At 40.4% G+C, this 230,686-nt stretch carries 197 protein-coding genes (2 of these 197 running past the window's edge); 111 read left to right on the plus strand and 86 right to left on the minus strand.

Features of this window, described 5'->3' with window-relative positions; all coding sequences use genetic code 11:
- The 6 genes from BLR53_RS04595 to BLR53_RS04620 form a co-directional block, all read right to left on the minus strand.
- Positions 1-1,028 carry the 5' portion of an ATP-binding response regulator gene (locus BLR53_RS04595; protein WP_051760173.1) on the minus strand. 760 nt of this gene lie to the left of the window's left edge, so 1,028 of the gene's 1,788 nt are visible here — the first part of the coding sequence; the start codon lies at positions 1,026-1,028; the stop codon falls past the left edge of the window.
- A 58-nt stretch (positions 1,029-1,086) separates the two neighbouring features.
- A complete protein-coding gene (locus tag BLR53_RS04600; protein ID WP_037443590.1) occupies positions 1,087-1,713 on the minus strand; it encodes a gluconate 2-dehydrogenase subunit 3 family protein in 627 nt (208 codons plus the stop codon).
- Positions 1,714-1,751: 38 nt separating this feature from the next.
- On the minus strand, positions 1,752-3,491 hold the full coding sequence (locus BLR53_RS04605) for a GMC family oxidoreductase (RefSeq protein ID WP_037443588.1): 1,740 nt from the start codon (positions 3,489-3,491) through the stop codon (positions 1,752-1,754).
- A 396-nt stretch (positions 3,492-3,887) separates the two neighbouring features.
- Positions 3,888-4,088, minus strand: coding sequence for a hypothetical protein (locus tag BLR53_RS04610; protein WP_037443820.1), 201 nt, complete (start codon positions 4,086-4,088; stop codon positions 3,888-3,890).
- Positions 4,089-4,167: 79 nt separating this feature from the next.
- Positions 4,168-4,542 carry a DUF779 domain-containing protein gene (locus tag BLR53_RS04615; RefSeq protein ID WP_037443586.1) on the minus strand — a complete coding sequence of 125 codons (375 nt, stop codon included), beginning with the start codon at positions 4,540-4,542 and terminating at the stop codon, positions 4,168-4,170.
- A gap of 75 nt (positions 4,543-4,617) precedes the next feature.
- The gene (locus BLR53_RS04620; protein ID WP_074587646.1) at positions 4,618-6,123 is read right to left on the minus strand and encodes an aldehyde dehydrogenase family protein; all 1,506 of its coding nucleotides are present in this window, start codon (positions 6,121-6,123) and stop codon (positions 4,618-4,620) included.
- A gap of 100 nt (positions 6,124-6,223) precedes the next feature.
- Between BLR53_RS04620 and BLR53_RS04625 the strand changes: the two genes are divergently transcribed.
- The 3 genes from BLR53_RS04625 (at position 6,224) to BLR53_RS04635 (ending at position 10,157) form a co-directional block, all read left to right on the plus strand.
- Positions 6,224-7,156, plus strand: a complete 933-nt coding sequence (locus tag BLR53_RS04625; protein ID WP_037443582.1) for an AraC family transcriptional regulator — start codon at positions 6,224-6,226, stop codon at positions 7,154-7,156.
- 63 nt (positions 7,157-7,219) lie between these two features.
- Positions 7,220-9,676 carry a glycoside hydrolase family 95 protein gene (locus tag BLR53_RS04630; RefSeq protein ID WP_074587649.1) on the plus strand — a complete coding sequence of 819 codons (2,457 nt, stop codon included), beginning with the start codon at positions 7,220-7,222 and terminating at the stop codon, positions 9,674-9,676.
- Between the two features lie 46 nt (positions 9,677-9,722).
- Positions 9,723-10,157: a PepSY-like domain-containing protein gene (locus BLR53_RS04635; protein WP_074587651.1), complete on the plus strand. Its 435-nt coding sequence runs from the start codon at positions 9,723-9,725 to the stop codon at positions 10,155-10,157.
- A 51-nt stretch (positions 10,158-10,208) separates the two neighbouring features.
- Here BLR53_RS04635 and BLR53_RS04640 read toward each other — a convergent pair whose 3' ends face one another.
- From BLR53_RS04640 to BLR53_RS04690, 11 genes are all read right to left on the minus strand, one after another.
- Positions 10,209-10,919 (minus strand): HAD family hydrolase, encoded by a 711-nt coding sequence (locus BLR53_RS04640; protein ID WP_074587653.1) that lies wholly within the window; start codon positions 10,917-10,919, stop codon positions 10,209-10,211.
- An 18-nt stretch (positions 10,920-10,937) separates the two neighbouring features.
- A complete protein-coding gene (locus BLR53_RS04645) occupies positions 10,938-11,948 on the minus strand; it encodes a lysylphosphatidylglycerol synthase transmembrane domain-containing protein (RefSeq protein WP_037445269.1) in 1,011 nt (336 codons plus the stop codon).
- The gene (locus BLR53_RS04650) at positions 11,948-12,883 is read right to left on the minus strand and encodes a CDP-alcohol phosphatidyltransferase family protein (protein WP_037445272.1); all 936 of its coding nucleotides are present in this window, start codon (positions 12,881-12,883) and stop codon (positions 11,948-11,950) included. The genes BLR53_RS04645 and BLR53_RS04650 overlap by 1 nt, the downstream gene beginning before the upstream one ends.
- Positions 12,883-13,758 (minus strand): hypothetical protein, encoded by an 876-nt coding sequence (locus BLR53_RS04655; protein WP_234797528.1) that lies wholly within the window; start codon positions 13,756-13,758, stop codon positions 12,883-12,885. The genes BLR53_RS04650 and BLR53_RS04655 overlap by 1 nt, the downstream gene beginning before the upstream one ends.
- A gap of 3 nt (positions 13,759-13,761) precedes the next feature.
- A complete protein-coding gene (locus BLR53_RS04660) occupies positions 13,762-14,472 on the minus strand; it encodes an NTP transferase domain-containing protein (protein ID WP_037445275.1) in 711 nt (236 codons plus the stop codon).
- A 215-nt stretch (positions 14,473-14,687) separates the two neighbouring features.
- Complete coding sequence (locus tag BLR53_RS04665) at positions 14,688-15,674, minus strand: glycosyltransferase family protein (RefSeq protein ID WP_074587655.1); 987 nt, start codon at positions 15,672-15,674, stop codon at positions 14,688-14,690.
- Positions 15,675-15,736: 62 nt separating this feature from the next.
- Positions 15,737-16,792 (minus strand): phosphotransferase enzyme family protein, encoded by a 1,056-nt coding sequence (locus BLR53_RS04670; RefSeq protein ID WP_074587658.1) that lies wholly within the window; start codon positions 16,790-16,792, stop codon positions 15,737-15,739.
- A gap of 86 nt (positions 16,793-16,878) precedes the next feature.
- The gene (locus BLR53_RS04675) at positions 16,879-17,907 is read right to left on the minus strand and encodes a LacI family DNA-binding transcriptional regulator (protein WP_037445284.1); all 1,029 of its coding nucleotides are present in this window, start codon (positions 17,905-17,907) and stop codon (positions 16,879-16,881) included.
- A gap of 97 nt (positions 17,908-18,004) precedes the next feature.
- On the minus strand, positions 18,005-19,249 hold the full coding sequence (locus tag BLR53_RS04680) for a DUF3472 domain-containing protein (protein ID WP_074587660.1): 1,245 nt from the start codon (positions 19,247-19,249) through the stop codon (positions 18,005-18,007).
- A 51-nt stretch (positions 19,250-19,300) separates the two neighbouring features.
- Complete coding sequence (locus BLR53_RS04685) at positions 19,301-20,788, minus strand: RagB/SusD family nutrient uptake outer membrane protein (protein WP_037445289.1); 1,488 nt, start codon at positions 20,786-20,788, stop codon at positions 19,301-19,303.
- Between the two features lie 24 nt (positions 20,789-20,812).
- On the minus strand, positions 20,813-23,941 hold the full coding sequence (locus tag BLR53_RS04690) for a SusC/RagA family TonB-linked outer membrane protein (protein WP_083332005.1): 3,129 nt from the start codon (positions 23,939-23,941) through the stop codon (positions 20,813-20,815).
- Between the two features lie 404 nt (positions 23,942-24,345).
- On the opposite strand from BLR53_RS04690, the gene BLR53_RS04695 reads away from it, so the two are divergent.
- The 3 genes from BLR53_RS04695 to BLR53_RS04705 all read left to right on the plus strand — a co-directional run bounded on the left by BLR53_RS04695 (position 24,346) and on the right by BLR53_RS04705 (position 28,006).
- A complete protein-coding gene (locus tag BLR53_RS04695) occupies positions 24,346-24,966 on the plus strand; it encodes a hypothetical protein (protein ID WP_139218416.1) in 621 nt (206 codons plus the stop codon).
- A 23-nt stretch (positions 24,967-24,989) separates the two neighbouring features.
- Positions 24,990-26,342 carry a Gfo/Idh/MocA family protein gene (locus BLR53_RS04700; RefSeq protein ID WP_074587663.1) on the plus strand — a complete coding sequence of 451 codons (1,353 nt, stop codon included), beginning with the start codon at positions 24,990-24,992 and terminating at the stop codon, positions 26,340-26,342.
- Positions 26,343-26,719: 377 nt separating this feature from the next.
- Complete coding sequence (locus BLR53_RS04705) at positions 26,720-28,006, plus strand: chloride channel protein (protein ID WP_074587668.1); 1,287 nt, start codon at positions 26,720-26,722, stop codon at positions 28,004-28,006.
- 161 nt (positions 28,007-28,167) lie between these two features.
- Here the strand turns inward: BLR53_RS04705 and BLR53_RS04710 are convergent, their stop codons facing one another.
- The 6 genes from BLR53_RS04710 to BLR53_RS04735 are packed head-to-tail and all read right to left on the minus strand — an operon-like array spanning position 28,168 to position 34,062.
- Entirely contained in the window at positions 28,168-28,542 is a 375-nt protein-coding gene (locus tag BLR53_RS04710; protein WP_037445293.1) for a hypothetical protein, read from the minus strand.
- A 32-nt stretch (positions 28,543-28,574) separates the two neighbouring features.
- Positions 28,575-28,988 carry a response regulator gene (locus BLR53_RS04715; RefSeq protein WP_037445294.1) on the minus strand — a complete coding sequence of 138 codons (414 nt, stop codon included), beginning with the start codon at positions 28,986-28,988 and terminating at the stop codon, positions 28,575-28,577.
- Positions 28,978-30,057 carry a hybrid sensor histidine kinase/response regulator gene (locus BLR53_RS04720; protein WP_037445295.1) on the minus strand — a complete coding sequence of 360 codons (1,080 nt, stop codon included), beginning with the start codon at positions 30,055-30,057 and terminating at the stop codon, positions 28,978-28,980. Before BLR53_RS04720 ends, BLR53_RS04715 begins: the two co-directional genes overlap by 11 nt.
- 1 nt (position 30,058) lies before the next feature.
- A complete protein-coding gene (locus BLR53_RS04725) occupies positions 30,059-32,215 on the minus strand; it encodes a sensor histidine kinase (protein WP_074587671.1) in 2,157 nt (718 codons plus the stop codon).
- Positions 32,202-32,909, minus strand: coding sequence for a hypothetical protein (locus BLR53_RS04730; RefSeq protein WP_037445299.1), 708 nt, complete (start codon positions 32,907-32,909; stop codon positions 32,202-32,204). The genes BLR53_RS04725 and BLR53_RS04730 overlap by 14 nt, the downstream gene beginning before the upstream one ends.
- A gap of 13 nt (positions 32,910-32,922) precedes the next feature.
- Complete coding sequence (locus BLR53_RS04735) at positions 32,923-34,062, minus strand: ThiF family adenylyltransferase (RefSeq protein WP_074587676.1); 1,140 nt, start codon at positions 34,060-34,062, stop codon at positions 32,923-32,925.
- Between the two features lie 124 nt (positions 34,063-34,186).
- Here BLR53_RS04735 and BLR53_RS04740 point away from each other — a divergent pair, with 124 nt between their 5' ends.
- Positions 34,187-34,654 carry a response regulator gene (locus BLR53_RS04740; RefSeq protein WP_037445305.1) on the plus strand — a complete coding sequence of 156 codons (468 nt, stop codon included), beginning with the start codon at positions 34,187-34,189 and terminating at the stop codon, positions 34,652-34,654.
- A 40-nt stretch (positions 34,655-34,694) separates the two neighbouring features.
- Here the strand turns inward: BLR53_RS04740 and rpoN are convergent, their stop codons facing one another.
- A complete protein-coding gene (rpoN, locus tag BLR53_RS04745) occupies positions 34,695-36,167 on the minus strand; it encodes an RNA polymerase factor sigma-54 (RefSeq protein WP_074587680.1) in 1,473 nt (490 codons plus the stop codon).
- A 173-nt stretch (positions 36,168-36,340) separates the two neighbouring features.
- On the opposite strand from rpoN, the gene mscL reads away from it, so the two are divergent.
- Positions 36,341-36,787, plus strand: coding sequence for a large conductance mechanosensitive channel protein MscL (gene mscL, locus BLR53_RS04750; protein WP_037445336.1), 447 nt, complete (start codon positions 36,341-36,343; stop codon positions 36,785-36,787).
- A gap of 34 nt (positions 36,788-36,821) precedes the next feature.
- On the opposite strand, the gene BLR53_RS04755 is transcribed toward mscL, so the two are convergent.
- Complete coding sequence (locus BLR53_RS04755; RefSeq protein WP_074588477.1) at positions 36,822-37,715, minus strand: ChaN family lipoprotein; 894 nt, start codon at positions 37,713-37,715, stop codon at positions 36,822-36,824.
- A gap of 188 nt (positions 37,716-37,903) precedes the next feature.
- Here BLR53_RS04755 and BLR53_RS04760 point away from each other — a divergent pair, with 188 nt between their 5' ends.
- From BLR53_RS04760 to tsaB, 7 genes are all read left to right on the plus strand, one after another.
- Complete coding sequence (locus BLR53_RS04760; RefSeq protein ID WP_074587684.1) at positions 37,904-38,704, plus strand: LiaF transmembrane domain-containing protein; 801 nt, start codon at positions 37,904-37,906, stop codon at positions 38,702-38,704.
- Between the two features lie 8 nt (positions 38,705-38,712).
- The gene (locus tag BLR53_RS04765; RefSeq protein WP_037445312.1) at positions 38,713-39,774 is read left to right on the plus strand and encodes a sensor histidine kinase; all 1,062 of its coding nucleotides are present in this window, start codon (positions 38,713-38,715) and stop codon (positions 39,772-39,774) included.
- Complete coding sequence (locus BLR53_RS04770) at positions 39,752-40,486, plus strand: LytR/AlgR family response regulator transcription factor (RefSeq protein ID WP_037445314.1); 735 nt, start codon at positions 39,752-39,754, stop codon at positions 40,484-40,486. Before BLR53_RS04765 ends, BLR53_RS04770 begins: the two co-directional genes overlap by 23 nt.
- A 154-nt stretch (positions 40,487-40,640) precedes the next feature.
- On the plus strand, positions 40,641-40,799 hold the full coding sequence (gene rpmH / locus BLR53_RS04775; protein ID WP_008241331.1) for a 50S ribosomal protein L34: 159 nt from the start codon (positions 40,641-40,643) through the stop codon (positions 40,797-40,799).
- Positions 40,800-40,857: 58 nt separating this feature from the next.
- Complete coding sequence (locus tag BLR53_RS04780; RefSeq protein ID WP_037445340.1) at positions 40,858-41,250, plus strand: ribonuclease P protein component; 393 nt, start codon at positions 40,858-40,860, stop codon at positions 41,248-41,250.
- Complete coding sequence (gene yidD, locus BLR53_RS04785) at positions 41,237-41,467, plus strand: membrane protein insertion efficiency factor YidD (protein WP_074587687.1); 231 nt, start codon at positions 41,237-41,239, stop codon at positions 41,465-41,467. The genes BLR53_RS04780 and yidD overlap by 14 nt, the downstream gene beginning before the upstream one ends.
- 21 nt (positions 41,468-41,488) lie before the next feature.
- A complete protein-coding gene (gene tsaB, locus BLR53_RS04790; protein WP_074587691.1) occupies positions 41,489-42,172 on the plus strand; it encodes a tRNA (adenosine(37)-N6)-threonylcarbamoyltransferase complex dimerization subunit type 1 TsaB in 684 nt (227 codons plus the stop codon).
- Positions 42,173-42,218: 46 nt separating this feature from the next.
- Here tsaB and BLR53_RS04795 read toward each other — a convergent pair whose 3' ends face one another.
- Positions 42,219-43,784, minus strand: coding sequence for a hypothetical protein (locus BLR53_RS04795; protein ID WP_143007826.1), 1,566 nt, complete (start codon positions 43,782-43,784; stop codon positions 42,219-42,221).
- Positions 43,785-43,916: 132 nt separating this feature from the next.
- Here BLR53_RS04795 and BLR53_RS04800 point away from each other — a divergent pair, with 132 nt between their 5' ends.
- From BLR53_RS04800 to BLR53_RS04810, 3 genes are all read left to right on the plus strand, one after another.
- Positions 43,917-44,303: a DUF423 domain-containing protein gene (locus BLR53_RS04800; protein ID WP_037445320.1), complete on the plus strand. Its 387-nt coding sequence runs from the start codon at positions 43,917-43,919 to the stop codon at positions 44,301-44,303.
- Positions 44,304-46,784 carry a replication restart helicase PriA gene (gene priA, locus BLR53_RS04805; protein WP_088776016.1) on the plus strand — a complete coding sequence of 827 codons (2,481 nt, stop codon included), beginning with the start codon at positions 44,304-44,306 and terminating at the stop codon, positions 46,782-46,784.
- 116 nt (positions 46,785-46,900) lie between these two features.
- Positions 46,901-47,557: a protein-L-isoaspartate(D-aspartate) O-methyltransferase gene (locus BLR53_RS04810; protein WP_037445321.1), complete on the plus strand. Its 657-nt coding sequence runs from the start codon at positions 46,901-46,903 to the stop codon at positions 47,555-47,557.
- Here the strand turns inward: BLR53_RS04810 and smpB are convergent, their stop codons facing one another.
- The 3 genes from smpB to BLR53_RS04825 all read right to left on the minus strand — a co-directional run bounded on the left by smpB (position 47,558) and on the right by BLR53_RS04825 (position 50,607).
- Positions 47,558-48,007, minus strand: a complete 450-nt coding sequence (smpB, locus tag BLR53_RS04815) for an SsrA-binding protein SmpB (protein ID WP_037445324.1) — start codon at positions 48,005-48,007, stop codon at positions 47,558-47,560.
- Positions 48,008-48,074: 67 nt separating this feature from the next.
- Positions 48,075-49,937: an Nramp family divalent metal transporter gene (locus tag BLR53_RS04820; protein WP_037445326.1), complete on the minus strand. Its 1,863-nt coding sequence runs from the start codon at positions 49,935-49,937 to the stop codon at positions 48,075-48,077.
- A gap of 7 nt (positions 49,938-49,944) precedes the next feature.
- Positions 49,945-50,607: a metal-dependent transcriptional regulator gene (locus BLR53_RS04825; RefSeq protein ID WP_074587698.1), complete on the minus strand. Its 663-nt coding sequence runs from the start codon at positions 50,605-50,607 to the stop codon at positions 49,945-49,947.
- Positions 50,608-50,748: 141 nt separating this feature from the next.
- Here BLR53_RS04825 and BLR53_RS04830 point away from each other — a divergent pair, with 141 nt between their 5' ends.
- A complete protein-coding gene (locus BLR53_RS04830; protein ID WP_037445328.1) occupies positions 50,749-51,219 on the plus strand; it encodes an Lrp/AsnC family transcriptional regulator in 471 nt (156 codons plus the stop codon).
- 41 nt (positions 51,220-51,260) lie between these two features.
- Here the strand turns inward: BLR53_RS04830 and ung are convergent, their stop codons facing one another.
- A complete protein-coding gene (ung, locus tag BLR53_RS04835) occupies positions 51,261-51,938 on the minus strand; it encodes a uracil-DNA glycosylase (RefSeq protein ID WP_074588479.1) in 678 nt (225 codons plus the stop codon).
- Positions 51,939-51,945: 7 nt separating this feature from the next.
- Entirely contained in the window at positions 51,946-52,356 is a 411-nt protein-coding gene (locus tag BLR53_RS04840; protein ID WP_074587700.1) for a TlpA family protein disulfide reductase, read from the minus strand.
- A 150-nt stretch (positions 52,357-52,506) separates the two neighbouring features.
- On the opposite strand from BLR53_RS04840, the gene BLR53_RS04845 reads away from it, so the two are divergent.
- Entirely contained in the window at positions 52,507-53,046 is a 540-nt protein-coding gene (locus BLR53_RS04845; RefSeq protein ID WP_037445330.1) for a membrane protein, read from the plus strand.
- 49 nt (positions 53,047-53,095) lie between these two features.
- Here BLR53_RS04845 and BLR53_RS04850 read toward each other — a convergent pair whose 3' ends face one another.
- From BLR53_RS04850 to BLR53_RS04875, 6 genes are all read right to left on the minus strand, one after another.
- A complete protein-coding gene (locus tag BLR53_RS04850) occupies positions 53,096-53,308 on the minus strand; it encodes a hypothetical protein (RefSeq protein ID WP_037445207.1) in 213 nt (70 codons plus the stop codon).
- A gap of 97 nt (positions 53,309-53,405) precedes the next feature.
- Entirely contained in the window at positions 53,406-55,133 is a 1,728-nt protein-coding gene (lysS, locus tag BLR53_RS04855; RefSeq protein ID WP_074587702.1) for a lysine--tRNA ligase, read from the minus strand.
- A 102-nt stretch (positions 55,134-55,235) separates the two neighbouring features.
- Positions 55,236-57,149, minus strand: a complete 1,914-nt coding sequence (locus tag BLR53_RS04860; RefSeq protein WP_074587704.1) for an AMP-dependent synthetase/ligase — start codon at positions 57,147-57,149, stop codon at positions 55,236-55,238.
- Between the two features lie 138 nt (positions 57,150-57,287).
- A complete protein-coding gene (locus tag BLR53_RS04865) occupies positions 57,288-57,614 on the minus strand; it encodes a HesB/IscA family protein (protein ID WP_037445201.1) in 327 nt (108 codons plus the stop codon).
- A gap of 77 nt (positions 57,615-57,691) precedes the next feature.
- Positions 57,692-58,105 carry a Fe-S cluster assembly scaffold IscU gene (gene iscU, locus BLR53_RS04870; RefSeq protein ID WP_037445199.1) on the minus strand — a complete coding sequence of 138 codons (414 nt, stop codon included), beginning with the start codon at positions 58,103-58,105 and terminating at the stop codon, positions 57,692-57,694.
- 69 nt (positions 58,106-58,174) lie between these two features.
- Positions 58,175-59,386 (minus strand): IscS subfamily cysteine desulfurase, encoded by a 1,212-nt coding sequence (locus tag BLR53_RS04875; protein WP_037445197.1) that lies wholly within the window; start codon positions 59,384-59,386, stop codon positions 58,175-58,177.
- Between the two features lie 215 nt (positions 59,387-59,601).
- Here BLR53_RS04875 and BLR53_RS04880 point away from each other — a divergent pair, with 215 nt between their 5' ends.
- The 7 genes from BLR53_RS04880 to BLR53_RS04910 all read left to right on the plus strand — a co-directional run bounded on the left by BLR53_RS04880 (position 59,602) and on the right by BLR53_RS04910 (position 65,138).
- Positions 59,602-59,889 (plus strand): hypothetical protein, encoded by a 288-nt coding sequence (locus BLR53_RS04880; protein WP_037445195.1) that lies wholly within the window; start codon positions 59,602-59,604, stop codon positions 59,887-59,889.
- Positions 59,890-59,972: 83 nt separating this feature from the next.
- On the plus strand, positions 59,973-60,221 hold the full coding sequence (locus BLR53_RS04885; protein WP_037445193.1) for a type B 50S ribosomal protein L31: 249 nt from the start codon (positions 59,973-59,975) through the stop codon (positions 60,219-60,221).
- Positions 60,222-60,505: 284 nt separating this feature from the next.
- Entirely contained in the window at positions 60,506-61,681 is a 1,176-nt protein-coding gene (locus tag BLR53_RS04890) for a GlmU family protein (RefSeq protein ID WP_074587707.1), read from the plus strand.
- Between the two features lie 121 nt (positions 61,682-61,802).
- Positions 61,803-62,564 carry a triose-phosphate isomerase gene (tpiA, locus tag BLR53_RS04895; protein WP_037445190.1) on the plus strand — a complete coding sequence of 254 codons (762 nt, stop codon included), beginning with the start codon at positions 61,803-61,805 and terminating at the stop codon, positions 62,562-62,564.
- Entirely contained in the window at positions 62,564-63,403 is an 840-nt protein-coding gene (gene prmA, locus BLR53_RS04900) for a 50S ribosomal protein L11 methyltransferase (protein ID WP_074587710.1), read from the plus strand. Before tpiA ends, prmA begins: the two co-directional genes overlap by 1 nt.
- 24 nt (positions 63,404-63,427) lie before the next feature.
- Positions 63,428-64,780, plus strand: a complete 1,353-nt coding sequence (locus BLR53_RS04905; protein WP_074587712.1) for a UDP-N-acetylmuramate--L-alanine ligase — start codon at positions 63,428-63,430, stop codon at positions 64,778-64,780.
- A gap of 28 nt (positions 64,781-64,808) precedes the next feature.
- Entirely contained in the window at positions 64,809-65,138 is a 330-nt protein-coding gene (locus BLR53_RS04910) for a helix-turn-helix domain-containing protein (RefSeq protein WP_037445186.1), read from the plus strand.
- A gap of 6 nt (positions 65,139-65,144) precedes the next feature.
- Here BLR53_RS04910 and BLR53_RS04915 read toward each other — a convergent pair whose 3' ends face one another.
- The 4 genes from BLR53_RS04915 to BLR53_RS04930 form a co-directional block, all read right to left on the minus strand.
- The gene (locus tag BLR53_RS04915; RefSeq protein ID WP_074587714.1) at positions 65,145-66,263 is read right to left on the minus strand and encodes an N-acetyltransferase; all 1,119 of its coding nucleotides are present in this window, start codon (positions 66,261-66,263) and stop codon (positions 65,145-65,147) included.
- 68 nt (positions 66,264-66,331) lie between these two features.
- Positions 66,332-66,529 (minus strand): hypothetical protein, encoded by a 198-nt coding sequence (locus tag BLR53_RS04920; RefSeq protein WP_037442489.1) that lies wholly within the window; start codon positions 66,527-66,529, stop codon positions 66,332-66,334.
- Between the two features lie 421 nt (positions 66,530-66,950).
- Positions 66,951-69,968 (minus strand): ligand-binding sensor domain-containing protein, encoded by a 3,018-nt coding sequence (locus BLR53_RS04925; protein WP_083332006.1) that lies wholly within the window; start codon positions 69,966-69,968, stop codon positions 66,951-66,953.
- Positions 69,880-70,668, minus strand: a complete 789-nt coding sequence (locus BLR53_RS04930) for a LytR/AlgR family response regulator transcription factor (protein ID WP_234797527.1) — start codon at positions 70,666-70,668, stop codon at positions 69,880-69,882. Before BLR53_RS04930 ends, BLR53_RS04925 begins: the two co-directional genes overlap by 89 nt.
- A gap of 137 nt (positions 70,669-70,805) precedes the next feature.
- On the opposite strand from BLR53_RS04930, the gene BLR53_RS04935 reads away from it, so the two are divergent.
- Both BLR53_RS04935 and BLR53_RS04940 read left to right on the plus strand, forming a co-directional pair.
- Positions 70,806-71,516 (plus strand): ferritin-like domain-containing protein, encoded by a 711-nt coding sequence (locus BLR53_RS04935; RefSeq protein WP_074587716.1) that lies wholly within the window; start codon positions 70,806-70,808, stop codon positions 71,514-71,516.
- 10 nt (positions 71,517-71,526) lie between these two features.
- Positions 71,527-72,363: a ferritin-like domain-containing protein gene (locus tag BLR53_RS04940; protein WP_037442485.1), complete on the plus strand. Its 837-nt coding sequence runs from the start codon at positions 71,527-71,529 to the stop codon at positions 72,361-72,363.
- A 62-nt stretch (positions 72,364-72,425) separates the two neighbouring features.
- Here BLR53_RS04940 and mqnC read toward each other — a convergent pair whose 3' ends face one another.
- The gene (gene mqnC, locus BLR53_RS04945; RefSeq protein ID WP_037442484.1) at positions 72,426-73,550 is read right to left on the minus strand and encodes a cyclic dehypoxanthinyl futalosine synthase; all 1,125 of its coding nucleotides are present in this window, start codon (positions 73,548-73,550) and stop codon (positions 72,426-72,428) included.
- Positions 73,551-73,650: 100 nt separating this feature from the next.
- On the opposite strand from mqnC, the gene BLR53_RS04950 reads away from it, so the two are divergent.
- Both BLR53_RS04950 and BLR53_RS04955 read left to right on the plus strand, forming a co-directional pair.
- Positions 73,651-74,895, plus strand: coding sequence for a M16 family metallopeptidase (locus BLR53_RS04950; RefSeq protein ID WP_037442483.1), 1,245 nt, complete (start codon positions 73,651-73,653; stop codon positions 74,893-74,895).
- Positions 74,888-76,162 carry a M16 family metallopeptidase gene (locus BLR53_RS04955; RefSeq protein WP_037442482.1) on the plus strand — a complete coding sequence of 425 codons (1,275 nt, stop codon included), beginning with the start codon at positions 74,888-74,890 and terminating at the stop codon, positions 76,160-76,162. The genes BLR53_RS04950 and BLR53_RS04955 overlap by 8 nt, the downstream gene beginning before the upstream one ends.
- Before the next feature lie 20 nt (positions 76,163-76,182).
- On the opposite strand, the gene BLR53_RS04960 is transcribed toward BLR53_RS04955, so the two are convergent.
- Complete coding sequence (locus BLR53_RS04960; protein WP_074587718.1) at positions 76,183-78,081, minus strand: DUF3857 domain-containing protein; 1,899 nt, start codon at positions 78,079-78,081, stop codon at positions 76,183-76,185.
- Positions 78,078-80,090 (minus strand): DUF3858 domain-containing protein, encoded by a 2,013-nt coding sequence (locus tag BLR53_RS04965; protein WP_074587721.1) that lies wholly within the window; start codon positions 80,088-80,090, stop codon positions 78,078-78,080. Before BLR53_RS04965 ends, BLR53_RS04960 begins: the two co-directional genes overlap by 4 nt.
- Positions 80,091-80,319: 229 nt before the next feature.
- On the opposite strand from BLR53_RS04965, the gene guaB reads away from it, so the two are divergent.
- The 7 genes from guaB (at position 80,320) to BLR53_RS05000 (ending at position 88,907) form a co-directional block, all read left to right on the plus strand.
- Entirely contained in the window at positions 80,320-81,789 is a 1,470-nt protein-coding gene (guaB, locus tag BLR53_RS04970; RefSeq protein ID WP_037442481.1) for an IMP dehydrogenase, read from the plus strand.
- A 115-nt stretch (positions 81,790-81,904) separates the two neighbouring features.
- Positions 81,905-82,489, plus strand: coding sequence for an LOG family protein (locus BLR53_RS04975; protein WP_037442480.1), 585 nt, complete (start codon positions 81,905-81,907; stop codon positions 82,487-82,489).
- 347 nt (positions 82,490-82,836) lie between these two features.
- The gene (locus BLR53_RS04980) at positions 82,837-84,465 is read left to right on the plus strand and encodes an acyl-CoA carboxylase subunit beta (protein WP_037438869.1); all 1,629 of its coding nucleotides are present in this window, start codon (positions 82,837-82,839) and stop codon (positions 84,463-84,465) included.
- Between the two features lie 33 nt (positions 84,466-84,498).
- Positions 84,499-85,128, plus strand: coding sequence for a toxin-antitoxin system YwqK family antitoxin (locus BLR53_RS04985; protein ID WP_037438866.1), 630 nt, complete (start codon positions 84,499-84,501; stop codon positions 85,126-85,128).
- 96 nt (positions 85,129-85,224) lie between these two features.
- Entirely contained in the window at positions 85,225-86,178 is a 954-nt protein-coding gene (gene trxB / locus BLR53_RS04990) for a thioredoxin-disulfide reductase (RefSeq protein WP_074587724.1), read from the plus strand.
- A 177-nt stretch (positions 86,179-86,355) separates the two neighbouring features.
- Positions 86,356-88,248 (plus strand): beta-N-acetylhexosaminidase, encoded by a 1,893-nt coding sequence (locus BLR53_RS04995; protein ID WP_074587727.1) that lies wholly within the window; start codon positions 86,356-86,358, stop codon positions 88,246-88,248.
- 29 nt (positions 88,249-88,277) lie between these two features.
- Entirely contained in the window at positions 88,278-88,907 is a 630-nt protein-coding gene (locus BLR53_RS05000; RefSeq protein ID WP_074587729.1) for a hypothetical protein, read from the plus strand.
- Positions 88,908-88,958: 51 nt separating this feature from the next.
- Here BLR53_RS05000 and BLR53_RS05005 read toward each other — a convergent pair whose 3' ends face one another.
- Both BLR53_RS05005 and BLR53_RS05010 read right to left on the minus strand, forming a co-directional pair.
- The gene (locus BLR53_RS05005; RefSeq protein ID WP_037438858.1) at positions 88,959-89,549 is read right to left on the minus strand and encodes a hypothetical protein; all 591 of its coding nucleotides are present in this window, start codon (positions 89,547-89,549) and stop codon (positions 88,959-88,961) included.
- Positions 89,536-90,033, minus strand: coding sequence for an RNA polymerase sigma factor (locus BLR53_RS05010; protein ID WP_037438856.1), 498 nt, complete (start codon positions 90,031-90,033; stop codon positions 89,536-89,538). The genes BLR53_RS05005 and BLR53_RS05010 overlap by 14 nt, the downstream gene beginning before the upstream one ends.
- Before the next feature lie 129 nt (positions 90,034-90,162).
- Here BLR53_RS05010 and BLR53_RS05015 point away from each other — a divergent pair, with 129 nt between their 5' ends.
- The 4 genes from BLR53_RS05015 (at position 90,163) to rpmA (ending at position 92,979) form a co-directional block, all read left to right on the plus strand.
- Complete coding sequence (locus BLR53_RS05015; protein WP_037438855.1) at positions 90,163-91,548, plus strand: dicarboxylate/amino acid:cation symporter; 1,386 nt, start codon at positions 90,163-90,165, stop codon at positions 91,546-91,548.
- A gap of 39 nt (positions 91,549-91,587) precedes the next feature.
- The gene (locus BLR53_RS05020; protein WP_083332007.1) at positions 91,588-92,124 is read left to right on the plus strand and encodes a hypothetical protein; all 537 of its coding nucleotides are present in this window, start codon (positions 91,588-91,590) and stop codon (positions 92,122-92,124) included.
- 115 nt (positions 92,125-92,239) lie between these two features.
- A complete protein-coding gene (gene rplU / locus BLR53_RS05025) occupies positions 92,240-92,551 on the plus strand; it encodes a 50S ribosomal protein L21 (RefSeq protein WP_037438851.1) in 312 nt (103 codons plus the stop codon).
- 59 nt (positions 92,552-92,610) lie between these two features.
- Positions 92,611-92,979, plus strand: a complete 369-nt coding sequence (gene rpmA, locus BLR53_RS05030; protein WP_074587732.1) for a 50S ribosomal protein L27 — start codon at positions 92,611-92,613, stop codon at positions 92,977-92,979.
- A 62-nt stretch (positions 92,980-93,041) separates the two neighbouring features.
- Here rpmA and BLR53_RS05035 read toward each other — a convergent pair whose 3' ends face one another.
- Positions 93,042-93,395 carry a helix-turn-helix domain-containing protein gene (locus BLR53_RS05035; protein WP_037438849.1) on the minus strand — a complete coding sequence of 118 codons (354 nt, stop codon included), beginning with the start codon at positions 93,393-93,395 and terminating at the stop codon, positions 93,042-93,044.
- Positions 93,396-93,756: 361 nt separating this feature from the next.
- Between BLR53_RS05035 and BLR53_RS05040 the strand changes: the two genes are divergently transcribed.
- On the plus strand, positions 93,757-94,551 hold the full coding sequence (locus tag BLR53_RS05040; protein ID WP_157282787.1) for an ATP-binding response regulator: 795 nt from the start codon (positions 93,757-93,759) through the stop codon (positions 94,549-94,551).
- Between the two features lie 2 nt (positions 94,552-94,553).
- Here BLR53_RS05040 and BLR53_RS05045 read toward each other — a convergent pair whose 3' ends face one another.
- From BLR53_RS05045 to rnr, 3 genes are read right to left on the minus strand one after another with little or no spacing between them, the layout of a single operon-like run.
- Entirely contained in the window at positions 94,554-95,525 is a 972-nt protein-coding gene (locus BLR53_RS05045; protein WP_074587735.1) for a polyprenyl synthetase family protein, read from the minus strand.
- 31 nt (positions 95,526-95,556) lie between these two features.
- Positions 95,557-96,714 (minus strand): carboxypeptidase-like regulatory domain-containing protein, encoded by a 1,158-nt coding sequence (locus BLR53_RS05050; protein WP_074587737.1) that lies wholly within the window; start codon positions 96,712-96,714, stop codon positions 95,557-95,559.
- A 4-nt stretch (positions 96,715-96,718) separates the two neighbouring features.
- Entirely contained in the window at positions 96,719-98,851 is a 2,133-nt protein-coding gene (gene rnr, locus BLR53_RS05055; RefSeq protein ID WP_037438841.1) for a ribonuclease R, read from the minus strand.
- A gap of 153 nt (positions 98,852-99,004) precedes the next feature.
- Between rnr and BLR53_RS05060 the strand changes: the two genes are divergently transcribed.
- The 3 genes from BLR53_RS05060 (at position 99,005) to BLR53_RS05070 (ending at position 102,333) form a co-directional block, all read left to right on the plus strand.
- On the plus strand, positions 99,005-99,880 hold the full coding sequence (locus tag BLR53_RS05060) for a mechanosensitive ion channel family protein (protein WP_074588486.1): 876 nt from the start codon (positions 99,005-99,007) through the stop codon (positions 99,878-99,880).
- Between the two features lie 99 nt (positions 99,881-99,979).
- Complete coding sequence (locus BLR53_RS05065; protein WP_037438839.1) at positions 99,980-101,293, plus strand: hypothetical protein; 1,314 nt, start codon at positions 99,980-99,982, stop codon at positions 101,291-101,293.
- 62 nt (positions 101,294-101,355) lie between these two features.
- Positions 101,356-102,333 (plus strand): glycoside hydrolase family 43 protein, encoded by a 978-nt coding sequence (locus BLR53_RS05070; protein WP_037438837.1) that lies wholly within the window; start codon positions 101,356-101,358, stop codon positions 102,331-102,333.
- A 36-nt stretch (positions 102,334-102,369) separates the two neighbouring features.
- Here the strand turns inward: BLR53_RS05070 and BLR53_RS05075 are convergent, their stop codons facing one another.
- A complete protein-coding gene (locus BLR53_RS05075) occupies positions 102,370-102,819 on the minus strand; it encodes a GNAT family N-acetyltransferase (protein WP_037438835.1) in 450 nt (149 codons plus the stop codon).
- Between the two features lie 70 nt (positions 102,820-102,889).
- Positions 102,890-103,381: a YajQ family cyclic di-GMP-binding protein gene (locus BLR53_RS05080; RefSeq protein WP_037438833.1), complete on the minus strand. Its 492-nt coding sequence runs from the start codon at positions 103,379-103,381 to the stop codon at positions 102,890-102,892.
- Between the two features lie 72 nt (positions 103,382-103,453).
- Between BLR53_RS05080 and BLR53_RS05085 the strand changes: the two genes are divergently transcribed.
- From BLR53_RS05085 to BLR53_RS05095, 3 genes are all read left to right on the plus strand, one after another.
- A complete protein-coding gene (locus tag BLR53_RS05085; protein ID WP_143007827.1) occupies positions 103,454-104,152 on the plus strand; it encodes a hypothetical protein in 699 nt (232 codons plus the stop codon).
- Positions 104,153-104,387: 235 nt separating this feature from the next.
- Positions 104,388-106,445: a polyphosphate kinase 1 gene (gene ppk1 / locus BLR53_RS05090; protein ID WP_037438829.1), complete on the plus strand. Its 2,058-nt coding sequence runs from the start codon at positions 104,388-104,390 to the stop codon at positions 106,443-106,445.
- Between the two features lie 5 nt (positions 106,446-106,450).
- Positions 106,451-107,332 carry a Ppx/GppA phosphatase family protein gene (locus BLR53_RS05095; RefSeq protein ID WP_074587741.1) on the plus strand — a complete coding sequence of 294 codons (882 nt, stop codon included), beginning with the start codon at positions 106,451-106,453 and terminating at the stop codon, positions 107,330-107,332.
- Positions 107,333-107,419: 87 nt separating this feature from the next.
- Here the strand turns inward: BLR53_RS05095 and BLR53_RS05100 are convergent, their stop codons facing one another.
- The 8 genes from BLR53_RS05100 to BLR53_RS05135 form a co-directional block, all read right to left on the minus strand.
- Positions 107,420-107,866: a 3-hydroxyacyl-ACP dehydratase FabZ family protein gene (locus BLR53_RS05100; protein WP_074587742.1), complete on the minus strand. Its 447-nt coding sequence runs from the start codon at positions 107,864-107,866 to the stop codon at positions 107,420-107,422.
- A 65-nt stretch (positions 107,867-107,931) separates the two neighbouring features.
- Complete coding sequence (gene pgl, locus BLR53_RS05105) at positions 107,932-108,657, minus strand: 6-phosphogluconolactonase (RefSeq protein WP_074587744.1); 726 nt, start codon at positions 108,655-108,657, stop codon at positions 107,932-107,934.
- Positions 108,657-110,171, minus strand: a complete 1,515-nt coding sequence (zwf, locus tag BLR53_RS05110; RefSeq protein ID WP_074587747.1) for a glucose-6-phosphate dehydrogenase — start codon at positions 110,169-110,171, stop codon at positions 108,657-108,659. The genes pgl and zwf overlap by 1 nt, the downstream gene beginning before the upstream one ends.
- A 19-nt stretch (positions 110,172-110,190) precedes the next feature.
- Positions 110,191-111,606 (minus strand): NADP-dependent phosphogluconate dehydrogenase, encoded by a 1,416-nt coding sequence (gene gndA / locus BLR53_RS05115; RefSeq protein WP_074587752.1) that lies wholly within the window; start codon positions 111,604-111,606, stop codon positions 110,191-110,193.
- Positions 111,596-112,372 carry an ROK family protein gene (locus BLR53_RS05120; protein WP_037438819.1) on the minus strand — a complete coding sequence of 259 codons (777 nt, stop codon included), beginning with the start codon at positions 112,370-112,372 and terminating at the stop codon, positions 111,596-111,598. The genes gndA and BLR53_RS05120 overlap by 11 nt, the downstream gene beginning before the upstream one ends.
- A gap of 191 nt (positions 112,373-112,563) precedes the next feature.
- Positions 112,564-113,211, minus strand: coding sequence for a YiiX/YebB-like N1pC/P60 family cysteine hydrolase (locus BLR53_RS05125; RefSeq protein WP_083332008.1), 648 nt, complete (start codon positions 113,209-113,211; stop codon positions 112,564-112,566).
- Positions 113,212-113,223: 12 nt separating this feature from the next.
- Positions 113,224-113,949 carry a hypothetical protein gene (locus tag BLR53_RS05130; protein ID WP_074587757.1) on the minus strand — a complete coding sequence of 242 codons (726 nt, stop codon included), beginning with the start codon at positions 113,947-113,949 and terminating at the stop codon, positions 113,224-113,226.
- 78 nt (positions 113,950-114,027) lie between these two features.
- Positions 114,028-116,394, minus strand: coding sequence for a M1 family metallopeptidase (locus tag BLR53_RS05135; RefSeq protein ID WP_074587762.1), 2,367 nt, complete (start codon positions 116,392-116,394; stop codon positions 114,028-114,030).
- Positions 116,395-116,499: 105 nt separating this feature from the next.
- Between BLR53_RS05135 and BLR53_RS05140 the strand changes: the two genes are divergently transcribed.
- The 8 genes from BLR53_RS05140 to BLR53_RS05175 all read left to right on the plus strand — a co-directional run bounded on the left by BLR53_RS05140 (position 116,500) and on the right by BLR53_RS05175 (position 129,225).
- Positions 116,500-116,994: a DUF6702 family protein gene (locus BLR53_RS05140; RefSeq protein WP_051759661.1), complete on the plus strand. Its 495-nt coding sequence runs from the start codon at positions 116,500-116,502 to the stop codon at positions 116,992-116,994.
- 227 nt (positions 116,995-117,221) lie between these two features.
- On the plus strand, positions 117,222-117,815 hold the full coding sequence (locus tag BLR53_RS05145; protein ID WP_037438815.1) for a TetR/AcrR family transcriptional regulator: 594 nt from the start codon (positions 117,222-117,224) through the stop codon (positions 117,813-117,815).
- A gap of 201 nt (positions 117,816-118,016) precedes the next feature.
- Complete coding sequence (locus BLR53_RS05150; protein ID WP_037438814.1) at positions 118,017-119,147, plus strand: efflux RND transporter periplasmic adaptor subunit; 1,131 nt, start codon at positions 118,017-118,019, stop codon at positions 119,145-119,147.
- A gap of 11 nt (positions 119,148-119,158) precedes the next feature.
- Positions 119,159-122,323 carry an efflux RND transporter permease subunit gene (locus BLR53_RS05155; RefSeq protein ID WP_037438812.1) on the plus strand — a complete coding sequence of 1,055 codons (3,165 nt, stop codon included), beginning with the start codon at positions 119,159-119,161 and terminating at the stop codon, positions 122,321-122,323.
- Between the two features lies 1 nt (position 122,324).
- Entirely contained in the window at positions 122,325-123,740 is a 1,416-nt protein-coding gene (locus BLR53_RS05160; protein ID WP_074587767.1) for an efflux transporter outer membrane subunit, read from the plus strand.
- 98 nt (positions 123,741-123,838) lie between these two features.
- The gene (locus BLR53_RS05165; protein WP_074587771.1) at positions 123,839-124,252 is read left to right on the plus strand and encodes a hypothetical protein; all 414 of its coding nucleotides are present in this window, start codon (positions 123,839-123,841) and stop codon (positions 124,250-124,252) included.
- A 59-nt stretch (positions 124,253-124,311) separates the two neighbouring features.
- Positions 124,312-125,535 (plus strand): exonuclease SbcCD subunit D C-terminal domain-containing protein, encoded by a 1,224-nt coding sequence (locus tag BLR53_RS05170; RefSeq protein WP_074587775.1) that lies wholly within the window; start codon positions 124,312-124,314, stop codon positions 125,533-125,535.
- A 27-nt stretch (positions 125,536-125,562) separates the two neighbouring features.
- Positions 125,563-129,225 (plus strand): SbcC/MukB-like Walker B domain-containing protein, encoded by a 3,663-nt coding sequence (locus tag BLR53_RS05175; protein WP_074587779.1) that lies wholly within the window; start codon positions 125,563-125,565, stop codon positions 129,223-129,225.
- A gap of 2 nt (positions 129,226-129,227) precedes the next feature.
- On the opposite strand, the gene BLR53_RS05180 is transcribed toward BLR53_RS05175, so the two are convergent.
- On the minus strand, positions 129,228-130,028 hold the full coding sequence (locus BLR53_RS05180; RefSeq protein ID WP_081857471.1) for a murein L,D-transpeptidase catalytic domain family protein: 801 nt from the start codon (positions 130,026-130,028) through the stop codon (positions 129,228-129,230).
- A gap of 919 nt (positions 130,029-130,947) precedes the next feature.
- On the opposite strand from BLR53_RS05180, the gene BLR53_RS05190 reads away from it, so the two are divergent.
- The 9 genes from BLR53_RS05190 (at position 130,948) to BLR53_RS05230 (ending at position 142,383) form a co-directional block, all read left to right on the plus strand.
- Positions 130,948-133,041: a HEPN domain-containing protein gene (locus BLR53_RS05190; protein WP_074587783.1), complete on the plus strand. Its 2,094-nt coding sequence runs from the start codon at positions 130,948-130,950 to the stop codon at positions 133,039-133,041.
- Positions 133,038-133,832 carry a uroporphyrinogen-III C-methyltransferase gene (gene cobA, locus BLR53_RS05195; RefSeq protein ID WP_037438801.1) on the plus strand — a complete coding sequence of 265 codons (795 nt, stop codon included), beginning with the start codon at positions 133,038-133,040 and terminating at the stop codon, positions 133,830-133,832. The genes BLR53_RS05190 and cobA overlap by 4 nt, the downstream gene beginning before the upstream one ends.
- A gap of 3 nt (positions 133,833-133,835) precedes the next feature.
- Positions 133,836-135,302 (plus strand): TSUP family transporter, encoded by a 1,467-nt coding sequence (locus BLR53_RS05200; RefSeq protein WP_074587785.1) that lies wholly within the window; start codon positions 133,836-133,838, stop codon positions 135,300-135,302.
- A gap of 1 nt (position 135,303) precedes the next feature.
- Positions 135,304-136,008: a phosphoadenylyl-sulfate reductase gene (locus BLR53_RS05205; protein ID WP_074587787.1), complete on the plus strand. Its 705-nt coding sequence runs from the start codon at positions 135,304-135,306 to the stop codon at positions 136,006-136,008.
- A gap of 13 nt (positions 136,009-136,021) precedes the next feature.
- Positions 136,022-136,927 carry a sulfate adenylyltransferase subunit CysD gene (gene cysD / locus BLR53_RS05210; RefSeq protein WP_037438796.1) on the plus strand — a complete coding sequence of 302 codons (906 nt, stop codon included), beginning with the start codon at positions 136,022-136,024 and terminating at the stop codon, positions 136,925-136,927.
- Complete coding sequence (locus BLR53_RS05215) at positions 136,927-138,174, plus strand: sulfate adenylyltransferase subunit 1 (protein ID WP_074587789.1); 1,248 nt, start codon at positions 136,927-136,929, stop codon at positions 138,172-138,174. The genes cysD and BLR53_RS05215 overlap by 1 nt, the downstream gene beginning before the upstream one ends.
- A gap of 118 nt (positions 138,175-138,292) precedes the next feature.
- Positions 138,293-138,817 (plus strand): hypothetical protein, encoded by a 525-nt coding sequence (locus BLR53_RS05220; RefSeq protein WP_074587791.1) that lies wholly within the window; start codon positions 138,293-138,295, stop codon positions 138,815-138,817.
- Positions 138,818-138,887: 70 nt separating this feature from the next.
- Positions 138,888-140,627, plus strand: a complete 1,740-nt coding sequence (locus tag BLR53_RS05225) for an ABC transporter ATP-binding protein (RefSeq protein WP_074587794.1) — start codon at positions 138,888-138,890, stop codon at positions 140,625-140,627.
- On the plus strand, positions 140,578-142,383 hold the full coding sequence (locus BLR53_RS05230) for an ABC transporter ATP-binding protein (protein WP_234797566.1): 1,806 nt from the start codon (positions 140,578-140,580) through the stop codon (positions 142,381-142,383). The genes BLR53_RS05225 and BLR53_RS05230 overlap by 50 nt, the downstream gene beginning before the upstream one ends.
- 8 nt (positions 142,384-142,391) lie before the next feature.
- Here BLR53_RS05230 and BLR53_RS05235 read toward each other — a convergent pair whose 3' ends face one another.
- From BLR53_RS05235 to BLR53_RS05255, 5 genes are all read right to left on the minus strand, one after another.
- Positions 142,392-142,856 (minus strand): hypothetical protein, encoded by a 465-nt coding sequence (locus tag BLR53_RS05235; RefSeq protein ID WP_074588490.1) that lies wholly within the window; start codon positions 142,854-142,856, stop codon positions 142,392-142,394.
- Positions 142,857-142,970: 114 nt separating this feature from the next.
- Positions 142,971-143,393 (minus strand): Dabb family protein, encoded by a 423-nt coding sequence (locus BLR53_RS05240; RefSeq protein WP_074587796.1) that lies wholly within the window; start codon positions 143,391-143,393, stop codon positions 142,971-142,973.
- A 19-nt stretch (positions 143,394-143,412) separates the two neighbouring features.
- Positions 143,413-143,805, minus strand: coding sequence for a hypothetical protein (locus tag BLR53_RS05245; protein ID WP_074587798.1), 393 nt, complete (start codon positions 143,803-143,805; stop codon positions 143,413-143,415).
- A gap of 103 nt (positions 143,806-143,908) precedes the next feature.
- The gene (locus tag BLR53_RS05250; protein ID WP_037437995.1) at positions 143,909-144,436 is read right to left on the minus strand and encodes a helix-turn-helix domain-containing protein; all 528 of its coding nucleotides are present in this window, start codon (positions 144,434-144,436) and stop codon (positions 143,909-143,911) included.
- 84 nt (positions 144,437-144,520) lie between these two features.
- Positions 144,521-145,003, minus strand: coding sequence for an Lrp/AsnC family transcriptional regulator (locus tag BLR53_RS05255; protein WP_074587800.1), 483 nt, complete (start codon positions 145,001-145,003; stop codon positions 144,521-144,523).
- Positions 145,004-145,157: 154 nt separating this feature from the next.
- On the opposite strand from BLR53_RS05255, the gene BLR53_RS05260 reads away from it, so the two are divergent.
- Positions 145,158-146,297, plus strand: coding sequence for a histidine decarboxylase (locus tag BLR53_RS05260; RefSeq protein WP_037437993.1), 1,140 nt, complete (start codon positions 145,158-145,160; stop codon positions 146,295-146,297).
- Here the strand turns inward: BLR53_RS05260 and BLR53_RS05265 are convergent.
- Positions 146,284-146,649 carry a response regulator transcription factor gene (locus BLR53_RS05265; protein ID WP_037438015.1) on the minus strand — a complete coding sequence of 122 codons (366 nt, stop codon included), beginning with the start codon at positions 146,647-146,649 and terminating at the stop codon, positions 146,284-146,286. The two genes, BLR53_RS05260 and BLR53_RS05265, sit on opposite strands and share 14 nt — an antisense overlap.
- 539 nt (positions 146,650-147,188) lie before the next feature.
- On the opposite strand from BLR53_RS05265, the gene BLR53_RS05270 reads away from it, so the two are divergent.
- Positions 147,189-148,463: an ATP-binding protein gene (locus tag BLR53_RS05270; RefSeq protein WP_074587803.1), complete on the plus strand. Its 1,275-nt coding sequence runs from the start codon at positions 147,189-147,191 to the stop codon at positions 148,461-148,463.
- On the opposite strand, the gene BLR53_RS05275 is transcribed toward BLR53_RS05270, so the two are convergent.
- Positions 148,447-149,109 (minus strand): peptidylprolyl isomerase, encoded by a 663-nt coding sequence (locus BLR53_RS05275; protein WP_074587805.1) that lies wholly within the window; start codon positions 149,107-149,109, stop codon positions 148,447-148,449. The two genes, BLR53_RS05270 and BLR53_RS05275, sit on opposite strands and share 17 nt — an antisense overlap.
- 12 nt (positions 149,110-149,121) lie before the next feature.
- Positions 149,122-150,768 carry a L,D-transpeptidase family protein gene (locus BLR53_RS05280; protein WP_074587807.1) on the minus strand — a complete coding sequence of 549 codons (1,647 nt, stop codon included), beginning with the start codon at positions 150,766-150,768 and terminating at the stop codon, positions 149,122-149,124.
- Between the two features lie 109 nt (positions 150,769-150,877).
- Here BLR53_RS05280 and BLR53_RS05285 point away from each other — a divergent pair, with 109 nt between their 5' ends.
- The 3 genes from BLR53_RS05285 to fabV all read left to right on the plus strand — a co-directional run bounded on the left by BLR53_RS05285 (position 150,878) and on the right by fabV (position 154,275).
- Positions 150,878-151,498 (plus strand): phosphatase PAP2-related protein, encoded by a 621-nt coding sequence (locus BLR53_RS05285; RefSeq protein ID WP_037438014.1) that lies wholly within the window; start codon positions 150,878-150,880, stop codon positions 151,496-151,498.
- Positions 151,499-151,580: 82 nt separating this feature from the next.
- Positions 151,581-153,041 carry an aminoacyl-histidine dipeptidase gene (locus BLR53_RS05290; protein WP_074587809.1) on the plus strand — a complete coding sequence of 487 codons (1,461 nt, stop codon included), beginning with the start codon at positions 151,581-151,583 and terminating at the stop codon, positions 153,039-153,041.
- Between the two features lie 40 nt (positions 153,042-153,081).
- The gene (fabV, locus tag BLR53_RS05295; protein ID WP_074587811.1) at positions 153,082-154,275 is read left to right on the plus strand and encodes an enoyl-ACP reductase FabV; all 1,194 of its coding nucleotides are present in this window, start codon (positions 153,082-153,084) and stop codon (positions 154,273-154,275) included.
- 95 nt (positions 154,276-154,370) lie between these two features.
- Here fabV and BLR53_RS05300 read toward each other — a convergent pair whose 3' ends face one another.
- Positions 154,371-154,826, minus strand: coding sequence for a ferritin-like domain-containing protein (locus BLR53_RS05300; RefSeq protein ID WP_037437983.1), 456 nt, complete (start codon positions 154,824-154,826; stop codon positions 154,371-154,373).
- A gap of 703 nt (positions 154,827-155,529) precedes the next feature.
- On the opposite strand from BLR53_RS05300, the gene dnaA reads away from it, so the two are divergent.
- Both dnaA and BLR53_RS05310 read left to right on the plus strand, forming a co-directional pair.
- Positions 155,530-156,960 (plus strand): chromosomal replication initiator protein DnaA, encoded by a 1,431-nt coding sequence (gene dnaA / locus BLR53_RS05305; RefSeq protein ID WP_037437982.1) that lies wholly within the window; start codon positions 155,530-155,532, stop codon positions 156,958-156,960.
- A gap of 299 nt (positions 156,961-157,259) precedes the next feature.
- Entirely contained in the window at positions 157,260-158,378 is a 1,119-nt protein-coding gene (locus BLR53_RS05310; protein WP_176763522.1) for an acyltransferase family protein, read from the plus strand.
- Positions 158,379-158,427: 49 nt separating this feature from the next.
- Here the strand turns inward: BLR53_RS05310 and BLR53_RS05315 are convergent, their stop codons facing one another.
- Together BLR53_RS05315 and BLR53_RS05320 are read right to left on the minus strand one after the other, a co-directional pair.
- Positions 158,428-159,993, minus strand: a complete 1,566-nt coding sequence (locus BLR53_RS05315; RefSeq protein WP_244889451.1) for a protein adenylyltransferase SelO — start codon at positions 159,991-159,993, stop codon at positions 158,428-158,430.
- A gap of 82 nt (positions 159,994-160,075) precedes the next feature.
- Positions 160,076-161,992 (minus strand): alpha-L-fucosidase, encoded by a 1,917-nt coding sequence (locus tag BLR53_RS05320; RefSeq protein WP_074587813.1) that lies wholly within the window; start codon positions 161,990-161,992, stop codon positions 160,076-160,078.
- A 151-nt stretch (positions 161,993-162,143) separates the two neighbouring features.
- Here BLR53_RS05320 and BLR53_RS05325 point away from each other — a divergent pair, with 151 nt between their 5' ends.
- Positions 162,144-162,389, plus strand: coding sequence for a DcrB/PsbP domain-containing protein (locus tag BLR53_RS05325; protein WP_037437980.1), 246 nt, complete (start codon positions 162,144-162,146; stop codon positions 162,387-162,389).
- A gap of 6 nt (positions 162,390-162,395) precedes the next feature.
- Here the strand turns inward: BLR53_RS05325 and BLR53_RS05330 are convergent, their stop codons facing one another.
- Complete coding sequence (locus BLR53_RS05330; protein ID WP_074588498.1) at positions 162,396-163,256, minus strand: alpha/beta hydrolase; 861 nt, start codon at positions 163,254-163,256, stop codon at positions 162,396-162,398.
- A gap of 134 nt (positions 163,257-163,390) precedes the next feature.
- Between BLR53_RS05330 and BLR53_RS05335 the strand changes: the two genes are divergently transcribed.
- The 4 genes from BLR53_RS05335 to cysM are packed head-to-tail and all read left to right on the plus strand — an operon-like array spanning position 163,391 to position 167,870.
- Positions 163,391-165,286 (plus strand): AAA domain-containing protein, encoded by a 1,896-nt coding sequence (locus BLR53_RS05335; protein WP_074587816.1) that lies wholly within the window; start codon positions 163,391-163,393, stop codon positions 165,284-165,286.
- Positions 165,287-165,318: 32 nt separating this feature from the next.
- Entirely contained in the window at positions 165,319-166,152 is an 834-nt protein-coding gene (locus BLR53_RS05340; protein ID WP_074587818.1) for a mechanosensitive ion channel family protein, read from the plus strand.
- A 22-nt stretch (positions 166,153-166,174) separates the two neighbouring features.
- Positions 166,175-166,978 (plus strand): serine O-acetyltransferase EpsC, encoded by an 804-nt coding sequence (gene epsC / locus BLR53_RS05345; RefSeq protein ID WP_074587820.1) that lies wholly within the window; start codon positions 166,175-166,177, stop codon positions 166,976-166,978.
- A 10-nt stretch (positions 166,979-166,988) separates the two neighbouring features.
- Positions 166,989-167,870 carry a cysteine synthase CysM gene (gene cysM / locus BLR53_RS05350; RefSeq protein ID WP_074587822.1) on the plus strand — a complete coding sequence of 294 codons (882 nt, stop codon included), beginning with the start codon at positions 166,989-166,991 and terminating at the stop codon, positions 167,868-167,870.
- 76 nt (positions 167,871-167,946) lie between these two features.
- Here the strand turns inward: cysM and BLR53_RS05355 are convergent, their stop codons facing one another.
- Entirely contained in the window at positions 167,947-170,208 is a 2,262-nt protein-coding gene (locus BLR53_RS05355; protein ID WP_037438007.1) for an NADP-dependent malic enzyme, read from the minus strand.
- A 176-nt stretch (positions 170,209-170,384) separates the two neighbouring features.
- Between BLR53_RS05355 and BLR53_RS05360 the strand changes: the two genes are divergently transcribed.
- From BLR53_RS05360 to BLR53_RS05370, 3 genes are all read left to right on the plus strand, one after another.
- On the plus strand, positions 170,385-170,852 hold the full coding sequence (locus tag BLR53_RS05360) for a DUF4268 domain-containing protein (RefSeq protein ID WP_074587825.1): 468 nt from the start codon (positions 170,385-170,387) through the stop codon (positions 170,850-170,852).
- Between the two features lie 62 nt (positions 170,853-170,914).
- Positions 170,915-171,826 (plus strand): PfkB family carbohydrate kinase, encoded by a 912-nt coding sequence (locus BLR53_RS05365; RefSeq protein WP_074587827.1) that lies wholly within the window; start codon positions 170,915-170,917, stop codon positions 171,824-171,826.
- A gap of 421 nt (positions 171,827-172,247) precedes the next feature.
- Positions 172,248-173,576 (plus strand): Fic family protein, encoded by a 1,329-nt coding sequence (locus BLR53_RS05370; protein WP_083332013.1) that lies wholly within the window; start codon positions 172,248-172,250, stop codon positions 173,574-173,576.
- A gap of 54 nt (positions 173,577-173,630) precedes the next feature.
- Here BLR53_RS05370 and BLR53_RS05375 read toward each other — a convergent pair whose 3' ends face one another.
- The 4 genes from BLR53_RS05375 to BLR53_RS05385 all read right to left on the minus strand — a co-directional run bounded on the left by BLR53_RS05375 (position 173,631) and on the right by BLR53_RS05385 (position 175,889).
- A complete protein-coding gene (locus BLR53_RS05375; RefSeq protein WP_074587832.1) occupies positions 173,631-174,227 on the minus strand; it encodes a hypothetical protein in 597 nt (198 codons plus the stop codon).
- Between the two features lie 125 nt (positions 174,228-174,352).
- A complete protein-coding gene (locus tag BLR53_RS20295) occupies positions 174,353-174,577 on the minus strand; it encodes a penicillin-binding transpeptidase domain-containing protein (protein ID WP_143007828.1) in 225 nt (74 codons plus the stop codon).
- The gene (locus BLR53_RS05380; RefSeq protein WP_074587834.1) at positions 174,522-175,175 is read right to left on the minus strand and encodes a penicillin-binding transpeptidase domain-containing protein; all 654 of its coding nucleotides are present in this window, start codon (positions 175,173-175,175) and stop codon (positions 174,522-174,524) included. Before BLR53_RS05380 ends, BLR53_RS20295 begins: the two co-directional genes overlap by 56 nt.
- Positions 175,176-175,184: 9 nt before the next feature.
- On the minus strand, positions 175,185-175,889 hold the full coding sequence (locus BLR53_RS05385) for a DUF2490 domain-containing protein (protein ID WP_074587837.1): 705 nt from the start codon (positions 175,887-175,889) through the stop codon (positions 175,185-175,187).
- Positions 175,890-176,170: 281 nt separating this feature from the next.
- Between BLR53_RS05385 and BLR53_RS05390 the strand changes: the two genes are divergently transcribed.
- Positions 176,171-177,484, plus strand: coding sequence for an alpha/beta fold hydrolase (locus BLR53_RS05390; protein WP_074587839.1), 1,314 nt, complete (start codon positions 176,171-176,173; stop codon positions 177,482-177,484).
- A 74-nt stretch (positions 177,485-177,558) separates the two neighbouring features.
- Here the strand turns inward: BLR53_RS05390 and BLR53_RS05395 are convergent, their stop codons facing one another.
- Positions 177,559-177,786: a hypothetical protein gene (locus tag BLR53_RS05395; protein WP_037437965.1), complete on the minus strand. Its 228-nt coding sequence runs from the start codon at positions 177,784-177,786 to the stop codon at positions 177,559-177,561.
- Positions 177,787-177,792: 6 nt separating this feature from the next.
- Entirely contained in the window at positions 177,793-178,038 is a 246-nt protein-coding gene (locus BLR53_RS05400; RefSeq protein ID WP_074587842.1) for a hypothetical protein, read from the minus strand.
- Positions 178,039-178,212: 174 nt separating this feature from the next.
- Here BLR53_RS05400 and BLR53_RS05405 point away from each other — a divergent pair, with 174 nt between their 5' ends.
- From BLR53_RS05405 to BLR53_RS05440, 8 genes are all read left to right on the plus strand, one after another.
- Complete coding sequence (locus BLR53_RS05405) at positions 178,213-182,295, plus strand: hybrid sensor histidine kinase/response regulator transcription factor (protein ID WP_244889452.1); 4,083 nt, start codon at positions 178,213-178,215, stop codon at positions 182,293-182,295.
- 134 nt (positions 182,296-182,429) lie between these two features.
- Positions 182,430-185,294: a glycoside hydrolase family 31 protein gene (locus BLR53_RS05410; protein ID WP_143007829.1), complete on the plus strand. Its 2,865-nt coding sequence runs from the start codon at positions 182,430-182,432 to the stop codon at positions 185,292-185,294.
- A gap of 7 nt (positions 185,295-185,301) precedes the next feature.
- Complete coding sequence (locus BLR53_RS05415) at positions 185,302-188,424, plus strand: SusC/RagA family TonB-linked outer membrane protein (RefSeq protein ID WP_074588502.1); 3,123 nt, start codon at positions 185,302-185,304, stop codon at positions 188,422-188,424.
- A 24-nt stretch (positions 188,425-188,448) separates the two neighbouring features.
- Positions 188,449-190,047, plus strand: coding sequence for a RagB/SusD family nutrient uptake outer membrane protein (locus BLR53_RS05420; RefSeq protein WP_074587848.1), 1,599 nt, complete (start codon positions 188,449-188,451; stop codon positions 190,045-190,047).
- 16 nt (positions 190,048-190,063) lie between these two features.
- A complete protein-coding gene (locus BLR53_RS05425) occupies positions 190,064-191,470 on the plus strand; it encodes a hypothetical protein (RefSeq protein WP_037438004.1) in 1,407 nt (468 codons plus the stop codon).
- A 66-nt stretch (positions 191,471-191,536) separates the two neighbouring features.
- Positions 191,537-193,960, plus strand: a complete 2,424-nt coding sequence (gene galB / locus BLR53_RS05430; RefSeq protein WP_244889453.1) for a beta-galactosidase GalB — start codon at positions 191,537-191,539, stop codon at positions 193,958-193,960.
- A gap of 114 nt (positions 193,961-194,074) precedes the next feature.
- Positions 194,075-194,596 carry a DUF892 family protein gene (locus tag BLR53_RS05435; RefSeq protein ID WP_074587856.1) on the plus strand — a complete coding sequence of 174 codons (522 nt, stop codon included), beginning with the start codon at positions 194,075-194,077 and terminating at the stop codon, positions 194,594-194,596.
- A gap of 223 nt (positions 194,597-194,819) precedes the next feature.
- Entirely contained in the window at positions 194,820-196,859 is a 2,040-nt protein-coding gene (locus tag BLR53_RS05440; protein ID WP_074587858.1) for a M13 family metallopeptidase, read from the plus strand.
- Positions 196,860-196,933: 74 nt separating this feature from the next.
- On the opposite strand, the gene BLR53_RS05445 is transcribed toward BLR53_RS05440, so the two are convergent.
- Entirely contained in the window at positions 196,934-197,515 is a 582-nt protein-coding gene (locus BLR53_RS05445; protein ID WP_037437958.1) for a YceI family protein, read from the minus strand.
- 273 nt (positions 197,516-197,788) lie between these two features.
- On the opposite strand from BLR53_RS05445, the gene BLR53_RS05450 reads away from it, so the two are divergent.
- The 13 genes from BLR53_RS05450 (at position 197,789) to rplT (ending at position 210,511) form a co-directional block, all read left to right on the plus strand.
- Entirely contained in the window at positions 197,789-199,882 is a 2,094-nt protein-coding gene (locus tag BLR53_RS05450) for a TonB-dependent receptor plug domain-containing protein (RefSeq protein ID WP_074587860.1), read from the plus strand.
- A 28-nt stretch (positions 199,883-199,910) separates the two neighbouring features.
- Positions 199,911-200,990, plus strand: a complete 1,080-nt coding sequence (locus BLR53_RS05455; RefSeq protein WP_074587862.1) for an HmuY family protein — start codon at positions 199,911-199,913, stop codon at positions 200,988-200,990.
- A 128-nt stretch (positions 200,991-201,118) separates the two neighbouring features.
- Positions 201,119-201,982, plus strand: a complete 864-nt coding sequence (locus BLR53_RS05460; RefSeq protein WP_074588504.1) for a heme/hemin ABC transporter substrate-binding protein — start codon at positions 201,119-201,121, stop codon at positions 201,980-201,982.
- A complete protein-coding gene (locus BLR53_RS05465) occupies positions 201,975-203,024 on the plus strand; it encodes a FecCD family ABC transporter permease (protein ID WP_037439543.1) in 1,050 nt (349 codons plus the stop codon). The genes BLR53_RS05460 and BLR53_RS05465 overlap by 8 nt, the downstream gene beginning before the upstream one ends.
- Entirely contained in the window at positions 203,021-203,803 is a 783-nt protein-coding gene (locus BLR53_RS05470; protein ID WP_074587864.1) for a heme ABC transporter ATP-binding protein, read from the plus strand. The genes BLR53_RS05465 and BLR53_RS05470 overlap by 4 nt, the downstream gene beginning before the upstream one ends.
- Before the next feature lie 10 nt (positions 203,804-203,813).
- A complete protein-coding gene (locus BLR53_RS05475) occupies positions 203,814-204,842 on the plus strand; it encodes a hemin-degrading factor (RefSeq protein ID WP_074587866.1) in 1,029 nt (342 codons plus the stop codon).
- 152 nt (positions 204,843-204,994) lie between these two features.
- Positions 204,995-205,687, plus strand: coding sequence for a ribose-5-phosphate isomerase RpiA (gene rpiA, locus BLR53_RS05480; protein ID WP_244889454.1), 693 nt, complete (start codon positions 204,995-204,997; stop codon positions 205,685-205,687).
- A complete protein-coding gene (locus BLR53_RS05485; protein ID WP_074588506.1) occupies positions 205,674-206,234 on the plus strand; it encodes a GNAT family N-acetyltransferase in 561 nt (186 codons plus the stop codon). The genes rpiA and BLR53_RS05485 overlap by 14 nt, the downstream gene beginning before the upstream one ends.
- Positions 206,235-206,292: 58 nt before the next feature.
- Positions 206,293-207,216: a LysR family transcriptional regulator gene (locus BLR53_RS05490; RefSeq protein ID WP_074587868.1), complete on the plus strand. Its 924-nt coding sequence runs from the start codon at positions 206,293-206,295 to the stop codon at positions 207,214-207,216.
- Between the two features lie 141 nt (positions 207,217-207,357).
- A complete protein-coding gene (thrS, locus tag BLR53_RS05495; RefSeq protein ID WP_074587870.1) occupies positions 207,358-209,283 on the plus strand; it encodes a threonine--tRNA ligase in 1,926 nt (641 codons plus the stop codon).
- Between the two features lie 13 nt (positions 209,284-209,296).
- A complete protein-coding gene (gene infC, locus BLR53_RS05500; RefSeq protein WP_051759761.1) occupies positions 209,297-209,866 on the plus strand; it encodes a translation initiation factor IF-3 in 570 nt (189 codons plus the stop codon).
- Positions 209,867-209,892: 26 nt separating this feature from the next.
- Positions 209,893-210,093 carry a 50S ribosomal protein L35 gene (rpmI, locus tag BLR53_RS05505; RefSeq protein WP_037439533.1) on the plus strand — a complete coding sequence of 67 codons (201 nt, stop codon included), beginning with the start codon at positions 209,893-209,895 and terminating at the stop codon, positions 210,091-210,093.
- 73 nt (positions 210,094-210,166) lie between these two features.
- Positions 210,167-210,511, plus strand: a complete 345-nt coding sequence (rplT, locus tag BLR53_RS05510) for a 50S ribosomal protein L20 (protein ID WP_037439531.1) — start codon at positions 210,167-210,169, stop codon at positions 210,509-210,511.
- A 118-nt stretch (positions 210,512-210,629) separates the two neighbouring features.
- Here rplT and BLR53_RS05515 read toward each other — a convergent pair whose 3' ends face one another.
- Together BLR53_RS05515 and BLR53_RS05520 are read right to left on the minus strand one after the other, a co-directional pair.
- Complete coding sequence (locus BLR53_RS05515; protein WP_037439529.1) at positions 210,630-211,043, minus strand: hypothetical protein; 414 nt, start codon at positions 211,041-211,043, stop codon at positions 210,630-210,632.
- A gap of 109 nt (positions 211,044-211,152) precedes the next feature.
- Positions 211,153-211,929, minus strand: coding sequence for an XRE family transcriptional regulator (locus BLR53_RS05520; protein WP_037439527.1), 777 nt, complete (start codon positions 211,927-211,929; stop codon positions 211,153-211,155).
- 132 nt (positions 211,930-212,061) lie between these two features.
- Between BLR53_RS05520 and BLR53_RS05525 the strand changes: the two genes are divergently transcribed.
- Together BLR53_RS05525 and BLR53_RS05530 are read left to right on the plus strand one after the other, a co-directional pair.
- A complete protein-coding gene (locus BLR53_RS05525; protein WP_037439525.1) occupies positions 212,062-212,412 on the plus strand; it encodes a GIY-YIG nuclease family protein in 351 nt (116 codons plus the stop codon).
- A 14-nt stretch (positions 212,413-212,426) separates the two neighbouring features.
- A complete protein-coding gene (locus BLR53_RS05530) occupies positions 212,427-212,801 on the plus strand; it encodes a hypothetical protein (RefSeq protein ID WP_074587872.1) in 375 nt (124 codons plus the stop codon).
- Positions 212,802-212,857: 56 nt separating this feature from the next.
- Here the strand turns inward: BLR53_RS05530 and BLR53_RS05535 are convergent, their stop codons facing one another.
- The gene (locus BLR53_RS05535; RefSeq protein ID WP_074587875.1) at positions 212,858-215,308 is read right to left on the minus strand and encodes a transglycosylase domain-containing protein; all 2,451 of its coding nucleotides are present in this window, start codon (positions 215,306-215,308) and stop codon (positions 212,858-212,860) included.
- A gap of 434 nt (positions 215,309-215,742) precedes the next feature.
- Between BLR53_RS05535 and BLR53_RS05540 the strand changes: the two genes are divergently transcribed.
- Positions 215,743-218,172, plus strand: a complete 2,430-nt coding sequence (locus BLR53_RS05540) for an outer membrane beta-barrel family protein (protein WP_083332014.1) — start codon at positions 215,743-215,745, stop codon at positions 218,170-218,172.
- A gap of 307 nt (positions 218,173-218,479) precedes the next feature.
- Here BLR53_RS05540 and BLR53_RS05545 read toward each other — a convergent pair whose 3' ends face one another.
- Entirely contained in the window at positions 218,480-220,015 is a 1,536-nt protein-coding gene (locus BLR53_RS05545; protein ID WP_074587880.1) for a RagB/SusD family nutrient uptake outer membrane protein, read from the minus strand.
- A gap of 29 nt (positions 220,016-220,044) precedes the next feature.
- Positions 220,045-223,242, minus strand: a complete 3,198-nt coding sequence (locus BLR53_RS05550) for a SusC/RagA family TonB-linked outer membrane protein (RefSeq protein ID WP_143007830.1) — start codon at positions 223,240-223,242, stop codon at positions 220,045-220,047.
- 644 nt (positions 223,243-223,886) lie between these two features.
- Between BLR53_RS05550 and BLR53_RS05555 the strand changes: the two genes are divergently transcribed.
- The 5 genes from BLR53_RS05555 to BLR53_RS05575 all read left to right on the plus strand — a co-directional run.
- The gene (locus BLR53_RS05555) at positions 223,887-225,305 is read left to right on the plus strand and encodes a glycoside hydrolase family 125 protein (protein ID WP_037439514.1); all 1,419 of its coding nucleotides are present in this window, start codon (positions 223,887-223,889) and stop codon (positions 225,303-225,305) included.
- 76 nt (positions 225,306-225,381) lie between these two features.
- A complete protein-coding gene (locus BLR53_RS05560) occupies positions 225,382-226,266 on the plus strand; it encodes an ROK family protein (RefSeq protein ID WP_037439512.1) in 885 nt (294 codons plus the stop codon).
- A gap of 12 nt (positions 226,267-226,278) precedes the next feature.
- Positions 226,279-228,567 (plus strand): GH92 family glycosyl hydrolase, encoded by a 2,289-nt coding sequence (locus tag BLR53_RS05565; protein ID WP_074587885.1) that lies wholly within the window; start codon positions 226,279-226,281, stop codon positions 228,565-228,567.
- A gap of 391 nt (positions 228,568-228,958) precedes the next feature.
- On the plus strand, positions 228,959-230,293 hold the full coding sequence (locus tag BLR53_RS05570) for a serine/threonine protein kinase (protein WP_074587888.1): 1,335 nt from the start codon (positions 228,959-228,961) through the stop codon (positions 230,291-230,293).
- 14 nt (positions 230,294-230,307) lie between these two features.
- A protein-coding gene (locus BLR53_RS05575) for a hypothetical protein (RefSeq protein ID WP_074587891.1) crosses the window boundary here: on the plus strand, positions 230,308-230,686 show its beginning. It continues 587 nt past the right edge of the window; the window shows 379 of its 966 coding nt (coding positions 1-379); the start codon lies at positions 230,308-230,310; its stop codon lies off the right edge, out of view.

The raw sequence follows: 230,686 nt of genomic DNA on the forward strand, positions 1-230,686 counted from the left end.
CTTATTAGGTTACTGACGATCTGAAGTAATCTGGTTGGGTCTCCCTGGACCTCCTGCTGCCGGAATTCTTCGGGAATAGCTAAGTTCAGATATAGCTCTTTTCTGAGTGCTTCCCGTCTCAGGCCAGCGCATGAACTTTCCATCAGCTGAGAGAGATTAAATGGAATTTCTTCCAATTCCACACTGCCTGACCCTATTTTGTTGAAGTCAAGTATATCGTTAATAAGCGAAAGCAGGCTTTCTGCAGAAAACTTAAGAATGTCAAGATTTTCCTGCTGATCGGCATCTTTATTCTGTGATTTAATTAATCCGGCCATGCCAATTACTGTATTCAGTGGATTTCTTAATTCATGGGAGACGGTAGAGAAAAAGAGAGTTCTCGCCTGATTGGATTTTTTAAGCTCCTGGTTGTATACTTCAAGTTCGGCATTGAGCTCCCTTTGTCTTTCCATATTGGAATACATGATATGGCGATAATAATAATGGGCCATAAAAATGATAATGAAGTTTAATATTATCGTTGGCAGCTGGCTATAGAGTGGCATATAGGCCGGACTTACACTAACTTGAATGTGATTAGTACTGTAACTATACAGAATGACAGGGATTGCTGCCAGTGAAGAATAAATTAATCCCCACCATCCTTTCAGGCCGTAAAAGCTCCACATACAAATCATGAAAATATCCTGCATCAGAATAATGTTCAAGTGGCTGTTAAATAGTAGGATAGATACGTATATAGTGAGTAAGGAACTTATTAATGCGAAATTTATCAGGGTGTCCAGATAGGCTGGCCTTGAAAGAAGTAACTTAAGAATAATGGTTGTGCAGATGAAACCCGCGGCACATAAGAGTATTCCAGGAAGGTTGGACTGTGTGATGAACACAGGAAGAACAATTCCGATTTTTAAATAATTGAATAAGAAGATATAGTAAAAAACCGTGATTCTGGCATGCTTGATAGGATCGTTTATCAGTTGAAGGGTCTTCTTTAAGGACCAGTTAGATAATGGGAGCTTATTTGGCATGGCTGCGGTTTGGGTATAAAGATATTAAAAAGGACTGTCCGCAGACAGTCCTTTTTAATTAGACGTTTTCCATACCATATTGGCGGAGTACATCGTCCGGAACCCCGGTCCATTGATTTGGAACGTTTCCGGCATAGCCAAGATCTTTAACACCTATTTCGCTTGTGAAAAAACCAGTAGCTGTCAGGTTTCTCATTCTGTTAAAGAATGCAACTCCCTGTTCCATACCTGGTTTAGCTTTCTTAGGATACGCAATTGCATCTAACATCTCCAGTTGTTGAGTTTTGGATGCGTCTTTGAAAGTATTCTGGTATAAATTAAGACATTGCAAATCAAGCCATTTAATTCCACCACGCATGGGCGTCTTATGAGATGGGATATCCTTTACAATAAACTCTATAAAATCCGGAACTTTTGCATCAAGTGCTCCTCCTGATTTCTCGTCTTTAGGTATAATGATATCAGCCAGAATGGAAATTGTAGCCATCTCATGCTCGTCGAAAAACTTCTCGGCATGTAATTTCTGGTCTCTTTCTATTTCGAAGGTCTCACGACCCGGCTGTGCGGCAACTTCGCCGTCTTTTAATTCTTCTTTTCCATCTGGACCTGTTTTACATGCTGCCAGTAAAACGGATGTACTGATTGCTGTTAGGCCGATGGCTTTTAGTGATTCACGCCTGTTCATTGCTTTTAGGTTAGAAAATTAATAATGTGTAATCGATCTTAGCTAATGTTCAATTTTTGCTTTTGTGCAAGGATATATTCTGCAGTTCTCATCGATAAAGCAAGAATTGTCCATGTCGCATTTTTGTCACCCTGCTGTACAAATGGAGCTGCATCTACCACAAAAAGATTTTTGCAGTCGTGTGCCTGACACCATTTATTCAATGCAGATTTTTTAGGATCATCGCCCATTCTTACTGTACCAACTTCATGAATGATTTTTCCAGGTGCTTCAAGTCCGTAATTTGTCTCAGGACCATGAATTTTGGAGGTAATAATACCGCCCATTGTATGGAATATCTCCTGGAAAGTTTCCTGCATGTGCTTAGCCTGTTTTACCTCTTCATTTGCCCATTGGTAATTGAAACGTAATACAGGAATACCATATTTATCTACTACACTTGGATCAATTTCACAGTAATTTGACTCTCTTGCTATTGCAGTACCTCTACCAGCCATACCTACTGAAGTTCCGAAAAAGCGTCTGTAATCATCTTTTAAAGATACACCGTAACCACCAGCTTCTTTCATCTTTCCGTCACGTCCGGGTACTCTGTCATTCATGCCTTCCATACCGAAACCGAATCCGTAACCTGGCATATTCATGCCACCGCCATATTCGATATGGTAACCTCTTGGGAAATCCAGTTTTTTATTATCTAACCACCATGGAGAATAAATGTGTACACTACCTACACCATCTTCGTTATAGCGTTTACGATCCATTAATTGTGGCAGGAAACCGCCCACGCTTGCACCGGTAGAATCATGCAGATACTTACCAACTACATTGCTGCTGTTCGCTAATCCATTCGGATGTGCAGCTGATTTAGAGTTTAGTAATAAACGTGCCGACTCACATGCACTGGCACCAAGGATTACCACTTTACCTCTAACCTGATGTTCTTCTAAATTAGTTTTGTCTACATAAGATACGCCAGTAGCCAGTCCTTCTTTATTTGTCAGGACTTCGCGAACCATTGCATTTGTAATTACAGTTAGATTCCCTGTTTTTACCGCTGGAATTACCAGGCAGGAAGAAGAAGAGAAATCTCCGTAAACTTTACAGCTTCTGCCGCACTGTCCACAGTAGAAACAAGGTGCACGGTCTTTATTATTCGGTAATGCTTCTGTTAACACAGATCCACGTCCCGGAATAACTTTTACACCGTTTTTTCTTGCAGCTTTAGTTATAAATAATTCGTTAAGTCTTGGTTTTGGTGGTTTCATGAAAATTCCGTCCGGTTCACTTTCGATACCTTCTGCAGTACCGTAGATTCCGATCATCCGGTCGATTTTATCATAAAAAGGTTTGATTTCATCGTAGGTAATTGGCCAGTTATCTGTCAGGCCGTCTGTAGGTTTGAAATCTTCAGGTCCCATTCTCAGTGAAATACGACCCCAGTGATTAGTTCTTCCACCCAGCATTCTTGATCTGAACCAGGCAAATTCTGAATCATTTTTTTGCGTATATGGCTCACCGTCGAGTTCCCATCCCCCATAAGAGGCATCGAAATCTCCGAAAGGTCTGGTTGTACCGGCACCACGTCTCGGTGATTCCCAAGGCCATTTCAGTTGTTGCGCGTCTATTCTTGGATCAAAATAGGCACCGGCTTCAAGCATTAGGACTTTTAATCCTGCATGCGCCAGTACGTATCCGGACATGCCGCCCCCGGCACCCGAGCCGACAATAATAGCGTCATACTCGACGTCTGACTTTTTAATTTGAAATTCGTTCATACTCCTGTATTGTTAAAAGGTTTTAGCTCCATTTGGCGGCCGTAATTTAGCATAAATTTTAAATAATTAAAATCGTAATAAAGAGGATACAAACCAAATAAGTCGCATTAATAATAAAAAAGGGCAGGAGAGTTTGAGAAAACAGAAAGATCGGAAACGAAAAAACCTTTTCATTCATCATGAAAAGGCCATTTGATCATTTCACACAACAGTGCCCGTAAGCATTGTTCCGTTAGACGTTTTTATTGTATTTTTTTTAATATATGATTGCAGGGCAAGCTACTATGAATTTCCCACAATCGACAAAAGACAAGAAAGATGTGGTTGTTATAAAGTACCTCCAATAAGCGTATAAATTTTGGAGGTACTTCATTTTAGCAAATAATCAACCCTTTTTTAAGGCTTAATATCCGAATAACTGGTATTTTGATACTTAGCATCGAGATCATCTCTGAACTTTTTTGCTTTATCTACCCATTCGGGCGCTTTGTCTTGTAAATCATCTACGATTGACCTTCCGGTATGATCTTTTTTTGTGATGTATTTAATAGCACCGTATACTGCGGCGCCAATTAATGCTGTTTTTAATAATCCCATATTCATCTGATTGATAAACTTATAACAGGGGATGTATAAAAAAGTTTGGCATCACATTTAAAAATATATATGCCGTTGATTAACCGGAATTGATAATTGGTTCCAGATCTTGTAACTCAGCTTCGGTGAATAATCTGGAATGAATTATAAATGCCATATCCAGAGTTGATTCCAGTGAGAATCCGGCTGCTCTGCCTGGCATCACGTCTAATGTAAGATGGGTATGCTGCCAGTAAGCAAACTGATCAGCAGCCATATAGAAATCACAACTTTCTATTTGTCCTATCTTTACATCGTTGGAACCGATCAGAAACCCACCTTTTTCAAAACAATGCGGATAGGATCCTTCACAGCAGCCTCCGCTCTGATGGAAGAACAGTTCGCCGTATGAATCTTTTAATTGCTGTATAACGGCTGCTGCTGCCGGGGTTACAGCTATTCTTGAGTTGCTCATAATCAGGTCTGTTTAAAATATAAAAACGATGAAATAGTAAAAGGGTACCCAAACAACGGTACCCCTTCATATGATCTAAAAGAAACCAAGTTTTTTCTGGTCGTAGGAGATCAGCATATTTTTGACATGGCGGTAATGATCCAGCATCATTTTATGATTTTCCCTTCCAAATCCAGATTTTTTATAACCACCAAACGGAGCGTGGGCAGGGTAAGCATGGTATTGATTAACCCAAACCCTGCCAGCCTGAATGGCACGCGGCACCTGATATAACTCATGTGCATCGCGTGTCCAGACGCCGGCACCTAAACCATATAGGGTATCGTTGGCAATTTCAATTGCTTCATCTACAGTTTTAAACGTCGTCACACATAATACGGGCCCGAATATTTCTTCCTGGAAGATCCTCATTTTATTGTGCCCTTTGAATATGGTCGGCTGTATATAATAACCTGAAGAAAGTTCACCGGATTGCTGATTGATTTCTCCACCTGTTAATAATTCGGCACCTTCTTCTTTACCAATTTTTATATAAGATAGAATCTTTTGATATTGTTCGTTTGAGGTCTGCGCACCCATCATACTATCTCTGTCCAGGGGATTTCCTGTCTTGATTGCTTCGGTACGTTCGATTACCCTGGCAATGAATTTATCGTAAATACTTTCCTGAATAAGTAATCTTGATGGGCAAGTACAAATTTCACCCTGATTAAGCGCAAACATTACAGCTCCTTCTATAGCTTTGTCGAAAAAGTCATCATCTGCGTCTGCAACAGATTCAAAGAAAATATTAGGGGATTTTCCTCCTAACTCCATTGTGGAAGGGATAATATTTTCGGCAGCATATTGCATAATTAACCTTCCGGAGGTTGTACTGCCAGTAAACGCAACTTTGGAAATCCTGGGAGAAGTAGCGAGTGGCTTACCTACCTCAATTCCATACCCGTTTACAATATTCAGAACCCCGGGTGGCAGAAGTTCTCCTATTAATTCCATTAATATAAGAATGCTCACTGGTGTCTGTTCCGCAGGTTTAACTACTGTACAGCAGCCTGCCGCGAGTGCAGGGGCAATTTTCCAGGTGGCCATTAACAGTGGGAAATTCCATGGGATAATTTGTGCGACTACACCGATAGGCTCTGAGAGGGCAATGCTTACTGTATTTTCATCGTGTTCGGCAATTGTACCTTCGTCTGCACGAATCACTCCCGCAAAATAACGGAAATGATCTGCAACTAATGGAAGGTCTGCGTTTAAGGTTTCCCGAATAGCTTTTCCGTTTTCTATGGTTTCTACAGTTGCGAGGAACTCCAGGTTATCTTCAATTTTCTGTGCAACTTTTAGCAGGATATTGCTTCTGTAAGCTGCAGAACTTTTACCCCAGGTTTTGAAAGCTTCCTGAGCGGCATCAAGAGCCAGTTCAACATCTTCCTTAGAGGAACGGGCAGCTTTGGTGAATACCTGACCATCTACCGGTGAAATATTATCAAAGTATACGCCTTTAACCGGTGGGACAAATTTACCACCTATAAAATTATCATAGTGAGCTTTGAATACTGGTTTTTTGATTTGTTGTTCCATAATTGTATATTTTGGTTATTACAAACCTAAACTGATATCCTATCGTTAGATAGGAGTATAGTTTCAAAGCATAGCATTATCTAACCAAAATTCGATTATCATGCAGCACAGATTAGAACTTATTAATTTAAGCAGGCAGCAGAACCTGCAGACGCTGGTAGAAAACAGGACTGTATATTCTCTGGAACGATGTGAACTTAATGTTTTTGAAACTTATACGGAATCTCTTGAAGTCCCTTTAACATTTAATGATTTGGTTATTACCAGTATGTTACGCGGCAGAAAGGTTATGACTATCCCAGGGCTGGAAAAATTCAATTATTTGCCGGGTGAGACGGTGATAGTTCCCCAGGCGCAGACCATGAATATAGATTTTCCAGATGCAACAGCTACCGATCCTACACAGTGCATTGCATTAGCAATCGACCGCCAGCAGATTCAGCAGACTTTAGATTACCTGAACGAATTTTATCCCAAAGCAGATTCTTCAGAATGCTGGGCTTTGAAAGAGGAAGGCTGTCATTTCGCTAATAGCCAGGAAATTGCCTACCTGATTAATAAGGCTGTTCGGATTTGTTCTGAAAGAAGTATTGAAAAAGATATTCTGGCCGACCTGACGATGAAAGAATTGCTCGTCCGGATTATGCAAAAGCAGAACCTTCGCTCGCTGGTAAGTTCAGCAGGTGCATATGCCTCCAGCCCCCTTGCATTTGTAATTCAGTATATAAAGTCAAACCTTGGAGAGAAAATAAACATGAACATGCTGAGTGAAAAAGCATGTATGAGTAAATCGACATTTTACAGGTTATTTAAAAGAGAACTCGGTATTAGTCCAAATGATTATATCCTGAAAGAAAAGATCAAAAGGGCAAAACAGTTATTGAGTAATCCAAGGTCAAAAATAGCGGCTGTTAGTTATGAATTGGGTTTTAGCGATGCAAATTATTTTATAAGGATTTTCAAAAAGATAGTTGGTATTACGCCAGGTACGTACCAGGTGCAAATTTGCTCTGCCTGCGAATTTGATTTTTAGCAAACCGCTGCTCAATAATTATTATCTTCCGGCAGTTCAAGCTAAATATCAACCAAATATTGTATGAAGTTCCAAAAATGTTATCTAATAACAGGCTGTCTATGGCTGGGCAGCTTTTTTTCTTATGCCCAATCTGATCAGCAAATTCGCTTTAATCAACCTGCCACACATTTTACTGAATCTTTACCCTTAGGAAATGGTCGTCTTGGGGCTATGGTTTTTGGCGGTACAAGTAAAGAAAGAATTGTTTTAAACGAGATTTCAATGTGGTCCGGAGGGGTAGAAGACCCTAATCGTTCAGATGCAGCTGCACATTTACCTGAAATTCGCAGCTACCTGCAGCAAGGGAAAAATAAACAGGCACAGGACATTTTGCAGGAATATTTTGTGAGCGCCGGTAAAGGTTCAGGTTCGTCTCAGGGAGATTCAAAATACGGCTGTTACCAGATTTTATCCGATTTATTCATTGACTGGAAAGACACCACAGCTACAGTAAACAATTATAAAAGAACGTTATTACTTAATAAGGCATCTGCAGTTACAGAATGGGAGCGTAAAGGAGTTAAGTACAAGGAAGAAGTAATCGTTAGCGGTCCTGAGCAGGTTATTTTAGTCAGACTGACTGCGAGTGATGCAAATGCGCTGAACTTTACATTTAATCTCTCCAGAAAAGAAAAGGCGGTTTTTAAAGCCAGAGATAATCAGATTACGATGACCGGACAACTTTCTGGTGGAGATGGAGAGCCTGGTATCCGCTTCTCTGCCGTCGCCCGTGCAATTACAGACAACGGTAAAGTTCGTGCAAAAGGAGATGCTGTTGAAGTTAGTGGCGCAACGACTTGTTTGATTGTAATTAGTGCGGCAACAGACCTGAACTGGCCAAATGTAGAAAAACGGGGTGCTGATCCGGCGATTGCAGTACTTAACAACGTAAATAAAGCTGCGGGAATGAATTGGCAAGTTCTGCAGAAGAATCAGGAGAAGGACTTTCGCGGGTACTATGACCGCTGCACACTTCAGCTTGACGCATCTGGAAAAGATGTCCCTGAGAACTGGTCAACAGGAGACAGACTAAACAATTTTGCTAAAGGTGGTGAGGATACAACTTTACCTGTCCTATATTTTAATTTCGGACGTTATCTTTTAATTTCCAGTTCAAGACCTGGTGGTTTACCGGCGAATTTACAGGGTTTATGGGCAGAGGAATATCAAACTCCATGGAACGGAGATTATCATTTAAATATTAATTTACAGATGAATTACTGGCCCGCTGAGATCACCAATCTTGCAGAGATACACAAGCCTATGATAGAATTCACTAAACAACTGGTGGGACCGGGAACTAAAACTGCAAAGACTTATTATAATACGGAAGGATGGGTTGCTCATGTGATTGCCAATCCTTGGAAGTTCACTGCGCCTGGTGAAGGTGCAGCATGGGGATCGACCCTATCCGGGGGTGCCTGGTTATGTGAACATCTATGGCAGCATTACCAGTTTAATCCAAATTTAGAAACCTTAAAAGAAATTTATCCCGTGCTGAAGGGTGCTGCGCAGTTTTATAAGGGGATACTTATCCGTGATCCTGAGACAGGGTTTTTAGTGACGGCACCTTCCAATTCTCCGGAGAACAGCTACAAAACTGAGGACGGCTTTGTAGGGCAGACCACCATGGGACCGGCAATGGATATGCAGATCGGACGGGAACTTCTGGGAAACACGATTACTGCCGCAAGATTATTGGGAAGGGATCTGAATTGGGCAGACTCCCTGGCGAAAATAGTCAAAGACATGGCACCCAATCAGATCAGTAAAAAAAATGGAGGTATTCAGGAATGGATCAGGGATTATGATGAAGTAGAAATTGAACACAGGCATGTGTCGCAATTATACGGTTTATATCCTTTTGATGAAATAAACGTACTGGAAACCCCGGCTTTAGCAGAAGCAGCTAAAAAGACACTGGAAAGAAGAGGAGATGGCGGGACAGGCTGGTCCAGAGCCTGGAAAATAAATTTCTGGGCCCGGCTGGGGGATGGAGATCATGCGTGGAAAATGTTTAAATCTCTTTTAAATCCATCATATGAAGATCCTGCTAAAAAAATTAAGTCTGTTCCTGGTACTTATGCAAATTTGTTTTGTGCTCATCCACCATTTCAGATTGATGGTAATTTCGGCGGTACAGCTGCCATTGCAGAGATGTTGCTGCAGAGTAATGGGCGAGATGCGGTGATCCGGTTTTTACCGGCATTACCTTCGGCTCAACAGTGGAGTAAGGGAAAGGTAACCGGTATGCGTGCCAGAAATGGATTCACGGTCGATTTTGAATGGGACCGAAGTACATTAAAAAAAGCGCAGGTAATTGCGGGTATTGATGGAATCTGTCAATTGGTATTACCACCAGAAATGGTTATTCTGGACGAAAAGGGAGCGCCTGTACAAATCCAACGAGATACTAATGGGGTTGTGAAATTTAGTACGCTTAAAGGGAAGATTTATCAATTGGTTACCGGGACGTAAACTTTTTCAAACACAGGATGTTAGACTAACAAACAAATAAAATCTCATGAAGAAAATAAGCTTTATTACTTTGTTATTGCTGGCACCTTTTTATTTGCTGGCTCAGGACCTGGCCGAAGCTGAAGTACCCCGGGTTGTGGTTAACGTTTTTCATAAAACTTTCCCAAAAGCCACTAAGGTGGAATGGGAGAAGAAGATTGATGGGTATAATGTTGAATTTGACATTGGCAGAAGAGACCATGAGGCATGGATTAATGATCAGGGGCAGATTGTCAAGCATAAAAAAGAGCTAAGATCTTCTGAGTTACCAAAACCTGTTCGGGATGCAATTGCACAGCAATACAAAGGATTCCGCATTGATGATGCTGATCAGTTTGAAATGGGTAAGAAGTTTTATTATAAGGTTGAACTGAAGAAATCCCCGGAGGAGAGGAAAGTGATTTTCGATCAGGGAGGGAAAGTAAGCGCTGTAAACCTATAAAAAAACAGGGCAGCCAAAATATTGGCTGCCCTGTTTTTTTATAGGTAATTTTTATCCTTTGATAATTGCTGGAATCTCTGCAAAATCGGTAATGGTAAAATCGGCCAGGATTCCGGTTTCGAGGATCTTTTCCGGATCTTCTTCCCATCCCTGACATTTAAGCCATATGACTGGGCATCCGACAGCTTTTGCCGGAACAATATCTTTTCCAAATGTATCTCCGACTACCATGCATTCCTCAGGTGCAAAACCAAGCGCATCTACACCCAGTTGGTAGATTTTCGGATCAGGTTTTCTACAACCGACGACAGCAGATTCTATGACTTCTTTGAATAAATGTAAAATGTCAAAGTCCCGGAGTACGGTATGCAGATTTCCATAAAAATTGGAAACCATAACAAGCGGATATTTTTCAGCAAGTTCTTCCAGAGTCCTTTTGGTTACACTGATCGTGTCGGCTGCAAATTCGTTGCAATGTGCTGCAATCATTTCTATAGCTTCAGGATTCGTTATGAAACCTTGTTCGTTTAAAAATTGAAACTGTTGACCGACCTTCAGGCGCAGGACATCAAGGAAGTTATGTTCTGGTTTAACCATTGCTTTCAATGCCAGACTTCTTTCACCAAATGTATAAGCCTGGGAGAACAAGGTTTCAGGAACTTCAATTCCAAAATGCTGATAGGCATTTTTCAATACCACCGCCCAATGAATTCCATTGGTATCTATTGTTCCGCCGTAATCAAATAAAAGTCCCTTAATCATAAAATATGTTTTATATAGCTATTGTAATTTAGAATCGACTCCTTTTTGTCTGGCCAGTCTGATCCAGATAAAACCGATCATGATCCAGACAATTTCCCGGATTCTCATAATTATACCAATAAAGATACCAGCTTCTGCTGGTAAACCAACTGAACGCAAGGCAAGAGCAAGACCGCCCTCACGTACACCCAGCTGCATTGGGAAAAAGAAAATGATGTTAGCGAAAAGGGAAGACGCAGAACTGATAATTAAAGCTTCCATAATACTCATATTCAGCCCAATGGCAATTGCCGTGAAATAGATCTCAGCACAGGTAATTACACGTGCAAGAATTTCATAGAGCAGTGATTTTAAAAATCGTGATTTACGTTCTGCATATAAAATTCTGATCTGATCGTCCACCTCATGCAGTGACTCTGATTTCTCTTCTAAAAATTTAGTGGCTTTGTGTTTAATAAAAGGCACTTTCTGCAGCATTTTGAACGTACTCACAGTAAAACCTTTTTTATAGATGCTTAGAAACCAGAATGTGATTCCCAACCCGATAAAAAAAGCAATAATACAGCCTGCTAATAAAGTATTATCCAGCGGTACAACTGCAAGAATCAGAAATATAGAAAGCAGCCAGAAAATGATGTGTGAAAATACGTGCATCATACCATATAGCAGAACTGAAGAGGTCGCTTTATGAATACCCAGTGTTTTTTTGAGTTCCATGATCCGGTATGGCTCACCGCCCAGAGCTACAAAGGGCGTAATATAGTTTATAGCATAACCAGTTACCGTGAGGCGGAGAACGGTCAGAAATGGAAGATTTGAATGTGGAAGGGCAGGTTCCTGGATAATCTGGCGGAAGGCCATCGCATTCAGGATATAAATAAGTAGCCAGCTACCGATAATCGGGAAAAACCAGAAGCCTGTTTTTTCTATATCACTCACAATTTCTGCGAGTCCCAATTTATAGATCATGTACCCCAGGGTAAAGATACCCAGGATCATAAAAATGAGCTTATATAATTTACTGTTCATTAAGCAATGGCTGATAAACGCTGATAAAAATTACCACTAATCTTTTCCTGACGTCTTACCATATAAATTAAGATTGTATTCAGAACAAGCAGGTCAAAAACAAAATATAACCAGGTCTGGTCAATAAACAACCACAGGAAAAGGAAAATAACCCTTGTGTTAAACTGTATAATATTCGTTAGCCTCATTAAAGGTTTATTCTGTGCATTAAAGGCCTGAAGCTCCTGAGCAGGAATTTTCATATCGAATTTAGACTTCATCAATGCAAGTAACCTTTGCAGTTTTGGAGAGCAATTTTCCTGCAAACGGGTATAACCCATGTACCCTCTGGCTACAAAATTCAGAAAGAAATTAGTATTTGCCTTATTCAGATCATATTCTTTTTGCAGATCTGCGGAGTTATCCAGTTCACTGCCGCTTACGCCTTTAATAAAATAAAGATGGATATTCCTGTAATAGTCTGCCATCGCAGATTGAAATATGTGAGATACTCCTGCACCGATTCCCAGCACCCAGACCCAGGCCGGCCACCCAGCATCCATTAATCTCAGGCAAAGTGCAATGTGGATAGATGTAAACCAGAAATCGCCTGCAAAACCATCCAAAATACGACCTAGTCTGCTTTTGTTATTTGTTATTCTTGCCAGCTGACCATCAGCACTGTCCAAAGAGTTTGCAAAAACAAGCAGGAGCATACCGATTACATTCAGCCACAGCTCAGGGAAATAAAATAAAATACCTGCACCGACTCCGAAGAAAATACTGATAATCGTTACCGCATTAGGAGTAATCCCGAGTTTTGCACAAAGTAGTGCTATACGATAGCCTATAGGCCGGTAGAAATAGATATCTATTTTCTCTTCAGTATCATTCGATTTCAAAGTGCTCTCAAAGGAAACGTCAGGTTGCACTGGTGGTATTTGTTGAGCTTTCATTAAAGATGTGCTATAAAATTATCATACAAGCATTGCGCAATGTGTGGTGCTGCGATATCCCTGCACGGTGCAAAGCTAGGCCAGTCATTGAAATCAATGATGTGGAACTTGCCTTCGCGGTCGACAATGGCATCACCGCCATAAATATAGATATTTAAGCCAATAGCCGCAGCATCAGCTGCTTGCATTAATGTATCAAGGTTAAAAGGATAATGTGCAGTAGCTGAGTTTATTTGCTCATAGCTGCTGTATTTATGATGATTATGATCGTAAGGGTAAAAATGGTGGAAGAACTGTGAACCCCTGATTCCATAAAACTTCACGAGATCACCTGGCAGATTCTGGGAAATAACAGCATCAGGAATTCCTCTGAGATTAAATTCCTTCAGGATATACCGGCCTTGCTCTTCCGACTCAACGTAGGTAACGTCTTCTTTGTGAATTGCATGAAAATCACCTCTTTTGATCCAGTAACCTTCACCCGGTAAATCTGTAAATGCATCATCTCCGGGCTCATCTGTCAAGACAATTCTGCTTTTAGGATAAGGGATATTGTTTGCAATTAGTGCATTGGTCATATTGGTGCGGAAACAGTTTTCAATCCCATATCCGGAATTAATAACGATTTTTCCACTTTCTTCCAATGACTTTAGCTTTTCGACCACAACAATTTCTCTGGCCATCGCGAAAATGAAACGCTCTTGTACATCGGTCATTTCCATCAAATCGTTTTCAGTACAGATATTAACCGTGCAACCCATTTTTTCAAGTGCCGTTACTGTAAGGTTAAAGATCGCCTCATCATTACCGATATGGTTTGGAGAGAATTTACTACCACGTTTGACGCCCAGTAAAGTTATTGGTTGTATATGCACTGCTTAGGATTGGATTTCTGTTAAAAACTGTTCGGCTTTGGTAATATCGGAAAGATGATCTACATCCATGATCTTGCTGAAATTATAAGCTTTAAGCTGTAAACCACTTTCGATCATTAAACGTTGAAAGTTTCTCATCCGGTTTAGATTTTTGTCTATCGCGGTCGATACTGTGCTGATCGCCGATTGGCGAAGGCAGTAAATTCCACCTGAAACTGAAGGTGAAAATGAAACCGGGGCGTCTGTAATCTGGCTGATTAGCGACTTTTCATCGAAATCGACATAAAGGGGGCTTTCATCATCAATAAAGGTTGTTACAGCCAGAGAACCGTCTAATTGCCCGTTTTCACGGAAGTCCTGGATATAACCTGCAAATTCTTCCGGATCGAAAATAGTATCTGTCGTACTCAGGCAAACTTCGTTAACTTCAGGGGAAGCCTGTAAAAGTTCGTGAAAACTATGTAAGGAACTTGGGGTAGTTTTAGTGATGATCTGTAAAGGAACCGGCAAGCTCAGCTGTTGCAAATGCGCAGCAAGTTCTAACGAGGATTCGTTGATAATGACAGCAATTGAGCTGGCGTTATTTGCCAGAAAAATGCGGATCAGGCGGTCAATCATCATCTCACCGTTAATCTTTACCATTGGTTTTAATCCCATATAGCCTTCATTGGAGAGGCGGGAACCTTCTCCTGCGGCGATTATTGCAAATAACATAAGTCTTTCTAAAAATAATTTTTGGCAGTAAACGTTATTTAATGACTAATAAATAGATAAAATAAGCAATTTACAGCACACCAGCGATTTCTGTTTCTCGAAAAAAGCTAAAATATGAGGCAAAGGTAATAAAGGTGGCCCATAAATTTGACTGAAAACATAAAATAGTCAGTCATGTTTCAATGCGGATAAATTTATGGCAATTTAACGACAAATTAACGTGCGTATTTTTTGACTAGATCGTCAATGATGGATGCGGTCTCATCCGGGAATTCCAATTGATGTTGTTGAGATTCTTTTACCCATTTAAGAATTACAGGCAGCCAGTCGTGATTACTGCCCCAGATTACAGGAATGCCAAACTGTTTAAGTGCATAAGCATTACACTGCTGCTCATATTGAAATTTCATGGGTACCACTAGAAGCTTCTTGCCTAAAAAGAGCGCTTCTGCCGGCCCTTCAAAACCACCACCTGTCAGAAAGCCTGTACAGCTCGCTAAACTCTTGTTAAAAGCGGCGTTCTGTATCGGAAATACGCTGACATTTCCATCTGAGTAAGCACTGGAAATATGTTTAGAGAAGATCTCCCACTTTACGTCAGGTATTTGTTTTAAAACAGGTACCAGCCATTTATCGGCGATCGAAGGCAGATATACGGTGTAATGGCCGAGATCTGATATCTCTAAACGCCGGATTTCCGAGCGTATAACCGGCGTATAAATAAATTGGTCGTAACGTTTAAAATGAAAACCAATATAGTGGCTGGCGGGGGCGTAATACTTCATGACCAGTTGCGCCCAGTCGATGCTTTTGGATTTAGGTACCAGGGGAGACTGAAAAGCGGCCTGATGGCTGAGACCCACACTTTCTATACCCTGTAATTTACAGGCCCAGGCGGAAACCGGTTCGAAATCATTAATAATCAGATTATAGTCTTTCAATGGAAGGCTTTGCATGTCTCGGAAAAACCTGCGCAGGTTCATTGATTTCCAGGTTTCCCAATGATGTACACCACCTTTCCGGCCAAAAACAAAACTGAAGCCATGAAAGCGGTATTTTACCTCCTGATCCAGCTGCATATCTGCCTGAGTACCGCTTACCAGCAAATCGACCGTCCCGTATTTCTGCAATAGAGGAACGATTTCTCTGGCCCGGCTAATATGACCGTTTCCGGTTGCCTGAATGGCGTACAATATTTTCATCCGCGCCGAATATCTGTAAATTTTATGCTTCTGACAATTAGAAATTGAAAAGAGCCAGAATTTTAGTACCCGGCAGTGGCAACCATTGCGTTCAGCTCATCCTCCATTTTCAGATAACATTCGAGTAAACGGATCTGATTGGCAGCTCTGTTTAAATTGTGACCCGGATAACGTGATCCATAATAAACATCTTCACTTAAATAGTCCGTCAGGAAGCGGATGGCCTGCATATAAATGAGGAATTTTCCGGAATAGATGAAATATTCCTGTTCTTCAGCAGTTAAGACATTACCCATTTCCGACATATAACCCGCATAGATGGCTTTGAAGAACGCTTTGCGGACGTTTATCTGACTGAGATCTGTCTCTTCTTCGTTAGCAGAAGAAAGGTAGGTACGCATCATATCTCCAACATCACTTATAAAGTATCCGGGCATAACAGTATCAAGATCTATCACGCACATTCCTTTGTTTTGCTGATTGAGCAACACATTATTAATTTTAGTATCATGATGAACTACCCGCACCGGAATCAGATTTTCACTGACGATTTTCTCATAAGTGTCTACAATATCGCGATGATCCTGGATAAAGCTGATCAGGTTTGAAGAACGGGCCTTTCTTTCTGCAGAAGCATTTTCCAGCGCGGTATTAAATTGCTGGTAGCGTAAACTAAGATTGTGAAAATCGGGGAGTGTGATTTTTAACTGGCTGACGTCAAAATCCTGCAGCACGCGGGAAAATTTACCAAATTGGGCAGCACCTTCAAAAGCCTCTTCCGGTTGAGTAAGCACATTTAAACTATGGGAGTTTTCTACGAAGGGGAAAAGCCTGAAATAGCCTTCTTCGGTATGAACCAAGGATTCACCAATTAGCGTAGGTAATGGAGAAATGAACAGATATTCGGGATTGTTCTTCTCCAGATATAGCCGAAGTTTATTCAGGTTCTCATCTATATCCTCCGGGGTTTTAAAAACAGATGCATTAACCTGCTGCAGAATATAGTTTCCGGCTACCGTTTTTATTTTCCAGGTTTTATTGATTAATCCATCACCAAATAATTGAATTTGCGAATTTGAAAGATGATTTCCGTATTGGGCTAATATTTGGTTATGCATATAGATTTAGGAATGATTGTTCATAAAGACATCAAACCAAACTTAAACAATTTCGTTAGGAGATTTTTGTGCAAACGGTTGTGTAATTATTTATTTTTACCTGTTACCAACTCAGATTCTACAACTACTTTATACCAGGCCTGTTCTGTGCTGTTATCTGGTTTAGGGCTGTTAATCAGATCGAGAAGAATATCTGCAGCCTTTTGACCTTGTTTAAATGGAAATTGTTCTACCGAGGCAATCGGTGTGTTTTCCATGTATTCTATAATAGGCAGGTTAGCATAACTTACAAATTCAATGTCCTTATTGATCTTCAGGTTCTGTGAGCGTGCATAACGCATGGCGAAGAGTGCGACATAGTCGTTAAAGGTAACAACAGCAGTAGGTTTACGTTTATGGTGAATAAATGTATTCATTGCCTGAATGGTATCTTCTTCTGTCAGGGCTGTATGAATCATTAATGAAGGATCATATTTAAGGCGGTGCGAAGTCATCGCTTTGATATATCCGTTTTTACGTTCTGCACTGGAGGTCATATTGGTCGGACCATTGATCATCCCAATAGTCCTGTGCCCTTTTTTCAGCAGGAAGCTCACTGCCTCGTAAGTTCCGGTTTCCAGGTTAGATGCTACGGAGTGAATGTTTTTTATGGCAGGGATACGATCGAAAAACACAATCGGAATCTGCAATCGGTTCAGTGCTTCAAAATGATCAAAATTTATGGTTGTTTTTGCTACTGAAATCAATAAACCGTCAACCCTTTGTGTTTTCATTTTCTCCAGTAATACTTTTTCCAGATCGGCATCGTCATGAGACTGGGCCAGCAGCACAGTATAATTACGTTTATAGGCAATTTCTTCAATCCCGCTGATTGCAGCAGAAAAAAAAGATTCAGAGAGTTCAGGCAAAATAACGCCAATAGTATGCGATTTTCCTTGAAGAAACTGGATTGCACGTTGATTTGGTTCGTAATTTAATTCTTTAGCTATTTTCCTGACCCGCATTTTTGTAGTTAGGCCAATACTGGGATGGTCATTTAGAGCGCGGGAAACTGTACTTACTGAAATGTCCAGTAATTTAGCAATTTCTTTAATGGTTGTTGGTTTAACCGACATGTATGCAAGTTGCGATTATCTTTTAATATTAAATAATTATTAACAAAAAAGGAGGCTTACCGGTTGGTAAGCCTCCTTTTTTTCTATCAGTGCAAATTTACCGGAGCAGGCTGAAGTCTATTTCCGGGGGATGGACTGCATTGCGTGGGAGGGTGAAAATTTCATTCAAAGGTACTCCCGGACTAAAAAATCCTCCGTTTTGAAGAAAAAATCCATTCTTGCTTAAACCACCGGCATAATCGATCCGATATGCTCTTTTGGCAATGTCATCTCCGCTGAATTTGGCTTTGGATAATGAAATCCAATGACCAGATTTGTCTCTGATCCATTGATTGCTGTAAACCGCTTTTCTCGTCTGGTCACCCATTTCCGGGTCGAAATTTTCTAAAAAGGAGTGGAGCCTGGTAAGATATGTTTGCGTCTGCGGTCTGCGGAAACTGGCAATGAGCATCCACTCTGCGTCAGCTGGTTTAAAATAGGAAGTGTAAACTGTAGAATTTGTCGCTTTATCGGGGACCGCGCTGGTCAGAAATGCATATTTCTTTCCTGCCTTCCATGGATAGACCAGAAAACTCTGACCACCAGATCCTTCATCCCCAAATTCACCTGCCTGCACATTTTTGCCTTTTCTAAGCATCAGTATCTTTTGATCGTCGGGAATTGCAGAAGGGTCATCGGTATGGAAGGGGCTCCAAATGGAGAACAGCACCCGTCTCTCGGCTTTAGAATTAACCTGTATCCCAAAATAACCTTCTCCAAAACCATTGGCCATAAAATATGAGCCAACCGGGTCTTTCCCTTCAGATACCGTAATCTCATTATAGAACCAGGAAATATCTTGTTTGACTAACGTTTCCGGTACGTCGTAATTTAAATGTACAGAAGGCCCGCGTCTTCCCCAGTAAAATCTGTTGTCCTGATTATCTTTTACATAATTGGTTTGTACCTCAGCGGGCAGATCGTTCAGATGAACAGCTCGTGCAATACCCAGATTGCCAGACTTTTTAATTAGTTCTATAGTGGAATAGCCAGAACGGTCGAACTGAAATGTACCTGCATCTATCATTTGCGGAGCATTTCCAGTCAGTTTTAAAGTACGTGACTTATTCCCTGCTTTGATTACGATTTCAGCATCTCCATCTGGTATGATGTCAAGGCTTATTCTGCTTTTGGTTGGTTTTGAAAGGTTAAAGTAGATGCGGACGGAATTATCTTTCTTCCAGCTGTTTCCGGCATCTGGAATAATTACCGGCTGCTGTCTGATAGCAGCCGGTAAATTTATTCCTGAAACGAGTAAGGCTAATAAGATTATAATCAGTTTGCTCTGTTTTTTATTTTTCATAGCGAAGGTGTCAATCAAAGAACCCCGCATTTGTTTGCGGGGTTCTGCTTATTAGGGGTTTTGAACTAAGTTAGGGTTAACAACCATATCATTTTCGGGAATAAAGTAAATTACCCGGGGGCTGGTGTATTTAATTTCCTGCTGCGTTTCTCCTGATGGCAGATGCGTACCCGGATAGTTTCTATACATGGTTTGCTTATTTCTGAACACGTCAAATTTGCGCTGTGACTCAAAAGCAAACTCCAGTCTTCGTTCATCTAGAATAATATCCAGTACGTTAGTATAGCCCTGCATATTGCTGGTAGAGAACAGAGAATTACCACTCAATCCTGCTCTTTGTCTGATGGTATTAACATCATCCAGTGCTTCCTGGATTCTTCCCATCTGATAGGCGGCTTCTGCCCTGGTGAGGTACATTTCGGCTAGTCTGAGCACCACAGGCGAACTCAGTGTCTCATAACCATTTTGAAAGGAATACTTGTTAATGAAATATTTAGCGTATCCATTCCTTTTTTGAAGAATCGGATTGCCTTGTGCATCTTTTTTGATATTACCATTAGCATCTTTTTCATATTGAGGAACCACAAATGAGTTTCTTACATCTTCAGGGTGTTTATTTAATAGCTCTCTATAAGTCTGAGAGGCGTACATTTCTCCGTAACCCAAATCACCTCCCCAGTACATGGAACCTATTGCGTCATCCAGACGGTCATCGGTGAGTACATGTTTGATAGCAAAAATTGTCTCTGAATTCTCTTCGGGAGATTTAGTGAAATACTTTGGATATTCACCAGTAGAGACCAGGTTGTACCGTTGGGTTTTGATCACTTTATCTGAATATTCCCACGCTTTCTGATAATCTCCCATATAGAGATATACCCGGCTCAGCATCGCCGTAGCAACCTCCTTTGATGCGAAATTATTTATTTTAGTACTGTTCATCAGTCCTTCTGCTTTAAGCAGATCTGACAAGACAAGCTGATAAACATCCTTGACCTTGGATCTTGCAGGAAGTTCTTTAACATCTGTATTAGTTTTTATCATTACCCCGAGCGATTCGCCCTGATCATCGGTATATGGTCTGCCAAAAAGTTTAACCAGATCAAAATGGACCATGGCCCGCAGAAAGTAATTCTCACCCAGGAGCTGGTTTCTTACCGGATCGTCACTTTCAGCAACTTTTTCGATGACCACGTTGGTGCCGTAAATAGCTTGGTAGGCCTTTCTCCAGATATTGGCGACATTCCCCTGGTTTTTTTGATGTTGATAGTTATAAGCAAAAAATAAAGGGTCAGTTGTTGTGCCGCTCAGTGAAACGTTATCACTGGCATATTCAGAAAGGATATGATAATTTCTTACGTAATACGCATCTTTTATGTAATTGTAAGTTCCTATCGTTGCTGATTGTAGTCCTTCGAGCGTGCTGACAACGGTTTCATTAATTATACCGCTGTAGGGTGGGAGCTCAAGGTCTTTTTTACAGGAGCCGAAAGTGCAGATCAGCGCCATTGCTATACATATTTTATAATTAGCTTTCATTTTCTTAGATTTTTTGTAGCCTGATTAGAAGTTTAAATTAACACCGAACATTACTTTTTTGCTGATCGGATATCTGAATCCGCTTACTCCGCTGTTTGCTGTATTTGGTTCCAGGTCTGATACCTCAGGGTCCATTCCAGAGAATTTAGTTAGTGTGAGCAGATTGTCACCACTTACAAATACGCGCAGGTTTGACAGATTTAATTTTTTAGTGACACTTTCCGGGAAATTATACGCAAAAGTCACATTCCGCAGACGCAGGTAAGATCCGTCTTCCAAATATCTGGATGAAGGTTTGTAGGAAAGTTTGTTTCCGTTTACAACTGCTTTTGGATGAGTAGCTATGTCGCCGGCTTTTTCCCAACGGTTCCAGTCATCCTTTAATACCATACTGTTATACTGTGGGTAGGCACCGTCTGCATCGAATAACTCCCTGCTCGAATTGTAGATCTTACTTCCGGACACGAAATTGAAAAACGCATTCAGACTAAAGTTTTTATAAGAAAATTCATTCCCCATACCTCCTGTGAAATTCGGGGTAGATGTTCCTACATATCTTCTGTCTGCAGCATTATAGTCGTTCGTGGTTGTCGTAGAAACACTGCCATCGGCCTCAGTTTTGCTTTTGTACCACAGCGGTTCACCATTATCAGGATTAACACCTGCCCATTCGCGCATGAACCATGAATTCATATCCTGACCGACGGCAATTCTCTGATTAGTGAATTTATCGATAGGCTGGTCCTGGTATAATTTGCCGACTTTGTTCTTATTGAATCCAATGTTGAAGGTCGTATTCCATTTGAAAGCTCCCGTCAGGTTAATTGTATTCAGCTCAATATCAATACCACGGTTTCTAACGGTACCGATGTTCTGTGTCAGCTGATAAAAACCTGATGCGCTTGACAAAGGAACCTCAATAATCAAATCTTTATTGGTACGCTGATATACATCGACGTTCAGTTCTATTCTATTCCAGAAACCGATATTCATACCTGCGTTAATTGTAGTGGGTGTTTCCCAGGTCAGGTTTGGATTTCCCTGCGACGAGGGATAGCCGCCAGGAATATTATTGTATTGCACATTAAAGGTATACAGAGGTAAGGAACCGTAATCTGCAGTTGGTGTATTTCCGGTAACTCCATAACTGGCACGTAGTTTCAGATTGGTAATTGTTTTGGATTTGAAGAAGCTTTCATTGGAAATAAGCCAGCCACCCGCAAAACTGTAGAATAAGCCGTACATATGATTTCTTCCAAATTTGGAACTTCCATCATTTCTAAGTGATACAGTTCCGAAATAACGATTATCGTAATTATAATCTCCCATGAACAATTCAGAGACATAACGGCTTTTCGATTTTGAGCCATTTAAGGATTTTGGAGTAGCAGTTGCATCCAGGATTTCCAGACCCGGTTGAATACCGTATCCGATACCGGTCATGTTATCGGTGTAGTTTTGTTGATATTCAAATCCTGCTATCCCGGAAATATGGTGTTTGCCCAGATCAAATGCCGTATTAAACAGGTTAGAGGTAATTACCGAATTTGAGTAGCCGTAAATATTCTTTAATTCTCCGGAATTAGCTTTCCCTGTCGGTGTGCGGGCGTCTGTCAGGACTTCGCTCCTTGAATTACTCGTAGTATATCTGTTAGAGGTAGTAAAATTCAGGTATTTATTGATTTTATACTCTAATTTTAAATCGCCGGAAAGGTTTTGTGTACGTTCATTATCCACATTATAATCACTGAGGTACACAAAATTACTATGATCCCTTCCGAACCATTGTGTTTCCTGATCTACATATTTCGGAGAACCATCGGCATTAAATGGATTATCCCAGGGCATATTAGTTGCACTTTGATATAAGGCACCGGTCTGATCATTGGTCTTTTTACCAAATCCTGCATTAATCCTTGTAGTTACCTTCAGGCGGTCGTTGATCTGATGATCTAAATTTACCCTGAAATTGATGTTGTTGACACCCGTGTTGATTAATGTTCCTTGTTCATCATAATAATTGGCACCGATATAAAAATGTGTTCGGCTGTCTCCGCCTGAGATATTAATATTCTGATTATTTGTATAGGCCGTACGGAATGCCAGGTCTCTCCAATCTGTATTACCCGCTGTTTCCGGGATTAAATTGCTGAGATAGGCTGCACTTTGAAGCGGTAATCCTTTAGTGGTTAAAAAAGCATCTATCTGATCCTGACTTGGATTAGGATTGGTGGCGGAAAGCTGTTTGATATACGAAGACCGCTTAGCATCATAATCATTACTGTAAAGATAGGTGCTGTAGTCTTTAAGCTGCTGCCCGTTCATTAAATTGAAATTACCCTGGGAAGCAGTATTTACACCGTACGTGCCACTGTAATTTATCTGTGTTTTACCGCTTTTACCTTGTTTAGTGGTAATTACAATAACACCATTTGCGGCTCTTGAACCATAAAGACCGGTAGCTGCGGCATCTTTCAATACAGTAACTGACTCAATATCCCTTGGGTTTGCCGAACCTCCGATTACACCATCTACTACCGTTAATGGTTCTGCTCCGGCACTTATTGTACCTGTACCCCGGATACGAATACTAGTTGCCGCACCTGGCTGGCCAGAGGCCGAAGTTACAACGACACCAGCTGCTTTACCTTGCAATAAATTACTTGTGCTATTGCTGGTTACATCATTTAGTTGTTTAGCGGTAACTGTCGAAACTGAGCTGACAATCTGGGACTTACTTTTAGAGGTATAACCGACCACGACAACTTCATCCATTTGCTGCGCATCTGGCTCAAGAATCACCTGGACAGATGATTTACCTAATATTTTGATTTCCTGATTCAGATAACCAATATAGCTGAATTCCAATATGCCGTCGGCGGCTGTACTGATGGCGAATTTTCCGTTTCCATCGGTTATGGCTCCGCCGCCGGCTTTTTTGACTTTAATGGAAACACCGGGCATAGCCAGGCCCTTTTCGTCTTTTACTGTACCAGTTACAGTATGCTGTGCAAATGCAGCGCGGCTAAAAAACAGAAGTAATAGAAATAGTCCGGTTTTGAGGCCGGCGGAGGAAACTTTGATTTGTTTTCTCAATTCTGACAAGATGATCCTATCCAAGATCTTGTTGTTGATTTGGTAAATTTTAGGCATGCAATGATTTTAAATGGTTAGCAATTCAATTTTTAAAGCTTTGGTTCAGGAGCTTGTAAATTGAAGATAGGAGGCGTTATGCAAGCTTTAAGCATTTCAAAATGTCTAAATCAACGCAAACGTTTGATTAGATAAAGGCGGGAAAATTTCATAATGCTTTCTGTGACTAGTTTTGCTTGTTAATTACTAAATAATTGATTATTAGATAATTGTGTATTTTAGTTTGAGGAATTTAAGTTTCGGATTCAGGTTCGTGCAAACAGTCGTTTCCTCATTTTATACTTCGCCTAGTTTATGCAAACGTTTGATAATTTATTTATCAAACGTTTGCGCTGATTATTCGATTTTTAGCGTTGCGGGCATGGGGGGAATTTTTATACCTTGTCATCACCAAATGAATGAACATGGAACGCAGAGAACTTTTTACACGCATTTTTGGCTCTCAACCTGCAAAAGTGCCGGTAACCAAGGAGCCAGATCCGGTCTTGGCGACTCCGGATTATCTGAATAAAGAAGAAGTAGAAGTTTACGACAATACCTGGTACGATATACCTGAAAGTGAGATTTTTACTGCTTCAACAGTTAGCTCTTTTGGACTGGAATACAGGATGGAGGTTGTACCTGAAAGGATTCAGGAGAGTGCTTTATTTACCATGTATTTTAAGCCTTCCGGTGAAAAAGCTGCAGAACCAATCAGTTTCGGAATGAACGAGAATTATAGTCTTTTTATAAATGAAGAAACAGACAGCCGCCAGACGGATGCCGATAGTCTGTTTGGAGCTGTACAGCTTGTGCTGACGGTTAGTCCCCAGGCAGAAGGAAGGGCTTATGTCAGCATAAAACTTATCGATCATTACGGGTTAACGCTGGCTACATTAAAATCGTTAAAATTTATGCTTTCTGACTGGGATGGTGAATTTTCGTCCGGACCGGGTCTATCGTTAAAGCATCCTGTGGCGCCAGGTTGGAAAATCAGGATGTTACAAATCAAAGGTTATCAGAATAAACAAAACAATCTTATATAATTTTTATAGCTGAAAATATAACTATGAACAGACGAGAATTTGTGGCTACAACCGGTCTTACAGCTGCCGCACTGACGATGATGCCCGAACAGACACTTTTTGCGAATTATGCGGGTGAGAAAGTTAAAATCGCAATGATAGGTGTTGGTCTGCGTGGGCAAAACCACCTGGATCTATTATTGAAAAGGGATGATGTAGAACTTGTTGCAATCTGCGATGTAGAACCACGCATGCTGGAGATGGCTAAAAAGCTAATTACCAAAAGTGGTAAGCCGATGCCCAAAATCTATACAGGTGATAATAATGCCTGGAAAGATATGCTCCAGTTCAAGGGATTAAAGTCTGTTATTATTTCAACTCCTTGGGAATGGCATAAATCAATGATCATTGGCTCACTGGAAGCTGGCTTAAAATATGTTGCAACCGAGGTTATGCTTGGTATCACTTTGCAGGATCACTGGGATGTAGTACACGCAGCAGAGAAACACCAGGCGCATGTGATGATGCTGGAGAATGTTTGTTACCGCAGAGATGTCCTTGCGGTTTTAAATATGGTGAGACAAGACGTTTTCGGTGAGATACTGCACCTTCAAGGTGGCTATCAGCACGATCTGAGAGAAGTAAAGTTTAATGATGGGATCAAGCCTTACGGGGGTGGTGTCGAATTTAATGAAAAAGGATTTTCTGAGGCGAAATGGAGAACGAATCATTCTGTTCACCGGAATGGTGAGCTTTACCCTACACATGGTATCGGTCCTGTCGCACAGTGCATAAATATTAACAGGGGAAACAGGTTTTTGAAAATCAACTCTTTTGCAACCAAAGCAAGAGGCCTGCATAAATATATTGTTGATAAGGGCGGTGAAAGTCATCCTAATGCAAAAGTGAATTTCAGATTGGGCGATATCGTAACTACCACATTAGATTGTGCAAACGGGGAAACAATTATACTACAACATGATACCAATTCTCCAAGGCCCTATTCTTTAGGGTTCCGTGTACAAGGAACTAATGGCTTATGGATGGATCTGAACAACAGTATTTATGTGGAAGGACAGAGCAAGCCCCATAAATGGGATGATGCAAATGCATGGCTGGAAAAATATGATCATCCGCTTTGGAAGAAATATGGTAACGACGCACAGGGTGCCGGACATGGTGGTATGGACTTTTTCGTAATACATGCTTTTATTGAGTCTGTTAAGCGGAATACTGAAACGCCTATGGATGTTTATGACGCCGCTGCATGGAGCGCCATTACGCCATTAAGCGAGCAGTCTATTGAGCTTGGTAATGAAACACTGGATTTTCCGGATTTCAGCGGTGGTAAATGGATGACCAGAAAACCTGTATTTGCGCTAAACGACGATTATTAAAATTTATTTTTGACTTTGGAGGCAGGGATCGCAAGATACCCTGCTTTTTTTTTGACAAAATTATAAGTGTCGGCATAAGATAGAGAGTGTTTCGCCATTGTATCAGATTTCGTTTATATAATCTTCATGCCTCCTTCGTTTTTCGTTCGATTTCGATTGAAGGAACAACGAAGGAAGTCCGAACAAACTCCGAAGGAAGTGTGAAGTAAATGTTGGCGAAACCAGAGTATGATACGGTTAACCTTTAGTTAAAAACCAAGGCAACGTTTAATTTTATAATTCCATTTTCTGAGTTATAAACGTCTTTATTCTTTATGGGAATTTTATATTTGTGATGAATCGCCGGATATTTCGATTCCACGGTTAATTGCCTGTTTATGAAATCTTACTTTCCCGCATTGTGGTCAGTACCTTCTCTGCGTATATTTTTTCGCTGGTTACTCCTGATTTGCTGTATTTCGGTTACGACAGGTTTAATAGTGTCACTCTTTCTGATTTTGCTCCATAGGGTGACGCTGTTCAGGTTCTCACATCCATGGCTGCTTTATTTTTTACCATTTGCCGGGGTAGTGATTCATTATATTTATCAGACTGTTGGTAAATCTTCAGAGAAGGGGAATGATCTCATTCTGGAAGAAATTCATCGCCCGGTAGGGAGTATGACCTGGAAAATGGCCCCTGTAATTCTGATCAGTACTTTAATAACACATCTTTTTGGTGGTTCAGCTGGCCGTGAAGGAACGGCAGTACAAATAGGCGGAAGTATCGCATCGGTTTTTGGGAAATGGTTTAATATGTCCGGAAGGGATACCAAAACGGTGCTGATCGCCGGGATCGCGGCCGGTTTTGGAGCTGTATTTGGAACGCCGTTTACCGGGGCTATCTTTGCGATTGAGGTGCTTACATTTGGTAAGATCCACTATAAACATTTCCCTGCAGCTTTATTAGCCAGTATGGCCGGACATTTTACAGTAATGACTTTACACGTGCATCATACCGGCTATCTGGTAAATAATCTTCCGGTTGAATTCTATTACTTATCGGGCAGACTTGCATTTAGCTGGTTGCTTTTGGGGAAGGTAATGCTGGCTGCTGTCGCTTTTGGAATGGTGAGTATGTTATTCATTAAACTGGGGCATGGTATTAAGCAACTGATCACCGGCGTAGTGCAAAGAAAATGGCTGATACCTTTGCTAGGTGGGTTTGTAATAATCGCATTGACATTAATTTTGGGTAAACCAGATTTTCTGGGATTGGGGATAGAATCAGCTTATCCGGGTGCAGTGACTTTGCCCTCCGCATTTTTACCTGGCGGGGCAGATACTTGGAGCTGGTTATGGAAGACAATTTATACAGCAATTACACTTGCGACCGGTTTCAAAGGGGGAGAGGTCACGCCATTATTCTATATCGGAGCGACTCTCGGTCATACGCTTGCGCAGGTATTACAGGCGCCGGAAAGCCTTTTTGCAGCGATCGGGTTTATAGCTGTTTTTGCAGGCGCAACGAAAACGCCACTCGCCTGTACTGTTATGGGACTTGAATTATTCGGAGGGGCATATGTGGTTTTTTTTGCCACAGGTTGCTTCATAGCTTTTTTGTGCAGTGGCAGAACAGGTATTTATAAAGCGCAACGGAATAGACTGGCTGGCAAATACTCTTGAAAGCAGGCTTATGCAGAACGGGTATAAATTTCTACATTATGGCCTTTTACATCCCGTAATTATGGCGGAATATTTTTGTTTTCAGCTAGATCTGATGAAAATACCTACGGGCTGAAATAGCAAAAATATGCCGGTCTAAAACAGGCACCGGCCTGATGATTTTATTTAATTGTGATCTTAAAATTATTGATTTTATAAGCACCGCCTTCTAAAGAACTCAATTCATTAGAAATCATTCTGCCGTAGGCATCGAAAACTACAAGCCTGACCTTTTGCTGCTTTTTAGTGTTTATTATGGTTTTAAGGTCTATGTCGGACACGTAACTGAATTTAATGTCCTGATTATCGGTAATGTCGAAACTTTGTGAATTATTTAAAACTGTATAATTAAACTGACATTCTGAACATTCTACACGGATTACCCCGTCTTTTGAGAACACTACATTAGATAGGGGGTCCATCGTGGAATCTTTTTTACAACTAGTAAAAAGTAAAGGTATAAGCAAGCTGATGAGTATAAATTTACAGTTATTCATATAACTGTTAAGGCAGGAATAATGCCATTATACTAGCTTCTATTGCCAGCCAGTTTTTTGAGGTCTATGAGTTGAAGAGGTTTCTTCATGAGCTTGATAACATGGGGGTTAGCTTGAGCACGCTGTATATCTCCGAAGTCGAGTGTCGAAGACAACATAGCAACTGCACATTTTTCTTTAAAGGCTGAAGGGAATTTTTTATAGTGTTCAAGGAATTCGAAGCCATCCATCTCCGGCATTTGTATGTCAAGCAGAATAAGGGTGGGTAGCTTATCGGCCTGATTCGCTGATGAGCTAAAATAGTGAAGTGCTTCCTGGCCTGATTTGCAGGCTATAATCTCGGAAAACATACCGGTTATTTCAATGAGTTTACTATTGATTTTCAGATCAATAATATTATCATCAACAAGCATAATTATTGGTTTTGTATTCAGATTAGCTGGCATTTGGGATATTAATTTTAAATGTCGTACCCTGATTAACTGCTGAACTGACGCTGATCGTACCGCCTATTTTATTCAAGGCCTCTTTAACGATAAACAGGCCTAATCCACTTCCCCTATTGTTTTTAGCTTTAAAAAACTGAGTAAATATTTTATCCAGGTGTTCATTCAGTATACCTAAGCCATTGTCTTTGATAATAATCTCGGCAGAAATCATAGAAACGTGGATAGAGATATCAACCAGTTTCGCGCCAGCTTCCTCTTTTTGATATTTAATAGCATTTGAAATCAGATTGCCCAAAATAACTTCTATCCGGAAGGTGTCTCCATAAAAAGGTTCCGTCTGGTTAATGCTCACATTAAATTTGGTGTCTGGCTCATTCGGTGAGTATTCCTGAATAATTTCTTCTACCAGCTTCGGGAAATTAATTTCGGCTTTATCGGAAAGATTTTTATTGTTTTTATAATATTGGAGTGTTTTCTGAATATAGTAATCAAGTTTTACTGAACAGGATTCTATAAGCTCCCAGTACTCGCCGCTGGAATTAAAAAGACCTTCCATTTTAACCAGGTTTACGATGCCAATTACGGAGACCAGAGGTGCACGGAGTTCGTGGGATATGCTGTAAATAAAACGGTTTAATTCGTCATTTGTCTTCTCAAGCTCCCTTACCTTATTACGCAGATCTATCTTCGCTTTATAGGCGTCATGAGCGTTCTTTATAGAATTATGAAGTTCAAGGTCGTTCCAGGGCTTGGTAATGTATCTGTAGATATCTCCATGGTTGATTGCGTCTGCAAGGGCCGTTATATCGGTATAACCAGTTAAAAGAATGCGAATAGGGTCGGGGTAGTTTTTGGAGATACTTTTAAAGAACTCGACTCCGGTTGTCTCCGGCATTTTCTGATCAGCAATAATTACCTCTACAGAGATATTTTGGAGAATCTTCAGGCCTTCGGCCGCAGAAATCGCTGTGTAGATTTCATACTGCCGTCTGAAACTTGCTTTAAATGCGAGTAAATTATTTTCCTCGTCATCGATATACAAAACTTTTACCGGAGAGCTGGTCATATTAAACTATGTTTACAGGCAATGTGATTATAAATTCAGTACCAGAATTTAGGCTTGTGATCACTTCGATATTTCCCTTGTGTTTCTCAATAATACTAAAAACTATTGACAAACCTAGGCCTGTTCCCTCTCCAACCTCTTTAGTGGTGAAAAAAGGTTCAAATATCTTCTGTTTAATCTCTTCTGTCATTCCGGGGCCTGTATCACGAATACTGATTTGAATTGAATCTCCCATGTCTTTTGTCGCGATAAAAAGTTGCTCTTTCCTTGGATTGTCTTTTTTCGTTTTAATAGCCTGAATAGCATTAGTAATCAGATTCATAAAAACCTGGTTAATCTTGCCAGGAAGGCATTCAACCTGAGGTAGAGCTTGCAAATCTTTAATTACTTCAATGTTTTCAGGAATAGTGCTTCTTAGTAAAATGAGCGTTGATTCCAGACCTTCATTAATATCTACTGGTTTAGTGTCGCTTTCATCCAGTCTGCTGAAGTTTTTCAGGCTTCTGATTATTTCTGCCGTCCGGTTAGCTCCGTCGCCAATACCTGATAGTAAAGAATTAATCTCCGTTTTAATATATTCAAGGTCTATCTGTCTTTTGAAACTGGCGACTTCATCTAGTTGCAAGACAATATCTTTATCAGGATCAATTTGTTCATATTTAGCAATCACATCATAAAGATCTTCAATGTCCATTCTCAATGGTTTTATATTGGATGTGACAAAATTTATAGGATTATTAATCTCATGGGCGATACCTGCTGTTAACTGTCCTAGGCCAGCCATTTTTTCTGCGTCCACTAACTGCGATTGTGCTTCTTTGAGGTCTTTTAATGTATCGTTCAGAGCGTAGTTAGATTTCTGCAATTCTTCAGTTCGTATGTTAACCTGCGTCTCCAATTCTATGTTCTGCTCCCTGATAAGACGTTCATTTTCCTTGGATACTTGCAGCGCATGTTCCTGTGATTGTTCTTTATCTTTGCGATAGATATTAATCTTGTCGGCCAGTGCGAATGAGAGTAATGTGATCTGTATAACTGAGCCAATCTCCAGAATGTAAGAGGTGAACATGTTGTAAGGAACAATATTGAAATTCCGCAATACAAAGATCACCACAGCAAGCAGGAAGATTGTATAAGCTATCAGGAAAAACAATGCGGGTCTGGATCCTTTTCTTCTGATGGCATTCGCCACAAAGAGAAAATAAAGGGATCCCAGCAATGCAAGGGTCTGGAGCGACTTGATACTTTGGGTATGATATCCGCTAAACCATACCGATAATGTAATAACATACAGTCCGATGAAAAATAATATTCCATTATGCAGGCCCGGTGTGTTCTTTTTGGTTTGAAGAAAACGAATAAGAAAAAGAGCGGTAGTAATTCCAGAGAAAAAAGGTACAAGAACAGAGCTATTTATAGCCAGCCATGGACTGTCCGGCCACAGATATTTAAATGCGTATCCCTGAAAAGTTGCCTGTGTCAAGCCTACGAAAAAGATGTAGATGATGTAGTATAAATAACTGGAATCTTTAACCGTAAAACTTATAAACAGGTTATAAAAGATCATAATGAGGATAATCCCCGCATACAGACCAAAAAGAATATTCCTGTTATTGTCATCTACAAGTATGCTTCTGGAGGTTCCCAGATAGACAGGAAGCTGAATCTGATCGGTTGAACTTACCTGTACATAAAATGTCTTTTGACCACCCAGCGGAATACTTACGGGGAAAAGGTAATTGGCATTAAGAACGAGCCGGTCACTGAATTTTTTGTACTTTCCAAGGTGTACAGATTCCGTAAATCCATTCTTTTCCTGTTGATAAAGAACAAGGCTGTCTAATGCGGGTTGTGCAATGACCAGCATCAGATCTTTCGATTTACTGGTGTTCTGCACTGTAAAACGGATCCATACACGGTCTGAAGTAATCCCCATGTTAGGAACGGCCTGGTCTAGATAGTTAAATTTTTCTTTGAGGACTTTATCGAAACTTAACGTACAACCTGGGTCACGAAAAAGAAAGATACCTTTCTCCATCCGCAGGATGCGCTGATCATCAGAGAATTTTAAAATGCTGTCCTGACCGGAAGCGGCAATGGCAGATTGACCGGATATCAGCAGGATAAAACAGATCAGTATTCTTTTAAACAGGGTCATTCAAGTTTGGAATGGTTAAATTATATTCTAACTGATAAATACCTTTTGGTCCTCTCTCTTCGAGCACCTGACTTGGATTGTCCCTGAGTGATAGTATCTTGATCCGCTCAGACTCATCAGCGTTACTCAGATCTTCGGGATTCCGTAACCGCATTGCAGTAGCCACCAGATCATCTTTTGGATAGTAAAACAAGCCATTATTACCTAAAGTGGTTTCTACGACACAGCCAACTCTTTTACCCATACGTACAGTTGCCGGGGCACAGAGTACGAAAAGACTGACAACCTGTAATTTAGCGGCTAATACCGAACCAACACGCGCCAATACGTGGCTTCCGATTCCCATTCCGGCTACTTCTCTGGAATTCCACAATCCACAAAGTTCACAGGTACCACCACGGTCCTCATCTTCTTTGATCATATCGTAGACCTTCGGGTCATATTTCCCGATAGCGCTTGCTATAGGCAGGTCGTACTTATCGGATTTGAGCTGTATCCTTGCCCCACCGTAAACAAATTTTGTTTCTTTATCTTCAACCAGAATTACCATAGTTTTCGGATCGTCTACCCAATCTTGTCTGTTGGAGGTAATCTGTGTGATTCCGTAAATTTCCAGTAGTCTTTTGTGGCCAACAATAAATTTTGAGCATGCCTCGGGATCGTCCGGCGCTCGGAATGTTCTGATATGTATCATTGCTTGCCAGTTTTTATTTTATAGTGTTTTTATCTTCTTGAACCAGTTCGTCAAAATCTACAAAAAACCTCCCCGAAACTGAAAATTGCTGAAGTAATATTTTTCTGCTGACATCTGTAATCATCGCTCCGCCTAAAGTTACAGCAGAGGCCAGCTGTGGCCAGCCTACTATAGTTTTATTCATCTCACTCACAGATCTCAGCATAGCGGGTGAGAGGTTTTCAAAACCAATTATCCGGGCCAGGTATTCGATTTTTTCAGGTATAGTTAGTGTTCTAAGTTTATCCGTCAGTTCCTCCTCAGAATAGGCCTCCAGTTCCGGAACCTTACCATGAAAGATTGGTCGTTCAGGTTCCAGGTCAAAACGTTCAACGTCAAGCATGCCCTTGTCATTAGTGTCCATAATTACCGGGATGCCCAATGATTTGGCTTTAATACGACTGAGTATTTTGATGTCTATTCCATCACATTCTTCTACCAGAATATCGAGCTTGCCATCTTCTGTAAAGAAGCTGTTGATATTTTGGGCGTTTACACCGGATGTAAAGCACTTAACGTCAATAAACGGGTCTAATTCTGCAATTTGACGAGCCGCTACAATGGCTTTATTCAAACCTAATTCTGCAACACCGACCTTTATGCGGTTCATATTGCTGAGTTCAATCTCGTCAAAATCTGCCAGGCGTAGTTCTCCGCAGGTTCGTTCTGTAGCCAGTGTTAAAGCAATACTCTGCCCAACGGAGAGACCAATAATACCAATCTTCTTATTCCTGAGTATCTGAATTTCTTCTGGTGTGATTTTATAAATATTTCTGCTTGTCCGGACAAATACAAATTCCTCTTCGTCTAGTAGGTGGACAAGTTTTTTTGACCATGGATAATATACCCAGACGCCATAAGATTTTAAATCCTTTCCGGCATGTTCGCTGATTAGAATCGCAGTTGCAGCTGCATCTGGTCTTTGCGTAGGATGCTGTAACCGAATTAATTCAGTTAACTGGGTATAAATTGTATCGTAAATGAGAATGTCCGGATTATTTTTAATCAGGGCATGAAGCTTTCTTTCATCTTCCAGATCATGGATTCTATAATATACCGGGCGATATATGGATGAATTTCCTGAAGCATTAATACTGGACTGTAAAATATCCATGAGCTGAATTGTTAACTTTTTTGTAAAAATGGTCAATTATTATGTGGAAATATTTTTTATCCGAAATTAGTTTTTTTGAATTTATAAAAGCAATATATTTAACAAAAAAATCCAATAAATACAGATGAATTCCGAAACCCTTATAAATGTCCTTTATGTGGACGATGAAGTTCATAATTTAAACTCTTTTAAAGCCGGGTTTCGAAGGAAATTCAACGTATTTACAGCAGAATCTGCGGTTGAAGGGCGGAAAATTCTTGAAAAAGAACTCATCCATGTGATTATTACTGATCAGCGGATGCCTGTAACGACAGGAATTGAATTTTTGGAGTCTATTATTCCCGACTTTCCAGACCCTATCAGGATATTATTGACGGGGTATGCTGATATCAATGCCGTAATTGATGCAATTAATAAGGGACAGGTATATAAATATATTCAAAAACCCTGGATGGATGAAGATTTGAGAATTAATATCGAAAAGGCATTTGAGATTTATTCCCTGAGGAAAGAGAACAGAGAACTTACTGAGGCTTTACTGGTAGCCAATAATCAACTTGAGTTTCTGCTCCGACAAAATTTGCTTTCTTAGAAAAGATCTGCAGATAAGGCTTTATCTGCAGATCGAAGAATTATAGTTCTTTACGTAACCTGGCAACCGGAATATTCATTTGCTCACGGTACTTGGCAACTGTTCTCCTTGCAATATTATATCCCTGTTCTTTTAAGATTTCAGTAAGCTTCTCATCGGCCAGTGGTTTGCGCTTATCTTCATTTCCTATACAGTCTTCCAGAATCTTTTTGACTTCTTTATTGGAAACCTCTTCTCCGCTTTCTGTCTGAATAGCTTCTGAAAAGAATGATTTTAATAAAAACGTACCAAACTCTGTTTGTACATATTTTGAATTAGCTACTCTGGACACCGTAGAGATATCCATGTCAATTTTGTCAGCAATATCTTTCAGAATCATTGGACGCATTTTACGTTCGTCGCCCGTGAGTAAGTATTCGTATTGGTACTGCATAATTGCATTCATGGTTTTAAGCAACGTCTGCTGACGTTGTTTAATCGCATCGATGAACCATTTAGCTGAATCTAGTTTCTGCTTTACAAACTGTACTGCCTCTTTAAGCTTTTTGTCTTTTTGAGCAGCTTTGTCATAATGCTCAAACATATCAATATAAGAGCGGCTAACACGGAGTTCCGGCGCATTCTTAGAATTAAGTGTCAGAATAAGGACAGCGTCATTATTGGAGATATGAAAATCAGGTATAACCTGTAATTGTTTAGTAGTAACCTGGTTGGAATCTCCGGGTTTGGGATTTAAACGTAAGATTTCTGTGATTATTTCTTTAAGATCTTCGCTATTCAGGCCAAGTGATTTTTCGAGTTTGTCGTAATGTTTTCTGGTAAATTCGTCCAGGTAATTCTCAACGATCATAATTGCTTTCTGTATGATCAGATTATTTGGATCTTTCCGTTTTAACTGCAACGTAAGGCATTCCTGAAGGTCTCTGGCCGCTATACCCGGTGGATCGAAGCTTTGGATTACTTTAAGCATTTCCAATACATCTTCTTCTTCTACCATCGCATTTTGAGAAAAAGCAAGATCGTCAATCATGGAAGTAATTGGTCTTCTCAGATATCCGTCGTCGTCAAGGCTACCGATAATTTGTTTTCCTATAATAAAGTCCTGGTCTGAAAGTGGAACCAAATCAAGCTGTTCCTGTAAACTTTCGAAAAACGTACTTTCTATAGCGATAGGCGTTTCTTTCTTCTCCTCATCATCATCATTATTATTGTAGGATGTGCTGTAATCATTAGTATTGTCATCCTGTAAATAATCATCTACGTTAAACTCATCCGTGTTTTCTTCTTTCGCAGAAGGATCAAATTCTTCCGGAGAATCATTCAGATCGTCATATTCACTTTTTGGTTCTTCTGCGATCATCAGACTTGGGTCTTCCAGTGCAGGATTTTCTTCCAGTTCTTCTTTAATACGGGTATCCAGCGCGACTGTGGGCACCTGCAGCAATTTGATGAACTGAATTTGCTGTGGAGAGAGTTTCTGAAGTAATTTTTGTTGTAAATGTTGTTTAAGCATGTTTTGTAGACCAGGTATTTTGACCCGTTTCAAAAATAAGCATTTGCTTTAGATATAAACTATAGGATCCATCTATTATTGTAACTTGATGCGGGATTGTGACAAAAATGTATTTGTTTCTTAATAATTTTATTATTTTTATTAAAATTGAACACATTACTAATCTACTATTTATGAGTTTCGTTAAAGAATTTAAGGAGTTTGCTGTAAAAGGCAATGTTATCGATCTAGCAGTCGGTGTTATCATTGGAGGTGCATTTGGTAAAATCGTTACTTCCATGGTTAACGATTTAATTATGCCGCCGATCAGCTTGCTAATAGGGGATAAGGGATTCACCAACTTCTACCTGCCGTTAAATGATAAAGTCCGCGAATTCGTCGCAGGTAATCCTAACGCGTCTTTGGAAGATGCAAAAAAAGCAGGCCCTGTTTTCGCCTGGGGAAACTTTGCAACTGAGGTGATCAATTTCGTTATTCTTGCGTTTATTATCTTTTTAATGGTTAAAGCAATTAATACAATGAAACGTAAGCAAGAGGCACAGCCTGTAGCTGCACCAGCGCCTACTAAAGAAGAAACACTACTGACTGAAATCAGAGACTTACTGAAAGTAAGAAATTAGCATCAAGATATTTAGGTGGATAAAATTTATCCACCTATTTTTTTTCGGGCACCTGTGGTGTTATTAGAATAAAATCAGCCAGATGACGAAATGTTTTCCAGTCAGCATCTTCTGCAGCTGCAAATGAAGATATGGTCAGCACTTTAAGTTTTGGTGCATATCTTTTTAAAGGAAATAATAAGCCTAGCTTTTCGTCGCTGTGAAAACGGCCGTTAATCTGTAAAATCTTTCTTTCCGGGTATTGTTTAGCATAATTACTAATCGCCCAGGCCATAGCGGCATCCCATAAGTTCTGAGTTTGATATATTTTCATATTCCCCATACCGTGTCCGCCTAATGTTTCTATAAATTTATCATAGTATCTTCCTGTAGCTGTGTCTAAAGGAAGGGGGGGCAATAATTTCTTTGAAGGTTCTGGGAAATCCTGCAACTTACTCAATCCAAAAAAAGTCACAGCGTTACTGTAGCGGGTGGCCACATTTCCACCAATCACATCTGTTTTGTTCTGTTTCGCTATTTCGATCATCGGCCTGTAGTCCGCATAATTGTTCCAGGCACGCGCTTCTTTAATAAAATTCTTTTCGGAGATCAGAGAAGACAGGTACTCATTTATGGTCAGCTGCACATCGGTAGCGAACATTTCCATTGTGAGTGCAGTTTGCGGATAGGCTGCGATCATCTTAGTTAAGATTTCGGCCTGAAGGCTATGAGCTGTCGAATCATTATGTTCCTCCCCGAACACCAATACATCAGTATTCTTCATTCGCTTTACAATGTCATCAGTAGTAATTGATTTGCCGGATTTGCTGTCGTATAAACGATAACCTTCCGCTCCTGAATTCGATTCCGGATGTCTGTCGCTGTTTTGTTGTGCAGACAGGAATAGGGGATATACTAATATCGCGAGCAGGTAGCTGTAAATTCTCATGTTGTTTTTGGCATTTAAATTAGGTTCCGCAGACCAGCGGTCAGGGATTGTGCGAAAATTACACATTTTTTTTTACCGGTAAAATATCGGGATTTACCGGTAAAATACGACTTTAGATAGACAACCCATTTCCTGCTGTCAAAATGAATGTACTTTAGCTTTACAATCGATAATTTGAAAACATTCTTATGAAAAATTCATATAAATCTGACAAACATACCAACAGAATGTGGAGTGGATTAATCCTGCTGCTGGTCGGGTTGTTTTTCTTAAGCCGGAACTTTGGCTTCTTCCTTCCGCAATGGTTATTTAGCTGGCACGTGATCTTAATGGTTATTGGAATTATAGTAGGTGCTAAACGCAATTTTATAGGAGGAGGATGGCTGGTTATGGTTTTAATTGGCGGGTTCTTTACTTTACAGCGATTTAGCGACCTGAACTTTTCAACCTACTATTTTCCAGGGATATTTATTATTCTGGGTCTGTATTTGATTTTAAGTCCATCTCGTAGATTGAAGAAAAATAATCCTTTCGGCGATAGACCTTCGGCTGATTTTAAAGGAGATCCTTTGGTAAATCCTGTTTCTGACGATGCGGGTACCCAAGATGATCAGCACGGGTTTTCTTCAGGTGCCCCGACTAATAATACAGGTGACGTTATTGATCTGGTAAATGTTTTTAGTGGAAGTAAGCAGCAGTTTTATTCGAAAAACTTATTGGGAGGAGAAGTCGTTGTCGTATTTAGTGGTGCAGAACTTAATTTTATCCAGTCGGATTTCGAAAACACAATAGCTATAGAAATTACGGCAATATTCGGCGGGGTTAAATTAATTATTCCGCCTCACTGGGTGGTTAAATCTGAGGTCACGCCTATCTTTGGTGGTTTGAATGACCGCAGGGCAGTAGTTACCCATATCGAAGGGAATCCGAAAGTTCTGGTCATCAGAGGGACTGCTTTATTAGGTGGAATTGATATCAGTAATTTTTAAAACGAATTATGACCAGAAACCCTTTATCCAGCACAGTCGTTAAGAGAAATGCGTTGATATTGTACGTATGTTGGGCGGCAGGTTTCTCACTTATCTTTTATTATGCGCTGAATCTGAACTGGTATGCGGCTATAACAGATAGTATATTGACTGCATCTTTCTTACTGGCCAGCTGTATTGTAGTGAGTACCATAACACGTTATTACAAGCCGGCTGATGATGCACTGTTTTTTGTGTTGATTATTTCAGCCGTGCTGTCTTCTTTAATAACTTTAGGGAGTAATTATATTCTTAGTTATATTTTTGATTCGTATAATAGTTATTTGTATTTCCTTGAATTTACTTTATTATTCCGCGCTGTTATTCTATTTGTATTTCTCGCCTGGTGTACTTTCTCAAATATGCTCTGGTACCGGTTAGAGGAACAGTCAGAAATGCAGCAACGTCTGTTTGCTGCACAGAACCTGGCTAAAGAAGCAGAGCTAAATAAACTCCGGCACCAGCTGCAGCCTCATTTCTTATTTAACAGTTTGAATTCAGTATATGCACTCACTATAGTCAATCCAAAAGAGGCTGGTCTGATGATCACTAAGCTGGCATCTTTTTTACGGGGAACACTTAAAAGGGATGATGATGTCTGGGTTACAGTGGCAGAAGAAATGGAATATATTCAACTTTATCTTGATATCGAAAAAGTTAGATTTAGTCACAGGTTGAATCTGAATATTCATATGGATGAATCTACCTTAAATATGATGCTGCCAGGTACTTTGTTACAGCCTATAGTTGAAAATGCCATCAAATTTGGATTATACAACACGTCTGGTCCGGTCTTAATTTCCATTCAGATCAGTGAGGAGAATCAACAGCTTAAAATCAGAGTAGAAAATCCTTACGACCCGGAACTAAAAAGTTCAGGAGGAACAGGTTTTGGCCTTTCTGCTATTAAAAGAAGATTATATTTACTCTTTGCCGATCAGACATTGTTAAAAACCGAAAGTCTGGACGGGAATTTATATCGTACTACGCTCCAAATACCTCAAAATTATGATCAGAACTATACTCATTGACGATGAACCTCTTGCCCGTGATGTTGTAAAGCACTATCTGCAGCAGTTTCCTGATATAACCGTCATTGCGGAATGTAGTGACGGTTTTGAGGGGTTAAAGGCGATACAACAATTAAAACCAGATTTTATCTTCCTGGATATTCAGATGCCTAAAATAAATGGTTTTGAGATGCTGGAACTGGTTGATAATCCCCCCGCTGTTATATTCACAACGGCTTTTGACACCTATGCAATTCGTGCGTTTGAAGTGAATGCGGTGGATTATCTGCTGAAACCTATTGAGCCGGAAAGATTCGAGCAGGCCATGTCACGTTTACCAGGTAAACTTAACCAGCCTGAAGGGACAGAAGAACTGTTGAATACAGCAAGCCTGAGTCCTGCACAGCAAAATAGGGTTGTGGTTAAGAGTAATGGCAGTATAAAAATTATTCCAGTTGAAGCTGTTCATTATCTCGAAGCTGACGATGACCAGGTGAAGTTAAATACAGCCGAGGGGATTTTCTACAAAAATAAAACCATGAGTTTTTTTGAGCAATCTCTAGACTCTGGAATGTTTATCAGAATTCACCGTTCCTATCTGATTAACCTCTCTCAAGTCAATAAAATTGAACTGAAAGAGAAAGATAGTTATATTGTGCTGCTTAAGAACGGAATCTGGCTCCCTGTAAGTAAAACAGGTTATGCAAGGCTCAAAGCAGCTCTTGGAATCTAAATTATGCGGTGTTGTTTAATAAGTTTCAAAGGGCAGTAATGAATGTTTAATGCGAAATAAATAAAACATTTGAGATGTATTTGCAATTGAGGAAAAATCACATTATATTTGCACCTCTCAATAAAAAAAATTATAGTTAAGATATCATACAGTTATGAAAAGAACATTCCAACCTTCGCAAAGAAAGAGAAGAAACAAACACGGCTTCCGCGAAAGAATGGCTACAGCAAACGGTAGAAGAGTATTAGCTTCTCGTCGTGCAAAAGGAAGAAAAAAATTATCAGTTTCTGACGAACGTCGTCACAAAGCATAATTTTGATTGCTGCACGTAAGTGCTGGCAGATCATTTCTGCGAATTCGCAATCAAAAAAATGAAAAAATTCACTAAAGAAGAACGGTTATGCAGCAGAAGTCTATTAGACCTGTTGTTTAAGAACGGTTCTTCTTTTTTATTATACCCGTTCCGGGTATCTTACCTGCTTATTCCGGGTAAAAAAGTATCGCCTGCCCAAGTGGTAATTAACGTTTCTAAAAAGCGTTTCCGGCGTGCACACGACCGAAATCTGATTAAACGCAGAATGCGCGAAGCGTATCGTTTAATTAAGTCGGAAAAGCTGTATTCTTATCTGGATAATCCTGAACAATCTCTATTGTTATCATTGCAATTTATTGGCAAAGAACACCTTGAATTTTCTTTTATGCAGAAAAAGATGGAATCTGCTTTTAAAAAGCTCAACTTAGCACTCCAGGATGAGACTCTTTAACCGTATTTTCTCGTGGTTTTTTCTACTGCTGATCCGTTTATATCAGGTGCTTTTATCGCCTTTACTCGGAGCAAGTTGCAGATTTACGCCAACCTGCTCTCAGTATGGTATAGAGGCGATCAAAAAACACGGCCCCTTTAAAGGAGGCTGGCTTACTTTAAAGAGGATTGGACGTTGTCATCCCTGGGGGAGTCATGGTCATGATCCTGTTCCATAATTCAAATTTTATCAATCTTTTATGGCCACCATACTTCAAATTGAAACTGCTACTCAGGTATGCTCCGTTGCATTATCAGTCGATGGACAGACTACGTACCTTAAAGAAATAGCCGCTCAAAATATCCATGCTTCCAGTCTTACACTTTTTATACAGGACGTTATGCAAAGGTCAGGCTTGGATTTTAATGCATTGGATGCAGTTGCTGTAAGTAAAGGACCTGGTTCGTATACTGGTTTACGTATTGGGGTGTCTACTGCAAAAGGCCTGTGTTTTGCGCTTGATAAACCATTAATTGCCGTCGATACGCTAAAAATGATGGCCAGTGGATTTATAAAACAACATGCTGGTTATACGGGGCTGGTGTGCCCCATGATAGATGCGAGGAGAATGGAAGTCTTTACCGCGCTTTATAGTGTGAATCTTGACTGTGTACTGCCTGTGGAAGCTAAGATCGTCGACGAACAAAGTTACAGGCATGAATTACATCAGGATATCACTTTTATCGGCGACGGCGCAATGAAATGTGCCGATATCCTGGCACATAACCACGCACATTTTAATAGTGATAATTTTAACAGCGCCGGCGCAATGAGTCAATTGGCATTTGATGCTTTTCAGCTGCAGCGTTTTGAAGATCTGGCTTATTTCGAGCCTTTTTACTTGAAAGATTTTATGATCACCCAGCCTAAAAAGAAAATCTAATCAATTCATCAGTAAAAAGAATCTTAGTGTCAGTTAAAGCTGGTCACTATTTTGGGTTGAATAGTTGTTCAGGTGTATTAATCATGAAATTTGTTTGAAAACGGCCTTTATCTCCATTTAACTGCAATAGAATTGAGCTGAAAGCGCGGAAGCCTTGTTGTGACAGAAAATGTTTGTAAAAGGGGGTGAATAATGTTTTTCTGGCTAATTCTGTAGAATTTTCGGGGTTAAGATAAAAACTGATTCCAGCTGTTTTGGAAAGCTGGTTATAAAGTGCTGTATATTCTTTTGTATTCATAAGCAGGTTATCTGATTTGTATTTTCTTAATATATCCTGCAGCGTTGATGGCTGGTTGGCTACAATCAGATTATTGTCTATAATGGTATAGTATGGTGTATCAAAAGGGCGCATCGGATCGCCGAAATACGCAAATAACAGGCCCGGACTTTTTAACTGCTGAATCTCATTATCATAAGGTACACTGATATCTAATAATAATTGACCTACCATATCTCCGTTACTCAAATTAATTGCACCTAGATTTTCTCCGGTTTTTAGTTGAAAAGTTATAAGTTGATCTTTAAAGTAAACCGGGAATATCTTATTCGGATCCAACCGGTAGGTTTGTTTAATTTCGTTCAGAATTCTACTGATCTGCTGATCCTTTTTTTGAGAGGAAAAAATTCTATCCAAGGCAGGTTTAAATTTGCTTTGATAATCGGGGATACTATATAACCTGTAATTTGATGTATTGTCCGGGAGGATCTGGTCAATGGTGATTCTGGCCGGCTGCATCTCAGAAAAGATATGTAAATACTGATCCTGTTCGGAAACTTTAGTACTTCCATTTAGAAAGATGCGTTCCTTGCTAAAATTATAATTCAGGGTTGCAAATGATTCAAGTTGGTTGAGAATAGCCAGATTACCTGATAATTTTCCCGGTAATACCGCACTTAGTAGTTCTGGTATTTTGCTAAAGTCTACATATAGGTTACCAAGGCTGTTTTGCCTGAGCTTTCCTGCAGACCGGATATAATTAACAAAAGCTTGTGACTTTTTCAAGGGCATTAGTTCCAGACTTTTTTCAATAGGTTCTCTGGCTTCAGAAATCAGAATTAAACTTTTATCAATACCGAGGTAAAAACTAATGCTATCAGTCAGATTAATATGATACAGTTCTTTTTCTTGTCTTACCTTTATTCCTCCCTTTTTCAATGCCTCAAGTAATTGCTGTTTTTGAGCATCCTGCTGAAGCTGCGTACTAATCATATAACTTATCTTCTTGCCTGGACCAGGGACAAAACTGATTAGAATATCGCTATTGGCTAATAAACTGTTTATGGCTGGCTGATCTGCTATTTTATCTTTAAGTAATAGTAATTGTTCTGACTTTTCTTTGCCTAACAGTTGTAGAAAAAGGTCCTGGCCTTTTAGGATATCAAAGATGCGCTGGTCATTATAAACAGAAAAGACAAGACCTGAATTTGCGGTGGCTGCAAAAAGGCTGTTTTCCTGATAATCACTTCCTGTATTGAGTTTGGAAAAATAAAAATAAGCCATTCCAAACATTGCAATGCATAAAACAATAAGAATAAAGTATATTTTTTTCAATGTATTTGGGTGTTATGGGCGACAGGGCTATCCTGAGTTGCTGTTCTAGCAAATTTAATTTAATTAGTTCGATTACTAACGAAATGCAAGCAGGTTTCTTAATTTTGTAGAAGGTAGAACTTAAATTAAACAATGAACAGACGTATAATTTTAACGGCTTCTTTTTTTGGAGCAGTCGCGGTAATCCTTGGTGCATTCGGTGCACATAGTCTTAAGAATTTATTATCTGCAGATGCGATTTCAATCTGGACTAAGGGAATTGAATACCAGTTTTATCATACTTTTGCATTATTGTTTCTTTCTACTTTCGGACGCTTCCGTTCCAGACTTGTTGACTTTTCTTATCTATGCTTTTCTTTAGGTATCGTGCTTTTTTCAGGATCACTTTATTTACTGGCAACCCGGGAGGTTACCCAATTAAGCTGGGTCGGTATACTTGGCCCAATAACTCCTTTAGGTGGTTTATTTCTGATAGCCGGTTGGGTCTTGTTATTTTTTGCTGCTTTAAAAAATCGCTAAATGGGAGAAATGACAGAACTTGATTTTGAGGAACGGAATACCTTATTTGTCGAAGTTATTCTCCCGCTGTCGCTTTCTAAAAATTACATTTACCGCGTTCCATTTGAACTGAATGACCATGCTGAGTGCGGTAAACGGGTAATCGTTCAGTTCGGGAAAAATAAAATTTATACAGCACTGATCAAAAGAATCAGTCGCGATGCACCAGAGCTTTACCAGGCGAAGTATATTCTTGATGTCATTGATGAGTTTCCGATTGTTAATGCTGCCCAGTTCCGTTTCTGGGACTGGATGACGTCATATTATCTGTGTAATGAGGGCGATGTGATGTCTGCGGCGCTGCCTGCTGGATTAAAACTCGCTAGCGAGACCATTATCGTCCTAAAGGAAGAGATGAGCTTGGATACGCTTGAAATCAATGAGAAAGAAAACACTTTGCTCACCGCATTAGTTAAACACAAAAAGCTTACCGTCGATCAGATCTCTTCTTTAATGGGGCAAAAATCTGTTTTTCCATTAATTCGTGGTTTGTTAGAGAAGGAAGTCGTTTTTATCGCGGAGGAAGTGATTGAAAAGTATAAGCCTTTACTCAAATCCTATATTGAGCTGGAACCATTTTACAGGGAAGAGGAAAATTACCGTTCCCTGTTTGAGATCCTTGAAAAAGCACCCCGGCAACTGGACGCATTTCTTAAGTATACTCAGCTTTCCAGAGCGGGGCAGATTGTCTCCCGGCAACAGCTGCTGGAAGAAAGCGGTTGTGGGCAGGCGGCATTAAAAACGCTGATCGATAAAGGTATTTTTCAGGTCTTTAAAAAGAAAGTGAGCCGTTTGAGAGATGAAAATGATGAGTCTATTCTCAATTTCGAACTGAGCCCAGCACAGCAGAAAGCGCATGACGAGATTCAGCAGTCATTTTTGGAGAAAGACGTCGTACTGCTTCACGGAATCACGGCATCCGGCAAGACTCAGGTTTATATTAGAATGATAGAAAAGGCTATCGCTGAGCAAGGGCAAGTTTTATTCCTGCTGCCTGAAATTGCACTGACAACCCAGATTGTAGAAAGAATTAAACGTTATTTCGGTGACACGATTGGAGTTTATCATTCTAAATTTAATGATAATGAGCGTGTGGAAATCTGGAATCGTGTATTGAATGGAAACTATAAAATAGTGCTCGGTGCGCGCTCTGCAGTTTTTCTTCCTTTCAATAACCTTAAGCTTATCGTTGTAGATGAGGAACATGAAGCTTCGTATAAGCAGAATGAACCTTCTCCACGTTATCAGGCCAGAGATGCAGCAGTATACCTGGCTCATCTCCATAAAGCTAAAATCGTTCTGGGATCGGCAACGCCTGCTATTGAAAGTTATTATAATGCGCTGCAAGGCAAATATGGCCTTGTAACACTGCATGAAAGGTTCGGAGGGGTTGAGCTTCCCGTTCAACAAGTTATTGGAATTGCTGAACAGACGAAGAAGAAAAAGATGGTTTCTTATTTTTCTACGACGCTGCTGGATGATATTACTTCGACTTTAGAGAAGAAGGAGCAGGTTATTTTATTTCAAAACAGAAGAGGCTACGCAACTATTCTGATCTGTAAAACCTGTGGTTTTGCTCCTAAATGTGTGAACTGTGATGTCAGCCTTACTTTTCATAAGAGCAGCGGTAAACTTCATTGCCATTACTGCGGATATCAGGAGAACAGTATGAATATCTGCCCTGCCTGCGGTTCTGTACACATAGAACAGAAAGGTTTCGGTACCGAGCGGGTAGAGGAGGAGCTTAGTCTATTGCTGCCGGAAGCTAAAATTGCCAGACTGGATGTGGACAGCACGAGAACAAAAAATAGTCTTCAAAAGATTATAACAGATTTTCAGGATAAAAAGACTGATATTCTTATCGGTACTCAAATGGTCGCCAAGGGTCTTGATTTTGATAATGTGACGTTAATTGGCGTTATCAATGCTGATACTTTACTGAATTTTCCCGATTTCCGAGCATTTGAACGAAGTTATCAACTGCTGGCACAGGTTGCCGGGAGGGCAGGAAGAAGGGATACTCAGGGGAAGGTGTGCATCCAGGCATATGATGCAGACCACCGTATTATTAAGCAGGTTGTTGCCAATGATTATATCGGAATGTACGAAGACGAAATTGCAGAACGCAAGGCGTTCAATTACCCGCCTTTCAGCAGGATGATTTTCATTAATATGAAGCATAAAGATCCTAATGTTTTGAATGCTGCATCTATGCGTTTTGCAACTATGCTCAGGGTTACACTGGCAGATCGTGTTTTGGGACCTGAGCAGCCGCTGGTTTCCAGAATCAGGAATTACTATATCCGTCAATTAATTATCAAAGCAGATAAATCGACAGCAATTCAAAAAGTTAAGTCTGTGCTTAAGCAAACTATTCACGATTTTAACACTGAAAATAGTTTTAAAGGTGTTATTATTCAAATTGATGTAGACCCTTATTAAGGCATTTGTTTTTTTATGGCACTGAATATTATCTGCAGTAAATTGGACCCGTTCACGGAATTAAAACTGGAATAATACCTTAAAATTCGGGTTCAATAGCGTATTTTTGAAATGCGATGGCATATAAGTTTGTAGATAATTACCGGGAGCGGGGAGCGAGAAAAAAATTGGTAGAGCATTTAAAAGCCCGAGGAATTGCAGATACACGTGTACTTCAGGCAATAGGTAAAGTTCCCCGGCACTTTTTTTTCGATGAAACTTTCTGGAATCAGGCTTATAAAGATATCGCGTTCCCAATTGGTGATGGTCAAACCATTTCTCAGCCCTATACTGTAGCCTATCAAAGTGAATTATTGCATATCAGCAAAGGAGATAAAGTCTTGGAAATAGGTACCGGTTCTGGATATCAAACCTGTATTTTAATGGAATTAGGCGCAGAAGTGTATACGATTGAAAGACAGGAAGGCATTTATAACCACACAATTAAAGTGCTGCCAGGTATGGGATATCCCGCCCACTTCTTCTTTGGTGACGGTTCAATGGGGATTGCCAGCCATGCTCCTTATCATAAAATAATAGTTACAGCCGGAGCCCCCTTTGTACCTGAAGTTTTATTGAAGCAATTGAAAATAGGCGGAATTCTCGTTATCCCTGTCGGTGATGAAAATGCACAGGTAATGGTTACTGTGATTCGAATCAGTGAAACTGAATACGAGAAATTTGAACTGGATACATTCCGGTTTGTACCTTTAGTGGGAGACCAGGCCTGGTAATTAAACCTTTAATGCCCGGTCCATTTCTCTTTTTGACTCTCTGTCTTTAATACTGTCTCTTTTATCGAATTCTTTTTTACCCTGTGCGAGTGCTATCTCTATTTTGGCAAACCCACGTTCGTTGGTAAATATTCTCAGCGGGACGATAGTGTATCCCTTCTCCTCACTTCTGAACTTTAATTTTTTTAGTTCTTTCTTCTGCAGTAATAAGATCCTGTCCCTTTTAATATCATGATGATGGAAAGAACTATGGCTGTATTCTGAAATATGCAGGTTTCTAACGTATAATACATTTCCAATGAACATGCAGAAAGCATCGGTCATATTCGCTTTACCTTGCCGGATTGCTTTAATTTCCGTTCCAAGTAAAGCCAGGCCTGCATTATATTTCTCTACAATATGATAGTCAAAATAAGCGCGTTTATTTTTTATTTGTATGTCGTTCTTCATAGAATTAGCGAATATCAGAAAGAAATGCCGGTTTACGACAGATTTAGCTGAAAATACATGATGATTATTATCGAATTACCAACACTGGTACACCGATTTTATGCCTTACTGCATCAACAGTAGTGCCGAAAATCAAATCTTTTAATCCTTTATGTCCATGTGCACCCATTACTAATAATTCCAGCTCCTGTTTATTAGTGATTTCTGCAATTGCTTTTGCCGGGCTTCCATAGCCGATATATGGAAATGCTTTATAACCTAGTTTTTCCAGGTTTGCACAGTATTTCTCCAGATTCTCAGCATCAAGTTGTGTTTCATGGTCCATAGCCGACGTACCGTGATATCTGGCTGCGGCGGTCTCTACAATATGGATAAGGTGATAGCTAGCCATTTTACCTCCCTGCTTTAAAGCCTGTTGAATAGTGTTGCGGTCATTTTTAGAGAAATCTACTGTGATTCCAATTTTCTGGTAAGGTTTAATTTGTGTGTCTGGTATGTCCAGCGCGATCCCGTGTGGAATATTGTGGGAGTCTTCTCTATTCTTTTTGATGAAAGGATATATAAATATATATACCAAAAGTAAGGCGATGATAACAGCTACCGGTACGATTAGCGCATAAATATACCAGTTATTGATTTCCTTGCCCCATCCTGAGATCTCCTCAATTACAAGCTGTATGTTCAGTGCTACAATGATTAGCGCACTGGTCCAGGCGAGAATTTTTACCCACGTTTTTATAGCGAAACCTTTCATCTCTTTCTTGTCAGAGGTGAAATGAATTAATGGGATTACAGCAAATCCTAATTGTAAACTAAGCACCACCTGACTAAGTATCAATAGTCCGCTTAAAGCGTCATTTCCAAAATATAAGATGGTAAAGAAGGCGGGAATTATGGCTAGTAAACGTGTAATCAACCTGCGTAACCAGGGTTGGATCCGCAAATTAAGGTGTCCTTCCATCACGATCTGCCCAGCAAGTGTGCCTGTCACAGTTGAGCTCTGTCCAGCGGCAATTAATGCTATGGCAAAAAGAGCAGGTGCCACATTTCCAAAGATATGGCCTAGAAGTTTATGTGCGTCTTGAATCTCCGCAACTTCATGCAGTCCATTTTTGTAAAAAGCCGCCGCTGCCAGAATAAGTATAGCCGCGTTGACGAAGAATGCAAGATTTAATGCAACTGCAGTGTCAATAAAGTTGAATTTCAATGCCTCTTTTATACCTTCAAAATCTCTTTTGAAGTTCCTGGTTTGTACCAAAGAAGAATGGAGATAGAGATTATGCGGCATTACAGTTGCGCCGATAATACCAATGGCGATATATAAAGCATCACCTGAAAGCACAGAAGGTTCCAAACCTTTAACTATCTCCTTTAAAGAGGGTTCTACGATGAACATTTCAACCAGAAATGAAAGACCGACGATAAATACCATTGATACGATGAAAGCTTCCATTTTCCTCATCCCTTTATTCATCAGAAAAAGGAGTAAGACAGTATCAAATATGGTAATACTGATACCCCAGATTAAAGGCAGTCCAAAAAGCAGGTTAAGTCCGATGGCCATACCTATTATTTCTGCAAGATCACAGGCGATGATTGCCGTTTGCGCCAACCCAAAAAGCGGTATATTAACCCATTTTGGATAGGCATTCCTTGACGCCTGGGCGAGGTCAAGACCTCTTACTATCCCAAGTCTCGCGCTGAGCGACTGCAGTAAGAGCGCAATCAGGTTGGACATTAGCAACACCCAGATTAACTGGTAACCATATTTACTTCCCCCAGCAATATCTGTCGCCCAGTTTCCAGGATCCATATATCCGACACTGACAAGGTAAGCCGGACCAATAAAAGAGAGTATTCTTCTCCATCCTTTTCTTTTTCCTGTATCTACACTCTGATGTACTTCGCTTAATGATTCAGATTTTTTCATTAATTATCTATTGATTTTTAGTGCTGACAAGAATATGTTGTGCAACTTTTCTGCTTATACTTATTTTTTTTCCGGAGCAGTCCAGTTCCAATGTACCGTCATAGCTGGTAATTCCTTCTATTAATAATGATTCCCCAATGGTAAGTCCAAGTTTTTCAAGATGTTTAAGATAGGGCGAAGAATGCTCTGTAACGCCGATTATAACAGCATTGATATTTTCAGGGAGCTCCAGCAAGCCTGTTTGTACTGCGATCTCGAATTCGCCTGAACTATCAGGAATGAGGTCGCCATGGGGGTCTCGTTTCGGATAATTCAGAAACTTATCAAGGCGCTCAATCAATGGCTGATAACCAACGTGCTCCAATTCTTCGGCAATATCATGTACTTCATCCCATCCAAAATTGAGCTTTTCTACCAAAAACACTTCCCACAGACGGTGTCTCCGGATAATCTGTATTGCTATTAATTTCCCTTGCTCAGTTAGCGTAACGCCTTGATAACGGATATAATTGATCAGTTTTTTGTCTGCAAGTTTTTTGAGCATGTCAGTTACTGACGCTGCCCTTGTATTCAATTTGCCCGCAATTGCATTGGTCTGAACAGGCATTTCCTGCACCTGATACAGGTGAAAGATTACTTTCAGATAGTTTTCCTCTGTAAATGAGTGCATTTTGTATACCTAATTTTAAATTTAGATAAATCTAAAAAAAATTCTAAAAAATAATGCATAATTATATTCTTAATTTTTAGAATTAAATTTGGTAATTAAACAGTTGTTGTTCTACCTTTACGCTTAAGATCAATTATACAAATGGCAACAGAATTAGATAAGATAGACTTTAAAATACTTAGACTCTTACAAGAGAACGGGAGGATTACCAACTTGCTGCTATCCCAGGAAATAGGATTATCTCCGGCACCAACACTGGAAAGGGTTAGAAAGCTGGAGATGTCTGGGTTTATAAAGAGTTATCATGCCTTGGTTGATGAAGAAAAGTTAGGACTTGGTATTAAAACGTTTATTCAAGTCCAACTCGATTTTCACAAGAATAATACTATTCAGATTTTCCTTGATGAGGTAAACCTGATTAAAGAAATTACAGAATGTCATCACGTGACCGGGCAGGCAGATTTCTTGCTTAAAGTTTATGTAAGTGATATTAAAGCTTACGAGAGACTAATTATGGATAAAATCAGTAAAATTAGCGTCGTGAAGACTTTTCAGACGATGATGATTATGTCCACGACAAAGAAAGAACCTATCGTCCCTCTGGAATATTAGATATAGACACAGTTAAAACAAAAAGCCTGTTAACTGGCAGATCACACGATCTGCCAGTTAACAGGCTTTTTGTTTTTAGATATAAGATATGCGTTGGTTTTTGAAAAAGGACTGCTTCCGAAAAATCCGGTATATGAGGAGAAAGGGGAAGGGTGAGGAGCTTTAAGAATCAGATGTTTTTGGCTATCAATTAATAACTCTTTTTGCTGAGCGTACTTACCCCACAGTATAAACACCAGACCGTCTCTATCTTTTGATAGCTTATTTATTGCCTGGTCAGTAAATGCCTCCCAACCTTTACCTTGATGTGACCCTGGTTGATGCGCTCTAACGGTAAGTGTCGCATTTAATAATAATACTCCTTCAGCGGCCCAATGACTCAGATCGCCATGATCCGGAGTTACGAAACCCGGAATATCAGTTTCGAGTTCTTTGTAGATGTTTCTTAATGAGGGAGGAATTTTGATGCCTTTGTTAACAGAAAAGGAAAGTCCATGCGCTTGTTTTTCTCCATGGTAAGGATCCTGTCCTAGAATCACGACCTTTACTTTGTCGAAAGGTGTTTCATTAAACGCATTAAAGATCTGGGAGTTGGGCGGGTAAATTTGCTGATTACTTTCTTTTTCAGAAAGGAGAAAGGTTTTCAGATTTTGCATATATGGTTTGCTGAATTCGTCCTCCAGTTCTGCCTGCCATCCTGATTCTAATTTTGCTGCCATATTCATTCTATTTTTTTATGAGTGCTAACAAATCGTGTTCTAATGAGATCTCTGGTATTTCTGTGATACGTCCAAGTTCGGAACCGTCAGTGTTTGTCAGGATAAACACCGGGATTCTTGTAAAGTTAGGCACTTCTTTCATTTCTTCACCGGGCGACTTTTCCTGATCTACACTGATTATTGTCAGCTGGTCATAGGGGAAACCGGCATGATCAATAACTTTAAGAAATCTTGGAAGCTCCCTTTGGCAGTCGCTGCACCAGGTTCCCAGGATAATAGTTATTTTCTTATTTAATAATAGTGGATGTAAATGTTCAATGATTACCGCCTCGGGACGATAAGCTGGGTATTCAGCTATATAGCTAGCTTGCATGTCAGGAATCGAGAATAGGTCGTCCGGATGGTGTATGTAGGGCATAATATTATATTATGAATGCGCTCAGGTTCAAAAAATCCTGGTAAAGATATTAAATAGAGAGCCAATAGTTTTTTTGTTTAAATATTATTTAATATCTGATTTTTGGTATATAAACACGATATTTGCAGCAAAAATATAATTAAAAAAGATATGCCAAACATAGTCAGACTAATAGCGGGATTTGTAATATTCGGAAGTGCAGTAGCACTGATGTTTTTCGGATTCTGGGGATGGGGAATTTTAGCCGTCTTCATTAGTATCCTTATTATTATTACTTTCTTTTACAATGAAAACATGCTGTTAGCGCAATGGTTTTTAAGAAAAGACGATATGCCGAAGGCTGAAGCCTTTTTAAGAAGAATTACTAACTATGAAACGCAGCTTTTCAGAGCTCAACATGGCTATTATAATCTGTTAATTGGATTAATCGAATCGAGAAAAGCACCAATGCAGTCTGAGAAATACTTCAAGAAAGCATTAACTCTTGGTATGCAGATGGACCATAATATCGCTTTAGCTAAATTAAGCCTGGCAGGTATTTCAATGGGTAAAAGAAATAAAAGAGAAGCTCAAATGTATCTGACGGAAGCAAAGAAAGCAGACAAGAATAAACTACTGGCCGATCAGATTAAACAAATGAAAGATCAGCTAGGAATGCTGGATAAACAACAGCAGGTTAGATACAGATAGAAAAATATTAAAGACAAATAAAAAAAGCCACATCATCATGTGGCTTTTTTTATTTGTCTTCCAGGTTATCATATGAATCATTTGAATGATATTCATTCCTGATGATCATATCGTCATCCATCGGATCGGTATTCTTTCGGAAAAAGAATTGCTCCGCCTGTATTCTTTTAATTAACTGTCTCACTAAACTAAGATCATAGGACTCTTTGTTTAATTTTATACAGTATTCGCTTTCTGTTATTTCGAGGCTTGTCTGATTCATAATTTATAAAAATTAACTGCGATAAAAATAAAAAAGGCCCGCTGTATTTACGTACAACGGGCCATTAAGTTTATAACAATTTTATGTTAAATCAGTCCTAATTCTTTTCGAACCAGCTTGTTACCTCTTCTTTTGAAGGCATAGGAGTTTCGATTTTCAATTTTTTTCTCATTCCACCCAGGTCATTAAACACCTTGTTCGCATTTGCAGCGGCCAGATCTTCTAATGTATTGACGCCCATTTTTCTAAGAACAACTACCCATTCAGCAGGAATACCAGCATTTACAAAATCTTCATCAGATGTAATTTTCGCTTTCTTTTCAGGTCTCATCTGAGGGAAGAAAAGAACCTCTTGAATTGTCGATTGATTAGTCATCAACATGACCAGCCTGTCAATTCCGAAACCTAAGCCCGATGTAGGGGGCATACCATACTCCAATGCGCGGATAAAATCATCATCCATAGCCATAGCTTCGTCATCGCCTCTCGCTGCTAGTTTTAGTTGTTCTTCAAAACGCTCTTTCTGATCAATAGGGTCATTAAGCTCCGAATAAGCATTGGCAATTTCCTTACCGTTGACAAATAGCTCAAATCTTTCAACAAGACCTTCCTTACTACGGTGCTTTTTCGCTAAAGGTGTCATCTCAAGAGGGTAATCCGTGATGTATGTAGGCTGGATCAGATTCGCTTCTACTTTCTCGCTGAACAGTTCGTCAATCAATTTACCCCGTCCCATTGAACTGTTTACTTCGATACCAAAACTAGTACAGGTTTCTTTGATCTCAGCTTCCGTCATTTCAGAAACATCTACTCCGGTATACTTCTGTATAGATTCATACATTGTAAGTTTTTCGTAAGGACCAGTAAAGTTAATCTCATGCTGCCCAACTTTAACTTTTCCTGACCCATGTATAGCTATCGCTACCTTCTCCAGGCATTCTTCTACCATACCCATCATCCATATATAATCCTTATAAGCCACATAGATTTCCATTGCGGTATATTCAGGATTATGTGTACGGTCCATACCTTCGTTACGGAACATTTTGCCAAATTCATAAACCCCGTCAAAACCGGCAACAATTAATCTTTTCAGATAAAGTTCGTTGGCAATCCTCAGGAAAAGAGGCATGTCTAATGTATTGTGGTATGTTTCAAAAGGTCTTGCTGCTGCACCACCGTGGATCTGCTGGAGAATAGGTGTTTCGACCTCCATCCAGCCCTGCTGATCAAAATAGTTTCGCATGGTATTGATAACCTTGGACCGGTTAATGAAAATCTGTTTAAAGCCAGGGTTTACGGTAAGGTCAACGTAACGTTGTCTGTAACGTAATTCAGGATCAGTAAATCCATCATATATATTGCCTTCTTCATCTCTTTTAACTACAGGCAAAGGCTTCAGTGATTTTGAGAGCAGTGTGAAAGCCGTAACGTGAACAGAGATCTCACCGGTTTGTGTCGTAAAGACGTATCCTTTAATCCCGATGAAGTCACCCAGGTCAAGAAGTTTTTTAAATACAGTGTTGTAGATTGTCTTATCCTCACCAGGACATAATTCATCCCTCTTCAGATATACCTGAATACGGCCAGTCGAGTCTTGTATCTCTACAAAAGCTGCACTGCCCATAATTCTGCGGGTCATAATTCTTCCAGCGAAACTAACCTTCTGGTAAGCATCCTTATTATTTTCATAATTCGCTAAAATGTCAGCTGCATTGGTATTGATCTCGTAACCCTCAGCAGGATAGGGGTCAATGCCCAGTTCACGTAGCTGGGTAAGCGCATTTCTACGCAGTATTTCTTGTTCTGATAATCCTGTACTCATATATGTTCAATATTCGGCTTAAGCCGGAAATTAGATTCTATCCTGATCTGATGATCAGTTATCTTGCAAAAATAGTAAAATTGAGGGGTTTTACAGCAAATTCTATTCACTCTCAACAGCCGATGAATATAGCTCATTGATTGGCGCAGCATAAATCTTTTCGACAACTTTACGTTTAATTTTCATAGTCGGTGTAATTTCACCTGCATCCATACTGAAAGGGTTTCTTTTAAGCAGGAATTGTTTGATTCTCTCGAATTTAGCCAGGCCTTCAGACAGCTTTTTGATATCTTCTTTAATCCAGTTCAGTATTTCTGGATTTGAAATAAATGCTTCAGGGTCTTCAAAAAAAGACTCGGAAAGGTGGAATTTCCCAGTCATAGCCTCCTTGTTTGGGATTATTATGGCTGTTAGATATTCCCTTTTATCACCTATCAGAAAGATCTGTTCGATTTTAAGACTTCGCAGATAAATATTCTCCACCGGAGTAGGATAAACATTTTTTCCGTAAGCATTAACAATCATATTTTTCAGCCGGTCAGTAATTTGCAGATTACCTTTGTAGAAACGTCCGATATCGCCAGTATGAAACCAGTTATGTTTGTCAATAGCCTCTGCAGTTTCGGCCGGTTTGTTAAAATAACCTTGCATTACGCAATGTCCACGAACAATAATTTCGCCCTCTTCTGAAATATATTCGGGGTTAAAACTTTCATGTGTTTGTATATTGAGTATTTCTTTAGTGTCCACATTTTGTATACCTATCTCGATTCCAGGAATTACCCGGCCAACTGTACCGTATACCTGACGGTGATATTCTGTAACTGACATAACTGGTGAAGTCTCGGTAAGGCCGAAACCTTCGAGTATCTTTATACCCAGATTGCCAAAAAACTCTCCGACAGTTTTAGGTAAAGCTGCTCCACCTGAAATCATGAATTTAAGTCTTCCTCCAGTTTTTTCTTTAATCTTGCTGAAGACCAGTTTGTCGGCAAGAAACTGTTCTGCAGCTAATACTAAACCAGGTGATTTACCAGCCTCCATTTTTTCCCTGTATCGCTTGCCTATTTCCAGTGCCCAGATAAATATTTTAGATTTCATCCCGCCGGCAGATGTTCCGCTTTGAATAGCTTTGTCGTGAATTCTTTCCAGTAACCTGGGTACGCAGCTCATGACTGTAGGCCTCACCTCGGCCATGTTTTTAGCTAGTAGTTCAAGGCTCTGGGCGTAGGCAATCTTACAACCCTGAGCACAGCATACATGGTAGGTTGCAGTTCTTTCAAAAACGTGTGATAGGGGTAAGAAAGATAAGAAGGTTTCAGTTTTATCAATCACCGGGATCTGCTGTAGACATACTTTTACATTTTCTACAAAATTACTATGTGAGAGCATTACGCCTTTTGGTGTGCCGGTGGTTCCTGAAGTATATATTAATGAAGAAATATCCTTAGGTAAAACTTCATTTCTACGTGTTGTTATCTGATCTTGATATTTCTTAATCAGGCTGTAACCATCAGAAAGTACAGATTCGAAACTAAAAATGGCCGTATTAAGATCTTCCGGTAAAGTGATTTTCGTGAAGTCATTAAAAACTGGGATGATAAACTCAAGCATTTTGCAGTTGCCTGCGATCTTAAGCACCTTTTTATAAAGAAAAGGATTACCCACCAAAATAGCCCGGATACCAGAATCGTTAATAATATATTCCACTTCCTGTTCAGACAAAGTAGGGTAGATGGATACATTGATTGCTCCAATCTGTTGAATACCCTGGTCGTAATACACATAATCAGGTCCATTTTCAATCATCAGCCCCATCCTGTCACCCTTCGCAATACCTTTTTCAAGAAAGAATGCAGCTACTGCATCTGCTTTGGCAAGGGTTTGTGCAAATGAAATATTCTCCCATTCGTCGCCTTTTTTGTGAATCAGAAAAGTTGTTTCAGGCGGATGGATATTTTCTACCACATTCCTTAGAAGAGTTGGGATTGTTGAAGACTCGTTAAATGATACCATGATATTTTATTTTGGGAAGGCAATAATAAAGTTTTTTAGCCTAATTACACAATATCCTGATCCTGGGGATAAATCAGAATTTAAGTCAAAAAAAAAGACACCTGAAGGTGCCCTTTTTCTAAAAAAAAAATAATTGATTTAAACAGAAAAACTTTCGCCGCAAGCACACGAGCGGCTCGCATTCGGATTGTTAAAGTTGAAGCCCTTTCCATTCAGACCATCAGAGAAGTCAAGTTCAGTGCCTGCCAGGTATAAAAATGACTTCATATCCAGGGCAACGCGAACACCTTTGTCTTCAAAAAACTGATCTCCGGTTTGCTCTTCATTATCAAAATCCATATTGTATGATAATCCTGAACATCCTCCGCCTTTTACAGATACCCGTAAAAAATAAGTAGTGTCCATTTGAGATTCCTGCATTAACTCATCAATTTTGCTTTTTGCTTTTGCGGTTATTGTGATCATATGCTTTTTTATTAATCAGGCCTGCGCTACTAACGTAGGTCTGTGTCCTTAATTAATTGTATAATATTTTCTGCCGTTTAATGGTGTGATTTTGGCATTGCAATTGGCTCCATGCCATTTTTAACACGATAATCGTTAATAGCCGACTTAATTGCGTCTTCAGCAAGAACTGAACAGTGAATTTTTACCGGAGGAAGAGCTAGTTCTTCAACAATATCCATATTGTCAATTGTTAAAGCTTCATCAACCGTTTTACCTTTTAACCATTCAGTCGCGAGAGATGATGAGGCAATTGCTGAGCCACATCCAAACGTTTTGAACTTAGCATCGGTAATTACGTTATTTTCATCCACTTCAATTTGCAGACGCATAACATCACCACATTCAGGTGCGCCGACTAAACCAGTACCTACTGATTTGCTGTCTTTATTTAAAGTACCAACATTGCGGGGGTTGGTATAGTGCTCCATTACTTTTTCTGAGTACGCCATTATGTTTGTCGTCTAAACTCCTTCCCGGAGTTGGGTTATATGATGAATAATTTAAACTGGGTTTGCGAATTAATGCTCAGCCCATTCAATTTTACTTAAGTCTATTCCTTCCTTAAACATTTCCCATAAGGGAGAAAGGTTTCTCAGATGGTCAACTGCTTTTCTGGTGTTTTCGATAGCATAGTCGATTTCTTCCTCGGTAGTGAACCTGCCTAACCCAAAACGGATCGAAGAATGTGCCAGGTCATCAGAAAGACCTAAACTTTTTAATACATATGAAGGCTCAAGAGAAGCAGAAGTACAGGCAGAACCTGAAGATACAGCAAGATCCTTCATCGCCATCATTAATCCTTCGCCCTCTACATATTTAAATGAAATATTAGCAACATGTGGTAGACGGTGCTGTGTGTTACCGTTTACATAACTTTCTTCCATTTGGGAAAGCGCACCTTCCAGTTTATCACGAAGGCCGGAAAGACGTTTAGCTTCCTCGTCCATTTCCAGTCTGCAAAGCTCACAGGCCTTACCAAGGCCGACAATACCCGGTACGTTTAATGTTCCCGAACGCATACCACGTTCGTGACCGCCTCCGTCCATTTGAGCTGTAACCTTAACCCTTGGGTTTTTGCGGCGTACATATAGTGCACCAACACCTTTCGGTCCGTACATTTTATGTGCTGAGAAAGCAAGTAGATCAATACCATCAGCATTTACATCAACTGGTATTTTACCAACAGCCTGTGTAGCATCGGTCATGAATAATGCGCCGTATTTATGAGCAATGGCAGAGATTTCTTTTATAGGCTGAACTACACCTATTTCATTATTACCATACATAATAGTAACAAGAATAGTCTGTTCAGTCATTGCTGCTTCCAATTCAGCAAGGTCAATTAATCCATCTTCCTTTACATTCAGGTAAGTTACCCTTGCACCTGCTTTTTCCAGGTGTTTACAAGTATCCAGTACTGCCTTATGTTCAGTAGTGGCAGTAATAATATGATTGCCTTTTTCTGAATACATTTCAAATACCCCCTTAATACCAAGGTTATCGGCTTCTGTTGCACCTGAAGTAAAGATGATTTCTTTTTCAGTGCAGCCGATTAATTTGGCAGCCTGCTCACGGGCGTAGTCAACACCTTCTTCTGCAACCCAGCCAAAAGCGTGGTTACGGCTCGCTGCATTGCCGAATTTGCTGGTTAAATAAGGTAACATTGCTTCAAGTACACGCGGATCGAGCGGAGTTGTAGCGTTATTATCAAGGTAAATAGGAAGTTCCATTGTATGTAATTTATTCTTTTTAATATACAAATGTACTAAAAAAGATTGCCAAGTTGGTTAATTATCACGGGGTAATGGCAGGCCCCGAAAGACATTTTGACATTAGGTTTACGTAACGCACAGGAGAGTTTAGTGGTTCGGGCAGCTATGGCTTCCGGTTTTTTTTATTTGACCTGATTAGCCGATATTTGGTGCTAAATTTCAAATTTACCATAATGAAGGATCAGGGAGAATTAAGCCAGTTACTGAACAAGGACTTTGAGTTAGACGGAACGCTTACTGAAGAAGAACTGAGAAATAAGTTGATTCATGCATTTTCATGGATGCTGGACAACGATATATCTAAAATGATGCAGATTCTGTATCGTGCAGATGTAGACGAAGAACGATTGAAATCTTTACTAATCAGCAGTTCGCACTTGCCTTCTGCAGAAGTGATTGCGGATGAATACCTTAACAGGCAACGCCGTAAAATTGAAACCCGGAAAATGTACAGTACATAATTTTTCATTATCCCTTGTATTTGAAAAATATAATCTGGATATTTGCATCCTTCAAAATAAGCGACAATTAAGTATAAATTCATATGAAAAAAGATCTTCACCCATCAAACTATAGATTCGTAGTATTTAAAGATATGTCTAACGAATACGCATTCTTAACAAAATCTTGCGTTGAAACAAAAGAAACTGTTACTTGGGAAGATGGTAACGAATACCCACTCTACAAATTAGAGATTTCACATACTTCTCACCCATTTTACACTGGTAAAATGAAATTGGTAGATACTGCGGGCCGTATTGATAAATTCAAAACCCGTTACGCTAAGAAATAAATTTCCTGAACAAGGAAACTATTTAAAGTCCCGATGCTATTGCTTCGGGACTTTTTTTATTTTTGTCAATTATTGATGTGTCAATTTACGCTCAGACACTTATTCTAATTTAGTATGAATGAATAAAAATAGCAGAGACAATCATACTTTCCTTCAATTTGAAAATCTAAATGGACCTACATTAGATGCTGTTGAGCTACGTCTATTTCACTCTACCCGCCACTTACAAAAAAGAATCAATGTACATCCCGCAGGATGTGCACAGTTTAAATTAATAAATACGAATGAGAATTAATCTTTTTGATGATCGTACTGCATTTTCTTTACGTCCACTAACTTTTACCAGACCAGTTGCAGACTTACGGATTGGTATTTTGACTATCGCTGAGAAGTGGGGTAAATACAGTTCTGAAGCATATGGTTTTATGACTGCAGATTATCTTCAGTCCAAATACCCTGCGCTGCAAGATGCTGATACTTATATAAATGGGGCATTATGTCCTGACAATTATGTTTTTAATGCGATCTCTGCGCTAAGATCAGGAGAATCACTTTTGTCGGGCAACCTTATTTTAGCTTTTAAGACTGCTTCTGGTGAAAAAGTAAGCCTGAAAGGAGTAGAAGGTTTCAAACCGAAGGAGTTTACAGGAACTGTAACCTATATACAGTATCCCGAGGATATCTTCCGTCATAACGATGCGCAGTTGCGCGCAGACTTCAAGCTGCTGACTGACGGTAGAGGATCTGCTGAATTGAGCAGTACTAATACCATTCTTGGCGATCAATTCTTTGCCGAAGAGGGTGCAATCGCCGAGTGTTCAACTTTTAATACCCGTACCGGACCAATTTATCTCGGTAAGAATACACAGGTTTGGGAAGGTAGTCACATTCGGGGTTCATTTGCACTTTGTGAAGAATCTCAGGTTAAAATGGGGAGTAAGATTTACGGGCAAACAACTATAGGTCCGTTCAGCCGGGTCGGCGGTGAGATTAATAATGCTGTCATTTGGGGATATTCTTCCAAAGGGCATGAAGGTTATTTAGGTAATTCCGTACTCGGGCAATGGTGTAATATCGGTGCAGACAGCAATAACTCTAACCTTAAAAACACCTATGGTGATGTTAAATTATGGGATTATGAGTTGGATACATTTCGGAATACCGGATTGCAATTTTGTGGGTTGATCATGGGAGATCATGCTAAATGCGGAATTAACACAATGTTTAATACGGGTACTATAGCCGGTGTCAGTGCAAATATCTTTGGAAGCGGTTATCCCAGGAATTTTATTCCAGATTTTTCATGGGGTGGAGCGCACGGTTTTGATACTTATAAACTGGAAAAAATGCTGGAGACTACAGAGAAGGTTTTTTCACGTAGGAATATGGAGTTTAGTCAGGTCGAAAAGGATATTTTAAGTGCCGTATACGAACAAACAATGATTTACAGACACTTTTAAGAAATACTTTTGTAGTTTTATACTTTATAAGTAAACCATTAACCCGCTATTAATTAATAATACCAGGTTAATATTTTCGTTAATGATTCAGACAATAAAACCAGAATAAGAAACATATAATATGAGAAAGAAAATAGTAGCAGGCAATTGGAAAATGAACACTGATGATGAAGAAGGATTAAGCCTTTTCTCGGAAATTGTGAACATGGTCAGAGATGAAAAGAAAGGCGATCAGATTGCTATCATCTGTGCTCCGTTTACACATTTGAAAAGCCTGGTTCAGTTAGGTTCTGAAACCGTTAAAATTGGGGCGCAAAATTGTCATCAAAAAGAAAGCGGCGCTTATACAGGTGAGATTTCAGCAAAAATGATTCGCTCTATCGGCTGTGAGTATGTAATTATCGGACACTCAGAACGTCGTCAGTATTTTGCTGAAAGCGATGAGCTTCTTGCTGAGAAAACCAAAATAGCGTTAGCTAATGGCCTTACACCACTTTTCTGCATTGGCGAAACACTTGATGAAAGAAATAATGGAAACTTTTTTGAAATCCTTAGAGCTCAGTTAGATAATGGAATCTTTGGCTTGGATACTGAAGACTTTTCTAAAGTAATCATTGCCTATGAACCAGTTTGGGCTATTGGAACAGGATTGACCGCTACTGCTGAGCAGGCGCAGGAAGTACATGAATTTATCCGTGCAGAGGTATCCGGTAAATACGGAGAGGATGTTGCAGAAGAAACTTCAATTCTTTACGGTGGAAGTTGTAATCCGAAAAATGCGGCTGAACTGTTTGCTCAAAAAGATATTGATGGCGGGCTGATCGGCGGAGCTTCTTTGAAGTCGCGTGATTTTACTGATATCGTTAAAACTTTCAACGCTTAATGCAATATTTACAAATAACTTTTAGTTTTGAAACCATTGAAGAATATCAGCAGGATCTACTAATCGCTGATCTTTCGGACATTGGTTTCAATACTTTTGAAGATACTGAAAACGGATTTTCTGCTTACATAGATCAAGCGTCCTTTAATGAGGAAGCATTTCAGGCTTTACTTCAAGAAATAGATGAAACGTTACCTTACAGCTATTCTTCTCAGGAAATAGCAGCCGAGAACTGGAATGAAGAGTGGGAGAAAAACTTTGAACCTCTAATTGTTAGTAACGCCTGTTATGTGCGGGCTACTTTTCACCAACCGCGTCCTGAGTTTCCTTTTGAAATTATTATCGATCCAAAGATGGCTTTTGGAACTGGTCATCATCAGACTACTACAATGATGATGGAGTATATCCTTGAAGCTGATATGGGCGGTAAAGTTGTACTTGATATGGGATGTGGGACAGGAATTCTTGCTATACTGGCGGCAAAAAAGAATGCTGCTAAATTAACAGCAATTGATTATGATGAAGTTTGCTATGCCAGTACTATAGAGAATACCCAATTAAATAATATTCCGGGTATGGAAATTCTATGTGGTGGTAAAGAAGTAATTCCTGCAGTAAAATATGATACTATTTTAGCGAATATAAACCGTAATATCCTGCTGGATCAGATTCCTGTATATACGAGAGTTCTTAAAAACGGCGGTGATATCTATTTTAGTGGATTCTACGAAGAAACAGATTTGAAGATGATTACTGATGCTTGTGCATTATCTGGCATCCTTTATCATTCACATAAGAAGATTGATAACTGGGTTGCCGCCCATTTTAAAAAGATATAATAACAGTTTATATTTAAACTTTAGATGCGAATACATTTTATAGCTATCGGAGGAAGCGCCATGCATAACCTGGCGATAGCGTTACATAAAAAAGGTATGCTGGTGACTGGCTCAGATGATTTTATCTTTGAGCCATCAGCCAGCCGGCTTGCACGCTATGGACTTTTTCCTTCGGAATCAGGTTGGCGGCCGGAAGTGATTAACCGGCAGTTGGATGCTGTTATTCTAGGGATGCATGCCCGTGCGGATAATCCAGAATTACTTAGAGCACAAGAATTGGGTTTACGTATCTATTCTTATCCTGAGTATATCTATGAGCAGTCAAAAGATAAGTTTCGTGTAGTAATCGGCGGGAGTCATGGGAAGACAACTATAACTTCAATGATCCTCCATGTGTTGAATTATTATAATCATGAAATAGATTATCTTGTTGGTGCGCAGCTGGAAGGCTTTGATACCATGGTGAAGTTGACTGATAGCGCACCCGTTATCATTATTGAAGGTGATGAATACCTGTCTTCAGCTATTGACAGAAGACCAAAATTTCACCTTTACAATGCAAATCTTGCTGTAATTAGTGGTGTAGCCTGGGATCATGTTAATGTTTTTCCTACATTCGAGAATTATTTGACTCAGTTTTCTATATTTATAGATACTATCATGCCGGACGGGGAGCTTATCTTTTGCGAGGATGATGCAGAACTGGTTAAAATGGTTAACGAAAAAAAGAATTTAAAGGCAACAGGTTATCAGATTCCGTTACATGTAATAGAGAAGGGAATTACTCATCTTGAACCCGGACACCACGAATTGAAAATATTTGGAAACCATAATCTGATGAATTTGAGTGCTGCGCGACAGGTTTGTGAAAGATTAGGCATAAGTATACCCGAGTTTAATGAAGCGATAAAATCCTTCAAAGGAGCGTCTAAAAGGCTTGAATTGCTGTTCTCAGATGAAAATACGAATGTCTATAAAGACTTTGCACATTCACCATCTAAATTAAAAGCAACAATTGAGGCAGTAAAGACACAATTTGAGGAAAGAAAATTAGTAGCTTGCATAGAATTGCATACTTTTAGTAGTTTAAATAAAAAATTTCTACTTCAATATCATGATACGATGTTTAATGCAGATAATCCTATCGTATATATTGATAAAAAAACATTTGAACAAAAAAATATTATACCATTCAGCGAAACAGATATCAAGAATGCATTTAATGACAAAAGGATTACCTATTTTGATAATGCAGATAATTTAGCGCAATACCTTCTGGAGCTGGATTTTAGCCATACTAACCTGTTGTTAATGAGTTCAGGTAACTACGGTGGGATGGATCTGGGGAAGTTGGCACGTGAGTTGAATAATAATTAAGAAAAAAACACACCTAAATTTTATAAAAATGAACATCATCGGTAAAAACATCAGACAACTCCGTCAGAAAAATGGATGGAGTCAGGGCGAAGTAGCTAAAAGATTGAATATTTCTATTCCTGCTTTTTCTAAAATAGAAACAGGAATCACAGATATCAATATTTCCAGACTTGCTCAGATTGCAAATCTTTTCGAGGTTTCTACAATGGATATCATCTCCAAAGAAGGAGAAAATCCACAATCAGTAAATTTTGAAGAGATTAATAATCTTAAATCAAAGTTATCACTCAGAGAAGAGGAAATTATTAAACTTCAGAAGAAGGTGATTGATCTTTATGAAGAAATCAGAGAGAGATAAGACTCATTAGAATAATTTACGCAATGTCAGGTGCCGCTTTCCAAAAGTGGCACCTGTTGCTTCATGAATAGATAACATCTTATCATTGAAGTCACCTACCCAGGAAAGCTCCAGCTCGTCGTATTGTTCCATTGGCAGAACATATTCTTTAAGTTTGATGAACAGCGCCGATTCAAGACCATGCTTTTGATAAGCTGTTTTTGTCCCCATCACTATTGCACGCATTCTGTTCACACCTTTCCATCTCCGGTAAACAAATTTGATTTTCTCTAATAACCCTAGTTTCCCGTTAAATCCTTTGATCAGCTGGTTAGCATCAGGGATGATAACTACAAATGAAGCTGGTTCTCCGTTGATGTAAGCAAACCAAATTAGTTTTTCGTCCATGATTGCCTCCATCTGTTTGAAGCTTGCTAATAGCGTCTCTTTTTTGATCGGAACAAAATTATCAAAATCCTTCCACCCATCATTATAGATCTCCATCAGATCGTTCACGTATTTTTCCGGATTTTTCGTTGAAAAGCTCTCAAAAGTATAACCAGGTTTATTAGCTACCCAATTTGCTATTTTGGTAAATCTTTCGGGAAATGGTTTTCTGACAGCGAGGTGGTTTGTAATCTGCTGATATTCGGTTGTAAAGCCATAATTATCAAAAAATGCCTGATAGTACGAAGGGTTATAATTCATACCATAGGATGGTGGCGTAAATCCTTCGACCAGTAAACCCCAGAAAGTATCATTTTCACCGAAGTTAATTGGCCCGTCCATAGCTTTCATCCCCTGACTGATCAGCCAGTCTTTGGCGGCGTCAAATAAAGTGAATGCAGCTTTTTCGTCATTTATACATTCGAAAAATCCCATACCACCGGTAGGCTGGTCATACTGGAATGCCTTTTTATCATTCACAAATGCGGCAATCCGTCCGATAGTTTTTCCCTGATCATCCTGTAAAATCCATCTGGTACATTTACCATGTTTGAAAAATGGATTTTTTTGCGGGTTAAAAGTCTTTTCCACGTCCTGTTCCAGCGGGCAGATCCAATTTTCATCACCGGCGTAAATAAGGTGGGGGACTTTTAAGAATTCTTTTTTTAACTGGCTATCGGAAACGGGTAGAATTTGCATTTAGGGTCGGGAAATTGAAATAAAAAAGCACCTTGTTGAAGATGCTCTATGTAGTGAACTGCATTTACTTAGTAATTGTCATCATCGTCGTCTGTACCAAATTCGTCAAACCCGTCAAGGTCGTCCAGCGGCAGATCGAATTCATCATCATCGTCGTCAAATGAATTTTTGTTCCCTTTTGGGGCTAAAGAAATTTCATCAGTCATTTCCTTGTCCTCTGCCCGCTCAATTGGGCCCTTTTTTACGGATTTTTTTGGAGTTGCCATTTGTCTAAAATAAAGTTGCCTGAGTTTGTGATTTAATAAAAATAACAAAAATCTTTCTAGTTAGCCTGGACGCTGCTTTTGCCGGACTTTTGCCAAATCAAAATTAGAACAAAAAGCATTTTAAAAAAAATTCTTTTTTCTAAAATATTGAAGCGGAATACAAGTGGTTGCTAAACAGAATAAAAGAATTTTGCGCAAAAAAAAAGTGGTAAAGGCTACTACTTTACCACTTTTAACACACAAATGAAACCTGAATTGAGATAAGTTTTAGGTTAGATTAAAAATATCTTTGATCAATTCTCTAAGAACGTTTTTTACAAACTTTGTTTGCTTTAATATCTATAACAAGTTTAATGCAAATTAAGATCGAAAGAAAGTATACTTAGTAAGTGGTAGTTATTTTTGAGTAAACGGTATAATGCTAATCAATTGGCAGTAAAACAGACACAATAGTGCCTGAAATACCGTTCTGCCTGATCTCAATTTGTATAGGATTTGCCTCAATTTGGTTAATCAGATTAATTCTTTCCTGTGTGAGCACCATTCCTTTACTCTGGTGTGAACCTCTTTTTTGCTGAAGAGAGTTGTCAATCCCTATACCATCGTCGATAATTTCAATAAGTAAATGCACAGGGTCTCTGCGACTCATAATGATCTCTATTTTCCCACCGTTCTCTTTAGGCATTAATCCATGCCATATCGCATTTTCTATATAGGGCTGCAGAATCATGGATGGAATTCTTGTGTCATCCTGGTCAATCTCCGGGTCAATTTTCAGTGTATAATTAAATTTATCCCCGAATCTTTTCTTTTCCAGACTTAAATAAAGCCCAAGATATTCCAGTTCTTCTTCCAGTGAAATAAAGCTCCGCGTACAGATATCCAGATTTTTCCTGATCAATCTGGCAAAACCTGTCAGGATCTTATTAGCCGAAGAAGTGTCTTTTGTATTGATGTAGTGCTGGATTGAATTCATGACATTGAAAACGAAATGTGGGTTCATCATAGCCTGAAGAGCCTGCTGTTCCAACATCAAAATCCTGTTTTTGAGTACAAGCTGCTGCTGTTCTTTATTTTTCTGCTGTCTGGTTACATATACGGCGATTTTATAAAAACTAAAACTTGCCAGCAGAAGGAGCAGCGCCATAAACCAGAAAGACTGCCAGAAGTGTTCTTCCTGGGTAAAAGTTACGACAGTAGGTGTGCTCCATGCACTATTACCAGTTTTTGCACTCAGTTCAAACTGGTAGTTTCCAGGTTCCAGAGAAGAAATCTCCAGTCTCCGGCTTTTAGTCTCAGTCCATGGATTTGACGTTTTTAGCCGGTACCGGTAAAGGATATTACTGTTCTGAAAATCAAGAGCACTAAAATAGAAACTGATACTATTGTCTCCGGGTTTTAGTACAAAGCCGGTAGAGTCGGGCGTAAGCTCTTTATTTTTACTGGAAATAGAGGAAATCAGGACTTTTGGGGTTTCGCGTGTTTTGTCAAAAGGCGTATTGGCAAAATAAACCAGTCCGCGATTTGTTGCAAACCAGACAGTATCCTTTTCAATGAGCATGTCGTTCACATCATTGCTGAGCAGGCTGTTTGTATATTCGAAGGATTCGATCCGATGACTCCCGCCTTCTTCAATTCTGTTGATACCGTTATTGGTGATAACCCAGATATACCCGTCACGTACCGAAAGCTTTTTACAGATGTTATTTGCCAGTCCGTTTAACCTTGTCAATTGCCTGCTCAATTTTCCATTTTGGTAGAAGAGCATTCCATAACCGTCTGTAGCTAATACTATTGTGCCGTCAGCCAATTGTGCGATATCGTTAATTCTTTTGGTGAGCAGCGGATGATTCAGGTAATGGCGTATGAGTTTTCCATCTTTGATCTGGGAGAGCCCCTGAAGGTTGGAAAACCAAAGCTCATTATTTTTGCCATAATATACCCGGTAAGCTCTTCCGGCAAAAAAATTCTTTCCCTGTATATAATCTGCAGAACTAAACGAAAAATTGGTTCCTGGTTTCTGCAGCACAAGTACTCCGGAAGACATGGCCATTGCAATCTGATGATCAGGACCGATAGTAAAGCTTTTCAGTCCGACATTCGTATTATTGTTCTGCACTATTCCAGCCATCTGTTCCGAAGCGGAACCTTTCAGCGGGATTTTCCCGATTCCAAATTCAGCCGAGAAAACCATGGCGTCACGGGCAGAATTTAATTTTAATTCCTTTATGCTACTATACTTTTCATGATCCTGAAGTGTGAAATGCCTTAACCCAAAAGCAGGCCGGTCCAGCAAGTTAATGATACCGTTTTCCATTCCCATCCAGATCCGGTTACTGTTATCTGATGCCAGGCTCTTGATCGTATTTTGACTAAGCCCCTGATGGCTATCCAGCATATATATCCTTCTGGATTTTTTAGGCAGCATATAAAGCCCGTTATTTGTGGTGAACCACATGTTTTCTTTGTTATCTTTAATTACCTGACTAGTGGTTACCTGCGGCAGGTAATGGGTTTTAGTTCCGTCACTTTCCAGATGATATACGCCGGAGCGGTTAGCCAGCCAAAGTTCGTTCCCATTTTCGGCATAGAAGTAACCGGCGTTGTCTGCTATCAGCGAACGGTCTATTCTAAGGGTAAGTTGCTGCTTATCACCATCGACGAAATTAAGACCACGATAATCCAGAAAAAGCATGGTGTGATCTGCATTACTAGCTGCTGTTTTATAAGAAACTGCCCGTAAATGCTGCTTGCTTTTATGAAAAGTTTTGCCGTCAAAATAGCGGAGACAATGACTGCTCGCTGCCCATACAATACCAGATTTATCTTCGTAGACGACGGTGTTGATAAATTGACTTTTCGGATCAGCAGAGCTGAAACGTTTTACTGTTTTTCCATCCCAGCGAACCAGTAGATTTTTGTTTGTTCCAAACCAGAGATGACCTTTACGATCTTCATAAAAGGAAATTACAACGCCTGTAAAACGCAGCTTTTTAAGTAATTTGTTATTTTGTTCGTTATAAATACGGCCCTTGTAGAAATAACTCAATTGGCCGTTGAGTGCGGAGAACCATATTTTTCCGCTGCTGTCTTCATTAAGTCTGATTATCTGATTGTCCGGCAGGCCGTCTTCAATAGAAAATGTCTCAAACACCTTACCATCAAAACGACTTACTCCGGCATCAGTTGCAGCCCATATATATCCTTTGCTATCCTGGAGAGTAAAATAACAGTTGTTGCTGGGTAACCCGTCTGCAGTGCTGTAATGTTTAATATAAGTATGCTGCGCAGTTATTTGCTGCACATTCCCAAATAGCAGGAACAGTAGGAAAACCAGAACCAGGTTATTGCTATTTCTCGCCTGAACTGGTACTGAATAACTTAACTTTTTCCATGAAAATGCTGGCTCGTCTGCGGGATACGGCAATTTTTTCTCCATTTTTTAATAATAGTTCAAGACCATTTTTAGAATTATATTCCTTGAGATAATTCAGGTTGACGATACTTGATTTATGTATTCTGACAAACTGATCGTCCGGAAGGATCTCTTCGAACTCTTTAAGGACGCGCGATACAGTGATCTGATCGCGGTGATTAAAATGAAAAACAGAATAATTGCTGTCAGCTTCAATTCTGATGATTTCATCGACGTCGATTAACGTATATCCCTGACCGTTAGCCAGACTGAGTTTTCGAATACCCATACGGTCAGAAAGACTTCCCCTGAGCGTCTGGAGCCGCTCAGCATGATTCTGATCTTTTCCCTTCTCGCTTGTCAGGTTTTCTGCTTTTCTCACTGCAGCCTTCAGTTCATCGATATCAATGGGTTTGAGCAAATAATCCAATGCACTTGCCTTAATGGCTTTTAAGGCATACTGATCATAAGCCGTGGTGAAAATGACGCGTGCATGTAAAGAACTGGCATCCGGAATTAATTCGAAACCATTCAATCCAGGCATAGCAATATCAAGGAAAATCAAGTCTACCTCGCAGGTATTCAATAAGGTTCTGGCTTCTTCAACGGATTTTGCAATACCGCAAATATGGACATTTTCACAATTCTCCTGCAGCAGGAAATAAAGTGAAGAACGCGCAAATTCTTCATCGTCTACTATAATTACATTCAGCACTGGTTTCATTTTATGTATTGGTGAAATTATTAAAAAAACAGGTGACTCAAGAATTTTTCTCGATTTGGTAAAACCAAAGTAAAATTTTCTCCGTATGTGGGGATATAAGCAAACCAATTACCTATACCGTACTAAAACTTAATCTTATGAAAAATTCACTTATTGAACCACAGGAGAATCCTTCGCAGGGGAGTGATATCCTGAACGCCAGCTTTAAACGCCGGTCATTTTTACAATATGCAGGGGCAGGTCTTGCAGGTGTCGCGCTCATTGCTGCTGGCTGTAAAAAGGAACAGGTTTCTCACGATATGGGAGAAGGAGTCGACCTGGGCAGCGGAGATATTGGCATTTTGAACTATGCCTATGCACTCGAACAATTAGAAGCAGCTTTCTACGCTGCAGTAATTCAAAATCCATATGCAAATATGCCTGCTAACGAACTGGCTTTGTTAACAGATATCAGAGATCATGAACTAGCTCACCGCGAGTTCTTTAAAGCAGCGTTGAGCACCAAAGCAATTCCAGCGCTGGAAGTTAATTTCAGTAGCATCAATTTTAGTTCCAGAGACAGTGTGCTGGGTACAGCGAAAGTGTTTGAAGATCTGGGTGTTTCGGCCTATAATGGGGCAGGTAAGCTGATACAATCTAAAGAATATTTGCTGCTTGCAGGTAAAATTGTTTCTGTCGAAGCACGTCATGCGGCGCTAATTCGCGATTTACTCGAAAATGGAAGTTTTGCTAATTCGGAAGTAATCGATATGAATGGGCTTGATAAAGCACGAACACCTAAAGAGGTTTTAACTATGGCACAGTCATTTATTAAAACTACAATTAACGCATCCAGTTTACCATCTTAATTTAAAAGTTATGAATATCGTTAACATATTAGAAGAAATTGAAAAAGTGGATGCAGAAGTGTATGAACGCTTAAATCCGCGCCGGGCCGCTATGAAACAATTTTTCAACTTCGGTTCAAAGGTTGCTGTTGCGGCTGTACCATTGGCTTTGGGGTCGATGTTTAAAAAAGCTTATGGACAAACAAGTACAGCTGTGGCTGTAGAAGAAGTCCTTAATTTCGCGCTGACACTGGAATATCTTGAATACTATTTTTATCAGAAAGGTGCGGACACAGCAGGGCTAATTCCTGCAGGAAGCCCGGCTGTTGGTGCTATAAATACCATCCGTGACCATGAACAGGCGCATGTAAATCTATTAAAAACTGCGATAACCGGTTTGGGTAAAACCCCTGTGGCATTTACCGCAGGACAGTTCGACTATACTGCTAAAGGTACATTTCCAACCGTATTCTCAAATTATCCAACTTTTCTGGCTGTTGCCCAGGCATTTGAAGATACGGGGGTGAGGGCCTACAAGGGTCAAGCAGGGAATCTGATTGGTACTCCCGGCGTTTTGCAAACTGCGTTGCAGATTCACTCAGTGGAAGCCAGACATGCATCTCATATCCGTCAAATGCGTAAAGCTCCGGCAGGAGGTGGCGTAAGTGCATTAAAACCATGGATTACAGGTGCGAATGATAGCGGTGTGCCTCAGGTAGATCCTGTTTACAAAGGAGAAGATAATCTGATACAAGGTGGGGTTAATATTACTTCGCTGGGATTTAGTACAAATGCATCAACTGAAGCTTTTGATGAGCCATTGACTATGGCTGAAGTGAAAGCAATAGCAGGTCTTTTTATCCGTTAAATAATATTGGTTTCAGGTTTAGGGAGAGGGTGGTTGCTTTTTGCGGCCACCCTCTGTTTTTATTAGTAATTGATTACCTGTTCTTCCAGATGTTCAGGAAGATCCCTGTAATTATATTTTTGGCCGCGGAGTTGCGGCTCGAAGCCCGCCTCTCTGATTGCTTCCTGAATTCCCTTTGCTGTGAAACGGTGTGGAGCACCTGCTGCGGAAACAACATTCTCCTCAATCATAATGGACCCAAAATCATTTGCCCCGGCATGCAGACATAACTGGGCAACGTTTTTACCCACGGTCAACCAGGATGCCTGAATGTTTTTGATATTAGGCAGCATAATTCTGCTTAGCGCGAGCATACGGATGTATTCATCACCTGAGACGTCATTCGTAATTCCACGAAGACGTTTTAATAAAGTGCCATCATCCTGGAAAGGCCATGGTATAAAAGCAAGGAAACCGTTGGCATCTGCAGGTTTCTCCTGTTGAACTTCCCTGATCCAGACCAGGTGCTCAAACCTTTCTTCAATAGTTTCCACATGACCGAACATCATAGTTGCGGAAGTGGTGATGTCCAGCTGATGGGCAGCACGCATTACATCCAGCCATTCCTTGCCGCCACATTTACCTTTTGAGATTAATCTTCTTACCCTATCATTCAGGATTTCGGCACCGGCGCCAGGTAAAGAATCCATTCCGGCTTCTTTAAGCGCTCTTAATACTTCAGTATGACTTATTTTTCCAAGTTTCGCAATATGTGCAATTTCCGGTGGGCCTAAAGCATGCAGTTTAAGATCTGGATAAAGTTCCTTCAGTTTCCTGAAAAGATCTGCGTAAAAATCCAGGCCAAGGTCGGGATGATGTCCGCCTTGCAGCAGTAACTGGTCTCCACCAAGACGGAAGGTCTCTTCGATTTTGACTTTATAAGTTTCTATATCGGTAATATAACTATCTTCATGACCAGGTCTTCTGAAAAAGTTACAGAACTTACAATTGGCAATACAGACATTAGTAGTATTCACATTCCTGTCAATCTGCCAGGTAACTTTCCCGCTGGGAACCTGTTTTTTTCTCAGTTCATTGGCAACGAATGCCAGCTCGGCTGTAGCAGCATTGTGGTAAAGATAAACACCTTCTTCCTGGCTTAAAAAGTCAAATTTAAGGGCTCTCTCCAATAATTCGGCAGTATTCATAGCACAAAGATACCATAAGTTACGCTGTTTTTATTTCATCATATTCTCACATTTACGTTTAAATTCATATTTCCTATATTTGGCGCAACTAAAGAATTTTATGGTAGATTTTAACCGTTTTACACTAGCCAATGGTTTACGTGTGCTGGTACATGAAGATGATACAACGCCAATGGCGGTACTAAATATCCTGTATGACGTAGGTGCTCGGGATGAGGAAGAAGGCAAAACCGGATTCGCACATCTCTTTGAACACCTGATGTTTGGAGGATCAGTAAATATTCCCGTATATGATGAACCGCTGCAAAGGGTGGGCGGTGAAAACAATGCTTTTACGAGCAATGATATCACTAATTATTATATCACTTTGCCGGCAACGAATATAGAAACAGCTTTTTGGCTGGAAAGTGACAGAATGCTGAGCCTCGCCTTTTCTGAAAAGAGCCTGGAGACTCAGCGTAATGTAGTTTGTGAAGAATTTAAGCAACGCTATCTGAACCAACCCTATGGCGATGTCTGGCTAAAACTCCGGCCGCTTGCCTATACAACCCATCCGTATCGCTGGGCAACAATAGGACAGGATCTGGCTCAGATTGAAAATGCGAAGATGGAAGACGTAAAAGCTTTCTTTCATAAGCATTATAATCCCTTGAATGCGATTCTTGTTGTAGGTGGAAATGTTAAAACGGCAGATATCAAGGAAATGGCAGAGAAATGGTTTGGACCAATTCCTTCCGGAACTGCTTATGAACGCAGATTGCCTGCAGAACCTCAGCAGACCGAAGCAAGAAGCCAGACAGTCCATGCTGAAGTTCCGTTGAATGGATTATATATGGCATTTAAAATGCCTGCAAGACGAGATCCGGAATACCAGGTTTTTGACTTGCTTTCAGATGTGCTCTCTCAGGGACATTCGGCCCGGCTTTATCAGCGTCTGTTAAAAGACCAGCAGTTATTCAGTGATATCCATGCTTATATTACTAGTAGCCTTGATGAAGGATTGTTTGTCATAGAAGGTAAGTTAAGTGAGGGAGTTAGTATGGAAGATGCTGAAAAAGCAGTATGGAAAGAACTTCAGGAGATTGCCAGCCAGCCGGTTACGGTAGATGAACTGACTAAAGTGAAAAATAAATCTGAATCAATTATGGTATTCGCCGAGATGAGTTTACTGGATAAAGCGATGAATCTGGCTTATTACGAATTGCTTGGTGATGCTAACGGTCTGAACACCGAAATTGATAAATACCTGGCGGTAGAAGCAGCCGCTATACAAAATGCCGCTGCCCGGACTTTTATTCCGGCTCAATGCTCAATTTTATACTATTTAACTGCAAAAGATGCTTAACAGAACGCTGATACCTGAATCGAGACAGGTAAACGAAATTAATTTTATTGCGCCTGCGCAGCAGCAACTGGACAACGGAATCAAAGTGTTTACGCTTAATGCCGGTAAACAAGAACTGGTACGTATTGAGTTTGTCCTGGAAAACGTAAACTGGGATCCATCTAAACCTCTACAGTCAAATGCAGTAAACCACTTGATTAATAATGGCACAAATACACTTACTGCCGCACAAATAGCTGATCAGGTAGATTATTATGGCGCTTTCCTGCAGACAGAATATGGAGCCGATCAGTCAACAATAAAGGTTTACACTCTAACCAAGCACCTGAAATCTGTTTTGCCGATTCTGTGGTCAATTTTAAATGACAGCATTTTCCCACAACAGGAGCTGGATATCTTTAAACTAAATCAGCAGCAATCTTTAAAAGTCAGTCTTCAGAAAAATGATTTTCTGGCCAGAAAGAACTTTGCTGCGGTATTATTTGGGAATACAACTTACGGTTCTGGAATCTCACTGGAAGACTATCAAGCTATTCAGAGAGAAGACCTGCTGGGCTATTTCCGCGCGGGATATCAGCCTGCAAACTGTACCGTTTTTGTGGCTGGTAAATTTGAGCAGCCTGAGTTTGACCTGTTGAATGCAGTCTTTGGTCAGGAGTGGAGCAATAACGAAAAGGCTGTTGTGAATCATTTTGAATTCCCGGATCATCAGAAGGGAGACCTTTTTATAGAGCGTCCGGAAGCTATTCAGTCTGCAATAAGAATGGGTACGCTAACCGTTAACAGAACACATCCGGATTTCGCCGGGTTTCAGGTACTGAACTGCCTGCTGGGCGGATATTTCGGTTCCAGGCTAATGGCGAACATCCGTGAAGATAAGGGGTATACTTATGGCATTGGATCTGCCGTAGTATCAATGAAGCACTCTGGTTATTTCTTTATAGCTACTGAAGTAGGGGCTGATGTTTGCGGTAAGGCGATGGAAGAAATAGAAAAAGAGATCGGCCTTTTGCAAAATGAGCTCATTCCTGCCGGAGAGCTGGATCTGGTTCGTAACTATATGCTGGGATCCATGCTGGGCAGTCTTGAAAATGCGTTCTCGCATGCTGACAAGTTTAAAAATATCTACTTCTCCGGGTTAGATTATTCTTACTATGATGATTATATCAAGACTGTAAAGAATATCAGCTCCCTGGAATTACAGGAGCTGGCTAAACGTTACCTGAATACAGATAACTTTATTAAGGTTATTGTAGGTAAGAAATAAAAAAAGAGCTGTATTGGTTTTTAGATTTTAACCAATACAGCTTTTTGTTTATCCGCCTGATAGATCTGCTTGTAGAAATCTACAAGGGCATTATATTGAGATGCAGGATAGATGTTGTTCCTGATCAGTAATTTTCGTGTATAGATCAATTCATTACCCTTTTGAACGATTTTAGCGGAATAGGTTCCAAAAGGGCTTTTCAACTCAATATCTTTAGGAATAAATTCTGCTGCAAAGCCGCCCGGCAGTTTGAAATGTATTTCATCAGTATCTTCATAGCCGTAAGGGAGGGAAAAAGAAGTCTTACGGTCAACTATTTTTTGAGGAACAGCTTCTTTTTTGTTTAACAGGTTCAAGGCGAGGAATATTTTGCCACCACCGGTTGTTGTCAGTTGGCTGCTTTTTAAGCTTATACTCTCATTGATCACAGGTAAATTTTTGTCAGCTTGCTGATAGTTGAAATTACTGATTTCAAGATTAGGTATACTGAGTTCCTGAATAATTTGTCTACGCCGGTTTAAAGGCTCCTCGAGCATTTTATGCAGGTTGGCTTCATATTGTGCATAAGAATACGATGTATTGATCTTTATATCTGCAGCTCCGGATTCACTTAATACAACCTCCGTTATTCTGCGTTGCGTGTTGTTTTCAGGTTTAAAAACAGGCGTACCTACCAGTTCGCCACCACCGGATTTTACCAATAGTACCTGGCGGCCCGCATTCGCATAGCCGATATATCCGGCTGGATTATAATTGCTGGTACATTCGAGCCAGGTTGTGTCCTGTTTACCCGGCACGCAAAGAATCATGTGGTTGGCCTGTGTAAAGCTTGAGAATTTGCTATCCAATGAAGGACGGCCCGAACCCAGTATGACAAGATTTGAAGATATACCTGCTACTTCAAGCATAGATTTCATATAATTGGACAGTGCTTTACAATCACCGTAATTAACGGCCGCGACTTTCTCGGCAGCAATCGGTTTGAAACCACCTATTCCAAGCTGGATACCTACATACCTGGTATTGGATTGCAGGTATTGGTAAAGAAGCGCAATTTTTTCCTGATCATTTCTGGCACCGGCTATCAATGAACGGATCTTTATTTTAGTTTTTTCAGGTAGTAATTGTCCGTTCTGGTTTAGCTGATCAATCCATGAGCCCATATTTTCCCAGGTTTTAATGGTGCCTTTAGAACGGTCAAAATCAAATTGATCCGGAGAAAGTTTTACCCAGGGAGTAATTGTTGCTATTCCGGTACTATAGGGTTCATAAATGACGGCCGGAATCTGGGAACTGCTCCAGCTATAACTGTTCTTCTGATCTTTCTGCAAAGAATCTGTTTTAAGTCCGTTACTTGTTTTGTAACGAAAAGTTAACCGCTGCGGGATTTGAAATGTATAACTGGATTTTTCTATTGCTTGTCCAAAGTTACTTACAGGCTGCCATCCCGGAAATGTCAGGTAGCCATCAAAAGTTCTTTCGAAGCTGTAAGCAATGGTATAAGGGTAGGTTGAATGGAGGAATGTGAGTTGCTTTTTACGGTATTGATCAAACAAAGTTCCCTCGCTGGTTAAACTCTGATCTTTAAAATCAGCAGCTTTATAGGCTTTAACCAATATCCCTTTAGCATCATAAAGTGATGCTTTAAGATTGCTCAATACGGTAAATGGATCGTAATATTCAGATATCGACGCTGCGTAGTCTCCCTGGGCGTTTAAAATTGTTATCACGACGCTATAGGTTTGAACGAGTGATCTGTCATTTTTAACCACTACGTTTTGTTCTTCATTGCGGACTACCACAGCGGCATTTTTTAATAGATCTGCGGGAATATTACTACTATCATAGTTTTGCTGGGCGTGTATCGTACCGGCAAATAATAGCCAGCAGATTAAACTTAATTTATAGGTGCTAATCATTTCCTGAATACGATTTGTTCTGCCTGTTTACGAAGTACGTTTTTAAATAACTCTCTCAGATCGTAATATTCTTCAGCACTGAATACAGTTTTAGTAATGTTAAGTTTACTGTTTACCATAATCTTATTTCCCTCACTAATAAAGATCATAGTAAACATACCTGCGTTATCGGGTAATTTAAATGCTTCATTTTTAGGTAATGTTTCCAGCTTATATTCTTCCGGAAACTCCAGCACAAGTTTGTAGTATAATTCCCAGGGATACGCGAAATCCACGGGGAACTTACGGTCTTCCAGAAGAAATGGGTTTTCCTCAAAACTATGCTGAAGAACTGGTTTGAAATACACCAGATTTCCAGCTTCATCCATCGTGTCTTCCAATGTAATTTTCATTCGTTCATCCACCGGAAGATCCGGATTCTCAAGATTGGAGATCTGATAATCTGAAATTTCGATACCGGGTTTTTTGGCTTTTAAATTTTTTATATAATCACTTTCAGAGGCTGTTCGCTGGTATTCTTGTCGTCTTTCCAGTGCGTCGTACCCCGTATTCAGAAGGAATAAATCGCCACTTAATAAATGATTTTTATCGAGTTTAAGGCTGTAAAAAATGGTGCTTTTACTTACACTGGGTGGCTCAATCTCTATCCAGCTTCCATCAGTTGCATTTAGATCTATTTTTAGTCCCATATGATTGAGATACTGGTAGCCGATAATGTCCGTAGAATTGTTTTTATCCGTGGCATCGAGTAAAATATCCCTGTCATTTAAGCGAACTGAGACAATTACGCCATTGAACGATGTCGTCATCGGAGTACCCGGATGTTTTCCATTTTTACGTGTACTAACAAGTACTGGAGAAGCATCGAATCCTGCTGTGTTTAAAAAGCTGAGCAGAATAAGGTTTATTTCAGCAGAATTACCCGATTTCTTCTCCATTACACTTTTTGGACTACTATCTACAGTGTAGTTATTATATTTTCCATCCCACTTCAATTTGTTTTTAACCTGATTAAATATTTTTAACATTTTTAATTCTGGTTCCAAAGTGTTTTCAGGTATTTCAATTGCATCTTTTGGATAGTTTTTACGGTTAAGGTAGCCGCCAAATTTATCATGGTCCATTAGTTCTTTAATTATCTTCGGCCAGGTAGTCGTGTATTCTTTATAACCTGATCCAGGGAACTGGGTTGAAGAGAGCTCAAATCTAATTTGAGTAATATAATCATTAAGTGTAGTGATGTAATTTTCAAATTTAATTGCCGGAATGTTCTTAGCGTAATATTTGACTTTCCTCATATTCGCATCAAAATTTCCGGATTTTGATTTCAATGTTGCAGGTGCATAGTAGTTCCGGATAGTTATTTTCGCGATGTCAGTTTCAATCGGAACATATCCTGTCCGTAGAACTTTATAAGAATAAAATTCGGGTAGTGATATCGTGAAAGACGAATACAAACAAGGATAACTGCCTTGAAAAGACCAGCCGTCCAGTGTGAAAAGAAATTCGGAGGAGGTTTTGTATCTAAATTCTATAATGGAACCTTCTTTTACATTAGGCAGCGTGAATTTGTTAATCGTGTAATTTTTATCGTAGACCTGAGTAAATTTCGCATCTTTATTCAGTGTACTGGTTTCGATTTTTCCGTTGACCAGATTATAAGTATTTGCCGTCAGAGTTTCCAACTTCTCCTGCATCCCATTATTCCGGTAAAGTGTAATATCCTGATCTGCGAGATCATAGCCACTTTTGTTTATAATTCTGTATCTGGCGTGACGTTCAAATACGTATACGAAATCACCTGTTGCGGAACTGATTTCGAAACTTCCGGTACCAACATCGAATAATTTAACGGCAGCAGCTGCAGAATCCGGGCCGTCAGCAGTCGTTGTGAATTCTTTTAGCGCAACAGTTCCGTATTTAGAGAGCATGGCCTCAGGTTTGGTTTGAGCATTTGTAGTGTGGATTATTGCCAGTATAAATAGCAATAGGTGTATTTTTTTAAGCATGCGTAAAATTTAGATAGGACAATATTAATTCTTATTCGTTAAATAAAATTAATATTTAAACTTTTTTATTTCTTTTTAAGTCTTTAATGAGGATTAGCTAATTCATCGCTAATTAATTGCTGTTTTGTCAGCATCTTCTCATATTAGAAATGATTCATAAAAACACTTTCAGGTCTGCGGTAATTTATGTAGTTTTGCCCGGCAAATAATAACTCCTAAATTATTTGCTATGCAACTCGATCCCCAAAAATTTATTGCTGAAGGACTAACATACGATGACGTATTATTGGTTCCAGCCTATTCAGAAGTGCTTCCGCGTGATGTAAATACCGAAAGTTTCCTGACCAAAAATATCAAAATAAATGTACCCGTAGTTTCTGCTGCAATGGATACAGTAACGGAAGCAAAACTTGCTATCGCTATTGCCCAGGCTGGAGGAATTGGTATGCTTCATAAGAATATGAGCATTGAGCGTCAGGCAGAAGAAGTCCGTAAAGTTAAGCGTTCCGAAAGTGGAATGATACAGGACCCGATCACTCTGCATGCAGACGCCGTCGTGGCAGATGCTTCTAAATTGATGAATGAATATAAAATCGGTGGTATTCCAATTATTGATAACGATCATAAATTAGTTGGTATCATTACTAACCGTGACCTGCGTTTCCAGAAAGATATGCAGCGTAAGATCGGTGAGGTCATGACAAAAGATAATCTGATTACTGCGCCGGAAGGAACGACACTATTGCAGGCCGAAGAAATTCTTCAGCACCACAAGATTGAAAAGTTACCTGTATTGAGTAAAGAGGGGCTGTTGTCAGGATTAATTACTTTTAAAGATATTCAGAAATATAAAAATTACCCTAAGGCCTGTAAAGATGCCAGAGGCCGCCTTCGTGTAGGTGCTGCTGTTGGCGTTGCTGCAGATAATATTGACAGGGTGGCTGCATTGGTTAAAGCTGGTGTGGACGTTGTTACTGTAGATACTGCACATGGGCACTCTAAAGGGGTAATAGACATGGTGAAGGCCATTAAAGCCAGATTCCCTGATCTTGATGTGATTGCTGGAAATATTGCAACTGCAGATGCAGCAAGAGCATTGGCAGCAGCTGGTGCCGATGCTGTAAAAGTAGGTATCGGACCAGGTTCAATCTGTACAACCAGAATCATAGCCGGTGTGGGAGTACCTCAGCTATATGCAGTTTACGAATGTGCCAAAGCTCTGGAAGGTACCGGAATTCCGGTTATTGCAGACGGTGGTATCAAACAAACAGGAGATATCGTCAAAGCATTGGCAGCAGGGGCAAGTTCAATCATGGCAGGTTCATTGTTCGCTGGTGTTGAGGAGTCGCCAGGAGAAACCATTATCTATGAAGGACGTAAATTTAAGTCTTACCGTGGTATGGGATCAGTAGAGGCTATGCAGCATGGTTCTAAAGACCGTTATTTCCAGGATGAAGAAGATGTAGTCACGAAATTAGTTCCTGAAGGTATTGTAGGTCGTGTACCTTATAAAGGGACCCTGGCAGAAGTTATTTATCAGTACGTGGGCGGTCTGCGTGCAGGAATGCATTACTGTGGTGCTGCAACCATCCCAGAACTTCAACAGGCCAAGTTTGTGAGAATCACTGCAGCTGGTATGCGTGAAAGCCATCCACACGATATCTCTATCACAAAAGAAGCACCTAACTATTCTCGTTAAACGCGTTTAGATTTTGAATATAAAGATCATTCTGGTAGATCCAATTCTACTGGAATGATCTTTTTTTTTACTTTTTTATTTTTAAAAATTAATATTTTTATTCTGATATATGACAATGAAATCGATTTGTGTTTACTGTGGGGCATATTTTAATGATGATCCTGTTTTACTTGCGGCTGTTCAAAATCTGGCTGAAGCTATGACTTCCAGAAATATTAAGCTTGTTTATGGCGGAGGAAGTGTGGGTGTAATGGGCTTAATTGCCGGAGAGGTTTTAAAACGAGATGGTTATGTAACCGGAGTAATCCCACAGTTCCTACTGGATCTGGAAGTCGGTAACATGGAGGTGAATGAACTCATTGTAACAGCGAATATGCATGAGAGAAAGCAGAAAATGGCCGATCTTGCAGATGGATTTGTGATTCTCCCGGGCGGTTATGGCACGCTGGAAGAATTTTTTGAGGTTTTAACCTGGTTACAGCTAGGGCTGCATCAGAAGGCAATTGGAATTTTAAATGTAGGCGGGTATTATGATCATCTGCTGGCTCAGCTTGATACGATGGTCGCACAGGGAATGCTCAAACAGACAAATCGGGATCTTGTTCAGGCAAGTGACGATCCAGAGCTCTTGATAGAACTGATGCACGCATTTAGAGCTGAGAAAGATGAAAACTGGTTTAAAGACAGGAATCTGAGCTAATCTTGCGCTTTGGTCGCAGGCAGGTTAGAATTTGCAATTTGGAAGCTTTTGATTTTCTGTTGATTTTGTTCGGTGTTGGTATACCCTTGCGATACCCTTGATATACCGTTGGGATACCCTTGGTATACCCCTTTGGGTAAAGGAAGGGTATCCCAAGGGTATATCAACGGTATATCAACCTGGAAGAATAACGCTATAGATTCGGGCGGAAATAAATTTCAAACCTTAAGATGTCTATAGCAAGCCAATTAAGATATATGGTGTAAAACATACAATAAGGGCTTTTTTGCAGTTTAAAATTCCTCTGGTTTTTTTTAAAATCTGCAGGAAAAATTTATCTTGCCAGAATGGATATCGAATTCAATACGAACGAGGATAAAAATAAACAATTGCTAACCTTCTTACACGCCCGTCTGCAAAAAATTGCCGAGGGTGGCGGGGCGAAAAATGCAGCGAAGCAAAAAGAAAAAGGGAAAATGCTTGCCAGAGAACGCGTTTCTTATCTGATAGATAAGGATTCTGAATTCCTGGAAATCGGAGCATTTGCTGCCGATGGTATGTATAAAGAACAGGGTGGTTGTCCTGCTGCAGGTGTGGTGTGCGGAATAGGATATGTATCCGGCAGGCAGTGCATGATTATAGCTAACGATGCAACTGTTAAAGCTGGTGCATGGTTTCCAATGACGGCTAAAAAGAATCTTCGCGCGCAGGAAATTGCGATGGAGAATCGTTTACCGGTAATTTACCTGGTAGATAGTGCAGGAGTATACCTGCCCATGCAGGATGAAATTTTTCCCGATAAAGAACATTTTGGCCGAATGTTTAGAAATAATGCAATGATGTCTGCAGAGGGCATTGTGCAGATCTCTGCAATTATGGGATCCTGTGTCGCGGGCGGGGCTTATCTGCCGATTATGAGCGACGAAGCCATGATTGTAGATAAAACAGGTTCAGTTTTTCTGGCTGGATCTTATCTGGTTAAATCTGCAATAGGAGAAGATATTGATAATGAAACCCTGGGCGGGGCAACCACGCATTGCGAGATTTCAGGTGTTACAGATTATAAACACCCCGATGATCAGCACTGTCTGGATAGTATCCGCCAGCTGATGAGTATGCTGGGCGCGCCGGAGCAGGCTGGATTTAGCCGGATTGAATCTGCAGAACCCAAAGCAGACCCTAAAGAGATTTACGGCATACTCCCTGAAAACAGGGAGAAACAATATGACATGCATGAACTGATCTATCGACTGGTAGATGATTCGGCCCTGGAAGAATATAAGAAAGACTACGGTAAAAGTATTATCTGTGGTTTGGCCAGAATTGACGGCTGGGCAGTTGGCATAGTTGCTAATCAGCGGAAGGTAGTGAAGTCTAAAAAAGGTGAAATGCAGTTTGGTGGAGTGATTTATTCGGATAGTGCAGACAAAGCTGCCCGGTTTATCATGAACTGTAATCAGAAGAAAATACCGCTGGTGTTTTTGCAGGACGTAACTGGCTTTATGGTTGGCAGCCGTTCTGAGCAGGGAGGTATTATAAAAGATGGCGCAAAAATGGTCAATGCTGTGGCAAATTCAGTCGTACCTAAATTTACCATCGTCATTGGTAATTCTTATGGGGCCGGAAATTATGCGATGTGTGGAAAAGCGTATGATCCGAGGTTAATTTATGCTTGGCCTACAGCCAGAATTGCAGTAATGGGAGGTTCTCAGGCTGCAAAAACATTGTTACAAATTCAGGCTGCCTCGCTGAAAGCCCGGGGCGAGACTATTACACCGGAAAAAGAGGCTGAAATGCTTAAAGAAATATCAGACAGGTATGATAATCAGACTACTCCGGAATACGCGGCTGCAAGATTATGGGTAGATGGTATTATTGACCCGCTGGAAACAAGGAAGGTAATTTCGATGGGAATTGAAGCTGCTAATCAGGCTCCTGTAAAAAGAGCGTTTAATGTCGGGATTATCCAGACATAGTTGCTAAATTTGATTTAATCAATGCTGCTATCCATGAAAAAGGTCTGGTGTTTTCTAGTTTTGCTATCTGTCTATTCAGTTACCTATGCACAGGTTAAAAATGTCTGGCTCAATGCAAAGGACGAAGTGATTGCCGACTCCGCTCAGGCTGTTACCTATGCCGTTTATGGTAAGCTATCTGGAGACAGTGTGTACACGTTTAAAAAATTCGATTTCGATGGGATTCTGCTTGCGTCGGGCTCCTTCCGCCAGGATAGTCTGGTCGAGCCACACGGGCAGTTTATTTATTATAACTGGATCACGCCAGATAATAATTATACCAATGATAGCTTTGAGATTAACGGGCGGGAACGTTTTATTGAACTGGTTGGCAATTACCGCAATGGGTTGAGGCAGGGGCGCTGGATAAGTTATTACACGGATAAAAAAATTAAACAGGTGATCACATTCGATCGGGGTATACTGCATGGTGCATATCAGTATTTTGCACCCAACGGCAAGCTCATTGCACAGGGTTTGTATGCATCAGGTAAAAAAAATGGAACCTGGATACTGAACGGAGGCAAACAGGAAGACGAATATGAAAACGATAAGCTCATTTCCAGTCTAAAAGGCCGTAAACTACAGCAAAAACAAGCTGAAAGACAACGAATTCAACAGTAGCGGCGGGTTTGCTCATCCCATTTTAAAGCCGTAAATTTGCATTTCAAAAATCCGGTTCCGGTCTCACCGGTGCAGGATATCTTATAAAATATAATCATGAATAATTCCCTAGAAACAGAACACGTACAATGCCTGATTATAGGTTCAGGACCTGCCGGATACACTGCAGCAATTTATGCAGCAAGAGCAGACCTGAAACCAGTTCTATATACCGGTATGGAAGCCGGAGGTCAATTGACCCAAACTACAGATGTTGATAATTTCCCTGGTTATCCGAATGGGGTAATGGGACCTGAAATGATGGAAGATTTCCGGAAGCAGGCAGAGCGTTTCGGAACTGATATTCGGTTTGGTTATGTAAGCTCAGTTGATTTTTCTTCTACACCACACCGTGTGGTAGTCGACGAGATTAAAACGATCACAGCCGATACAGTAATTATTTCTACAGGTGCAACCGCAAAATGGCTTGGCCTGCCTTCTGAACAAAAATATAATGGCTTTGGCGTTTCTGCCTGTGCAGTATGCGACGGATTTTTCTTTAAGGGCCAGGATATTGCAATCGTGGGTGCAGGAGACACCGCTGCTGAAGAAGCAACCTATCTTGCCAAGCTTTGTAAAAAAGTTTATATGCTGGTCAGAAGAGATGAGTTCAGGGCTTCCAAAGCAATGGTACACCGCGTATTAAATACGCCTAATATCGAAGTTATTTACAACTCGGAAGCTACGGAAGTACTTGGAAACGGTAAAAATGTAACCGGAATTAAGGTTTTAAATAATCAAACCGGTGCGGAACAGGAATTGGCTGTAGAAGGCTTTTTCGTAGCTATCGGGCATCAGCCTAACACTGCGATCTTTAAGGATTGGCTGGATATGGATGGAACTGGTTATCTGAAAACTATTCCTGGTTCTACTAAAACTAATGTTGAAGGTGTATTCGCTTGTGGAGACGTTCAGGATCATTATTACCGTCAGGCTGTTACAGCAGCTGGTTCTGGTTGTATGGCTGCACTGGATGCAGAACGTTATCTGGCAGCTAAAGAAGCTGTTTAAAATTATATAAATACAGTTCTACAGGCATATCTAATTTTGGATATGCCTTTTTTTTTGTGGTTATTTCCCGCTGTAGATTTATGCGGATCAAATTTGGCCTGACCACTCATTATGACTAATTTTAATTTCTAACGGACCTTATTAAGCTCGTTCCGGTAATAAAAAAAAATAAACTCAATGAAAATAAAAAGTATTCTGACTGGCTCTATGCTAGTATGTACGGTTTGGAGCGTCAATGCGCAGACAGACAAAAATCTGGGAATAATTCCTGCACCTGTTGCTGTTTCTGTACAGACAGGTTCTTTTATTCTTGATAAAACTGTCGTTCTAGTTCAGGGAGATGCTGCAAATGCAGCTACAGCGGATATACTTAATGCATATATCGCCGCCAAAGGTGGCTTTGCCCTGCGTCCTGTAGCTGCTGTACCGAAGGGTAGTAAAGCTATTATTTTAAGCTCCAAAGGGGCAGCAGAATTACCTGAAGAAGGTTATAAAATTGTTGTGGGGAAAGGGCAGATTGAGATAACTGGTAAAGGTGCCGGACTTTTTTATGGCGTGCAGACACTGATGCAGATGATACCAGAAAAAACGGGGCAGGAGCTGATTATTCCTGCTGCCAGAATTGAAGACTATCCAAGATTTAAATATCGGGGAATGATGCTGGATGTAGCAAGGCATGCTTTTCCAGTTTCTTTTATTAAAAAATATATAGATCTGCTGGCTCAGTATAAAATGAATACTTTTCACTGGCATCTGACAGATGACCAGGGCTGGAGAATTGAGATTAAGAAATATCCTAAACTTACCGGCATAGGTTCCTCAAGAAACGGAACGATAGTCGGTCATCATCCCGGGGTGGCAAATGATGGCATCGTTTACAAACATTTTTATACGCAGGACGAGATAAAGGATGTTGTCGCTTATGCGGCACGTAAGTTTATTAATGTAATTCCTGAGATTGAACTTCCCGGACATAGCTCGGCTGCAATCGCTGCCTATCCACAGCTAAGTGCGTTTCCGGACCGAGATACTTTTATTGATGCTAATACTCCTTGGGCAGGTTCCAGAAAAGGTAAGCAGGTGCAGCAGACCTGGGGCGTTTTTGATGACGTATATGTGCCCACTGACGCTACTTTTAAATTCCTGGAGGATGTGCTGGACGAGGTTATTACATTATTTCCTTCCCGTTATATTCATATCGGGGGAGATGAGAGTCCAAAAACCTATTGGAAGGAGTCTGCGTTTTGCCAACAGTTGATTAAAGAAAAAGGGTTGAAAGATGAACATGAGCTGCAGAGTTATTTTATTCAGCGTATCGAAAAACATGTGAATAGCAAAGGCCGTTCGATTATAGGATGGGATGAAATTCTGGAGGGCGGGCTGGCACCTAATGCTACAGTGATGTCCTGGAGAGGATTACAGGGTGGAATAGCAGCAGCGAAACAGCACCACGATGTGATTATGACTCCTTCAAGCGATGGTTTGTATTTTGATCACGCGCAGTCAGCTTCTGCAGACGAGCCAACTAATATAGGTGGTTTAAATCCTTATACACGTGTATACGCTTATAATCCCATACCTGCAGAACTTACCGCCGATGAACAGAAATATATTTTGGGCGTTCAGGCGAATTTATGGACAGAATATGTGAAGACTCCGGAGAAGGTTGAATATATGATTTTGCCTAAGCTTTTTGCGCTTTCAGAGACAGCATGGACTCAGCAGGACAAGAAAGATTTGCAAAATTTTGCTGAAGAAAGGCTGCCTTATCATTTAGCTCGCCTGGATCTGACAGGTACTAATTTTTGGGTACCTACGCCGATTGGACAACCGCTTCAGGCGGTGGAGGGTGAAGTAATTGATATGCCATTGAAAGTACCTGTTAAAGGGGCTAAAATTTATTTTACACTTGATGGAACACGTCCAAATGCATTAGCGGCTCCTTATATAACAGGTTTAAAGGTTAAAGTCCCGGCGGGAAAATCGCTTGTTTTTAAAACAATTGTAATTACACCGCAAGGAAAAAGTTCTGTTGTTACAGAGACCAAGTTGACAAATCAGGTAAAATAACATAAATTGCTTCGCTAAACCCGATCAGCATGAAACCTACTAAATATATTTTACAGCAGTCTGTGTTTATAGCAGGACTCTTATTTTTATTGGCCTGTCGTCACGAATCACCTGCAACCCAGGAAAAGTCAGCTCATACAAATGCTACAGAAAAAGCTGCGAAGGCGGGGCAATTCTCTTTTTATAAAGATATAGAAGTTAAGCCAGGAATGCATTTCGAAATTATAAGCTGGGGAAAAGGAGTGGACAGTGTTGGTGGTTACCAAATATTAATGTCCGATTCGACAAAAAATAATTTTCGTTCTCTGGCTGTGGAAAGGGAGGGAGTTATTACAGATGTTTGGAATATGGATCTTGATAATGATGGCAATCCGGAACTCTATATCGAATTATTGAGCAAACAAAATGTAAAGGATCTGCAGGTGTATGAATATCAGAACAATAGTTTCAATAAAATAAACTTTCCGCCATTGAGTGCAAGAGCTAAAAAGAACTATACAGGTGGTGACAAGTTTTTTATTAAGAATGGAGATCTCTTTAGAACCTATCCTTATATCGCAGATTCTTCCGATACAACAGCTGTTAAAGGAGCACTTAAAACACTGGTTTATCAGCTGCGTGGTAATTCATTTTCAGTAGATGAGATTAAAGTAGACTAGTCTGCTTTAATCTCATGATTTGTTAGCTTTTAGATTAAAGAACAATCCTGGTTAATCTATTTGTGCGCTGATTCTTTCGAATTTTTCTATTAGCAGCTCCAGTCGTTCTTTTTCTCTTTTGAGGAATGCTTTTCTTAAATAGGTTGCGCAGAAAACCATCCAGCAGAAAGAGAATACTATAATTGCAAGCTGCGTCCAGGGCTCCATACGTTCAAATGTTTCCATGAAATATAGGATCATTCCTGCAGAGATTGCCATTGGATAAAACCAATAAAGTCTGGTATAGAGCTGATAACGGCTGAACTGATATTCTTTCAGTCTTTCAATAAAAGATGACGGATTAATCGTGAAATCCTGTTTTGAAAGGATTGCATGCTCTCTGTAAAGTAGTAATGTATATATGGCTACTGTTAGCAAAATGATTCCGACACCAAGCATGGCCGTCCATGATTTGAAGTCATAAGTTAATAATAAGGTCGCAATTGCTGCAAGCGAAATGAGCATTCCCGCTATATTCAGCAAAGACTTCCGCCGGATAGCATTAACCTCCAGTTTTGCCTGTTTAAGCATTTCTTCCGCAGAGATACCGGGCTCTGGGGAATGTGATTGCCAAAGGGATTTTATATGATCAAATTCGTGCATGATGATTGTATAATTCTGTAAGTTTTTGTTTAATCCTGTGAATTTTTACCCTGAGGTTTCCTTCACTGATTCCTGATATCTCCGCAATTTCTGCGTAAGGAAGTTCATCCAGTACCATCGTTATGATTAGCCTGTCGTGTTCTTCCAGTTTTGCAATGGACTGGTATAAGAGCGCTACCTGTTCATTTTTTTCTGTGTATTCTTCAATACGGTTTTCGATAATGTGATCTGTCAGCTCATCTTTGGCCTGTCGTTTTTCTGAGCGTAACCAGGTTAGGCAGGTATTAACCGCAATGCGGTATATCCAGGTAGAAATCAACGACTTCTCCCGGAACTTATCCAGGTTTTGCCAGACTTTCAGGAAGGTTTCCTGCAGCAGATCATTCGCCGCGTCAGCGTCACCTGTATATCCATAACACAGGTGAAAAATTTTCTTCGAATTCTTGTCGAAAATCTGCTTAAATAAGAGGTCTTTCTGGTCCAATCTTCTTTAATTTTTGGGTTTTGACTTCATTGTCGAAATATTGTTACAGCTGTGCTATTTATTTTACGCTTCCTAAATAAGTTAATTGTTGTAGTTTTACTCCGCGAAAACACAAAAAGAAACAATATAATGTCAAAAAACAACCGGTTAACTTTTTTTATATTTTTAGCACTGATTCTTGGTGTGATTTTAGGCTACATACTCAACATTAATTCTTTTGATGAATACAATAGTAGAATAGCTACCGCCGATGTGAAGCTTAATGACATAGATTTGAAGTTAAGCCAGCTAAAAGACTCTTCTGCGGTAAATTATAAAAGCCTGATAGCAGAAAAAAGCAGCGTCGTGAATATCATTCATGAAACTGAAATTCTTCGGGAAAAGAAACTGGAACCGCTAACGCTGCTTAGTGATATTTTCCTCCGCCTGATTAAAATGATTGTTGCTCCGCTGGTATTTGCGACCCTGGTAGTAGGTGTTGCAAAAGTCGGCGATATTAAAGCTGTTGGCCGTATTGGTGGTAAAACCATGTTATGGTTCCTCTCCGCATCGCTCATGTCGCTTGTACTTGGCCTGATCATGGTGAACATATTCAAACCTGGAGAAGCAATGAACCTGCCTTTACCTGCAAGCAATGTAGATACTGGTATTCAAAAGGTGGCTTTGTCAATGAAGGACTTTATTTCTCATATCGTGCCTAAAAGTATGGCAGAAGCTATGGCCACAAATGAAATCCTTCAGATCGTAGTATTCTCCCTTTTCTTTGGGGTAGCAACTGCTGCAATTGGCGAGAAAGGAAAAATTATCATTGAATTTTTTGATGCGGTTGCACATGTTATCTTAAAAGTAACGGGTTATGTAATGAACTTTGCACCTTTTGCAGTATTTGGGGCAATGGGCGCGATTGTAGCTAAGCAGGGTTTAAGTGTCTTGTCTACATATGCTTTATTTATAGGTGAGTTCTACGGAAGTATGTTATTGCTTTGGTTCTTACTGGTTATGATAGGGTACCTGATTCTCAAGGGGAGGGTGTTTAATCTGATGAGCAGAATGAAAGAGCCTATCCTTGTGGCTTTCAGTACTGCGAGCAGCGAGGCCGCCTACCCGAAAACGATGTTGCAACTGGAGCGTTTTGGCTGTAAGGATAAAATTGTAAGTTTCGTATTACCGCTCGGGTATTCCTTTAACCTGGATGGTTCTATGCTTTATATGACCTTTGCCTCCTTGTTCATTGCGCAGTCATACGGTATTGATTTATCAGCTCAGCAGCAAATAACTATGTTATTGATTCTAATGCTAACCAGTAAAGGAATTGCGGGTGTGCCAAGAGCTTCATTAGTGGTAATTGCAGGTACGATCGCAACTTTCAATATTCCTGAAGCCGGACTGGCCTTATTGATCGGTATTGATCCGCTGCTGGACATGGGAAGGTCTGCAACCAATGTAATCGGTAATAGTATCGCAACAGCAGTAGTGAGTAAGTGGGAAGGTGAGCTTACAGGTCCATTAGATTAGGATTTTTCTTCGGGATACTATTGTATATTTGCAGCCATTATGAGTACTAAAGCAAAAAAAATATTTTTACTGTTAACGATTGTCATTCCTTTCCTGGCTTATTGCGTTATTTACTACACCCCGATTATACGCAATGCGCCGTTCAGATCGGACGAATTTGTGTCTTTCCAATTTAAATGGGGCCCGGGTAATGTAATGGAAAATAGCTACGACTCTGCTACGGGGAAATACGAGTATCTGAATGCCAGTGATTCACTGATGCGTACGAATGTTAAGCTCCGTCAGAATGATATTATTTATCTGCATAACAAAGCAAATGAACTGGGCTTCTGGAATTTTCCTGACGTTATAGCTAATGCTGGTACAAATCTGAAGACTTCCAAGGTACTGCGCTACGAAATGCAGTTTAACTATAAAAGGAAAAGTAAAAAGGTGATTCTGGTAGCAGATTATCAGGATATTCCTAAACTTCGGGATGTATCAAACCAAATGAAAACTTTGCTTGTTCAGACGATTAGTGATGCGGAACAGCGTTACGGAAAACAACAAAGCAGTGTTACAGAAAACAACAAATAGATTTCTGTTAAACAAATTGATTAGAATTATGCAATCACTATGATTTTAGAAATATAAATTATATATTTGCACCTCAATAAAAAAATAAACAATTTAAAATACTAATTATTTAACAATGTACGCAATAGTAAATATAGCAGGACAGCAATTCAAAGTTGCAAAAGACCAGCACCTTTTTGTACACCGTTTGCAAGGAGATGAAGGCGCTAGTATTGAATTTGACAATGTATTGTTGGTTGAAGACGGAGGCAAAATCTCTGTTGGTGCCCCTTCACTAGCAGGTGCAGTCGTTTCAGCTAAAATCGTGTCTCATTTAAAAGGCGATAAAGTGATCGTTTTCAAAAAGAAACGTAGAAAAGGTTACAAAAAGAAAAATGGCCACCGCCAGTATTTCACCAAAATCCAGATTTCTGGTATCAGTTTATAATTAGTTGTTAAACAAAAATTGCAGTTTTATAGCTGTTAATTGATAAAATATAAAACAAAATGGCACATAAAAAAGGAGCCGGTAGTTCCAGGAACGGACGTGAGTCGCATAGTAAACGCTTAGGTATCAAAGTTTTTGGTGGTCAACAAGCTATTGCCGGAAATATCTTAGTTCGTCAACGCGGAACTAAACACCACCCTGATAAAGGAGTTGGTATTGGTAAGGATCATACTTTATTTGCTTTGGTAGATGGAACTGTGATCTTCAAAAAGAAACAAGATAACAAATCTTATGTTTCTATTTTACCTGCGGAAGTTGTTACAGAAGTTGTAGAAAAAGCTGCTCCGGTAGCTGAAGCAGCTGCAAAAAAAGCACCAGTTAAGAAAGCAGCTAAACCTGCTGCTGAGACTGATGCAACTGCAGAATAATAGCTTATATATAATAATATTAAAAAAGCCATCCGATCCGGGTGGCTTTTTTTTGTTTATACTTAATCTGTTATTCCAAGCTTAATCCGGATTTGTAATAGCTGTTTCTCCAATCTTTTAAGGTTAAATGAGAAATCATGCAGCGTAGCCTGAAGGTCTTTAATTATAGCAGCTTCAGCAGTCTGAACTGAGATTGATGAAGTACCATGCAGCAACCAGGTATAGCTCTTCTGATAGTGTAATGAGATTGCTTGTAAAGTATTGTAGCTAGGATATTGATTGCCCAGTTCAATTTGTGAATAGTTGCTTCTGGATAGGTTCAGAATTGCCGCGACTTCCGATTGTGCATATGCTTTCTCTAGTCTCAGTGACTTAATTCGGTTACCTAATAATTTCTTTGACAGTATTTCTTGCATTAGTACGTAAATTTTTGTTGGTTTGTGGAATTCTCCCTAGTTGGGGAAAATGCAATTATCAAACCATTTTTGTCTTTAATGGTCTGCTTGTTTTTGGGATCGTAATATTTAATCTTTAAAATTTCTATCAATTAATAAGTGATTAAGGTATGGCACGCTTGTATTTATGTCACCACAATGGATTTCTGCTATGAAGCTTGAGCAATACTGTGCACCTTACGAAAAAAATTCTTTTTTTATTTTTGATAATAAATTACAGCTGCTTTCTTTTCACATAGAAAAGCAGGATCACGTCATTCATTTTCTTGAAAAATATCCCAAGACTGGGGAAAATGTTGTGGAAATTCTTGCTCATAAGTTTTTGGAAAGATTCAGATCGCTTGCGGCCGCCTGCCTGGGCGGAAGCGGACTAAGCCTGGAGTATCATTTTAAAACCCCAGGTAACGATGACGGAATTCTTCAGGTGATATTTACACCATTGCTGCTTGAGTCCGGGAAACATTATTTTTCTTGTATGATTAGCGGCAATATCGGATATCCGGATCAGGTGAGATTATTAGATCAGTATGCCCATATGGCGTCTCATGACCTGCGTGCGCCTATCACCAACATCTTGAGTTTGTCTAATCTGATGCATTTGCCTGAAATGGAACAGTATGACCGTTCGGCTATAATGGGAATTTTAGACGATATTAATTATCAGGCCGAGAAGCTGGATCATATTATCGGCGTATTGAATAAGATGAAATACCGGGAACCGGAACTGGTTGCATATAAGAATGATACAGAGCGGAGAGACCTGAATCATATTATGCTGCTGGATGATGACATGCTAACGAATAAACTGCATGATATGATTATCTCCAGGTACTACAAGCACAAAAAGATTGTACAGTTTGATTGCGCAAAGGCAGCTCTGCAGTATCTCAGAGAGCATACACCAGAGTTAATCCTGCTGGATCTGAATATGCCGGAAATTGACGGTTGGTCTTTTCTAAATATTCTTCAGGAGCACGGCATTGGTATCGATGTCGTAATTGTTTCCTCTACAATCAATCCTTCGGAGCGCGTTAAGGCACTTTCTTATCCACAGGTTAAAGACTTTCTGACAAAGCCTTTAACCTACGATAAAATTAAACATCTGCTAACTGAGTAAGTTTAGTGTTCGCGATTCATCAACAATTTTGCCAGCGCTGTTAATTCTGCTTTTCTTGCTGTATCAACGTTAACACGCGCTAAAGCTTCAAAAGCAATATCCAGGCTTTTCTGCATTTCTGAAGCAGCGATATTTCTGATATCGTATTGATTATACAAGTCGGTAATTGACCGGATTTTAGATGGATAGTCTGATTGCACACTCAATTCTTCCAGAGCGGTCAGATCTGCTGCTACTGCGATCTCTTTCAACTTAAGCAACATAAAGGTCTGTTTATTACTGATAATATCACCACCAACCTGCTTTCCAAATTTTAGCGGGTCTCCGTAGACATCGAGAATGTCATCCTGTAGCTGAAACGCAATTCCAAAGTTCTCTCCAAACTTGTACAGTAAATCGGCATCTTCAGCATCTGCACCTGCTACAATAGCCCCTAATTTCATTGCGCCACCAACTAGCACAGCAGTTTTAAGGCGTATCATATTTAGATATTCAGGAATGGTGACATCTTTCCGTTGTTCGAACTCCATATCGAGTTGCTGTCCTTCGCAAACGCCCTGTGCGGTTAGGTTAAAACACGCTAATGCATCTTTTAAGACTTCTATAGGGAGCTTTGTCAGATGTTTATTGGCCTCCACCATCATGACATCTCCACTGAGGATAGCATTATTTACGCCCCATTTAATATGCACAGTATCCTGGCCACGTCTCAATGGCGCATTATCCATAATGTCATCATGAATAAGGGTAAAGTTATGAAAGGTCTCTATAGCGAGCGCAGCTTCAATAGCTTCTTTCAAAAGATCTGTATTGAACAATTCTGTGGAGAGAATCAACAAAGCGGGACGTATTCTTTTTCCGCCCAGTTTCATGATATAACTGATAGGCTCATATAAACGTGACGGATGGGCCGGATATTCGACTTTGCTGACAGCGTTTTCTATTAATTGTTGTAGTTCAGAAATAGTATGCATTTTTGTGTATTGCTTATCTGTGTATTGCTTTTTATCTGGGTATTCTTTCTAATTCTTTAATGGCTTCCTGCTCCTTTACTGTGCGGATAATTCCTGGATTTTTTTGCCAGAACTCCGGGTCTGTATGCATTGAACGGATAAGGGACTGATCATTAATGTCTGGTCTCACGTCTTCGAGTGCCGCGGCAGGAAATGTATTAGGTAATGTCGTTAGGAATAACGTGTTGTAAAGTTCTGTATCCTGAGTGCCAAAACCCATTACCTTTAATCTGTTGATCAGGCTGAAGGTTGCATATTCCAGTACGTTATCTCCCTGGTCATTCAAATGGAATTGTGCCGAAAACCTGGTTTCCTTGTTCTTAATTGACATAGGGCCGGAACTGGTAAATTTCATGTCCCTGATTATGCCGTCTATCATCACAATATCGTTAGTTACCGTATTGATATAATAATCTCCTTCGAAGCGGACGTCCTTAACACCGGTACGGGGAATACAATTGATTCTGGCTATCTCCTGACCATCTTTTTCTGTGGTTCCGGTTAGCTTAAATGTATAGAGTGAATCGGCACTTTTACGCAGTGGTTTAAGCAGCAGGTTATTGGGGAGGTATCCGGAGAAGATCAGGGTGCTGAAGCTGAAATTAGTATAGTTAATTCCTTTGCCGGCAGCAAGCCGCCTGCTTTCTGTTGGGTTCCATTTTAAAAGCCCATAAGCTGTCCAGCTCGCGTCAAACCAGATCTCCTGCAGATAGGCAGGCTTTCCCGCCTGATAAGCAGTCTGCCGTAGAAAAGCTTTTCCGGGAAAAGTCTTTTTGTAGTTTTCCATTGCTTTTTTTGCAGCCTCCTGTATAATAGCAAGCGCTGGGTTGCCAACTTTTGCTTCCGGAAGTTCAAAGGTTTTGGGGATAAGCTGGATGTTTACAGCTGATGATTGTTTTTCTATCGTCAGCGTTCTGGTCTGATAACCCAGATGAGATACCTGCAGTGTGATGGGCAGGTTAGACAAGCTCAGTTCAAATTCACCTGTTTCATTACTTAATGTTTGCAAAGAAGCTGCGGCAGTAACCGTCGAAAAGGCAATTGGCTTTCCTGTTTCGGCATCCGTTACATGTCCGCCGATTATTTGCTGGGCGCAGACTTCGGATGCACAGCAAATAATCAGAAAACAAAGGAATTTGGGTAAAGTCATAAATTTAGTCCTGAAGCAGGGTAAAATCAATCTGTCTTTTAGACAGGTCTACTCTTTTCACCTTGACGTTAACTTCATCTCCTAATTGATATTTTTTCTTTTTGCGCTGTCCCACTATACAGTAGTTTTTTTCGTCCAGAACATAGAAGTCATCAGCTATATCTTTCAGGCGGATCATTCCTTCACACTTGTTCTCCAGCAGTTCGACATACATTCCCCACTCCGTAACACCAGAAATTAATCCGCGATAGGTGCTGCCTATATTTTCCTCCAGATATTCAACCTGCTTGTACTTAATCGAAGCACGTTCGGCATCTGCGGCGCGTTTTTCCATCGCTGAGGAATGAGAAGCCGCAATTTCATATTCCTCTTCATTGGCGGAACGTTCTCCGTTCAGGTACGCAGCTAGCAGGCGGTGTACCATCACGTCCGGGTAACGCCTGATAGGAGAGGTGAAGTGCGTGTAATGATCAAAAGCCAATCCGTAATGACTTGTCTTTTTCGTGGTGTAAACTGCTTTCGCCATAGAGCGGATAGCCAGCTGTGTTAATACATTTTGTTCTTTTTTGCCTTCGACATCTTCCATCAGGAAGTTTAGCGATTTGGCAATGTCTTTATCTGTTTTAGTATTTATCTTGTAACCGAATCTGGCAGCAAACAACGCGAAATTACCCAGGTTTTCCAGGTTCGGAGAATCATGTGAACGGTATATAAACGTGTATTTGCTCTTGCCTTTTCCTTTTTTAGCAATAAACTCTGCTACCTTCTTATTCGCCAGCAACATGAAATCTTCGATCAGTTTGTGCGCATCTTTACGTTCCTTTACGTAAACGCCTACGGGTTTTCCTGTCTCATCTAATTTGAATTTTACCTCAGTGCTTTCAAAACTGATCGCTCCGTTTTTGAACTTACGGTCTCTCAGAATATAAGCGAGTTCGTTTAGTTTCAGAATCTCTTCTGCATGGTCTCCTGCTTTATTCTCTATAACTTCCTGAGCTTCTTCATAACTAAAACGCCTGTCTGAATGTATGGCTGTCCTGCCAAACCATTCGTTTAGTATATTGGCGTTTTCATCCAGTTCAAAGACTGCTGCAAAACACAGTTTGTCTTCATTAGGTCTGAGGGAACAAACTCCGTTGCTTAATTTTTCCGGTAGCATTGGAATAACCCTGTCAACCAGATAAACTGAGGTCGCACGGCTGTAAGCTTCTTTGTCTAAAGCAGATTGAGGCGTTACGTAGTGTGACACATCTGCGATATGTATACCGATTTCATAATTACCGTTTTCCAGTTTTTTAAAGGAAATGGCATCATCAAAGTCTTTGGCATCTGCCGGGTCAATTGTGAAGGTGAGCGTTTCTCTAAAATCCCGCCTGTCTTTCAAGTCTTCAGGACTCAACGTTTCAGGAATGGCTTCTGCTTCTGTTTCGACTTCTTTTGGGAATGAAAGTGGGAATCCATACTGGGCAAGAATAGCATTCATCTCCGTGTTGTTCTCTCCCTGTGTACCCAGAATGTTGATAATCTTACCAATTGGGTTCTTCGCCGCTTCCGGCCAGTCTGTAATCGATACCTGTACCTTCTGCCCACTTTTAGCGCCCGCGAGGTCGGTCAGGGGAATGAAAATATCGTGCTGCATCTTTTTGTCGTCTACTGTAACGAACGCAAAACGGTCTGATATTTTAATAACTCCTATGAAGTCCGTTCTCAGACGTTCTATAATTTCAACTACCTCTCCTTCGTTTTTCCGCCCGCTTTTCTTGGCATAGATATAGACCTTTACTTTGTCTCCATGCAATGCATTATGTAGTTTTCTGGCCGAAACAAATACATCTTTTTCGAATTCGTCATCGGGAATGATAAATGCTGCGCCATCGGCAGTCAGGTCTACTTTTCCAGTTATGAAGGTTTTGAGTTCTTTTAACCGGAACTTACCTTTTTGAGGTTCACTGAAGATGCCTCTGCGCGCTTCCTCTTTAAGGATTTCCAAAATGGTCTCCCTTGATTCGTCGTCTTTTATATTCAGCTTGGCTGAAACCTGTTTGTAGTTCAGGGCTTCATTATTGCTATTCTCTAAAACATCACTGATTAACTGCGTTAATACTACCTTTATCTGAGAAGATTTTTTTTTTGCCATAGGATTATTGTCAATATTCCGAAGGTAACAAATTGTATTGACTATCCGGGGGTTAATAGCCTTTAATTTGGTTGTAGACGCCCTTTTGCCGGTTGAAATTTGAATACCGCACAATTTTACGGAGATTTAACGGGATCTATATTGACCTATGTTATGATTGTAGAAGATAAAAGCCGTAAAAGAACAAATGAACTGGTAATGATTGCTTTGAAGACGCTGATCCTATGCGTACTGATCTATCTGCTGAATGAGTACACCGAATTTGCTGACAAATATCCAAAGTTGACTGTGAGTGCAAAAGCACTGGTTATTTTCCTTGGACCGAGTCTGGCAGTTTCCTTTATCCGACAGGTTATTATTTACTGGTACATCAAAAAGCATGGTCTACCGCCTAATATCAAGGATAATTTTATTCTCGGAATTAACCGGATAGTCTCTATTCTGAATACAGTTTTTGGAATTGTAGCAATGATGATCTTCCTGGGTACTGACCCCCTTAAATTTCTGACCAGCATAACGATCGTTGCTGCCGCCATTGCTGTGACTTTCAAAGATTATATCAATAATATGATCAACGGGCTAATCATCATGTTTTCAGACCGTCTGTCCCTGGGAGATCATATCCGTGTCAATGATACGGAGGGTAAAATACTGGATATCACTTTAATCAACGTGATCCTGCAAAATGAAGATAATGATATGGTCATGGTACCGAATTCTGTAGTTTTTAGTTCTGTAATCGTTAATCAGAGTAAACAGAATATTAAAAAACTGAGTATCGAGTTTGAAATGGCATTGTCCTATGGTTATTTGCCTGCGCACCTGGAAGAAATATTGTCTGCATCTGTAAAAAGCTATGATGATTATATTGTTCGTGACGGACTGACGATTAAAACTCTTGCTGTGGGTAAGGATACTGTTCGTTTCAAAGTCCAGGTACTGCTTAACAGATATGACAAAATAAAAGAAAGAGAAATTCGCAGGGCTCTAAATACAGCTATTATCCGTTTATCTTTGCCCGCCCAGTAATTGTCATTCAGCGTATTTAGATCGTTTCTCTTTAGGTTTTTGTGGTATTAATACTAAAAAACAGGCCTTACTTTCTTTACATTGTCTTATTTTTGTACTATGGAAAGAGAAATTCTGGATACGAAACGAAAGGCCCTTAACATTAATTTATGCCCCGAAATCTACGGAACTTTTGCGGAGATTGGCGCAGGGCAGGAAGTGGCCCGGAATTTCTTCACCGCTGGCGCAGCGTCTGGAACAGTCGCTAAAACGATGTCTGCTTATGACATGACTTTTAGTGATGCGATCTATGGTGCCGAAGAAAGTGGCCGTTACGTGAGTCAGTCGCGGTTACAGAAAATGTTAAACCATGAATTCGATCTGCTCCGGGAAAGACTAACCGGTGAAAAATACAAATCCAGAACCTTCTTTGCTTTTGCCGATACCGTAACTACACTGAATTACAATAAATCCAATGATCCTCATGGATGGATCGGAATTAAATTTCAGACCGAACCAGGGGGCGAGCCAAATGAAATATTTTTTCATGTCCGTTTGCTTGATACTGATGCCGCTTTACAACAGAATGTGCTAGGTATAATTGGAGTAAATCTGGTCTATGCCGCGTTTAATTACTATGCGGATCCTAAAAGAATGATTGAATCTCTTGCAGATAACCTGACTATAGGTTCTGTTGAAATCGACCTTATTTCTGTAAACGGGCCTGCGTTTGAATCCATTAATAATATCTTGCTGAATCTTTATCTGATAGTGAAGGACTTTTCTGACGCTGCCATTTTCGATTCCAGAGGGAATCCTTGTCTGCCGAAAGATCTTTTATATAAAAAAGACATTATGATCCTGCGGACTAAATATGCGCAAAAATCATTGCCCAACTTCAGTATGTTCAATAAGGCTGTAGATCAGTTTAGAAGAACAGAAGATGTACAGAAAGATAACCTGAGCGTATTGATTGAAGTCCTACTTTCAAATGTATTAACTGCCGACGACGAAAAACCGGAAGCTATTGATTTACATGCCGTGGCGAAAAGGGCGGAAGAGATGTGCGGAACCGGTAACCTGGTTATTGTTTCAAACTTTGCAAGGCATAATAAACTGGCTAAATACTTTGACCGCTGTAAGCCTAAAAGTGTTGGTATTTCTACGAATATCAACAACCTGAAGTTTGTTTTTAATTCACACAACTTTGGTGGTAGTTATTCCAGCCAGCTAATGGCGTACGTTAGCGACATGTTCAGTAAAAATGTAAAACTTTTTGCTTATCCCTTTCTTGATAAAGAATCTGGACGCGTGATAACTACGGCAAACATGCCGGTAACACCCGAAGCTAAACCTTTATTTGATTTCCTGATTTTGAACGGCTATATTACAGACATTAAAGACTATAGCGAAACTGACGTTAAAACGGTCTGATGAATCTGTTTAAATTTGATTCGTTCAGATCGTGCTGATGATTCAGTTCAATCAAATTTGATATGAAAAAAATAATTGCTTTGCTGATGCCGATGGCGTTTGCCGTCTCAACTTCTACAGTCCATGCACAGGTTAAGTCCAGTGGAAACCCAGTCTTTCCTGGTTGGTACGCTGATCCTGATGCAGCCGTTTTCGACAAAACTTACTGGATATATCCAACATTTTCTGCGCCTTACAAGGATCAGGTCTTTTTGGATGCTTTCAGTTCCAAAGATCTGGTAAATTGGAAAAAGCATCCGCGGATTCTGGATACCGCCGGTGTTAAATGGGCTAAAAAGGCCGTCTGGGCGCCTGCTATTGTTAAAAAAGATAAAGACTATTTTTTGTTCTTCGGTGCTAATGATATTCAAAGTGATCAGGAAACGGGTGGTATTGGTGTAGCTGTTGCCAAACGTCCTGAAGGTCCATATAAGGATCATATAGGAAAACCACTGGTAGATAAATTTCATAATGGTGCACAGCCAATTGACCAGTTTGTGTTTAAAGATAAAGACGGGCAATATTACCTGATTTACGGAGGCTGGAAACATTGCAATATTGCCAAACTCAGCGATGATTTTAAATCCCTGGTTCCTTTCGCCGATGGTGAAACATACAAAGAAATAACTCCAGATAGCTATGTGGAAGGTCCATATATGTTCATGCGTAACGGAAAGTATTATTTTATGTGGTCTGAGGGGGGCTGGACAGGGCCTGATTATTCTGTGGCCTATGCAATATCGGATTCTCCCATGGGACCTTTCAAAAGGATTGGAAAGATTTTAAAGCAAGATCCGGCAATTGCCAGGGGAGCAGGGCATCATTCTGTTATTCACAATGAGAAAAAGGATCTCTGGTATATCGTTTATCATCGCAGGCCACTAACTGAAACCGATGGTAACCATAGAGAAACCAGTATCGATGTAATGTCTTTCGATGAGAACGGACTAATTCGCCCCGTAGTAATTACTAAAGAAGGGGTTGCTGCACAGAAATTATAACCGGATAGCGATTCCGTTAATTAAAAGGGAAGACAATTAATTGTCTTCCCTTTTTTCGTATGGGTTTGAAATGACTATCGCCATTTGGTTATCAGGGGTCTCTAGCGGCTTAAAACCAAACTGACTGTAAAGTCCATGGGCATCACGGGTAGATAGCTGATAGCGGCGTAAGTTCTGGAGATCGGGATGAAACAGCATAAGCGACATCAATTGTTTCATCAATCCTTTCCCACGATATTCCTCTTCTGTATATACATCCGCCAAATAGGCAAATGTGGTTTTATCGGTAATCCAACGCGCAAATCCAATTTGTTTACTGTCCTGATAAATGCCGAAACATAGCGACCCGTCTATTGCACGCATTACGGTTTCGAAAGGAATTTCTCTGGCCCAGTAGGATTGGGTGCTCAAATAATGATGCACTGCAGCAATATCTATGCGGGCAGGATCATCTGAAAAAATAAAACCGTTTGCAGCTATTTCCATTGCATTAGATTTTAAGGCACATTCTGATCTATAGGATGTGCTTTTGAGGGAAAGAAAAGTCTAATTATCGTTAGTTACGCATGTTGATATACTGGAGTGGCTGTCCGAAGTTTTCTCCTTTGCAAAGCGTAATTACTTTTTGAAGGTCGTCAATACTTTTGCTTTGTACGCGCAGCTGATCATCCATAACTGAGGCTTGTACCTTGAGTCCGCTGGCTTTGATCTTCGCGACTATTTTCTTTGCAGTTTCTTTGTCGATTCCTTCTTTAATACTAATCTCTTTACGGATCATATTTCCAGACGCATATTGCTCTTTGCCAAAGTCAAGGCTTTCCGGATCCAGATTTTGTTTGACCATACGAGATATAATCGCATCCTGAATAGCTTTTAAACGCATATCGTCTTCAGTTACGATAGTGATGACATTAGTTTTTTTATCATGGTCAACTGTGCTATTAGAACTTGAAAAGTCATAACGGTTAAGAATTTCTTTCTTTGCGTTGTTCATCGCATTGTCTAATGTCTGCGCGTCAATTTTACTTACAATATCAAAAGTGGGCATGATTATAGCTTTAAAATAAAAATTATGTTAAATTTAGTTATATATTGGATTTAACCTCAGGCTAAAATACAGATGATGAAAACCAAGCAGTCAAAAGTGCAAAAAAAAGTTGCTAAAAAAGCAGTTAAAAAAGATTTAGAACAAAGTTTGACCCAGAAAATTCTTGAAGTCGTAATTCATTTGGGACATGACGCGGGTAAAATAGGTACGAGTATCTCCAGAACAGCAAAGGATGCTGCGGCTAAAATAGCGAGAAAGATCAAAGCAGATCCTAAGGTTAAAAAGGTAAAGAAAGATGTTAAAAAAGCGAAAAACGAGGTCAATAAGGCTAAGGCAAAATCGCTGAAAAAGACAAAGTCAGTTGCAGATAAAGTTTCTAAGAATACTTATAAGGTTGCTAAAAAAGCCGCCGGAAAAACTAAGGCGACTGCACGTAGTGTCGAAGTGCCTGTAATCGAATCAGAGGCTAAAGCTGCTGATCTTTTGAATAAGCAGAAAGCTAAACTGAAGAAAGAGGCGGCAATCGCTAAAGACAAAATTACGGAGGCTGTGGAACCCGTTAAGCGTACGCTAGTTAAAGCTGTTGCTAAAGGTAAACAACCTGTTTCCAAGGCTGTGTCAGCGACAGCAGCTAGCTCCTCGAAAGCTGCAAATACAGTTAAAAAAGACAATGCAACTGCCCAAAAAACGCCAGTACGTAAAACAGCTGCAGCTGGAAAGTCGGCTTCTTCGAAAACAGATAAGACAGAGTCTTCTGATACGTCAGAATAATCAATAAAGTATTTCTGATTGTAGCGTTCTCTACTTAATGCCAATATTTCAATTTGATCAGTTCTTCCTGTGAAGCCAGATCTGATCAATTGAATGGCTATTAATATAACTTGATTAAATTGTTCCGGATCTGCGTGTTAAGTAATTGTTTGCTAATGTTTACTTAACATTGAATTAACAGTAAATCCGCAGATTTGATCTGATCCGGTTTTCCAGGAAATATTGATGTTAACCCATGACAAAGAAGAAGATCCCATTTTTAAACAGAGAAATCAGCTGGTTATATTTCAATGAACGGGTATTGCAGGAGGCCGCAGATGAAACTGTTCCCCTGATTGAAAGAATTAAATTCCTATCTATTTTTTCATCCAACCTGGAAGAGTTTTATCGTGTAAGAGTCGCGACAATGTCCAGGCTTTCTGATCTGAATGACAAAGCAAAAGAGTTATTAGGGTTTAATCCTAAGAAGGTCTTGAATGAAATTAAAAATATTGTTATTAAACAAGAACGTAAGTTCGAACAACTATTCCAGGCGACATTAATCAATGAACTGGCACAGAACAGAATCTTCATTCTGAATGATACGCAGTTAAATGTAGCCCGGGGCGCATTTGTTAAAGAGCATTTTCGCGATAAAATCCTATCTAATCTGGTGCCTATTATGATAGACCCCGAAAAGAGCTTCCCTGAACTTAAGGACCGTAATTTATACTTTTTTGTGCGTCTAAGGAAGACGAGCGGTAAAAAGACAGAAAAGTTCGCTCTAATCGAACTACCAAATGATTTGCCCAGATTCCTGGTTTTACCCGAAACTAATGGACTTAAATTTATTATTCTTGCAGAAGACATTATAAAATATTGTCTTGATGATATCTTTTATGTGTTCACTTATGATGAAATGGATGCTTATACAATTCAGCTCACGCGTGATGCTGAGTTGGATATCGACAAGAATATAAGTGAGAAATTTATTGATGAGTTAAAGGCCAGTCTTGATAAAAGAAAGAAAGGTAAACCGATGCGCCTTCTGTACGACACACAGATGCCTTTTGATATGTTGGGGATACTCATCTCCAAGTTGAAAATAGAAGCCGAGAGTTTAATTCCCGGTAACCGGTATCATCGTTTTGGTGACTTCATCCGCTTTCCGAATGTAGGCGATAAAAGCCTGGAGTATGCACCACAGGTTCCTTTGAAGGTTGTAGGTCTGCATCGTACCCAAAGTATTTTTAATAAACTTAAAGAGCGTGATTATTTAATTAACCTGCCTTATCAATCCTACGATTATATCATTTTATTTTTGAGGGAAGCGGCTATTGATCCCCAGGTAACGGCTATAAATATTACACTTTACCGCCTGGCTGAGAACTCGAGAGTTATTAACGCGTTAATCAATGCAGCGAAAAATGGTAAGAAGGTGAATTGTCTGGTAGAGCTTAAAGCACGGTTTGATGAACAAGCCAATATTTATTGGACGAGTAAGCTGGAAGAGGAAGGAGTACAGGTTAATTATGGTTTAACAGATTATAAAGTTCATTCTAAGATCTGTTTAGTTACCCGCATGGAAAAAGGCAGAGCTGTCTATTATGCAAATCTTGCCACAGGAAACTTCAATGAGAAAACGGCAAGACTCTACGGCGACCACAGTATTTTTACTGCTAAGAAGGAAATTACAACTGATCTGATAAAACTCTTTGCTGCACTGAATAAAAAGACGGTGGCTTCCGGGTTTAAACATCTAATTGTTTCACCTATAGAATCAAGAAGTAAATTCTACAAATTGATTGACAGGGAAATACGTATAGCCAAATCGGGTAAATCTGCCTACCTTATTTTTAAAGTGAACAGCCTGGCAGACGAGGGAATTGTATCAAAATTATATGACGCCAGTAATGCAGGAGTTAAAATACGGTTGATTGTAAGAGGAATTTGCTGTCTTGTGCCTGGCATTAAAGGTTTTAGCGAAAATATTACCGTAATCAGTATCGTAGATAAGTTTCTCGAACATGCACGTGTATTTATATTCGGCAACAATGGAAAGGAGGAGATGTTTCTTTCTTCTGCTGACCTGATGAGCAGAAATTTTGAGCATAGGGTGGAAGTTGGCTTTCCTGTATTGGACAAAGAAGTTAGGCAGGAAATCAGAGATATTATAGAGTTTCAGCTGCAGGATAACGTTAAAGCCAGAGATATCAACCGGTTGAATACAAATAAGTATCATAAAAACCGGTTAGTTACTAAAGTACGCGCACAGGTGCAGACTTATAATTATTTAAAAAATAAACATCATTAAAATATATGCTCAGATACGCCGCGATTGATGTGGGGTCAAATGCAGTAAGACTGCTTATTGCTGACATCACGCAAAATGAAAATGGGTACTCCTTTAAAAAGAATACTTTAGTCCGGGTCCCGCTTCGTCTTGGTGATGATGCTTTTCTGGAGCAAAAAATTTCGAAGAAAAAATCGGGAGATCTGGTTAAAACAATGATCGCATTTAAGAACCTGATGGAGGTATATCAGGTATCTGCATACCTCGCGTGTGCAACGTCCTCTATGCGGGAGGCTACTAATGGGGCGGAAATCATAGAGATAATCCGGGAGAAAGCAGATTTGAACCTTGAAATCATAGAAGGCCAGCGTGAAGCAAACATTATCTATGCGAATCATATCGAAGATAGTCTGGATATTCGGAAAAACTATCTTTATATAGATGTTGGCGGTGGTAGTACTGAATTGTCCGTCTTTGTTAACAAGATTCCTGTAGCATCCAAATCTTTTAATATTGGGACTATCCGGATACTGGATAATCAGGATAAGGAAGAGACCTGGGAAGAAATGAAAGCATGGCTTAGGGAACATACCAGTGATTATAAAAACCTCGCAGGCATTGGTACAGGTGGAAATATCAATAAGATCTACCGGATGGCCAATGAAAAAGACGGTGTCCCCTTGAGTTTTCTAAAGCTCAAATCCATTTATAATCAACTGAATATCCTTTCTCTGAAAGAAAGAATCCAGATCTATGGATTAAATCCAGACCGGGCTGACGTTATTATTCCGGCCAGTGAAATTTTTATAACCATTATGAAGTGGACCGGAATCAAACAGATTTATGTGCCCAGAGTGGGTATGGTAGATGGTATAATTAATTTGCTGATCGCGGAGAATTTGGATTAAGAATAAACAACCGGTCAATTGGGAGCGAGGGCTCTAAAAACAAGGGTTGAATATTAGATAAATATTCAACCCTTGTTTATTAAAATACTAGTCCTGCATCTTCGCGGTCACCATTCCAGATATATTTCCTTTCGAAACGATTTCTCCGGCTTCGTTTTTCATCAACACATTACAATTCAGTTTCTTAAACCTGAAATAAACCTTCTCGGCTATAACTGTTACCTTTTCACCTGGAAAAACTGGTTTCATGAAATCCATTGCTGTTGATGTGAGCATGACATGTGCCTTCATCTCCGTATTCTGTTGACCATAAAGGTAAATGCCCAGGCACACTAAGCCTATTTGTGCCATAGTCTCTGTTAAAATTACTCCGGGAGTAACAGGAGCATCCTTGAAATGCCCTTTATAAAAATCAAGGTCTTTTGAGTAAGTGAAAGTTCCTGTTGAGCCGTTCTCATCAATTTGGAGTAGCTCATCTACAAATAGAAATGGTTTGCTGTATGGTAATTTACTGAGAATGTCCTGTGTTGTCATGTGATTAGATTTAAAAAAAGCCCCGCACAAGTGAATCTGCGGGGCTGTAATGCTATAGGTTATAATTAGCTGTCTAGTAAAGATGCTGCTTCATCATCAAGGAACCAGGTTAATTTCCCATCAATAGGTATAATTAGCTGTGAAGGATATAACTCGGGGTTCTTATCGGTATCTTCAATTACATGTTTAAGCGCTTCCGCTTTAGCTTCTCCGAAAACAAGGAAAGCAATGTTTTTTGCCTTATTAATTAAAGGCGCAGTGAATGTGATCCTATAAGTCGACAGTTTCTCGACATATACGGCTTCTACGCCAACTTCTTTGCTTTTTAAAGCGGTTGTTCCAGGGAAAAGCGATGCTGTATGTGCATCATCTCCCATGCCAAGAAGTATAAGATCAAAACTTAAATCTGAACCGTTAAAATGGTCTGCGATTGCTTTATAATAGTCAGCAGCAGCTTGCTCGGGCTCTAGTGTTGTATCGACAAAGAAGATATGTTCTGCAGGTATATTTAATGGATCCAACAAAGTCTTTCTGGCCATTAATCCGTTGTAACTCTCATGTCCTGGTGGCACATTACGTTCATCACCGATAAAGAAATAGACCTTAGTCCAGTCAATGGTCTCGCGGTAAGTAGTGGCAAGTAAGTGGTACAAGTCTTTTGGTGAATTGCCACCGGTTAACACGAAGTTAAAACAGTTCTGCTGCTCTAAAGCAGTTTTGGCTGTCGCTATAACATACTCTGCAAGATCATGTATTAACTCGTTTTTAGCTTTATAAATCAGTAAACTCATTAATCTTTATTTTTTAAGGGTAAAGTAAACCAATGGAATCCATCTCTCGCAATCAGTGCTTCAGCATCCTCGGGGCCCCATGAATCTGCAGGGTAGTTCGGGAAGCTCAGGGAAGTTTTACTTTCCCATGCATTGATTACCGGCATTAATAACTCCCATGCACTTTCTACCTGGTCAGCACGCATGAATTGTGTCTGATCGGCTATCATTACGTCAAGTAATAAAGTTTCGTACGCTTCAGGAGCCTGGGACTCATAAGTACCTTTGTAGTCGAAAACCATATCCACAGGATTAAGTACCATATCCAGTCCAGGTCTTTTTGCCTGAACCTGAAGACGGATACTCATTTCCGGCTGAATACTTATGATCAATCTGTTTTGTTGCCAGTGCTCAGTTACGCCAGTCGGGAAGATCTGATGAGGGACATCTTTAAACTGAATTGTAATCAGTGAAGAAGTTTGGAAAAGACGTTTACCGGTACGCACGTAAAACGGAATTCCCTGCCAGCGCCAGTTATCCACGAAGAATTTTGCAGCTGCAAAAGTCTCTGTGTTTGAGTGGTCATCAACATCCTTTTCTGAACGGTAACCCGGAACCTCTTTGCCTTCAACCCATCCTTTTGAATACTGACCTCTTACGGTGCTCATTCTAATATCTTCAGGACCAAAAGGGCGCATGGCTTTCAACACGTCAACCTTTTTATTCCGGATCTCATCTGCATCAAAATTGATGGGTGTTTCCATACCAATTAAGCAAAGTAATTGCAGGATATGATTTTGAATCATATCACGTAATGCACCCGCGCCGTCATAATATCCACCACGATCACCAACACCTAGCTGCTCAGTAACAGAAATCTGAACATGATCAATATATGTTCTGTTCCAAAGCGGCTCGAGGAATGAGTTCGCAAAACGGAATGCCATGATATTCTGAACTGTTTCTTTGCCCAGATAATGATCAATTCTATAGATTTGTTTTTCTGTAAAAATACCAGTCAGTAATTTATTCAGTTCTTTAGCAGAATCCAGATCATGTCCGAAAGGTTTTTCAATTACAATACGGCAATTGTCTTCATTACCAGCAAGGTCGTACTTAGCCAGACATTCCGCGATAAGAGGGAATAGATTAGGTGCTACTGCCAGGTAATAAATTACCTGTGTTTTAGGCCCGTATTCCTTTTTAATCTTTTCAATACTCGTCTTTAGCACCTGAAATGTCTCAGGGGCAGATACATCTACAGAGTTATAATAAACATTCTGTGCAAATTCATCCCATTTAGCCTGCTTAACTTTACCCGCTCTGGAAAATTGATTAACACCATCCATAATGGTATTGCGAAACTGCTCATCAGTCAGCTTCTTTCTTGCGGTACCGATAATTGCATAATCCTTTGGCATAAAACCATCAGCATATAAATTATAGATAGCAGGCGCAAGTTTGCGCATATTCAGATCACCAGTGCCACCGAAAATGACAAAGATGGTTGGGTTGAGGCATTTACTAGTTTTCATTAGAATAATCTTTTATAGGTTAAGACAAAACAGGATTCCAGATTGCATGGAATGTACCTTCTTCGTCTGTACGTTCAAATTGGTGTGCACCGAAGAAATCCCTCTGTGCCTGAATTAGGTTTGAAGGCATTCTTGCAGTACGCAAACTGTCAAAATAAGCCAGGGCAGAAGAGTAGGCAGGAGTTGCCAGTCCGGTTTGTACGGTATGACTTACCACAGACCTCATTCCTGGCAGAATTTCCTGCATTTTAGCTGCTATACCAGCATCAGCATACAGATGCTCCAGTTCAGGCTGGGTACTGTATGCCTGATAAATATCTTCGAGTAATTCTGCACGGATTATACAGCCTCCACGCCAGATCTTCGCAATTTCATGCAGGTTCAGATCGTATTCGTAAGTTGCCGAAGCCTGCCATAATAAATGCAGTCCCTGTGCGTAAGATGTAATAACGGAGAAATATAAAGCCTGTTCAAGCTCAATTATGAATTGTGCCTTGTTCTCAGCTGTAGGTTTTTGTTCAGGATAGATTTCAGCTAATTGAACCCTTAGTTTTTTATATTTAGATAAATCACGTGTAGTAACCGCTTCATTAATCGTTGGAATTGGTAACTGCAGGTCCATTGAAACCTGCGAAGTCCATTTTCCGGTACCTTTAGACTTAGCTTCATCCTTGATATAATCCAGCAGGAAACCACCGGTTTTTGGATCTTTAACTTTGAAAATGTCCCGGGTAACTTCAAGAAGGAAAGATTGCAGACGGCCATTATTCCATTCTTCGAACACACTGTAGATTTCCTCATTTGAATAATCCAGTGCGTTTTTAAGAATGTCATAGGTTTCTGCGAGTAGCTGCATCATAGCGTACTCAATTCCATTATGTACCATTTTAACGAAGTGCCCGGAAGCTCCAGGGCCAATATAAGTAACACAAGGATCGCCGTTTACTTTTGCAGAAACAGCTTCCAGAATCGCTTTCATTTCGCCATAAGCTGTCTTATCGCCGCCAGGCATAATGCTCGGGCCGAATCTCGCACCTTCTTCACCGCCAGAAATCCCCATTCCAAAGAAATGCAGGCCTTTATCAGAAAGCTCTAAAGCTCTTCTGCTGGTATCAGTAAAATGGGAGTTTCCACTATCTATAATAATATCGCCTTTAGTTAGTAAGGGAGAAAGTTCCTGTATAACACTGTCTACAATTGGGCCAGCGGGAACAAGTAACATAATTCTTCTTGGTAACTCCAGGCTCTGCACAAAATCTTCCAGTGAAGCAAAAGCTTCCAGGTTATGCTTTGATCCGTCTTCACGAAGTTTGGTAATCATTTTTGGGTCCTTGTCGTAGCCAGTAACCGCGAAGCCGTTATCGGCCATATTTAATAAAAGGTTACGACCCATTGTACCGAGGCCGATCATCCCTAATGTATATTTACTTTCCATTTTGTGTGTGTGATTTAGGATAAGTGGTAAAGATGTGGTATTTCTCAGAAGCGTCCCATAATTTGGCGCCACCTTTGATACCGTCCCTGTTAGAGACAACGTGTATATTTGAATCCAGTTCAAAGTTTATATGTTTGGCATTTCCGCCACCCAGATAAAGCTCATCATAATTGAAAACCGTTTTATAGATTCCGATTATTCGCTGAAGCCTCTCATTCCATTTCTTTTCGCCTTCTTTAACAAAGGCTTTATCACCAATATAGTCGTCGTAATCTTTGTTCTTGGATACCGGAAGATGGGCAAGCTCCAGATGGGGCAGCAATTCACCGTCGTAAGTAAGCGAGGTGCCGAAACCGGTGCCTAATGTCAGGACAATTTCAAAACCTTTACCCTTTACTACACCCAGTGCTTGCTGATCGGCATCGTTAATGAGACGTACAGGTTTATCAAACAAATCACTTATCGTCTGTGCCAGCGGATAGTCCGGCCATTTACTTTTGGCAAGATTGACACCCGTTTTTACGATTCCACATTTAACATATCCTGGAAAACCAATAGCAATTTTGCTGAAAGGCGTAAGATCTGCAACAAGCTTAGAAATTACTTCTATTAAATCCTCTGGAGTCGCGTCTTTTGGAGTGGGCAGTTTTGTATATTCGGAGAACAATTCGCCATCTTTTGTCAGTATGCAAGCTTTAACGCTCGTTCCGCCGATATCAAGAGATAAAATATTTGTAGTGCTTTGTTCTTTTGTTGTGTTGGACATATAGCATGTTTAAAGAGGATTGCTCCAAATATATAATATTCCAAATTAACAAATTTCCAACCATAATAAATCCTTAAACCTGCTAAATTCTCGAATTAACCTGCCGAATTAAAGATTTAGCAACAGAGATAAGCCCGTACAGGCGGTATGCAGATTTAATTTGATGATAAGATGACGATTTCTTTATACAGTCAGGGTTGATACCTTCCTGCCATATCTATCTTATCAGAAAGCGATATTCCTCCAGGGTTGCAACCTGGAAGTCCCTCAGGAACAGGTTGTTTTAAGTTGTCGAAATAATCCTTCCAGACAGGAAAGAAAGAATTAGACCCAGGAACCTTATAAGTCATCGGCTGAAGCTCAAAGACCGGTTCACCACGATTTGCAGATAGAAAAGCATCATAAATCAACTCAGAACAATAATATTTACCATTTTGATAAAGAAAAGCATCGTCATATGGGGTGCCTAACTGGTCCAGTGAGAAATGGGCAGCCGCAGGGATGAGCCGCTGATATTCCTGTTTTAACCGGCCCGTGTAAACTGGGTTTGCAGAACGTTTCAGGAAGTCAGATATAGAACTTAGATGAACATCTTTGCCAATTGCTTCTACGATCATGAGGCTATCCTGCTGCAGAATTACCATACCCATATGATTAAACTTTTGCCCCTGGTAGCCGGACGTGACCGCAAGTATAGCATCACATAAAGGACCACACGAAATCTGCTGGAAAAGAAAATCCCCTTCTTTCAGTATTGTTTTTTCCTGAGCAGAACCTTTGTTTGTGCTGAATATTAACAGCAGGGCGAATACCAGGTAGATAGGTGATCTGAAGATCATTTTGTAATAGAATTAAAAGGTGTAAGTATTTAATGTATAATCAGCAGGAGGAAGAAAGAACTTTTCAGGGATGTCCAGTTTTTCTATCCGCTGGGCTTTAATACCTATTTCAAGATTACCACTTTTTGTAGTAATAGCCAGGGCACATCCCGGGACGGCTTTCAGATAGCTGTATTTTTGCCAGTAAAGAGTAGGAAGCTCAGTGGTGTACCATACATTAATTTTATATTCCTCTTTCTCGGGATGCTGAAAGACTGCTTTTTTGCAATGCATACCTGCTATAGTCATTGTGTCTGCTGTCAGATGAATCCGCAGGTCATCTGTACTGAGGACGGCGACACTGTCTCCCAACTCCTGAATTTGCAGATTGGGCATTTCAGCCGGATAGCTGGTAACCGTTTTTTCCAGGGTGTCCAACATGTAGCTTAAGGTGTCCCTTTTATCGGCAAGTGTTATGCCACCACCTAGCCCCATTTGCTCCACCCGGATATAGGTATTGCTAATATAACAAGTCAGCGGAGATTCCCCTTCCGCACTTCCCGAAAGGGCAGCAGAAAGCTTGAGTAGCAGATCTTTTTCAGTATCACCAGGGGTATCTTTACTTTCTATAGCAGGAGTACCATAATCCAGGTTATAACTGATTTTCCAGGAGGGAATCAGATTTGTCTCACTCTTTTGCTGCGCTGGTGAAGAAAAGTAAAAGAGAAGAAGAAATGTGCTGAGTACTAAATTTTTCAAGGATAAAATATTTAATCTGCAATATTACAAAAAAGGCCGGATGAGTTTCCATCCAGCCTGTATCTGTATACAGATTTTTTATTGACCTGCGCGGGCCTGTTGCATAGGATTAGATCCTACTGACTGGCCTCTGGCCGCTGCACTTTTTTGTTTGAATAAATCAAATTTAGAAGCTTTTGCTTTACCGCCCCAGGTATTGTTACTTTCGTCGATATCTGCAGTTTCGCGCATAGGGTCGAGCTGAATAGACGCAATCTCCTGATCAAGGACATAGAATTTTGAGGCCTTCTGCTCATCCAGACGCCAGATTTGTGCAGGGATCCGGTCCATCATTTTGCTGCCGTCTGCAAAAGTAAATTCTACGATGACAGGCATGACAAGGCCACCCTTGTTGCTAAAAGACAATTCGTAGAAGAATTTACCTGCATACTTCGCTTTATCTTCCTCACTCAATGTTTCATAGGGGAATGGGATTTCGCGCTTACGTTCCGTATCGTCAACTTTTTCAAGACCACGGTCATATCTCCAGTAGAAATCCTGTGTTTTTTTATCACGGTCTGTGTAGAAGCTAATCTTCTTGTCTTCACGGTTTCTAATTTTGGAAATATCTTCGAAAACATTTACCTGCGGACGGTCTAGTTTAACCATTTTAACGTTTGGTGAGCCAGGTTTTGCATTCACATCCGCTTTAGCAAATTTAACTTCATCAAGAGCAATGTCGCATGGGTCGGTGCCGTAGAACCATCCTCTCCAGAACCAATCCAGATCTTCACCACTTGCATCCTCCATGGTACGGAAGAAATCTGCTGGAGTCGGGTGTTTGAAAGCCCATCGCTTTGCATATTGTTTAAAAGCGTAGTCGAACAACTCCCTGCCCATAATAGTTTCCCTCAGGATATTTAAACCCGTAGCCGGCTTAGAATAAGCATTTGGGCCAAAGCGAACAATGTTTTCGGAATTGGTCATAATTGGTTCCAGCTGATCTTTTGGTAATTTCATATAATCAACTATCGTGTAGGCAGGGCCTTTTTTAACTGGAAATTTATTATCCCAAAGTTCCTCTGTAAGATATTCAAGGAAAGAGTTTAAGCCTTCATCCATCCAGCTCCACTGACGCTCGTCGCTGTTAACGATCATCGGGAAGAAGTTATGCCCCACTTCATGAATAATTACACCGAGCATTCCATTTTTGGAACTTTCGCTGTAGGTGCCGTCTTTTTCTGTTCTGCCGTAGTTAAAACAGATCATTGGATATTCCATTCCGTTGGCCGCCTCTACGCTTTGTGCAACAGGGTATGGATAAGGGAAAGTGAAATCCGAATATGTTTTTACGGTATGGGCAATAGCTTTTGTCGAATAAGGTTTATATAAATTATAGGCTTCCTTACCATAGAAACTCATACACATTACAGACTTACCCTCTACAGGCTGTGCCATGGCATCCCATATAAATTTACGTGAAGAAGTCCAGGCAAAATCCCTGACATCATTAGCCTGGAATACCCAGGTTTTAGTAGCCTTGTTTTTTACACCTTCAGCTTTTTTAGCCTCGTCGAGCGTTACAATTTCTACAGGTTCCTTCGCTGTTTTTGCCTGATTATATCTGGAGAGTTGTGCAGGATTCAGCACGCCGGAGTAATTCATACATTCACCGGTACCACCAACAATATGATCTGCAGGAACTGTAATCTGCACTTTATAATTACCAAAAGTTAAGGCAAACTCGCCTCTACCTGTGAACTGATGATGCTGCCAACCCTGAAAATCACTATAAACGCATAATCTAGGGAACCATTGAGCCATCGTAAACAAATAGTTCCCATCTTCAGGGAAATACTCGTAACCACCACGGCCGCCCTCAACCATGCGGTCACTAATTTTATACTTCCAGTTCACATTAAACACAAACTGCTGGCCAGGTTTTAACGGTACCGGCAGATCCACCCGCATCATTGTTTTGTTAATTGTATAGCTGATATCCTTACCTGCAGCATCAGTAATCTTTTGTATTTGGATCCCAAGACCATTATCAGTCTGTGTGATTACTGCTTTTTCTATAGCCCGGGTTGTGGTCATTTCAGGCATGTTCGTACTGCTTTGATAATTTGCGTTACGCAGATTATTATGCTCATTTTCGTCCAGCTGCAGCCAGATATAGGAAAGCTCGTCAGGGGAGTGGTTAAAATAAGTAACCTTTTCAGAACCGGTAAGGATCTGATTCACTTCATCTAATGAACATTTAATATCATAATCGGCCCTTTGCTGCCAATATTTTGCACCAGGAGCGCCACTTGCCGTACGCTGTTCATTTGGCGTGGTTAGTATAGTACCCAGCTGTTCAAATTTGTTTCCGTGATTACTGCCGGGATTATTCTGAATATTCTGAGCATTGGCATACTGCAGAGAAGAGCCAAGCAGGAGCAGCGCGGTTAAAGATTTGTTCATTTGAAGATTTATGTTGAAAGTCTAAATTTAAACCGTTTTTTTGTATTCGAAAAATTAAATGTTTCTATGTTATTAATCGTCAGGCAATGTCTGCTAATTTGTTACATGTTCTTCAATTTAAATGCTGAAGCGCCTCTAAATAAAGGAGCTGCAGCCTTGCGGCATCCGTTGCACCTGAGTTCTACAGAAATCAACCAAAATATAAAAACCGGAAGACTGGAAATCAGCTGCAGAATTTTCACCGACGATTTTGAAGATATTCTGAGCAGGAATTATAAAATAAAAGCAGATCTGATCAAGCCTGTAAGGCACAAGGATATGGATGCGGTAGTCGGAAAATACCTGCTTGCACATTTACAGCTGGCAGCAAATGCCACGAATATTAAGCTTAACTATATTGGCTATGAAAACGACAACGAAGCCGTCATCGTTTATTTGGAGTCAGAACCTGTAAAAAATATCCGGTCGCTGGAAACAAGCAGCACTATTCTATACGACCTTTTCAATGATCAGGTTAATATCTTCCATATCACTTGTCAGGGTAAACGTAAAAGTGCTAAACTTGATTATCCTTCTAAAAAACTACTCACAACATTCTGATAAACCGAGCAAAAAATCACGTTATTTCGCTTCAAGCCCTGGTCACCAAATTAAATTATCGCTGCTACAAGCGTTATTTTTGAAAATAAATCAAACGCAACGTTAATGTTTACAGGGTGTTAGCGTTTTTTGACAGTTCGCTGATGCTCAATATTCAAATTACTTTTACATTTGCTTAACGCTGTTAAATAGTTTATCACTTTAATCATATAAGGACAAACTTAATTATGGGAAGCAAAGAAAGAATTCAAAGAATTAAGGAAGAAACCAGATCAAATATCCTGGACGCTGCTTTGCAGATTGTCAGGGAAGATGGCTGGCAGGCCTTAAGTATGCGAAAAATTGCAGATAAGATTGAATACACTGCTCCTATAATTTATGAATACTTCGCTAATAAAGAGGGGATACTATTTGAACTAACCCGGATCGGGCATCAGTTACTTTTGCAGGATGTTCGGAGTGCGAAAGCTGCTCAGACGGAACCAGACTTACAATTGGAAGCTATCTGGATGGCTTACTGGAATTTTGCATTTTCACAGACACAGTTATATCAGTTAATGTACGGTGTTGATATGGTCTGTTGTGAGCAGAAGAAAGCGCTTCCTGAAGCAATAGCATCCGCAAAAATAATTAACGATACAATTTCCGAACTGATGGTTAAACCAACGCCGGATATGATCTGTAGAAAATATTATACATTCTGGTCTATCATTCATGGACTGATTTCCATTAACCTTTTAAATAAAGGTACCGGAGATGAAATGAACCAGCATATTTTAAAGGATGCTATTCATGGAATTATTAATACTATAAACGACTAAAAATTTTTTACCCAAATATCTAACGCTGTTAAATAAACTTATGAGCTTAAATGCTTTTGGGAGTCAATTAACAGTTTTTTTACCGCTAATCACTTAACGACGTTAAATAACTTTACTTCGATAGAATGTCTCCTTAATCCTCTTTTTCTTCCACTATTTTTTATCCATTCACTTAACACTGTTAAACAGTTAATCATTGTTATGAAATCTTCAATTTTACTTATAGCATTATTTATTGCCGGTTGTTCAGGCAACCAGCAAAACAACGCACCGGCACCTGCACAGGCATTTCCGGTAATTACATTAAACGAATCCGATGAAACCACCTATGTGGAATATCCGGCTTCAGTTCAGGGGGTCTCAGATATAGATATCCGCCCTCAGGTATCCGGAATCCTTGACAAAATTTATGTCGCAGAAGGTGCGAGGGTAACAAAAGGGCAACCCTTATTTCAAATTAGCCCTTTACCTTTCCGGGAAGCATTAAACACTGCTAAAGCAACTTACCAGGCCGCAGAAGCAGCATTGGTCAGTGCAAAGCTAGAAGTTGAAAAGCTAAAACCACTGGTGAGCAATCAGGTTGTTTCAGACTTTCAATTAAAAACAGCGATGGCTGCCGAACAATTAGCCAAAGCTAATACGGAACAAGCAAGAGCAGGCGTTGAAGCCGCCAAAATCAATCTTGGTTATACCACTATCGCAGCGCCGGTTTCGGGTTTCATTGGCAGATTGCCGAAAAAACAAGGAAGTTTGGTAGGTGTAAGCGATGCAATGGCCTTAACTACGATCTCCGATGCGCATGAGGTTTATGCTTACTTCTCTTTAGGTGAAGATGATTATATAGACTTTAACTCTAAATATCAGGGAAAAGACGCAGCAGAACGTTTTAAAAATATGCCAAAGGTGTCACTGATTCTGGCAGATAAATCTGCCTATACAAGCCAGGGTAGAATTGATATGGTAGATGGACAGTTTAACCGACAAACAGGATCCATTACACTGAGAGCTACTTTTCCAAACGAAGCGGGTGTGTTGAAATCGGGAAATACCGGGCGCATTAGATTAGGTAAGAAGCATGGTTACACGGTAATGGTGCCTCAGGCTTCTACTGTTGAAGTACAGGACAAATTGTTCGTATTCACGGTCGATGCCAAAAACCAGGTTAGCAAGCAACCAATTCAGATAATTGGAGCCAGCGGAACAAATTATCTCGTCCAGTCCGGTCTGAAAAAAGGAGACAGAATCGTCTTCGACGGCATTGACAAACTCAAAGAAGGAGATCATATCCAACCGGAACAAGTCTCCAAAGACAAACAAACCGCATTGAATTAATTCACGAAATTATGTTTAAGAAATTTATAGACAGACCTGTTCTTGCAACAGTAATCTCGATTCTGCTGGTTATACTCGGTATACTGGGTTTAAGCAGATTACCCTTGCAGCAGTTTCCGGATATTGCCCCCCCGGCCGTACAGGTAACTGCCTTGTATCCCGGTGCGAATGCGGAGACTGTGCTGCGGTCTGTGGCACCCTCGTTGGAAGAATCTATCAACGGGGTTGAAAATATGAGCTATATGAGCTCAACAGCGAGTAACGATGGTTCCCTGGTTATTACTGTTTATTTTAAGCTGGGTACAGATCCGGATCAAGCTGCGGTTAACGTACAGAACCGGGTTTCACAAGCGACCAGTCAGCTTCCTGCAGAAGTAATTCAGGCTGGTGTGACCACGGCAAAACAACAGAACAGTTTGATCATGGTACTCGATATGTATACCGAGAATGAGCAAAGCTACGATCAGACATTCCTGGCCAATTATGCAGCAATCAACCTTGTTCCCGAAATTAAACGGATTCCTGGAGTAGGGCAGGCAGCAATTTTTGGCGGTAATAAAGACTACTCTATGCGTGTATGGTTAAACCCTGCACAAATGTCTACTTATCAGCTTACTCCTAACGAAGTAATGGCGGCGATTAAAGACAAAAACTTAGAAGCTGCACCGGGTAAATTTGGTGAGAGCAGTAAGAATGCCTTTGAATATGTAATTAAGTATAAAGGGAAATTAAATAAACCCGAAGAATACGAAAATATGATTATCCGGGCAAATTCCGATGGCTCATTCCTGCGCTTAAGGGATGTTGCGAGAGTAGAATTTGGTGCTTACACTTACGGTAGCCAGACCCGTATAAACGGTAAAGCCGGTATGAATATCGGTATTCAGCAATTAAGTGGTTCCAATGCGAATGAGATTCAGATCGCAATTATGGAATTCATGAAAAAAGCAGAAAAAGATTTTCCAAAAGGCGTAAAGTATGATATCCTTTATAGTACAAAAGTAGCACTGGATCAAAGTATAAATCAGGTAATTCATACACTGATAGAAGCTTTTATCCTGGTATTCATTGTAGTTTTCTTGTTCCTTCAGGATTTCCGATCCACGCTGATTCCGGCTATTGCAGTGCCGGTAGCGATATTGGGAACTTTCTTCCTGATGCAAGTATTTGGTTTCTCTATCAATTTGCTGACACTCTTTGCCCTGGTACTTGCTATTGGTATTGTGGTCGATGATGCGATTGTCGTCGTCGAGGCCGTGCATGCGAAAATGGAGCATCAGCATCTTGCACCTAAAGCGGCGACAGTATCTGCTATGCATGAAATTACCGGTGCGATTATTTCCATAACATTGGTTATGAGTGCGGTATTCTTACCTGTCGGTTTTATGGAAGGGTCTACAGGATTATTCTACCGGCAGTTTGCATTTACACTGGCAATTGCGATTGTAATTTCTGCGATTAACGCGTTAACATTGAGCCCCGCTTTATGTGCGCTGTTCTTAAAACATCAGGTTAAAGGTGGTGAGGTAGAAAATCCAAACTTTAAAACCAGGTTCTTCAACTCATTTAACGCTGGATTTGATACGATGACCAACCGTTATATGAAAAGTCTTCAATTCCTGATCAGAGCCAAGTGGGTAAGTATGGGCGGTCTGGCTATTGTTATTCTGGCGACGATCTGGATGGTTAGAAAGACTCCTACAGGGTTTATTCCTTCAGAAGATCAGGGCTTTATTGCTATTTCGATGACTATGCCAGCCGGTGCTTCATTGGATAGGTCTGCAGCAGCCATGAAAGAAGCTGAAGACCTTTTGAGACCGTTAGAGTTCACTAAATTATATAACTCTCTGGCAGGTTTTAACTTGCTTACAAGTTCTACCAGTCCATCCGCAGGCGCTTCATTCATCTTATTGAAACCGACTGAAGAACGTGGTAAAGTCAAAGATATCAATGAGATTATGGGTATTGTGAATGCTAAATTAGCATTAATTAAGGGCGCCAGTTTCTTTGTGTTTACTTTCCCAACGGTTCCTGGTTTTAGTAATGTCGACGGATTAGATATGGTTCTGCAGGATAAAACTGGTGGAAAACTGGACAAATTCAGTAAAGTAGGTAATCATTTTATTGCTGAACTGATGAAGCGTCCTGAGATTGCTGTAGCCTTCACTTCATTTAAGGCAGATTATCCGCAATTGGAGCTGCATCTGGATGAAGCTAAAGCTGAGCAGTTAAATGTATCGGTTAAAGAAGTACTGCAAACTATGCAGACTTATTTTGGTTCATCACAAGCCTCCGACTTCAACCGTTTCGGTAAATATTATCGTGTTATGGTGCAGGCAGATATTGCAGATCGTGCAGATCCATCAGCGCTAGATGGTGTATTTGTTAAAAACAGAGATGGTGAGCCCGTTCCTGTAAGTACATTGGTTCGTTTGGAAAGGGTATATGGCACCGAGACTGCATCCAGATATAACATGTTTAATTCAATCGGTATAAATGCGATTGCCAAACCAGGCTACAGTTCAGGTGATGCTATCCGTGCAGTTGAAGAAGTAGCAGCGAAGGAACTGCCATCTGGTTTCGCCTATGAATTTTCTGGTCTGACCAGAGAGGAGATCAGTTCAGGTGGACAGTCAGTAATTATCTTCCTGTTATGTCTTGTATTCGTTTACTTCTTGTTATCGGCTCAATACGAAAGTTACATCCTGCCTTTGGCGGTTATCCTTTCTATCCCAACAGGTGTATTCGGTGTATTTGTCGCTATCGGATTAACAGGTATTGCCAATAACATCTATGTACAGGTAGCCTTGGTTATGCTAATCGGTTTGCTCGCCAAAAATGCGATTCTGATTATAGAGTTCGCTGTTCAGCGTAGAAAAGCAGGTAAATCATTAGTATCAGCGGCTCTTGAAGCGGCGAAACTCAGGTTGAGGCCAATTATCATGACTTCACTCGCATTTATTGCCGGTATGGTACCGATGATGCAGGCAACCGGTCCATCGGCTCTTGGAAATCACTCTATTAGTATAGGTGCAGCCGGAGGGATGTTGAGTGGGGTAATCTTCGGTCTGTTAATCATCCCGGTTTTATTTGTCATTTTTCAATTCCTGCATGAAAAGGTCAGCGGAAAAGCAGACCATATCAGTTCGGAAACTTTAGCTATTAAACATCCATAATATGAAACTGTATTCAAAATATACCCTTTTTGTATTGACCGCAGTACTTTTGCTGGCTAGTTGCAAAGTGTCACGCGATGTCGCGCTGCCTGAGCATACCACTCCCGCACAATTTCAGGGCGCAGACAGTTCACAGGTTTCCGGTATAGCATCATTGTCTTATACCGAAATCTTTAATGAACCTGAATTGCTGTCGCTGATTGATACGGCAATCAAAAAGAATTACGATTTGCAAATTGCCATGAAAAATATGGAGGCTGCCGGCATCTTGCTGAAACAGCAGTCCTTCAGAAATATTCCTCAATTGAGTTTACAGGTTAATGCGAACACCAGCAGACCCTCAGACCATAGTCTGAATGGCGTAACGATGTCGCAGTTTATCGGTAGTTCACACATTGAAGATTATAACCTGGCAGCAGGTCTGAGCTGGGAAGCAGATATCTGGGGTAAATTATCTCAGCAAAAAAATGCCGCTGCAGCTACTTATCTGCAATCTGCAGAAGCAAGAAAAGCAGTACAGACCAGGCTTGTTTCCCAGGTTGCAACGATTTATTACAACCTGCTGATGCTGGATACACAATTAGAAACTGCCCGCAAAAATCTGGCACTTAATACCAATACATTACGGATTATTAAGATGAAGTTTGAAGCAGGGCAGCTTACTTCATTAGCTGTTCAGCAGGCGGCAGATCAGCAATTAACGGCTTCGGCACTTATCCCGAATCTGGAACAACAAGCTGCACTGGCAGAAAATGCATTGCATGTACTTACTGGTCGTTTCCCTGGTAAAATGAACAGGATAAACAGATTAGAAAATATTCCTGTGGACAGTAGTAAAGTGACTGGTGTTCCTGCCGAAATGTTAAGCCTTCGTCCGGATGTGAAACAAGCGGAACTAGAGCTTGTTAAAGCGAATGCAAAAGCAGGATATACTAAAGCAAGCATGTATCCTTCACTCGTTTTGAGTGCAAACGGAGGTCTGAATTCCTTTAAGGCGAGTAACTGGTTAAACATACCGGCTTCCTTATTCGGAAACCTGGCAGGCGGATTAACCCAGCCCATTTTTCAACGCAGAGAACTGAAAACACAGTATGAACTGGCACTGAAAGACAGGGAAGCCGTAGTACTTAAATTCAGAAGTACCGTACTGGAAGCTGTTGCCGAAGTTACCGATGAATTGGTGAAAACAGACAAACTGCAGCAGCAATACCAATTAACTGCACAGCGTGTAGGCTTAGCCAGGGTAGCGTTGAAAAATGCAGATCTATTATTTAACAGCGGTAAAGCAGATTACCTGGAAGTGATTAATGCTCAGCGAAATGCATTGCAGAGTGAATTGGAATTGGCTAGTCTTAAAATGGCCCGCTTACAGGCACATATTGGTTTATACCGAGCCTTGGGTGGAGGCTGGAAATAAGCCAGATCACAAATGAAAACAAAAACCGGATGCAGTAGAAGCATCCGGTTTTTTTGTTTTATGGAACACTTTTTGAACAAAGCTTCTGAAAATGAGCTATGGAGCCAAAAACTACTTTTGAAAATAATCCACCAAAATCCAGAAGCAAAATCTGGATTACCATAACTCTGGTTATGCTCGTCGTGTTATCGGGATTTTTATATTACCGTTATTATTTTGTTTTCGGTGAAGGAGTCAAAGCCGGACAGCTTAATTATTTCGTTAAAAAAGGATACCTGTTTAAAACTAGTGAGGGGCGTTTGATCCAGACTGGTATTCGTTCCCAGGCACCCGGAAATATCGCTTCAAATGAATTCATGTTTTCGGTATCAGACCAGAAAGTTGCCGATCAGCTAAATAACAGCGCAGGCGCAGATTTAGAATTACATTATAAAGAGTATCTGAATCCATTGCCCTGGAGAGGCGTAAGCGAATATGTGGTTGACAGTGTAATTTCTATAAACCGAAAATAGATATAAGCTTTTGCGGCGGTCATTGTCTGTCTGATTAATTCCTTAAATTAGCCTCGACAATGAGAATTCTGCACACTGCCGATTGGCATTTAGGAAAAAGACTGGAACAGAGTGAACGTACAGATGAGCATCAGGCTTTTCTGGACTGGCTTATCCTTACACTGGATGCGCAGCGCATCGACGTTTTAATTATTGCAGGTGATATTTTTGATACTGGCAGCCCCTCAAATACGGCTTTGGAGCTTTACTACGCATTTTTACGTAAGGTAAAAGATACCTGCTGTGAAGAGGTCATTATTATAGGAGGAAACCACGATTCAATTAGTACGCTCAATGCGCCTCAATCACTCCTCAAATACTTTAATGTACATATTGTCGGAGGAGTTCCGGAAGAGTTCACAGACCAGATTATTCAAATTAATAATGAAGCAGGCGAACCCGCGCTTCTGGTTTGTGCTGCGCCATTTCTCAGAGACCGTGACATCCGGTTGTCCATTGCTGGTGAAACGACACTGGAGCGTGAACAGAGACTTAAACAGGGAATAACCGACCACTATCACCGCTTTATCCCCCATATTACCCCGTTTAAAAACCAGGGAATACCAGTAATTGCTACTGGACACTTATTTGCCGCGGGCTCCAGTACATCAGACAGTGAAAAAGAAATTCATGTAGGTAATCTTGGACAGGTTGGTGCAGACCAGTTTCCTGAAGCATTTGATTATGTGGCGCTGGGCCATATACACCGGCCGCAAAAAATAAATCAGGTAAATCATATCCGGTATTCTGGTTCGCCAATTCCTTTGAGTTTTTCCGAAACCTCTGACCGTAAGATCGTCATAGTTATTGAATTTGAAGGCCCGGCTCTAACCGTCATCGAAGAAATAGAAGTACCGTGTACCCGAAGATTACTACGCATTAAAGGAGATTTAGTGCATGTAAAAAATAAGTTGACCCAGGTAGAGAATACGGTTGCACTTTTTCCGGCCTGGATTGAAATTCAAGTGGAAACAAACTCTTTTATTTATGAACTGGAAGATGAACTTCAGACACTGATAGCTGGAAACAGTCATATAGAGCGCTTGTTTATTCGCCAGGTAAGAACTGGAGCAATGAAGAACCTCAACGAACAAACTGAAGAGCTCGCAGCACTGAACGAACTGAATCCCGAAACTGTTTTCGAAAGAAAATGTGAATCTGCTTATCCGGGAGAAGATCATACCGGGCTGCTGGATACATTCAAACAGGTGATGTCCTATATGCAGGAAAAAGAACAGGAGTAAGGAAACCGAAAAAAGAAAGATCCCCCAATGAAAATTACTGCTATCAGATTTCTTAACCTCAATTCGCTAAAAGGAACGCATGAGATCCGTTTTGACCAGTTTCCTTTGGACCAGGCGGGTATTTTTGCCATAACCGGACCTACCGGTGCCGGTAAAACTACGCTTTTAGACGCCATTACAGTAGCACTTTATGGCCGCGTCCACCGGCATCAGAAAGATGCATTCGAAATCATGACCCGGCATACTGCAGAATCCTATGCAGAGGTCGAATTTGAAGTACAACAAGTGCTTTACAGATCAAGATGGTCGGTTAGGCGGGCGAGAGGAAAAGCAGACGGACAATTGCAGACGCCAAAGATGGAAGTGGCAGAAGTAGAAAGCGGAAAAATAATTGCCGAACATCCCTTACAGGAAGTAAAAGATATCATTGTTAAGATCTGCGGATTAGATTACAGCCAGTTTTTGCGTGCTGTGATTTTATCGCAGGGAGATTTTACGAGGTTCCTCAAAGCCGATGAAAATGATAGGAGTGAATTACTGGAGAAAATTACCGATACCGGTATTTACTCCGAAATTTCCATCGCGGCTTTTGAAAAAGCCAGGACTGAAAGAGTAAAATTAGAACAGTTGCAGCAGCAGCTTTCCTATGTAAACCTCTTAAGTGCAGAAAGCAGGGCAGAATATACGACGGCATTGGAGCACACTTTAAAACAGGAGATACAACATAAAAAAGCGCTGAATTCGACCCGGATACAACTTGAGTGGCTTAATCAACTCGACAAACTGACCCTGCGGCAAAAAGAACAGTTCAATCTGCTTGAACAAGCAAAGGAAAGATTAAAAATAAATGAGCCTGACTTTGTACGGTTAAAAAAGCATGAAGGAGCATTACGTCACAAACCCTCTTTAATGGTACTGCAGAGTGTTTCCACTCAACTATCAGCTATGGAACAGGAACTGGATCAGTCAGCGCTCAATTTACCTGCATTAAATCAGGAACAAGCAGTACTTTCTGAGATCCTGGTTCGCAAGAGTGAAGAACTGGTGGTGTTGCAGACCGAGCAATCACGGTTAGAACCTATTATCGAAGAGGTTTTTAAACTAGACACGGCTATCGGTCACGCTTTAAAACAGAGTGATTTGTCTGCTGCCGGTTTTAATCAAATACTTTCTGAACGAAACAATCTTCAGTTGCAGGCGGAGCAAATTACTGCGCAACTGGAAGATATTAAAGCTGCGGCAGAACAAATTAAAGAATGGCTTCAGGCTAATCAGGCCGATCAAGGGCTCGACCAGGCACTTGGGATTTGTAAACAGTTACAGGACCAGTTATCTAAAAATCAGCATCAAATCACCTCCCTTGAACAGCGGCGCTCTGATCAGCAAAAAGAACTTCAAGAACAGCAAGTTGCTGCTTCTGCATTACAATCAGGACTTCAGGATCTCGCAGGTGGCGAGCAGGAACTAATTGGAGGGCTTAACAAGATGCAGGCAAACCTGACTAATCTGATCGCAGACTTTTCAATTGAACAAAGGGAAGAAGAACTGCGCAAGCTTCCTTTAATTATTGAGCTCGTCGGGCAGCAGGTAAAACTTGCGGCTTCCATTCTTAAAAATGAAGAAGAAGCTGTACAGTTGGAAGTACTACAGAACGGATATGAAAAACAGGTTTCAGAATTGCACAGGCGTTCTCAGGATGCGGAAAAAGAAACTTCAAAAGCACAGGAACTTTTGGAGTCTCTGCAGGCAATCTATGAACTAGAGGTAAAGGTCCAGGAATTTGAGCCGGCCAGGCAATTACTGCAAGCCGAACAACCCTGTCCTTTATGCGGCTCCCTTGACCATCCTTTTGTAAACGGTCATTATATTGGTAAGGTGAGCGATGCTTTATCCCGGAGAAATCAGCAGCAGGAACAAACGAATAGATTCCGGCAGCAACATTCCGCTATCGGTTTAGAATTAAATACCAGGCAGCTTGAACTGAAGAACACAGCAACGCAGCTGTTAAATTGTAAAAATACCTTAGCAGCTAATCTGCGGGAGTTTCAGGAAATTAATCTGCGTTTACCAAAACCATTAGATTACAAGCGAATATCAATCATAGAAGCTGTAAGCCGGAAAAAACAACAAGAGCAGCAGGAACAGGCTTCCGAACTTGCTCAGATTAGAGTGCAGCAACAGGAGATAAAAGCCCAGGAACTCCTGATTGTCCAGCATAAAGAACAATATACTATAACGCAGAATAAGCTGGCCCAAACTAATCTTAAGATTAAATATCTAACAGACAGGGAGGAAGAATGTAGTAAAGAATTAAAGCAGAGCCGAATCCAGCTTGATGAGTATTTACAGGGAATACAGGCGCTGGTTAAGCCATTTGGATTAAGTGCCGATACTGCATCTGCAGGAGAACTGATACCGAAGATGGAAGAACGCCTGCAGTATTTTACGCGCAAGGGCCAGGAATACCAACAAATTCAGCAAAAATTAGGTCAGCTGGAAAGTACTGCGCTCCATATGGCATCTGTGCTGCTGGAAAAAAACAGAAATCTGGAACTGGCCAACGATCAGATGATCAATGACAAACTCAGCCTGGATAAATTGAGAAGCGGGCGAGTCGCACTATTTGGCCAGGGCGATCCTGTGGCAGAACGAGAAAAGGCCAGGAATACTTTGAAATCATATCAGCAGGAATATGAAGAATTTCAAACTTCGGTACGTGCTAAACAAGATGCTCTGCGTCTGCTGGAAGACCGGACTGCAAATCTGAAAAAGACTGCCGGGGCATTAAAAGATAATTATCAAAAGCAAACAGCAGCATTTTTAACCATCCTTGCCGAAGATGATATTGATTCGGTAGCTGCGCTGGAGTCTCTTTTTCTGTCTGAAGAAGAGGCATCGGCATTGCAGCATCTTATTCGGGACTTACAACAGCAAATTTCAAATATGGAAGGTATGTTGCGGGCTACTCAAGAGGAGCTGGAATTGGAGAAGGCCAAAGAATTAACTGCGCATGATAAAGAGTTTATAATACCTCAATTACAGCAACAGGAGGAAAGTCTGATCCAAATTCTGGAAGAGAAATTTAAGGTCAACCGCATCCTGTCAGACGATGATGAAATGAAAGCAAAACATGCTTCCGTTGTATTACAAATGGAGCATCAAACATCGGAAACAGAACGCTTTGCGAAACTTTCTTCACTAATCGGGTCTGCTGATGGTAAGCGGTTCAGCAGATTTGCTCAGGGACTAACGCTGGCCCGTCTGACTGCATTAGCTAACAGGCATCTTTTGCGGTTAAGTGATCGCTATCAGATTCTGAAAACTCCGGAGCGAGATCTGGACTTGCAGATCACAGACAGCTATCAGGCCGACGTTGTTCGGCCGATGACTACTTTGTCCGGAGGAGAAAGCTTCCTTGTGAGTTTGAGTCTTGCCTTGGGTTTGTCCGATCTGGCGAGTAAAAAAGTACAGATCAATTCCTTATTTATAGACGAGGGCTTTGGAACACTGGATGCAGAAACACTGGATATAGCCATTACTGCGCTGGAGAACTTACAGGCAAATGGAAAAAGTATCGGCATAATTTCCCATGTTGAAGCACTGAAGGAAAGGATCAATACGCAGATCAGATTAACCAAAATGCCTGGTGGCAGCAGCCGGATCAGTATCACTAGCGGAGGAAGGATTTAAAGCTAAATCCTTCCTGCTAATTCCGTGTTTTTTCCGGTGAGTGTACTGTCTTTATCAGATAGTACTGCATTTGCAGCCAGATGTGAATTAAGATATTTGGAGGCATAGGACTGGGCACTTCCATTAATAAAAATAACGGTTTTTCCTGCTATGGTATTAATAACCTGGTCACTTAGCTCTGCTGGTACTGCAGGGCAACCATGACTGCGGCCAAGCCTGCCCAGTTCATTAATAGTTGCCTGGCTCACATAAGGAGCCCCATGTACTACAATGGCGCGTTTTCTGGCATTAGCATTATAACCTTCGTCCATACCATCTAATCTTAATGAACGTCCGTGTTTGCCCCTGTAAATTTCGGCAGTCACATAAAAACCAAGACTACTTTCGTTGGAATCGTTCGTATCCGAGAAACGGGTGGCTAAATCTCCACCACTTTTTTCACCATGTGCCACCCAGGTATGGAGCAATAAAGAGTCTGTTTCCAGATCTATAATCCAGAGCCGTTTTTTCGTGCTGTTCTGATCAAAATCTGCAATTGTCAGAATTGATTTCCCGTTGCCAGCTTTACCTGTATTTTTAAGATTGTAATATCCAGTAAGTGCTTTTTGAAATACTTCTTCACTTAATCCCGCATCCTGAAGGTGAATACTTTTGTACTTATTAGCTACATAGGTTTGATAAAGTGCATCCTCTGTAATAGTTTTAACCTGAAATTTAGGTTGAACTGGAGAAACCCAGCTGATAACTGAAAAAGCAATGGCTACTAATAACATGCCGGCTACGCCTAAAAGGTGTTTTTTCATTAGCAATTATTTGGTTTTTGTTGAACTTTCTTTTGTTTAATGTTTAACCAATATAACGAAATTAATACAGTTCAAAATTTGATACGTCCGATAATTACGTGGAAATGACCGATATAACCTGATGAAATTTGTTTTAAATTGAACTGATTGTCCATTAAGACGTGATTTTGACGACATTTCTTGAAATGTATATTTTTTGTTTTTTTTTCTTGCCGGATCGCGGTTGCTTCAGATATCCGAGTTTTATCCGCTCATCGGCAAATTGCAAAACTTAAACAAAACCACCTTATTAACACTGTTTAGGCATCGGCAGATACACTTGGTAAATGGATTGAAATAACTGACCAAAACCAATGAGTATAGAAGGCTTATTCCAGTAAACCATGTTTTTTTATAACATCTTGTTGATCTTGATTTAATATTGAGAATCTACTTTTGTGATAGATAATATTTGGTTAGTATTTTCTAAAGTTTAGGTTTAGTTGATTGAAATAACCCGGGTGGATGTCCGGGTTTTTTGCTTTTAATAACCTTTTTTTATTTCCCCTTTTTATTTTTATACTGTCCTTGGTTGGTATACCCTTGCCATACCCTTCCTTTACCCTTGCGATACCCAATGGGTAAAGGAAGGGTATCCCAACGGTATGGCAAGGGTAAAGCAAGGGTATATCAACACCGAAGAGAATCAACAGAAAATTAAAAGCTCCCATATTGGAAATATTAACCTGTTTGCGCCTATCTCAACTCTAAAGCACCAAATAAATTTAATTGATATTTTGTTATACACTGATATACAGCGTGTATGCGGATTATCGTAATTTTTTGATTTAAAACTACTATTTCTATATAGAATCTATATATTTGTTATTGCGGGGTAAAAACCGCAGAACAAAACAACCTATAACCAAGATTTATTGACATGCAGAGTTTTAGAACGGAGCTGGAAAATCCGGTAGTCGAAAAAGATATTATCGATCTTGAACAGAAGATCCGTGCCTTCAGAGAAGGAAAAATCCATGATGAAAAATTCCGTAGTCTTCGTCTGGCCAGAGGTGTGTACGGGCAAAGACAGCCGGGTGTACAGATGGTCAGGATTAAGTTACCCTTCGGTAAAGTTACCTTTAAACAGCTTTTAAGGATAGCAGATGTTTCCGATGAATATGGAAGTGGAAATCTCCACCTCACGACACGCCAGGATATTCAGATTCATTATGTCAGTTTGGACAGGACTCCGCAATTATGGGCAGAGCTGGAACGTGACGATATTACTTTAAGGGAAGCCTGTGGTAATACGGTCAGAAATGTAACTTCTTCCCCAGACGCAGGAATCAATCCTGATGAGCTGTTCGACGTGTCTCCCTATGCGCAGGCTACGTTTGCGTATTTCTTGCGTAATCCGGTTTGTCAGGAGATGGGTAGAAAGATTAAAATTTCTTTTTCAGCCAACGCTAAAGATACCGCCTTTAGCTATATTCATGATCTGGGTTTTATACCTAAACTGGATGATCAGGGAAACAGGGGCTTTAAAGTTATGTTTGCCGGAGGTTTAGGTGCACAGCCATTTCTGGCAAGTGTGGTAAAGACATTTTTACTGGAAGACCAGCTCATTCCCTATACAGAATCTGTACTACGCGTTTTTGACCGTTATGGAGAGCGCAGTAACAGGAATAAAGCAAGAATGAAATATCTGGTTCAGAAGTTAGGCCTGGAAGAAGTAACCAGACTGATCGAGGAAGAAGTAATTGCTAATAAATCCAGAACATATCCGATTAATCGTGATTTAGTACCATTACCAGAAGCCCCGCCTGAAATTGCGCTGGATGCAGAATTGAAACCTGCAGATCCGGTTCATTATCAGCAATGGCTGGACACGAATGTTTTCCAGCAGAAGCAAGCTAATTTTTACGGAGTTTATTTAAAAATACCAGTAGGGGATATTAAAACCGACCGTGCCAGATTACTGGTAGAAGCAATCAGGCCTTATGTGGCAGATGAAATCAGGATCACGCAAAATCAGGGATTGCTGCTCAAATTCGTAAGAGCAAATGGTTTGCTGCCACTGTACAATAATCTGCTGGAATTAGGTTTTGCTGTTAGTGGTTTTGATAGCCTTGCCGATGTAACTACCTGCCCCGGAACAGACACTTGTAACCTGGGCATAGCCAATAGCATGTCATTGGCAGTCGTACTGGAAACAGTGATACAGGATGAATTTCCAGATTTGATTTATGATAAAGACATTAAAATAAAAATAAGTGGTTGTATGAACTCCTGCGGACAGCATGGACTTGCACATATTGGCTTTCACGGAAGCTCAGTAAAAGCAAATGGCCAGGTCGTACCAGCAGTTCAGGTCATGCTTGGTGGCGGAACAGTTGGAGATGGAGAAGGGCGTGTGGCAGAACGTGTCATTAAAGTGCCTACCAAGCGTGCTCAATACGTTTTAAGAACTATTCTGGAAGACTACCAGCTACACGCTGCCGGTAAAAGTTTCCATGAATATTATGACTTCAGTGGCAAAGATTATTTCTATCAGTTGTTAAAACCACTTGCAGATCTAACTACACTTACTCCAGAAGAATATGTAGACTGGGGACATGAAGAAACCTTTCAAACTGCCGTTGGAGTTGGAGAATGTGCGGGAGTAATTGTTGATCTGGTTGCGACACTATTATTTGAAGGAGAAGAAAAACTACTTTGGGCTAGAGAAGCATTTGAAGCTGGAGCTTGGTCAGATGCAATTTATCATGCCTATAGTGTTTATGTGAACACAGCCAAGGCGTTATTACTCGATAAAGGAATCAGTGCGAGTACACAAATCGGTGTCATTCGCGAATTTGATACAAATTTTGTCATTACCGGAGAGGTGAAGCTGGAAGGCACTTTCTCAGATCTGGTACTGCAGATAAATAAAAATGAGCCAGGTGTAGAATTTGCGGCAGCCTACTTAAAAGGAGCAGGTGAATTTTATCAGGAATTAAGAGCGAAAAGGGAGGCGCAGGTTAAAGCATGAAATTAGACAGTCAAAGACAAATTCCGGAACCCAGGATTACCCTGGTGGGTGCAGGTCCCGGAGATCCGGATCTGATTACCATGAAAGGTGCAAAAGCACTGGGAGATGCAGATGTAATTCTTTACGATGCACTCGTCAATGAAGATCTGCTCGATTATGCAAAACCAGGTGCAGTTAAGGTATTCGTAGGAAAAAGATCTGGGCAACATTCCAGTACGCAGCAGGAAATTAATCAGCTGATGGTAGATTATGCTTTAAACTACGGGCATGTGGTTAGGCTGAAAGGTGGAGATCCCTTTGTTTTCGGACGTGGATATGAGGAAATGAATTTCGCTGCAGGTTATAATATACCGGTTAAAATAGTACCTGGCTTATCCAGCTCCATTGCAGTTCCTGGATTACAGCAGATTCCTGTTACACACCGTGGTTTGAGTGAAAGCTTTTGGGTGGTAACAGGCACAACAGCGTCAGGAGCGATGTCTAACGATTTATATGAAGCTGTCCGGACTAAAGCAACGGTTGTAGTGCTTATGGGAATGAATAAACTGAAAGAAATTGTCAGGTTATACCAACAGGAAGGCAAAAGCAGACTACCCGTAGCTATAATTCAAAATGGAAGTACCGATTTGGAGAAATGTGCTGTAGGTATTGTAGATACAATCCTGGAAGTAGCGGAAGAAAAACGCATTGCGGCTCCTGCGATTATTGTATTGGGCGAAGTTGTGTCTCTGCATCCGGATTTTCAGCCAATCAGAGATTTCTTCGAAACCATTCAAACAGAAATCAATTAAAATATGCCGCAGGGTAACCAATTATTTCCTGTATTTCTGAAATTAAACCAAATGCAGACGCTGGTCATAGGGGCCGGCCCTGTAGGTCTGGAGAAACTCCAGGCCGTGGTCAGGCAGAGTGAACAGGCGCGAATTAAGGTAGTTGCAGCCGAGATTTCTGACGAAGTGTATGCTTTTGTAAAAGAATATCCACAGATTATTCTGGAACATAAAAATTATGAAGCTGCAGACCTGGCAGGAGTAGACCTGGTTATTGCAGCGACGAATAACCCGGCGCTCAACTTAAGAATAGTTGAAGATGGGCATCATGCGCGTCTTCTGGTAAATATTGCAGACAAACCAGAACTCTGTGATTTTTACCTAGGTTCGATAGTGAAAAAAGGCGACTTAAAAATTGCGATCTCTACCAATGGAAAGTCTCCGACCATAGCGAAAAGACTAAAAGAATTATTTCAAGAACATCTACCTGACGGATTAGATATAACACTGCAGCAAATGAGTAAATTTCGTCAAACCCTGGATGGAGATTTTCAGGACAAAGTGCAAAAGTTAAACGAAGTGAGTGCCGTTTTGGTGAGACCCGCGGCTAAGCCACCGTCTTTTCCATTTTTTAAATGGCTGGTATGGTTAACTATTATGTTATCACTGGCGATCCTGGTGGCAATCTTTTGGCACCGGGAACCGGAGTTTCAGGAGTATCTGATCAATATAGATCCTATATTTTACTGGTTTTTACTCGGCGGATTCATCTTTGCCATGGTTGATGGTGCTATTGGTATGTCTTATGGAGTAACCTCAACTGCATTTTCACTTTCTATGGGGCTACCACCAGCTTCGGCGAGTATGGCCGTTCATTTATCAGAAGTGCTAAGCAATGGAATCGCTGGTTGGATGCATTACAGAATGGGGAATATTAACTGGAAATTATTTCGCCTGTTAATTATCCCCGGTGTAATCGGAGCTGTTGGTGGCGCATTTCTACTCTCTTCCCTGGAACATTACAGTGCCTATACCAAACCGTTGGTCTCGGTGTATACATTAATTCTGGGTGGAGTGATCTTGTCAAAAGCATTCAAGAAACCTGGTAAACGCAAGAATGGAAAGATAAAACAGATTGTTCCATTAGGGTTCTTCGGTGGTTTTATTGATGCTGTTGGTGGTGGTGGATGGGGCTCTATAGTGTTATCCAGTCTAATAGCAGGTGGTAGAAATGCCAGGTTTTCTCTGGGAACAGTGAAGATCACCCGTTTTTTTATCGCATTGATGAGCTCATTGACTTTTATCACCATGTTAAAATATGTTCATTGGGAAGCGGTCGGAGGATTAATTATCGGGAGTGCACTGGCAGCGCCTATTGCTGCTAAAGTTTCCAACCGGATCTCGGTAAAGAGTATTATGGTGGCAGTAGGTATCATAGTGATCCTTGTGAGCTTAAGAAGCGTAATTATGTTTATTTTAAAAGTATTATAATATGAAAGCACTACTGGAAGAAATTGCTGCGGAACTGGAACGCAAAGATCCGGTATCGGCTATCAGTTTGCTGGCAGACAGATTTCCGGGAAAGATTACTTTTTCTACCAGTTTCGGCTGGGAAGACCAGGTAATTACCGATTTTATTTTCAAGAATCAATTGCCCGTAAGCGTGTTTTCACTGGAAACCGGCCGCTTATTTCCGGAAACCTATTATGTATGGAACAGAACGCTGGAGAGATATAATCAGCCGATCCATACTTATTATCCGGATGCAGCGGAACTGGAAAAAATGGTAAGCACCAAAGGGCCTTCGAGTTTTTATACTTCGGTAGAAAACCGGAAGGAATGTTGTGCGATCCGTAAAATGGGTCCCTTGAAACGGGCGCTTGCAGGGCAGCAATGCTGGATTACGGGTATTCGGGCAGAGCAGTCAGTTAACCGGACGGATATGAGTAACCTGGAATGGGACGAACAGAATCAGCTGATTAAGTTTCATCCGGTTTTTAATTGGACACTGGAAGATTTGAAAGCTTATATCCGTGAAAATAATATTATCTATAATCCGCTCCATGATAAAGGATTTCCGAGTATCGGCTGTGCACCCTGTACCAGGGCTGTACAGGAAGGAGAAGATTTCCGTGCAGGGAGATGGTGGTGGGAAGATCAGTCGAAGAAAGAATGTGGTTTGCACGCCACAAAATAATTTGTAAAAGAACATGCAAGCACAAAAATTAGATTATTTAGATGAACTGGAGGCAGAAGCGATTCATATTCTGCGGGAAGTTGCCGGGCAGTTTGAAAAACCTGCACTCTTGTTTTCAGGTGGAAAAGATTCTATAACACTGGTAAGGCTAGCTGAAAAAGCTTTCCGTCCAGGTAAGTTTCCGTTCCCGCTGGTACATATTGATACCGGACACAATTTTGAAGAAACTATTATTTACCGTGATCAAATGGTCGAACGTCTGGGCGAAAAACTCATAGTCGGGTACGTGCAGGATGCTATAGATCAGGGAAAAGTTTTGGAGCAAAAAGGGAAAAATGCCAGCAGGAATGCATTACAGACGGTTACCCTATTGGATACCATTGCAGAACATGGTTTTGATGCCTGTATAGGTGGTGCCAGAAGGGACGAAGAGAAAGCCAGAGCCAAGGAAAGAATATTTTCCGTGCGTGATGAATTCGGACAATGGGATCCAAAAAGACAGCGTCCTGAACTGTGGAATATTTATAACGGTAGGATTCAGAAAGGTGAAAATGTAAGGGTTTTTCCTATCAGCAACTGGACAGAGTTGGATGTGTGGAATTATATCCGGCGTGAAAAAATGGATCTTCCGAGTATCTATTTCGCACATCAGCGGGATTGTATCACCAGAAATGGCCAGTTAATGGCTGCCTCACCTTATTTAAATATGGATGAGGAAGATTTGATTGTGAGCCGCAAGGTTCGTTTCAGGACAGTGGGAGATATGAGCTGTACAGCAGCAGTAGCATCAGAAGCAGACCAGATTGATGACATTATTGCAGAGATAAGCGCATCAAAAATTAGTGAAAGAGGGGCCAGACTGGACGATAAAGTATCAGAAGCAGCGATGGAAGACCGCAAAAAAGGAGGGTATTTTTAATGGATATATTAAAGTTTTTTACAGCCGGAAGCGTTGACGATGGCAAAAGCACATTAATCGGGCGGTTATTATACGACACCAATTCGATTCTTGCAGATCAATTGGAAGCATTGCAGGCTTCGAACAGGAAAAATGACGACGGTACTATCGACCTTGCGATTCTTACGGATGGACTTCGTGCCGAACGGGAGCAGGGTATTACGATAGACGTGGCTTATAAGTACTTCCAGACCGAAAAGCGTAAGTTTATAATTGCTGATACACCGGGGCACATCCAATATACCAGAAATATGGTTACCGGAGCCTCTACTGCCAAACTAGCGATTATTTTGATAGATGCCCGAAAAGGTGTTGTCGAACAGACTATAAGACACTCTTATTTGGTATCTCTGCTAGGCGTGTCCGAGCTTGCCGTTTGTATTAATAAGATGGATATGGTTGATTATAGTGAAACTGTATTCCTGGAAATCACGGAAGCGTATGAAGCCCTGGCTGCCAAACTAAACCTTAATAAAGTAAACTTTATTCCGGTAAGCGCTTTAAAAGGAGATAATATTGTCCATCGCTCCGACCATATGCCATGGTATGATGGTTCCAGTCTACTCTATTTTTTGGAAAACGTCGAAGTAACTGGTCATTTGCCTTCAGTATATGCACGAATGCCCGTTCAATGGGTAATCCGTCCGCAGACTGAAGATCTGCATGATTATAGGGGGTATGCCGGTCGAATCCTAAGCGGAACCTTTAAAAAAGGCGATGCGGTGACTGTTATGCCTTCAGGCCAACAGTCTGTAATCGACCGGATAGAAGTGTTTGATAAGGAGCCAGAGCAAGCATTGACTGGCATGTCTGTTACACTTCATCTTAAAGATCAGGTAGACATCAGCAGGGGAGATGTTTTGGTCAGTTCTGCCAGACTTACTCAGCAGACCAAAAATATTGCTGCAGATTTATGCTGGATGGATCAGAAACAGCTCGATCACTCTTTAACTTACCTGCTGCAGCATAACAGTAAAATCACGAAATGCAAGATTGCCGATATCCAGTATAAAGTTGATATCAACACCATGAAAAAAGAAGGAGCTGATACTTTTCATCTGAATGATATCGGGAGGGTCGAACTTAAAACGGCAGACGAATTGGCATTTGACTGGTATGATGAAAATCCAGCAAATGGCGCAGCCATTTTGATTGATAGCAGAACTAACCTTACCGTAGCTGCACTGATGTTTAGAGAGGCAGTTTAATCAGGAGAATATATGTTGCATAAAAAAACAGGCTTAAGGCCTGTTTTTTTATGCAACATATATTCTCTACTTTGCCGGAAGCCCGGAATTTATCGGGACGATAAATGATAGCTATCGGATGAAGAAATCAGACATATATGAAATAGCGATCAGAATTTTAGGTTTATACCTGATTACAATACTGATCACGCAATTCCGGGATGTACTGATGTTCGCCAGTATTGTTATACAGAACCCGAACCATAGCGAACAGCCTGGAGAAATAGATCAATGGCCAATTTTTATAATTACTATCGCCAGTTTTATCTTACTGTCTATTTTTGCAGCCTTACTGATCTTCAAAGCGAAGGACATCACAAATCGGATTTGCCGCAAGGAAGACATGGAAGTGGAAACAGGTGCCGGAATGGAACGAAAAACAATTTACGAGATCGCATTGACTTTGCTCGGTTTGATTACCATTGTCCAGGCCTTGCCCGAATTTCTTTTTAAATTCAGACAACATTTGCAGTTGATACAGGGCGGGCAGGCCAATAGAGATGGCGAAATACAGCTTCTGGTTATTTTGGGACTCAAACTGGTCATTGGGGTACTATCGGTTGTATATGCAAAAGCGATTTCAGTCGCTCTTGGAAAGAAATGATTTGGTATTCTAACTCTAATTTCTATCTTTAAATCCGCAATTTCCTTGCAGGTAGACATTTAAAATATTCATGAAAGCTACACCGCAGCAGCAAGCACAAAAAACACCCGGTATATTTAGTCTGCTCAGGCCATACAGTGGCTTAATAGGTTTACTCATACTATTTGCCTTGATTAGTAATGGTTTAAACCTCTGGCTTCCGCGTTTAATCGGACAGGGGATAGATGCGTTTGAACATCATTCTTTTTCGTTCCCGAATATGATCGTCAGTTTCGTATCGGTCGCATTTGTAATTTTCGTGTTCAGTTTACTGCAGGGAGTCGTTCAGACTTATGCGTCTGAGAAAGTAGCCCGTGATCTAAGGACACGGATCGCTGAACGGATTTCAGTGCAGAACTTTACATTTATTGAAAATACAACCCCCGCCAAATTACTTACCAATCTCACTTCCGACGTAGATTCTATTAAGCTCTTTGTTTCGCAGGCAATTGTTTCCATTGTTTCCTCGCTTTTTATTATCATCGGGGCAAGCGTTTTACTGCTAAGCATAAACTGGAAATTAGGTTTAATGATTATTGCCATTATTCCTATTATAGGCGGAGCATTTTACCTTGTACTGAGAAGGGTTAAAGTTTTGTTTAAAAGGAGTCGTGAAGTAATAGACTGGCTTAACAAAGTTATTAACGAAAGTATTTTAGGAGCGGCACTCATCCGGGTGATCAATTCACAATTCCTGGAATATGAAAAGTTCTTTAAGGCTAGTCAGGAATCGAGAGATATCGGCTTAAGTATTCTTCGGTTATTTGCCTGGCTTATTCCAATTATTGTATTTACAGCGAATATAGCAGGGCTATCCATATTGGTACTCGGTGGTCATTTTGTGGTCAGCGGGAGTATGAGCATCGGCGAGTTTGCTGCTTTCAATAGCTATCTGGCTCTTTTGATCTTTCCAATATTGGTTATAGGTTTTATGAGTAATGTGATTGCACAGGCCACGGCATCCTACAACCGGATAGTGATAGTACTGGAAGCTAAAGATCCGGCTGCTACCGGAGTTGTAAACCAGGCGCTGGAAGGTGCAGTGGAAGTAAAAGATCTCAGTCTGCGTTTTGGGCAGAAATATGCCTTGAAAGATATAAGTTTTAAGGTAGAACCCGGTGCGCGTGTGGCTATTATCGGTCCTACTGCGGCAGGTAAAACACAGTTGTTGTACTTACTTACAGGCTTAACTATTCCCGAAAGCGGACAGGTATTATATGATCAACAGCCTATTTCTGCTTATCAGCCGGAAGCATTTTATAAACAGATTGGATTTGTCTTTCAGGACAGTATCTTGTTTAACCTGAGTATCAGGGAGAATATTGCTTTCAGTGATACCGTTACCGATGAATCCTTAGAGACGGCAATCCGCACGGCCGAACTGAGTGAATTTGTAAGTGGTTTATCAAATGGACTGGATACTAAAGTTTCCGAAAGAGGCTTAAGTTTATCTGGAGGGCAGAAGCAAAGAATTATGCTTGCCCGGGCATTAGCTCTGGATCCTAAAATTTTATTACTTGACGATTTTACTGCCCGTGTGGATTTACAGACCGAAGCGCGCATTCTAACCAATATTTCCCGGAACTATCCAGGTATGACCACGATTTCAGTTACACAGAAGATTGCTGCGGTACAGCATTATTCACAACTCATCCTGCTCATGCAAGGTGAAGTGCTTGCCAAAGGCACACATCAGGAATTAATGGAAAGCAGTCCTGAATATGTACAGATTTTTAACTCCCAGCAAAGCACAAGCAATTATGAACTATGAGCTTAAAAATGCAGATAGATCTGCGGAAAAAGTATCTACCTGGGCTGGATTAAAAGGTTTACTGAAATTAGTCGAGCAGGAGCGGAAAACTTTGTTACTCGCTTTATGTGCCATACTAATTAACGCATTTCTCAATCTGCTCGGGCCGCTTCTGATCGGGTATACCATAGATCATTACATCATGGAAAAGAACTTTAAAGGTGTGCCGCTTTATGCAGGCATACTGCTTGGTTTATATATGATTGCTTTCATTGCCAGTTATTTCCAAACCAAATTGATGGGAGGAGTAGGTCAAAGGATTATTTTCGAACTGAGAAACTCCATCTTTGGTAAGATACAACAACTGCCACTGGCTTTTTTTAATGCAAATAAGGCCGGAGATCTGATCTCCAGAGTAAATAATGATACCGATAAACTGAGTCAGTTTTTTTCTCAATCGTTAATGCAGTTTGTTGGAACGATTGTAATGATGATCGGATCCGGTATCTTTCTATTGGTTATTCACCCCGAACTGGGGCTGGCTACACTGGTACCAGCCTTATTTATTTTGGTGTTTACTAAAGTAATTTCGCCTTGGGTAAAGTACCGGAATAAACGAAATCTGGAAAGTACAGGTGCGATGAGTGGCGAAATTCAGGAGAGCCTTAATAACTTTAAAGTAATTATTGCTTTCAATCGCAGAGATTATTTCCGGGAAAAATTTGAACAGGCAAATACAGATAATTATAACACTGCAATCAGATCGGGTATGGCAAACATGCTCTTTATGCCCGTATTCGGGTTATTTTCATCGATTGCACAGTTGGTTGTGCTGGCATTTGGTATCTATCTGATTATACAGGGAAATTTTACCGTCGGTTTGCTAGTCAGTTATCTGGCTTATGCCACAAATTTTTACAACCCTTTAAGGCAGCTCGCCGCACTTTGGACCAGTTTGCAGGTGGCACTGGCCGGCTGGGAAAGGATAACTCAGATACTCGCTTTACAGAACAATCTGCTTACTTTATCTGCAGGGACTGCCGAAAATGATGACCACAGCCCGGTTCTGGAATTCAGGAATGTACATTTTGGCTATCCCGGAGGTTACGAGATCCTGCATCATATTAATTTTTCATTGGAAGCCGGTAAAACTTATGCATTGGTAGGGCCAACAGGAGGAGGTAAAACTACAACTGCTGCAATGATGGCTAGATTATATGATCCTTTGGAAGGAGAAGTCTTATTGGATGGTAAAGATATCCGAACTTATACCGATGAAGAGCGTACTGCGAAAATCGGCTATATCCTTCAGGATCCTTTTCTATTCTCAGGAACAGTTAAAGAAAATATGCTTTACCATAATAACCTGTATGCGGGATTTACTGATGAGCAATTTAAAGTGGTTTTGGAGAAAGCCAAATTGGAGGGTTTGCTAACTACATTTGACCAGGGGTTAGAAACACCGGTCACGTCCTCAGGTGACAGTCTCAGCATAGGGCAAAAGCAGCTTATTGCTTTCATGCGGGCAGTATTAAGGAAACCAAAAATATTAATCCTGGACGAAGCGACGGCAAATATTGATACCATTACCGAGCAGTTACTCGGACAGATACTGGATAATCTGGCTCAGGATACAACTCAGGTTATTATTGCGCACAGACTCAACACGATTGAAAATGCAGATGAAATTTTCTTCATTAATTCAGGTGAAGTAGTCCGTGCGGGTTCCTTTTCAGAAGCTGTTTCGCGGTTAATGGAGGGTAAAAGATCCAGCTAGTTCAGCCGCTATTCTGTTTTACAGGGAACAGGTTCAAAAATGAATCTGCCACGGTCGTAATTAATGGGTACATCGGGGCGGAAATATGTTCTGCCCATCATAGTCTCCATTTCTCCTATTCCCAGCTTAAGTACGCTATCCTGTTTTAAAAGGGCCAGTGGATTAGTAAAAGTTTCTTTTGATTGACCATTGCGTAGATAGAAGTTAACCAGCAGGGTGTCGCCACTGAATTTACCAGCTATTGTACCGTGCTGATCATCTTTCCCTTTGTATTTAAAATGAAGATCACCTTCTGCCTTTTTCTCAAATGTTTTGAGTTGCAGGGTTGCGGTATCCTGACCATCTATAGCCTGGTAGCAGGTTGTTGTCCAGGCGGTATCAGTGATTTTTTTCTGGTTACTATCTGGCGAAGAACATGCCTGAATGAATATTAAGGCAAACAGGAGACTGGAGATTGGGGCTAATTTTTTCATAGTAGACTTTTCCTTATGATGTATAAAACCTCCTGTTTCCATAAATTGTTTGCGCATAAAAAAACAGGCACGGGGGCCTGTTATATGTAGGTAAGTTTATGACAGCGCTAAACGCTAAGCTTGAGCGATGTCATAAACGATTACTTTAGACCATAAATGGCTGTATTTTTCAATAAAGGCGAGATGGATAGGGTGGGTCTGATAGACAGACTGACCCGCAAGGTCGTTGAAAAAAAGGAGTTCTGATACGCCCCAGCTACTGTCAATAACGTCTCTTTTTTCTGTGTCGGCTACTATGCCCACGTGGAGACCTTTAACTGTTTCAATTTTAGATAGTGTTTTAACGCCTGCTACAAGCAGGTCTCGGTCAGCTTTAGAATCTGGGTTTTTTAGCCAGAAGAAAACATGATGTACTACCGGATACTGTTGTTCCATAACATTAGTTGATGATGAAAAAGGCATTGCTGTAGCTACAGTAGTTGTAACTGCCATTGCTGCTGCTGTTCCAATGAATTTTCTGCGTGTTGAATTGGCCATAAATTAGGTTCGGATTAGATTATTTGACTTTAATATATCTGATGAGGCAGGCTTCGATACATGCGCCCTGCGTCATTATCATTTCTTTATTGTTAGCCAGGGTATAAATCAAACTTATTTTCGAATTATCAGCCTTGGTAAAGGTTATGCGTCCTTCATCCTCGAGCGTGTAACTTTTATAATCATTCAGGCCCTTTGCGGTTCCGTTTGCATAAAGATAAATCAGTGTGCGGTCTTTGGCTGGAAGATCTCTCCAAGGAGTTTTACCGTTTCCAATATCGTTAAGTACCGCTACAGACTGCCATGTGCCAATGACGCCATCACCGGAGGGAGCATCTCCCTGGTTGTCATGTTTTTTGCAGCCGGCTAGTATTACAGTAAGAATACTTAGTGCGAGTATAATTCTTTTCATACCTAAATTTAAAGTATTGAAAGATAAGAAAATTATAGTTTAATTCATGTATCTAAGCGCATATCCGTCGGTGCAAAGACCGTTGGAAATGATTAAGATGAATTTACCGCTGATAAATATTGAGGCGGCTATTTTTAGATTTAGTAATTTGTACCAGCTGTCTTCTCGGATTTCGACTGAGAATATCTGTTACCCTTGCTGCACTGGCAGTAACCCGGTATCTGGCAGCAATTTCTTGTGCGATCGCTTTTGCAGTCCTGGGTTTGTCTAAGAAATCTGAATTTAATATCATGTCGACGTAATGAGAGAGATTTGGCGTTTCTTCATTAAGCCATGCCGGATCTATCTGTTTGCTGATTAGGTATTTTCTGATATTATCCCTTAATATTTCTCTGGCTGGGATGGGGAATTCCGGATCGGCAAGCTGATAATACCTGACGCCAAAAGTCTGACCTATAGTTTCCTGGATCTTTATGCCGATATTAAGGTCGCCGTTCTCAATAGCGGCTATATAGGGCTGATGGACTTCGGTAAACGTAGCAAGTTCTTTCTGGGAAAGCTCTGCTGCTTTTCTGAATGCCCTAATACGCTGACCGTATTCTTTAACCGCACTATAATCTTTCTTCGACACAGACAAATAAAACAGTATCGGTTATCTTAACCGATACTGTATAATGTATAAATGGCGATAGAATTTCCGGTGAATTATCCCTTGTTAATCTTTGTTGTCAGTGTCGTATGCTGTCTGATATTTGATTTCCTTCATTACAAAGGAACTCTGCACATGGGCAATATTCTCTATTGCAGCCAACTTATTGGATAGAAAGTCCTGGTAACATTTCATATCGGAAACAACAACTTTCAATGAATAATCAAAATTGCCGGCGACATGGAAACACTCCATGACTTCAGGAATTGCTGCTACAGCCTGCTCAAAATCTATAATCATCGTTTTAGAATGCAATCGGAGTGAAACCTGTATCAATGCTACAATGTCTTTACCTATTTTATCTCTGTCCAGGACGGCTACATAACGCAGAACGACTCCGGATTGTTCAATCTTTTTAAGTCTTTCATAGGTTGGCGTAAGGCTGAGACCGATTCTGCCGGCTATTTGTTTAGCATTCAGGCGGGCATCCGTCTGTAATTCCTTTAAAATCTGATGATCAGTTTTGTCAAAAATAGCTGGGGTAGTCATTTTTTGCTGTGTTCTTTATTTTTCTATTCCTTAGCAGTATAAATTTACTGTATATCCTGTAAATATAATGTATATTTTCTTAAATGATGTTTATAGTGGTTTTTTTGAATGTGATTGACTTAATTTACAGAATTATATTTTTACCAACCCTGTTATGAGAACGAGTCAATTGCCGGACGCTGAGATGCTTCAGTTAGCTGAGTTGAAAAAGAAATTAACTGCAGACGCAGAACTAATGCTGGGCTATCCGGTGTCTAAAGATTTCAATTATGATGAACTTGCTGAATTCCTGAAGTTTCCGATAAACAACCTTGGTGACCCCTTTATAGAATCCACCTATCAGGTGGGTACGCGCGGACTGGAGGTTGAGGTACTGGAATTTTTCGCGGCACTTTTTCGTGCGCCCGTAAATAATTGGTGGGGCTATGTGACTAACGGCGGATCGGAAGGTAATTTATATGGTTTGTATCTGGCGCGTGAAATTCATCCTAAAGGAATGGTTTATTTTTCGCAGGCTACGCACTATAGTGTACAGAAAAACCTGCACTTATTGAATATGCAGAATATTGTTATCAGAACACAGCGTAGCGGAGAGATAGACTATGAAGATCTTCGGGATACTATCCGTATGAACCGACATATGCCTGTTATCATTTTTGCGAACATTGGCACTACAATGACTGAAGCCAGAGACGATGTCCGTAAGATTAAGGCCATACTGCAGGATCTGGCGATTCAACATTATTATATTCATGCTGACGGTGCGTTATCGGGAAGTTACAGTGCTTTCATTGAACCAAGACCGGCTTTTGACTTTGCAGATGGGGCAGATTCCATTGCGATCAGCGGGCATAAGTTCATTGGTTCACCAATTCCCTGCGGTGTAGTCATAGTGAAAAAAAATAACAGGGATAGAATTGCCCGTTCTGTCTCATACACAGGTAGCATGGATACGACGATTACCGGCTCCCGAAACGGACACAGTCCTTTGTTCCTATGGTACACGCTCAAAAAGCTGGGAGAGGATGGCTTTCGTGCACGTGCCCTGCATAGTCTTAAAGTGGCAGCTTATGCGGAAGAGCAGCTCAGGGAGAATGGTATTGAAGCCTGGAGAAACCCTAACTCAATAACGGTAAATATGCCGGCTCCAGGCGAGCGTGTGCGGTTGAAATGGCAGCTGGCGATGGAAGATGGGTGGTGCCATATTATTTGTATGCCCAATGTGACATTCGCCCAGATAGACCAGCTTGTCGGCGAACTCCTTGAAGATCATAAGAAGATTAATGCAGCGTAATCTGTTTCTTAATCTTGTATAGAATCTCATTCAGATCGAACGGTTTACTTATGAAATCATTTGCACTACATTGTCCGAAGATATTTTCGGGCCTTGCATGTGCAGACATTACAATAATGGGAATATCTTTTATTTTCTGATTAGTCCTGATTTCACGACATAACTCAAGTCCGTTTCCATCCGGCAGCATTACGTCTAGCAGGTAAAGATCAGGTCTGTCATCTGCCATGACTGCCTGAAAAGAAGTGACGTCTGGAAAGAGTGTGACTTGATAACCTTCTTCTTCCAGAATAAATTCAATAATCTGTCTAATATCCTGGTCGTCTTCTACAACATAAATTTGCTTAATCATTTTTATCGGGCTTAGAGGAACACACTCCTCTTCTTTCATAAAGATTGGGTTATGTCATTAATAACTTCGTGTTAAGTTTTCATGGACAAATCATGTACCAATTTTCAAATAAAAAAAGCCGGCACATAATAAAAGGGCAGAACCTGTTGGTCTAACCCTATTATTATGTGCCGGCATCCACCCGCTACTGAATAAATTATCAGTCCAAATATAATTCCATCTGATAGGTGTAAAAAATGATCTTAGTCATAATTCGTGAAAAATAAAAGCGGAGATAAGTCTCCGACCTATCCCCGCTTTCTAAATTAACGCTCTCAGATATATAGACGCTTCTGCATTCATTTTATTATTCTATGTTGTAAAAAAATATTTTTCATCCCTGAAAACCGTTCTTTTTACTTTTGTACGGTACAGTTAATCAGTTTATTAGAGAGAACTGAAATGTACTTTAAAACTATCTAAAGGCTATGTTTTCTTCGGGTAGGCCGCCTGTAATCTAATTATTTCTTTAATTTCGGCGTTTATAGGGAATCTGATTTATGGCTAATAACGTCCACATTACTTCTGGTGGCATCCAAAAGGTGCTTAGGAACTACAATGAAAAACAAGCGGTTGCAGAATATATATGGAATGGTTTTGATGCGAAGGCAAACCAGATTAATATAGATTATTCAGCTAATAGTCTTGGATTTATTGATTCGCTCTCCATTACCGACAATGGATATGGTATTAATTTCAAACAGCTAAAGCCAAAATTTGATCATTTTTATGAATCTGAAAAAGCCCTCCAGCTTGCCGTACATAAAAATCGTTCTGCTTTACACGGAAAAAATGGGGTCGGGCGTCTTACCTTTTTTAAATTTGCGGGCCAGGCAGAATGGGAAACTACTTTCATGCTGGCTAATAAACTTAAAAGTGGTACAATCCGTATTGATGGTTCCAATCTTAATAATTATCAAGCTGTCCCTGTCGAAGTTCCATTGCACCCACAGACTGGTACTATAGTTCGGTTTACCAATTTGAAGATAAGCGAGGCGCTCCTTGAAAAAGAAATCATTCCTTTTCTTAAGGCAGAATTTTGCTGGTTTCTTGAACTGAACAAGAAAAAGAAATTTGTCATTAGCATTAACGGTAAAAAACTTGATTATGAAGATCAGGTCGCCGAGCGTGCCGAAGATATCATTTACACCTTCGATGAGAGTCGTACATCGTTCCGCGTGAAATTTATTCAGTGGAAAGAGAATTTGCACAGGGAGCTTTCTAAAGTTTATTATATTTCAGAAAAAGGGGAGGAGCTTTATAAAGATTATACCTCATTGAATAAAAAAGCAGACGATTATTTTCACAGTGTCTATATTCAGAGCGAATTTTTCACTGATTTTGATTTTAGCAACCTGGAAGTAGAGACTCAGTTTAAGCTTTATAACAGATCTAAATCTTCTGCTGAATACAGATACCTTAGTAAAGAAATACATAACCTCCTGGTGGCTAAAAGAAAGATTTTTCTAAAGGAGAATTCTGGAAAACTGATAGACAGGTATGAAAGCGAGGGTGTCATCAAACCTCAGGAAGGTAAAGCAAGCGGTGCTAAACAACGTAAGCTATTGCATGATACCCTGAAAGCAATGTATGAAGCCAGGCCCAAATTGTTCAGCAATCTAAGCCTGGATCAAAAGAAAACAGTTGTATCACTGGTTGACGTTCTTTTACAATCCAATCAAAAGAGTAAAATCAGAACGATTATGGAAAATATTACTGAACTGGAAACTGGGGAGAGAGCTGAATTTGACGCCTTACTTAATTCAAAAGCTTAGCTGCCGCTTTAGCGGTTAATACCCTGGCATTAATGACTACCGGAACCTCCGGGAGATCATGTTTGTCTGTTTTAACCTGATTTATCTCGTTGGCTACTTCCATTCCTTTTACAATTTCTCCGAAAATGGTATAATCTCCATCCAGACGGGGGATTCCTCCTTTAGATTTATAGGTTTCTCGTTGTTCAGGGGTATATTTGAAACCTTTTTTTGATTCTATTTCATCTAACTGTATGTCTGTTTGTTTTTTGCCGGTTACCAGGTAAATCTGGTTTAAAAAAGACGCCTTTTGTGCGTTATCATCTCGTCCGGCACCTAATGCCCCTTTAAAATGATATAGTTCCGGAAACAACTCAGATTTTAACCTTTCTGGCTTTCGGTCAGGATGCTGTTTTTCCCGTTCCAGAATAGGATCGTCCAATTCGCCTGCCTGACTCACAAAATCTTTAATCACCCTGTTAAATAATGCAGACTTCCACCAGCCTTTGCGAATTCCGCTGACCATATTATCTCTATGCAGCGGAGTCTTATCGTAAAGTTTAACAAGGATATCGCCTTTGGAAGTTTCAAGGCTTATGAAAGTAGACTGTGCAGATGCTGCAGTAGTAAGCAATAACAGGGATGTAATTAATCCGGAGAACTTCATAAATTATTTATTCTATTGGTTTATTTTCGAATCATCAGCACCTACGGCCTTTCGCGCCGCCGGTGTTTGTGGAAACAACAAAGCGGCCATTTTGGAGTCATGACCGTATACATCATCCCTGAAGTTAAGCAGGCCATTTTTGTCTACCCAGGCAGTGAAATAGGTGATGAATACGGGTACGGGCTGTTTCACCTGAACCCAGGTTTCTTTAGATTGCTGCATCGCTTTTGTGATTTTTTCTTTCGTCCAGGAAGGGTCGTTTTCTAAAAGGTATTCTGCGAGTGTTTTTGGCTGTGATAAACGAATACACCCATGACTGAAGGCACGTTTCTGTTCGGTAAAAAGAGACTTGGCAGGTGTATCGTGAAGATAAATATTGTAGGAATTAGGGAAAAGGAATTTTACTCTGCCCAAAGAATTTGTACTGCCTGGTTTCTGCCGGATAAGTGGAAGACCGCCGCTTTTACCATATATTTCCATTTGATGTTGGGCAAGGTAATTTTTATTTCTATTGATGGCAGGAAGAATTTCGGCCTTAACAATACTCGGTGGAACGTTCCAGTATGGGCTGAATACTATATTTTTAAGTGTATTGCTGAAAATAACCGTCTGGTGCGCCTCTTTTCCTACAACAATGCCCATATTAAGTACTTCTTTGCGGTCCTCAAATATGTGCAGTTTATATTCCGGTATATTAACCAGAATTACCCTGCCTTCCGGCATAACGGGCACCCAGCGCATTCTTTCCAGGTTAATTAGAATTTGTTCGATTCTTTTTCTGACCGGTATGTTAAGTGATTTGACCAGAGAGGCTGTAAGTTTGCCGGTTACCTGCTGCCCGAATTGCTGTTGTGCGAGACGTAATGCAGTGTCTACCGCAAGTGTATACAAGCCGCTGGAGTCTGTAGGAGCCAATGCCCCAAAAGCAGCAAGCCGGGTTTTTAGTGTGCTTATTATTGCTGAAGAATCACCTGGTTTCAATTTTTGCAGAGCAGCGAATTCCAGATCCGGCCATGAACCTTTTTTAGCAATGGCAGACCAGTGCGATAATTCTTTATTTAAAGTCACGTAATAAGAGTTTAACGGTGCATTTCCGTTAGTATCGTTCCCTTTGTTTTTAACCAGTGAATCCAGAACTGCAACCGCATCTATTTTTTTTCGCGGAATATACCATTGTAATTTTGCAGGATCTACTTTGCCTGCATAGGCATCGGTAATGAAGCTAAAGAAATGGGAGGTCAGATTAAATTCCAGTAGCGTAAGACTGGTGTCTGCCTTTTTGATTACAGTGTCAATGGTTAGCAGATGGTCTATGCGGGTCTGAAGGTTTTTCAATGTAACACTACTATCGCCGTTAGAACTTCTAAAATTTTTATCCAGATCATACAATACTTTGGTTTGTTCGGCCAGTCCTTTTTCGGAAAACCAGGCGAACTGGAAGTTTCTGCTGTTATAAAAGTTTCGCATCCGGTTTGCAGCGCTATCATCCAGTTGTTGGCTGCTGATAAATTTTTCCATATCCAGACTGTCTGTATAAAGTTTGGTCACCGCATTTACAGGTGTAATGCTGGTATCTCTGATTACTTTATTTTCTGGTTTCTGCTGGCATTGAATAAACAGAAATAACAGGGGTGCAATAACGATAAATTTTAGTCTCATCGTGCTCAATATACTGAATTTCAATAAAAATGACATTTTTAATCACATTTTAATGGGCTATTTTAAACTGTATGTTAAGCAAATATTATCTTTGACCACACAACATAACATGCAATCTAAACAAGCCGCCTGGCGCTTTGCCTGGGACATTCCTGCTTTTCGTTTGAAATTAGTATCCGGTTTGCTCTGCATGGCCGCCATTATTTTCTATTTACACGATTTTTTTCAATTTATACAAGGCAGAAACGGATTGATCTTACATGATTCAGTTCTGCGTGCGATACCTGCAATAGATGTGTCTCCACTGATTTTTTTAATACTTTATCCGGTTAGCGGATATTTAATTTGGCGGATAAGGAAAAACTCAAAGTTGTGTATTACTGCGCTCTGGGGATATATTTTTCTATGTCTGGGTAGGATGATTACTATATCGCTGATACCGCTCAATCCGCCGGTGGGGTTAATTCATCTGAGTGATCCATTTTCTGTTATATTTTATGGTGATAACTTGATTACCAAAGATTTATTTTTCTCGGGGCATACTGCCACCATAGTACTTATCGGTCTTTGCCTGGAAGGAAAAAGGGAAAAGTATATTGTTTTTACGGCAGCTCTGGTACTCGGTATTCTGTTGCTGGTGCAGCATATCCATTATACCGCAGATGTGATTGCAGCCCCCTTTTTTAGTTATCTGTTCTGGTATTTGGGTAAAACAGTTGCTAAGATATAGGTTGATAATCCTTAGTTTTGCCATTTCTTTTTAAATTATTTTACATTAAACCCTGTCTCAGGGATTCCCATCCGAACTGATTATGGAATTGAAAAATTTAGAGCCCCAGGAGATCTGGCAGCATTTCACTGCGCTAAACGCAGTGCCCAGAGCTTCAAAAAAAGAGGAGCGTGTCATTGCTTTTATGCAGGAATTTGGTCGATCATTAGGACTGGACACCAGAACAGATAAAACTGGAAACGTTATAATTCTTAAACCTGCAACTCCGGGTATGGAAGATAGAAAGACGGTTATTTTGCAGTCTCATCTGGACATGGTCCATCAAAAGAACAGCGATACTGTCTTTGACTTTGAGCATGACGGAATAAAGATGTATGTTGATGGTGACTGGGTAAAAGCAGAAGGGACCACACTGGGTGCCGATAATGGTATTGGCGTGGCTGCAATAATGGGACTGCTTGCAGCGAAAGATATTGCTCACCCTGCCCTGGAAGCCATGTTCACTATAGACGAAGAGACCGGAATGACCGGTGCAAAGCATCTGGATCCGGTTAATTTTACAGGCAAAATCTTGTTAAATCTCGATACAGAAGAAGATGATGAACTGACTATCGGATGTGCGGGTGGCATTGATACCAACACAATTCTAACCCTTCAGACGGAGGTTTCTCCAACAGGATACATAGCCCTTGAAGTTAAAATTTCCGGTCTGACCGGCGGGCACTCCGGTATGGATATCCATAAAGGACGGGCCAATGCGAACAAATTGATTACCCGTCTCATTAAAGCGGTATCTCTACAATTTCCTTTGCAGTTGTCAGTATTGGATGGCGGAAGTCTGAGGAACGCGATTCCCAGAGAAGCATCAGGTACTTTTATTTTGCCGGCATCTTCATTAGCACAGGCACTTGATTTTATTGAAGCTTACGCGCTGAAATTAAAAACAGAATATCAGGCAATCGAAACATCTTTGCAGATTGTTGCCAGCCAAACTATATCTCCGGAACAGGTTTTCAGCCTTAGGGATACCAATCAGATTTTAAATGCACTCTACGCGGTTCCGAATGGTGTTTTTAGAATGAGCCCAGATATTGATGGTTTAGTAGAAGCATCCAGTAATCTGGCCAGGGTAATTCTGAAGGACGGCGAATTTATCACGAAATCACTGCAGAGAAGTAGTGTGGAGAGTACTAAAGATGATGTATCGGCAGCTGTCAGGGCGGCATTTGAAAGTATTGGTGCAGTGGTTAGTCAATCTGGGGATTATCCCGGTTGGAAGCCAGATGCTGATTCCGATATTCTTAGATTAATGACTAATTTGTATGAGCAGAATTTTGGTAAAGCGCCTAAAGTTGAGGCTTGTCATGCAGGTTTGGAATGCGGTATCCTCGGTGGTCATTTTCCGGAAATGGATATGATTTCTTTTGGTCCGACCATTCGCGGTGCACATTCACCGGATGAAAGAGTACAGATTTCTTCTGTACAGAAATTCTGGTCTTACCTGCAGAATGTGCTGAAAGAAATTCCAAAACAGACGAAATAAAAAAAGAATACCTATTTTAGACCTCTTTAAAACAAGATTTATGATTATTGCACCAAGAATACGTGGATTTATCTGCCTGACTGCGCATCCTGAAGGATGCGAACAAAACGTTGTCAATCAAATCAATTACGTTAAATCAAAAGGAGATATCGCCGGCCCGAAAAGGGTACTTGTAATCGGCGCATCTACAGGTTTTGGACTTTCTTCCAGAATTACAAGTGCTTTTGGATCTGAGGCATCCACAATTGGCGTGTATTTCGAAAAACCACCTGCTCCGGGTAAAACCGCTTCACCAGGCTGGTATAATACTGCGGCATTTGAAAAAAAGGCCCACGAAGCCGGTTTATACGCTAAAAGTATTAATGGAGATGCCTTCTCTGATGAAATCAAAAAACAAACGATAGACCTTATTAAAGCCGATCTTGGTCAGATAGACTTAATTATTTACAGTCTTGCTTCACCAAAAAGAGTTCACCCTAACACAGGGGTTGTACATAGTTCTGTATTGAAACCAATTGGTCAGGTATTTAGTAATAAAACAGTAGACTTCCATACTGGAATCGTTTCTGAAATTTCTATTCAGCCTGCAAATGAAGAAGAGATAGAAAATACAGTTGCAGTAATGGGTGGAGAAGACTGGGCTTTCTGGATTGATGCGCTTAAAGAAGCAGATTTACTGGCTCCGGGTGCAACAACAGTTGCTTACTCTTATATCGGTCCATCTTTAACCGAAGCAGTTTACCGTAAAGGAACCATCGGCCGTGCTAAAGATCATCTGGAAGCAACTGCATTTAAAATCGCTGATCAGTTGAAAGAGATTGGTGGAAATGCCTATGTGTCCGTAAATAAAGGTCTGGTTACACAGGCCAGTTCAGCTATACCTATAATTCCGCTTTATATTTCGTTGCTCTATAAAGTGATGAAAGCAGAAGGGGTACATGAAGGGTGTATTGAGCAGATACAGCGTTTATACAGCCAAAGACTGTTTACCGGATCAGATGTTGCCGTAGATGATAAAGGAAGGATTCGTATAGACGATCTGGAAATGCGTCAGGATATTCAGGACCAGGTTTCGGCGCTTTGGATAGAAGCTACCACCGAAACTCTTCCTGAGTTAGGTGACCTTGCAGGTTATAAAAAAGACTTCCTGAAGTTATTCGGATTCGATGTTGCCGGTATAGATTACGACAAAGATGTAAATGAAGTAGTAGAGATTCCTGGACTGGTTTCTTAATCCAACCAGATAAAATAACAAGAAAAGCCTGTAATGAATTTACAGGCTTTTCTCGTTTATTGATTTTACGTTTGAATAAGCTGTTTTGTGCTCGTTTAAGCATTGCGCTGGATGAGTAACGTCTCTATCTCTTTAAGTGCATCCAGAATGCCGGTACGTTGTTCCTGAAGTAAAGGCAAATGGTCGACATGATCCTGACGGTCTTTAATTACATCGTCATATTTCTCCAGTGCCGCTTTTTCTCCGGTAACCACGGCCTCAAGGATCGCTGTATCTTCTTTACTGCTTAGTGCCTGCTTAATGTCTATCCATGTTCTGTGCAGGGCACCAAGGATACCTCCGCTTTCATTTTCAGACTCTCCTCCATGTGTAAGGATATGGGTTTTTAATTGCTCTGCATAGGCGGCACGCTGCGCAGCATATTTGAGAAATACACCTTGTAATTCAATTTTGTCGGTGGCTTCGCTCGCGGATTGGTAACCTTCTTTACCATCGTTTAAAATTGCTATCAGACCTTGAAGGTCGCTTATAATCTGCTGTTTATTTTCCATATTCGATGTGTTGTTGGTATGTGTTCCTATTAACCGGAACCGGAATGAAATGTTTTAATAAAAATCAATAAAAGACCTTGTTTTCGGCTTGTCTGCAAGACACGTGCTGAACCTGGGCTATGAAGCGCAAATGCAACATTTTTAAACGTTGTATTTCATTAATTATACGTTTTAATAAACCTGATTGTGAATTTTGTTTAAAACCTTTACCAGATGTAATAAATCTGGTTTTTGAAATTTTAAGATCGAGATATGTAGTGCTCCCTGGAGCATATATTTAGCCAGATAATTCCCAATGAGAATGAGATTTGAATTCAACCAATGTATTTATTAATTATATGCAACTAAAAATCAGTAATTTACTCGTCTTATTTGAAGTTAAAAAGAATGACATTTGGTCAGGTGTGTTAAATTACCTATTTTTAAAACGGTGAAAACTTATTAAAACACGCACGATTTTTAATAGAATGCCAGTATGAATGGAGTCTTCAAAATTCGGAGTTATTCACAGCTATTTTTCAATGTTGATAACTTATCCACAAAAACCTCGAATTTCTATACTGTATTTGTTTGCCTGTTAACGACTTACAAAATAGCTCAGTTTTTATGTTTTTTTGTTGGTATTTTTTGTGATCTTCGCATCCCTAAACGACGCACCGTACGTCCGTTTTTTTAAGACCCGACAAACAAATTTATTTGAACTATGCATAAAACTTGTACTGAAGTATGGAATAACTGTCTCCAGATTATAAAGGATAATATTCCGGCCCAAAGTTTTAAAACTTGGTTCGAACCTATTACCGCAATGAAACTGGAAGGCAGTGTATTAACCGTACAGGTGCCGAGTTTATTTTTCTATGAATGGCTTGAAGAGCATTATGTTGGACTGCTTCGTAAGACAGTTAAACAGCAGCTTGGTGAAGAAGGTCGTCTGGAATATAATATAGTTGTCGATAAATCTTCAAATACGGGATCTCCTTATACAACAAGCATGCCTTCTAATGGTAATGGGGGAGCTTCTAAAATGCAATCTATGCCTGTCCCGGTATCTATTAATAAAGACATTAAAAATCCGTTTATTATTCCAGGACTTAAAAAACTGAATGTCGACCCTCAGTTGAATTCAAATTATACTTTTGAAGGATATGTTGAAGGTGACTGTAATCGGCTGGCACGTTCGGCAGGATTCGCTGTAGCGGCAAAACCGGGAGCAACCTCATTTAATCCACTAATGATTTACGGCGCTGTAGGTTTAGGTAAAACTCACCTTGTCCAGGCGATTGGTAATGAAATAAGAAGGACCCTACCAGATAAACTCGTGATTTATGTATCCTGCGAGAAGTTCTGTCAGCAGTTTGTAGAATCATTAAAGAATAATACGATTAACGACTTTGTTAATTTTTATCAGGCGATGGACGTTATCATCATGGATGATGTACATAATTTCGCAGGTAAAGAAAAAACACAGGATATTTTCTTCCATATTTTCAACCACCTGCACCAGAGTGGTAAACAAATTATTATTACTTCAGATAAAGCTCCCAAAGATCTTTCTGGTCTTGAAGAACGGTTATTGAGTAGATTTAAGTGGGGTTTATCAGCAGATCTTCAAATTCCTGATCTGGAAACAAGAGTAGCTATCCTGCGTAAAAAAATGTATGCAGACGGAATAGAGCTGCCTACTGAGGTTGTAGAATATGTCGCACATAACATTGACAATAATGTAAGAGAGCTGGAAGGGGCAATGGTTTCACTGCTTGCACAGTCTACATTAAATAAAAAAGATATTGATCTGGCACTGGCGAAGTCAATGCTGAAAAACTTCATCAAAAATACCAATAAAGAGATTTCTATGGATTATATCCAGAAACTGGTTTGTGAATATTTTGAAGTTCCGGTGGAGATGGTTAAATCTGCTACCCGTAAACGTGAAATCGTACAGGCGAGACAGATCTCAATGTATCTTTCGAAAAGCATGACGAAATCTTCGCTAAAAAGCATCGGTGCTTTTTATGGTGGAAGAGACCACTCGACAGTGATTTATGCTTGTCAGACGGTAGAAGATCTGATCGATACAGATAAAAAGTTCAAAGGTTACGTGACTGATATTCAGAAAAAGCTCAAAATGAGCTAATAACGAATTAAATTTCTATAAATAAGAGGCTGATCTCAATCAAGTATTTTCTTTATTTTAACTTGCAATTTTCTTTTAAACATCGCTATTTGTGTTTGCCCTGCGCAAAGGCAGAATACACCTGTTTATCCAAATTAAATTATTAATATTGGTAGTTACAATATTATCCTGTCCAACAACCACGATTTGAGTATTACGACTGGTCTGTTACACTAGGTGCCAGGTATGCGCTCGGTAGCTGGCAGCCTGGGTTTTTATTGAGATGTGAATAAAAAGCTTGTTAATTTTTAAGGAAACTTATGAAAATTACAGAAAATCAGATGCCGGCCGGGAGAGTTATATCCCTTGATGTAATGCGTGGACTAATTATGATCCTGCTTTGTGCTGAGAGCTGTTTAGTATTTGTGGCCTTTGAAAAACTTAATCTTGTGCAGCCATTTGCACTTATCGTGGAACAGTTTTTCCATCATCCCTGGCATGGTTTGCATTTCTGGGATTTAGTACAGCCCTCGTTTATGTTTATTGCCGGAGCTGCTATGTACATCTCTTATAGCAGTAAACTTAAAAAGGGAGTTACCTGGAAAATGAACTTTAGACATGTTTTGTTAAGGAGTTTCAAACTATTTCTATTTGGGGTTGGTTTGCACTGTGTTTACGCCGGGAAACCAGTTTGGGAACTCTGGAACGTTTTAACTCAGCTGGCTTTTACCAGTATACTGGCTTATCTTGTGATTAACCAATCCTACAAATTCCAGATTTTATTTTCTTTGGGGTTGTTACTGTTAACCGAAGTATTATACCGTTACGTACAGGTACCTGGTTTTGACCATCCCTTTCTAGAAAACCATAATTTCGGTGCCTGGCTGGATATGATTTTAATGGGTAAGATTAATACAGATGGCTGGGTTGCCATTAATATCATCCCGACCGCTGCGCATACCATCTGGGGGGTACTTGCGGGCAAACTTTTAGTTTCCGATCATCCGAGTCTGTACAAGATCCGGACTTTGATGTTTACAGGCTGTATTGCACTTATTGTTGGATTTAGCCTTGATCTGCTGGATATTACGCCGATCATTAAAAGAATAAGCACTAGCTCTTTTGTTCTTGCATCAGGCGGCTGGGTTCTGATCATGCTGGCTGTAACTTATTGGCTGGTAGATGTCAAGAAACAAATGAAGTATGCCTGGATCTGCACGGTCATCGGAATGAACGCGATATTCATTTATATTTTTTTCGAAACAGTTGGTCTGCAATGGGTAAATGGAACCATAGCCATTTTTACAGGCTCTATGATCCATTCACTCACGGGTCTGTCAATTAAAATAACAACGCTGGTTTCTGCATTGTCTGCCTTGCTGGCAGAATGGGCACTATGTTATTGGTTATATAAACACAAAATATTTTTTAAATTATAAAATAAGAATCGCAGGCGCTCTTTCATTTTACCTGCGGGATCTAGGTTTCTCAGGAACTGCAGGATAATGTCGAACTGCCTGGTTGTGTAGCTGCCCATACAGGTCTGCGTATATTCAGCTCCGGGAAAAGATCCTGGTACGGTTTCTTTATAGCTTGCTGAAGCCTGCTGAACTTTTCGTTGTTTCCTTTTTCCAGATCTGCGATGGCCTCGTATAACAGGTAGTTTCTCAAGATAAACTTTGGATTCACCGCTTCCATTTGCTGGATCCGCTGCTCATCAGAAATGGAATTCAGCTGCAGTCTTTCCTGATAACGTTTAATGATGAGCCAGAATGCTTTGCTGGTTTCGGGGGCAATGAGATCATAGAGAGAGGGGCTAAGATATTCCACAAGAGCATCTGGATCCTGTAATGCTGTCGGTAGTTTCTCCAATAAGGTATAGAATATGGTCATATCCGGTTTGATCTGCCCCAGTAACTGTTCCAGCTGATCGATCAGTTGCTGGTCGCCCGGCTTCAGCTGATCAAAACCTAACTTACCAGCCATCATCGCATAATACTTATCCAGGTAGATACCTTTATATTTTTCCAGCCTTGCTGACAGTTCGTCTGTAGATTCCAGAAGGGGAGAGAATGCAGCCGCAAGACAGCCCAGGTTCCAGTATCCGATTGTATGCTGTGCACCAAATGCATACCTTCTGCCAGGAAGGTCAGTTGTATTAGGGGTGAAGTCGGGATCGAAATCGTCGAGAAATGAAAAAGGGCCGAAATCTATAGTAAGACCAAGGATTGACATGTTATCTGTATTCATCACACCATGTACAAAACCGACTCTCAGCCATTCTACGATCATTGTCGCTGTTCTTTCCAGGATTTCTGAAAACAGGTTTAATATTTTTTCTTCTCTTGTTCCCTGCAGATGCGGGTAGTAGCGGCTTATTGTCCAATCGGTTAACTGCTGCAGAAGTTCTTTGTCCTGTCTGGCAGCCAGCAATTCAAAATTACCGAAACGTAGAAAGGAAGGTGCTGCGCGGAGTACAATAGCACCGGGTTCTGGTGCAGGATGCCCATCATAAAAAAGATCCCGCATGACCTGGTCGCCAGTACGGACGAGGGAAAGGGCACGGGTTGTAGGGACACCTAGATGATACATAGCCTCACTCATAAGGTATTCTCTCACTGAGGACCTTAAAACAGCTCTTCCGTCACCTCTTCTGGAGTAAGGTGTCGGGCCGGCGCCTTTAAGTTGCAGTTCTATACTTTCTCCATCAGGTTTTTCCCATTCTCCCAATGTAATTGCCCTGCCATCGCCGAGTTGTCCTGCCCAGTTTCCGAACTGATGCCCAGCATAGCAGGCTGCATAAGGAACCATTGACGGGTTTAGCTGATTTCCAGACACAATAAGTATGTCGGTTTCATCAGGTGCTGCGATTTTCAGTTCTGCGGCAAGCTCTTCGGACCAGGCCAGCAGAACCGGAGCAGATACCGGTGTAGGAGTTGTATCACTGTACAACATTCCAGGAGTCTGCCTTGGCATTACGTTTCCACTGTGATCTCCCGGAAAGGATGCAGTGAATTCATTTTTATATATTTTTGACTTAAGTTGTTCCATCATTTGAAGAGCTAAGATAAGCGGTGTACAGCAGGAATAGACCATCTGGATGTCAATTCCTGCTGTACACCGCCAAATTTGGATCTTACTGGAATACCTCAATCTCAGCCAGGCGGAAACCTTGTCCGCCACCTGTTACCCCGATTGCCCTGAGCATAACAAATCTGGCTGTTACCGGCGCTTTCAGGGTTGTACGCTGAAGGATGGGGTTAGCTTTGATATTAGAGAACTCGCCTGAGGCTGCTGGTATCCATTGTTTTCCGTCCTCACTATACAGGTATTCAAATTTTTCTATTCTTCCTGCTGTTTGTTCATCCTGGGCTGGTAAATAGCCGAAAGCTGAAATTAAATGCGGGTAGCCCATATCTAAAATCAGTTCATTGGTACCGGTTACTGCTGCGCTGGTTTCGGCCAGTTGATCAATTGCTTTTTTAAGATCATCTGATGATACCGGGCTTATAATTTTCCAGTCATTTTTGGCATAGGCTGACATAACCTTTGCGATAGCATTTGTTTTAATTTCTGGCGCAAGATATAAACCGACCTCACTCAAAGCAGGGGATACGGGGGCGAAAATGGTTAATCTAAGTTTTTTAGCTGTTATTGTTTCCGGTAGTCTGATCAGGCGGTTAGCACCGATACTCGTGGGTTTTCCTATTGTTTTCCATTCGCCCGCGATATAGTTCTCTAATTTTATGCTGTCTACGCGCTGGCCAAGTTTAATATTTTCCCTGATCTGAATCAGATTAATAGGTTTTTCAGCTGGAAGATCCAAGACCAAACTCGCTTGGTGTACCTGGTCATCGGTTGCCCAGTAACTATAGCGGTCATTGTCCTGCAAATTCTGAGTGTCAAATGCCTTTTGTTTACCTCGTACGTTAGAAGCTGTTATTTTAGCGTTTTTTGCTACGTTCTCAGCGAAAACTTGTTTTAGGTAGGCTCCGAAATCTTTGAGTGCCGCCACATCGTTTGCGTGCAGCAGACCATCTGTGTTTGGTGAAAGGCCAAGATCCAGTGAGCCACCCCGGCCTACAGAGCTGCAGTAAATTTCAAAGAGTTGCGCAACAGTTTTAACCTGTCCGTCCTGCTCAGGATGATAGAACCAGCCAGGTCTTAAAGGAACGTCCCCTTCAAATGGTAACCATTGCTTTCCGTTGCGGGTTCCGCTGCCCAAATTCTCATCGTCCATATACCCCGGCATAGGAGTTTTCCCATCTTTACCCTTAAGATCTATTGTTGACCAGGCTGTCTCCGGAGCCATTCCTTTTTCATTACCTACCCAACGGACATCCGGACCTATATCGCTGAATATACTTGCCCCGGGCTGAAGCTTCCTGGTAATAGCCCAGGTATTCATCCAGTCATAATAAACAGACTGATCTACTTTTTTAACTTCTTTTCTTCCGCCATAATAACCGTCCCCACCATTGGCACCATCATGCCAGCTCATAAATAAAGGACCGTAATTGCTATATAATTCTTTTAGCTGATCTCTGTATATAGTGATATATTCCGGGGTGCCGTAAGCGGGGTTATTCCTGTCCCACGGAGAACAATAAATACCAAATTTCATGCTGTTTTTTTGCGCTGCCTGCTGAAATTCACGTACCATATCTCCTTTTCCTGAACGCCATGGGCTTTCGCTGATATTGTATGCTGCAGTTTTAGTTGGCCAGAGAGCAAAACCATCGTGGTGCTTGGCAACCATCACAATACCTTTAAATCCACCACCAGCAGCAGCAGCTATGATCTGGCCGGCATCAAACTGAGCAGGGTTAAATATAGCAGGGTCGGCGTCTCCATAACCCCATTCTTTATTCTGAAACGTGGTGGGTGTAAAATGGATCAGGCAATACATTTCGGTTTCATGCCATTTTAGTTGCCTTTCTGAAGGTATAGCGCCATAAGGCGCGGGAGGTTTGGTGCTTTGCTGTGCAAGAGCCATTAATCCGAAGAAATTAATTCCTGCAAAAACTACGGCCGACTTCACTTTATTTTTCATTTGGTTCTGGTTAGATAGGTTATGTATTTGTAAAAAAAATAAAACTATTCAAAATATAGCTTGTTACACAAACAAACAAGAGAAATAGAATAAATCAGGTTAAAGCGGGTACCTGGTACCTGCTTTATATTTTAAATATAAACAGATAACTATGAAAAATTTATTGAAAATCATGAGTATTGCTTTCAGTGTATTCCTGCTAGCTGCATGTGGCGGAGGGAAATCAGATTCTTTAGCAGATTCAACTGGTACAGGTATGTCAGACTCATATACCGATTCAATTCATGCAGATACTTTACCAGTTAGTGAAGCAGACAGCTCACATTCGTACAGAAATGACCGGGGTACCGACAGTGTGAGCGCAGGCGCATACAAAGGCGTTCCGAGAAACCCATAATTATATTTATACAATCCGCCGGATCCGCTGCATCAATTCTTGAAGGAGCTCTTCCCGGCGGATTAATTTTTCGTGTCCTGTGCCTGAATAAAGAGTTATTTCTATCGCAGGATGAAGTTTTAAGAACTCAATTAAAAAGTCGGTATTCACTACCGCATCCTGGTCATCATACGCTATCCAATGGTCTTTTGAAGCGGCAGATAAAGTATAACTAGTCAGATCATATGCACTGGCAGGTACTTTAAATCTTTCAAAAAACCTTTCGAAAAAGTTCTCCCTGATCTTAACAGGTACATCGACAGCCTCCATCATGTTATTGAATAAAGCTTTAAGATTAATGACCGGTGCAATACTGATCAGTAACTCCGGCTTAATATCTGCCTGTTCAAGTGACATCATATTGGCCATTGCACCTAAAGAATGCCCGATTACGATATCCGGATTTCCAAATTCCCGGTAAATTGCCTGCAGTGCTTCAGTATATAAGATTAAATTAGATAACTCTCCAGGCGAACTTCCGTTTCCAGGTGCATCGAAAGCGACTACAGTCGCATTCTCAATTGCTGTTAAAGCTGTAATCAGAGAACTGAAGTCTGCTGCTTTAGAGCTCCATCCATGTGTAATCAGAATTAGTTTGGATCCGCTGCCCCATTTAAAAACATTAAAAGGGAGGATTCCGCCTGAAAAATAGGTGTCGGGCGCCTGAAGTGTAATCTGTGCCGCCCGGTTGATCAGCTCTTCCTGGTTTTTTCTCAATGGCATCTTTGCTGCGTAGCACAATAGTTTCCATAATATGGTTTCCTGTTCTGTGATGCCCGAAGATGTCAGCTCCCTGGCTTGTGCAACAATTTCTTTGTATACTTTCATGGTTGGCAGTGTCTGCCCGAAATATAGGCTAATTAGACCATCCGGCATTTCATTGTATTTGATTTTTACGTCATCCTGATAATTGAAGAGGTACTGCTTAAATCCGGAATTCTTTTAAAGCTATCTTTGCACAAATGGAATATTTTAATCAACTGACAGCCTTATTAAAGATAGAGAAGGAAGCCGATCAGCGGGCTTATATGCAGCTTACAGCTTCGGCCTCTGCAGCGGAAAGAAGAGAAAATGGGCTAACCTGGTATCCGGTTGCAATTAGGGGAACGGAAACCGGCAGAGGTGATTATCTGACTATTGAAATGGAACGGACTACACATCAGTATATTAGCCACCAATTACGTTTTGGTAGTTCAGTAGCTATATTTTCAAATCATAATCCCAAAGAAGATCGTCTGGAAGGTATTGTAGCACATCAAAGTGGCAATATGATCAAAATCTCTCTGCGTACAGATGAACTTCCTGACTGGTGTAATGACGGAAAGCTTGGCGTAGACCTGCTTTTTGACCAGAATAGTTATCAGGCTATGGAAGATGCGCTTAAACAGGCGTCCAAAGAAGCAATTGCCGGTGAGTCAAAACTAATCCAGGTGCTGACAGGTGAACAAAAACCTGTATTTCATAATGGTGGTAATGCCTTTGACAGTGATGCGCTGAATGCTTCTCAACAGGAAGCGGTAAATAAAATTTTGGGTGCTGCACAATTATCGATCATTCATGGGCCTCCGGGCACCGGTAAAACGACGACTTTGGTGGCTGCTATTCAGGCTTTGTTAAATCAGGATGAGGGCCAGATTCTGGTTGTAGCTCCGAGTAATACAGCAGTTGATCTGCTTAGTGAAAAGCTCGATGCAGCAGGTGTTAAAGTGTTAAGAATAGGCAATCCGGCCAGGATCAGTTCCAGGCTTAATACTATAACACTGGATGGACAGCTATCTCAGCACAGTAGTATGAAGCTGATGAAAGAACTCCGTAAACAGGCGGCGGAGTATAAGAAAATGGCGCATAAGTATAAAAGAAATTTTGGCCGGGCAGAACAAGAGCAACGAAAAGCTTTGTTTAACGAGGCTGCCAAAATAAATAAAGAAGTAGGAAAGACTGAACAATATATGGTTGATGACCTGCTGGACAAAAATCAGGTGATTACTGCAACACTGGTGGGTGCGCAGCAATACATGGTTCGCGACCGCAGATATAAAACTGTAGTGATCGATGAAGCGGGGCAGGCACTGGAGCCAGCTTGCTGGATTCCGATTTTAAAAGCCGGGAAGTTGATTTTGGCTGGAGATCATTGTCAGCTTCCACCAACAATTAAGGCCCAGGGTGGAACTGCTTCTGCTTTGAGTAAAACGTTATTGGAAAAATGCGTCGCTCTTCATCCTGAAGCGGTCAGTCTGCTCGAAGTTCAGTACCGGATGCACGAACAGATAATGGCCTATTCCTCTTTATCATTCTATCAAAACAGGCTGAAAGCTCATGAGAGTGTCGCTAAGCGATTGATTATGCCGGAGGAAAAACCTTTTCAGTTTATAGATACGGCCGGGTGTGGATTTGAAGAGAAAAGTGAGGGCAGTAGTATCGTAAATCCGGAGGAGGCTGCTTTCCTGATTAGGCGTTTAACTGAGATGGTGCTGCGCCTGGAAGAATTTGGATGTAGCGAAAATTTTCCCTCTATCGGAGTAATATCTCCCTATAAGGAACAGGCACGACTGCTGGAAGCAGAAGTGCAATCCAGCTTGGAACTGCAGAAATACACTTCAAATATTACCGTTAATACAGTAGATAGTTTTCAGGGCCAGGAAAGGGATCTTGTATATATCAGCCTTTGCAGAAGCAATTCAACTGGTGTAATTGGGTTTTTAAATGATACCCGGAGAATGAATGTTGCAATGACCAGGGCAAAAATGAAATTGGTCATGATTGGTGATAGTGCCACGCTGGCCAGGTCTTCATTTTATGCTGATCTTGTCAGTTTTGCGGAAAAGCATGAAAACTATCATAGTGCCTGGGAATTTTAGAAAAAAAATAATTAGAAATGTATATTTAGATCATGAATAAGATAGAATTAGTTACCAGTCATTTTCTGGAGCTCGCCATAAGTAAGATCCCGGACCTTTTAATGGCAATTGTCACCTTGTTGGTTGGTTTATGGTTAATCAAAAAGCTCGGTACTATCATTCAAAGTCGTTTTCATAAAAACAGGGTAGACGTCACACTAGGCGAATTTCTGCTTAGCATGATTAAGGTCGTTTTTTATGTGCTGCTAGTAATTTCTTGTGCTTCCATGATTGGTATTCAGACCAGTTCATTTGTAGCATTGCTTGGCGCAGCGGGACTGGCAGTGGGATTGGCTTTGCAGGGAAGCCTTTCAAATTTTGCTGGCGGTGTCTTGATTTTGCTCTTCAAGCCGTTCCGGATTGGCCACCAGATTACTTCCAGTAATAATGTTTCTGGTTTGGTTATGAAAATTGATATCCTTTATACGACCTTAAAGGCCGGAAATGGAACTACTATCTATGCGCCGAACGGTCCTCTGGCAAATTCTGTAATTAATAATACTACTGATAACGAGATCAGGCAAGCCGAATATAAGGTCAAACTATCTTATAATACAAATATTGATACGGTCAGAAAGATTGTCCTGGATATTCTGGAGCTGGACAGCCGTATTTTAAAAACTCCTGCACCGACAGTACTAGTTTCCTCTTTAGAAGATAATGCTATTGTACTGCTGATCCGGACATGGAGTAAAAATGATGTGTTCTGGGCTGCGTATCACAGCAATTTTCAATTAATCAAAGAGACACTGGAAGTTAATGAAATTCAAATGGCGGGTGCTAAAACAGAGATCCATGTGATCAATGAACCGGCATCGAATTCCTGATCGCTCCTGCTAAAATATAAAAATGAACGAAGAATTTTATAAAGCATTGTTTTCCAGGCAGCAGGCTATAGACCCTGTTCCCGCAAACAACGAGATCTCGGCTTGGGCAACCCGCTTACTCAATGTCCTTTTTCCGGAAAGATTAAGCTCACCCGACTATTCACTCAATGAGATCAGGCGTTTTTTTGCAGATTCTGAAAAGAATTTGCTGCGGTTACTGGAAGCCACAAAAGCCTGTGAAGACTGTAGCAACGAGGATATCTGTAAAAACTTCTATCTGGAACTTCCGGAACTTTACAGGAAAATGAGAACAGATATCACCGCAACTTTAAATGGTGATCCTGCAGCAAAAAATGAGTTTGAGATCATCAGGAGTTATCCAGGCTTTCTGGCCACGGCAATTTACAGGATTGCACATTATCTGTTGACTCTCGGCATACCGCTCGTTCCCAGAATCCTAACGGAATTTGCACATGGTGAAACTGGAATAGACATTCATCCGGGTGCGCAAATAGGTGAATACCTTTTTATAGACCATGGTACAGGTATTGTGATAGGAGAGACTACAATTATTGGGAACTATGTTAAGTTGTACCAGGGGGTTACCCTTGGCGCGCTCAGCGTCGAGAAATATATGGCCAACACTAAACGACATCCGACTATAAATGATCATGTTATTATCTATTCCGGGGCAACCATACTAGGTGGTGATACCCATATAGGAGAAAGAAGTATCATAGGCGGAAATGTGTGGCTTACAAAAAGTATTCCGCCGGGCTCTACGGTTTATCATCAATCCGCAATGAAAGTAATATCAAAACAATAAACCAGAACGAATGGGAAGTATAATTGACTGTATAGGGAACACGCCCTTGGTGGAGATCCGGCAGATGAATCCAAATGCAAATGTGCAGATCTTTGCGAAACTGGAAGGTAATAATCCTGGCGGCAGTGTAAAAGATCGCGCAGCATTAAATATGATCCGGAGTGCTATGGACCGGGGAGAAGTAGATCAAAAAACTAAACTTATCGAAGCAACCAGTGGAAATACAGGTATTGCTTTAGCTATGATAGCCGGTATTTTCGGACTGGAAATTGAATTGGTAATGCCTTCAAATTCAACTGCTGAACGTACTCAAACCATGGAGGCATTCGGTGCGAAGGTTACTTTACTTGAAAGTATCGAAGTCTGCCGGGACTATGCTGAAGAAAAGGGTACTAAGGATGGGTATTTCCTGTTAAACCAATTCGCAAATCCAGACAATTATTTAGCGCATTATAAAAGCACGGGACCGGAGATCTGGCGCGATACCGCAAATCAAATTACCCATTTTGTAAGTTCTATGGGAACCACAGGGAGTATTATGGGAAATTCAATGTACCTGAAAGAACAGAATTCCGCTATTCAGATCGTTGGCTGTCAGCCGACTCCCGAATCATCCATTCCGGGAATCAGAAGATGGCCGGAAGCCTATCTGCCTAAAATATATGATGCTTCCAGAGTAGATCGTGTAATGGACGTTTCTGAGGAAAATGCGACACGTCGTGCACGTGAAATGGCGCGTAAAGAGGGTATATTCGCAGGAATGAGTTCGGGTGGGGCATTACATTGTGCGCTGGAGCTGGCCGAAGAACTCGAATCGGGGCTTATTGTGTTCATTGCATGTGACCGCGGTGACCGTTACCTGAGCAGTGACCTTTTTGCCGGCAAAGAATAATGCTGCGTAATATATAAAGCGAAAGGCGGCCTGTAATTTAACAGGCCGCCTTTCGCTTTTAACTGATATATTTTGCCTATTGTGCGTCTACAACAGCAATAGTAACCATATTCACAATTTCCCTTACAGAACTGTCCATCTGTAAAACATGCACTGGCTTGTTCAATCCTAATAAAATAGGACCTACAGCTTCTACATTACCTAGTTCCTGTAATAATTTATAAGCAATGTTACCCGACTCCAGATTAGGGAAAATCAGCGTATTAGCCGGGCTTCCACATAGCGTCGAGAATGGATAGTTATCCTTCAGTAATTCTGAGTTCATCGCAAAGTTACCTTGCATTTCACCATCAACGATCATATCAGGATACTGTTCTTTCAGTAAAGCAGTTGCAATTCTCATTTTCTCAGGAACAGGTCCGGAATTACCACCAAAGTTAGAGTAAGAAAGCAGTGCAACGCGTGGCATAATATTAAATCCTTTGATACTTTCATGGATAAGGCCTGTAATATCTACCAGGTCCTGTGCGGTAGGATCGGGGTTAACGGTAGTATCTCCCATAAATACCGGACCTTTTTTAGTCAGCATCATGTACATGCCCGCAATTTTCTTAACCCCTTGCTTTGTACCGATTACTTGTAAAGATGGCTTTAAAGTTGATTTGTAGTTTTTTGTTAAACCCGAAATCAGAGCGTCAGCTTTACCAAACTCTACCATACTTGCGCCATAATAATTTCTGTCGCGGACCAGTTTGCGTGCTTCATATAAAGTAACACCTCTGCGTTTACGTCTTTCGTACAGGTGGTTCGCAAATTGTTCTGAATCTTCAGTTCCCTGCCAAGGATCAATAATTTCAACCTGATCCAGGTCAATTTCATGGTCAATAATAATCTGCTGGATACGGTTTACGTTTCCTAACAGGATAGGAGTAGCGATACCTTCATCTTTTACAATCTGGGCAGCTTTTAATATTTTGTAATTATCTGCTTCTGCAAATACCACACGTTTCGGTGCCGATTTAGCTTTTGAAGCTATATTTCTAAGGAGTTTATCATCTGCACCCAGTCTCACCTGCAGTTCTTCATGATAAGCATCCCAGTTAGTGATTTCTTTTCTGGCCACACCGGAATCTATTGCTGCTTTAGCTACTGCTGAAGAAACAACACTCATTAAGCGGGAGTCCATTGGCTTAGGAATGATATAATCTTTTCCGAATTTGAAATTCTTTGCTTTATAAGCCAGGTTGACAATTTCAGGTACAGGTAATTTAGTCAGATCTGCAATCGCTTTAACAGCAGCGATTTTCATTTCTTCGTTAATCGTTGTAGCACGTACATCTAAAGCACCTCTAAAGATATAAGGGAAGCCTAAAACGTTATTTACCTGGTTTGGGAAGTCTGATCTTCCGGTCGCCATGATAATATCTTTTCTGACAGAAACAGCCAGGTCATAGTTAATTTCAGGATTCGGATTTGCCAATGCAAACACGATCGGATTTTTAGCCATAGACTTAACCATGTCGGCTGAAAGAACGTCTGCTGCGGAAAGCCCAAGGAATACATCTGCACCTTTCATCGCTTCTTCCAACGTATTTACATCAGTTCTTGGCGTTGCAAACTCCATACGGATCGGATCAAGATCTGTACGTGAGCTGTTTACAATACCGTCTTTATCGAAAACAAGCATGTTCTCCTTTTTCACACCTAATTTCAGGTATAATTTGATACAGGAAACTGCAGCAGCGCCCGCGCCACTTACTACTAACTTGATTTTTTCTAATTTCTTGTTCTGCAGCTGACAAGCATTTAATAATGCGGCACTGGTAATAATTGCAGTACCATGCTGATCATCATGCATTACGGGGATATTCATTTCTTCTTTAAGCCTGCGCTCAATCTCAAAACACATTGGAGCGCCAATATCTTCCAGATTCACACCACCAAAAGTGGGCTCAAGTGCTTTAACTACGTTCACAAATTCATCAACAGTAGTTGCATTGATCTCTAAATCGAAAACATCAATATCTGCAAAGATCTTAAATAGCAGACCTTTTCCTTCCATTACTGGTTTACTCGCTGCCGGGCCGATATTGCCTAATCCTAAAACTGCAGTTCCGTTACTGATTACTGCGACCAGATTACCTTTAGCTGTATATTTGTAAACATCTTCCGGAGTTCTGTAGATTTCCATACATGGCTCTGCTACTCCAGGAGAATAAGCTAATGCTAAATCACGCTGAGAATTCGTGGGTTTGGAAGGAATAACTTCTATTTTACCTGGCCGTCCCTGTGAATGATAATCCAGGGCATCCTGTTTTCGGTTCGTTGTGTTTTTCATTTTTTGTGTGTTGTAACCTGCTGCGGTGTAACCGCAATTTTTCAAAAACAATGATTGAAGGGCCGAAATTACCTTTTTGTTTAAAATAATACGACAAAAAAACCGATAAATTAAATACGAATGATTAAAATGTTAAAAATGATACATGCCGGTGGCATTATAAAAATATAGTATATATGTATTCGAAAGCTCAGACCGCCCAGTTGAAACAAGAATTCTGGACTATTTTTGGTCAGTATATCGCACCTCAGCTCTCTGCTGATGGGTTGAAAATTAATTGGGTCAATTATAAAACCGGATTTAAACATCTGCATTTCAGGATGCAGGCAGATCAGCGCGAGGCGGTGATCGCTATAGAAATGGCACATCCCGATCCCGGTATTCAGGAACTGATGATGGAGCAGTTCCGCACTTTCTCAAAATTACTTGCTGCCAGCACAGGTGATGTTTGGGAATGGCAACTCCACCATACAGACGAGTATGGGAAAACAGTAAGCCTCATTAGTCAGACTCTAACCGGTGTTAGCGTATTAAATAAAGCAGACTGGCCGGCTTTAATATCTTTTTTTAAGCCCAGGATAACTGCACTGGATGATTTCTGGAGCAGTGCACAGTATAGTTTCGAACTTTTCCGTCAAGGCTAAATTAACGCGTTTAGAGGGCGCTAAAATCCGATTGTTTATATTTACCGTTCAAAATTATTTTTATGACCCCGGTTTCTTATCAAATCTGCTGTGTAGGGCATCTTACTCAGGATCACATTATCAGCCCTGTTTCTGATCAGTATATGGCTGGCGGAACTTCTTATTATTTTTCTCATGCGCTTTCTGGTTTCCAGTTGAATTATGGTCTTGTGACCTCTGTAGCGGAATCTGAGATGTCTTATGTAAATGAGCTTCGTGGGCTGGGTATTCAGGTGCATGTGTTTCCAAGTAAACAGACTTTATATTTCGAAAATATTTACGCAGGTCATCCTGATGATAGAAGCCAGCGGGTATTGGCTCAGGCCGATCCGTTCCGTGCAGAGCAGCTTTCGGACATCGATGCCGGGATCTTTCACCTTGGACCATTGCTGGCCAACGATATCCCCCTGGAACTCTTAAAGGTTCTGGCGGCAAAAAGCAAAGTATCCATAGATGTTCAAGGATACCTCAGAAAGGTGGAGAACCAGCAAGTTTGTCCTGCAGAATGGGAGGGAAGCAGAGAAGCCTTAAGCCTGGTCCATACTTTAAAAGCCGATGAATCTGAATTAAAAGTTCTGACCGGCTGTACGACGGTTCGTGAAGGAATAGCGCAATTAGCAGAACTTGGTGTAAAGGAAATTGTAATTACCAGTGCCAGTCTTGGATCGGTAGTTTATTGTGATAATCGGATTGACGAGATCTGTGCTTTCAAACCGGCACAGGAAGTAGATGCTACCGGTTGTGGAGACACGTACATCGCAGGTTATCTTTTTCAGCGGGAAAAAGGCGCTTCTCCAAAGTTCGCTGCAGAATTCGGAGCAGCAATGGCAAGCTTAAAAATGGAATCTGTCGGATCTTTTACCGGTTCGGAGCAAGAAGTGCTAAATTTTATTCAAACTGCAGAAAGAATCGAAAAGGCCTTTGAAATAGGCTAAAACAATGATTTAAAGGGAAATGAAGAGCGGCTTCTTAACTAAGAAAAGTCATAGAAATGTTTTTTGTTAAAAAAATCATAGTGTAATTTGTACACTATTGAAATGGGTTGTATATTTGTATTACAAAACAAGAAATAATAAGCTTTCTGCAAGTCGTTCACCGACGCAAAAGCTATAAAGGAAAACCCGTTCATACAGGTTTATATTTGGTTAGAATAGGGATGTGTCTGGATGGAACACCCCTTTCTTTTTTTTAGGACCTTTTGTAAAACTGTTTCTGCCTCCTCAAGCTTTCTTCTACTCTCTAATTATTCTAAAATTATCCGCACATACCAATAATTTGATTCAAATTTGATTCAATACAATTATCGTGTTAATCTTTCATTTAAGTTAGTTTTGGGTTATCAGCGAAATTTGTAGCATGACTTTGATTGAATCCGTTCTAGATCTTAAGAAAAAATTAAATGAATTACGTCCCATAAGCCCTGAAACGGAAGCTAGAATTATGGAAAAATTCCGATTAGATTGGAATTATCACTCTAATAAAATAGAAGGTAATATGCTTACCTATGGGGAGACAAAGGCCTTATTGCTATTTGGAATTACTGCTCAAGGCAAGCCTTTACAAGATCATATCGAAATAACAAGACATAATGAAGCTATAAAATGGATTTCAGATATAATTCATAGAGAATATCCGCTGAATGAGAATTTTATCAGAGAACTTCGTGTTTTATTGTTTAAGGAATCATATGTGGTTGATGCAATTACTCCCAGTGGCTTGCCTACAAAACGTGCTGTTCAAGTTGGTAAATATAAAACAAGTCCAAATCATGTACTCACCAAAACTGGTGAGATATTTAGATTTGCCTCTCCGGAAGAAACTGCCGCATTAATGAATGATTTAATGGATTGGTATAGAGAAAAATCTATCTCCGACGACTTAAATCCAATACTATTTGCAGCGGAGTTTCATTATAAGTTTATAAGAATTCATCCATTCGATGACGGAAATGGGCGAACAGCCAGAATTTTAATGAACTTTATACTCATGCAATATGGGTATCCCCCAGTTATCATCAAGACAGAGGACAAAGAAAATTATTTTTCTGCTTTAAGGCAAGCAGATAGCGGTATAATTGAGTCTTTTATCAATTACATTGCAAAAAATCTAATCCTCTCTTTAGAGATAATGATTGCTGGAGCCGAAGGTCACAGTATTGAAGAACCAGATGATTTTGAAAAAGAAATTGCCCTACTAGAGCAGAGAATAAAATCAATTAGTAATGAAGCCAAAATAAGTAAATCCAAGGAATCTATTCTGGAAATTTATGACGGATCTCTCGATGCTGTTTTCAAAGCCTTTTTAAATTCCGCGGAAAAATTTGACCGTTTTTATATTAGCTCCGCATTAATGGTTCATCTACCAAGCTGGGCGAGAGTTGGTAAATATGAAGTATATCTTGAGGCCCGTGAAAAAATCACGGAATTTTTAGCATTTATTGCCTTCATATATGATTATAAGGTATTTAAGATGCCGAATGGTGAATTTGACTATCAATCAAAAATCACTTTTGAATTTGGCTTATTTGAATTTACAGTAAAAAATAGCTCCGGTGAAATCGTTTATGTGAGAAAATACGGAGAGCAGCTAAGCAATTTGGAAATTGAAAAAATTGTGAAAGAAGAAGCGAATAAGCATAAAAAAATGATAGAAGATAAATTGAAACAATTGAACCAATCAAAATAAAGATTAGTCCCATTAGAAAGACTTTAAAAATGTGATCACCCAGCTCTAAGGTGATCACATTTTTCCCTGTTTAAAGGAGTTATTTAAAGCTTTTCCAATTTTGTCGACATCAGCCTCAATTGTTTTTTTGACAGCAGGTTTAACTGCGCTGTCAATCTTAGCTTCGAGCTTAATTGCATCTGCATTATTTACAACTGTGATATCGAATTTGTTATCACCAAATTTATAGCTGGCAGAAAACTCTTCTATATTTTTTTCTGTCGTTTTTCCGAATTCATAGCTGTCGCTTAATTCATCAAATGCAGCTTTAACTTCCTGTAAGATAAATTCAGTCTGAAGGCTCAGGTCATTTACAATGATTTTTGTAGCTTCTAAAGCTTTCTTCAGGTTAGCATCAGATTTAGCAGTCTGGGCAATATCTTCCAGTGTCTCTAATAAATCCTCGCTATATAAGATTTCTTTTTTATCGGTAATAAAAATGGAGGCGATTTTATCGGTATCATCAAATAATTGCTTTACATGAATTGAATCGTTCCCGTCTTTGATAATTGATACACTTTCTGACTGCTCGTCAACTTTGGAATCCGCTATCGCATTTTTGATCACGTTTACAATATGTTTCAGAACAGGGTATTGTTTAATTTCGCTCATTATTTTTAGATGTTATTTTTAGCAAAGATAGCTAAACGGTGAAATTATTCTAATTGATTATAAGATCTTATGCGCTGAGTGCAATAATGGGATTGTGTTTTCTCCGTCTGATCAGTTTTAATGTTTTATATTTTCAATACTCCCAATTCATTTAAAATATTGTAAGCTATCTCTGTACGAGCCGGTCCGAAGTTTGGAACCTTGTCTTTTGATTGGACGCAATTTGAAAAATAATAAACATTGTCTGCAGTTGTAATATAGCCAACGTACCATCCAACATACTGCTCATTCTGTTTACCTGAACCCGTCTTTGCTCTGACTGTGGAACCTGAATGCTCCTGGACGATCATTATGCTTCACAATATCCATACTGCGGGAGGAGAAGGGCAGATCATTGTCATTTAGTTTTTTTAAGAATCCGATTTGCTGTAGAGGCGAAATACGTAATCCACCCCATAGCCAAAAGCCATCTATTCCGCCTGAAATATCTCCGTTACCATATGCAACCTTCTGAAGCCAATATTGCATACGTTTTTCTCCGACACGTTTAGCTAATTCCTGATAAAACCAAACAGTAGAATTTTTGAAAGCATTTTTCATGTCTGTATCTGCATTCCATTCCCGATTTTGTCTCGGTTTTTTATCCCATTCAAGGACAACATTTTCATTTTCGATTACACCTTCTTCCAATGAGATTAATGAATTGCATATTTTAAATGTCGATGCAGGTGTAAATGGTGTGTTGCGTTGACTTTCATTGTATATGGTGTATTTCTCGTTTTTCTGATCGTACAAAATAAAAGAGCCCTTACCCTGGTACTGATCGTAGAATTTTTGAAGATCGGGCCTATTGTTTGTCTGTCCTGTAGAATAAGTGGAGCTCAGCAGGGCAGAGGTGAACAGAATTAGTAGTAACGTATGTTTGGAACTTAACCAGGCACTCTTCATATTTCTGGTTTAAAAGCGTGTGTATACTGCTAGTTGAGCAATGTTATTCATGGTATTACGACTTGCACCTTTGGACGACTGATTCATATAACCTAATTCTATATCCAGTTTTGGACTGAATCTGTAACCAGCTGCCAGATAAGCTCTATTTTGGTCGAATACATATCCATTTAATTCACTTTTATGCTGAATGTTTAAGAATACTTCATTCTGTATGGCAGCGAAAGGTCCTTTATTAAAGTTTTGTTTGTCTTTTTGAAGTGGTAAAATTATCCTGAAGAAATATCTGAAGCGCTGTGCAAATAAATCTTCATTATTTGCGCGTTCTATAAAACGTTGTTCTAATCTGAACCGATGGCTAAAGTTTGCCGTACTGACTTTATGCTTATAGATGTATTGTTCCCAAATTCTATGTTCGGTTAAAGTTCCGATTCCAGAGGAAGAGGGGTTAAACGTTTCATTCAGCAAGTAACCCAAAGTAAGCTGACTTTTTTTGTTGATATCATAGGTGACACCCGGACGGAACATCAGGTTTCTAACGCGGTCGAATTGATCTGCTGAGCGTAACTGGACATCCATATAGGCACCCCATTTGTCGTTTATTTTGGTGTTATTCATTAGAAACAGCCAGCCGGAATGCTGTTTGATAGTTTGGGCTAATAAGGTCGTACTAATTGTACAAAGGAGCGTGATCAAAAATAAGGTAAGGCGCATACGTGAAATGTAGTTATAAGGTTTCAATTGCTTAATTAGCTAAGATAATAAATTCCGTGAATCAGTTTTCTAAGTTTGATCGGATATCGGTTTTAGTTGAGATGCTGTTGAGTCGGTGTTGAGTCGGTGTTGAAAGGGTATTGAATGGCTAAATTACCCACTCAACACCCTTTCAATACTGTCTCAATAACCTCTCAACTTAGGACTAAACCTTTTCCAAACGCAAAAGCTGTACTTTATTCGATGAAATTATTAGCTTTGATTTTAACCTAAACCAATTCATGAAAAAAATTACGTTGCTCCTGCTGATGCTTTTATCAGGTACAGGTGTGCTCGCCCAGGGCATGTTTGCACTATTTAACCGTTCAGAGGATTTTTTTAAACTACTCGAGGAAGGTAAGTTTACTGATGCTCAGAACTATTTTGATCCGACGCTGAAGGATAAAGTGAAAATCGAAGAATTACAAAAGTTATGGTCCGATCTTAGAACTAATCTGGGTGAGTTTGAACTTGCAGATCCGGTGAAAAGTAAGACTGAAGGGGAGTACTTTACGGTTACTGTTGAGGCGAAGTTTGCCCGTGCCACACAGGCTTTTTTGCTCGCTTATAATAAAGAGGAAAAAATGGTTGGCTTTTTTCTCCAGCCTAAATCAAACGCTGCTGTATATCTGAATCCTGCCTATGCTAATCCTGCATTATACACGGAGAAAAACATTAGTGTTAATACGCCGGGCCATGAACTTGCAGCGGTATTAACAGTGCCGGCAGAAGGAACTAATTTTCCGATCGTCGTACTTGTACATGGTTCGGGACCGTCGGATATGGATGAAACTATGGGTCCTAATAAACCTTTTAAAGATCTTGCTGCCGGACTAGCTGCCAAAGGAATTGCCAGCATCCGTTATGTAAAACGTACTATGGTTTATGCCGGAGAGTTTTCTGGCGTATTTACGGTGAAGGAAGAAACTATAGATGACGCAGCCGCGGCTCTGAAAATTGCCTTGCAGACACCAGGTGTAGATAAAAAACAAGTTTATATATTAGGGCACAGTCTTGGAGGAATGCTGGCGCCAAGAATCGCAGCCCTGGTTCCTGAAACCAAGGGGATTATTCTTGCAGCAGCGCCGGCAAGAAAGATGGTTGACATTCTTATAGAGCAAAACCAGTATTTGTATGATCATTCGAAAGACACTACCGCACAGACCAAAGCGCAGCTTGATTTTGCACTTAAAGCTTTAGAACAGGGGAGAATAAACCAACTCGGTCAGCTTAAAGCAGATTCAGTGATACTTGGGCTGCCGGCTTCCTATTGGGTAGATCTGAATCAATATAATCAGGTTGAAGCAGCTCAGAAATTAAACAAACGCATTCTTGTTATTCAAGGCGAACAGGATTTTCAGGTCGGTGTTAAGGATTATGAAATTTGGAAGGCCGCATTAGATAAAAAGAAAAATGCGACGCTCAAATTGTATCCTGACCTGAACCATTTGCTCAGTTCTCAGGTGGAGAAAGGCGACCTTCGTCAGTACGATTCACCGTCGAGTGTCTCAGAAACTTTTATTAATGATATCGTCGCCTGGATCAAAGGCGGATAGACATAAAAAAGAAAGCCTGAATTTTATAAATTCAGGCTTTCTTTTTTACAGGATATTATAAATACGGGCCAGGCTTATTGTTTTGTCCACAGACGGATAATCTGATCAAATAATACCTGACTAATGATGCCAGCAGGTTCAGCTATCCATTCTTCTTGCTGATTTTTACTGATTTCAAAATTTTCAAATCCATCTATAGAGACAGCATGGCTTGTCTGGTCATCTTCGGTCAATGTATGGATCGCTACGGGTAAAGTCTTTTTACCATCGATGATCTCAAACTTCTCTACTTTATAGCCCATATTAGATTAGGATTGTTGACGGTCCCTATAAGTTTTAAGCAGACTTAACAGATATAAATCTGGCTTAGGCATAGTAATGACTGTGCCTTCTTCCTTATCCTGTGCTTGTTTTAAATACTGCGCTTTAATCTTTCCCCAATCTCTTGAGTATTGTTTGATAAATGTTTCTACGAATTGTTTATCTGTGAAATTTTCTGGAAGCTCATCAAGTACGGTCTTGATTTTTTCTTCTTTTCTGCTAACGATTGCCATATATATTGAATTGAGAAGCTCCTGATTATCCCGGAACTTCTGTCCTTTTTACGGGATAGCTGTAAAGGTATAACAATCCTGGAAAACACAACATGTCAAATTTTGAGAATGGAAATATTTATTATCTTGTGAACAATGTATCTCCGGTTTTTATTATCTGTAATTTTAGCATCATTGACTTGTTTTCCTGTTTTGGCACAGCAGGAGCAGATCCAATTTTCTACGCTGGATATATCAAGAGGTCTTTCACATAACCAGGTTAACGCAATTCTCAAAGATGAAAAAGGTTGGATGTGGTTTGGAACTCTGGCCGGACTTAACAGATTCGACGGTTATTCTGTAAAGGTGTTTAAACATGATCCAAGAGATAGTACATCTATAACAGACGATTTTATTACCAGGATATTTGAATTGCCATTCGGCATGCTTTATCTGGAAACCAGAGGTGGGCCAAGTATTTATGACCCGGTTACTGAGACATTTAGCAGGGATGTCAAACCGTTTTTTAAAAGGATAGGAATTTCAGTCAGCAATATATCTGATGCAGTAAAAGATTCCAAAGGTAATTTCTGGTTCAATGCCGGTGTTGAAGGTCTTTATAAATATACCACTGCTACCAAGCAGGTATTCAGTCTGCAAGGGAAAAATAAGGTTGGAGCTGGTTTTTTAAAAACGCCGGTTGTCGCCCTTTTTAATGACGATACCGGTTGGGTCTGGACTATTCATGAAGATAAAACGATACAAAAGCTGGATCCTGGAACAGGTAAGGTTGTAGAACAAATTCTGCAGTTTAAACAACCTTTAACTGGTTTTTCCAAAGATTACAGGATGTTTGCAGATAAAAAAGGAGGTCTGTGGATTTATACACTGAATAAGCAGGATGGCATCCAGTATTATAATACCAAAACCGGCGAAAAGAAATTTATTAATAAAGGGCCGGGAGGATTAAATAACAATCTGATTAATCATATCCTGGAAGACAATAACGGCCTAATCTGGATTGCCACTGATCATGGTGGGATAAACCTGATTGATCAGAAGAGTTTTAAAATCCGTTATCTGGTCAACAAAGAAAATGATCCTAAAAGTATCGGACAAAACAGTGTATTGAGCATGTACCGCGACGACACGGGTATTATCTGGTTGGGTACTTTCAAAAAAGGAATCAGTTTTTATCATGAAAAAATACTGAAATTTCCACTTTACCGGCACCAGGATGCTCCTGACGGGCTTACTTACGAAGATGTAAACAGATTTGCTGAAGACCAGTCGGGCAATCTCTGGATTGGCACCAATGGAGGGGGCCTTTTTAATTTCAATCGCAAAACCGGGAAATTCAAACGGTATAAGCACGAATCGGGTAATGCTAACAGTCTGAGTAACGATATCATTGTTAGTTTATACATAGATCGGCAGCAAGTCCTTTGGATAGGTACTTATTTCGGTGGGCTGGACAGCTTTGACGGTAAGAAATTTAGAAATTATAAGCATCAGCAGGGTGTACCCGGCAGTCTCACCGATGACCGGGTCTGGGATATATTAGAAGATGGAGACGATAATTTATGGGTTGCTACTTTAAGTGGCGGTTTAGATAAACTAGATCGCAGCACCGACAAGTTCAGTCATATAAAAGCAGGAGTGAAAAATAGTATACGTTCTGATTTTATTTCCTGTCTGCTGGAAGATAAAAAGGGAAATCTCTGGATTGGTACTTCTGAGGGGATTGATGTGCGCAGTAAAAGTGGGAAATTCAGACACTACGACAGTAAGGATAAAAAAAACTACGCGCTCATTAACAATATCGTATACGACCTGATGGAGGACAGCCGGGGTTTTATCTGGGTGGCCACACGTGATGGTATTAGCCGCATTAATCCTGTAAACGGGCATATTCGTAATTTCGATTCTAAAAATGGCCTGACCGAACAGGCCACGCTGAAGATTATAGAAGACAATTCTGGAAACTTATGGATTAGTACCGCGAAGGGTTTATTTAATGTATTGATTAAACCCGACGGGCAGGGTGATTTTAATTACTCTTTTCGCCGTTTTGATGAGCATGATGGATTACAGGGGAGTGCTTTTAATGCTAACGCCGGATTTAAGACCAGGGCCGGAGAAATCTTATTTGGCGGGGCAAATGGATTTAATTTGTTCAAACCCGAGCAAATTCTGAGTGATCAGACGACGCCTCAGATTGTACTGACCGGATTACAGCTAGCCAATCGCGATATCGAAATCGGGGAACCGGACGGTGGAAATATCATCCTGAAATCTGCAATTAATAATATTCAAAAGCTCGAACTACATTATGACCAGAACAACTTTGCCCTGAGTTTTGCTGCATTAAATTACTTTAGTCCCAGCAAGATCCGGTATCAGTATATGCTGGAAGGTTTTGATGATTTATGGCAGGATCAGCAGGCGGGTAGCAGAATAGCAACTTATACCAATATAGATCCGGGAGAATATGTATTTAAAGTACGATCGACAAATGCTGGTGGGGAATGGGTTAAAAATGAGATCCGTCTACCTGTCCGGATTTTGCCGCCTTTCTGGCGTACACCTGCCGCTTATTTTATTTACTGCTGCGCATTTGCAGGGACGTTACTGTTTATCCGTCACCGGGGAATACAAAAAATAAAGAGGGCCTATTTGCTGGAGCAGGAAAGACAGCAGGCTAAAAGGATACACGATCTTGACTTGCTTAAAATTAAATTTTTAACCAATGTCAGTCATGAATTCAGAACACCTCTTTCCTTGATTATTACACCGATGGATAAGCTCATCCGGCAGGCAGATGAGCGAGAGAAACCACAGCTTCAAATGATTTTACGCAACGGTAAACGTTTGCTGAATTTAGTCAATCAGTTACTGGATTTCAGAAAGATGGAGGTAAGTGAGCTCAAACTACAAACCCGAAAGGCAGATTTAATTGGGTTTATCAGAGAACTGGTTTATTCCTTTAGCGATGTGGCAGAGGGTAAGCATATCTCGCTCAGTTTTCAGACAAACGGCAATGAACTGATAACTTCTTTTGACCAGGATAAAATGGAGAGAATTGTCTTCAACCTCCTATCCAATGCTTTTAAGTTTACACCACAAGATGGGGTGGTTCAGGTTGATCTGGAGGTGAAGCCATTACAGGGGAATGAGTTTACGGTAGTTTTGAAAATAACCGACACTGGCATTGGTATTTCCGCTGAAAAACAAAACAGAATATTTGAACGGTTTTTTCAGGATGATGTACCTCATTCTATGGTTAACCAGGGGAGCGGTATTGGTTTAGCGATTACCCGTGAATTTGTTAGACTGCATGGAGGTACAATTGAGGTAGAGAGCACAATTGATCAGGGAAGTATATTCACAGTCATATTCAAATTTACACAGGAACTTGATGGCAGTCCAATAACACAACGCTTCTCTTCTGCATCTGAACGTATCGAAATCTCGCGGGAGACACCCGTCATTATCGCCGACATTAACAGGAAGAATAAAAAACCGGTTGTGATACTTATTGAGGATAATGAAGATTTCCGGTTTTACCTGAAAGATAATTTACAGGAGTATTTTCAGATCGCAGAGGCGGGAAATGGGCTGGAAGGCTGGCAGAAGATTATTTCAATTCATCCTGATTTGGTGGTTAGTGACGTAAGTATGCCAGAAATGAACGGCATTGATCTTTGCCGTAAAATCCGTGCAGACAAACGGACAACACATTTGCCTGTAATCCTTTTAACTGCGTTGAGTACAGAAGACCAGCAGTTAACAGGCTTGGATACGGGTGCAAATGATTATATGACCAAGCCGTTTAATTTCGAAATCCTACTGTCTAAAATAAAAAACTTGTTGAGTCAGCAGGAGATCTCCCGGAAAACTTATCTCAAACAGGTGGAATTGAAACCCGCCGATGCGGAGATTGAGTCTGTAGATGATAAATTCATTCGTCAGATCGGAATGCATCTGGAGAAAAATCTGCAGGACTCAAATTATACTGTAGATCAGTTGAGTGCAGATATGAATATGAGCAGGGTAGGTTTATACAAAAAAATTCTGCCGCTTACAGGCCGTTCTCCACTGGAATATATTCGTTTTTACAGACTACTCAAATCTAAGCCCCTGTTGCGTAAATCACAGCTGACAATTGCGGAAATTGCCTATGCTGTTGGCTTTAGTAACCCTAAACAATTTAGTAAATATTTTAAACAGGAATTCGGTACGCTTCCTTCGGTATATGCAGGCCAGGACAGCGAATAATGCCTTTTACATTACTATCAGGTTGGTTTTGTTAACATTTGAATACCTAATTGTTATCATTTGAATGCCCTTTCGGGATATTCTTACTGATACATTAGCCATCAAAACAACCAAATATAAACTGTAGATGTGCTATGCGTAAAATTAGGGTAAACTCCGTAATCTTTATCTGTGCTGTATGCTTATATACTCATGTAAGCGGACAAGAAAGTAAAAACTTCGTAAGAACCGGAACCGGTGTAGAAATTGACATCAGGAATTCTTATTCAGGTATCAAAAAGATCCGTCTTGAACCTGTCAATGATCAAATTATTCATGTAACCCAAATCAGTGGGCCGGTGTTTAACACCAAGCCTAGTCTGATGGCCGTATGGAAAAAAAATACCGGCCAAAAATTCACCGTGAAAGAGGAAAACGGTCAGGTTCGCCTGGCTACCGGAGCTGTAAATGTTAATGTGTCATTAGAGAATGGATTAATTTCTTTTCATGACGATGCAGGTAAATTGTTACTCGAACAAAGCCAGCAGATGGGGGCGGCAATGGTGCCTAAGGTATTTAACGGTGAATCCTCTTATCAGATAACCCAGCTTTTTAATGCTGCTGATCAGGAAGCCTATTATGGCTTAGGACAGCATCAGCAAAGTATGATGAACTACCGCGGCCGTCGGGTAGACCTTATTCAGTATAATACAGATATCGCGGTGCCGTTTGTCGTTAGTAACAAAGGTTACGGTCTTCTTTGGGACAACTATTCAATTACCCGTGCTGGAGATATAAGAGATTATGAACCGCTTAGCACATTGAGATTATTTTCGGGTAAACAAGAAGGCTGGATTACTGCAACCTATACTTCGCGTAAAAACCCGGAAAAGGTATTATTAACTGCACCGGTCTCTGAAATATCTATGAACTGGCTAACAGACCAGCATAAATGGCCAAAGGAAATTATTATGGCCGACGCAGTCGTTACCTATGAGGGTTTACTCGAAAGTGATCTCGAAGGGCTTTATCAGCTTCAGCTAAAATATGCGGGGTATATCAAAGTGTGGTTTGACGATAAGCTGGTGGCAGATTATTGGCGCCAGGCCTGGAATTCAGGTTCGTCAACTATCGATCTTCCTCTGGAGAAAAATAAAAAAGTAAAGTTTAAAATGGAGTGGATACCCGACGGTGGTGAATCCTATCTGGGACTAACCTGTTTGCCTCCTGTTCCGGAAAATCTGAAGAATACTTTTGGCCTGCAATCTGAATCAGGGAATGCAGTTGATTATTACTTTATTCAGGGGAATAATGCAGACCAGGTAATTAGCGGGTATCGACAGGTTACGGGTAAGGCCGTATTAATGCCGAAATGGGCAATGGGATTTTGGCAGAGCCGCGAACGCTATAAAACACAACAGGATATACAACAGACAGTTAAGGAATTTAGAGACCGGAAAATTCCGCTGGATAATATTGTGCTTGACTGGTCCTACTGGAAAGAACCGGAATGGGGAAGCCAGGAATTTGATCCCGCCAGATTTAAAGCGCCAGAGCAAATGATTAAAGATCTGCATGCACAACATGTAAATCTGATGATCTCTGTATGGCCAAAATTTAACAGTGGCCATGATACCTATGCGCAAATGGATTCACAAAATTTCCTGTACCGCAGAAATATTGCTGACGGTAGAAAAGACTGGATCGGCAACGGATATGGTAATACTTTTTATGATGCATTTAATCCTGAAGCCAGGACAGCCTTTTGGAATTTGATGAATAAACGGCTGTACAGCAAGGGTATTGATGCCTGGTGGATGGACGCGACAGAACCGGATATGCATTCTAATCTACCGGTGGAAATCCGTAAAGATTTAATGAACCCTACTTATGCGGGCTCTTCAACTACTTATTTTAATGCATTTCCTTTAGTGAATGCCAAAGGTGTTTATGAGGGGCAGAGAGCGGTGAATCCTAATGACAGGGTTTTTATTCTGACACGATCTGCCTATGCTGGTCTACAGCGCTATGCTGCTGCCGCCTGGAGTGGTGATATCGCCTCCAGATGGGAGGATATGAAAGCCCAGATCAGCGCGGGTGTTAATTTCTCTCTTTCCGGAATGCCTTACTGGACAATGGATATTGGTGGTTTCTCTGTTGAAAAACGCTATGAACAGCCGAATACAGCAGATCAGGAGGAATGGCGTGAATTGAACACCCGCTGGTTCCAGTTCGGTGCATTTGTTCCATTGTTCCGTTCGCATGGGCAATATCCATTTCGTGAGATTTATAATATAGCACCAGAAGGTCATCCGGCTTACCGGAGTATGTTGTATTACAATAAACTCCGGTATAGGTTAATGCCATATATCTATTCACTTGCCGGGCAAAGTTACCATCAGGATTATACCATAATGCGTGGACTGATGATGGATTTTCCAAATGATATGAAAGCGGCCAACCTGAATGATGCATTTATGTTTGGTCCATCGGTACTGGTGAGTCCTGTACTGGAATATAAAGCCACTAAAAGAAAGGTATATCTACCTTCAGGACAGGGTTGGTATGATTTCTATACTGGACAATTTTTAAAAGGAGGTCAGGATATTCAGGCAGACGCACCTTATGAACGGATGCCATTGTATATTAAAGAGGGATCTATTTTACCAACTGGTCCGGACCTGCAATATACAGCCGAGAAAAAAGCAGATCCACTCACTATCCTGGTATACACGGGTAAAGATGCTGTGTTTTCTTTATATGAGGATGAGGGTACTAATTATAACTACGAAAAAGGAGCTTTCTCACAAATCGACTTCAGCTACCAGGAATCTACAGGTAAACTAACGGTTGCAGACCGGAAAGGAGAATTCCCTGGCATGATGAAGAGCCGCACATTTAAGGTAGTTTTCGTTTCTCCAGGAATGAATGTGGCTGCTGATCAGCAGGACCATAAATCTGCTCAGACGCTTAAATATACCGGCAAAAAAGCAATACTATCCAAAAACCAAATTAAATAAACCATATATGAACTTAAATTTTACCCTTACAAATGGACGGGTTCCGGACAAGTTGTATTTACTGCTGCTGCCACTGTTGATTTTATTGGTCTGTACGACCGGTGCGGTCGCACAGCAAAGGCAGGTTACCGGAAAGGTAACAGGAAGCGGTGACGGACAGCCAATTCCCGGCGCCGTTGTCAAAGTCAAAGGAACCGCTTCTGGAACAGGAACGGATAGTTCCGGAAGTTTTTCCCTAAGCGCAAAGACGGGAGATATACTTCAGATCAGCTCAATTGGCTATGCGCAAAAAGAATTGCAGGTGCCCGCCAGCGGATCTGTTAGTATTAAATTGACTGAAGAAAATCAAGACTTGAATGAGGTTGTTGTTGTCGGATACGGTGTGCAGCAGAAAAAGCTGGTAACTGGTGCTACTGTTCAAGTTAAGGGAGAGACACTGCAACGGCAGAGTACTACCAATGCGCTGCAAGGTTTACAGGGACAAACGCCCGGTGTCCAGATTGCATCGACTTCCGGCCAGCCGGGAGATGGTATGAAAGTAACGATACGGGGTTTAGGGACTATCGGTAATTCAGGCCCCCTGTATGTGGTAGATGGTGTGCTGACAGGTGATATCACCTATCTGAACGCTGCAGATATCGAATCTATAGACGTCTTAAAGGATGCTGCATCCGCCGCAATTTATGGTTCCCAGGCGGCAAACGGTGTGGTACTGGTTACTACCCGTCAGGGAAAACGCGGACAGTCTGGCCAAATTACTTTCGATGCGTATGCAGGGATCCAGAACGTTGCTAAAAAAGCACAGCTATTGAATGCAAGTCAGTATGCTGCCATTATGAATGAGTCTGCTATTAATATGGGTAATCAACCTGTTTTTACCAATGCGGAGATTGCTGCATTCGGTGAGGGAACTAACTGGATGAATGAAATGTTTAGTGATAATGCATTAACGCAAAACTATGCGTTTGGTGCATCCGGAGCTTCTGAAGCTTCTGTATACTCGACTGGCCTGTCTTACACAGGGCAGGAAGGGATAGTTGGTGGTAAATCATTGTCTGATTATCAAAGAATCAATTTCAGAATCAATTCTGAACATAATTTCTATAAAGACATAATTAAAATCGGACAGCATCTAACTTATAGTGATATTAAAAGTAAAGGGATCGGTGTTGGTAACCAGTACAATAATTCGCTGCGTGGTGCCTTTAATACAAGTCCTTTTGTTCCTATGTATGATGAAAATGGTAATTTTTATGATAACAGTAAATCTACCTGGAATACTGGTGAAGCGAATCCATATGCGCTAATGGCATTAACGAATCAGAATGTGACTAACAGCCAGCGTTTACTGGGAGATATCTATATGGTTGTCGAACCGATTAAAAATCTGAAATTCAGAACAAGTCTTGGGCTGGATTACAGCAATTCAGATAATCGCTCTTTCACACCAATCTATATTTTGTCAGCCTATGCCAACACTTCTGTAACTAAGGCAACCCAATCGATGAATAAAGGCAAATCTTTAATCTGGGATAATTTGCTGAGTTATAAGTTCGATCTTAAAAAAGATCATCATTTCGAAGCAATGCTGGGAACTTCTACCTACCGTGCGGACGGTTCTACTTTGTTTGGCACGAATACTAACCTGATTTTCGAAGATCTTGATCATGCCTGGTTAAGTAACGCGACTAATAAGCAAGTAGCCGGTATTTCGATTGGCGGTGCACCGTATGATGCAGATCGCAGGCTGTCGTATTTTGGCAGGTTAAATTATAGCTATAAGGACAAATATTTGCTGAACGCAACTTTCCGGGCTGATGGTTCTTCCCGTTTTTCTTCACAGAATCGCTGGGGTTATTTCCCGTCGGTCTCTGCAGGATGGGTTGTAACCAGCGAGTCGTTCATGGCTGGCACACAAGATTGGCTGGACTTCCTGAAAATCAGAGCCAGTTGGGGACAGGTAGGTAACCAGAGCATCGCTGCATTCCAGTATCTTGCTCCGATCTCTTTAGCCAATACTAACTATACGTTTGGAAATGAAGAAGGGGTACTCACGCCAGGGGCATATCCGAGCCGACTGAGTAATGCCGCATTAAAATGGGAGACTTCAGAACAAACCAACTTTGGCTTTGATGCGAACTTTTTGAAGGGCAAATTTACCGTCAATTTTGACTGGTATAAAAAATCGACCAAAGACTGGTTAATCTCTGCACCTATCTTGGCCACTGCCGGTGCTGATGCGCCTTTTATAAACGGGGGTAATGTAACTAATTCGGGTATCGAGTTAGCTCTTGCTTATAAAAACAGAATAGGTGAATTTAATTATGCTGTGGGTGTTAACGGCGCATATAATAAAAACAAGGTGGGTAATATTCCTACTGCAGATGGTATCGTTCATGGTGCTATTAACCAGTTGTTTGATAATTCTCAGGAGTTTTACAGGGCCCAGAGTGGTTTTCCAATCGGTTATTTCTGGGGTCTGAAAACTGCCGGAATCTTCCAGACCGAAAACGAAGTTAATGCTTACCGTAATACAGATGGTAAATTAATTCAACCGGCTGCCGCACCAGGTGACGTGAGATATGTAGATGTGAACGGTGATGGTGTGATTGATAATCTTGACCGGACGCAAATTGGTAACCCAAATCCGGATTATACTTTTGGTATTACCCTTTCGGGTGATTATAAAGGTTTCGATTTCTCTATCGTAGCATCGGGTGTTGCCGGGAATGAAATTGTTCAGTCGTACCGTAATCAGGCAAATCCATTAGGTAACTACACCACAAGAATTCTGGATAGATGGCATGGTGAAGGTTCTTCTAATACGATGCCCCGCGTGACTTCTGATAATAGAAACTGGACTAATTTTTCTGATTTATATATCCAGAAAGGTGATTATCTGCGGATTAGTAACGTAACTATAGGTTATGATTTTGGTAAGGTATTCAAAAAGAGTTACCTGAAACAGGTGCGTATTTATGCAGCTGCACTTAATCTATACACATTTACTAAGTATGATGGTATGGACCCTGAAATTGGTTACGGGACAGAGGGTTTTGCTTCTGGTATTGATCTGGGATACTACCCAAGACCAAGAACGTTTATGTTGGGTGCTAATCTGAGATTTTAATCTAAAAATAAAAATTATAAGCTGATGAAAACGAAAGCTATAAAAATATATACATTGACAATCTTCCTGTTTGCGATGGGAAGTTGCAAAAAAGGTTTTCTGGATACCGAACCAATTACAACGGTAACGGATGAAAATTTTTATAAAACACCTAAAGATGCTTTTGCAGCACTGGTTGGATGTTATGATGGTCTTCAAGTAGTGTGGTCGGAAGGTGTTGCACTGCCCGTGGCAGCTGAGGTGATGTCCGATAATACGTTTGGTGGAACCGGGAATTCTGATGGTCTGGGTTATCAGATGATTGATGAATTTGACAAATCCAGATCACCTTCTGATCAGAACTTATATGAGCGGAACTGGATCTTATATTATAAAGCACTTTACCGCTGTAATGTCCTGCTTAGCAAAATGGATCAGATTGCCTGGGGGAGTGATCCGCAATTGCGTAAAACGTACGAATCTGAAACGCGTTTTTTACGCGCCTACCTCTTATTTGATATGGTTAGATTATGGGGAAATATTCCGCTGCTGACTGTGCCTACTGCAGAAAATGTTCCGCAGGCATCGCCGGATGAAGTTTACCAGGTAATTGCTTCAGACTTGAAATTTGCAGCGGAAAATATGCAAAGTATCCCTTACGCTGCTCAAGCGGTGAAAGATCATGGTCGTGTAACTAAATATGCTGCAGAGGCATTGCTAGGTAGGGTTTTCTTGTTTTATACTGGTTATTATAACAAACCTGATCTGGTTGGGCAAGTGAATAAATCTCAGGCTTTGAGTTATCTGGAGGATGTAATTACTGCGGGGGGATATGGCCTGGTAGAAGATTTTGCCCATTTGTGGCCTGCTGCATCTGTAGCAGATTTCGCAGGAGAGGGTAATAAAGAAACAATATTCAGTATCAGATATACCTATACAAGCGATTACAATGGAAATACCGATGGGAACCACTGGATGATTATGACTGGTATCCGTGAGCAGGCAATTTATCCCTATGGTAATGGTTGGGGTGCGGAAACAGTAAATCCTAAATTATGGAATAGTTATGCCGCGGCCGATACCCGTAAAGTTGCGTCGATAATCTCCATTGTTGATGAGAAATTGAATTTTACGAATCAGGCGGGGCAAAGGGAATATACCGGCTATTATGCGAAAAAATATAGTCCTATGATTGGGGAAGACGGCAAACCATTACCGGAATCTTTCGGTAATAATTTGTTTCAGATCGGTCAGTTTCAAGATTATGTATCTATCCGCTATGCAGATGTATTGTTAATGGCAGCTGAATTAGGCAGCCCGAACGCACAAACCTATTTTAATACCGTCAGACAGAGAGCTTTGCAGGGTGGATTTACACCTTTAGTAATATCTCCTGAAAATATTGTCAGGGAACGTCGTCTGGAATTCGCCTTTGAAGGTATTCGCTACTATGATTTACTCAGACTGGGCATTAGCCGTGCGGCACAGGAAATTGCAGAAACGACAACAGTACTGAATGGTGGAAAGTCTGCACAGAAATCTATTAATGCAGGTAATATCATCCTTACTCAGGGCTTACAGCAGATTCCATATACACAGATTACGCTGTCTAACGGAACACTTAAACAAAATAATGGCTGGTAATTATAACCTTATTCTAATGAAATTATATAGAAAATTAGCGGGGCTTTTAATGCTTCCACTGCTGTTTGCAGCTTGTAAGAAAGATGAGCACAGCATCGGCCGGGTGCTCGATAAGTCAGAAATCAGATATTCAGTTGACCAGGATCTTAAAGCAGATGACGGTGGTAATACTGTAATTCTGAAAAATATGACACCTGGAACAATTTCCATGTGGGATTACGGCACCGGTACCTCAACCAGAATGACTGATACGGTTAAATTCGCTTTCGCGGGTGACTACGTAATTAAATTTTCGGCTGTATCTGGTGGTTCGGTAGTTCAGATGGATTCGATAGTGGTCAAAGTAACCAAAGACAATTTTAATTATGTTAATGATCCTTTATGGACAGCTTTAACAGGTGGTGTAGGGCACGAAAAGGAGTGGGTTCTGGACACTGATGGTAAATTTTTTGGTGGCCCTTTATACTATTACGGTGTAAATAATGGCTGGTTAAAAAGCGGTGGTGAATGGGATGGTGGTGCTACCGGTTGTTATGGTGGTGATTGCTGGACCTGGGCTGTAGGCACGGCCGATGTCTATCCGAATCATATGTCAAGGGGAGATTATGGCTCAATGACCTTCAGTTTGAAAAATACAGCAAGCTTCAAAGCAGTTAAGCCTATGGAAGGTGGTGTCACGCAGAATGGTACCTATGCTTTGAACGTGAACAGTAAAATGCTGACCATTAATAACGCATCTATCCTGCGCGGATATAAAAATGAGAAAAATGGTTTGAAAGGTATTTCAAACTGGACCAATTATACCATTCTTTCTCTGGATGAAAATAGTATGCAGCTAGGCGTTATCCGTGATGCAGATGTAGATGGAGAAGGGAAAGCAATGCTGGTATATAATTTCGTGACTAAGTCATTTATCGACAGTTATGTGCCGCCTGAAACGGGACCAGATCAGGGTTTTGACCCCACTTTTAAAGCTGGTGAACTATTGAAAATGCTGACTGGAAATTCTTCCGGAAGGATTTGGAAATTGGATGCTGCCGGTAACCCTATTGACTGGATTGCCAAGGGTAAGGGCTGGACTAAATCTCATGCCGATTCAAGAGATTGGGGCTGGAATGACTCCTGGGATGCAGTAGCGAATAATTCCTGGATTTTGTTCAATAATATTGGTGGACAACAGTATACCAGGAATCAGAATGGCGCCATTACCACCGGTACTTTTACGGTTAATGAACAAACAAATGAAGTGACATTAAAGGGTAATACGCTGGTGCAGAATCCAGATAATTGGATGAGCCCGGCATCTCCAACGTTTAAAGTTGTCAAAGCATTTCCAGGGGCAGTAGAAACTAAGGGTATCTGGTTTGGAACTTCTTACGATGCAGCGAAAGATGAATGGTTCGCTTTCCATTATGTTTTATAATTAAAATGAATGTTTGTGTTTAATGACCAGGGGCAAGCCCCTGGTCATTAGCAATAAAAGGCTATAGTGAAAATATATTTTAGCATATTACTCCTTTTTGTATTGAGTACATTCAGTATGAATTTGGCGGGACAGGATAACAGTCGTACAATCGAAAATTTTAATGCGGACTGGAAGTTTTTTAAAGGTGACGTACCTTCTGCGTCAAATATAGGTTTTAAAGATTCAGACTGGAGAAAACTGGATTTACCTCATGACTGGAGTATTGAAGGCAACTTTAGTAATTCGCATCCTGCCACCGTCGGAGGTGGGGCACTCCCTGGAGGAACAGGGTGGTACAGGAAGACTTTTAAAATACCACGGTCGGCTGCTAACCGTCTGGTTTCCATTTTATTCGATGGTGTTTACCGGAATAGTGAAGTCTGGATCAACGGACATTATTTAGGTAAGAGGCCAAATGGTTATATTTCTTTTGAATATGATCTCACTCCTTATCTAAAGTTGGGTAGTGAGAATTGCATCGCGGTTCGCGTTGACAATAGTCAGCAACCTAATGCCCGTTGGTATACAGGATCTGGAATTTATCGGGATGTTAAATTGCTAATCACTAATCCGCTGCATATTGTGAATTCAGGGACATTCGTCTCCACTCCTGTAGTAGATAAAGGTCTGGCTAAAATCAGAATGGAAGCAGTTATCGCAAACAATTTGAAAAGCAGGAAGATAAATCTAAGGCATCAGATTATTGACGCTGAGGGCAGGGTTATGCTAGAAAAGATTTCCCCGCTAACTGTCACTGGTAAGCGTACCAATTCTGTTGTAAATATGGAACTGCCAAACCCCAGACTCTGGTCTGATATCGAGCCTTATTTATATAAAATAAGAACCAGCCTGATAGAAAAAGGGAAAATTGTGGATGATTATGAAACGCCGCTAGGTATACGTAGTTTCAGTTTTGATGCAAAAAATGGTTTCATTCTAAATGGTAAAAATATAAAAATCAAAGGTGTTTGTAATCACCACGATCTGGGCGCACTAGGTACTGCTTTTAACCTGCGTGCCGCAGAACGCCAGCTGGAGATTTTAAAAGCTATGGGTTGCAATGGATTGCGGACTGCTCATAACCCGCCTGCAGCAGCGCTCCTTGACCTTTGCGACAGGATGGGCTTTATTGTAATGAACGAATCTTTCGACATGTGGGAAAAAAAGAAATCAGATTTTGATTACCATATTGATTTCGGACAATGGCATAAGAAAGATCTGGAGGATCAGGTGCTGCGTGACCGTAATCATCCTTCTGTATTTATTTGGAGCGTCGGAAATGAGATTCAGGAGCAATGGGGTACAGGTGCTGATACATTAGGAAGGGTATGGGCCAGAAAACTGGTGAAAATAGTAAAAGACCTCGACCCTACCAGACCGGTAACTACTGCAAATAACGATGTAAACAGTTACAATAATCTGATCAGTTCCGGAGCAATGGATTTGATTGGCTATAATTATAATCATAAATCATGGGATGATTTTACAAATGCCCATCCCGGTCAGAAGCTAATTGCAACCGAAACGACTTCTGCCTTACAGACCAGGGGACATTATGATGCACCTGCAGATAGTATGCGCATCTGGCCGACCGCCTGGGATAAACCTTTACTAACCGGAAATGCAGATTTTAGCTGCTCCGCCTACGATAATTGCTACACGCCCTGGGGTTCTTCACATGAAGAAACACTAAAGGCTTTTTACCGTAATCCTGCAGTTTCGGGAATGTATGTCTGGACTGGTTTCGATTATTTAGGAGAGCCAACCCCTTATACATGGCCGGCAAGAAGTTCGTATTTCGGAATAATCGACCTTGCAGGTTTTCCGAAAGATGTTTATTATTTGTACCAAAGTGTATGGACCGATTTACCGGTATTACATTTATTGCCACACTGGAACTGGTCTTCGGGAAAAGAAGTGGATGTTATAGCCTATTACAGTCAGGCAGACGAAGTGGAACTTTATCTGAATGGTGTCTCCAAAGGAGTACGCAGAAAGGATGGAGAAGAACTCAAAGTTTCCTGGAAGGTTTTATATCAACCAGGAACTCTAAAAGTGGTATCGCGTAAGAATGGGAAGATCATTCTGGAAAGAAATGTATCTACTGCGGGGCCGGCGGCGAAACTTGAGCTAATTGCCGATAGAGGGGTATTAGATGCGAATGGCGAAGATTTGTCGTTTGTGACGATTCGTGTTCTGGATTCTCAGGGAAATCTGGTTCCTGATGCAGCACAAGCTATACGGATATCGGTAGAGGGCGCAGGCAGGCTCGTGGCTACAGATAACGGTAGTCCCGTTAGTCATGAGTCTTTTCAGTCTGATAACCGTAAGGCTTTTAACGGACTTGCGATGGCAATTGTCCGAACTGACCAGGTCCAGGGGGAGATTGTAATTCAGGCTTTTAGTGAAGGTCTTGGCTCTGCAGAGATCAGGTTACAGTCTAAGTAAATGATTACTACATGAAGTTTAAATGTGCTGTAATTTGCGTGAAATCAAACTTTTGAAAATCTGGTTTGTTAATTCACACAGGTTGTTTTAAGCATCCTGTTAACAGCGTTAAAGATGGAAATGCAAGGAGATCAAACAGGATTGCAGCTATTTTATAACAAATGTCTGCAAGACCTTAAATACGGAGAAAAGAGAGTGGTACAGTGTGCCACTGCATTATCTATGGCTGCCTATACGGAGCCTTTACAACGGCAATTGCTTTTTCAGGCAGCAGCAGCTGAAAAGCACGCGGTACGTTTAGAGCTGATATTTGATATTTTGCAGATGCCCGAGGCTGAGGGAAAATGCCAGGTAATCGAAATATTGACAGAGAAGGCAGGGGAGCTTGTAAAAAGTATGGAGACGGGGACCGCATTAAGGGATGCGGCTATTATATATGCTACACAGTTAATTTCACACTATAAAATAGCCAGCTATTCCAATATGATAGGATTGCTTCAGGAAAGTATGCCAAAACAGGTTCTTGATCTGCTGAAGTTTAATCTTGACGAGGAGCAGGAATTTGACCGTGTTATTTCTACCCTTGCCAGTGAAGTGATTCATCCGGCAGTTAATCGTGAATCTCGCGGGATTTAAAATATCAATATCGTCTGATCAGTTTCATTAGCGTTATCCAGGAAATTCGGGTAATTATAGTTTCGTCTGAATTTATTTGTAAATTGTGTCATTAATTAAGTGATACCGACCTCATAAAGCTTTGCACAACCTATGCTGATAAGCTTTTGTAAACCCGGTATGCTATAAAAAAATCCTGGTGTAACCTTTATCCAGGTTACATCTAACAAAAAAAATTAAGCTAATGAAAACAAAATTATCCCTGGGTGTTCCGGTTTTAGCCGGGTCCCTATTGTTGTTTGCCGGATTTCAGGCTATAAAAACTGAGGATCCCCCAAAGTCTGGTATTATCGTGTCCAATATGGATAAACAAGTCCGGCCTGGTAATAACTTCATGAACTATGTAAATGGAACATGGATTAAAAACACTGAAATTCCTGCCGATAAACCTGCTTACAGCGTCGGAGCCATGGTGAGTGATAAGGCGCAGGAAGATGTAAAAGCTATTATTGAAAAAGCAGCATCCGGAAAATTTGCGCCAGGTTCTGAAGAACAGAAAATCGGTGATCTATACGGTTCTTACATGAATATGGCGGCTAGGGATGCTATCGGCGTTAAACCACTGGCGGCTGATTTGAAAAAAATAAACGATCTTAAAAATTACGATGAACTTGCTTCATATTTCGCCTATGCAAGTAAAATTGGTAATATGGTTCCCTTTAGTGTTGGTGTATCGGAGGATTTCAAAGATCCTTCCAACTATATGTTACTAACCTGGCAGGGTGGACTGGGATTACCGGAACGAGAATACTACTTTAAAACAGACGAGAAGTCAAAGGAGATCCGTACCAAATATGTGATCCATATTGAAAAAATGCTGACTCTTGCGGGAATTTCCGGAGGAAAAGTTAAAGCAAGTGAAATTATGGCTTTGGAGACTTTACTGGCTTCCAAGCAAATGAAAAAAGAAGAGACCAGAAATATTGCCGGCCTTTACAACAAATATGGTGTCAGCCAATTAAAAACTCTTATGCCCGACTTCAACTGGACAGCCTTGCTGACAGAAGCTGGTATTAAGAAACCTGACAGTCTTGTTATTGCGCAGGTACAATACACTAAAGACCTGAATGCAATTATTAAAGAGACACCGATCAGTACCTGGAAAACTTACTTGCAATGGAGTCTCGTTAACGGCGCTGCATCTGCTCTGAATACAGCCCTGGATGTTGAAAATTTTAATTTTAACGGAACGATTTTAAATGGGGTGCCGCAACAACGTCCGCAATGGCGCAGGGCTGTTGGTGTAGTCAATGGGTCCTTAGGTGAAATGGTAGGTAAACTTTATGTGGAGCAACACTTCTCACCTGCGGCCAAAGCAAGAATGCTGGAACTGGTAGGCAATTTATTAAAAGCCTACGAACAAAGTATCAAGGGTTTGGATTGGATGAGTGAAACGACAAAACAGGAAGCGCTTAAAAAAATAAGCAAGTTCACACCTAAGATCGGATACCCTGATAAATGGAGAGATTACAGTACCTTAAAGATTGTTAAGGACGATTTATATGGGAATTTGACAAGATCTACTGCATTTGAATATAACAGGATGATTGCTAAATTAGGGAAGCCTGTTGACCGCTCCGAATGGGGGATGACTCCACAAACTGTAAATGCTTATTACAACCCGCCACTGAACGAGATTGTATTTCCGGCAGCAATACTGCAGCCTCCGTTTTTTGATATGAATGCTGATGACGCCGTGAATTATGGTGGTATTGGTGCAGTAATCGGACATGAGATCGGTCATGGTTTTGATGACCAGGGAAGTACTTTTGATGGAGATGGTGTAATGCGTAACTGGTGGACGAAATCGGATTTGGATGAATTCAAAAAGAGAACAAACTCATTAGTTGCACAATACAATGGTTTTGAAGTCATGAAAGATCTGCATGTAAATGGAGAATTCACACTTGGAGAAAATATCGGTGATCTGGGTGGCTTAACTATCGCTTTGAAAGCATATCATGCTAGCCTTGATGGAAAAAAAGCTCCTGTACTTGATGGTTTTACTGGTGATCAGCGTGTGTTTTTAGGCTGGGGACAAGTATGGTTAAATAAATCCAGAGCTGAAGCTCTTCGTAATCAGGTTGGCACCGATCCACACTCGCCGGCTAGGTTCCGTGTAAATGGTGTGGTAAGAAATATACCTGAGTTTTATACGGCTTTCGATGTGAAACCTGGTGATTCTTTATATCTGGCTCCAGATAAAAGAGTGAAAATCTGGTAAAATTCAGATTATTGAACATAAAAAATCCCGCTTCCGGAATTATCCGAAAGCGGGATTTTTTATGTTCAATAAAATTAGTTTTTTATAAACTCCGTGTTTGCTGTCAATTCTACTTCATCGCTTAAAACTGCACCTGGATACTTTGTTCCAAAGTTGAAGTCAGATCTTTTGATAGTACCGGTAACTTTAAATCCAGCAACCGATTTTTTAGTATTAGCATTTGTGTTTACACCTCTCAGCGTAGCGTCTAATTCAACCGGCTTAGATACACCATGGAAAGTTAAAAGGCCATTTACTTTAAATTTATTGGCAGATACTTTTTTAACTGAGGTACTTTTGAAAGTTAATTTTGGGTATTTCTCAGCATCAAAAAAGTCTGCGTTTAATAAATGAGCATCTCTTTTTTCATTGTCTGTGCTTACTGACTTCACGTCTGCGCTCAGGTTAACCACTGCGTCGCTAAAATCGTCTTTAGAAGCGGTAACTGTCGACTCAAAGTTTTTAAAAGATCCTTCAACGTCGGAAATAAGCATGTGCGTAACACTAAATCCAACTTTTGAATGTGATTTGTCTGCAGTCCATGTATTTAACGCAATTGGCGTAAATGCAAATAATGAAGCAGAAGCGGCTAACAGAAGTACAAATATTTTTTTCATAAAATTTAAATAATTTATAAATCAAAGGTGTTACAAAAATTCCAACGTTGTATTGATTTATGATAAGAAATATGAGCAGATACTAAAATTTTACAATTCTATACGGATTAGCTGCTGATAATATTTAGAGAATTGAAATAATGTCATCAGTTTATTTCAATTTAAAATCTTAGTTCATAGAACGTTATAATATTTATAATTCATTGTTTGTAATTAATCTAAATAACCTATATACTTGTAGTGTTATTTAATCTTATTCTAAATAGTGAATATATGAGACTTGCTTTACTGTGCTGTGCATTAATTTTTTGTACTGAAATCTCCGTCGCACAAACCGTGAAACGAGTAGAAAAAATTCAACAGGATAGCACCCGGGCAACCTTAAATGAAGTTGTCGTTACCGGCGAGTACCAACAGCAGTCTTTAAAAAATTCAGTTTACAGAACACGTATTATCGATTCCGAAAGAATCAGACTCAGAGCTGCAACCAATATACAGCAGGTACTTAACACAGAACTTGGGTTTCGTTTTTCTAATGACATGACTTTGGGAACAAGCGACGTCCAATTAATGGGAATGTCTGGACGTAATGTGAAAATACTACTCGACGGAGTGCCTATGATAGACCGGAACGATTCCAGAGAAAGTCTTAATCAAATTGATATAAATACAATTGAACGTATCGAAATTGTAGAGGGGCCTTTATCGGTTTCTTACGGGAGTGACGCTCTTGCCGGAGTAATTAATATCATCACTAAGGGGCCTGGAAAGGAAAATTGGAATTTGAATGCACGCGTTCAGGAGGAGACTGCCGGATCGGAATATAAACCTTTTGGTGATCAGGGAGTGCATTTGCAACATCTGGGGGGCGGGTGGCAGCAAAATCGCTGGAGCGTTATGGCTGGTTTAAGTCATCAGGATTTTACTGGTTTTAATCTGGCGCCAGCCACTGCTACTGCTGAAGAGGTCGCATCTGTTATCAACCGGTGGAAACCCAAAGAGCAATGGTTAGCCAACACCCGGATCGGCTACCGCAGCGCGAAAGCCAATGTCTGGTACAGAGCGGATTATGTAAATGAGGTTATCGACAGTAAAGGGGCGCTCAACCCAAATACTTACAAATCCATTAATCAGAAATATGTTACTGACAGATGGACACACCAGGTTCAGGGCGATTTCAGATTACAGGATAATTTGAATCTGAATGGTATGGTTGCTTATTCTAATCTTAAAAGGGCGACGCAAACTTCTATACACGATTTCACGGACGGCTCAGATGTTACTTCGACCGGACAAGCAGAACAGGATGTTTCTAAATTTAATACAGTAACTGCCAGGACAACATTAGTTTATAAACTATCTCCAGGTTTATCTTTTCAACCGGGCCTGGAGTTCAATAGGGATGCAGCTGATGGTGCAAGAATTAAAGGTAGTCCGGTTATTAATGATTACTCCCTGTTTCTTTCTTCGGAATGGAAGGCAATCGACTGGCTAATGTTAAGACCAGGGCTGCGGTTCACTAAAAACTCTGTTTATGACGCGCCTCCTGTCATTCCTTCCCTGAATGTAAAAATTAAATTGAATCCGTTATATGATTTCAGAATTGGTTATGCGAGTGGATTCCGCGCGCCTGCTTTGCGCGAATTATATTATGATTTTATTGATGCCAGCCATACCATCATTGGAAATGAGAATCTTAAAGCTGAACAATCCAATAGTTTTAACGCTTCTCTAACCCGCAGTAATGACGATAATGCAGCTGTCCGCACCCGAATCGTCCTCACAGGTTTTTACAATTATTTCCGTAATAGAATAGATTATGGTCTTTCCGCTGACGATCCGACTGTAACTACCTTGATTAATATAGATAGATTTAAAACAACTGGTGGTACAATGGAAGGCACCGCGATCTGGAAAGATTTTCAAGCCAGTCTGGGCTTCTCCATGATCGGAACTTATAATAAATATGCTGCCGATGCCGATGCCTATGGCGAATCGCCCCAGTTTGTCTGGTCTCCTGAAGTGAATACCAATCTGACTTATACTTTTCCCAAGTGGGATGCTACGGTAAATTTCTCCGGCAAATTCACAGGAACTAGAAGGATATATGTACTGGCGACTGCTGGTGCGGTAGAGCAGGCGCAACTAACTAAGACCGGTTCATTTACACTGGCGGATCTGATGTTCACCAAAAAGATTTTTAATGGTTTGAATCTGAATGCAGGGGTTAAAAATTTATTTGATGTTACTTCTCTGAGTAACACAGGAACTGACACAGGCGCTGCACATAGCACCGGAGCCGGGCCTGTTCCTTATCAGTATGGGAGATCTTATGTTGTTGGGCTGAACTTCAATATTTCGAAATAATAAATTATAAATATTCAATACACAAATTATGAACAAGTTTACTCCATTTTTAGCGCTTTTCTGCGCAGTTGCTGTGTTTAGTTCCTGCAAAAAGGATAGTGATCCTATTATTATTGTACCACCCTCATCCGGAAGTACTTTAACATTGAATGGTCTTATTGGTGAAGAGGATGGCACCGGTGCTGGAAATAGTGTCTTTGTTGATTTCAGTAAAGACAAACAAGTTTCCGTAGCGCGTACTTCCTGGGATCTTGGTTTTTATTCGGGCACTGAATTCCGGGTGATTCTTAACCATACTGTTGGTTCAACAGCTATAGCGCTCGACAAAACCGATCTTAATACGGTTACCGCCGCTGATACCATTGCTCTAGCAAGTGCTAATACATTGGCTCTGGGTCAAGGTGACGGTGGATTTTCTACCATTGATCCTGTGAGTGGTGGTGCTGCTGCTTATTTAGGGGGTACTGTTATTAAAGAGGTATCTGCAGCTGAAGCCAGTAACAAAGTGTACATCGTAAACCGCGGAACGGCTGGTGTAACTGAAAAACGAGGCTGGGAGAAAATCCGTGTAATTCGTAATGGCAATGGATATACGCTGCAATATGCGAAAATTAATGAAACTACTTTTAAGACATTGAATATCGTGAAGGATCCTGTTTTCAACTTTAAGTTTGCTTCGTTTACTACTGGTGCTGTAGAAGTGGAGCCTGCAAAAGCTGACTGGGATATTCAATGGACGCTGTCTACTTATATGGCGAGTGCCACTGTTCCATATACTTTCTCAGATTTTGTATTAATCAATTTCGTTAGTGGCGTTACAGCTGCTGAGGTCATATTCTCGGGAACAGAAGCAAATAGCAAAGTCAACTATGCTGATTTCAAAGAGACTGATCTTAATGGTATTGCATTTAACGGTAACCGTGATGCAATTGCTGGCAAATGGCGGGTGACATCGGGAAATCCTGTAGGTGTTAAGACAGATCGCTTCTATCTGGTTAAGGATGGAGCGGGTAATGTATATAAATTGAAATTCGTCAGTTTCCATGCGAAAGATACCGGGGTACGTGGTAAACCGGTTATTACTTATGAACTGATAAAAAAAGCATAAAACTTGGTTAGTTTTTGGTGAAAAGCAGGCTTTCAATAAGATTGAAAGCCGCTTTTTTTCTACAAAATTCAATCTTCCGCCTGAAAATTAACGTGCTCTTAATTGTTAACCTGAATAAAATCAATCCAATGATAAAATCCTATATACTGGCAGCATTCGTTTTAGTTTCTGCCCTGACTTCCTGCCAGAATAATGCAAAAGATGAAAATGGTGCTGACCACCAGCTTGATAGTTTGAAAATAGTGTCTTTAAACGGCCCTGTTACTGAAGTGCTTGCTGCGATTGGGTTAGAGAAGAATATTGTTGGTACAGATATTACCAGTAATTACCCGGAAAGTATTAAGGCCAAACCTAAATTAGGGCATAGTAAAAGTATAAATGCCGAAGGTGTGATGGCACTGAGGCCGGATCTTATTGTCGGTTTATCGAAAGAAATTACACCGGCTCTCGCTGAACAGTTTAAAACCGCGGGTGTGAGGTTATTGTTAGTTGATCAGGAATATAGTGCTGAAGGTACTAAAAAACTGATTCGTACACTTGCAGATAGTCTTCATCGTGAGAAAGCAGGTGACTCTGTTATCCGTCAGCTGGAAACCGATCTTGCTGTTAAACCTGCTGCAGCTCAGTCTAAGCCTAAAGTTTTATTTATATATGCCAGAGGTGCGGGGACGATGATGGTTGGTGGTACAGGTACGCAGGTGGCCAGTATGATCGAACTGGCAGGCGGTCAGAATGCTGTGACCGAATTTGCGGATTATAAACCGCTCACTGCCGAAGCTTTAGTAAAAGCTAATCCGGATGTAATTTTATTATTCGAATCTGGATTGCAAAGTCTGGGTGGTGCTGAGGGGATGGCAAAAGTTCAGGGCATCAAAGAAACCAATGCCGGCAAAAATAAAAAAATTGTCAGTATGGATGGTGAACTGTTAAGTAGTTTTGGTCCAAGGTTAGGTGTGGCTATTAAGGAATTAGCAGCGAAAATACATGATTAAATCAAGGGCTGTTGTCTTATCATCGCTCTGCTTACTGCTCATTGTTGTACTGATTGTTTCGTGTTGTGTAGGAGCAGTGAGCATTTCGGCAGCTGAGTTTTTTTCTTTAGTGGGGCATAAGACAGGTCTTTCTGCAGAAAAACTGTATTCCGACCAGCAGGCTGCGGTTTTATTACATATTCGTTTGCCGAGGGTCGCTTTAGGTGCACTGGTAGGTGCAGCTCTGGGTGTTTCGGGTGCCGCTATTCAAGGTTTGTTTCGTAATCCGCTTGCAGAGCCAGGTTTAATTGGGATCTCTTCAGGTGCTACTTTGTTCACCGTGCTGATGATTGTCCTGGGGGCTGGTTTTTTTAAAGTGATAAGCGGCGCACTGGGTTTTTATGCCTTATCTATCTCTGCATTTGCAGGGGCCTGCTTTACTACGATATTGGTTTACCGTTTAGCTGTTAATAATGGTAAAACTGTAATTACAACGTTATTGCTATGTGGAATTGGGATCAATGCGCTTGCAGGGGCATTAACTGGTTTGTTAACTTATATGGCCACTGATGAGCAGCTCAGAACCATTACGTTTTGGAGTTTGGGTAGTTTAGGCGGTGCATCCTGGGAAACTGTAGTCTTAATTGCCCCGTTTGTTTTTATTCCTGTTTTTATACTACCGTTCTTTTCTAAGTCTTTAAATGCCCTGGCTTTAGGTGAGGCGCAGGCAATACATATGGGGATAAACGTGGTTAAGCTGAAACGGATAATTATGCTTCTGGCAACTATCGCGGTAGGCGCATCTGTCTCTGTGGCGGGGATGATTGGTTTTATCGGACTTGTAGTGCCTCACGTACTGCGAATTTCTTTCACATCAGATCACCGTCTGGTTATTCCTGGAGCTGCTATCGCAGGTGCTGCATTGTTGACCATGGCAGATCTTGTGGCACGGACGATTGTTATGCCTGCTGAGTTACCGATAGGAATATTAACTGCTTTAATTGGTACCCCCGTATTTTTATATATGGTTATATCTGAACGTAATAAAAATAAACAATTATGATTACCATAACCGGATTGAGTTTTAGAATTGGCAACAAATTGCTGGTGGATGATCTGAATTTTTCGATTGCAAAAGGAGAAATGTTGGCGATTCTTGGTGCAAATGGTGCCGGAAAGAGTACTTTCCTAAAAATGTTGAGCGGTGAATTAAAGCCGTCAGTTGGCAACATTAGGATTCGGGGTAAACTTTTGGACGATTATAGTCTCCAGGAACTCGCCAGACAAAGGGCGATTCTCGTACAACAACACACGCTTTCTATCTCTTTTCTGGTTCATGAGCTGGTTATGATGGGGCGATATCCACATTTTGGAAATCAGCCTCTTGAGAATGACAAGGTTATTGTGCGTCAGGTTATGGAGGACACCGGTATTTTACATCTGGCCAACCGTGATTATCAGACTTTATCCGGAGGGGAACAACAAAGGGTTCATTTATCAAGAATTCTGGCTCAAATTTATGATTGTCCGGAAGCCTGTCTTTTTCTGGATGAGCCGACAAATGGTCTTGATTTGCTTTATCAGCAGCAGGTTATGGAATTAGCCCGGGGTTTATCAGACAAGGGTTATACAGTGATCTGTATTTTACATGATATTAATTTTGCTTCTACATTTGCAGATCAGATTCTTCTGCTCAAGCAGGGGAGGATGGTGGCAATGGGCAGACCCGAGGAGGTTATAAACTTCGAAAATTTAAAAGAAACTTTTGGGGTTTCAGTACGGCTGGTCCCTATGGATGGTTATAAATGTCCGCTGGTTGTACCTGCGGCAGTAAAAATTTAAAAGAACGAATATGAATCAAATGACGACATTAAAAAGCCAGTGGGAGGCTTTAAAAAAAGAGGATGAAAAATTAAGAATTCGTGACGCAGCTAAAAAATTAAAGGTTACTGAGGCCGAATTAATTGCAACAACAATCGGCGAGTCTGCAATCCGTCTAAAGCCGGATTTTAAAGATATTCTTGTCGATGTTGAATCGCTAGGTAAAGTTATGGCGTTAACACGTAATGATTATTGTGTGCATGAACGTAAAGGTATCTACCATGGTGCAAGTTTTTCGGGACCGATGGGTCTACTTGTGAATCCTGATATTGATCTGAGAATATTCTTATCTCAATGGGCTTCTGCTTTCGCAGTGTCAGAAAATGGTCGAAAAAGTCTTCAGTTCTTTGGTAAGGATGGAGATGCAGTTCATAAAATTTATGTGACAGCTGACAGTGATGCAGAAGCTTATGAAAGTCTGGTTGCGAAATTTACAGATGGGAATGAACAGGAATTTGTTGTTCAGCCGAAGAAGACTGCTGCTGATGAGCAGCCTGATGACGAGATTGATCAAAAAGGGTTTGCTGAAAAATGGCTTGCTTTAAAGGATACGCATGAGTTTCATAGTTTGCTTCGTGAGTTTGGTGTTTCCAGAACACAAGGGCTTAGACTGGCTCCTGCAGGTTATGCATCACGTATTACAGTCGAATCAATCGGTAAGATCTTAGAGGAAGCCTCGGCTACGGACCTGGAAATTATGGTGTTTACAGGCAGTAAGGGCTGTATTCAGATCCATACAGGACCAGTTAAAAAAATAGTAAGAACCGGACCATGGTTAAATGTTCTTGATCCTGATTTTAATATGCACCTGAGAGAAGATGCTATTGATAAAGTTTGGTTAGTTAGAAAACCTACAGAAGATGGTGTGGTAACCAGTATTGAAGTCTTTGATCAATATGGAGAAATCATAGTTCAATTTTTCGGTAAACGTAAACCAGGAATTCCTGAAAATGAAAAATGGCGTCTGCTAAGCACTGAGAATGCTGTCTTAACTGCCTAGAATTTAATGTAAAATTTTGTGCTATCATTTATTAAAAGCTGTACTGCCCTGGTACAGCTTTTTTCGTATACACGGAATAAATCCAGTTGTTATCCTGTCTTTTTTTATAAATTTATACGAATCTTGAGCTTATGCTTAATAAAGAATAATTTATGGAGAAGCAGATGAATTGGTCTGAACAGGAAAAAAAGAATTCAGCATTAGAGGCCGTAAAACAAATAAAGGATCATCAGATTATCGGTCTTGGCACAGGTTCTACTGCCTTTTATGCTATTCAGGCGGTTGGAGAGCTCGTTAAGTCTGGAATGAACTTGCAAGCTGTTGCCACTTCAGTGCACACAGAAAATATGGCAGCTGAGCTGGGGATAAAACTTTTAAAACCTGAAGAGGTCAAAGAAATAGATCTGACCATAGATGGTGCAGATGAATTCGATTCTGCGCTTAACTTGATTAAAGGTGGCGGCGGGGCTTTATTCAGAGAAAAAATCGTGGCTTCCTTAAGTAAAAAGGAAATTATTATTGCAGACTCCTCTAAAATGGTGGAGAGGTTAGGAAAGTTTAAAATACCTGTCGAAGTGGTGCCATTTGGTCTATCTTATGTTACACAGCAATTAAAGAAGGCTGGCGCAATCTGTTATTTAAGAGAGCGTAACGATAAGGTGTTTTTGACTGATAATCAAAATTATATTATTGATGCAGATTTTGGACTGCTTGATGATCCTGCTGCGCTTGCGGAGAAATTAAATCAGATTGAAGGAGTTGTTGCGCATGGTTTATTTATTCATTTAGCCACCCAGGTAATTATGGGTAAAGGCGATCATGTTGTTATATATGATGGAAATTAATTTTAGCCCGTTTCCGGTCCTTAAGTCGGGAAGACTTACTTTAAGAGAAATTACTTCTGCTGATGTCGATGCTGTTTTTGCACTTCGGTCTGATCCCGATACCATGCGTTATATCCCAAGGCCACTGGCTAAAAATACTGAAGATGCACTAACGCTAATCGGAACTTTTGAGGAGATGCTCATTAAAAAAGAATGTATTAACTGGGCCATTACCCTTAGTGATAATGAAAAATTATTAGTCGGAATGATTTGTCTGATCAGAATCCAGCCTGAAAATTTCCGGACTGAAGTTGGTTATATTCTCCATCCTGATTTCCGCGGGAAGGGGATCATGCTTGAAGCTGTAAACCGGATTGTTAAATATGCGTTCGCAGATCTTAAGTTTCATACATTGGAAGCAGTTATTGATCCACGTAATATTGCCTCTCAAAAAGTTCTGGATGCCGCAGGTTTTATTAGGGAGGGGTTATTCAAAGATAAGGTTTACTATAATGGCCAATTCCTGGATTCTGCAGTCTACTCCATGTTGAACGCAGATGAGTCCTGACCTTTTTATGTATTATCTTTTTTATAAAATTGGTATATTTGTATCATAATAATGAGGTATGGTTAATCTGGAATGGTATAGGACTTTCAAAGCAATTTATGAGACAGGGACACTCACAGGAGCTGCAGAAACGTTGTTTATTTCCCAGCCGGGGGTAAGTTTGCATCTGAGTTCTTTGGAGAATTACACCGGTTATAAGCTTTTTGACCGGACATCCCGTAAGATGGTTCCCACTGAAAAAGGTAAAGTGCTTTATAATTATGTGCTGGAGGCAATTTTGAAGCTGGAGACGGCCGAACAGCACTTTCACCGTAACAGTACAAAAGAAAAGCCGACGCTTAGTCTGGGGATGTGTTTCGAGACTTTTCAGCTAATATTGGAACCACATTTATCTAAACTTCCGTTTAATGTAATTGTTAAATTTGGAGATTATCAGCAAATGATCAATGAACTGGATAACGGGATTCTGGATTTGATTATCACGCCGCACAAAGACTTATCGAAAAATCTTACTTATCATGGTTTTGGTACGGAACGGATTGTGCTCATTGCAGGTGCTGCGACGGATACGACCGATTTTGAGCGGTTGATGCAACAGAATGACAGGTCTGGGATGCAGGCTTGGTTAAAGCAGCAACTTTGGTTTGGGACTGCAGGGGATATGGAACACCTGCTGAAATTCTGGTTTAAGAACTTCAATTCAAGGATTGACTTTAAACCTAATTTTATTGTTCCAAATATGAGGTCTATTATCAGGTGTCTAAGTGATGAAAAAGGACTGGCTGTTATTCCTGATTTTCTTTGCAGGGACGAAGTGAATTCTGGTAAAGTGAAAATACTCTGGGAAGGTTTTCTTCCTATGGAAAACACATTGCACTTTGCATCTAGAAAAAAAACTATTTACTCGGATGAAATTGAAACGATTAAAAAGATCTTTATTCAGGACATTTCTCCGGTCCGCCCGCTACCTGTTTCTTCCTGAGGTCTCACGGATTCTTAAGCTGATTTAATTTTCTTTACCTGAATACAGCTTAAAAAATTACCTTTGTATTTGCTGAAATCACCTTGTAAGTGATGGCAAAACATATATTTTTTTTTATCATATTTAAAATCATAGTTGTAGATGATTAACATTACACTTCCTGATGGCTCTGTCCGCCCTTTCGAAAAGGGGACTTCTGCTCATCAAATTGCACTTTCTATTTCTGAAGGACTTGCCCGCAATGTATTGGCTGCTGAAGTCAATGGCGTAGTCTGGGACTCTGTCCGGCCGATTGAGGCGGATGCAACAGTTAAATTGCTGACTTGGAACGATACTGCCGGTAAAGCGACTTTCTGGCACTCTTCTGCACATATAATGGCGGAAGCTTTAGAAGCTCTATATCCGGGTACCAAATTCGGTATCGGTCCGGCGATTGAAACCGGCTTCTATTATGATGTTGATTTCGGAGATCATGAGTTTTCTTCTGATGACTTTAAAACGATTGAAGCGAAGTTCATGGAACTGGTAAAGCAGAAAGAAGTTTTTACCAGAGAAAATGTCTCAAAGGCTGATGCTGTCGCCTATTTCACAGAAAAAGGAGATGAGTATAAACTAGACCTTATTGACGGTTTACAGGATGGTCAGATCACTTTTTATAAACAAGGTGAATTTACTGATTTATGCCGTGGCCCACACATTCCGAATACCGGTTTTATCAAGGCTGTAAAGCTTATGAATGTTGCTGGTGCTTACTGGAGAGGAGATGAGACTAAAAAACAGCTCACCCGGATTTATGGAGTTACTTTTCCGAAAGCGAGCGAGCTGACTGAATATCTCCATATGATTGAGGAGGCTAAAAAGCGAGACCACCGTAAGTTAGGTAAGGAACTTGAGCTTTTTGCATTTTCAGAAAAAGTAGGGATGGGTTTACCTTTATGGTTGCCTAAAGGAACAGCACTAAGAGAAAGATTGGTTAATTTCCTGACTAAAGCGCAAGCTAAATCTGGTTACGAACAGGTAATTACACCGCATATTGGACATAAAAATCTTTATGTGACTTCAGGTCACTGGGATAAATATGGTAAGGATTCTTTTCAATCGATAAAAACTCCGCAGGAAGGTGAGGAGTTTCTGTTGAAGCCGATGAACTGCCCGCACCATTGTGAGATTTATAAAGTAAAACCACGTTCTTACAAAGACCTTCCTTTACGGTTCGCTGAATTCGGTACTGTTTACCGTTATGAGCAAAGTGGGGAACTGCATGGTTTAACAAGGGTAAGAGGGTTTACTCAGGATGATGCTCACTTGTTCTGTCGTCCGGATCAGGTTAAAGAGGAGTTTAAAAAAGTAATCGATCTTGTACTGTATGTTTTTAAATCTTTAGGTTTTAACGACTACACTGCTCAGATCTCACTTCGTGATCCAGATAACAAGGCTAAGTACATCGGTTCTGATGAGAACTGGAAAATGGCTGAAGACGCTATTATCGAAGCTGCTGCTGAGAAAGAGCTGCCTACAGTCGTAGAGCTGGGAGAAGCAGCCTTTTACGGACCTAAACTGGACTTCATGGTAAAAGATGCTTTAGGAAGAAAATGGCAGCTCGGAACGATCCAGGTTGATTATAATCTACCAGAGAGATTTGAACTGGAATATACCGGTAGCGATAATCTAAAGCACAGACCAGTCATGATTCACCGTGCTCCATTTGGTTCACTGGAACGCTTTGTGGCTGTGCTGATTGAACATTGTGCAGGAAATTTCCCTTTATGGCTTTCCCCGGAACAATTTATCATACTTCCTATCTCAGAAAAATATGAAGATTATGCTAAAAAAGTTTCAGATGAACTAAATAATTCCGATATTCGCGGTTTGATTGACTTTCGTGATGAAAAAATCGGAAGAAAAATCAGGGATGCTGAGGTGAAGAAAACGCCTTATATGTTGATTATCGGTGAGAAGGAAATGACTGAAGGGAAGGTTTCGGTAAGAAAACATGGCGAGGGTGATCTCGGAGAGATGACTATCCAGGATTTCAGTGAATTATTAATTAAAGAAATAACAGTTTAAATAGTATATAAATTTGGCATTAGGCAGACCAGGATTTAACAGGGGACCACGTCCTCCTTTTAAGAAAAAAGAAGCAGAACATAATATTAATCAGTTTATCAGAGCCCAGGAGGTTAGATTAGCTGGAGATAATGTTGAACCAGGGATCTATCCTTTGGCAAAAGCTTTAGCCCTTGCCGATGAACTGGAACTGGATCTGGTTGAGATATCTCCTAACGCGGTACCTCCGGTTTGCAGAATCATTGATTACAGCAAGTTCGTTTACGAGCAGAAGAAAAAGCAGAAAGAGATTAAAGCGAATGCTAAGCAGACCATTATCAAGGAGATCCGTTTCGGACCGAATACAAACGATCACGATTTTCAGTTTAAACTGAAACATGCGGTAAGTTTCCTTGAAAACGGCGAAAAGGTTAGAGCATACGTTCACTTTAAGGGTAGAGCAATTGTTTATAAGGAGCAAGGTGAGATTTTGTTACTTAAATTTGCACAGGCTCTGGAAGATATTGGAAAAGTGGAACTTCTACCTAAATTAGAGGGTAAAAGAATGTTCCTTACGCTTGCTCCAAAAGTTGCGAAAAAATAAATAAATTACATAAATAAAGACAGGTTATGCCAAAAATGAAAACCAATTCCAGTGCTAAAAAGCGTTTTTCGCTTACTGGAACAGGTAAAATCGCAAGAAAGAACGCATACAAAAGCCACATCTTAACTAAGATGTCCACTAAACGTAAGCGTAATTTAGGTCACACCTCAATGGTGTCTAGTGCTGATATGGGCAACGTTAAGCGTATGCTTGCTATCGGAAAATAATTAATTTTAACCAGGTACCCGGTAGTAAGTTTGCTGAAATACGCAACACCGCTTATCAAAAAACAACAACACTATGCCACGTTCGGTAAACGCAGTAGCTTCGAGAAGAAGAAGGAAAAAAGTCCTAAATATGGCCAAAGGCTATTGGGGATCAAGAAGTAAAGTATTCACTGTAGCTAAAAATACGGTAGAAAAAGGTTTGCAATATGCATACCGTGACCGTAAAGTTAAGAAAAGAGAATTCCGTGGATTATGGATCCAACGTATTAACGCTGGTGCACGTCAGCACGGTATCTCTTACTCACAACTGATTGGTAAATTAGCAACTAAAAACATCGGTTTAAACCGTAAAGTTTTAGCTGATTTAGCTATGAATCACCCAGAAGCTTTCAAAGCTGTGATTGATACAGTTAAATAGTGAAATGATAATATATCAAAAAAGGAGAGCATTTGCTCTCCTTTTTTTTTGCCTCATAATTTATATATTACTGGCTTTTGTACTATATACTCCGGGCCTAATCTGAAATAAATAGTGATTATGCTTTAGTCGCTGTAGAATCGGCTCTCAGTCCTCTTTTTTTACCTTTCATACCATGATGAGATCTTTTTTTCTCTTTATGGATAGTTTCAAGTTTAGTCTGCTGCTCTGCAGTAAGAACTTTATTTAACTGTTCCCGGTTTTCTTTCATGCCCTTCATCGCCAGGTCCTTTTTTTGATCCCTTTCGGCTTTTGCTTTTTGATGCCAGTCCTGGTTTTGTTTAAACTTGTTAAGTTCAATCGCGTAAACTTTTTGTTTCTGGTCAGCTGTCAGGCTCAATTCTTTCTCCAGTTTTGCAGTGCTTTTTTCCGCCCTTTGCTCTGGAGTTAATTGTTGTTTTTTACCTTGTTGTGCATAAGTTGCAGTGAATCCCATCAGTGCAATTGCGAATGTTAAAAAGATCTTTTTCATCTGTGTATGTTTTAATTTCCATGTGGCAACGCTATGTAAGCCGTTGCCTTGTTTTTATGGATAGAGTGTGAAAAAGCCAAACGGTTTAATCCGCATATGTTAAAAGATGTTAATTCTTGTTGAGCTGAGATAAAGATTTTTGCATTTGTGACATCATATTACTTAATGTTTCTATTGTTGGTTCCGGCGCAGGATCCGGGAGGGAAGTACTGATAAAAGCTTTGGCTTTCCATATTTCCAATATATCGTCTGCGGGAATGAGATACGGATCATATAGTTTGTTATCGGATACTAATTTTAATTCTTTCTTCTCCTTAAAACGGTTGCCTGCACGTTTGTAGACAACGCCTTCATTTTTACTGATAATAATATAGGTTTCACCTATTTTAACATCGTTCCAGTTATCCATATACTCACCTATAATAACACTTCCAGGCTGGATGGGTAACATAGAATCTCCCATGATTTCAAATGCCCTAAAAGTACCGTGGTTGAGAGAGGGGAGCGGAAGGTGAAACTTAGGCAAATCTTTAATGAACTCAGGGTCTGAGAATCCATTTAAGTAGCCTGCACTTGCTTTCACCGGTACCATTTCAATATTCTCATTATCCTGAGAATCGACTGAAATACTTAGAATCCTAAGATTAGTTCCCTGGCTTTTTAACTGCGGTTTCCACTTATCGGTGATTTGTTCATTGATAAACTCATCTATAGTCAGTTCGTAATGTTCTGCTATTTTTTTTAGTAATTCATATTTTGGTTCAGCCCGGTCTTCTTCATATGCACCCACTAATGATCTTTTAATTCCCATTATATCAGCGAATTGTTGCTGTGTGTGGCTGTTTTTCTTTCTGAGGTATTTGAGGTTGCTGGAAATATTAGACATAAAAATAAAATTAAAAAAAAGTTTGTTTATACTAAAATAGTTAGTAATATTGTACCAATAAAGTTAGTAATATTTAAGACTTGAACAAATCTTTATACTAAATTAATTAGTGGTCCTTTTAAACTGAATGCTATGAAAAAATTCGTCTATATCGTTACCGACAGAAACAGAAATAGTTTACATGTAGGTATCAGTGCTGATCTGATTAAAACTCTTGATTTTTATAAACAGATTCCAAGTCTTTTCTTTGACAGCTCACAACATTTGACCAGACTGGTGTATTTTGAAGAATTTAAGACTGAGATGCAGGCGCTTAGTAGATTTAAACTGATTAGCCGTTTCACCAGAATGCAAAAGGAGCGTCTAATTCGTTCCTGCAACCCGGATTGGGTTGACCTTACAATAGGTTTGGACTTTGAACATATTACGATGAACAGACCTTTATCTAATCAGGTGAAATTGCCGTTGGCCATACTCTCCTGACTCAATTGAAGATTATGGAAGAAGTATCTCTCCATATTGATCAGTTGAATTACGGCTATGGCCTGATTGATAAAGTATATAGCTTGAGAAACCAACTTGTTATCGTTGAACAGGATATCATTGGATTATTTAATCCCAACTATCCTATGATTCAGGATCTGATGTTTTTATGTCGTCATAACTTCCCGGATTCATGCGCTTTCCTGATCAATGATTTAGAGCAGCAATCACTCATAGAACAGGGATGTGGGCTATCGACTAACTCGTGTAGAGTTTATACAGAGGAAGGGGCTATCTTAATTGGTATATTAATAAATTCAGAAAAAGCAGACCAGATTAGCAATAGTATTATTCAGATATTTGCTTCTTTGCGGGAAATGTCTATTTAACAAAAAGAGGGGGTTCCAATGAACCCCCTCTTTTTGTTTTCTAAGCCAGTATATCATTAATTATTTTTGACTTCATTTTTCTTTCTTTCTTTTTCTTCTTGTCTTTGTTTCCTTCTCAATTCTCTTTCTTCTTTTCTGGTTAAAGGAACTGTTGGAACTAATTGTTTAGGCGCAGGCTCCGCGGCTTTTTTCTCTGTAGATTTTACCTCTTCCTGCTTTTCAACTGCTGGCTCACTCTCAGAAACAGGTTCGGTCTGGAGTGAATCCGTAACGAGTGTGTCTGTAGCGACTGTATCCTGAACATAAACCGGTGTAGGGCAATTTATATTTCTTGTAATGGGCACGGTTGCTTTTGGAAACGGGCCGTAAGTGTACCCCGTAGATGTATCATGATATACCTTTTCCATGAATTTAGCGAAAATGGGCAATGCTGTTCTGGAACCTTCTCCGGTTTCTCCATTTTTGAAGTGTGCCGACCGCTCATCGCAGCCTACCCAAACGCCTGTAACCAGATCTTTGGTAACACCCATATACCAGGCATCAACATAGTCGGAAGAAGTTCCGGTTTTACCACCGATCTGATTGTTGTTTTTCCATAAATCCCACTCCCAGAGTGCTCTTGATGTTCCTCCCGGTTCTTCCATGCCACCACGGAGCATATACAACATTAACCATGCTATTTCCTCTGAAAGTACTCTCTTGGTTTTGGCCTCGAAATCTTCAATCAAATTATTATCCTGATCGGTGATCTTTTCTACAAGAATCGGGTCTGTACGCACTCCTTTATTCAGGAATGTGCCATAGGCCCGTACCATCTCATAAACTGACACATCATTAGGGCCCAGACTTACTGAAGGCACAGATTGAAGCGGACTCTCAATGCCGCATTCATGTGCCCATTTCACAACATTGTCCCAGCCAACATGTTCAGTGACCTGTGCAGTTACTGTATTAACAGACCTGCCTAAAGCTGCACGTAAGGACATCTCCCGGTAGGAGTTCTCCCAATTTGCATTTCTAGGTTCCCAATACTCTGTTTTGCCTTTTTCTTCGTATTTAATTCTAACAGGTTTATCTATAAAAGTATCACAGGGGCCCATTCCGCTTTCCATAGCAGCCAGATAGGCGAAAGGTTTAAAGGTTGATCCAGCTTGTCTTTTAGATTGATTTACGTGGTCATATTTGAAGAATTTATGATCAACACCTCCAACCCATACTTTGATTTTACCAGTGAATGGATCTAATGTCATCATTCCAGTATTCATTATTTTCCCGTAATATCTGATTGAATCCAATGTAGAAAACAGGGTGTCACGGTCACCTTTATAAGAGAAGATAGTCATCTTCTTTTTCTTATTAAAGTAGGCTAATACTGAGTCCGGATTATTAGGGTACTTTTTCTCTAGCATAGCGTATATCGGCAAGCCTTTCATGGCTCGCGCCGGATAATCAATCTTACGCTTTTCAGAATCCTGCCACGGGTCTTCATTCCCCCATACGTTGTAAAACCGTTTTTGTATTATTCGCATTTGATCAGCGACTGCTTCTTCTGCATAGTTTTGTAGTTTAGAGTCAATTGTGGTGTAAATTTTAAGTCCGTCCTCGTAAAGGTCGTATCCGTTTTTTTCACACCATTTCTCCAGGTATTTGGAAACCGCTGCCCGGAGATAGGAATCGCCATCACTACCGTCATCTACGCGGCCTTCTTTTAATTTCAATGGCTCTTTCTTAAATTCTGCTAATTCTCCGGCGCTGATATACCCATATTTGTTCATCTGGGACAACGAAACATTTCTCCGGTCTAAAGCTCGCTGCGGATATTTGATAGGATTAAACATAGATGTACCCTTTAACATACCTACCAATAATGCCGATTCAGGAACAGATAAAGAATCACTCTGCTTATCGAAATATACTCTTGCAGCAGTTTTAATCCCGTAAGCATTATTACCAAATGATACCGTATTCAGATACATGGTTATAATGTCTTCTTTACTGTAGTTTGATTCCAGCTTTACTGCCGTCATCCACTCTTTTAGTTTAGTAATGATTGTTCTTACAACGGGAATATGTTTGATAAATCCTTGTGATTTATTGTACCTGGTACGATAAAGATTTTTAGCTAGTTGCTGGGTTATGGTACTGGCTCCACGTTTGTCTCCCGTGGCAGTAGAAACGCCGCTTGAGATCAATGAACGAAAGTCAATTCCAATATGCTTGTAAAATCTTGCGTCTTCAGTGGCGACTAAAGCATTGACTACACTAGGTGAAATTTGCTTGAATGTCACTGGAGTCCGGTTTTCTTTATAATATCGGCCGATAAGTTTACCGTCAGATGTGTATAACTCCGATCCGACACTTAACGTTGGGATCTTTATATCGTGATACGATGGGGAGTAGCCGAAAAGCCATAGGAAATTGAGCTGTAGACTTGAAAAGAATAAAATTATACAGAATACAAATATGGCGAAATAACGTAGGTATTTGTTTTGTATTTCTTTGAACATATGACCGGGTCTAAATTTTTGGTTATCAGTTTGAGCAGATCCCCTCTCGTGGGGAGGATTACAAATTAACGCAAATAAATCTCGAAAATTTCAGCCATTATTAAATACGTTTATCAATGATTTTTATACGGCATTAAATTTTAAAGCGGCCAGGATTTGAATTCCATAATGTGACCAATACTTGCAATCGTGTTTTGATATTAATTTAAGTTATTAAACTGAAATGGTGTAATTATTTAAATGATTTGATATGTCAATTTGTCTATTTATCGATTGTATTTCAGTCGATTAGGCTATATTTATTTCGAGTGTAATGGATTGATTTTTTCTTTTTTGTATAATAATGATATAACATTTTCATTACAATAGAAATAATGTATTTATTGATGCAACATACCGGGACAAAATGTGTCTGATGATAAAGAACCAAATTTATGATGAAAAATCTAACCTGTATGATCATTTTTTCTTGTTTGTTGAGCTATGTTGCTTATGCGCAAGAAAAACAAGGAGTAATACGTGGCTTTGTTATGGACTCAGTTACTAAGAAACCTATTGAGTATATGACCATCGCGCTGAAAAAAGAAAATACCGTACTTAAATCAGTAATTGTAGAAGCAACCGGTGAATTTAATTTCAAAGAAATTTCTTCCGGTAAATATGTCGTCACGGCAATAGCGGTAGGGTATGCCCCGAAGAATTTCCCTGTAGAAATCACTGCATCTGCTAAGGATATTAATTTAGGCCGAATATTTATTGTTGGTCAATCTAATGACCTTAAAGAGGTTTCAGTAACAGCAGACCGCCCTATAATTAAACAAGAATCAGATAGAATTATTTACGATATACAGGCAGATCCGGAGGCGAAGATTATGACAGCATTAGATATGATGCGTAAGGTGCCATTACTTTCTTTAGATGCCGAAGATAACATTCAATTAAAAGGTAGTGGCAACTTTAAAATACTCATTAATGGTAAGCCTTCTGGAATGATCGCCAGAAGCCCTAAAGATGTATTAAGGAGTATGCCCGCCAGTTCGATTCAAAAAATAGAAGTTATCACTACACCACCTGCCAAATATGACAGTGAAGGGTTAGCTGGGATCATTAATATTATTACAACTAAAAAGATTGATAATGGATATAATGGAAGTTTAAACCTCAGACATCAAGGACCGGTAGGGGGACCGTCAATCGGGACGTATTTTACCGTCAAACAAAATAAACTGGGGATTACTGGTTATGGAGGAACCGGGTTTTACAGTTCTCCAAACGTATTTAGTGAAACTAATAGAACAACCACAGGTGAAGATCCGACACAACTGAGTAATATTGGCTCCAGAAATTTTGATAACAATTTTAGATATGGGGGGGCAGAAATTAGTTATGAGATTGACACACTTAATTTAATCACAGCAGAACTAAATCCTTATAGTGGTTACAATAATTCCTCGAATGACCAACGTATTTCATTAACCGGGAACCAGCAGAATAGCTCTTATGATATTATAGGGAAAAATAAATACAGATGGTCCGGATTCGATGCTACTGTAAATTATCAACTTGGATTCAAAAGCGATAAGAGCAGGTTACTTACCTTTTCTTATAAATACACAGATAATTCAAATCCTCAGGATAATGCATTGACATTTATGAACAGACAGAACTTTTTAGAGCCGGATTACAAACAGCACAACGAAAGTAAGTCTAGAGAGCAAACCTTACAGCTTGATTATGTACACCCGGTGAAGAAAGTAAATATCGAGGGCGGTATTAAGGGAATTCTGAGAGATAATAATAGTAATTATGAATACTTGGTACAGGATCAGGGTACGGGAGGATTTAATGTTGATCCGGAACGCACCAATAAGTTCGACAATAACCAGGATGTAATAGGCTTTTATAATTCTTACGCCTTAAATCTCGATAAATGGAGTTTCAAAGCCGGTGTACGTGCAGAAGGAACTTTTGTAAAAGCTAATTTCACAAGCGCAGGTACCAATGTCAATTCCGATTATTTTAACGTTATACCGACCTTATCCATGAGTCACAAATTTAAAGACATGAGTAATATGAATTTTGGATTTACGCAAAGGATTGAGAGACCTGGTATTGAAAATCTGAATCCATTCGTTGACCGTTCCGTACCGAATTTCGAATCTACGGGAAACCCCAACCTGGAAGCGGTGGTCAGCAATAATTTCGAATTGACTTACAGCAGATTTAAAAAAGGGAATATCAATATTGGTGTGAATTATAATTATGCTAATAATACGATACAATCAATCTCGATTTATAATGAGGCAGATCAGATAACACGTTCGACATTTGAAAATATAGGTAAAAATAAAGCGTTGACCAGCAATATTAATATCAATTTCCCGATTACACCGAAATGGAATATAAGTATGAATGGTAATTTTGGATACACCTGGTTGGAGGGGACAATTAATGGGAAAATAACCCAAAATGAAGGCGTTACCGGATATGGCTATGTAAATACAGGCTATAAATTTGCGAATACCTGGAAAGCAAACGCAAGTTTCAGTTACAGTGCGCCATGGGTACAGCTACAGGGTAGCTCAAGTTCCAACTATTATATGTCATTAAGTGGAAGTAAAGAAATAATTAAAGACAAACTTACATTATCAGCAGGAATTAATAACCCATTCACTAAATACAGATATTTCACCAGAACTACCGAAGGTGCGAACTTCGTTCAGACTATGAAGTACCAGAATTATAACCGGAATTTTAATGCCAGTCTGAACTGGAAGTTCGGCAAGCTAAAGGATGCCATTAAAAAGAACCAGCGTAGTATTAACAACGATGACGTAAAAAGCTCAAGCAAGTCAGGAACATAGTCTTATATCTAATAAATTATCTTTTTAGGGCTACACTAAAGAGAAAACCCCTGTCTGATTTAGGCAGGGGTTCTTTTTTGACCTGGTTTATCATACCGTGAGCACATCGTATATTTCTAAAAGAAAAGAGACCTTACACGTCTAATTAAAGAAAGCACGATGATACTTTCGAAAAGTAACCATCTTAAGCTAATGGAGTTGTAAGTAATAGTATTCATTAAGAATGGTAATTAACAAGAAGAAAACCCCGGTAAAGCAAAAAGGGCCGTCCAATTTGAACGGCCCTTTTATAGAACAAAATCAGGGATTAATATCCAGGATTCTGAGGTCTCAGGTTTGGATTGTTACGATATTCAACTGTTGGAAGTGGAAACAATAAATGTTTTTCTCCCAATACAACAGATGCGTTATCAGCAAATTTGTGTCCTACAAAGTTGTCAAAACTATTTGTGGCTTCATTATATGCTTTTTTCAATCTGATCATGTCAAACCAGGTTACGCCTTCGTAACACAGTTCATGCCAGCGCTCTTTTAAAACAGCATCCTCAAACTGAGCTTGGTTTAGGCCAGCAACAGGAGCTAATTTAGCGCGTGTACGTATTGCGTTGACTGCTTCATATGCCTTTGCATTAGGTGAACCATCTGCACGGTTTTGTGCTTCAGCATACACTAACAATACATCTGCATATCTGATTTGCGGCCAGTTTAGATCGGCTTGTGTTGTACCTTTCACACCTAAAGTTCCATTTGCTACGATATCAAAATGTTTAAAGATATAAGGAGCGTTTAATTGTTTCAGTGCTCCATCTCCACCACTATAGTAAGAAGTGTAGAAGAATCCTTCGCGATCTTTTGCTCTCAAATCTCCGGCTTCATAGGAGTTGTAAAATTGAACTGTCGGAACAGTACTACCCACTTCATCACTGTAAGCCGATACATCTTTAAAGTTAGGTAACAATAATTGCTGCATTGGATTTCCTGCAACTGTTGCTAAATACTGAATTTCAAAGATGTGCTCACCTTGATTTTCTTTAGAAAGATCATGAAGGTCTGCATAACTAGGAAATAAATTAATTCCGCTGTTATTGATTACGTCCAACGCTTTGTCACTTGCAAGTTTGTAATATTCCGCACCTTTGCTTAGTGGGAAACCTGCCATAGTCAAATAAACCTTAGATAGTAATGATTTAGCTGCTGCTTTGCTTACACGGCCACTTTTATCAGTCCATGGCAAGCCACCTTCTTCTGCTTCTTTCAAGTCTTGTATAATTAACTTATACACTTCTTCTGAAGAAGTCCTTGTTGGTAAGAAATTTTCAGATGTAGCACTTTGAGGTGCTGTTATTAATGGAACATCTCCGTATAACCTCACCAGATAGAAATATGACCAGGCACGTAAGAATTTAGCTTCAGAAAGGATCTGATTTTTACGGGTCGCGTCCATCGGGTTAATCCCTGGAACTTTATCAAGAACAAGATTCGTTTGCGCAATAACTCTATATAAACCTGTCCACCAGTTTCTAACCAATAAATTATCACCGGTATAAGACAAACCAACGAGATTATTAATGTCTGAATTCTGGCCTGTTTCCGTTTTAGCTGTACCGGTTACCAATTCCAGCATGGAGAAGTTGGCAGCAAATATACCAGCTCCACCACCTATGAAACGAGTTTGTGCATACGCAGCAGCAACAGCTGCCTCAGCATGCTCAGGAATAGTATAATAGGTGTCAGGTGTTAAGTTTGACGGATCCTGCTCGTCAAGGAATTTTTTACAACTTCCTCCAAGTACAATCACAGCGAGTAATATGAGTGTACGTGTATATTTTATATTTAATCTCATGATAATAAATTTAATAATCCACTATGTAATTATAAACCAATGTTTAATCCTAACAAAAAGGTGGTAGGCTTAGGGTAATCAAAGAAAGTCTGACCTTGTGCAAAAGCATTGTCATAGGTAGTAACTTCAGGATCGTTCCCTCTGTATTTAGTAGCAAGGAAGAAATTCTGAACGCTGGTATAAATTCTCAGACGACTTAATTTCATTCTTTTAACTACTTCTGCAGGGAAACTATATCCTAATACTGCGTTTCTACCACGGATAAATGATCCATCCTGTACCCAGCGGCTATCAACGTTAGTTACATAACCAGCTCTTGTATCACGAATTGCTGCGATTGGCGTATTTTGATTAGTTGGAGTCCATGCATTCAATACACTTTTATAACTATTTGCGATACCAACACGGTCTTCAGCAGAGTGTGTACTCATATCCAATACATCATTACCATAAGAATACTGAATGTCAACAGTCAGATCCAGGTTTTTATATTTAAACGAGTTGGAGAATGAACCCCATCCTTTAGGACTTCCATTACCGATAATCCTACGATCATCATCATTAATCTGGTAATCACCGTTTACATCCAGGTATTTCACGTCACCAGGCTGTACTGTTTTACCACCACGGTAATTGTATTTAGCTGCTTCAGCTCTTTCGCTTTCACTCCACGTACCTAAACGCGTAAGTCCCCAGAATGATCCTACAGCTTCTCCTACTCGGATAATACCAGTTTCATTTGTGAATCCAGGATTACCTACACCGAAAATATCTGCAGGAGTTGCCAATGATAGAACTTTATTTCTGTTCATGGAGATATTAAAACTAGTATTCCACGTGAAGTTCTCATTAGAAATATTTACAGTGTTAATTGCAAATTCAAGTCCTTTATTTTCCATGCTACCGATATTTTTGGTAATTGTAGCATATCCGCTTGACAAGGCAACTGGCGCAGCTAATAACATATCAGTTGTTTTTCTGTAATAAACATCAGCTTCTATATTAACTCTGTTTTGGAACAAACCTAATTCTATACCAATATCAGACTGAGCAGTTTTTTCCCATTTTAAATCCGGGTTAGCCAAACGATTAGTACCAATACCACCAATACGTGTATTATCGATAATTGCGGCATAATCTGCTGTACCTAATAGTGACAGCGAAGTGTAAGGATTTACTTCGGAGTTACCGGTAACTCCATAACTGGCTCTTAGTTTTAAATTAGACACTGTGCTGCTGCCTTTGATGAAATCTTCTTCTGAGACTTTCCACGCTACCGCTGCAGAAGGGAAGAAGGCATATTTGTGATTTTCACCAAATTTAGACGAACCATCGACCCGTCCAGTTGCAGTCAGTAAATATTTCTCTTTGAAGGTGTAGTTTAACCTTCCGAAATAAGAATTAAATGCAAAGCTAGATCTTCTTGACGTACCTGGGAGCGGTTTACTTGCAGCTCCAAGGTTATTATACTCAAAATAATCTGTTGAGAAGTTCTCACCGCCGGCACCAAACCCGAAGACATTGGTTTCTTGCCATGATAAACCTAATAATCCGGTGAAATTATGATCTTTACCAACTTTCTTGTTGTAAGTCAGGTAATTTTCAAATGACCAGTAGCTTTCTCGGTTGTTGTCAAGATATGATGTACCTTTTTGATCGAATGCAATGCCGTACAGACTACGTGCATTATATTCGTTTCTACCACGCGTTACAACGTTAGCACCCAAAACACTTCGGAATTCCAAACCTTCAGCCAGGTTGATGTTTGCATAGACGTTTGCAAGAGCATTCTGGGTTTGAAGGATATATTGCCTGTCATTCAAAATATGTACTGGGTTAGATCCTCCTTCAGCACCAGGATAATTTTGGTTGTCTGCCCAGGTTCCATCTGGATATTTAACTGGTAAGAATGGGAAACTCTCCGTGATCATCCTAACGGCATTTAAACCACCAGTTCCTATATCAACCAGGTTTTCTTCCTGATTTGTATAAGTTAAGCTACCTCCGACTTTCATCCATGATTTAACCTGGCTTTCTACGTTGAAACGGCCTGAATAACGTTTTAGATATGAGCCCTTTAACAAACCATTGTCTTCACGGTAGTTAAGGAAAATACCATAAGTAGTTTCCGTGTTTCCACCTGTAAAACCTAATTGATGATTTTGAGAAAGTTTGCTTTGTGTAGACTCTTTAAACCAATCCGTGTCGTAGAGTGGGTTTCCACTTGCATCAAATAATAAAGGAAGAGATTTCCTTTTGATTCTTGGGTCAACATAGTTACCGGCAGCCCATCCAGCAGGGTCATAAATTTTAGCATTGTCATATGCCAGATTTTCGGTATCGATGTATTCCTTAGCATTTAACATTTCTACTCTTTTCGGTCCGATTGTAGGTACACTGAAATCGACGTCATAAGTGATTCTGCTACCAGCAGATGATCCTTTTTTCGTAGTGATTAAGATAACACCATTTGCACCTCTGGCACCATATATTGCAATGGATGACGCATCTTTAAGGACTTCAACAGATTCGATATCTCCTGGATTTAAAAAGTCGATTGCATTACTTCTTTGAGTTTGCGTTCCGACTGGAAGGATAACACCATCAATAACGTAAAGAGGGTTGTTTGATGAACTAATTGAACTAAAACCACGGATACGGATACTAGTTTGTCCACCTGGACGGCCTGAGTTGGTATTCACTTGAACACCTGAGATCCGACCAGCTAATGCCTGGTTTAAGGAAGCAGCAGGACGTTCCTGAAGTTGTTCCAGTTTTACCGAACCTACAGCACCGGTAACGTCAGATTTTCTTCTTGTACCATAACCAACTACGACAACATCGTCAAGATTTACACCCTCAGCAGGAACGAGTTTAACACTCAGTGGTGAACTTCCGGAACCGGCTGCTCTTGTCTGAGGCGTATAACCCATAAATGTAAAGGTTAATTGTTCTGTAGCAGAAGTTACGTCGATCGTAAATTTACCATTACCGTCGGTAACAGTTGTTTTACCAGATTTAGATTTGATCCCGACACCAGGAATTGGTTGGGAGTTTTCATCGAGTACAGTACCCGAGATGCGGATTTGCTGTTGCGATCCCTGGAAATAAGCGGAACTTATCGCCGAGAAGCTAAGCTCAGATTTTACTGCAGACGATGCAAAAACCTGATTGTTCATCAATAGGAGAACAGGAATCCCTGTACAGAGTAAACGTTTAATATTCATAAAGATTTATTTTGGTTAGTGGATATGATTTGTGCAGATCAGTGCACATTATTCGGCTGACAAAAAGGGGCTTTTGTTTACTTGCTGTCAGTAATGAAATTGTTGATTTTGAGGGGTTAACACTAAACCGTTTTAGCTTTTGTTCACAAATTTAACTGCTTGCTAAGTACATTTAAAATAAATAAATTAGAATCTATAATTGAAAAATTAAAAAGCCGGATGTGTTTTTGCCGCTTGAAAGGGGCTGTAGAGTAACTGAATGAGGCATAATCAGATATATTTGGTTTGAAATTGAATTAACAATTATTTATGCAAGCTTAATTTCGTTATTCAATTATAGCAAACACAATATGAATATCAAAATTATTTTTTTAACATCTGGATTTTATGCGCAACTTTTTTGTGTCAATTGCTTTCAGTCAGAATAGCCATTTAAAACCTTTTAGCTAGATTTGTTACAAACTTTATAATATGATTATTCAGTTTTGATAAATAATTTTCTACTTTAGGCAACTAAATCGTTTTAACAATAGATGTTGTCAGCGATAACAGATGAGTTAAAATACCGGTTTTATTCAAAAAAATATTTAACGGGTATTATTGAATAATTCCTTGAATTTTGAAAATTACAACCAAATAAACCAATGAAAAGAAGAGTGTTTCTTAGAAATAGCGGGATTCTCGGTGCCGGAATTCTTGCTTCAAAAGTGTCATTTGCTGCCGCACCAGCATTTCCTATAGTACGTACAGCACCTGCAAAGCGTAATTTCCAGAGTAAATCTGTCGAAGCGGCCATACGCACATTTCAGTCTAAAGTTAAAAATCCTGAGTTAAGCTGGTTATTTGAAAATTGTTTTCCAAACACTTTGGATACGACAGTTTTTTATAAAGAAATTAACGGTAAACCCGATACGTACGTAATTACCGGCGACATTGATGCGATGTGGTTGAGAGATAGCTCTGCCCAGGTATGGCCGTATCTTCAATTTGCAGGAGAAGATAAAGCCTTAAAAAATCTGATTGCCGGCGTCATCAATCATCAGACTAAGTGTATTCTTAAAGACCCATATGCAAATGCATTTTATGGTGATCCGCAGAAAGTTGGAGAATGGAGTACCGATAAAACTGATATGAAACCAGGCATTCATGAAAGAAAGTGGGAAATAGATTCTTTATGTTATCCTATTCGTTTAGCTTTTCACTATTGGAAAAAGACGGGTGATACAGCCCCTTTTAACGCTGATTGGAAAAACTCAATAAAGAGTATACTTCAGGTTTTTAAAGAACAGCAACGTAAAGAAGATAAAGGGCCTTACCATTTCCAGCGCGTTACGCAACACCCGACAGATAGTTTACCAATGGCCGGTTACGGTTTCCCAGTGAATCCTGTAGGCCTAATTGTTTCGGCATTCCGCCCAAGTGATGATGCTACAATTTTCCCTTTCCTGATTCCATCAAATTTCTTTGCTGTTATTTCGCTTAAACAAGCTGCAGAAATGATCAGTGTTTTACAACCTGACCAGCAGCTCCAGTCAGATCTGCTTGCTTTAGCTGCCGAAGTTCAGGCTGCGATACAGAAACATGCAGTAGTAGAGCATCCGGAATTTGGTAAAATTTATGCCTTTGAGGTTGACGGTTTCGGTGGGTCATACATTATGGACGACTCCAATGTTCCAAGCCTGCTTTCACTACCTTATCTTGGTGCGGTGGAAGATGGAGATGTTGTTTATCAGAATACCAGAAAATTTGTTCTTTCTAAAGCTAACCCATATTTCTTTAAAGGTACTGCAGCAGAAGGTATTGGTGGACCACATGCAGGGCAGGACATGATCTGGCCAATGAGTATTACGATACGTGCTTTAACCTCAAAAGACAAAACAGAAATAAAACACTGTATTGAAATGTTGCAAAAAACTCATGGCGGGAAAGGCTTTATGCATGAATCATTTCATAAAGATGATCCAGCGAACTTTACAAGGTCCTGGTTTGCCTGGTCAAACACCCTGTTTGGCGAATTATTGTGGAAGACTTTCCACGAAATGCCTGAGCTTTTAAAGGCTTAAAAAGAAACACAAGTTCCTGATGAAGCCTGAAACGGCTTTATCAGGAACCATATATAACTTTATACATTAAAAATTAATGAAAAACACATTAGCATTAGGGGTAGATATCGGGGGTTCGCATATAACAGCAGCACTGATTGATCTCAATGACCGGATGCTTGTCGCAGGAACAATAAAAAGAAAAGACGTTAATTCCGTCCAGGCAGCTGATGTGATTCTGGAATCCTGGTGTGGACTAATGAATGAGGTACTCAGAGATATCCCGGCTCAAGAAAGGTTAGTGGCGATAGCGATGCCGGGACCTTTTGATTATGAAAATGGAATCTCATTGATTAAAGATCAGGAAAAGTTCCGAAACCTATACCTGCATAATGTTAAAGCAGAAATAGCTACACATTTAAATATAGCGGAAGAACAAATCAGTTTTATAAATGATGCAGCCGGGTTTCTTCAAGGAGAAATTTTTAGCGGAACTGCAGATGGAAAACAAGATATCATAGGACTTACACTTGGAACCGGCTTAGGGGCCGCCAGGAGTATTGGCGGTATTGCGACCGATGCCGCGCTTTGGAATACACCATTTAAAACAGGAATTGCCGAAGATTACCTATCTACACGTTGGTTTGAAGCCCGTTATGAAGCTTTAAGTGGAAAGAAAATCAGTGGTGTAAAGCCTTTAAACAGTACAGCGCACCCAGATCAGTTTGCGGGACAGATCTTCCAGGAATTTGGAGAAAACCTGGCAGAATTTCTTGTGCCACTTATCCGCAAATGGGAACCCGAAGCTGTAATTCTGGGGGGGAATATTGCAAATGCTTACAAACGATTTGTACCATATCTGGAGGCCGTACTGCGTAGCCATGGCTTACACACAGAAGTGTTGCCGGCTAAGCTGAAAGAAGATGCTTCGTTAATCGGGGCAGCTAGTTGTTGGGAAATGAAACCGAAACATAAACTTTGACAATTTAAAACCATGAAGAAAATTCTAAGTATGATGCTGCTTTTAGGCAGTACCTGTGCATTTGCTCAGTTAACAGGGAAGATAAATGACCCTGTAGAACTGGTTAATCCACTAATGGGAAGTCAGTCTAAGCCGGACTTGTCCAATGGAAATACCTATCCAGCAGTGGCCGTGCCTTGGGGAATGAACCTTTGGACACCACAAACAGGTAAAATGGGGAATGGCTGGGCCTATACCTATGACGCCGATAAAATACGCGGATTTAAACAAACACACCAACCCTCGCCATGGATGAACGATTACGGTCAGTTCGCTATTATGCCGGTGACAGGAAAGTTGAAATTTGACGAAGATTCCAGAGCGAGCTGGTTCAGCCATAAATCGGAAACTTCAAAACCATATTACTACAGCGTATACCTGGCAGATGCAGACGTAACAACTGAAATTACGCCAACAGAACGTGCTGCTCAGTTTCGTTTTACTTTTCCTAAGACAGACAGCTCTTTTGTCGTTGTAGACGCATTAAATAAAGGTTCTTATATTAAGATTCTGCCTAATGAGCGTAAAATCATTGGTTATACAACCAAATATGCAAGAGGACCGCTACCTAAGAATTTTAAAAATTACTTTGTAATCTATTTCGATAAAGACTTTGCACTTTCGAAAACCTGGTCAGATAAGAAGTTGAAAGATGGACTTGAACTGGAAAGCGATCATACAGGTGCTGTGATTGGCTTCAAGACTAAAAAAGGAGAACAGGTAACTGCTAAAATTGCTTCGTCATTTATTAGTTTTGAACAGGCCGAAATTAATCTTAAACGTGAGCTTGCCGGCGATAATTTCGAGCAGACTAAACAAAAAGCTAAGTCAAAATGGAATGAGGCTTTAGGTAAGATACAAGTAGAAGGTGGTACAATTGATCAGGCACGTACATTTTATTCATGCTTGTACAGAACACTTTTTTTTCCAAACAAATTGTATGAAATCAATGCAAAGAATGAAGTTGTTCACTGGAGTCCGTACAATGGGAAAACGCTCCCAGGTTATATGTTTGCAGGAACGGGATTCTGGGATACTTTCCGTGCGTTGTATCCATTCTTGAACCTGGTTTATCCTTCGATCAATAAGGAAATGCAGGAAGGGTTAGTTAATGCCTATAAAGAAGGTGGCTGGTTGCCAGAGTGGAGCAGTCCGGGATATGCTAATATCATGGTTGGAAATAACTCCGCTTCAGTAGTGAGTGATGCCTATATTAAAGGTATGAGAGGTTATGATATCAATACATTATGGGATGCAGTAGTACATGGCGCAAACAATGCCGGGCCGATGGAAGCAGTAGGTCGTGACGGTGTTGAGTACTATAACAAATTAGGTTATGTACCATACGATGTAAAGGTAAATGAAAATGCGGCCAAGACATTAGAATATGCTTATGACGACTTTGCAATTTATCAACTGGGCCGTGCATTAGGCAAACCAGAAAGTGAAATCGGGATCTATGCGAAACGCAGTATGAATTATAAAAACTTGTTTGATCCGGCATCTGGTCTGATGAGAGGCAAAAATAAAGATGGTAGTTTCCAGACACCTTTCAGCCCGTTCAAATGGGGTGGTGCTTTTACAGAAGGTAATAGCTGGCACTATACCTGGTCTGTATTCCATGATATCGCCGGTCTGTCTAAATTAATGGGTGGAAATGAGAAGTTTGTTGAAAAACTAGACTCAGTATTCACTATGCCACCTGTTTTTGATGAAAGCGCTTATGGTGGAGTAATCCATGAAATCAGAGAAATGCAGATTGCTAATATGGGACAATATGCACATGGTAATCAGCCGATTCAGCATATGATTTACCTGTACAACTACGGCGGTGCTCCCTGGAAGACTCAGCACTGGGTGAGAGAAACGATGAATAGAATGTACCAGGCTACTCCAGACGGATATTGCGGAGATGAAGATAATGGTCAGACATCTGCATGGTATGTGTTCTCAGCAATGGGATTCTATCCGGTAACACCTGCTGTAGATCAGTATGTTTTAGGTGCTCCTTTATTTAAGAAAGTTACTTTAAAACTGGAAAATGGAAAAGAAATTGTTATCCAGGCTCCAGAAAACAGCGATGCAAACAGATATGTAAAATCTTTACAGATCAACGGTAAAAACTACAGCAAAAACTGGTTAAGCCATTCAGATTTACAAAAAGGAGCAGTGCTTAATTTTAACATGACTAATCAGCCAGATAAAAAAAGAGGTACTAATCCAGCCGATTTCCCTTATTCATTCTCTACAGAGAAAAAATAAGAAGAATATATGCTGGTGTGAATCCCAAAAATTGGAATGATCACAAAATTGTTTTTTTACGAGAGCCCGGTATTTTACCGGGCTCTTTCTATTTAACCTGTTTTATATTATTCTGCATACTCCAATTTTATGAGATGATCTTTTAATAGAATGATCTCCACGTTGAAAGATCTCTTGCTTATTCATAGTCAACGGATGCATCACTATTTAAAGTTGAAAACCTTGATATAACGGTATAAGTATATTAAAATCGAACAATTAGTATAGAACTACACTTATTAATCACAAGAAATGTAAAAAAATGCGAAATCCTGTTTTTTATAGAATAGCAGTATTTAGAATGGACCCATATTTGTTTAAGTTTACACGACATACAATTTCCGCGAAATAAATGAGTAAAGTATTTACAATCGCTGAAGGACTGGAAAACATGGGTGCTTTGCGCACCGGTGGCCAGGGTTCAGTATATAAAGGCAGGAGGTACGGGCCTATAATTACAGCGGTGAAAATTCTACCTACACCAGTACATGCTGAAGGCCCGGAAGATAAAAATTTCAGTAGTTTTCAAAATGAAGTTGAGAAACTTAAGAAGGTTAACGAACAGCCTAATCCGAACATCGTTAAAATTCTAAATTCCGGAATAACAGAAAGCGGTTCTTTTCCATTTATCGAAATGGAATTTATTGCCGGTCCTGATCTGGAAGAATTACTGGGAGCTCCGCATGATCCGGTTTTTACTATCAAAGAGGTAATTAAAGTGGCTGATCATCTAGCCAATGCCCTGGCACATTGCCATGGATTTATGGTTAGGCATGGAGATATAAAAAGTAATAATATCAAATTTAATGTACACACTGGTAATTATGTCCTGCTTGATTTTGGGCTGTCGGTCATGTCCGATGAGCAGCGGCGTACCAGTATACGACATGCCGGGGCGATAGAATTCATGGCGCCGGAACAAAGTGAAGGGCAGATGCTCGCCGAGACAGATATCTATAGTTACGGTATTATACTCTACGAACTACTTGCCGGCCAGGTTCCGTTCCCTTTAAAAGATCAGGGACAGAAATCCAGAAATGAGGTGCTCGTCGGGCATCTGGAGCTGGTAGTTCCGGACTTGCTGGAACTAAGAGCGAAAAATATTCCCGCAAACTGGTCCGAAGAAAAAAAACAGCAGGAAATGCAAGTTCCCGCCTGGCTAATGGCTATTATCAGCCGTTGCCTGGAAAAGAAACCATCAGACCGGTATGCTGACGGCCTTGCTTTGCAGGAAGCACTCATCCGTGACAGTGTAAATGCCCCGGCAGACATTGTAGCCGATCAACATGCAATTCAATTACTGGAGCAGGAAAATGCGCGTTTACAGACCCAGTTAAGAAATATGCAGAACGCCCAACAGGAAAGAAGGGCGGAAGAGGGCGTTGTCGTTCTTTCGAAAGCCGTTTTTTTTGTGTTGATTCTTGCAGGTGCATGTATGTTCGCTTTACTTTGCTATTTCCTTTTAACAGGGCCTGCCAAAAGTACTAAACCGGTTAAAGTTCCAGTCGAAACCAGGAAAGAAAGTCCGGTTCAGGAAGAAGAACAGAAGGACCATGGCTATAGCTGGGATAAGGATACTGTTGAGGATATCAAGCCAAAAGACACTTTACCAGTACAATTAAAGCCCGTACCTTTACCACAAACAGATACAACCCTTCTTAATTTAGATACAACCATCCATTTTTAGTCCGATAAATCGTTATGGCTGATAAACCTACATTTTGGAAAAGAACAGGCTTACAGGATCTGTTTCTTCCTTCTTCAAAAAAATCATTGACCCCGGAAGTGAAAAGCTTGAGTCCTGATGAAGTATACCAGTACATTTTGGAGAAATTCAAGTCCTCGATTGAAGAGTTATCTTTTGCCAATCGTGTCGTGTTTTATCACGAATATATTATCTGCTTCAATGAAGCAGATTACAAAGAATTTCTTACGCATAAACAAGGCCTGTTTGGGATTATAGTACATGAATGTGTACGCCAGTTTTATGCAATATTAGCCGCTAAGCGGAAATCCGGACAGACAGTGATGCCCTCAGGGTCAAAATGGGTTTTCAGGCTGGTCTCTCATCCTGATTATA

Source organism: Pedobacter antarcticus (assembly GCF_900103515.1).
GTDB classification, from domain to species: Bacteria; Bacteroidota; Bacteroidia; order Sphingobacteriales; family Sphingobacteriaceae; genus Pedobacter; species Pedobacter antarcticus.

Coding starts and splice junctions, on each gene's coding strand:
- BLR53_RS04600 (WP_037443590.1), bottom strand. CDS start 1,713: ATGAACAGGCGTGAATCACTAAAAGCCATCGGCCTAACAGCAATCAGT.
- BLR53_RS04605 (WP_037443588.1), bottom strand. CDS start 3,491: ATGAACGAATTTCAAATTAAAAAGTCAGACGTCGAGTATGACGCTATT.
- BLR53_RS04610 (WP_037443820.1), bottom strand. CDS start 4,088: ATGGGATTATTAAAAACAGCATTAATTGGCGCCGCAGTATACGGTGCT.
- BLR53_RS04615 (WP_037443586.1), bottom strand. CDS start 4,542: ATGAGCAACTCAAGAATAGCTGTAACCCCGGCAGCAGCAGCCGTTATA.
- BLR53_RS04620 (WP_074587646.1), bottom strand. CDS start 6,123: ATGGAACAACAAATCAAAAAACCAGTATTCAAAGCTCACTATGATAAT.
- BLR53_RS04625 (WP_037443582.1), top strand. CDS start 6,224: ATGCAGCACAGATTAGAACTTATTAATTTAAGCAGGCAGCAGAACCTG.
- BLR53_RS04630 (WP_074587649.1), top strand. CDS start 7,220: ATGAAGTTCCAAAAATGTTATCTAATAACAGGCTGTCTATGGCTGGGC.
- BLR53_RS04635 (WP_074587651.1), top strand. CDS start 9,723: ATGAAGAAAATAAGCTTTATTACTTTGTTATTGCTGGCACCTTTTTAT.
- BLR53_RS04640 (WP_074587653.1), bottom strand. CDS start 10,919: ATGATTAAGGGACTTTTATTTGATTACGGCGGAACAATAGATACCAAT.
- BLR53_RS04645 (WP_037445269.1), bottom strand. CDS start 11,948: ATGAACAGTAAATTATATAAGCTCATTTTTATGATCCTGGGTATCTTT.
- BLR53_RS04650 (WP_037445272.1), bottom strand. CDS start 12,883: ATGAAAGCTCAACAAATACCACCAGTGCAACCTGACGTTTCCTTTGAG.
- BLR53_RS04660 (WP_037445275.1), bottom strand. CDS start 14,472: ATGTTATTTGCAATAATCGCCGCAGGAGAAGGTTCCCGCCTCTCCAAT.
- BLR53_RS04665 (WP_074587655.1), bottom strand. CDS start 15,674: ATGAAAATATTGTACGCCATTCAGGCAACCGGAAACGGTCATATTAGC.
- BLR53_RS04670 (WP_074587658.1), bottom strand. CDS start 16,792: ATGCATAACCAAATATTAGCCCAATACGGAAATCATCTTTCAAATTCG.
- BLR53_RS04675 (WP_037445284.1), bottom strand. CDS start 17,907: ATGTCGGTTAAACCAACAACCATTAAAGAAATTGCTAAATTACTGGAC.
- BLR53_RS04680 (WP_074587660.1), bottom strand. CDS start 19,249: ATGAAAAATAAAAAACAGAGCAAACTGATTATAATCTTATTAGCCTTA.
- BLR53_RS04685 (WP_037445289.1), bottom strand. CDS start 20,788: ATGAAAGCTAATTATAAAATATGTATAGCAATGGCGCTGATCTGCACT.
- BLR53_RS04690 (WP_083332005.1), bottom strand. CDS start 23,941: ATGCCTAAAATTTACCAAATCAACAACAAGATCTTGGATAGGATCATC.
- BLR53_RS04695 (WP_139218416.1), top strand. CDS start 24,346: ATGGAACGCAGAGAACTTTTTACACGCATTTTTGGCTCTCAACCTGCA.
- BLR53_RS04700 (WP_074587663.1), top strand. CDS start 24,990: ATGAACAGACGAGAATTTGTGGCTACAACCGGTCTTACAGCTGCCGCA.
- BLR53_RS04705 (WP_074587668.1), top strand. CDS start 26,720: ATGAAATCTTACTTTCCCGCATTGTGGTCAGTACCTTCTCTGCGTATA.
- BLR53_RS04710 (WP_037445293.1), bottom strand. CDS start 28,542: ATGAATAACTGTAAATTTATACTCATCAGCTTGCTTATACCTTTACTT.
- BLR53_RS04715 (WP_037445294.1), bottom strand. CDS start 28,988: ATGCCAGCTAATCTGAATACAAAACCAATAATTATGCTTGTTGATGAT.
- BLR53_RS04720 (WP_037445295.1), bottom strand. CDS start 30,057: ATGACCAGCTCTCCGGTAAAAGTTTTGTATATCGATGACGAGGAAAAT.
- BLR53_RS04725 (WP_074587671.1), bottom strand. CDS start 32,215: ATGACCCTGTTTAAAAGAATACTGATCTGTTTTATCCTGCTGATATCC.
- BLR53_RS04730 (WP_037445299.1), bottom strand. CDS start 32,909: ATGATACATATCAGAACATTCCGAGCGCCGGACGATCCCGAGGCATGC.
- BLR53_RS04735 (WP_074587676.1), bottom strand. CDS start 34,062: ATGGATATTTTACAGTCCAGTATTAATGCTTCAGGAAATTCATCCATA.
- BLR53_RS04740 (WP_037445305.1), top strand. CDS start 34,187: ATGAATTCCGAAACCCTTATAAATGTCCTTTATGTGGACGATGAAGTT.
- rpoN (WP_074587680.1), bottom strand. CDS start 36,167: ATGCTTAAACAACATTTACAACAAAAATTACTTCAGAAACTCTCTCCA.
- mscL (WP_037445336.1), top strand. CDS start 36,341: ATGAGTTTCGTTAAAGAATTTAAGGAGTTTGCTGTAAAAGGCAATGTT.
- BLR53_RS04755 (WP_074588477.1), bottom strand. CDS start 37,715: ATGAGAATTTACAGCTACCTGCTCGCGATATTAGTATATCCCCTATTC.
- BLR53_RS04760 (WP_074587684.1), top strand. CDS start 37,904: ATGAAAAATTCATATAAATCTGACAAACATACCAACAGAATGTGGAGT.
- BLR53_RS04765 (WP_037445312.1), top strand. CDS start 38,713: ATGACCAGAAACCCTTTATCCAGCACAGTCGTTAAGAGAAATGCGTTG.
- BLR53_RS04770 (WP_037445314.1), top strand. CDS start 39,752: ATGATCAGAACTATACTCATTGACGATGAACCTCTTGCCCGTGATGTT.
- rpmH (WP_008241331.1), top strand. CDS start 40,641: ATGAAAAGAACATTCCAACCTTCGCAAAGAAAGAGAAGAAACAAACAC.
- BLR53_RS04780 (WP_037445340.1), top strand. CDS start 40,858: ATGAAAAAATTCACTAAAGAAGAACGGTTATGCAGCAGAAGTCTATTA.
- yidD (WP_074587687.1), top strand. CDS start 41,237: ATGAGACTCTTTAACCGTATTTTCTCGTGGTTTTTTCTACTGCTGATC.
- tsaB (WP_074587691.1), top strand. CDS start 41,489: ATGGCCACCATACTTCAAATTGAAACTGCTACTCAGGTATGCTCCGTT.
- BLR53_RS04800 (WP_037445320.1), top strand. CDS start 43,917: ATGAACAGACGTATAATTTTAACGGCTTCTTTTTTTGGAGCAGTCGCG.
- priA (WP_088776016.1), top strand. CDS start 44,304: ATGGGAGAAATGACAGAACTTGATTTTGAGGAACGGAATACCTTATTT.
- BLR53_RS04810 (WP_037445321.1), top strand. CDS start 46,901: ATGGCATATAAGTTTGTAGATAATTACCGGGAGCGGGGAGCGAGAAAA.
- smpB (WP_037445324.1), bottom strand. CDS start 48,007: ATGAAGAACGACATACAAATAAAAAATAAACGCGCTTATTTTGACTAT.
- BLR53_RS04820 (WP_037445326.1), bottom strand. CDS start 49,937: ATGAAAAAATCTGAATCATTAAGCGAAGTACATCAGAGTGTAGATACA.
- BLR53_RS04825 (WP_074587698.1), bottom strand. CDS start 50,607: ATGCACTCATTTACAGAGGAAAACTATCTGAAAGTAATCTTTCACCTG.
- BLR53_RS04830 (WP_037445328.1), top strand. CDS start 50,749: ATGGCAACAGAATTAGATAAGATAGACTTTAAAATACTTAGACTCTTA.
- ung (WP_074588479.1), bottom strand. CDS start 51,938: ATGGCAGCAAAATTAGAATCAGGATGGCAGGCAGAACTGGAGGACGAA.
- BLR53_RS04840 (WP_074587700.1), bottom strand. CDS start 52,356: ATGCCCTACATACACCATCCGGACGACCTATTCTCGATTCCTGACATG.
- BLR53_RS04845 (WP_037445330.1), top strand. CDS start 52,507: ATGCCAAACATAGTCAGACTAATAGCGGGATTTGTAATATTCGGAAGT.
- BLR53_RS04850 (WP_037445207.1), bottom strand. CDS start 53,308: ATGAATCAGACAAGCCTCGAAATAACAGAAAGCGAATACTGTATAAAA.
- lysS (WP_074587702.1), bottom strand. CDS start 55,133: ATGAGTACAGGATTATCAGAACAAGAAATACTGCGTAGAAATGCGCTT.
- BLR53_RS04860 (WP_074587704.1), bottom strand. CDS start 57,149: ATGGTATCATTTAACGAGTCTTCAACAATCCCAACTCTTCTAAGGAAT.
- BLR53_RS04865 (WP_037445201.1), bottom strand. CDS start 57,614: ATGATCACAATAACCGCAAAAGCAAAAAGCAAAATTGATGAGTTAATG.
- iscU (WP_037445199.1), bottom strand. CDS start 58,105: ATGGCGTACTCAGAAAAAGTAATGGAGCACTATACCAACCCCCGCAAT.
- BLR53_RS04875 (WP_037445197.1), bottom strand. CDS start 59,386: ATGGAACTTCCTATTTACCTTGATAATAACGCTACAACTCCGCTCGAT.
- BLR53_RS04880 (WP_037445195.1), top strand. CDS start 59,602: ATGAAGGATCAGGGAGAATTAAGCCAGTTACTGAACAAGGACTTTGAG.
- BLR53_RS04885 (WP_037445193.1), top strand. CDS start 59,973: ATGAAAAAAGATCTTCACCCATCAAACTATAGATTCGTAGTATTTAAA.
- BLR53_RS04890 (WP_074587707.1), top strand. CDS start 60,506: ATGAGAATTAATCTTTTTGATGATCGTACTGCATTTTCTTTACGTCCA.
- tpiA (WP_037445190.1), top strand. CDS start 61,803: ATGAGAAAGAAAATAGTAGCAGGCAATTGGAAAATGAACACTGATGAT.
- prmA (WP_074587710.1), top strand. CDS start 62,564: ATGCAATATTTACAAATAACTTTTAGTTTTGAAACCATTGAAGAATAT.
- BLR53_RS04905 (WP_074587712.1), top strand. CDS start 63,428: ATGCGAATACATTTTATAGCTATCGGAGGAAGCGCCATGCATAACCTG.
- BLR53_RS04910 (WP_037445186.1), top strand. CDS start 64,809: ATGAACATCATCGGTAAAAACATCAGACAACTCCGTCAGAAAAATGGA.
- BLR53_RS04915 (WP_074587714.1), bottom strand. CDS start 66,263: ATGCAAATTCTACCCGTTTCCGATAGCCAGTTAAAAAAAGAATTCTTA.
- BLR53_RS04920 (WP_037442489.1), bottom strand. CDS start 66,529: ATGGCAACTCCAAAAAAATCCGTAAAAAAGGGCCCAATTGAGCGGGCA.
- BLR53_RS04925 (WP_083332006.1), bottom strand. CDS start 69,968: ATGGAGAAAAAATTGCCGTATCCCGCAGACGAGCCAGCATTTTCATGG.
- BLR53_RS04930 (WP_234797527.1), bottom strand. CDS start 70,668: ATGAAACCAGTGCTGAATGTAATTATAGTAGACGATGAAGAATTTGCG.
- BLR53_RS04935 (WP_074587716.1), top strand. CDS start 70,806: ATGAAAAATTCACTTATTGAACCACAGGAGAATCCTTCGCAGGGGAGT.
- BLR53_RS04940 (WP_037442485.1), top strand. CDS start 71,527: ATGAATATCGTTAACATATTAGAAGAAATTGAAAAAGTGGATGCAGAA.
- mqnC (WP_037442484.1), bottom strand. CDS start 73,550: ATGAATACTGCCGAATTATTGGAGAGAGCCCTTAAATTTGACTTTTTA.
- BLR53_RS04950 (WP_037442483.1), top strand. CDS start 73,651: ATGGTAGATTTTAACCGTTTTACACTAGCCAATGGTTTACGTGTGCTG.
- BLR53_RS04955 (WP_037442482.1), top strand. CDS start 74,888: ATGCTTAACAGAACGCTGATACCTGAATCGAGACAGGTAAACGAAATT.
- BLR53_RS04960 (WP_074587718.1), bottom strand. CDS start 78,081: ATGATTAGCACCTATAAATTAAGTTTAATCTGCTGGCTATTATTTGCC.
- BLR53_RS04965 (WP_074587721.1), bottom strand. CDS start 80,090: ATGCTTAAAAAAATACACCTATTGCTATTTATACTGGCAATAATCCAC.
- guaB (WP_037442481.1), top strand. CDS start 80,320: ATGCAACTCGATCCCCAAAAATTTATTGCTGAAGGACTAACATACGAT.
- BLR53_RS04975 (WP_037442480.1), top strand. CDS start 81,905: ATGAAATCGATTTGTGTTTACTGTGGGGCATATTTTAATGATGATCCT.
- BLR53_RS04980 (WP_037438869.1), top strand. CDS start 82,837: ATGGATATCGAATTCAATACGAACGAGGATAAAAATAAACAATTGCTA.
- BLR53_RS04985 (WP_037438866.1), top strand. CDS start 84,499: ATGAAAAAGGTCTGGTGTTTTCTAGTTTTGCTATCTGTCTATTCAGTT.
- trxB (WP_074587724.1), top strand. CDS start 85,225: ATGAATAATTCCCTAGAAACAGAACACGTACAATGCCTGATTATAGGT.
- BLR53_RS04995 (WP_074587727.1), top strand. CDS start 86,356: ATGAAAATAAAAAGTATTCTGACTGGCTCTATGCTAGTATGTACGGTT.
- BLR53_RS05000 (WP_074587729.1), top strand. CDS start 88,278: ATGAAACCTACTAAATATATTTTACAGCAGTCTGTGTTTATAGCAGGA.
- BLR53_RS05005 (WP_037438858.1), bottom strand. CDS start 89,549: ATGCACGAATTTGATCATATAAAATCCCTTTGGCAATCACATTCCCCA.
- BLR53_RS05015 (WP_037438855.1), top strand. CDS start 90,163: ATGTCAAAAAACAACCGGTTAACTTTTTTTATATTTTTAGCACTGATT.
- BLR53_RS05020 (WP_083332007.1), top strand. CDS start 91,588: ATGAGTACTAAAGCAAAAAAAATATTTTTACTGTTAACGATTGTCATT.
- rplU (WP_037438851.1), top strand. CDS start 92,240: ATGTACGCAATAGTAAATATAGCAGGACAGCAATTCAAAGTTGCAAAA.
- rpmA (WP_074587732.1), top strand. CDS start 92,611: ATGGCACATAAAAAAGGAGCCGGTAGTTCCAGGAACGGACGTGAGTCG.
- BLR53_RS05035 (WP_037438849.1), bottom strand. CDS start 93,395: ATGCAAGAAATACTGTCAAAGAAATTATTAGGTAACCGAATTAAGTCA.
- BLR53_RS05045 (WP_074587735.1), bottom strand. CDS start 95,525: ATGCATACTATTTCTGAACTACAACAATTAATAGAAAACGCTGTCAGC.
- BLR53_RS05050 (WP_074587737.1), bottom strand. CDS start 96,714: ATGACTTTACCCAAATTCCTTTGTTTTCTGATTATTTGCTGTGCATCC.
- rnr (WP_037438841.1), bottom strand. CDS start 98,851: ATGGCAAAAAAAAAATCTTCTCAGATAAAGGTAGTATTAACGCAGTTA.
- BLR53_RS05060 (WP_074588486.1), top strand. CDS start 99,005: ATGATTGTAGAAGATAAAAGCCGTAAAAGAACAAATGAACTGGTAATG.
- BLR53_RS05065 (WP_037438839.1), top strand. CDS start 99,980: ATGGAAAGAGAAATTCTGGATACGAAACGAAAGGCCCTTAACATTAAT.
- BLR53_RS05070 (WP_037438837.1), top strand. CDS start 101,356: ATGAAAAAAATAATTGCTTTGCTGATGCCGATGGCGTTTGCCGTCTCA.
- BLR53_RS05075 (WP_037438835.1), bottom strand. CDS start 102,819: ATGGAAATAGCTGCAAACGGTTTTATTTTTTCAGATGATCCTGCCCGC.
- BLR53_RS05080 (WP_037438833.1), bottom strand. CDS start 103,381: ATGCCCACTTTTGATATTGTAAGTAAAATTGACGCGCAGACATTAGAC.
- BLR53_RS05085 (WP_143007827.1), top strand. CDS start 103,454: ATGATGAAAACCAAGCAGTCAAAAGTGCAAAAAAAAGTTGCTAAAAAA.
- ppk1 (WP_037438829.1), top strand. CDS start 104,388: ATGACAAAGAAGAAGATCCCATTTTTAAACAGAGAAATCAGCTGGTTA.
- BLR53_RS05095 (WP_074587741.1), top strand. CDS start 106,451: ATGCTCAGATACGCCGCGATTGATGTGGGGTCAAATGCAGTAAGACTG.
- BLR53_RS05100 (WP_074587742.1), bottom strand. CDS start 107,866: ATGACAACACAGGACATTCTCAGTAAATTACCATACAGCAAACCATTT.
- pgl (WP_074587744.1), bottom strand. CDS start 108,657: ATGAGTTTACTGATTTATAAAGCTAAAAACGAGTTAATACATGATCTT.
- zwf (WP_074587747.1), bottom strand. CDS start 110,171: ATGAAAACTAGTAAATGCCTCAACCCAACCATCTTTGTCATTTTCGGT.
- gndA (WP_074587752.1), bottom strand. CDS start 111,606: ATGGAAAGTAAATATACATTAGGGATGATCGGCCTCGGTACAATGGGT.
- BLR53_RS05120 (WP_037438819.1), bottom strand. CDS start 112,372: ATGTCCAACACAACAAAAGAACAAAGCACTACAAATATTTTATCTCTT.
- BLR53_RS05125 (WP_083332008.1), bottom strand. CDS start 113,211: ATGATCTTCAGATCACCTATCTACCTGGTATTCGCCCTGCTGTTAATA.
- BLR53_RS05135 (WP_074587762.1), bottom strand. CDS start 116,394: ATGAACAAATCTTTAACCGCGCTGCTCCTGCTTGGCTCTTCTCTGCAG.
- BLR53_RS05140 (WP_051759661.1), top strand. CDS start 116,500: ATGTTCTTCAATTTAAATGCTGAAGCGCCTCTAAATAAAGGAGCTGCA.
- BLR53_RS05145 (WP_037438815.1), top strand. CDS start 117,222: ATGGGAAGCAAAGAAAGAATTCAAAGAATTAAGGAAGAAACCAGATCA.
- BLR53_RS05150 (WP_037438814.1), top strand. CDS start 118,017: ATGAAATCTTCAATTTTACTTATAGCATTATTTATTGCCGGTTGTTCA.
- BLR53_RS05155 (WP_037438812.1), top strand. CDS start 119,159: ATGTTTAAGAAATTTATAGACAGACCTGTTCTTGCAACAGTAATCTCG.
- BLR53_RS05160 (WP_074587767.1), top strand. CDS start 122,325: ATGAAACTGTATTCAAAATATACCCTTTTTGTATTGACCGCAGTACTT.
- BLR53_RS05165 (WP_074587771.1), top strand. CDS start 123,839: ATGGAGCCAAAAACTACTTTTGAAAATAATCCACCAAAATCCAGAAGC.
- BLR53_RS05170 (WP_074587775.1), top strand. CDS start 124,312: ATGAGAATTCTGCACACTGCCGATTGGCATTTAGGAAAAAGACTGGAA.
- BLR53_RS05175 (WP_074587779.1), top strand. CDS start 125,563: ATGAAAATTACTGCTATCAGATTTCTTAACCTCAATTCGCTAAAAGGA.
- BLR53_RS05180 (WP_081857471.1), bottom strand. CDS start 130,028: ATGAAAAAACACCTTTTAGGCGTAGCCGGCATGTTATTAGTAGCCATT.
- BLR53_RS05190 (WP_074587783.1), top strand. CDS start 130,948: ATGCAGAGTTTTAGAACGGAGCTGGAAAATCCGGTAGTCGAAAAAGAT.
- cobA (WP_037438801.1), top strand. CDS start 133,038: ATGAAATTAGACAGTCAAAGACAAATTCCGGAACCCAGGATTACCCTG.
- BLR53_RS05200 (WP_074587785.1), top strand. CDS start 133,836: ATGCCGCAGGGTAACCAATTATTTCCTGTATTTCTGAAATTAAACCAA.
- BLR53_RS05205 (WP_074587787.1), top strand. CDS start 135,304: ATGAAAGCACTACTGGAAGAAATTGCTGCGGAACTGGAACGCAAAGAT.
- cysD (WP_037438796.1), top strand. CDS start 136,022: ATGCAAGCACAAAAATTAGATTATTTAGATGAACTGGAGGCAGAAGCG.
- BLR53_RS05215 (WP_074587789.1), top strand. CDS start 136,927: ATGGATATATTAAAGTTTTTTACAGCCGGAAGCGTTGACGATGGCAAA.
- BLR53_RS05220 (WP_074587791.1), top strand. CDS start 138,293: ATGAAGAAATCAGACATATATGAAATAGCGATCAGAATTTTAGGTTTA.
- BLR53_RS05225 (WP_074587794.1), top strand. CDS start 138,888: ATGAAAGCTACACCGCAGCAGCAAGCACAAAAAACACCCGGTATATTT.
- BLR53_RS05230 (WP_234797566.1), top strand. CDS start 140,578: ATGTACAGATTTTTAACTCCCAGCAAAGCACAAGCAATTATGAACTAT.
- BLR53_RS05235 (WP_074588490.1), bottom strand. CDS start 142,856: ATGAAAAAATTAGCCCCAATCTCCAGTCTCCTGTTTGCCTTAATATTC.
- BLR53_RS05240 (WP_074587796.1), bottom strand. CDS start 143,393: ATGGCCAATTCAACACGCAGAAAATTCATTGGAACAGCAGCAGCAATG.
- BLR53_RS05245 (WP_074587798.1), bottom strand. CDS start 143,805: ATGAAAAGAATTATACTCGCACTAAGTATTCTTACTGTAATACTAGCC.
- BLR53_RS05255 (WP_074587800.1), bottom strand. CDS start 145,003: ATGACTACCCCAGCTATTTTTGACAAAACTGATCATCAGATTTTAAAG.
- BLR53_RS05260 (WP_037437993.1), top strand. CDS start 145,158: ATGAGAACGAGTCAATTGCCGGACGCTGAGATGCTTCAGTTAGCTGAG.
- BLR53_RS05265 (WP_037438015.1), bottom strand. CDS start 146,649: ATGATTAAGCAAATTTATGTTGTAGAAGACGACCAGGATATTAGACAG.
- BLR53_RS05270 (WP_074587803.1), top strand. CDS start 147,189: ATGGCTAATAACGTCCACATTACTTCTGGTGGCATCCAAAAGGTGCTT.
- BLR53_RS05275 (WP_074587805.1), bottom strand. CDS start 149,109: ATGAAGTTCTCCGGATTAATTACATCCCTGTTATTGCTTACTACTGCA.
- BLR53_RS05280 (WP_074587807.1), bottom strand. CDS start 150,768: ATGAGACTAAAATTTATCGTTATTGCACCCCTGTTATTTCTGTTTATT.
- BLR53_RS05285 (WP_037438014.1), top strand. CDS start 150,878: ATGCAATCTAAACAAGCCGCCTGGCGCTTTGCCTGGGACATTCCTGCT.
- BLR53_RS05290 (WP_074587809.1), top strand. CDS start 151,581: ATGGAATTGAAAAATTTAGAGCCCCAGGAGATCTGGCAGCATTTCACT.
- fabV (WP_074587811.1), top strand. CDS start 153,082: ATGATTATTGCACCAAGAATACGTGGATTTATCTGCCTGACTGCGCAT.
- BLR53_RS05300 (WP_037437983.1), bottom strand. CDS start 154,826: ATGGAAAATAAACAGCAGATTATAAGCGACCTTCAAGGTCTGATAGCA.
- dnaA (WP_037437982.1), top strand. CDS start 155,530: ATGCATAAAACTTGTACTGAAGTATGGAATAACTGTCTCCAGATTATA.
- BLR53_RS05310 (WP_176763522.1), top strand. CDS start 157,260: ATGAAAATTACAGAAAATCAGATGCCGGCCGGGAGAGTTATATCCCTT.
- BLR53_RS05315 (WP_244889451.1), bottom strand. CDS start 159,993: ATGATGGAACAACTTAAGTCAAAAATATATAAAAATGAATTCACTGCA.
- BLR53_RS05320 (WP_074587813.1), bottom strand. CDS start 161,992: ATGAAAAATAAAGTGAAGTCGGCCGTAGTTTTTGCAGGAATTAATTTC.
- BLR53_RS05325 (WP_037437980.1), top strand. CDS start 162,144: ATGAAAAATTTATTGAAAATCATGAGTATTGCTTTCAGTGTATTCCTG.
- BLR53_RS05330 (WP_074588498.1), bottom strand. CDS start 163,256: ATGAAAGTATACAAAGAAATTGTTGCACAAGCCAGGGAGCTGACATCT.
- BLR53_RS05335 (WP_074587816.1), top strand. CDS start 163,391: ATGGAATATTTTAATCAACTGACAGCCTTATTAAAGATAGAGAAGGAA.
- BLR53_RS05340 (WP_074587818.1), top strand. CDS start 165,319: ATGAATAAGATAGAATTAGTTACCAGTCATTTTCTGGAGCTCGCCATA.
- epsC (WP_074587820.1), top strand. CDS start 166,175: ATGAACGAAGAATTTTATAAAGCATTGTTTTCCAGGCAGCAGGCTATA.
- cysM (WP_074587822.1), top strand. CDS start 166,989: ATGGGAAGTATAATTGACTGTATAGGGAACACGCCCTTGGTGGAGATC.
- BLR53_RS05355 (WP_037438007.1), bottom strand. CDS start 170,208: ATGAAAAACACAACGAACCGAAAACAGGATGCCCTGGATTATCATTCA.
- BLR53_RS05360 (WP_074587825.1), top strand. CDS start 170,385: ATGTATTCGAAAGCTCAGACCGCCCAGTTGAAACAAGAATTCTGGACT.
- BLR53_RS05365 (WP_074587827.1), top strand. CDS start 170,915: ATGACCCCGGTTTCTTATCAAATCTGCTGTGTAGGGCATCTTACTCAG.
- BLR53_RS05370 (WP_083332013.1), top strand. CDS start 172,248: ATGACTTTGATTGAATCCGTTCTAGATCTTAAGAAAAAATTAAATGAA.
- BLR53_RS05375 (WP_074587832.1), bottom strand. CDS start 174,227: ATGAGCGAAATTAAACAATACCCTGTTCTGAAACATATTGTAAACGTG.
- BLR53_RS20295 (WP_143007828.1), bottom strand. CDS start 174,577: ATGATCGTCCAGGAGCATTCAGGTTCCACAGTCAGAGCAAAGACGGGT.
- BLR53_RS05380 (WP_074587834.1), bottom strand. CDS start 175,175: ATGAAGAGTGCCTGGTTAAGTTCCAAACATACGTTACTACTAATTCTG.
- BLR53_RS05385 (WP_074587837.1), bottom strand. CDS start 175,889: ATGCGCCTTACCTTATTTTTGATCACGCTCCTTTGTACAATTAGTACG.
- BLR53_RS05390 (WP_074587839.1), top strand. CDS start 176,171: ATGAAAAAAATTACGTTGCTCCTGCTGATGCTTTTATCAGGTACAGGT.
- BLR53_RS05395 (WP_037437965.1), bottom strand. CDS start 177,786: ATGGGCTATAAAGTAGAGAAGTTTGAGATCATCGATGGTAAAAAGACT.
- BLR53_RS05400 (WP_074587842.1), bottom strand. CDS start 178,038: ATGGCAATCGTTAGCAGAAAAGAAGAAAAAATCAAGACCGTACTTGAT.
- BLR53_RS05410 (WP_143007829.1), top strand. CDS start 182,430: ATGCGTAAAATTAGGGTAAACTCCGTAATCTTTATCTGTGCTGTATGC.
- BLR53_RS05415 (WP_074588502.1), top strand. CDS start 185,302: ATGAACTTAAATTTTACCCTTACAAATGGACGGGTTCCGGACAAGTTG.
- BLR53_RS05420 (WP_074587848.1), top strand. CDS start 188,449: ATGAAAACGAAAGCTATAAAAATATATACATTGACAATCTTCCTGTTT.
- BLR53_RS05425 (WP_037438004.1), top strand. CDS start 190,064: ATGAAATTATATAGAAAATTAGCGGGGCTTTTAATGCTTCCACTGCTG.
- BLR53_RS05435 (WP_074587856.1), top strand. CDS start 194,075: ATGGAAATGCAAGGAGATCAAACAGGATTGCAGCTATTTTATAACAAA.
- BLR53_RS05440 (WP_074587858.1), top strand. CDS start 194,820: ATGAAAACAAAATTATCCCTGGGTGTTCCGGTTTTAGCCGGGTCCCTA.
- BLR53_RS05445 (WP_037437958.1), bottom strand. CDS start 197,515: ATGAAAAAAATATTTGTACTTCTGTTAGCCGCTTCTGCTTCATTATTT.
- BLR53_RS05450 (WP_074587860.1), top strand. CDS start 197,789: ATGAGACTTGCTTTACTGTGCTGTGCATTAATTTTTTGTACTGAAATC.
- BLR53_RS05455 (WP_074587862.1), top strand. CDS start 199,911: ATGAACAAGTTTACTCCATTTTTAGCGCTTTTCTGCGCAGTTGCTGTG.
- BLR53_RS05460 (WP_074588504.1), top strand. CDS start 201,119: ATGATAAAATCCTATATACTGGCAGCATTCGTTTTAGTTTCTGCCCTG.
- BLR53_RS05465 (WP_037439543.1), top strand. CDS start 201,975: ATGATTAAATCAAGGGCTGTTGTCTTATCATCGCTCTGCTTACTGCTC.
- BLR53_RS05470 (WP_074587864.1), top strand. CDS start 203,021: ATGATTACCATAACCGGATTGAGTTTTAGAATTGGCAACAAATTGCTG.
- BLR53_RS05475 (WP_074587866.1), top strand. CDS start 203,814: ATGAATCAAATGACGACATTAAAAAGCCAGTGGGAGGCTTTAAAAAAA.
- rpiA (WP_244889454.1), top strand. CDS start 204,995: ATGGAGAAGCAGATGAATTGGTCTGAACAGGAAAAAAAGAATTCAGCA.
- BLR53_RS05485 (WP_074588506.1), top strand. CDS start 205,674: ATGATGGAAATTAATTTTAGCCCGTTTCCGGTCCTTAAGTCGGGAAGA.
- BLR53_RS05490 (WP_074587868.1), top strand. CDS start 206,293: ATGGTTAATCTGGAATGGTATAGGACTTTCAAAGCAATTTATGAGACA.
- thrS (WP_074587870.1), top strand. CDS start 207,358: ATGATTAACATTACACTTCCTGATGGCTCTGTCCGCCCTTTCGAAAAG.
- rpmI (WP_037439533.1), top strand. CDS start 209,893: ATGCCAAAAATGAAAACCAATTCCAGTGCTAAAAAGCGTTTTTCGCTT.
- rplT (WP_037439531.1), top strand. CDS start 210,167: ATGCCACGTTCGGTAAACGCAGTAGCTTCGAGAAGAAGAAGGAAAAAA.
- BLR53_RS05515 (WP_037439529.1), bottom strand. CDS start 211,043: ATGAAAAAGATCTTTTTAACATTCGCAATTGCACTGATGGGATTCACT.
- BLR53_RS05520 (WP_037439527.1), bottom strand. CDS start 211,929: ATGTCTAATATTTCCAGCAACCTCAAATACCTCAGAAAGAAAAACAGC.
- BLR53_RS05525 (WP_037439525.1), top strand. CDS start 212,062: ATGAAAAAATTCGTCTATATCGTTACCGACAGAAACAGAAATAGTTTA.
- BLR53_RS05530 (WP_074587872.1), top strand. CDS start 212,427: ATGGAAGAAGTATCTCTCCATATTGATCAGTTGAATTACGGCTATGGC.
- BLR53_RS05535 (WP_074587875.1), bottom strand. CDS start 215,308: ATGTTCAAAGAAATACAAAACAAATACCTACGTTATTTCGCCATATTT.
- BLR53_RS05540 (WP_083332014.1), top strand. CDS start 215,743: ATGATGAAAAATCTAACCTGTATGATCATTTTTTCTTGTTTGTTGAGC.
- BLR53_RS05545 (WP_074587880.1), bottom strand. CDS start 220,015: ATGAGATTAAATATAAAATATACACGTACACTCATATTACTCGCTGTG.
- BLR53_RS05550 (WP_143007830.1), bottom strand. CDS start 223,242: ATGAATATTAAACGTTTACTCTGTACAGGGATTCCTGTTCTCCTATTG.
- BLR53_RS05555 (WP_037439514.1), top strand. CDS start 223,887: ATGAAAAGAAGAGTGTTTCTTAGAAATAGCGGGATTCTCGGTGCCGGA.
- BLR53_RS05560 (WP_037439512.1), top strand. CDS start 225,382: ATGAAAAACACATTAGCATTAGGGGTAGATATCGGGGGTTCGCATATA.
- BLR53_RS05565 (WP_074587885.1), top strand. CDS start 226,279: ATGAAGAAAATTCTAAGTATGATGCTGCTTTTAGGCAGTACCTGTGCA.
- BLR53_RS05570 (WP_074587888.1), top strand. CDS start 228,959: ATGAGTAAAGTATTTACAATCGCTGAAGGACTGGAAAACATGGGTGCT.